Raw genomic sequence first — 230,686 nt, 5'->3', positions numbered from 1 at the left:
TATATCTTTTATACTACTATTGTGCTCTATAAACATACTATTAGCGCAATCTAGGGTTTTACAAAAAGGAACTCTTAATGCCAATGGAGTAACTTATGATATTCACATTTCTGATGATTATGATTTCATTTCTATTTACGATAACAGCATATTTAGCAAAGAAGAAAAGTTAATTAGCAGCAACAAAGATGCTATGCCCTTTCCTGAAACCAATATAAAAATCAATAAAGAAAAGCTATTAACAATAAAACGTAAGTTTTTTCCAAAAACCCAAAATCAGGTTAATGTTCAGTTAAGCATCAATGTGAAAGAAGGTAAATTGCTTGGTCTAAATTATATACTACCTAAATCCCCTTTATTAACGAAAGATCAATTTAAATCATTTGATGCCCAAATAAAAGAGCTTCTTACTTTTGAGCTTATATATAATAATTATCTACGCAAACAGAAATTAGAAGGATGGGTTATGACTTCTGTAATATTGAGATAGTTGGTTTATTAAAATCCCATCATCTTTTTTACCTTAATACTGAAAGTTCTTTTTCTTTTGGAGCTTCTAATAGTAACATAGCTAATTGCAGATCCATAATATAACCACCTTTTTCATTCAATAGTTGGTCTTTATGTCTTATTTCTATTTTTCCGTTGACTTTCAATGCTTTTATACGTTTTTTAAATTATTTTCTTATTCTGCACTCTTGTCAAACATTGACAATCAAAAGATTACAAGGTTATGACCACCTTTTATCATTTCTTTTGATTAGCCCCAGATGCATCAGAATATTATTGTTTTATGAATTTGAATTTTTGGTTATTTCCAGGTCTTTCCGCTCAATTAAATCAATGATGCAATTTTCCTGTATCTCAATTGAGTTGCGCTAATTGTATCTTAAAGTTTAATAATTTTGGTCCATACCTTTTGATTTGGTATAGAATGCTCAGCTGTTAATACAAGTAATTCCATGTCTACATAGTATTTTACCTGTATGGGACCATGTCTTCTAGAATAATCGTAGTAATATTTATTAAAGACTTCTTGTTGTAGAAATGGCAAAAAAGGAATCTTCATATCTACATATACGCGAATAGGTTTCGCATTACTGGACATCCGTGCACCGGTCACCCGGTAAACATGTCCATCACCTAAATCCTTTACTTCCTTATAGCTGTAGTCGTACATAAAATAATCCACTCCTAAAATGCCCAAACTACCCATAAAGAAACCGATGAAAAATACGAATACTGCTCCCAGAATAGCCAGTACTCGCCATACTTTTTTACTGATATGGATAAGGTAAAAGAGCAAATTGGCTATGACAAAATAAAAGAAAGCTATACTAAAATAATTCCAAGCACTAGATGTCCATGATATTTCTGTCATCATGGCGATGATAAATAAAAGCAGGTATACTGTGCAGAATTTCACCCAAATGCCATAAACTTTTGGGTTCTTTCTAATTATAAAAAAAAGAATTAAGGCGAATAAAGGCACTAGCCATGCACTAAAAAGGATGTAATTGAATAGCATAATCTACGGGTTTATATAAGCAGATGTAGACCATCGTGTGATTCTAGATTTTCGATAGTCACTATTAAATATACTGATTCCCAAAAAGATTTAGGCTATTGGAATAATAAAAAAAGATTGCCTGCCGGGAATATGGGCAGACAATCATTTCAGAGGGAATTAAAAGGAATATCTTCAATTTATAGCGTTAGTTATTCCAGAAGGGATCGTCCCAAACAAGTTCTTGTATGGGGACATCATGTACTTTTTCGACAATTTCCAATTGTTCTTCTGTAGCGACCTTTTGGATTTCAGGGAAGATAACGCGTTCTTCTAGTCTGATGTGACTTGCCAAATTCTTTTCAATTCGGGCTAAGGTCAAGGTTGTAAATGGCTCTAATAAGATGAGCCATTTTAACAACCTATGATCAGCAATCGCATCAAGTATGTATTCATGTTGGTGTCCGATAATCGGATACAGAAATTTCTCTTCTAGCTCAAAGTGTTCGGACAATTGGTGTTTCCACATTTCCTTCACATAAGCACCAATTCTTTCCGGGTCAACGGAATTTTGTAGGCCTTTTCTTATTTTCCAGCAAAGTAAGAGGGCGAAATGATGCTCTCGACTTAAGGGCTGTAAGGCGGCATGTCTTTTTAAAGGTTTGTTTTCCATTTTCCTAAGATTTAATGAACAATTCGGGAGCAAGCTGTTAACCTATAAATAGATACATAAACAAATAGTACATCGCCCAGCCTACAAAGCCGATGATAAGTATCCACACCCACCATGGAATTCCTTGCGGGGTTTCACTACCTTCGATCATGAAGCTGGCAGAATCTCCTTTACCATAGGCATTAATCATGATAGGAACTAGATCATCCAATACAGCATTCTCCTTGATGCCTGTTATTTCTATTGCTGGTCCATTCCTCACTTCGAATGGGATTATTCTTAATCCCTCTTTTCCAAAAGGATCTTTACTGACAATTTTTAAGGTATGCGGCCCATCCACTAATTTTCGGGTGTCCAATTCAAAGTTTACTGGCGCATATACTTCCGCAACAGGAACTGTTTCTTCATCAATAAAGATGTATATCTTACTTTTCTGACTCATATCCTTCCTGATTTAAAATATATCGCTTGATATGATGTGAATTTTTCTCACCCGGTTTAATAATCCAGCGTAAGGTTAAGATCAAACTAATTAAGGCGATAATAACCATGGCTATCACAATAAAATAATCAAATCCTCCTTCAGGACCAGCACCATGAGTCCATCCACGTAAAAGTTTAGGTTGGTTTCTTTCGCATACCGGGCAAGCCCAAGTGCTAGATGACATGAGAATCATGATGACCCAAAAACATATCTGCTTTTTCATTTCTTTTATTTCGTTTGAGTTTTAACAAAATCCACAATCTCCTTAATGTCGGCAGCCTTAATCGGTTTGCCTTTATTACCCCAACTGCTTCGTTCATAATTGATAATGACGGCTACTTCTTTCTCTGTAAATCCTGCTGTAGCCCCTACTGCTGGCATCTGTCCATATTCTGGTCGGCTATCATAACCGTTCATGATAATATCGACATAAAGGTCTAGGTCATCACTTTCTACAATTTTACTTCCTTTAAGAGGAGGAAATGCTCCAGGGAGGCCGTTTCCATCAGCTTGGTGACAAGCTTGGCAGTGAGCCACATATAAGGCTTCACCATCAAGCTCTTCTTCTCCACCTTCAGCAGCGGCTGTGGTCTTTGCTTTTCTTTTGAATAAGAACTCAGGGATCTTTTCTTCATCAGCAAGTTTGACTTGTTTTAATGATTGCAGGTAAGCGATTAATTGCAAGGCTTCTTGCTTAGCAACCACCTTTCGACCATCCTTTGGAGCAAATTCTTCTGGTATGTTGACTAGCACATCGGTACTATCAATGTTAGTTTTAAGTTCAAATAGATAAGGATAGGCGGGCATGATAGACTCAGCCACGACAATTCTAGGATTGAAAAGGTGGACTAGGTTCCAATCTTTTGAGGGTTGTCTGTTACCGATATCGGTTAAATCGGGACCTGTACGCTCGGTACCCATGAGGGTGGCGGTATTTCGCCAAAAATCCATTCTACCGATAGCGGCATAATCTGCTGCCATACTGGGTCTTTGTCCGAATATTTTATCCATTTCTATATTTCGCACCTGTTGGCTATGGCAGGCCACACATCCGTTGGCTACGTACAAGGCTTTTCCCGCCATAGCATCAGGTGATAAGGGTTCCGCATTGGGTAGTGGAGCATTCATGGCCTGGTTATTCAGGGCCGGCAGAATCGCCACAAATAAGGTTAACAGCACAAAGAAAGCTGTTGCGGTGAGGAATAGTTTTTTATGGTTATCAAAATAACTCATGATCAATTTCTTTACTTCTGAGGGTTACTGTTCGTCTTCTTTTCGAGTTGTTTTACGATTGCTTCTCCAAAATCAATATTTGGATTGGGTGATAGCATTTTGTACATGTTATAGGCAAAAACTAAATGTGAAATCCACATCAGACTTCCTCCGATTGCACGCCATAACCAATATGGCGCCATCATGACGACACCATCGATAAATGGTTTCCCTTCCATCCAAGCCATACCTTTTAGGGTACTGCCATACATTAGAGGGACGGTGTACATCATCATGCCTAACAGGGCAAGCCAAAAATGGGCTCCAATACTGATCTGCGGTGCTTCTTGACCTGTAAATCGTGGCACTATAGCATAGATACACGCCCAGAGGAAAAAACAAATGATACCATACATGGTCAAATGGGAATGGGCAACGGTAAAGTCTGTAAAGTGCCAAATCAGGTTGGTTTCACGGAATGCCTCAGCAGTTCCTTGCATGGAACCCGTAAAATAAAATATCGTACCTACCAGGAAAAAAGGAAGAATATAACTATCGCGAACCTTGTACCAAGCTCCTTTAAAAGTCATAAGAAAGTTGGTTGTCCCCGCTATAACCGGAATGGCCATACCGGCACTTCCGACAATTGCCACGGTCTGTAACCACCATGGAATAGCAGAGAAAACAAAGTGGTGACTACCGATTAGGGTATAGAATAAAATCTGCGTCCAAAAGGCCAAGATACCTAGGCTATAAGAATATATTGGCCTATTCAATTGCTGTGGAAGGTAGTAGTAGACAAGCCCTAAGGTGAACAGCATAAACCACATCCCCACTCCTTGGTGCATATAATAACCTTGAATGATGGTTTCACCAAGACCTTGTTGCCAGAAAGGCAAATAGGCAGAAAGGCTGATCACAATGGTGAAGATAATGGCAGAGACAATGTACCAATTTGAAATATAGATCTCTTCGGTAGTCTTACGCGCAATGGTCTTATAAAAGTTGATTAGGGTTAATACCAATGCAACAGCAAATGGCAACATAATTGGCCAGATGTATTCACGGTATTCACCTCCACCATTATTTATCCCTGCCATCAAGCTGATGGTTCCGGCAGTGACTGTAAGGTTAATAAGCCATAAGCTAATCCAACCTAATTTTAAGGAGTATAATGCGGTATTACTGACACGAGGAACTACATAGTAGGCTAATCCAATCATGGCCATAGATGCCCAACCCCAGAACACAGCATTTGTATGAACCGGTCTTAATCTTCCAAAGCTCAACCAACTAATCTGATCCAAATCGGGAGCGACGAATTTAATACCCACATACTCCCCTATAGTTGTTCCAAATAGCAACCAGAAAGTAGCTGATACGAGAAACCAAATGACAAGCTTAGCTAAGCTCGGGTCAATATTAGGACGCCGAGTTGCTTTCTTTTTCCGGGAGACCAAGGGTATCTCCAAGTGCTCATTGATGTTTAATAAACCCCTCGGGTCTTTCGCATTATTTTTTCCAGAAAGATGGTCATCGTTCAAACGATAATCCAAGGCTGCTTGATGTTCCAATAAGGTAGATTCAATCTCTTCAAGTTCCGAATCTTCCAATTGATTGGCAATGGCAATGGCCTCCTTCTCTTGAGACTGCACTCGTAATTTGAACAAGCGTCTACTGATTTTTACAAATAGAAGTCCAATGGCAAAAAGTGTTGGAATCAGTAATAATACCAGTGTGATGATTATTCCGGTCTTACCCCAAAAACTGCTGTTGTTGGTTTGGGAAAATGCCTCTATTGGCCACAAATGAAGACTGGATAAGACAATTAACAAGATGAGCGTTTTGTGCTCTTTTAAATTTCTTTTGATAGTCAATAGGCGTGTAATTTGTTTACTGCTCAAATGCTTAATAGATGATTTGAGATCTTTTGAATGTAGATCTAACTTCTTTCGAGTGAAGAAGCGTGAAATTCCGTGAATTCGTTCTATCAACAGAAGAACGACAAACAATAGGGATAACAAGACGATAAGCAAGGAGATCATCCAAAAGTCATATCCACTGACTTGATAATGAAAAAACTGCGACTTTATCGGTAATTCTGCATCCAACATGGGTATGAATAACATGGGTTGATGACTGAGATTTAAGAAAAACACATTTTAAATTTTAATTATAATTTTAGCAATTATCTAAAAGAGGAGTGATTTTTATCCTTTGTCTAGGTTTGCTTTTTACTGTTTGATTCGTCAACTTATCCATAGGCCTAACTGGACAGCCAAACAATCAAATGATTACAAAAAACAAAGCATGGTGACTTGCTAATTTGAATCAAAGTTAGGCAAGAATAAATAAAAGACAAAATTATCTTTTATTAATTTATTAGAAATTTTAAGTCAAGTTAATGTGAAGTCGAGAAATATTTGGTTCTAAACGTAGAAGTAGTAGAATAAATAATTAACTTGTTCAGGTTTTTGGATCGTATTTTTAACAAACTTATTGGATTAGGTTTTTAGGATTTTACTTATGGGAATGTTTTCGAAATCAACGGAATACGCGATACGCGCAGTATTTTACATTGCGAAATCCACGCAATTGGGCCGTAAGGTTGGGATCAAAGAAATAGCTTCCAATATTGAATCGCCAGAAGCCTTTTTGGGCAAGATATTACAGGAGTTAAGTAAGAATGGAATTATTCGATCCATCAAGGGTCCAAATGGCGGATTTTACTTAACTGAAGAAGAAATGAACAAAAAGCTCATCGAGGTTGTAAAAGCTATCGATGGAGACAATATTTTTACCGGTTGTGGAATGGGTCTTCAACAATGTTCGGAGAAATACCCCTGCCCTTTGCACAATGAGTTTAAAGCCATTCGAAATGATTTGACGCGTATGCTAAACCGCATCACACTATCTCAATTTAACGATGAATTGATTCTAGGGAGCTTGAACTTGAATAGGTTTAAGGTTGAGGAGTAATCAAACAATAAAAAAAGCAGTAATTACTTACTGCTCTTTGTTGATTTATTGCGCCAATTGATTTAACACCTCTTTTGCTTGATTTAATTCTTGATTCCAAGTCGGTGTCCGTTTAAAATTACGTAGTTTATAGATTGCCTGATCGAGTTTCTTTATTCCTTGTTGATCATTTTTAGCGATGAGCTGCTGTCGAATGATATTCACTTTTTCAAAATCCTGAATACCTTCTCTCATACGTTCGAAACGGATGGATGATCGTCCATCTGGATAGGTTACGAAGGTATCACCTGCAGGCCAAGTCCTAAATCTTGAGTCTTGCAACGGGTTTTCTACCCAAGAATTATATGCCCAACGTAGCACGCCATTATAGCCATTTGCTTGTGCAAACCAACCTAAGTAGGTCGATTCTGCTGGATCTGAAAAGGTGAATTGATTCGGGAAGTTATTTCCACAATAGATATAAAAAGTCGTATTAAGGCCTTTTTCCTTACGTTTTACAATATCCATGGAATCAATTGGATGTTGTACCGCCGTACTTACATCGTCACTATTCGGATAACGTTTATAGGTTTGCTGGTTGTCGGCATAAGCAACTCCCAATCCGGGAGCTACTTTTTCGATTAATTCGAATGCGGCACCCATCTCCTCTTTATTGCGTTCATCCAAGGCAATATTTGTTATTTCCAACCATCCTTTGGCCTTCAAATGATTTGAAAAGTCCTTTAGGAATGGCGTCCATAAGCTGGAGAAAATCTCTGTTCCAGGCTTGGCAACAACATTGACAAATTCTCCTGTTTGAGCATCTTTATAATGGATTTCATTGTTCCAAGGGACAATGGAATAGCAATTGATCGATTTTTTAATTCCAAGGTCGAGCATGAAAGACACCCATTTATCAAAAGCATCGTAATTATATGACCAGGAACCGTCTTTTTCCTTGGTCCAGATAATCATATCAGCATAAGGATCTTGGGTCTGTACATTCCAAGGGTCTTTATTCAATGTTGCTGTGATAACCTTTTGACCTGCATCAGCTAACATTTTCATTTGAGGCTTTAAGGCATCAAAGTGTGCTTTACTCCACATCGGTACTTTTTTCCAACGGGCAACCGCTGATGGGTGTTGCCATTGGTCCAAATGGAATGACCATTCTGTAGCTTCAGGAAGTGTTTGATTGAGCACCTGAATGTTCAGCTTCAATTCTTGTGTTTTGATTCCTTCCCCTTTTACAAATATAGTAGCTGAATATTTTCCGGGTTTTGCATTTTTAGGCATGTCAACAGTCAACCAAACAGGGCGAACGGTATTAGCCTCCAAATCCATGCTCGACAAGTCATCCAACATATCTGGCGATAGACTAGCTTTGAAGTCTCCAGGCTTACGCCAACCACAACCAGGGCCAAATTCATCGGTCATCACATAGCGCACGAATCGAGCTTCGGCAATCTTAGCAGGTAGTTTATCATTACCGGTAGACTTAAAATCAGAGAAACTTAACTCAAGATCTTTAATGTCTTCCTTTGACCACAATAACACTTGTGCAGATGCCATTTCTCCCCGCCATAGCGTTAATTCCGCAGTACGCTGTTCCGGAACATTAGGTTTAAGGGACTTCGGAAACCGCTGATCTATACTGACAAAAGAACTAGTTAATCCAGCCGTTTGATTGGACCAGGATTTTAAATTCTCTTTTGCAAGCGGATCAGGCAGTTCTTCAAATCGGGTAGAAGTTGGTTTATCAACTTTTTGGTTAAGCTGACCACAACTTAAAATAGTAAGGCTGAGACAGAGCATTCCTATTTTATGAAATGTAGAATAGTAATTCATGCTAAGTTTATGTTAGATTAATCAATTAACAACTATTAATTGATTATGATTAAACCAGAGGATAAAAAAAGCCCTGGCTTAATCATAAAAATACGAAACAATTGCTGTTTATTTCACAGTAAACTCTGCACCTGAGGCAAAATCTTGACCATTCTGGGAGCTTAGTGCTGTAAAACGAATATAGCGTCCCAAAGCAGGTTTACTAAAGTTCACTGTTTTTAGCGTTCTACTCTTGTCAAACTCCCCTTCTGCAATTGGTTCAGACCAATTCTGACCATCCATACTCACTTGAACAGAATATCCTTTAATATGTCCATTGCTACCATCTTGACGAGGCAAATAAGTGAAGCCTTTCATGGTTTTCGCATCACCGGCATCAAAATCAATCCAATGCGGATATTGCGCCACAGTGACTGAATACATGGTATGCCAAATGGTCGAAGGATCTCCATCCAAAAGATGTTCCGCATTGCCCTCGCCAACTTCTTGACTGGAAACGGATTTGATCAGCATTGGAATTGCTTCAATTTTCGGGAAGTCCATGCTGGTTGCCAACTTATCATTGCCTACATACCATGCCTTTACAGTACCTCCATCACGAAGTGCAATAGCTTCAGTATAAGGTACAGGTTTATTTCTGTTGACTTGAACCATGATCTTCGCGTTGTTGAGTTGCGAGCGAACTTCTACATTCCCTTTACGGTCGCGGCTCATTGATAATGGCATATCCCCTGCAACAGCTACCTTAGCTTGTTGTGCTGCATTTTTTCCTTTAACCGGACGAATAATAAAGCCAAAGTCATGACCATTTGCTTTCACACGGTCTTTCTCCAATGGAGGACCTTGACCACAGCTGTTTCCACCAAGACCCGTTACGCTAGCCATTAAATAAAGCTGTGTACCGCTACTTTTTGGTAGTTGATAGCCATGTGGTGCCAAAGTCATTTCAAGTTCAGTCCAGGGAAGCGCAGAAGCTGAAAATTGATCTTTAGCTACGAATACCAATCCGCTTCCTGCATTATTGGTCAATGCACACCAACGAACCTCTTCCCTATTGCCTGTGGATTGTGGTTTAGGCCAAGCAACCATTTGATCCTTTACTGCCGAACTATATTGTTCTATAAATTGACCCGTCTTACGGTCAGCAAAGTTATTGATAGGTCCACGACCATAATATTGGTAATTAGAATAATTTTCCGGCACAGTCATACGGAAGCCAATATGAGGCAACACCACTGAACTATTATTGGACGTAATACTACTTTCTAATTCCACGGAACCATCAGGATATACTGTCCATACATAATTACTGCTGAATTTAAAGTCTTCGTCTGAAAACGGTCGATCCTTATGATCATCTAGGGTATAGTTACCAGAACTTCCTCCTCGGATAGTGCTACCATTTGCTGCTTGCGAAGTAACATTGAAGGATAATACCCATGCTCCATCCGCGCGCTGGTAAGAATTCTTAGAAGTTACTCGATGATTTAATTGATGTAATCCTTTTTCAAACCATTGTTGATAAGCCCAGTTGTCGTTGTCAAGCGGAGCACGTAATGCATCCAATTGCGGTCCTTCTCCTGCTCGAATAACATCCTCATTTTGATAACGCAATTGATGAATGGTTCCATTCTGTTGATTGAATTTAACCTCAAAACCATCACCTTTGATGATTTGTAAGTTGTTTTCAATAGTCGAAGTCAATTTTGAACCCTTAGCAAGGCTAGCAACAGTTGGTACTTGTTGCGCTGTTTTAACCAACAATTGCTCTTCCATTTGAACATCACCTTCTTTAGCCCATAATTTATCTGCAGTATGAGCAAATTGAACCTTCACAAAGTATTCCGATTGAGCTTCTAATCGACTTGCTTGAATTGGCAATTGAACGGTTTTATGTGTTCTTGGCGCTATTGAAGCACCAAAAGCTGCAGGTAATTGTCCTTGGTCGACTTGTTTACCATCTTTCCATAAAGACCATTTAACGGTATAATCTGCCAAGCTATTGAAGTAGTTTTTATTAAAAATATCGATTTCTCCTGCTTGGATATTGATGGCTTTAACCCCTACATTTTGATAGACCTTTCTTACCTCATAGTATTGAGGCTTTGGAGTTAAGTCGGCAAATATCAAACCATTCATCACAAAGGTTCCGTCATTTGGTTTATCACCAAAATCACCTCCATAGGCTAAGAACTTCTCTCCCGTTGTTTTATCGTAATAATACATGGACTGATCGATCCAATCCCATATAGCTCCACCCATAAAAAAGTTGGTAGACTCCATTGCCTCCCAATAATCGATTAGGTTCCCTGCTGCATTACCCATGGAGTGTGCATATTCAGAGATGTGGAAAGGATATTTTAAGTTATACTTGCCCTTTACTGCACCACGAACCCAATCAATAGAAGGGTATTGGTTAGAACCGATATCGACAATGCTGTTATTTCTTTCATATTGAACCGGACGGGAAAGATCAATCTTTTTGATGGCATTGTATGCCGCTACAAAGTTTTTCCCTGGACCAGCTTCATTTCCTAAAGACCAGATCACAATGGATGGGTGGTTAATAGTAGCATGCACCATCTCCACATTCCTCGCCACATGAGCATTCTCCCACTCCTTTGGATGAGATAGCGAAGCATCACCATAATAATATTGATGGCTCTCCACATTGGCTTCATCCTCTAGGTAGATTCCATATTTATCGCATAAGTAATACCAGTAAGGATCATCAGGATAATGAGAATTACGAACATGGTTGATATTCGCTTGTTTCATTAGGATAATTTCCTTTTCCATCTGTTCCCGGCTGATTACTTTTCCTTTTTCAGGGTTAGTTTCATGACGATTTACCCCTTTTAATTTAACTGTCTTTCCATTGACGTAGAAATATCTACCTGCCAGTCCAAACTCATCATCCTCGGCTTTGGTATCTTTCAGCTCCACTTCACGGAAACCAATGTAGCTAGATACCACCTCTAATACACGATTTTTATTGTCTAATAGCTCGGCTACCAAGGTATATCTGTTGGGTTCTTCGGCTGACCATTTCTTTGGAGCATCAACTTTTAAGCTTTGTTCCACTGTGACTGAAGAGTTCCCCGCAATTGGATCTACTGATCGACGAAGATCTATGGCGTCATATCGTTTAGAAGCATCACTGTACAGTTCATTCTCGTATAAGCTATAACGAATTTTATAGCCCTTAACTGCTTTACCGTTGCTGTTCTTTACTTCTGCAGTAACTTTCAACGTAGCGTTTTTGTAATTTTCATCTAAATCAGGGATAGCTACAAGATTTCTAATTTGCACTTTCGGTTTTGCCGTTAGGGAAACAGTGCGGAATATTCCTGGTAAGCGGAACATGTCTTGCGCTTCTAGGAAAGAACCATCAGAATTACGATAAACTTCAACAGCGACGGTATTCTCTGCCCCTTCTTTCAGATAGGTACTAATATCAAAAGAAGCTAAGTTACGTGAGTTCTTGGAAAAGCCCACATATTTTCCATTTATCCATAAGTAAAAGAAAGAATCTACCCCATCGAAATTGATGTAGACCTCTTTCCCTTTCCAATCCTTAGGAATGGTAAATGTACGTTTATAAGAACCTACCTCATTTCGGTAAGTAAAAGTAGTCCAGTTTTGAGGAGGCGTACGCATCACTCCACCACGCCAGTCATCTACTTGAACAGCATGTTTAAAAATAACCTGTTGATTGACATAAATTGGCACCCCATATTTTAAAGAACCATCTTTCTGTATACCAAGAATATTCCAACTCATAGGTACAGGCACGTCATCCCAAGAACTGGTATTGTAGCCGTCTTGATAAAAATCCTTAGGTCTTTCTTCTGGGCTTTTTACCCAGTTGAATTTCCAAGTACCATCCAAACTTTTCCAATTACTAGAGTTCTCTGGTAAAACTTTACGTGCCGAAGCAACATCGTTAAAAGAAAAATGATAGGCATGTGGAAGCTCTTTGTTTAAGGAAAGGTCTTCTGGAGACTCCCATTCTTTTCCACTTGGGGCATTGAATTGGCCATATGCAAATCCATTTAATTGTTTGGTAACAGGAATTGCCTGTGCAAATAGTGCTGCAGGAAAACCTAGCATAAACAGACCATAACAAATGGAATGGGCAATTTTTTTATTCATAAAACTTGTTTTAGGTTAAGACAAATGTAAAAAGCTTTAGACGCAAAAACTACCTATATGTCTAACTTATTCGATAGACAAGAGCTTAAATGAAGTTCACAATAGTTATCAATCGATTGTGTATTTTTTATTTTACGTTAATTATTACTGGCCCTTTCGAACACTTAAAAGCATAAACTAGCTTAAGTGAGTCATTTAAGTCCTGAAGAGATTTAGATCATATTAATTGTAAATAGGGACAATTTGTGAATTGAGTCGTCTTATATTTTATTACGTTAAATTATGATGATGAAAAAATATCTGTTAATCTTTTTAGTACTTCCGTTATTTGTTCAGGCCCAGACTGCGGATTATATTGATGAAGAGGCTTTATTCATGAAACTTGTTTACCAGGTACAATCCCCAGCTTTTAAGTTTGCGGACTATTCCAAGGTATATGAAACGGTGCATTTGAACCGTAGTCGTAGAAAAATTGACCTGAAGACCTTGCCTGCAAAGAAAAAAGTACTTAGTCCAAAAGAGATCTACAAACAAAACCGTCCAGATGTTTATCGATTTGTTAAGGTATTTGTCAATCCAAGGAATGGCAAAAACACAATCGACAATGTTTCTACAGCATTTCCTGTATCTGAGGAAGGACATTTTTTAATTAATCAGCATATGGCAGAGTTATGGGACGTAGGATCAGGTGATTCTAGTAAGGTAGACCGCAGCGTGGTCTATTTCCTTGCCGATTATGATGGTAATATGTTGAGTATTGATTCTGTTTGCACCTACGACAAGAAGGCTGATGTAGCTATTATCAAAGCCAATACAGGAGGCAAAAAGATTAAAGCATTTCCATTAGGCGATGACTTAGAAACTGGAGAGCATGCCTATATCATTGCCCATCCGAAAGCATACCTCTATTACTTTAGTGAGGGTATGGTTAACCGTATGACACAAGATGGAGATGATGTATATAGTAGAAAAATGGAATTATCAGCAGACTATGCAGGAGGTTCAAGTGGGGGGCCTATTTTTGACAATAAAGGAAATATTATAGGCATGGTTTCCCAAACCCTTTCATTTTATTATTATCAAGAAGAGCAGAAGAGCTTACAGATGGTTGTTAGGCAATCAGTACCTGTGTCTTTAATTAAGGAATTTATTAAAAAGTAATTAGCTCAGAGAAAGCTAAAAACACCGTAGCATAAAAACAGGATGAATAATAAAGGTCTGGAATTCATGGGTAGAATGTAAAATAATGGGACTATTTCCATTTTTTAAAAACGGTCAAATTTATTTCCTCCAGGAGGTTAAATAAATTTGGCCGCCAGATCTTAATCCAATCAAAATATAGCCTAAATCCTTACTGACATGACATCATAAAAAAAAGGAACCACCGAATCGGCAGCTCCTTTGTGGAATTATATTAACAACAAACTATAATTATCAGTATTAGTTATTTTAGGTTTTCCATTAAGAATTTCTCCAAATCCTCTCCTCTTAAATCCTTAGCAATAATCTTTCCTTCTGGAGATAGAATCATGTTTGATGGTACTGCATTAATGGCGAACAGTTGTGCCGCTGCATTTCTCCAGCCTTTTAAATCAGAAACATTTGTCCAGTTCAATCCATCATCTTTAATCGCTTTTAACCAGTTCTCTTTTTTATCATCTAAGGACACACCAAGTATGGTGAAGCCTTTATCCTTATAGGCTTGGAATGCCTTAACCACATTTGGATTTTCTTTTCTACATGGCACACACCAAGATGCCCAAAAGTCTACTAAAACATATTTACCACGGAAATCAGATAATTTTACCATCTTTCCATTTTCATCAGGCTGTTCAAAATCAGGTGCAATGGAGCCTATAGTAAAATTGGATGCATTAAAGATGTTTTGAAGCTTCTTCCCTTTGGCGCTTTTTTTAAGCTCTGGATTTAGCGCATTAAATAGGTTCTTTACTCTATCATTAACCGTCTCAACACTTACCATTGATTCTAAAAACTGTATACTTAAACTACTATTTGGATGCGTTTCAATAAATTTTAATTGTGCTTCATCAAACAAGTTTTCCCACTTCCCGAACTTTTGATCACGCTCAGCTCTCAACTGATTAATTTGTTCTTCCAAGCTTTCGATCTTATCATCATAAGCTTTGTATGCTGGCGTATTGAAATTATCTCTTATTTTATTGCGTTCCTCAGAAAAGGCTATGTATTCCTGAGCCCCTTTATCACCAGACAGTATTTTACCAGCCCCTTGGCTAGTATCAATAATAGTCTGACCAGAGCTTAGGTAGAACCAGAAATCCGAAATAACGGAAGTTTGTTCATCTTTGAAGTTCTTTCTAAATATCAATCCTGCATAGCTAGTTCCATCAATTTCACCATTGAAGGAAAACTGTCCATCTTTAACCTCTGTGGAATCAATAACTTGTTCATCTGTTGTATAGTCATAGTAAAGCAGATAAACTTTTTTCAATTCCTTTGGGGCATTTCCTTTTAATAAATAGGTGCCTCCGTCCTGGGCAAAACCAAGCGTTGGAACGGCTAATAAACCCAACAATAGGCCTTTTATTATTTTATTCATATTGATCTTCTTTATTGCACTTGGCAAGTTTTTATTTAATTATTCAACTCCTAAAGCAATCGACACTGCTTCATCTATTTGGTAGAGGCTCTTTGACACCAGGGTGAGTGGATTACCAGAACCATCTGATTTTATGGAATAATGATAGAAAGAGCCTTTCTTCTCTTCCTTTGCACTTGGATTGAAGGTGGCTATTCCAACGTGCTTGTGACCACCACTTTCATCTCTGTCAAAAGACCAAGCAACGATATTACCAGTTCCATCTTCAGGGAGGGTAAAGAAAGGCAGTGGGCTAACACTGAAAAACGGGAAACGGTATAAGGTTCTACCAATGGCATAATAATACATCCTAGCCCATTTGTCATAATTGAAGCTTACTGCTTTTTCAATTCCTGGTATGCTAGCTTTGGCATTTTCTTTCAGTTTGGTAAATTCAAACTTCCGATCGGCATTGTAATTCCCTGAAGTGGAGTAATTGTATACCACATCGCCCTTTCTAAGAATTAAACCATATATCAATCCACCTGTTGTACCAAAAGCATCTGGACCAGCACCAACTACCTCCATGTCTCCCAAAGGTTCGGTACTTAAGTTTTCTGAAATTTGGTCAAAATTGAACCGCTGTCTCGCACTCTCAAAGAACAAAATACGCTTGCTTATCTTATCATAACCCATCAGGAATCGACCAGCATTACCATTAGCATTAAAGTCATCATAGCAAATTCCATTCTTTCCAAAATCATATTTGGCGACTCCTCTAATGGCTTCTGGCCATAAATATCCTTCCGAAACTCTACGGACACGACCATTGTCTAAAATAAATCCAGTACCATTGATTGCAGAATAACCCATTTTGAAAAATGTAGGATGTAAATCCCCTCCACTCACTGAAGTGCCTGTTCCATTAACAATAGCATAAGGTTCCATGCTTGGAAGGTCAACCGTCATAATAGGATTAGCACCATCTTTGGTTACAACTGTGAAGCCATCGTAAACACGGTATCTAGATTTTAAATCTATCGCTACTGGATTTTTTCCTAAAGCATGAGGATTCTCATTGCCTAAACTTGTTAATCGAAACCAGTTCGAATTAGGTTTTCTACTTGACTTGATATATAAAATACTATTAAGATCATTATCCTTGGTCAATACAAAAAAACCTTTGGATACTGTTTTACTAACAAAAAGAGAAAAGACATTCAGGTATTCCAGATTTGTTGTCGGGTCAGTTGCATATAATTTGACATTATTTGATCCGGCAACAAATTGACTTGCTTTGAGCGTTACTTTTGATCCTGTACCTACTGTATCTTTATCAACTGCCCATACATATTTCACAGTGGCAGGGTCAAAGTCTGGCAAAGTACCTTTTGCCTGTACTTCAATTGTTATATCTTCTCCTTCAGCGACCTCAAATTCTTGCCTATTGATTGGCTCTCCGGCGGTATCTACTACCACCAATTTATTTACTTCCGTGTAATCATAATTTCCTTGATCCTTAGAACAAGAAGCCATGAATAACAGCGTTATATAAAGACAAAAAACATATGTAGACTTCATAATAAATTAAGATTTAAGGTAATAAAATACGTGGTTGGCTGGTATCCCCATTTGGATAAACCACATGGTCCTGAAAGTATTTCTTTACAATCAAAATATGATTATAGAGAATTGGCTTATCATTCGGCAGGTCTCTAAAGTAACCTGGCATATTGTCCCAATAATAAACAAATCTTTCCCCTGATGTATCAGGTGTAGGATCAGCGCCCTTATGATAAGTTAATATCCATTGTTGATAAACTTCGGAATAAAATGGACCAAAAAATTGGGAATAATCTTCCCACCAACTCGGTTCTTCTAACTTATTTGAAACATTTAGTTTCATGCTTAGGGTCTTTGAAATCCCTAATAAAAACTGATCATTTTCCTGTAATGTTAGCTTCAAAGCATAGGAGTTGTCGTTCATATCAGCCTTTTTATGAAGAATGACAAATAAACTGTCATTAATCAAGCCTTTATGAAAAACTGGTTTTTCTATCTGGTATAGGTCTTTTGAAAGGGTTGTTTCCTTTTCATCCACTATTACGGAGTATTCTTTGTCTTGGTCCAAAGGCATACCGATTATCCCGACAGGAATTCCCACACGGATGGTTTTTACATCCATTTCATGGAATGCAAAAGACACGCTCTTCTCATTGATATAATTGGTTGTTCCGCCATCTAAATTAAAATCATTAAAAAAGATATAGGTTTTGGAAGTATCATATGGAATTAAATCTTCCTCTTGTTTACATCCAAACATGGTGGTAAACACCAACACAAATACGGTCAAAAATCTTGCTTTCATCATCTTAAGGTTTTGGATTGTATAAATCTTCATTTAATGGAACTGGGAATTTATAAATCGCCAAGCTTGGCTGAACAATCTTCCCTGTTACAGGTATAGGCAAGTATTTACGTTTATAAAAGCTAAACAAAAACCCCTCACCAATATATTCCCGACGAACTTCATCGATTAAAGCTTGTTGAACCTCTGCTTTGCTAGAATTTGGAATATCATCGTAAATCCCTCGTGCTGCTCGGAATTCTTGTAGTAAACTTACCGCTTCCTCCAAATTATCTTCAATCTTCGCCTCAGATGCAATAAAATACAGTTCAGGAAGATTCATTAATTGAAGCTCATGAGAAGCATGATTTACTTGTTCGGGATTAATTTCACTTTCTGGAGCAAAGAATTTCACAAAGTACTCTTCAGATACACCATCAATTCCCCACATAAACCGCATATCATAAGGTGAGCCTGTACCGGATTCATAAATTCTATCCAAATTGTTTTCATAAGCTACTGAATAACCATAGCTATTTACAAAGTCTGTCGAAAAGTTTAAGTAAGAACGGTTATCATATACAGCAAAAAGATTTTCGGGTGTAAAACGAAGATCCTTATGATCATCGTAAATATCATCAAAGGTGACAAATCGTATTGCTTCTGTTTCCTTCAATTCATTGATAACCTCCATCGCTCGATCATAAGCAACTTGAGAATCTCCCGCTAACAATGATTTTCTAGCCAATAGACCTTTTACAGCATAGTAGTTCATACGAATACCACGGCGATCCAACAAAGCACTGTAATCACCAATATTAGGGTTATTTTGATTACCCGTACGTCCAATTTTGATGATAGGATCTTCTCTTAATAATTCTCCAGCCTTTTGTAAATCAGCTTCAATTAAATCTAAAGTCTCTTTTGCGGTTTTATATTTTTCGGGTTTACGTGTTGGGGTTAAATAGTAAGGGATTGCAATAGCATTTATCCCTTCTTGCGAAATCACTGGCCCAAATAGTTTCAGCAATTCCATGTGAAGATAACCTCTTAATCCATAAGCCTCACCAGCAATAATATTATAATTCGGTTTGCCTTCTATATTAGGTAAATAGGAAATAATAATATTGGTTTGGTGAATCGCATTATAAAGCCCTGACCACATGGCATCAATCTGACCTCTTGCGGAGGCATTATTATAACGGTAATTTTTAAAGTCGTTAGCGACATTATCATCGGTTGGAACATTCCAATAACCAACCATTAGATCCATTACCCCATATTTAAGCGATCTTCCATATAATCCATCTGAGGTCATTGCTCGATAAACCCCGGTCAATGCTTTTGTAAAACCACGTTCATTACTGAACACTTCTTCTTCATATACTTGATCATCAGGTTTTACATCCAAAAACTTATTACAGCTGGAAAAACCAAGCAATAAAAGTGTATATATGATTAATTTTTTCATATCAGGTTTAATATTCTAGGTAAATACCAAAGTTAATACTACGTGAAAATGGGTAACTGGTTCCTCTTTCCATTCGAATAGTACTGAAACGGAAAAGGTCATTTGTTGAGGCGTTTAAACGAAGACGTTGTAGTTTCAATTTAGAAACAAATTCTTTGCTGAAATCATAGTTTAAGTTTAAAGATGCCAATCTTAAAGTATTCTCTTTTTGCAAGAATCGGCTTGTCAATTGTGTATGAGTTCTGTCGGCAATATCCTTAAAGAATGTTTGGTCTCCAGGGTTTTTCCAACGATCTGTTAATACCCTTAAATCGACATTGTATTTCGGCTCTACAGACTCCACTTTATCAACTAGAGTAGAGTTGTAGACATGTTGTCCTAAGACATAGTATAAAATACCCTGTAAAGAGAATCCCTTATAGTTAATTGTAGTTCCAATAGTTCCATTCAATTTAGGGGCACCGTTAGCTAATACGCGAAGATCACTTGTTGACCATACAAAAGTTGGAGAACCATCTAACTTCTGATATACTTCCTTACCTGTGGCAGGATCAATTCCTAAAGACAATACACCTTTGATATTATCTAGGGACTCTCCTTCTTGGTAATATGGTGTCTGTGGTACAGAACCTACGCCCCAGTCATTATTGTTTTGCTCATTTAAATCCTTTAATGCTTCTGATATTTTAGTTAGCTTATTGATGTTACGAGCGCCAGAAGCATTGATGAACCAAGAAAATCCTTTTTCGCTATTTCTATAGGCTTCCAAGTTGATATAGGCTTCAATACCCTTATTCGTCACCTCACCCATATTCTCGAAATATGTATTGTTGTTCAGGCCTAAGGACGGTGCAACAGTAATTTCCGATACCATATTCTTGGTTAACTTATGATAGGCATTCAATTTTACATTCAAACGGCTATTAAACAATGCTCCTTCAATACCAGCACTCAAGGAATAAATTTGCGGCCATTTTAATTGGTGATTTCCTTCTCCAGAATACAAGAAACCTACCTGCTGATAATACAAGTTACTACTTCTGATTTCATAGGAAGTTGAGGTCATACCTGGACTGAAGGAATCGGCCCCTGAAACACCGTAGTTTCCAAATAGGCGTAACATATTAATACCAGAGTTTTCCATAAATTTCTCCCGGTGCAAATTATATGCAAGACCTGTAGACCAAAAGCTAGTGAATCTATTGTCCTTTCCAAAAGCAGATGATCCATCTAAACGATAAGTTCCTTCTAGAATAACACGATTATCATAGTTGTATGTTCCATTGAGCATAACGCCCATTAAACGATTCACAAGATTTGTATATGTAGGATTGGTATTACCTGGACGAGCAGCCATTTTTGGTGATATAAAATCATCATCCATAAAGCCAATTACAGAATATCCAGTACTGTTTTGGTTAGTGGATTTAATCTCTGTATTAGCCATAAGGCTTAGAATATGCTTGCCAAAGGTTTTACCATAGTTTACATTCAGATTTCCTAACATACTATATCCATCTGCACCGCCGTAAGAATACACGCCTCTTTGGGTAATGTCTGCAGTTTCATAATATGCCGAATGATTCGGAGAACGGAACATCTCTGATTTACCAAAATTTTTAGAAATCATACCTGATGCAACAACTCTCAATTCCGGTAATATATAGTACTCTAAGTTTAAGTTATTGCTAATAACAGTAGAATTAGACTCATCAACAGAAGGCAAACCAGCATCATATAAAGGATTATACACTAATTCATAATCACCGTTCATTGCATAAAACTCTAGATTATAAACCTTATTCAATTCTCCGGCTTCATTATAAATACGGTAATAAGGGTTAATTCTGGAATATGCGCTTAACTCTCCATAAGGGGAGTTATAAGCTTTAACATTCGAAAAGGAGGCTAAATTTCTAAAGGATAACTTATTTGCAATACGGTATAGTAAGTTAAATCCGGCTCCTGCACGTTGTCTTCCAGACTCTTTCATTACCCCTTTCGTATCGCCATAGTTTCCATCAATGCTATAACGCACGCGATCATTACCCCCTTCAACACGAATACTGTGTGCAAGAGAAGTCTTAGATTGAACAGGTTGATGAATCCAATCGGTATTTACACCAGCTGCTGCTTCCTGATAGCGATGTTGGTAAATGGACTGCAAGTTTAGCAAGGTATTGGTCGATTCACTGTGGTACAATCCTGAAAGCTTCTCGTATTCCAACTTCTGCATCGCATTCATTAAGTTGTAGTCAGATAGATCAACTATAGAAGTAGAAGGCTGCTGTGAATAGGAGATGGTAAACTTACCATCTTTAGGCAAGCGTGTTTCTAGAACCAAAACACCGTTTGCACCTCTAGATCCATAAAGAGCAGTTGCTGTAGCATCTTTTAAAATAGAAATGGATTCAATACGGTTGGGATCCATATCGTATAAGCGTTCCATACTCGATTCAAATCCATCAATAATTACCAATGGAGAGTTGACAGCATAACGACCTCTTTCACTAGAACCTAGACTTGATCCAGACACCATGTTTTGTCCCCGAACAGTGATATCGGCAATGTTATTAGGATTGGATCCTTGAGCATTGTTTTCATGTATCTTAAATGAAGGATCTAAACTTTCGATAACACTAAGAATGTTTCTATTATTAAATTTCTCTAAATCCTTACGTGTTATTGTCGTTGAAGCCCCAGTATAAGATTCTTTTGATCTGCGGGAATACCCAGTAATTACGGTCTCTTCAATGGCAATATTTCTTTCTTTCAACTGCACATTAATGTGTCTTTTTCCAGCCACATTTACCGTAACAGATTCGAAGCCTTGCATGCTGAAATGAATTTGGGAATTATCAAATGCTTCAACGGCATAAGAACCATCGTCACTGGTGACACTCGCCCAATTGGAGGAGTTCATTAATTTTACAGTAACTCCTTCAATCGGTTTATTGTTAGCATCAGTAACAGTACCCACCAATGTAAAATAGCTTCCTTTAGGGCCTTCATTTCTGTTCCCTAATTGTTGCTTCTCTTTTAAATAAATGGTTTTTTTACTAAGAATCAGTTCAAAAGGTTGGCCTTTGCTTAACTGATTCAAGACTTCTTGAACTGGTCTGTTCTCTACTTGAATAGACACGGGTTTGGCTCTTTTAAATAGGTTCATATCGCCAATGAAATCCAATCCATGCTCCTTTTTTATCTTTTCAAGGACGCGTTCAATGCTTGAGTTTTGTTCCTTTAGAGTAACATTTTGTGCAAAAGCATGAATACTAATCAGCATTAGAAATGATAAACCAATTCCAATTACTGCTTTTCGAAAAGACAACAGAGCTTTTAGGGAACCTTTTAAGGTTCCTACTTGTAATCCTGCATTCATTTTTATAATGGTTATTATTTAAGGTTAGTGATTAAAACTTCATTATTATTCCATTCGTATTTGATTGGAATTACGGTATTGATTGTTTCTAAAACATCCTTTAAACTTCGCTGACGGTCAATTTGAGCATAGATACGTCTATTCTTTAATGCTCCGTCAACTTTAATTTTAACAGCATACCAATTGCTCAGCTTAACTGCAGCCAATTCCAGAGTTGTGTTGGAAAAATCAAAATATCCTTCTTTCCAGTCGATCGCCCTAGTGGCATCTTCCTCAAAGATTATTCTATTTCCATCGTAACTCTGGTTTGGTCGCAATTGGACTGGAAATACCAAGTCCACTTCTTCCCCTAGCGCTGTTGCTTTATTTGTTAGTGCTATTTTTCCTTCTAATAATGTGGATTTATAATCTCCAGTATAATTTTGAACATTGAACTTTGTTCCTAATACCTTTATAGTATGCTCCTTAGCTTTGACATAGAAAGGTTTAGTAGCATCTTTTTCGATTTCAAAGTAAGCTTCTCCATCCAAAGCTACTTCCCTTTGATTATTGGCAAAGGATATCGGATATTTTAATTCAGAATTGGAGTTGACCCATACTTTAGAACCATCTGCCAATTGAACAGAGGTCATCCCTCCGGCTTTTGTTCGAACCGTATTGTAAACAACCTGACCTTCAGCATTGGATACTTTATACGTTATTTCACCATTATCATTTCTATAAACCTGATATCCATCAGCATGTATAGTATCACCGTTCTTTAATTTATCAAGCTCCACTTCACGCTGATCTCCCAAAACGATCACGGCATTGGTGCCTTGGGGAGCCTTTATATCTGCAAGCAGATCTTTTTGAGTATTACTCTCATGTTTCTGGCTGAAGAAATAAATTCCAAATACCAATAGAGCAGCTGCCGCAGCTGATGCATACCAAAAACGTAAAGACTTTCTTGTTGATAGTTTCTTAACAGGAATATCAGTAAGTACTCCTTCTTTTTGCATACGTTGATCTAGGCGCATGCTGATACGATCTACCTTTTTTTCATCCAATGGAGTATCCGCCCCCAATTGTGCATACCATGCTTCAATTAGTTGCTGCTCTTCGGGAGATGATTCTCCCTTTAGATAACGATCCAAACGATTCTTGTCAATGTTCATTGATTAATGGTTTGTTAATCCAAGGATTACATTTTGGTTACATTCAGAACTAAGACGATTCTAAATTTCAATTGTCCCTTAGAAAAAATAAAAAACTGTAAGAATTTTAAGCTTTCCACTTAAAGCTTTGGTTATTAGACTGTATTTGTTGCGTACGGTCTTTTCTGATAGACCTAAATGCTCAGCAATTTCGGTATTGCTATAGCCTTGCATACGCATTTTGAGGATAAGGTTATCCTGTGGGGAATAATGAATCATCAACTTATCCAATTCCTGAAGAAACTGTTCTTCACGTATAGCGAAATCAGACCCTTGAGTATAATCTTTTTCAAAGTCGATAAGAGAGTCCAAGTATTTCCGCTCATGAACCAAGTGAGCAATATAATCCAACACCTTGTTACGAAGGGCTCGATAGATATAAGACTTAAAATTCGTGATTTGAATAGTCGCCCTATTAATCCAGAACTTGACGAATAAATCGTGTACAATATCTTCAACGACCTCTTCATCATCTAATTTCTTTAGCGCTAAACCAATCATTGGACGCTTATAACGATTGTAAAGTTCAGAAAATGCCAACTCATCCTCATTCTTAATCAGGTCAAAAAGCTCTTCATCTGATAATATGAAATAGTTGTGCATCAAAGGGATTCTGGTTATCCGTAAAAACGCAAAACTAAACAAAATTAGCGTATTACCTTAATAAGCAAGACGTCTTTTCCTTAATGCATATCTCTTTTAAAACTGATTAATTAAATATGCAAATGATTAGATTAAATCTGTTTTAGATTAAGTGTCACAAAAAGTTCAATCTTATTGTTTAGGAAAATTTTCTTAAATTAGAAAGAAAAATAGCATGCAAAACTCCAACTCTTTTTCTAAAGCTATTTTTAATTCAGTATCCTATACTTTTGCTGTACTTTTTATTCTAATATTTGGGTTATTTGTATTTATCCACTACTACCAAGAAGGGTGGAAATACGGCTATGAAACCTCAGCAACCGCAGCATTCATCTATTTATTTTTAGGTCTTTTTCTATGGATTAGTCTCCTTTTGACTTTTGCCAAGAAATCACTGCTAAACTTATTACGACACAAAAGACATCTCTCACAAGTTACCCAGCGAGGCAAAAGACTGCGGGGGGAAATAAAAAGCTGCAGCATCATACAAGAAATCAAAAATACTGAAATGCTGAGCATAGACGTAGAATTCAATAACCTGGTTGGTTCAACTGTACAGAAGAATTTTCAATTCCTAGATACCAAACCTGAGGAAAAACGCTATAAGGTAGGCAAAGCAATTGCCCTAATGGTTGATGAAGATGTAGAAAATCCTTTGATTACCCTTGAGGAAGCAAGGACAAATTGGGATTATAAATATATCAGGAATGCTACTCTTACACTTTTTTTATTAATAATAGCCCCAAGCGCTCTTCTTATAGTTGGGCATGTAATAGAGAGTCAAGGCCAAGGATGGCGGTATCTCAGCTTTTTCCATCCATTCATCCTGGTGGCCATTTTAGCATGGCTTCTATTCTTGCTGCTTCAGTTCATAAGTTTAGCGACTAGACCCAAACAACTATCTGAAAAGTTATTGTTATATGGCAAAACAGCAGTAGCGAAAATAGTGCCTAGACAAACTATAAATTTTGATATAGCTCAGCCTAGTATTGTACAAGTTACTGTGGCCTTTGAGCACAAAGGAAAAACAGTACAAGCCGAATTAAAGAAATTTTCCAACATGTCAAGCATGCAAAACTTAGTTGCAGGAAAAGAAGTAAATATCATTTACGACCAACAAGATCTTACTAAAATTGAACTTTATGGTAATTAACAGTCGATTTACCTATTTACTCATTCTATTCTATTTTCTATCTTCTTGCCAGCAGATTAAGCAGAGCTATGAAGAAACATTGAATCCTAAACCCAACTCGACTGTTGAAAAACCAAAAGACGAGGATAAGGTTAGCAGTTCGAGCAGTTATACGGAATCATCAACAAGTACCTTTAGCTATAGCACAAGGACCGACAATCAACCAACCACAAGCATCTATGAATCTGAGGAAAAGTTAGATGCAATACAAAAGCAACTGCAAGCAAAGTTTCCAGGTAAAAAATTGATGCTATATCAATCATTGTACTTTTATGATTTCCAAGGAGGGCGAATAACTGTTCAGCTTCAAGATCCTAATAAACCCGAAAACATTGACAACTATGTATACTTTAATGGCAAATGGCAGGGTCCAAACCCAGTAAAGATTACAGGAAATATTGATTTAAAAAGCTTTCTATTCCCATTGGATGAGCTTAAGTTTTCAGTGGCCAAGAAAATTCATGATTATATGATAAATGAGGCGAAAGGTATGGAAGGCGGCAAGGCGTCAGAACACATTTATTTTAACCACATGAGTGTTGCAGGGTTTGAAGATAGTCATTGGTATTCTTCCATTAATGCCGATAGAAAAAACCTGTTCATCGACTTTGATATCAAAGGGAAAGAAATTAAAAGGAGGTAAAATCAACTCTTTTATTTATAAATAGCGCTTCTTTTTATTTCCCCATCATCTAATCTTCACACGATTACCTGAAAACAATTTTCTACATCTGATGTTCTTTATTAGAAGGTAGAGACATTCCATTTGTCATCTCCAGTCAACACACTATTACTATTTAATAAATTCTTGTTCTATAATCCAAAATAGAAGCAAAGGCTTATCAACGATAAGTTTTTGCATAATTATTCCAAAAAACAAACAATCATTTAAAACAAACAATCATGAGCGTATTCGAAAACATCAAATTAACAGCAGAGCTTATTAAAGCTAATTTCTCAGAAGGAATTGATGATGGCTATGATCATTCTACCACCTCTGCGGGGAAAAAGGGACTTCGGTCAGGACGTGTTTCAGAGTTAACTGCGATTGCTAATCTAAAACCAGGCGGGGCAGAGAATCTGAAGAAGATAATGGAAATTGCCAATGGAAACCTTAAAGGTGCAACAAAAGTAGGAACGTTACATGATCTTCGAATAGTTTTATTAGACAATGACAGCAAGATTCTATTTTGTACAGCGTATGATGGTGATTGGGATGCATACATAGACGATTTTGCAACTAAAATTCCTCAATTAATGGACATCATCTTTGGAAACGTAGAAGGTTGGCCAGGTATTAAAGATCCAAGTGTAAAACAATTCATATTAGATCATCAAGTTACAGCTACAGGTTGGTATGTTGGAGTTCCACATTTAACTGTAAATGATATTCGAAGGAATGACAAAATCATTACCGGTTTGAATAAAGCGATAGATGAAGCTAATCAAATTGAAAAATAATTATTGAGATAAATAGAAGAATATGGCACTAGAATTTTTAAAGAGACTTTTCAACCCCAATAAAGTAAGTATTGAATTAGATGAAATTCAAGCATTAGTTTTACGAAGCCGTCCCATTCCGTACTTTGGAACAGTTGCCTTATTGCAAATAAAAGATGCTGATGAAGCTAAAAAAACTTTAAAAGACTTAATTCCATTAATTAACTCTGCAAAAGATTGGCATAAGAATGATGGTGCCTCTGTTTTCTTGACCTTCACATATAACGGTCTAGAACAAATTGGTGTTCCTCAAGATTCTTTAGATTCATTTCCTGATTCCTTTAAAGAAGGTATGGCTAAAAGGGCGCTCTTTATGAATGATATCGGAGTCAATGATCCTAAGCACTGGGAGAAAGATTTTAAAAATCAAAATATCCATATTGCTGCAGCTGTTATTTCCAATAATGAGGAAGATTGGAAAAGTAAATTGGAAGAGTTCAAGTCACAACTCCAAAAAGGAGCCGGACTAAGCTTATTGATCAGTCATGACTTTGGAGCAACTGAGGAGGTGAAAAATGTTTTTGGATATCGTGATGGTATTAGCAACCCAGAGGTTGAGGGTAGTGGAATAGAAGTTCCAGAGGGCTTTGACAGGCCAATAAAGGCTGGTGAATTTATTTTAGGATATCCTGGTGAAGGCGATATAATTAAGCCCTATCCTCAACCCGAAATATTGGGTAAAAATGGATCCTTTATGATATTCAGAAAGTATCAAAGTCAAGTTGCTGATTTTAATAAATACCTATTAGAAAACAGCAGCTCAATAGAAGAGGCCGAATTGTTGGGCGCAAAAATGGTTGGAAGGTGGAAAAGCGGAGCCCCATTGGTATTAACTCCTGAAAAGGATGATAAAGAATTGGGGGATAATCCCGAAAAAAACAATGACTTCTCATTTAAAGGTGATGAATACGGAAAAAAATGTCCTTTCAGTTCTCATATCCGTAGAATGAACCCAAGAGATTCAAAAACATTTGTTTTAGAAGACGAACGTCTACATCGTATAATTCGACGTAGTGTAACCTTCGGTGATATAGTTCCATTAAATGTCACAAAAGATGATGGTAAAGAGCGAGGACAATATTTCATGGGTATAAGCGCAAATGCTATGGGAACCTTAGAGTTTTTATTGAAACAATGGGCCAATGATGGAAACTCGCAGAATTTAGGTCAAGAAAAAGATCCTTTAATAGGGGTGCAAGACAAAGAAGGTTTATTCACCATGCCTGCTGATCCATTGGTAAAAAGATATCATGGTCTTTCTACATTTAATATAGTAAAAGGTGGAGAATACTGCTTTATTCCAAGTATTTCTGCCTTAAAATGGATCTGTGAATTATAAATTTTAATTCGAAAAATTATGAGTAATTATATAAAATATAGCTATGAACTCGAAGAAATTCCTGAAAATTTTGATGAATACATAGCAAAGATCAATAAGGATATTGTCGATTATATTCGAAATACACCGGAATTAAGCAACATAAAACATCATACTCGGGATGCACATGCCAATGGATATGCCGTGTTGAAAGCAGAAGTTGAAATCTTAAATAATTTACCTGAAGAGCTTTCCCAAGGCATTTATGCAAATCCAGGAAACTATGAAGCTGTAGTTCGATTTTCCAATGGATCATCTCGTGTTTTACCAGATAAACTTAGCGGAAATGCTCAAGGATTCGCTTTAAAAATATTTGGTATTCAAGGGCCCAAATTAGCTCCTGCTGAAGAAAGTTCTACAAATGTTGATTTTAATCTCATAAATAATCCGGTTTTCTTTTGTAACAGTGCGGAACATTATGTTTTTATATCAAAATTATTCTTAAAGCTTACGGATTTTTTTGAAAAGGGTGCTCTTGGAAAATTAGAGTTTGCCGCTTTATGGGTAACTGAGAATAAAAAAGCTTTTCCAAATTTCGAAGCATTAAAAGAATTGGGAGCATTAAAGACATTTGAAAAAATTCCTTCCATTAATAGTTTTCTCTATGAGTTTTATAGTATGGGAGCTGTACGACATGGGGAATATATTGCTAAGGTTCGTATTGTTCCAACTGATCTTACTAAAAACGCGATTGTTGATAAACAAATCGATATAGAAAGTGAGGACTGGCCTTATAGAAAAGGTATTATTAAAGAAATCTCGAAACAAGATCTAACTTTCGAATTACAAATTCAATTATGTAATGATTTAAAGAAGATGCCAATTAACGATCTCACAGAAGAATGGCCACAGGAATTATCACCATTCCGAACTGTTGCAAAAATTAAAATTCCCAAACAAGAAGTACCACATGATGGCAATTTCGAGGTAATGGAAAATTTATCATTCACACCATTTCGAACCCTTGAAGAGAATTCGCCTATTGGGAATCTCCAACGAACTCGACAATCGGCATATGTAACCTCTTCAAGTACCCGACATGACTTAAATCACAGAAAAAGAAAGGAGCCGCACAATTTAAAAGAAGCATTCAATCCAGAATTTTACAAACTTTAATACCATTTTAATATGAATGAGATAAAAAAAGTAACAATTGCTGGAAGTGGCGTATTGGGGTATCAAATTGCATTTCAAACTGCTTATCATGGATTTGAAGTAACTATTTACGACATTAATGATGAGGTGTTAAACAATGCCAAAGAAAAGTTTAACAGCCTAGCTGAAAACTACAAAAAAGATTTAAATGCAAGTAAAGATCAAATCTCTAAAGTAGAAAAGAACCTTCATTATACCTCTGATTTAAAAGAAGCAATAAAAAATGCAGATTTATTAATTGAAGCAATCCCAGAGGACATTAAAATAAAGACCGAGTTTTATAAAAAAATTTCTAAGCTGGCCGCCGAAAAAACCATTTTTGTCAGTAATTCCTCCACTTTATTGCCGAGTCAATTTGCATTATCTACGGGTCGGCCAGAAAAATTCCTTAATCTTCATTTTGGGAATCAGATATGGTTAAGAAATACTGCAGAGATAATGTCACATCCAGGCACGGATGCTTTAGTAAAAGAAAAGATTATTGACTTTGCAAAGCATATTGGAATGGTTCCAATTGTACTTAAAAAAGAAATTCCAGGATATGTGCTGAATTCATTGCTCAACCCATTCTTGAATGCTGCCATGCAATTGTGGATTGGTGATTATGCGAGCCCTAATACAATTGATAAAACCTGGATGTTAGGGACAGGCTCTCCTTATGGACCTATGGCATTATACGATATTGTTGGGTTAACTACCCCGTACAATATTTATAAAATACAAGTAGAAAATGGGAAAAAGGAGGACAAGCCCATACTAGATAGATTAAAAAAAGAATTTATTGACCAGAACAAGCTTGGCGTATCAACTGGAGAAGGATTTTATCACTATCCAAACCCTGCTTGGCAACAAAAGAATTTTCTGAGTGTACCTAAAGCAGATCCTTCTAAAAGAAAAATCAAAAATGTGGTTGTAGCAGGTAGTGGTGTACTAGGTTATCAAATAGCTGTTCAAGCAGCCTATTCAGGATATAAAACAACAGTTTATGATGTAAGCGAAGAATCTTTAGATAAGGCAAAATCTAGATTTAACACTTTGGCGGAGGAGTATAAAACGAATTTGAAAGCTTCAGAAGAACAAGTTAAAAATACCAGGAACAAGCTTTCTTATACAACTGATTTAAAGAATGCCATCGCTAATACAGATCTAATAATTGAGGCTGTTCCAGAAAGCTTAGAAATTAAAAAAGACTTTTGGCAAAAGGCTTCAGAATATGCACCCGATCATACCATTTTCGCCAGCAATTCATCTACCTTTTTGCCTAGCCAATTAAATAAATTTGTAGCTGATCCTACGCGCTTTATCAATTTTCATTTTGCTAATCATATAATGATTCGGAATACTGTGGAAATAATGGCATCAAATAAAACAAATCCTTTGATCTATGCAGAAATTGTTGAATTTGCGAAGACCATAAATATGCTGCCAATTGAGCTCAAAAAAGAAAAGTCAGGATATGTGTTAGACAGCCTATTAATACCTCTATTAATCGCTGGACTTGCTCTTTGGGCAAATGACGTGGCTGATCCTGAAACAATTGATAAAACATGGATGATTGCAACTGGTGCCTCCTTTGGACCAATGGCAATTTTAGATCTAAATGGCATGAACACCAATTACAATGTTGTGCAAAATATTCCAGGTGATTTAACCACATTTATTGCCAAAAAAATGAAATCCGATTTAATCAATAAAGGAAAATTAGGCCAACAATCTGGTGAGGGTTTTTATAAATATCCTAACCCTTCTTGGCAAGAAAAAGATTTTTTAAAATAAAAAACTTGACAATAACAAAAGGATCTCATCCATATAGAGATCCTTTTGTTTTTTCCATATTTTGTAAAGCCAATCCAAATGGCGAAAACTATTGTTTTGTAACATTTCATTATTTCCCCAAAATGATTCAAAAAAATTACGCAAATGAAAATCTGCATTTAAACCCATTGAAGCAAGATAATTATTTGAAAAAATATTAATAATAATAAATAGGTGTTTAAACACGAGAAATAATTAGATATTTCCTTATTTTCAGCAAGAAAAACAAACGATCATTGAAAATCACTTGATTTCAAGTTCAACATTTTGTTTAACGCAATAGATTTCACGCTAATAATTTTAAGCAAGCAATTTTGCTTAATCATTTTGTTTAAAAAATAACTTATGAGCAATAAAACGTCGAGTTAAGTCTTGCCTCATTAGCAGCAGACCTCATACGTTTCATGCACACAAATCATAAAGTTCAGCCGAATAAATTAATGTACAAGAGAATAATGACTGTTAAGAGTACAAGCGAATAAAAACAACACATATAGCTATCAAATAATCAAATCTATTCAAAACGAAATCACATATGAAAAAAAGCATCCGACATTTACTATTACTCACGAGTCTGCTAACAGTTAGTAGCCTTAGTTCGAATTTATATGCTCAGGAAAAAGCCGATTTGGTTATTCATAATGCGAAAGTTCATAGCATGGAAAACGACTATACAGTTGCTGAGGCTATTGCTATAAAGGGCAATAAAATCATCGCTGTGGGTTCCAACCAGGAGATCAAGAAAAACCAAGGAAAGAATAGCAAAGTCATCGATGCCAAAGGCAAGACTGTTATTCCTGGACTATTTGATTCTCATGCCCATGTGATTCGTGCCGGTCGTTTTTACAACAGTGAATTGCGATGGGATGGTGTTAAAAGCTTGGATAGAGCATTACAATTATTAAAAGAACAGGCTCAACGAACTCCAAAAGACCAATGGGTGAGAGTGGTTGGCGGTTGGTCTCCTTTTCAATTCAAGGAACAAAGAGATCCCACATTAGAAGAAATCAATGCGGCAACTGGTGATGTACCGACCTTTGTGTTGTACCTATATGGAAAAGCTTATCTCAATAAGGCAGGTATTAAAGCCCTCAAGCTTGATGAAAATACGGAGAACCCAATCGGTGGTTTAATAGAAAAAGATAAAGATGGAAAGCCTACAGGGATGCTATTTGCAGAACCTAATGCATTTATCCTGTATTCTACTTTAGGCAAGCTTCCAGAGCTTAGTAAAGAAGAAAAAATTAACTCCACTTTACAATATATGACCGAGTTAAACCGATTAGGGATTACCTCGGTAATGGATGCAGGAGGTGGTTTTCAAAATTATCCAGATGATTACAGCATTACTGACGAATTAAATGATCAAGGAAAAATTACCTTAAGACTTCCGCATTACTTATTTGCGCAAAAGAAAGGGCAAGAACTAAACGATTATACGAAATGGGTCGGTATGGTTGATGTGGGTATTCATCCTAAAGCTACAGCCATTCCAAGGGATTATTATGTGGCAGGTGCTGGAGAGAATATTGTTTCAGATGCCGGAGACTTTGAAAACTTTATTTTCCCAAGACCAGAATTGCCGGATTCCATGGAAACACAATTGCTTCCAGTCATTCGATTATTGGTGAATAATAGATGGCCATTTAGACTGCATGCTACCTATGATCAAACCATCGGCCGTATGTTGGATGTCATAGAAGCTGTAAACGAAGAGAACCCTTTAAATGATTTAGTTTGGTTTATTGACCATGCTGAAACGGTTAGTGAAGCAAATCTTAAGCGTATCAAAGCATTGGGTGGTGGTATTGCCATTCAGAACAGGATGTCCTTTCAAGGAGAAAACTTCATCCGTCGTTATGGCAAGAAAGCTGCGAATGAAGCCCCTCCAATTCATAAGATCTTACAGATGGGGATTCCACTTGGATTAGGAACAGATGCTACTCGTGTATCTTCTTATAATCCTTGGATAGCCTTGCATTGGCTAGTATCAGGCAAGACAGTAGGTGATACAGAAATATTAAGTCCCGATCATAGATTATCTAGAGCACAAGCCTTACAGTTGTTGACTAAAGGAGGCTATGAGCTTATAAAACAAGGAAATGAGAAGGGACTTCTTAAAAAAGGATATTATGCGGATTTAGCCATTCTAGATGAGGATTATTTCAGTATCGATGAAAGTAAAATCAAGGAATTAAAATCAAACCTGACCATCGTTGATGGGAAGATTGTATATGCCGATGAGCAGTTTCCAGGTTTAACAACAAAGAAGCTTGAGGTTATCCCAGCATGGAGTCCTGTAAAACATTACGGAGGCTATCAGTATCAGTAGTATAATGCAAATGAATACAAAAGGTTAAAATAAACGAAATACATCACATGGAATTATTAGCCGTTGAGTTGTTGTCCCGTTGGCAATTTGGTTTTACAGCAGCAATTCACATTCTATTCCCATCCATCTCCATTGGATTATCCTTTTGGTTGGTCTATTGGTATTACCGGTACTTGAAAACAGAGAACGAGGCCTATATAAAGCTATACAATTTTTGGAAGAAGATCTTTGCTGTAGGCTTTGGTTTAGGTATTGTTAGTGGTACAGTTATGACCTTTGAGTTTGGGCTCAATTGGTCTCGATATGCACATGCTGTAGGCCCAATATTAGGTGTCATCATCAGTATGGAGGTCATAACTGCCTTTTTCTTGGAGGCAGGATTTATTGGCATCATGCTTTATGCAGGCAAGCGAGTAAGTAAAAAGGTCATGTTTTTAGCTACTTGTATGGTTGCCCTGGGGACTCTGATGTCCATGACTTGGATTATGAGTGCCAACTCCTGGATGCAGACACCAGAAGGCTATGAGTTTGTCAATGGTCAATTCCTTCCCAAAGATTGGATGGCCATCATCTTTAATAAATCTTTTGTCATTCGATTACTTCATATTGTATTGGGTGTAGCCTTGACCAGCACCTTGGTGGTTAATGGGGTATCTGCTTATTATCTTTTGAAAAAAAGAGATGTATATATACATCGCCGGGTATTCAATCAGGCTATGGTTTTCTTGACAATCCTCATTCCCTTTCAACTTTATGTTGGGGATGAGACGGCATTATTAATTGGACTTGAGGGTGGACAGACCGGGAAATTATTAGCTCTAGAAGGCCATTTCAACGATGAAAGTGCCGATTGGCTGATTGCCATTGATGCCAACCAAAAGGAACAGAAAAACAACTGGCAATTCGGAATTCCTAAGCTTGGAGGGCTATTGATTAATAAGGATCCTAACAAACCAATCCCAGGATTGAATAATGTTCCAATTGAAAATCAACCTCCTGTCAATACGATCTTTTACACGTTTCGTATCATGTTTTTCATTGCTATTCTAATATACATATTTGTATTTGCAGGTTTATTTGCACGAGTCCGAGGGACCTTTTTTACCAGTAAATTTCTACAGAAGTTTGCGGTATATATGTCTCCTATTGGCTTTGTTGCTATTGTCTGTGGTTGGTTAACAGCAGAAATCGGTCGTCAACCATTTGTGGTCTATGGCCTTTTACGGACAGACGAAGCCTATAGCATGCTTACAGAAAAACAGGTTGCAATAACCCTATCTATGATCATTCTGATTTATGCATTTGCCATCATTATGTATTTACGGTATTTCCAAAAACAGGTTAGAGTAGGTTTAAAATAATCCAATAAGAAAAAGCGATATGACAATTGAAATTTATATAGCATTAGCATTGATCGGATTTGCATTGACATTCTATTTGATGTTGGATGGTTATGACGTAGGATTGGGAATTATGCTACCCTTTCAAGGAAATATTCAGGATCAACGTGTTTTGGTTTCCATCGTACAATCGAGTTGGGATGGAAATGAAAGCTGGATTATCTTAATCGGGACTATGCTCTGGGGCGCATTCCCTGGTGTTTATTCTACCGTATTGCCCGATCATTATATTTATCTCTACATCATGCTGTTCGGCTTTTTCCTTAGAGCTGTCAGCATGGAGTTTCAAGGAACTAAAAGACAATTTGCCCAATATTGGCGCTATCTGTTTTTTCTGTCCAGCTGGATGATTGTACTCCCTCAAGGCCTAATCTTCGCCAATATTATCTGTAGTTTCTTGAACCCTGCAGTAGTTAATCATGTCATCATGAACACTTGTATTGTACTATTATTGGTTTTGATGTATGGGATTAATGGAATGAACTGGCAATACATGAAGTCGGTAGGACGCGTGAAGAAAAAGGCTGTTCTATTCAGCAGATGGTTGATTGTTTCATTCCTTATCATCTTCTCCATCAGCTTATGGATGTTGCTGCAAAAAGATGCCATATTAATCAGCTTTAGTAAGGAGCGTGCCATTGCTCTTATTGCAGTTGCGGTATTGATTTACATGGTCTTGATATTCATGTATTCTTATTACAGCTTTAAGAAAGTACAACAACATGTAGCCACCTTTTATGCTGCATTAATGATAGATTTATTATTAGTTATAGGTCTAGGATTATTTATGTTCCCTTATATTAGTCCGGAGGTGTTAATAGAAAATACAGCATCCCCTAGTCCAAGCAGTATTCGCTTTTTGGTGATTGGAGTAGGTTTATGTATGCCTATGGTACTTTGGTATAATTTATTTGCTTATCGCGTATTTAAAGGAAAACAGAAATACGTCAATAAACACTAAACATTATGAAAATATTATCCCGTATTGTGTTGAATTTAATATTCCTGGTCATTGGCTCCCTCCTATTCTTCGCCTTCTTAGGTGTACTAGGAATGGCTACTGCATTAATATCAGGAGCTGTATTCGGAATTCTTGCAGGAAGTCTCTTACCAAACCTTCTTAAGAAAAGAAACGATATTGATGCTTAAAGAATCAAAAGAGTGGTTGCATTCATATATTGCTAGCATAAAAAAGTATTGGATTTTAGGGGCAATATTTACCCTTTTGGGATCTATATGTTTTGTTGCCTTCGCTTTTTCGATTTCTCAATTCTTACACCTTTGGTTGAATAAGACAATAGAAGCGTATTACCTATACCTTGCTGTGGTCGCCGTAATTCTCCGCTATATTTTCAATTATTTCAGCCAGCTTTATAATGAACTGGCAGGAGAGAAATCTATGCTCTCCATGCAAGCAGATTTCTTGCAGGCCAGCTTGAACAACCAACAGGTGAAACCAAGTGAGGCTGTTCATATTTATAGCGATTTGTTGGAAGACACTAAACCTTACTTTAGCAACTTTATCCCAACTGGTATTGCCTCTGTTCTGGTAAGTGGGGCTCTCATCTTGGTTTTCTTTTATATTGATCCCATTGTTGGGGGAATATTGCTGCTCTCCTTACTGTTGATTCCCCTTCAGATGATTGCCGTGGGTTATGGCGCAGAGTCCATTCATCAGAAAAATATTCAGCTATTCTTACGATATTCTTCCGTTTTCTACAATAGAATTCAATCCATAACCAGTATTCAGAATTTAGGAAAGCTAAAACAACAAGAAGAATTCATTCAGGAAAAAAGCACTGAGGTAAATGAGGCAAATATGAAAGTTATGCATGTGGCTATGCTATCTTCTACTTTGATGGAGTTCTTTATTACCTTCAGTATTGCCATCGTTGCGCTCTATTTAGGATTAAGTTTACTGGATTATTTACCCTTTCACGAAAGAGGTGCTGGCTATCATTTTGGAAATGCCATGTTCCTTTTGATGTTAACACCCTTTTATTATGTTTACCTCAGGAAATTTGTTAGTGCCTATCATGATCGCAATAAAGCGATAGCAGTTGCTGAGCAAGCTTATGAAATTATTAAGGAACAATCATTTCCTACTGTTACATCCTCCAAAGAACTAATAGAAAACAGCATGTTCTCCAATATCTATGTCCAGAATCTATCTTTCCAATATCAAAGGCAAGGCCAGATGGTGTTGCAAGACCTAAATTTCGACTTGCCAAATAAAGGCTTGGTCTGGTTAAAAGGTATATCCGGATCGGGCAAATCAACTTTGTTAAAACTGCTGACAGGATATTTGAATCCAAGTTCTGGGACAATTACATTGGATAATTATTCAGAGGAGGAAACTGAAGAATGGTTATTAAAGAATACGGGCTATTTTAACCAGCACACTTTTGTGTTCACAGATACTATCCGAAAAAACATCGCATTAAATCAAGATTTATCAGCGAAAGAATGGACTGAACTCTTAAATTTCTCTGGCTTTCAACAGGTGCTAACAAGCAACCAATGGGACCTGGATGTTAAACTAACAAATAATGCGATACAGCTTTCAGCCGGTCAAAAACAGCTGTTAGGATTTGCCAGATTATTAGCTGAGCAAAAACCAGTTTTACTATTAGACGAACCAACTGCAAATCTGGATGCGCAATCCGAAGAGGTGCTTTTTCATAAATTAAAGGAACTCTCCAAAACTAAATTAGTCATTCTCGCTACGCATCAAACATCCGTAAAAGAATTAGCAGATTTCCAATTGGAACTATCGTTAGGTAGTCAAATCCATTTTTCATGATTAGACATATCCTACAATATTTCCTGCACAAGAACCGTACATCTTGGATCATTGGCCTAATACTCGCCATTATCTGGAGCATTTCCTTTATTGCTCTTCCTACAGTTGCTGGTTGGTTTTTAGTCGTTTGTTCCATAGTTTTTGCTACGGGCAATAGCACCTTCTCTTATTTATTCCCTTCCTCTATCATTCGCTTTATTGCCATTGTCAGAACGGCAACTAAATACTTTGATAAAACAAGAAACCATAAGACGATGCTTGGCCTAGAGCAATACTTGCAGCTACACATTTTCAAGAATCTAGGCGCTCTACCCTACTATGAAAAGCAAGTTCATGACCATTCTGAAATTGCCCATACAAGCCTTAAAGGAATACAGGCCTTATCCAATTTTCTATTGCTTTGGTTCTTCCCTTTTATCGCTTTTCTGGTTAGCTCTGTTCTTGCAGGTGTCATATTATGGGACTATGCCATCAGCTTTGCCCTTATTTACGTTGCATATTGGGCAATTGCTTTTTTCCTTGTCCCAACGATATTGCTAAGGAAAAACAAAACGCTTCACCAAAAGGCGCAGGAGATTAAAAGAGAACAGAAAAAACAGCTTCTGGAGACCTTAGAAGCTTCCATTGAAATCAAGAAACTTCAATTGACAGCATTCGCGATAGATCAGCAACAAAGCCAGAGTAAAGAATTGCACAAGCTGAATAACAAGATCCGTAAGCAGGCTATTGCCTTACAGCAAGTATCAGGTCTATTATTCACGTTGTTGGCTATCAATCTGTTGTTTCTTTTTAGTTCTGCCGGTGAATCTGTTCAAGTCAGTACCGGTATCTTCTTGGGAATTCTGGCACTTACTGAGCTTGCTGAACTATTGTTCTTCCAAAAGGCAATTAACAAGGAATTAAAGGCCAACGTACAACAGATCGATAAGCTGCTAGAGACTCCAAAAGCTATAGATATCTCTACAAGTCTTCCAGAATTGAATAGTTTGGAATTAACTAATTGGTCAGCTAAAATACCGAATGAACCGCATCCTTTTCCAACATTAAATTTCAAGCTTCAAAAAGGTAAATGGCATGCTTTAGTTGGACCAACTGGGGTTGGAAAGTCGACCTTATTAAACAGCCTGTTCTATCCCGAATACCAAGCCTCTGGAAGCATGACGTGGAATGGCTCCCCCATACAGAAGCTACCCATTCCTCAATGTATTTACATGAGCCAAAATGCCAATCTTCTGACAGGAACTATTCAGGAAAATTTCCTTCAGTACTCAGAAGCTGAAATCGAACATATCCTTGACTTGGTAGATCTTAAAGAATGGTACACTCAATTACCGGAAAAACTTCAGACTTGGATAGGTGAAAAAGGAGTCACCTTAAGTGGGGGACAAAGAAAGAAGCTGTTGTTAGCACAAAGCTTTATTCAATCTCCTGAGTTGATAATCCTCGATGAACCTACAGCAGGGATCGATAGAAGTAGCGCAAGATTGATTTTAGATAATTTAAAGCGAGAGTTCCCAGCAGTTACAGTTCTGCTTGTGACACATCAGCTGGAGTTGTTAGAGCAAGTGGATGAAGTGGTGAGGGTTGGTTGATAGAATGGGTAATGATAACTGCGGCCTTTTATCTGAATGACTTGCATGTCCCTTTTGTAAATCCTGTATAAAGAACCTGGGAATTGTAGGATTTAATATGAAGTGATTTACCTAAGACCTTAACTAATTTGGATTGTATTTCCTTTGGGTTTGGCTTAGGATTGCTAGTAGTTAAGCTTGATATTGCTTCGATACTCTATTGGATTTTCTAAGGATCTTACACGGATCTCTTTCGGAGCTCGTTCGCTTCTAACCGAACGAGATCCGAAGGAGATCCGAACAAGTTCCGAAGGAGATCCGAAGGAGTCTCGAATCCAACCCTAAGGAAACCCCTAGGAAACCCCTGTTAAACCCTAAGGAAAGTCAATCAGATTATAGACAAAAGATGAAGAGTGAATATTAGGAATCGGGAGTTAAATCAGTAAATTTTCTAACAATGTTTAATGGGATTATTAGGAAGACTTTTGTTTTATGATACGCCGTGAAGATATTGACAAGAAGAAAGAGGGTAATCATATTATAAACGCACCTCCTTATTTCCATTCTAATTGGGTGATTTCTTGAACGTTAATTCCGAGAGTTAAGGCTCATATGTTTAAAATCCAGAATTTTGGATATATTTAGTGCTAAAAATCTAATTACATACTTCGAAACGGAGCCAGATAGAATTAACAGAACATGAACAAACAACAATTAGCCGCTAAGATTTGGGAATCAGCAAATCAAATGAGATCTAAGATAGAGGCTAACGAATACAAGGATTACATATTGGGTTTCATATTCTACAAGTATTTGTGTGAATCTGAAATCAAGTTTGTGAAGAAGGAAGGCGATACTGATGAGGATATTAAGAATCTGTCAGAAGAAGATACCGAGGCAATGGAGCATATCCGTAGCAATATCGGTTACTTCATCAGCTATAACAATCTGTTTTCTACATGGATTAAAGAAGGTTATGATTTTTCGGTAGCTGATGTACGGGATGCTTTATCGGCTTTCAGTCGTTTAATAAGTCCTGCCCACAAACGCTTGTTTGACGGTATCTTCGATACATTACAAACTGGTTTGAGTAAATTAGGTGATTCCGCTGCTGCGCAAACAAAGGCGATTAGGGAGCTACTTCAATTAATCAAAGACATCCCGATGGATGGCAAGCAGGATTACGATGTGCTGGGATTTATCTACGAATACCTAATCGAGAAGTTTGCATCCAACGCAGGAAAGAAAGCTGGTGAGTTCTATACTCCACACGAAGTTTCATTGTTGATGTCTGATATAATAGCAAATCATTTACGTGACAAAGAAACGATAGAAATTTATGATCCTACATCGGGCTCAGGATCCCTATTAATCAACATTGGCAAAAGTTTAACTCGTCATATAGACGGCAAAGATAATATCAAATACTTCGCCCAGGAGTTGAAGCAGAATACATACAACTTGACACGTATGAACTTAATAATGCGTGGTCTCAAACCAAATAATATAGTAACACGTAATGGTGATACGCTTGAGGAAGATTGGCCTTATTTTGAAGAAAGTGATCCAATAAATTCCTACAGTCCATTATATGTAGACGCGGTAGTATCCAATCCCCCATACTCCCAAAAATGGGATCCTACCGATAAGGATGCAGATGCACGTTATGCACGATTTGGGCTAGCACCAAAGTCTAAGGCTGATTTTGCGTTCTTGTTGCACGATCTGTACCATTTAAAACCAGATGGTATCATGGCTATCGTATTACCTCACGGTGTATTATTCCGCGGTGGTGAAGAAGGTACTATCCGTAAAAACTTGATTGAGCAAAACCACATCGATGCTATTATTGGATTACCTGCGAATATCTTCTTCGGTACAGGTATTCCTACAGTCATATTGATCTTGAAGCAAAAGCGTACAGCATCTGATATATTGGTGATTGATGCTTCGAAAGGATTTGTTAAAGATGCTAAAAATAATAAGCTTCGTGCTTCAGATATAAAACGTATTACCGATACCGTAATTAATCGTCAAAATGTACCGCAATTTGCTAAGGTCGTATCTCGAGAAGAAATTCGCGATAATGAGTATAACTTAAACATTCCACGCTATGTGGATTCATCAGAACCTGCAGAACAATGGGATATTTACGCTACAATGTTTGGTGGCATACCTACTACAGAGATAAACACTTTGGAGGAGTTCTGGAAAGAATTACCTACGCTTCAAAATGAATTATTCGAGCAAGTATCTTCTGAGATTGCTTCCTTGAAATCATCGGATGTGAAAGGGACCGTGAAGGCAAATACCGATGTACAGGCTTTCATCCGAAAATTCCAGGAAAGCTTCCGTGATTTTGATATGTTTCTAAAAAAGCGACTCATAGATAATGTGCAGCAAGTGAAATTGGTACGAGAGATAGCGTCTTTGAGTATAGAGATTTTCAAACGTATGGAGCACTTGCCGTTGGTAGATCGCTATCAGGCTTATCAATTATTGGAAGATAAATGGGAAGAAATCTCTGGCGACATTGAGATGTTACAGACAGAAGGATTAGCAGCAGCTAAACAGGTAGATGCGAATATCGTGGTGAAGAAGATCAAGTCAAAGGATACTGAAGTACAGGATGGTTGGAAAGGTCATGTTTTCCCGTTCGAACTTGTACAGCAGGTATTACTACAGGACGAATTGGCTGCGCTTACTGACAAGCAAAATCGTATAGCTAGTATAGGGTCTGAACTGGAAGTAATACTAGAAGGTATATCTGAAGAAGCCAAAGAAAGTAGCATAGTCAATGAAGCTAAAGATGCATTTGTATCTGCTGAATTGGTTAAGTATCTGAAAGAAGTCAACGCTGAAATCAAAAGAGGTATAATTTATGCGGAGGATAGCGATGAGGCGCAGGTTTTAAAAGCAAACAAGTTGTTGGCAGATGACAAGGTTCTTAAAAAGGAATTGAAGAAAGCTACAGATGATTTACACACACTAACGAAAAATACAATTGAGAGTTTATCCGACGAGCAAGTTGTATCCTTGTTAAAGCAGAAATGGATTCGTCCTTTAGTGGTTGGTATACAGGATCTACCAACTCAAGTATTGCAACAGTTAATACAAAAAGTGGAACATTTGGCATCAAAATATAGCACAACGTTAAAGGATGTGGCTACGAGTATAAAGCAAACGGAGAAGTCCTTGTCCGATTTGATGAATGAATTAACAGGTTCAGATTACGACATGCAAGGTATTCAAGCCCTTCAACAATTGTTAAGAGCGGAGTAAATTATGGAAATTAGAAATCCTGAATTACGATTTAAAAATGCTAATTGTACTTGGGAGCGAAAATGTCTCAGTGAGATTGCCAATAGATTTGACAATTTAAGGATACCTGTTAAAGCCTCCGAAAGGGAAATAGGTGAGATTCCGTACTATGGTGCGAATGGTATTCAGAGTTTCGTCAATGGCTTTACTCATGAGGGTGAATTCGTTCTATTAGCTGAAGACGGTGCCAACGATCTTAAAAACTATCCAATTCAATATGTAGAAGGCAAAATTTGGGTAAATAATCATGCACATGTCATTCAAGGGATTAATACAAATAATAGATTCTTAGCAAATGCGCTTAAACAAGTAAATTTTGAAAAATTTTTAGTAGGCGGAGGCCGTGCAAAGTTAAATTCGAACATTATGATGGACATCGAAATAACGATTTCATCAGATTACAAAGAACAGACCCAAATCGGTAACTTCTTCAAAAGCTTGGATGAGAAGATAGCTCTACTAGAGCAGAAGCATGAAAAACTTGTGCAGCTGAAGAAGGCGATGTTGGATAAGATGTTTCCAAAACCTGAAGCTAAAGTGCCTGAGATTCGTTTTAGAGGGTTTTCTGGTGATTGGGAGGAAGATTTGATGGATTTACATATGGATTTCAATTTGCCGACAAATTCATATTCCAGAGCAATGCTTAATGATAACGAAGGAACTGTAAAGAATATACATTATGGAGACATATTGGTGAGATATAGTTCGATTCTTTCGGTTAAGGATACTAAGATTCCATTTGTTAGTGGGGTAAATAAAAGTGATTTTAAGAGTCAACTCTTATGTGAAGGCGATGTGATATTTGCAGATGCAGCAGAAGATAATGCCGTAGGTAAAGCGATAGAAATTGTGGATCTTGGAGATGATTACGTAGTATCTGGCCTACACACAATTGTTGCTAGACCGTTAATTCCGTTTAGCAAGTGTTTTTTAGGGTACTATATTAATTCCAAATCATACCACGATCAGTTACTTTGTTTGATGCAGGGGACTAAAGTTTTATCAATTAGCAAGACATCATTGAAAAAAACTACGCTGAAATTTCCGAAGAGTAATGATGAACAACAGAAAATCGGAGAATATTTCGAGAAGTTAGACAAGCTAATTGCGAAATCAACTGTTTTAATCGACAAATTTAAGAATATAAAGCAGGCCCTATTGAGTAAGATGTTTGTATAAAACCCAGACCAAACCATATGACTACTTTTACTAGCGAAGCGGAATTTGAAAAGGCACTTGTTCAATTACTAACAACAAAAGGTTGGGAAGATCAGATCATTCACCGACCTACGGAAGAGGATTTGTTGGCTAATTGGGCACAGATTCTCTTTGAAAACAACAGCGGAATTGATCGACTAAACGATGTTCCGTTGACAAATAGCGAGATGCAACAAATCATAGAGCAAATTCAAGTTTTACGTACTCCCCTACGTTTGAATGGTTTTATCAATGGTAAAACGGTATCAATTGTCCGTGATAACCCGAAGGACAAGGAACATCTAGGTAAAGAGGTGAGTTTGAAAATCTATGATCGTCAAGAAATTGCTGCAGGACAAAGCCGTTATCAGATAGTAACTCAACCTCGCTATAAGAGCAAATCAAAGATTTTAAACGACAGACGTGGTGATTTAATACTGCTCATCAACGGTATGCCTCTCATCCACCTAGAATTGAAACGCTCTGGAATTCATATTTCTCAGGCAACAAACCAAATAGAGAAATATGCCTTTGAAGGTCTATTTTCTGGTCTATTTGCATTGGTGCAGATTTTTGTCGCTTTGACGCCAGAAGAAACAGTGTACTTTGCGAATCCAGGACCGGAAGTGCGTTTCAATAAAGATTACTACTTTCATTGGGCGGATTTTAATAATATTCCAATAAATGACTGGCGTGAGATTGCTTCTACTTTGATCTCAATACCTATGGCGCATCAGCTTATCGGTTTTTATACCGTAGCAGACAATTCTGATGGTGTTTTGAAAGTTATGCGTAGTTATCAGTATTATGCAGCCAATGCTATTTCTAGTCGTGTCGCGCAAACAGATTGGAAGCGCCCCAATATCCGTGGGGGTTACATTTGGCATACGACGGGTTCTGGAAAAACAATGACCTCCTTCAAATCGGCACAGCTTATTGCAACAAGTAAAGATGCAGATAAGGTGGTGTTCTTGATGGATAGAATAGAATTAGGTACACAATCACTGCGTGAATATCGTGGTTTTGCGGATGAAAGCCAGTCAGTTCAAGCTACGGAAGACACATATGTATTAATCAGCAAACTCAAAAGTTCAGATCCAGCCGACACACTTATTGTTACTTCTATCCAAAAAATGAGTAACATTGAAGCAGATGGTATGAACGCACATGATTTAGAAATAATGCGCAACAAGCGTATGGTTATTATTATAGATGAAGCGCATCGTACAGTATTTGGTGAAACTATGCTACCAGCTATTCGTGCAGCTTTTCCAAAGGCAATGTTATTTGGTTTTACAGGCACGCCAATTCAAAATGAGAACAACAGAAAAAATACGGATACTTCAACTATTTTTGGTAACGAATTACATCGATATAGTTTAGCAGATGGTATTGGAGATAAGAATGTGTTAGGTTTTGATCCATACAAGATTTTAACATACAAAGATAAAGATGTTCGTCAGGCTGTTGCATTACAACAGGCGAAAGCTCAAAATTTAGAAGAAGTCATGAGTGATGATGTAAAACGAAAAGTATACTACCACTTTATGGATTCAAGCCAAGTCAAAATGGCTGGACATTACAATAAATCAGGTAAATTCGTAAAGGGGATAGAAGACTACCTTAACAAAGCACAATACGAACGAATAGAACACCAAAGGACTGTTGTTGAGGATATTAAAGACAACTGGATCCGTCTAAGTCACAACTTCAAGTTTCATGCTATTTTAGCCACAAGCAGCATCAGCGAAGCAATTGAGTATTATCGATTATTAAAACAAGAATTTCCGAAATTGAAAGTGACAGCATTATTTGATCCACATGTTGATAATAATGACGGTTTTGTATTCAAGGAAGATGGCCTGGTTGAAATATTAACAGATTACAACAGTCGCTACAAACAAGATTTCAATTTGGCCTCTCATGCAAGGTTTAAAAAGGATTTATCAAATCGTTTAGCACATAAAAAACCATATGATCGAATCCAACAATCTCCTGATCAGCAAATTGATCTACTGATTGTGGTTGACCAAATGCTCACTGGGTTTGATAGTAAATGGATTAACACCTTGTATCTTGATAAGGTAATTGTCTACGAAAATATTATTCAAGCATTTTCCCGTACTAATCGTTTGTTTGGTCCTGAAAAACCTTTTGGGGTAATAAGATATTACCGCTTTCCCAATACAATGGAAGAACATATAAACCGTGCAGTAAAGTTGTATTCTGGAGATCGACCATACGGTTTATTCGTAGAGCATTTAGCTGAAAATCTTGAAAGAATGAACTTCGCCTTTACGCAAATTGAGTTACTATTTAGAAATGCTGGAATAGAAAACTTTGAAAGACTACCAGAGAACCAAGCTGAGCGTGGGCAGTTCTCCAAATTGTTCAAGGAGTTGAATCAGTATTTAGAATCTGCAAAAATTCAAGGCTTCCTCTGGACTAAATCAAGCTATATCTTTAAAGACGGGCACGGAAGCAAAAACCGAGTAATCGATATGTTATTTAATGAGCACGATTACAATACTCTTCTAAAACGATATAAGGAAATGTTTAGTGAAGGTGACGGTATACCTGGAGGGGGTACAGATATACCTTTCGAAATTGATCCTTACCTAGTAGAAATAGACACCGGTAAAATAGATTCAGAATACATGAATTCTAGATTCGTGAAGTATCTAAAATCTATAGAACAAAAAGATATCACAGCAGAGGAAAGGGAAGCTATATTGGATGAACTCCATAAGTCGTTTACTACTCTTAACCAAGAAGAGCAGAAATATGCCAATATCTTCTTGAATGATTTGCTAAGTGGAAATGTTCAGCTTCAGCAGAATAAAGCGTTTATTGATTATATAACGGAATATGCATCAGCAGCTAAAAATTATCAGGTTAACCAACTTGTAAAAGCAATTGGTGTAGACGCAAAATTACTGCAGGCTTTTATGCATAAGTATATTACTGAAACCAACATAAATGACTTTGGGCGGTTTGACGCATTGAAGGCTTCTGTTGATCGTGAGTTGGCAAAAATGCACTTTGAGAAACAAGAAGGGACTGCTTTAACTCCTTTCAAAATTAGCGTACGAATTGACAGACTATTAAAGGATTTTATACTAAACGACGGTATTGATATAGGAGAAAGCTTTGAATATTATAAAGCGAAGAATAAAGGTTCCTCCAATGATTTAGGAGATTATAACTCCTCATTTAAGAACAAACCATATCAAGAAAGAGATATGGAAGGAAATACTGCCGCAGAGAAATAGGTTTTGTCTAAAATAATAAATGATTTTCCTTATAATAAAGTTCCTGCAGAATTTATGACGTTTTGTAAATTAGCTTGATAATGATTTAGATAAAAAAGTAATTAAAGATTGCTGGCACAATCATAACTAGTGCATTTAGAATTATATAGATGCTTAAGCTCAGCCATTCCTATGCCTAGGGAGTTGATAAAGTATAAGGGATAGAAAAAGTCGTCGTATCCTACGGTAGATTCCGGCGTATAATTAATCTCCTTTTCCCAACTTGATTTATCTCCTGATTCTGTTGCGACCACACTGTCGGCTTCTACATCCAGATTATATTCAAGGCGTCTAATCAATTTTCCCTGATCAAATATCTCGATAAACATATAGGGTACCCAGATATCAATTGTCATATTAAACACAAAATCATCTGCAGAAAGTAATTCAGCAATGCTTGCCCCCTTTTGTTCCAGCATATCTCCTTCCACGATAACATATCCTTTGGCTGCGGAAGTGAAAATTAAAGTATTTGGAGTTTTATCCTGACCTTCCAATAACTGTTCCCAGCTGAGATCCTCTTTACGTTTTTGCAAAGACAGCATTTGCACTAGCTTATGTGCGTGTTCTTCCTTTAATATGATCCAACTCTTACAGCTGAAGGTATTAAATAGTTCTTCCATTATTTTGCTCGGATTTGCTACACTTAAAAATAAAGAAAAATAACCTATTATTTTTGACTGGCTTATTTTGAACACATCTTGATCGTTCGTCAAATGTTCGTTATTAACAAAAAAATCAGGATGTCATTTTATACAACACCCTGATTATTTACGTGACCCCGCTGAGGCTCGAACTCAGGACCCACAGATTAAGAGTCTGTTGCTCTACCAACTGAGCTACGAAGTCTTTGAATGAGTCAAAGGTACAATCCCTCCTAAAAAAATCAAATAAATTCTAAAGTTTTTTGCTTTAAGTTGACACATCTCAAGCTCAAAACCGATTATCTACTTATTGTAGGAAAACCCTTTCTGGCTTAATGACATTTTCTTCAAGTCAAACCCAACTTTTAATGCCCCGGTATTTACTGCCTTTGCAAGCTCCATTTGTTTTGCAGAGTTTCCAACAGCTTCTTCCTTAGCTGCATCAATCAAAGCCGCTTGTAGCAACATTAATTCTGATACCTCTTGTTTTTCAGCATCAGAAGCTGAATAAATTAAATCATTGTCACCAACAATTTGGACAGCTTGTTTTTTCACCGCTTGATAAATAACCTTATCTCCTTTCATGTCTTTATTGTTGACAGCCTCCCAGGCAGATATCAACCACACGGTATAAGAATCTGCAACATTTGTTGGCTTCAAGCCAACAGTCTCCATTACTTTACCGATCTCATTAATTACATCCGTGTTTTTAAACAATTCTTTTGTTCCCTCGGCGCCTTGAGCATCAAATTGACGTTGCTGATCCACAAACCGCTGATAAGATAGTTTTCTTTGAGTTGCTGTAGATTTATAAACAAGGAAGTCCTTAGTGGGTGGAGCCACTACTTCAGACTTTGCTATATCTTTAACCTTTTTTGGATTCTTATTCGCCTCCTGCTGCTCATATGTGTTTACATAAATACGATGATTAATATTAAATGGAGGTGTATAAATCTGTGCCGATAAGTGACTCGTTTGAAAAACAAGTATTACGATTATAGTGATGAAGAATGTTCTCATTTATTTTGTTTTAAGGGTTTTAAGAATAATTAGCTTTCTTATAGAACGGTCTTATCTCAAAATTTATTTTAAGTCCCCTTTATTATTTCTAATTGGAGATAGGAGTTAATTTATGCATTCGATATCACTAAATTTGATTAATTCACTTATCAAAACTATTCACCCCAATAGAGGCTCTAAACAAAGTCTTTTCAGCCTTGTTATTATAGCAAACAATACAAACATGAACATCCGAAATAACGAGAAGAACTTACAATTTGAATATGAGGAAAACGGGGAGATTGCTCGATTAGAATATCGTTTTTACAAGAAAAACATCGCCATGATGCATACGGTAGTTCCAGAAAGTATGCAGGGTAAGGGTATTGCTTCCGCTTTGGCTGCAGAAGCCTTTGCCTATGCAAAAGAAAGCAAGAAGAAGGTTATGGTCTATTGTCCTTTTGTGTCAAAATATATTAAGAAACATCCTGAACTAAGAGATCAGCTGGATAAGGAATTTCATCCGAACCTTTAACAGCATACATTGTCTTTTAAAAAAAAGAGCCCATGTCTCCATAGGCTCAATTTGCTGTTATGAAAATTCTGTTTTAAAATATTATTCTACAACGTCGATAACTTTGCTATTGCTATGTTTTCTACCGAACATATCCACAGCTTCAATTTCTAAAGTATGTTTACCAGCTTTCAATTTAGGAAGTTTAACTTTCCAAAGGTGAGCCGAGTTAACCGCATCACTAGGTCTTCTACCCGCTACTAAATTGGTTGCACCATCATAATTTAAAACATCTTTTAAATATGCCGGATCAGTTCCTACTACCTTTTCCATGGCTTGCCATTCTCCATTATCAAGTCTATAGCTAACTTTGTCATTTGCAGAACCTAAAAAGAAGTTCGCATAAACATGGTATCTAGCAGCATATTTAGCTTTTACAGTAGAAGGGCCAAATAGTCCGATTGTATAACTATCATCTTTTCCAGCAACCTTATAATCGAAGGAATATTTATTACCATCAATTTTCAAGATTGCATATCCCTTAGGCGTTCCATCACGCATGGTTGAAGTAGGAACACCCAATTCATTCGGTAATCCAGAATACCAATCACCAGAAGTTGTTCCAACATTGTATTCATGGTGCGGATTTGCGCCTTTCCATCCGTGATCAGCAGTATAGAAATTCTGCTGTTGGAAGTGTGTATGCGCAGAAAGAGATAATGTATTTGGATAATCAGCTAAGATATCGAATAAACGCTGTCTGTCTTTATTGCGGAAAGAAGCATCATTATCTGGATTCAAAGGAATATGGAAAGCAAGCACGATTAATTTATCCTTAGGGACAAACTTTAAGTTGTTTTCTACAAAATCCAATTGGTCTTCACGTAATCCACCCTGATATCCTTTCCCTTTTTTAGGATGTGGATAGATAATATCATCTAAGACAATAAAATGAGCATTTCCTACATTGAAAGCATAGTTTGCAGGACCAAAAACACGCTCATAGCCCTCATCTGATAAAGAGTCTTGTTGAACATCCAAGTTCATGTCGTGGTTTCCAATGACATTGTGCCAAGGAAGCCCCATTTGTCCAACAGTTTGTTTATAACTAGGGTGCAGCGTTAGGTTATCTCCTACTAAATCCCCTAAACTAATCCCGAAGATCTGACCTTGTCTATTTTTAGCTTCATCAACAATACCTTTACGGAAAAACTCCATTTCTTCAGCCGTATATGCTTGTGGATCCCCAAATACAAAGGCAGAGAAGTTAGCAGACTCTGCTTTTTGTTTCAGACCAAAATCAATGGATTTAGGCAAAGGACCTGTAGGATCAACACCAGCATATTTCATTTTTGGTGAACCCTCAGGTTTGTGGATGTAATAGAATTTAGGATGATTATCGGCATCTACCGGATGCTCATATCCTGAAGGCTTGATTACGAAAATAATGTTGTCTTTTTGGACTGGAAGGCTGTAATTCCCCTTTTTGTCGGTCTGTACTACTTCCCGACCATTACTTACACTGACACCTTCTATGCCTACTTCTTTGCGGTCCTGACGGCCATTGCCATTTAAATCGTTGTAAACCGTCCCCTTGGCAAGATCTTGCCCAAGCACTGTACCGGTCATCAAACATGCGACCAGCGACCAATATAATTTCTTCATTTTTTGTTTATGGTTGTTTAGCCACAAACTTAATAAAGTTAAGTTAAGAAATGATTAATAGTGTGTTAAGGGAAAGATTTGAGATCGCTGCGCTGTTAGATATGAGATATGAGACTTGGGTATGGCGTACTATTTGTGAAATGATGAGATGTGAAACCTAACGAACTATCTAGATAGCACCCTAGGTAGGGGCAGTACTGAGAGTTGAGTATGAGGATTTATCCTCATCGAAAACGAGCGGAATGTCTGCCCATATATATATTACGCTCTGTGTCTGACGTCTGACGTCTGACGTCTGATGTCTATCATCTGTTGTCTAAAAGCGAAGCGGTCTCACCTTCACACCTCACCCTTACGCATCCTACTAACCATAACAAACATCAGCAGGCCAAATAAAGAAAACAAGGCAAAAGAATATTGCAAGCTAAATAGTTCAGCGATATAGCCAATTAATGGAGGTGCCATTAGGAAGCCCAAAAATGATATACTAGAAACCATTGCCAAGGCTACGCCTGCTGGAATAGTCTTATGTTTACCCGCTACGCTATAGACTGTAGGAACATTACAGGCTACACCCAATCCAACCAACATAAACGCCAAGGTGCAGACATAAAGATTAGGGAATAAAACCGAGGTTAGCATTCCTGCGAACATCAAGAGTCCACTGAGCTGTAATGTGCGACGCCTTCCTAATTTAGAGATAATGCCATCTCCGATAAAGCGTCCCAATGCCATCATTACCATGAAAGAACCAAAGCCAAGAATAACCAACTTTTCTGGAGCATGTATAACTTCTGAAAAGTAAACACCGCTCCATTCAAACATGGCCCCTTCTGTCGCCATGCTAAAGAAGCCTAAAATTCCCAATTGAATAATCATCCAATCAGGTTTGTACTTCGACTTCTCCTCCTTCTCTTTTTGTTTTGGCTGCTCAGGAACAAGCAAGCGTTTGTTCCATAAGATATTAATCGTTAGCAAGAGAAACATGCCTATAAAGTGCTGCATACTTGGCAGCTCCAATTGCATACTCAGAAATCCCAACAATGCACCTGAAAAGCCCGCCAAGGACCAAGCTCCATGGAAAGAGGACATGATCGGCTTACCATAAATTTCTTCAGCCAGAACCCCTTGGGTATTGACCGATATATTACCCATGTTTCCAGCCATACCAAACAAGAATAGACTCGCACCTAAGTACCAAACATTAGGTGATAATCCGATCAAGATGAGTACAAAAGCATATAAAAAAGCTGCCCAAGGCAATACACGGTGACTTCCAAATTTATTAACCAGGAAAGCGGAAATTGGAAGAGTAACCAATTGTCCAATGGGAATCATCAATAAAAGAGTGCCTAACTCAGCTTCTGATAGTCCCAAGCTCGATTTAATACTCGGAATACGGCTAGCCCAAGTAGCAAACCCTAAGCCTTGGCCAAAGAAAAATAATGCTACTGCAATGCGAATGCGTTGTTTTTGTTGTAGAGAATATGCTGAATCAGTACTCAATGAGCTCATTAACTTAATTTTTCAGCAAAATTAGCATTATTAATTCGGCAAACTATCCTAATGAAGTGTAAAATATACACTTCGGTTTATGTGCTGGTGAATAAACATATCTTAACCAATTCCATATTAGATTTCCACAAAATTTTACATTTACCTTAAAACCAATTAAATACATAAAATATTGAGGTAGGTAATAAATTGTAATATTATAGTAGTGTCATGCTAAAATGTTGTGTCGAATATTAAATTTGTTAATTATTACCAATAATTATTGATTTCAATATGTTTAACAAATCATTATTAGCCTTTGCTTTACTACTTGCAGGGACTGGAAGCAGTATAGCACAAGTTCAACCTACCTTTTTATCAAATCCAACCATTAGCCCAGACGCCAAGACCATTGTCTTTAGCTATGAAGGTGACCTTTGGAAAGTTCCTACTCAAGGTGGGCCAGCATTACGCATCACGGCAATGGATGGTAATGAGATATCACCCAGAATCTCTCCTGATGGAAAGTGGCTAGCATTCTCCTCCAATCAAAACGGGAACATGGATGTTTATGTGATGCCTTTAGCAGGTGGTGAAATCCGTCAGATTACACACCATGATGGTGCTGATGATGTAGCGAGCTGGAGTTGGGACAGTAAGAGTATTTACTTTACCTCTACTCGAGAAAATAGAATGAGTAGCTATAAGGTAGATGCTGCGGGTGGTACGGCACAGCGCATTATTCCGCATTTCTTCAACTATATCCATAACATGGTGGAAACACCTTCAGGCGAACTACTTTTCACTGATTCATTTGAAAGCTATAGCTCTGCAAATAGAAAAAGGTATAAGGGCGCATTCAATCCGGATATTAAGGGCTACAACCCAAAAGATAACTCTTTTAAAGACTATACAAGCTATATCGGCAAAGACCTTTGGCCAACTGTAGATCGCAAAGGAAATATTTTCTTCGCTTCCGATGAAGGTAATGATGAATATAATCTATATACTTTCAGCAACGGAAAGAAAACAGAACTAACGAATTTTAAAGAGTCTATCCGAACGCCTCAAGTTTCAGCAAATGGAGAAGCCATCATATTTGAACGCGGATATCAGCTTTACATTTATGATGTTGCGAGCAAGAAAACAACTCAACCAAATATCATTGTCAGTAGAAATCAAGTATTGGGCAAGTCCAAAGAGTTTGATGTCAGAGGGGCTATAAGCAATTTCGATGTTTCTCCAGATGGAAAGAAGTTAGTTTTTGTTTCTCGTGGTGAGCTCTTTGTTTCCGATGTGGATGGCAAGTTTATTCGCCAAATGCCTTCTGCTGGCGAGCGTATCATGGAGGTAAGCTGGTTAAAGGACAACCGTACGCTTGTTTATAATCAAACAGTAGATGGTTATCTGAATTGGTTTAGCCGTTCTGCTGATGGTAAAGGCGCTGCCAAACAACTAACATCCGACAAACGAAATAACCGTGACCTCAATCTTAACAAAGAGCGCACGAAGGCTGTTTACCTGTCAGGAAGAGATGAAGTAAGGATTCTTGATTTGGCATCTTTAAAAAGCAACACCATTGTAAAGGATGAACTTTGGGCTTTTCAAAATTCATCACCTTCATTTTCTCCAGATGGTCAATATGTTCTATTCACCGCTATTCGCAATTTTGAGCAAGATATCTTTGTTCATCACTTAGCAGATAATAAAACGATGAATCTGACGAATACAGGAGTATCTGAAACTTCACCTGTATTCTCTGCAGACGGAAAATACATCTATTTCTCCAGCAACCGCACGAAGCCTTCTTACCCGATGGGAATGGGTACTGCTAGCATTTATCGTATGGCCTTAGAGAATTTCGATGAGCCTTATCGTGTCAGCAAATTTGATGAGCTATTTGCAGAACCTAAAAAGGAACAAAAAGATACTACAACCACTAAAAAACCGGATGATAAAAACAAGCCGGCTAAACCAACTGTAGCATCAGCTAAACCAGCACCTAAGAAAAATTTAGTGACCATTGATGTCAATGGACTTATGGATCGTATCCAACAGGTTAGTCCTTTTGCTGGATCACAATTCTCACCTAAAGCTTTTAGCCGTGGAGATAAGCAATTCCTTTTCTTCCTGTCCAATCATGAAGGCAAATTAGGTATGTATCGCATAACCTACGAACCTTTTACTGCTCCTAAAACAGAGAAAGTGGCTGATGGATCTGTAGACAACCTGATCGAAGTAGAAGGTCGATATTACATATTGGCAAACGGAAACTTCCAAAAGTATAACATTGACTTTAACCGCGTTGAACCGGTAGAAATTTCCAGCAAATTCAATAGAGACCTGGATAAGGAATTTAAACAAATGTTCTTTGAAACATGGGCTAATGTTGAAGAGAACTTTTACGATTCTTCTTTCCATGGGGTAGACTGGGAAGGCATGAAGAAAAAATATGCGGCATATCTTCCAGGCATCAACAACCGTAATGACCTCAGAATCTTATTAAACGACATGCTGGGCGAGTTAAATGCATCCCACTTAGGTTTTAGTAGCATGGGTACTGAAGAGCGTAAGAACTTCAACTTTGTGAGTAATGAGCTTGGCGTAACGTACGATCAAAAGAATCCTTATAAAATCGCCAGTATAGTTCGCAATGGCCCAGCAAGTCGTAAAGGCATTGACCTACAAGCCGGTGATGAACTCGTAGCCATCAATGGTAATCCTATTGATAAAAATATGGATCGCGATTATTACTTAACCATGCCTTCACTAGCTCCTGAATTGCAACTTAGCATAAAGCGCAATGGCAAGGAGTCAACCATAAATATCCGTCCGCAAAGTAGTGCTGCTTTCCGCGAATCATTATATGATGAATGGATTAAAGGCAACCGCAATAAGGTCGATCAATTAAGTGGTAACCGAATTGCCTATTCACATATGAAGAACATGAGTACTACCGAGTTAAACACCTTCTTGTTGGATATGGCTGAACAGGAAAACAATAAGGATGGAATCATCTTGGATTTACGATATAATACGGGAGGAAATGTTCATGATGAAGTTTTACGTTTCTTGTCTCAAAGACCTTATCTACAATGGCAATATCGTGGCGGTAAGCGTGCTCCTCAATCGAACTTTGCACCAGCTAGTAAACCAATCGTTTTATTAATCAATGAGCAGTCACTTAGTGATGCCGAAATGACCGCAGCGGGGTTCAAAGAATTGAAACTGGGAAAAATTATCGGTACAGAAACTTATCGCTGGATTATCTTTACCTCCGCAAAGAGCCTTGTAGATGGTTCTTCTTACAGATTACCCGGTTGGGGATGTTATACCCTAGATGGGCAAGATCTTGAACTTACAGGTGTAGCACCTGATATCGCTATTAAGAACACTACAGCAGATCGAATCGCAGATAAAGATCCGCAACTCGAAAAAGCAGTATCTGAAATCCTAAAGGATCTTAAGAAATAAATAAAAAAAGCCGACGAGAGTCGGCTTTTTTGTTCTTATATACACCTCCCTCTTACAATAATTCTTCATTGCTAAGATTCTTAAATTGACACTAATCAATTTTTTCTTACATAATTGCTAAGCACATTATTATCAATATTTCAATAATGCTTGTTTAGTGTCCTATAATTTTTAATTAATACTTTATTGTTTATAATGCTTTTTGATTAAGGTCTAGGTATTTTAGGTCTAAAAAGACTGTTTATGTAATATTATTACATTAATTTGTTTATTTGTTAAAGTGGTTTTAACTTTATGTGAGTATTTATTTCCAACTAAACAATTTTCTGTGATTCAACTCCTAGAAACAATCGCAGATTTAACCAAACTTATTAATTATGAAACAAAAACTATTTTTGATTCTCGTGTCGTGTTTTCTATTTGCATTTGTGGCAAATGGACAAACACAGAGAACCGTCACTGGAACGGTAAGTTCCTCTGACAAGAACATTCCAATTTCTGCTGTAAGTGTTTTAATTGAAAGGACCAATCGGGGGACACAAACAGGAGTAAGCGGCACATTCAGTATTCAAGTCCAACCAGGGGATGTGTTAATATTCAAACACGTTAGCTATAAGACAAAGAAAATCTCAATTAGCACAAGTAATACTTTAAATGTACAGCTTGAGCCATCGGGAGAAATGATTGAAGACATTGTTGTCGTAGGCTATGGGTCGGGTACTGAAGCTAGCAACATGGTTGCATCCGTAAAAACGGTTTCATCGAAACAGATTAAGGATCGTCCTCGAGCGAATGTGTTAGAGTCACTGCAAGGACAAGTAGCTGGGCTAACGGTTTTAACATCTTCAGGAGAACCTTCTGCTACGCAAAGTCTTCGATTAAGAGGTATCGGGTCATTAGGAGCCTCTTCAACACCACTTTACGTGCTAGATGGTGTTCCTGTGGGTGCAGGAACAATTCTATCTATAAATCCTGAAGACCTAGAAAGTGTATCCATCCTAAAAGATGCTGCAGCCACCTCTATTTATGGAGCCAGGGCAGCCAATGGCGTGGTGTCTATAACCTCCAAAAAAGGAAGGGTATCGGAAAAAGCAACTATTAAATATCGAGGCCAATACGGTTGGTCAAATCTTGCACAGACCAAAATGCAACAAAATATGCTAAGTGGCCAAGAGCTGTTAGATCTGTGGTTGGCAGTCGGCTATAGAACGCAAGCACAAATTGACGAGATTCGGAAAAACAATCCTAAAGACTTCGAGTGGTTCAGATATTATTATAAACAGGATCGCCCAATGCAACAGCATGACTTAAATATCTCTGGAGGTTCCGAAAAACTCCGTTATTATATTGCTGGTGGTCTGTATAAGGAAGAGGGCTTGATGTATCGTTCGGGTTATAATAGAGGAACAGTACGGGGGAATTTCGATCTTAAATTGAATAATTGGGCAACAATGGGATTTAACATTGGAGCGAGTGTAGATGATGCGGAAAGCAATGGCTGGGGATCTAACGACCCCAATGGGGGTTTGTCCTTATTAGTGCCAGCATTCTATTCCCCATTTAAGGAAGATGGATCGGAATATTGGGATGAAAGGATTCCTGGTTGGGGCAGATATGCACCAAATTATCTTGCAACAATGTTTCCCAACAATCAGAAAAGAACAACCTTACTTCCTTTAGGATTTATTCAAATAAATCCAATACCTGGTCTTACACTAAAGTCTCAGGGTGGTATTGATTATTTTAATGCCAGAACTACAGCGAGAAGATTACCTTCTTACGTTTTAAGCAAAGGTAATGGAACGAGCTCGGAAAGTACCACCATTTCTTATTTAGCTACTTGGACAAACACATTAGAATATAAATTCAAAATTGAGGAAGAACATTCAATTGGAGCATTAGTCGGTAATGAGTTAATCGATTTTCAATCAAACGGTTTTACAGGCTCCTCAACCGGACAGGTAACTGATAAAATGGTATTACTTTCTGCTGGACCGTCAAATAGAAACGTATCACAATCAATTTCTGAATATGCTTTTAACTCACTTTTCGGACAATTATCGTACGACTTCAAGAAAAAATATTTCTTAAACGCAACTTTAAGGCAAGATAAATCATCGCGTTTTGGTAGAGAAAGGTCAGCAGCAACATTTTGGTCATTCGGAGGAATGTGGGATATTAAATCTGAAACCTTCATGAATCAGAATGTCAATTGGCTGAACGATTTGAAATTTAGGGCAAGCTATGGAACTTCCGGAAATGCGGAAATAGGAAACTATGAACATTTGGAAACCGTAGGAGCTGTTGCATATGGAGAAAGGTCCGCTTGGGGGATTCAGAGTCCAGGTAACCCTATCCTTGGTTGGGAAAAACAATCCATGCTGAGTGTTGGTCTAAGTGGAACGGCAGTTGAAAACTTAAATTTCAACGTAGAATTTTACGACAGGAAAACAGTGGACATGTTGATGTTTGTCCCATATCCATATACAACGGGATTTGCTAGCCGCTATGAAAATGTGGGAAGCCTACAAAACAAGGGATTAGAAGTCGAGTTGTCTTACAACTTCAGATTTGGAAATACCGGTTATTTTCAACCTCGAATTACCTATGGGTATAATGAAAATAAAGTAACCGAGCTATTTCAAAACCGCAATTTTTGGGTGGTGCCAAATTCTGGAATATCCTATGTCGTTGGACAGCCCGTTCAATTCTTTACGCCAATTTTAGCAGGTGTAAATTCAGAAACTGGAAACTATGAATGGTATGTTCCCGGAGATGACCCTACAAAATCCTATAGAGACCCCAATAATGTAACCTCCTTGTTTAATCCCGGCACTTTGCAACAAAATACAGGTTCAGAACTGTATGCCCCTCATGCCGGAGGTTTTGGTTTTGATGCTTCATACTATGGCTTTTCCATTTCGACATTATTTATCTTTTCCAAAGGAAACTTCTTGACCAATAATGACCGCTATTTTTATGAAAACCCAGCACAATTCTTAGGATTCAACCAATCCAAAACGGTATTGGACTATTGGAAAGAACCAGGTGACAATACAAGATTTGCAAGGTTTGGCTCTATCAGCCAATTTGATACGGGCTTACTTGAAGACGCTTCGTTTTTAAGATGGAAAAACCTGACAATAGGCTATAACATTCCATCTAAATTGCTTGGACGATCTAAGTTTTTTGAATCTGCTAGAGTATTCTACGTTGGCAGAAATCTATGGACTGCCACAAAGTATTTAGGTGCTGATCCTGAAACAAGTTCCAATATTTCATTAGGTAGAAATCCGAATACCAAACAGTCCACTTTTGGATTAGAATTTACTTTTTAAAACATCAAATCATGAAATTACAATCAATAAAATATATTTTTCTAGCCATAACATTTTGCAGTTATTTCACGTCTTGTGACGTGGAGCGTCTTCCATACAATGTTATTGACAAGCCCTTGGCATTTTCTTCCGTTGATGATGCCTCCTATTGGAGTAATGTCCTTTATGCACAAATTCGATCGAGAACGTATGGTGAATACATGTTCTCCACCGATGTCCAAGCAGACCAACTTAATGCCAGCAGCGACTTTGGAAATAGAAATGGTTCTCCACATAGGTGGGATTTTACCTCTGATGATTACACTTTATCTGCTGTTTGGTCTGGATATTATGAAGGTATAGATAATGTCAATTTAATGTTAGAAGGATTCCAAGAGATAAAACCAGCTAATGAGGCAGAAACAAAAAGAATGACCGTATATACTGGTGAAGCTCATCTAGCAAGAGCATTTTATTATTTTAATCTTGTAACGAGATACGCTAAAATATATGACCCTGCAACTGCAGCAACAGACCTTGGGGTGCCAATCGTGGTTAAACACGATATGAATAACAAACCTGCTCGTAGCACGGTGAAGCAAGTGTATGATTTAATATTAAAGGATATTGAGACTGCACAAACCAACCTGGCAACAGTAAATGGTACTAGGCAGGCGAATAGATTTACAATTGATGCCGTAAGGGCATTAGAAGCTAGGGTCAAACTCTACATGCAAGATTGGCCAGGAGCCAGAACAGCTGCGGAAGCTTTAATTACCGGAGGAAAGTACCCATTATATTCTACTGAAATGGGAATAAAAAACATGTGGCATCGTGACGAGGGAGGTGAAGATATCTTTTCTCCAACAATTGTAAAACCAACTGAACTGCCTCCTACAAATGGTCTGTATTTATATTATGACATAAGTTACAACACCTACTCCCCCGATTTTATTCCTTCAAAATGGGTAATCGATGAATTTGAGGATACTGACTTTAGAAAAAAAACATATTTCATAACTCCCTTAGTGTACTTGGCGGGGAGAGATTTTCGAAATATAACAATAGTCAATAAATACCCTGGAAATCCAGTTTACTTCACGTCAGCTGCAACTAATTATGTCCACAAACAAAAAATATTTAGAATTGCTGAGATGTATTTAATTGCCGCAGAAGCAGGTTTTAGAGAAGGGGGAACACAATTAACGACTGCAATTGGTCATTTGAATGCTTTAAGGGTTGCCAGAGGCTTAAAAAGCTTAGATCCAACCATTTCAGGCCAAGACTTATTTAATGAAATTAAAAAGGAAAGATTTAGGGAATTAGCCTTTGAGGGATTTCGTCTAGACGATCTCAGAAGATGGAAAGAAGGTTTTTCTAGAAGAGCCCCACAAAACACTTTAGTGTTAACAAATTCCCCTGCAGCAAATTATTCCGAAAAATCTGTTGCAGCGACAGATGATAAATTTGTTTGGGGAATTCCAACACGCGATGAGACTGTAAATCCTGAAATCAAACAAAATCCAGGATGGTAAATCTTAGGTAATCTATAAAATTAATTTTAATAGATTTTATTCAAGGAGAGGTTCTAAAGAGCCTCTCTTTTGTTTTGTATATAATGTTTGATAAGGAGAGAAGTCTAGAAAATTAAATGATGGATAAGCTGGCCCTAAGATTAAGTAAGGAGTTGCTTCAACTAACTAATATTCAATATCATGATCTAAATATGTTTACAATAATGGTAGTAAAAGAATTACCTTGATATAAAATTGTGCGTATAATTCTGAAGGGTTTAAATGTAGATTTATGAAAACTTTAAAAATTGTCATTGAACGTAGCGCTGACATGTTCAGTGCCTATGCTGAGAATGCCAATGGCATTTATGGAGGAGGTGATACAGTCGAAGAAACGAAGCAATCCATCTTAGAAGCAATTGAGATTTACAAAAACGAATTTACACCTGAAAATATTCCTGCTATTCTAAAAGGTGAATATGAAATTGTCTACCATTTTATCAATCAAGGAGAATAATTTTCAGACAATACTACTTAGTTGATTTAAAAATTCAGTAGAAAATAAAAAACTACAAACCACTCTCTATTTACAGTTCCCTCCGCAGATTATTATCGACAAAAAAGGAGACAAACCTTATATGATGCCTCCTCCTGTAGCCCCGAGCAGAATCGAACTGCTATCAAATGTTTAGGAAACATCTATTCTATCCGTTGAACTACGGGGCCATGCTGCAAAACTAATATTTTAAGCAGCTTGTACAAAATTATTTCTTCCCCACTCTCCCTCACCACAAGATCACCCCCTTTCTCACCTTCCATCCAAAAACCACCATTACCCCATTCAAAAACACCAAAAAAATATACAAACCTCAATACCAAGCACTAACCAAAACATGATATAAATCACATTTATAAATGACACCCATTTCTTATAGACAAAAACGATAGTTAATAAAGAATATCAATACTTTTGAGGCGATAAAAAGCGTACTTTTGTATCAGAAAAAGAAAAGAAAATATTATGAGTTTTACAGGTAAAAATTTCCCGAGCATTACAGTTGACGCTATTGACTATTTAGGTGACAATTTCACATTGAACTTATTTGAGAAAGCGAAGCAAGAGAACAAGAAAATCTTGTTGTTCTGGTATCCAAAAGACTTTACGTTTGTATGTCCGACGGAGCTTCACGCCTTCCAAGAAGCAGCAGCTGAGTTCGAAAAGAGAAACACGATCCTAGTTGGTGCATCATGTGACTCGGCAGAAGTACACTTTGCTTGGTTAAACACAGCAAAAGACAATGGTGGTATTGAGGGTGTTGAGTATCCGCTTGTTGCAGATACGAACCGCAACCTATCCAGTGTATTGGGCATCTTAGAAATGAAAGAGGTAGAGCACCCAGAGTATGGTACTTTGGTTGAGGGTTCTGCAGTAACTTTCCGTGCTACTTACTTGATCGATGAGACTGGTAAAGTATTCCACGAGTCAGTAAACGATATGCCTTTAGGCCGTAACGTTAAAGAATACATCCGTTTGATCGATGCTTACACGCACGTTCAAAAACACGGAGAAGTTTGTCCAGCAAACTGGGAAGAAGGAAAAGAAGCTATGAACGCAACTCGCGACGGTGTAGCATCTTACCTATCTCAAAACTAATAACCGAATTTTATAAAGAGGAGGTTATAGCCTCCTCTTTTTTTTAGATTCCTTTGCCCAAACAATCGAATCTACTTGCTGAAAAACAATAGCAACAACGGTTTAAATTAACAAACAGACATTAACGAAGAAAAAATAATCATGTTACAAGAATTAAACGCTGATAACTTACAAGAAGTAGTAGACAATAACGAGATAGTTATGGTTCAGTATGCCGCTTCTTGGTGTGGCAATTGCCGTATCATGAAGCCAAAATTTAAGAAACTTGCAGGCGAAAATGAGAACGTGACGTTCTTAATCGTCGATGCAGAGAAGTTTCCGGAATCTAGAAAACTAGCTAACGTAAATAACTTACCTACATTTGCCGCTTTCAAAAACGGTAAATTGGTAAACCAAGTACAAACAAATAAAATAGAAGGATTAACAGATTTATTAAATGAAGTTACCAATAATTAAGCACCTGACGGAGTTCATCGCTGAAAACGATGCAGACTTTGTTTTGGAAACAATCGAGACTTTAGAATCTTTGACCGAAGTTTCTCAATTGAAAGATGAGGAGCTGGATGTCATTGGTGAATTAATTTCAAATATGTACGGCGCCATCGAAGTAAACAAATTAGTACAAGAAGGCATGCCACAAAAAGAGGCCCTAAACAGCTTTATGAAGCGTGTAATGGGTTCTATTGATAAATAACCTCATGCATTAGCTGCGCCTGAGCAGCAATTATTGTTTTCCTTTTCCACAAAAACCTGTGCATAACTGTGTTTTTGTGGAAAAGTTTTTTAAGCCAATCCCCCGTTTTCCATTCTATTTGTATTACTTTTATATTCATTAAAGGTTAGACCAAATAAGCGCATCATCCTGCCAAATGAACCAATGCTTTAAACACATCGGTTTGAAGTCAAAGATTTTTAATTGTTGGTAAAAGGAATCAAATTAATTTGATTCCTTTTATTTTTATACGTAAAACTTCCTTATTTTTAGTTCTATGACGCTTAGAACATGCAGTTTACTGCTTTACTTCCTTTTTCAATCCATCTTTCTTTATGCCCAAAACAGCAGCAATGCTGCACAGATTAAACTGAAGATTGATCGATTAAACAGTTTAGGCTCCGTGCTTTATTTTGCTGCACACCCCGATGATGAAAATACCAAGCTAATAGCCTGGTTGGCAAATGAAAAGAAATATAAGACCGCCTACCTATCCCTTACGCGAGGTGATGGCGGGCAAAACTTACTTGGGACTGAGCAAGGAATTGAACTCGGCCTTATCCGCACGCAGGAATTACTAGCCGCCAGAAATATTGATCGTGGTGAACAATACTTTACTTCGGCTTTTGATTTTGGTTTCTCCAAAACTCACGAAGAAACATTCAATTTCTGGAAGAAGAACGAAACCTTAAGAGAGGCCGTTTACCTGATCCGTAAATTACAACCGGATGTAATTATCACGCGCTTCCCTCCGGACAGTAGAGGTGGACATGGGCACCATCAAGCATCGGCTATCCTGGCACATGAAGCTTTTCTTGCCGCAGCTGACCCCTCTAAGTTCCCTGAGCAATTGAAAACCTTGAAACCATGGAATGCTAAGCGACTGGTATGGAATACCGCTAATTTCGGCGGAATGAACAACACCTCCGAGGATCAATTAAAGGTCAATATTGGGCAGTACAATCCGCTGTTGGGTTATTCTTACGGCGAAATTGCCGCACTCAGTCGGTCCCAACATAAAAGTCAAGGCTTTGGTGCCGCTTCCCAACGTGGGGAAACCATTGAATACTTCGACCATGTGGCAGGCGATAAAGCCAATACCGATCTTTTTGAAGGTATTAAAACCGATTGGTCCAGACTTGATGAACCGACCAGCCGAATTCAAGAACTCATCAAACTTATCCAACAGAACTATAAAGCAAACAGCCCTGATCTTTCCATTCCTGATCTGGTAAAACTGCACAAACACATCAATCAGCTAAAAGATTCCTTTTGGAAAAAAGAAAAACTCCAAGAAGTGGAGCAGCTTTTAATTGACTGTGCCGGCTTACACATGACCGCTACTAGCAAGAAGGCATTAGCTGTCATGCAGGAGGAAATTCCTATACAGTTAGAGTTAATCTCCAGATCCAACAATATCCCTGTGATCTTGAAAGCAATTGATGGAGACTCCATTAAAGAAATAAGTCTCCCTGTCAACAAGACGCAGACTTTTACTATCCAAAAATCATTTGCCAATAATACCCAACCTTACTGGTTGGTGAAGCCACATACCTTAGGAAAATTTGATGTTGCGGAATCCGATTTCGGATATCCTGAAAACAACGAAAAACCCAAGGTTACTGTTCAATTGGATTTCTATGGTGAGAAGATAACACTAGACCTGCCTATCGTCTATCGCTATGTAGACCCTGTACATGGTGAAATATTGGAGCCCCTCAGCATAAGCCCAATCATAACAGCGGCATTAAGTAGTTCAAATTTGCTATTGCAGGCTAATGAAAACAAAAGCATTCGCATTCAGCTTCAAAACCACAGTAATTCGAATCAAAAGGGGAATCTTCAATTTCAACAATCTGATGGCTTGGTATTACAACCCAATCAATTTGAAGTAGAGATCCCTGCTGGCGGGACTTGGGAAGGGCATATTCAAGTTTCAAACCCTAAAAATAGCCCAAGTACACAGGTCGGTTTACTTTGGAACGCCCAGCCTTTAATGGGCTACCACAAAATCAGCTATAATCACATCCCGAGCATTACTTGGTTCCCTCCTATTTCTCTTCAAGTCAAATCCCTGGAAATTACCAACCCTGTAAAGCGCATTGCTTACATTCCAGGTGCAGGAGACCTAATTCCACAATCCTTGGAGAATATAGGCATTCAAGTGGATGTGCTAAATCCAGACAACATCAGCATGGGAGTTTTGAAACCATACGATGCGGTTGTTGTGGGGGTTCGAGCTTATAATGTGAGCAATTCCGTGAATCGCTGGTTACCACAGTTAATCAAATATGTAGAAGATGGCGGTGTGGCAGTAGTACAGTATAATGTAAATTCGCGCATGGGCACTACTTTTTTAGGTCCTTATCCTTTTCAAATAAGCCGAACAAGGGTAACGGAAGAAGATGCTGAAGTTAAGTTTACAGACCCAAAAGACCCAGTTTTAAACTATCCCAATAAAATTACAAAGGAAGACTTCAAGGGATGGGTCCAAGAGCGAGGATTGTACTTTGCAGAGCAAATCGACCCTCAATACCGCAGCCCATTGCTTATGAACGACAAGAATGAGGCCGCTTCCAACGGTTCATTGATCCTTGCAAAACATGGAAAAGGTAAATTTGTCTATACTTCCTTGGCATTTTTTAGACAATTACCCGCTGGAGTGCCCGGAGCTTATAGATTATTTGTAAATTTGTTAACTAAAGAAGAAAAATAACTTAATCACATAATGGAAAATCAAATCGAGAACTCGAACGAAATCAATGCAAAAGGAATTATCCTACTAGTTGGTGTTATCTTAGGTGGATTAACTGCTTTTGTTGCTACACACTCTTTATTAGGTATTATCGCAGGTATTGTTGGTGGATTGATCTTCGCCATCATCTTCATCTCGGCTCTATTGCCGCATAAACCGCATGACAGATAATGGACTTCCTCCATTTGTACGATCTTGGAGACAATTCTATTGGTTAATTGTTCTCTGGCTTATCGTATGCATAGTATTGATGTATTTCTTTACTAGATACTTCGGATGAGTAGTATCGACTGGATAGTACTCATCCTCACCTTACTTTCTATTGTTGCCTATGGCATCTATAAAAGTAAGAACGTCAAGACTATTGACGGTTATATTCTTAGTGATCGATCTTTACCTTGGTATACAGTCGGTCTTTCGGTAATGGCAACTCAAGCGAGTGCTATTACTTTCCTCTCCGCCCCCGGGCTTGCCTATACTTCTGGAATGAGCTTCGTTCAGTTCTATTTTGGACTGCCTCTAGCCATGATCGTCCTCTGTGTTACTTTCATTCCTATTTTTCATAAGCTCAAGGTATATACGGCGTACGAATTCCTGGAGAAACGTTTCGATGTCAATACACGTGTTCTTACAGCCAGCTTATTCTTGATACAGCGCGGAATCTCTACGGGAATAACCATTTTTGCTCCAGCAATCATCCTTTCCTCTGTTCTTCACGTCGATCTAACTTTAACGACTTTAGGCATTGGCTCCCTGGTGGTCATTTACACAGTCTATGGCGGCACGAAAGCGGTATCCTATACCCAATTGCTGCAAATGGGAATTATCTTCGCAGGGCTCCTCTTAGCGGGCATACTCGTGGTGCATCTCTTGCCTACCAATATCGGTTTCCGAGACGCACTTCATATTGCTGGTAAATCTGGAAAAACAAATGCCATTGATTTCAAACTCGATCTCAGCAACCAATACACCGTTTGGACTGGTCTTATCGGCGGTTTTTTCTTACAGTTATCTTATTTTGGGACAGATCAAAGTCAGGTAGGTAGATACTTGACAGGTGCTTCCATCAAGGAAAGTCGAATGGGCTTATTGATGAATGGCCTGCTGAAAGTACCCATGCAATTCTGTATTCTCTTGATCGGGATTCTGGTTTTTGCCTATTACCAATACCATACACCGCCTTTGTTTTTCAATGAAGCAGAAGTAAACAAACTGGAACAAAGCGAGCATAGGGAGGCTTATACGGGCATCATGCAGAAGCATGAGCAGATCAGTCAAGAAAAGACCTTGGTGATCCAAAACCTGACCAATGCTTTAGATCAACATGATGAAACTAAAGTCGATGGGATTAGAAATCAATTGCAGGATTATAATAATCAAGAGAAGGTTCTTCGAGAAGACTTAGTCAAATTGATGAAAAAGAATGATGCAGAAGCAGACACTAACGACAACAACTACATTTTCCTACGCTTTGTTATCGACGTCTTTCCTAAGGGATTGATCGGTTTATTAATCGCCATAATCTTCCTGGCCTCCATGGGCGCGACTGCCAGTGCTATTAATTCTTTATCGTCAACCACCGTCATCGATATCTATAAGCGATTTGTGAAAAAGGGTGCAGATGATGCGCATTACCTTCTGGCTTCTCGTATCAGCACCTTGTGTTGGGGAATATTTACCGTCATCATAGCTCTTTATGCCAACAAACTAGGTAACCTATTAGAAGCCGTGAATATTTTGGGGTCTTTGTTTTATGGAACGATCTTAGGGATCTTTTTAGTCGCCTTTTATGCAAAAAGCATATCCGGACGTGCTGTATTCATAGCGGCATTAATTACCGAAGTCATTATAATCAGTTTGTGGAAAATGGATATTATGGCTTTTCTTTGGCTCAACCCTATTGGAGCTGCCTTAGTGATCCTATTTGGCTTCTTGATTCAGGCAGCTCTACCTAAGCGGGCAGTTTAGTAGAACTTCCTGTAGAGATCATAGAGCACCATCTTATCGTAATCGGTCAGCACTCCCGTTCGGTCATTCTTAATAAACTTCTGCTTGAACACTCGTATTACGGTCTCTGGTCGACTCATATCGTAGCCTATAAGCTTGAGGGCATCCATAGGATTAAAGTTCGCAGGAGCAGGCATTAAAGCATTCGGATTATACCATATCCCAAAACCTCGCTGCGCCAACCTTTCCCATGGAAAGAATGCGCTCGGGTCATCTTTCCTACCTGGTGCAAAATCACTATGTCCAATAAAGTTTTTCTGTGGAATTTGGTACCGTGTCTTTAAGGTATCCAAAAGGGTCATCAAAGATCGAATTTGCGATTCCGGAAAGGGTTCATTACCGTTATTATCTAATTCGATTCCAATAGACACGGAATTCATATCCGTAATTTGTCCCCAAGAACCCTTACCAGCATGCCAAGCACGCAGGTAATCATTCAACATTTGCACCACACGACCGTCCCTTCCAATCACATAGTGGCTACTTACCTTAGTATGTGCCAACTGAAAAGTACGAATAGTCTGGGCTATGCTGCTTTGGGAAGTATGGTGAATGATAACAAACTGAGGCTTACGAACATCATAATGCATGGCTGCAGCATAATCAAATGCCTTGTTAGTTCCTGCACGAAACATGTTCCAAGCATTCTCTTCAGGAGTAAGAGGTGGTGCTAATTGATTAACCAAATTGCTAGGCTGTAGCTTTGTTGAATCAATCAAGGTATCTAACCTGATCACCGTATCCTCTACAATTGGGGTTGGCGCTATTACAGCAGTAGATGGTTGACCTAGAGCCTTAGTCTTCTTGCTGGTTGAGCAAGAAGCCATAAAAAATAACAATCCCAGTACCGCAACGTATCCTGTAAGTCTTTGCATTTATTTTATTTTGGTAAATTCAACAGTATCCCCACCGCCAACGCCTCATTCCACTGGATTTTACCATGCATGTCCGAGTCATATAAAAGTGTTCCCCCTAAGGAAACATTAATCAAAGAAGTGATTTTCGAACTGAAGGTGGCGTCCAAACGATGTGATGGATCTCCCATGTCCTTATAATCAGCAAATAAGTTATAACGTGCCTTTAAATTGATGTTCTTTGCAATATTTCTATTCAAATCAGCTGTTAACTGAAATGCCAATTCATTCTTAAAGTTCTTACCTTCTTCTACACCAAACTTAGGTCCAGTTCCCTTAGATGGATCTTTAGGGTTAGGATAGCGGCCATAACGCGCATAATAGTCTGCGGCAGTTCTTGGCTTTACCCGTTCGTCTAAAATCAATACCTGACGGGCAGTACCAGTACCGATACGTAAAGAGAAGGTGTTATCTGGCTTATACTCCAAACCCAGCGATTCGGTAAAGTATGCCGGCGACATAAAAGATGAAGTAATTCCTGTAATGGAGTCACGCCCATCCGCTGCCTTACCATAGATAAAGCGGTTGTCAAACTGCGACTCAAATGTAATCGCCGTATAGACACCCCAGCTTTTAGACAATTTATAAGACAATTTATTATCCCAAAAAATACGGTCATTATTCGGTTTAGCCACTTGGCCTTCATTTCGAACCTTTCCGTATTTTAAATCAAACTCAGTTGTAAAGTTGAAGTTATTGCGGTTAAACTCTGACTTGTGCCACATCAATCCCATGATGGCCCAAGAGTTGATACCCCCTAATTGCCAGTTTTCACTGAACTGTGCCTGGTTGAAATTTACACCCAACTTAGTCCAATGTTTCCAATAATTTACTTTCAAGTCTAATTTTGGAATTGGCACATTGATGTTCTTGATAGACAATGCTTTTTTCTTGTCCTCTTCGCTGATGCTGCTATCTGGTTTGACACGCAATTCACGAAGATCTTGTGCTTTTAGGGTCGTAAAACCCAAAATAAATAGGAAAACAGGTAATAGGTAAAATTTTATGTTCATACTATTTCTCTTTTTTAACATCTAGTTTGATATCTGGCAATTCCCGCAAAGGTCGCAAATTTGGGTGTAGTTTAAAGATTTCGTATTGTTTTTTTATGTAATTCCGTAACTGCATTTCAGTGGCGGTACTAATAAACTCATACGATGGTCTAAACAACTTCATGAACACCTGCAAATCTTCACCTTCCAGTCCTATCAAATTTCGTACTAATTCTGGAGTAAATCGATAATCAATAATATTTTGTTCATGAACCTTCCCGATAAACTCCGTAAATCGGCGCGCATTCTTCGCTTCTTTACTAACCATACTGTACAAATAATCGATGCTCAGCCCCACCCCAGTCGGGCCGATAGAAATCGCTTCCTTTGGAGCCGCTAAATTGAAAGCCTTCTTATATTCCCGCTTCATCTCGTCCAATACATCATCAGGATTTCTGCGTCCATAAACCTGAACCTCCTGTATCTGCTTCACCGCTTCCTTAAGATTAACGATCAAAGCCGCTTGATTCTTATAAACGATCGTATCGGACAAATAACCCGCTTTCCGGAAGATGAGTTGATCTCCTGGAGAAGCAGTAATGCTAAACTCGCCCCGCGAATCATTGTAAATGGAATTGTTATTACCAATATTACGGATTTGAACTTCCCCCAATCGCTGTTTCGTTATTACATCATAAACGATACCATCCAAACGTTGTTGTGCTTGACCGATATGTGGTAATGAGATAGCTCCTAGAAATAAAATAAGTAATAAGGTTTTCACTTTATAAAGCTACAGTATAGATGGATAGCTTTCTAATTTTTAACATCTTTTAATAGCTCCTGTAACTATTTTGATACGACCAGGAGTTGTCCTACGGAAACCGCATCCGAGCTTAAACTATTCCAAGCTTTCAAGTCGCTAACCGAAACATTGTTTCTGCTCGCAATAGCAGTCAGGGTATCAGAAGCTTTCACTTCATAGATTTTCATAGCCACAGGCTTCTTTATTTCCTCCGCGGGAACGGGCGGCTCTACCTCTTCTTTATGCTCAATAATCTGATCTACCTTTTCAACGCGAGCGATAACTTCAACCTTCGGTTCTGCTGTATCGTATTGCTGTAAATTATAACGCTCAATCAGGTCTATTAATAGCTGAGGATATCTAGGGTTGGTCGCATATCCAGCATCCTTTAAGCCACGAGCCCAACCTTTATAATCGTTTTTGCTCAATTGAAAGAGCTTCTCATAACGTTTACGAAGTAAGAATTGGGAGTGATCTCGGAAAGATTGTTCTGGATTATCATATACTCGGAAGCAATCGTTGGGATTATCATCCGATTTAGTGACTGATTTACCGTTCCAGGTACCGCCACATTTGATGCCGAAGTGGTTATTGGCTCTCAAGGCAAGGTCGCTATTACCATTGCCGGATTCTAAGATGGCTTGAGCAAGCTTAATACTTGCAGGTATTCCATACTTATTCATCTCCTCGATGGCGATGCTCTTATAGCGCTCAATATAGGTAAGGCCTGAAGTAGAGGTAGCCCCTTTATTGCCTGGCTTAGAGGCTGTGTGGGTATTGGTTTTCCCGTGTGGATGCTTAAGCACCGTACCGCGTTTCGTTCCACATGAAACGAAAAATAAGGCCAATATTAAACTGGCCAATGCTACCTTCTTCATCGTCTTGAAATGCCCTTAATTGAGGTTTGTCTTTTCGTCGTATTTCTCTAAATCATAACGGTCAATCGTAGAAATCACTTTTCTAGACCAATCGCTGGTTTCCGAGTATCCCGAGCGAGCAATTCCCTTTACCCAAGATTGATAATCCTTAGAATCATGCTTCTCGAACAAAGGCTGTGTTGCCTTTCTGCGCTGCAATAAGCCGACGAAATCACGGTAAGAATCCATCGGTGACTCGTATCCCTTATAGGCAGAACGAATCTTCTTGCTGCTGTTTTTACCCTTGATACCAAAATGGTTATTGAGGTAACGAGCGATGCGGCTATTGCCGTATGCACTCTCATGAATAGCGACCGCCAAAATTACTGAGGCCGGTACGCCTGTTTCTCGCATAAGCTTCTGCGCAGCCGAACTGTGCTTAGCAATATACGTCTTTGTTGTGTAGTCTTGAGCAAAGGCGCCCAAGGAAGTCAATGTAGTAAGTATACATACCACAAAAATCTTTCTACAATGCTTTAGCATAAACCTGTTTTTAGTTTAACACTACTTTTTGCGTAGCACAAAAAGCCCATCTCTAATCGGCAATATCAACTTCTCTACCCGTTCGTCACTTGCCAGTGTTTGATTTAATTCAATTACTTGTTTTGTCTGATTGTCCGGCTGTTCATCCAATACCTTGCCCTTCCAAAGGACATTGTCTACCAGGATGATCCCCCCAGAACGTACGCGGTCGATCAAAGCGTTGAAATAGTATAAATTACGTTTCTTATCCGCATCGATAAATACCAAGTCAAAAACCCCTTCGATCCTCGCGATCTCATCGGCCGCATCAGCGATATGATATACAATTTGATCTCCAAAGCCCGATTCATCGAAATATCCCTGAACCCGCTCCTGTTGCTCCTCGTTGATATCAATCGTATGTAGAACTCCTCCTTCTGCTAATCCCTCGGCCAAACATAAGGTCGCATAACCTGTGAATGTCCCGATCTCTAAGGCTAAGCGTGGTTGAACCATTTTGCTTAACATCGAAAGTACTCTTCCTTGATAGTGACCCGATAACATATGTGGCATCGTCTCCCTCAAATAGGTCTCTCGATTGACCTTTTTTAACAACGCATTTTCGCCGTCCGTAGTATCCTCTAAGTAGGCATTAAAACGCTCAGATTCTTCAAACATACCGGGCAAAGATAAGAATTAGGCTTTCATTTCTCCAAGACATTTTTACTAAAGAACTCTTTTCCAACAACTTAACAAGTAACAGATCATAGCGATATAAAGCCAAAACAGCTATATTTTTATCCTCAGCCCATTTCGGGTTTTTAGCTGGAGGAAAGCGTTTTTATTAATTCTCGACATAAAAGCTCATAATACGTTTCCCTAAAAAATGCTGTAAATAGTAAGGTATTTTTAAACTCAAAACAGGTACATCGTTCCATATTGCTTCGAGTTAAGTTATGTATTCCTTCTAGTTGGATTCGAGAACCCTACGGAATTTCTTAGGATATGATAGGGATCTCCTTCGGATCTCGTTCGGTCGGAACCGAACGAGATCCGAAGGAGATCCGAAAAAGTTCCGAAGGAGTTCCGTTAGAGTCTCGAATCCAACCCCTACCAAACACCTAGTAAACCCCTGTTTAAGACGAGTAAAACACAGACCAAAGACATCAGATTTTAGGCCTTTTGTCGGGGTAGAAATTTTGTTCCCCCCTCACAAAATCGGTTTATTCTGTGGTTAGCCGAAGAAACTTCCTTTCCAAAATCCGTCTCGTATTTAAGGATAGGTAAAAAGAATATATAAATGCAGGCGATGCATGCATCGCCCCTACAAACAATCGTGATTTTAAGAATCCCAACTAAGATAACCGTAGGGTCGAAGCATGCTTCGACCGTTAAATAAATCCCCCTTCCCATCTCACATCTCCTATCTAATAGGAAAGCGGTCTCCCCACTATTTTTAAAAAGAAAAAGGGCTAAACAAATTGAATGTTTAGCCCTTTATATGCTTTGTCTTGGGTTATTAATCCAAAGATGCTGTTATCAGTCTTAAAAATTCTGAACGCGTTACATCGTTTTGAAATGCACCTGTAAACGCAGAAGTCGTAGTTACGGAGTTTTGCTTTTGCACCCCTCGCATTGCCATACACATGTGTTTACATTCAATTACGACAGCTACACCAGCAGGCTTCAATGTATCCTGAATACAATCCCTGATTTCATTGGTCAAGCGTTCTTGAACCTGAAGACGGCGAGCAAAGATATCCACCACACGAGGGATCTTGCTTAATCCAACGATATGGCCATTCGGGATATAGGCAATATGTGCCTTTCCGAAGAAAGGTAACATGTGATGCTCACACATAGAATACACCTCGATATCCTTCACAACAACCATTTGGCTGTATTCTTCTTGGAACATGGCACTACGCAATACTTCTGAGGCGTCGATATCATAACCGTGCGTCAGGAACTGCAAAGCCTTAGCAACACGCTCTGGAGTTTTAATTAAGCCTTCACGTTTCGGGTCTTCGCCGATAGCCTCTAGGATATCGATATAGTGTTCTGCAATACGTTCAACATTTTTCTCGTTGTACTGATCTATTTTAAGATAGCCGTCTTGCTCGGCATCTTCAAATTGTTGAAATTTGCTCATTTTTGTTTGCTATTATTTTTGAGGTTATTCGCCGAAATATTCGACATAATTGTTTTCAGTCTCGTGCAGACGGACAGCATGTAAGATCACATTCTCCTGATCAAAGAAAGGTTTCAGTATATTGAATATTTCAACGGCAATAACTTCCGTAGAAGCCATCTTTCCTTTCATAAAATCTACATCAAGATTTACATTCTTATGATCTAATTTATCGATTACTTCTTGAATGATAATATCTTTCATTCGTTTCAAGTCGATCAAGAAACCAGTTTCAGGGTTAATATGGCCTTTTACAGTCACAAACAAGTCGTAGTTATGGCCGTGCCAATTGGGGTTGGAACAGTTGCCAAAAACGCGCTCATTTTCTTCTAAAGTCCAGTCTTCCCGGTACAATTTATGGGCAGCGTTAAAGCGTTCGCGTCGTGTAATATAAATCATAGTACAAAGATAAGGCAAATAAACGTAATTTAGTATTTTCACTTCGCGCATATGAACATTCTTATTGTATCTGCTACGGAACTTGAAATTGCCGATTCAGTTCCCACCTTCAACCATTATCGAATTGATTATTTGGTAACCGGAGTAGGCATGGTTGCGACGGCCTATGCGCTTGGCAAGCGCCTTCAAGAGCGTAGTTATGATCTATTGGTCAATGTGGGTATCGCAGGGAGTTTTAATCCGGAACATGAATTAGCGACGGTATTCAAAATCAAGTCTGACCGAATTTTTCGTTTCGGTGCTGAACAGGGAAGCTCTTTCCTTCCGATCGAACAAATGGGATTTGGGGAATCGTCTTTTTCAGAGCGATTACCGGCAGAAGACCTTGTTGCGGCTTACCATAACCTTCCCTATGCAGATGCTATTTCTGTAAATATGGTTCATGGCTCCGCAGACACGATTAATAAGTTACAAGCGGAACTGCCAAAGAACTGTTTAGAGAGTATGGAAGGGGCAGCATTTTTCTACGCGGCACAGGAGGCTGGAGTGCCCTGTATTCAGGTTCGTGCGGTTTCCAATTTGGTGGAAGAGCGCAACACGGCGAACTGGAATATTCCAAAAGCCTTACAAAGTTTGAATGATTGGTTACAAAATTTCCTAAACCACCAGAAAAGGGAATCAGACTTTTAGATTCCGAGCCATAGGGGGCATTGCATCGAAAATAGTACACTGCGCTAACAAATATTCGATAAATAATAGTATTTTTGCCTAATCTAAACAAAAGACACTATTTGTAATACTGATGAGAGAAATACAATTCAGAGAAGCTCTTCGTGAAGCGATGAACGAAGAAATGCGCAAAGATGAAACAATCTTTTTAATGGGCGAGGAAGTCGCTGAATATAATGGTGCTTACAAAGTGAGTCAAGGCATGCTTGATGAATTTGGTGCTAAACGTGTTATCGATACGCCGATTGCAGAGCTTGGTTTTGCAGGTATTGGGGTTGGTGCAGCGATGAACGGATTAAAGCCAATCATTGAGTTCATGACTTTCAACTTCTCTTTAGTAGCTATTGACCAGGTTATCAACGCAGCAGCGAAGATTCACCAAATGAGTGGCGGACAATTCTCTTGTCCTATCGTATTCAGAGGCCCTACAGGAAATGCTGGACAATTGGCAGCACAACACTCCCAAAACTTCGAAAACTGGTATGCTAATACACCAGGATTGAAAGTGGTTGTTCCTTCTACGCCATATGATGCAAAAGGTCTTTTAAAATCAGCAATCATCGATCCAGATCCAGTAATTTTCATGGAGTCTGAGGTGATGTACGGTGATAAAGGTGAAGTGCCTGAAGAAGAATACTACTTACCTATCGGTAAAGCAAATACAATCAAAGAAGGAACAGATGTAACTGTTGTATCTTTTGGTAAAATGTTATCACGTGTTGTTATCCCTGCAGTTGAGGAATTGACAAAAGAAGGAATCAATGTAGAATTAATCGACTTACGTTCGGTACGTCCTATTGATTTCCCAGCAATCATCGACTCTGTTAAGAAAACTAACCGTTTAGTAATTGTTGAAGAAGCATGGCCTTTGGCATCTATCTCTTCAGAAGTTACTTTCCACGTTCAAAAACATGCATTCGATTATTTAGATGCACCTATCGTACGTGTTACTTCAGCAGATGTTCCATTGGGTTATGCACCTACCTTGGTAGAAGCTTCCCTTCCAAGCATCGCGAAAGTGGTTAAAGCCGTTAAAGAAGTATCTTATATCAAGAAATAAGAAAACGATTTATAAAAAAAAGCCCCTATGAGTGTTCATAGGGGCTTTTTTTTGTAGTATATAGTAATTAGTATTTAGTAGATAGACCTATTGGCGGGATAGTTTTTTGAGCGTATTAGCGGGCGATGCATGCCTCACTCTGAGTTGTAAATGACGGTACTTTTATCCCGCCAATAGGTCTAACTACTCTGTACTAAATACTAAATACTAAAAACGCCCGATAGATTCTATCGGGCGTTTTATTATGCTTTAAAATGCTTACGCATTAACTTCAGCTTTATATCCATCTGCAGAAAGTAAGCTATCTACCTCAGCTGGGTTAGATAATTTCACGCGGATGATCCATCCTTCACCGTAAGGATCTGAGTTTACCAATTCTGGCGATGCATCAATAGCATCGTTTACTGCTAATACAGTACCGTTTACTGGCATAAAAAGATCAGAAACAGTTTTAACGGCTTCGATTGTACCGAATACTTCGTTTGCAGTAACCTCGTCACCAACAGTGTTGATATCAACGAATACGATATCACCTAATTCGCGTTGAGCGAAGTCTGTAATTCCGATAACAGCTTCATCACCTTCTACACGAATCCATTCGTGGTCTTTGGTGTACTTTAATTCAGAAGGAAAATTCATGTCTTAAATATTTGTTTTTCCCTCAAAAATAGGATTAAGAAAGCATATTACAAAAGTTAAATGTATTTTTATACTATGAATACGAGCATCGTCAACCTTTATCAGCTTGCCTCTAAAGAAGAAAGATTAATCATTGGATTAATGTCGGGCACCTCCTTGGATGGTTTGGATATCGCTTTATGCCGAATCAAAGGGGCAGGTGATCAAACGGAGGTAGAATTATTGAATTTTATCTGCAAAGATTATGATCAATCTTTCCGCGATCAGGTTCGTGAAGTATTTGCAAAACGAGACGTTGACCAACAAACTTTATGTGGACTGCATGCTCATATTGCATTGGTCCATGCTGATTTAATATTGGAAGCCCTAAAAGATTGGGGATTGAAAGCAGCTGATATTGATTTAATCGCCAGTCATGGACAGACGGTTTATCATGCTCCGCAGTCTCTCACAGGAGACCGCAGCTTACCCAACAGCACTTTACAATTGGGAGATGGCGACCATATTGCTGTGAAGACAGGTATTATAACCCTATCGGACTTCCGTCAAAAACATCTAGCTGCAGGTGGCGAAGGTGCTCCATTAGCTGCCTATGGTGATTATCTCTTGTTTAGTTCTCCAAAAGAAAACCGCATTCTATTGAACATTGGTGGAATCTCCAATTTCACCTTCTTGCCTAAAAAAGGCTCTACAATGGAGGCTTATGCCACAGATCTTGGACCTGGTAATACCATGATGAACCAGTTTATGTTTAAGCATTATGGTCAAGAAATGGACAAAGATGCTACGATTGCTAAACAAGGCTCCATACACCAGACCTTATTGGCGGAACTGGAATACGAAGAATTCTTAAATCTTCCTTTTCCCAAGACTACAGGTCCTGAATTGTTTAATCTGGATTATTTGGAGCAAAAAATTGAAGATGCGGACCTCATTAGCATACAACCTGAGGATGCAATGGCTACTTTGAATGCCTTCTCAGCACAGACCATTATCAAGGGAATAGAAAAGGCAACAGCAGGATTAGATGATTTTCAGCTGTATGTGAGTGGTGGTGGATTGCACAATCCGCTTCTTATAGAACAGATAGCAACTGCTTTTCCGGATAAAGTACAATCTTTTGAAGTATTGGGAATTAATCCTGATGCTAAAGAAGCGTGCCTATTCGCCATCTTGGCGAATGAAAGTGTTGCTGGTAATCCGGAAAACGTACAGAACATTCAAGATTCACCAGCAGTATGCATGGGGAAAATAAGTATGCCTTATTGATCTATGGCTTGATGAATAAATTCCTTAAAGGGTATCATACTAGCGTACGCCTTAATAACTGTTTCTAGCGCCTTAGACGACTCCATTTCCTTTCGGCTAAGGTTCTTGTGCAGAATGAAGCTGCGGTGCTTTAAAAGCTCGATATGCTCGTTGTCTGCAGCATAGCCTGCTGGGGGTCTCTGTAGTTTATCTTCACTAGACATATCTTCTGCTTTCCACCCTCCTTTTTCTAATGCTTTGAAAAGTTCCTCAGCAGAATAATCAATCTCCTGACGAATAGCTTCTAAGTGTTGTTTCTCAGGTCTCCAATAGCCTACTGCTATGAAAGTACCTTCTGGTTCGATATGAATATAATATTCTGGCCCAGCCAACTTACGTCCGTCTACCGATATTCCTGCAGCAAACCAAGATTTATAAGGATCCTTGTTTTTAGAAAAGCGTACATCACGATATATGCGGAATAGGCATTTCTTGGCCGATATGTCCGTATTGATATGCGGATCGATTTTAGATAATTCCTGGATAATGCCTTCAATAAAAGCTAAAACATTGGCATGAGCTTGTTCATAACTGGCTTTATTATCCTGAAACCATTCTCGGTTATTGTTTTCCTTTAGTTGAACTAAAAAATCGAATGTGCTTTTTTCAATATGCATAGTGCCTAAAATAGAAGTAATAGTGAATATACCAATGGAGCAGCAATTAATAGGCCATCAAAGCGATCTAAGAACCCGCCATGCCCTGGAAGGATTTGTCCAGAATCCTTAATGCCCAAACTTCGTTTAAGCATAGATTCCACCAAATCACCCAATGTACCAAACACTCCAATAATAGTTGCCATACCGACCCATTGATAAGTAGAAAGACCTCCGAAATAGTGATTTAGAATAAAGGATACCCCAATAGCCAACAATACTCCACCAATAAAGCCTTCCCAAGTTTTATTTGGGCTGATTCTTTCAAATAGTTTAGTTCGTCCAAAAGTACGACCAGTTAAATATGCCCCAGTATCATTGGTCCATAATAAAATCAAAAAGCCAAGGGGAATATAGGGGTCAAATTCATTTTTATTCAAAAAGCCTAGACTAATAAAAAATAAAAATGGCACAGTTCCATAAAGGATACCTAAAATGGTATAGGCAATATCATGAAATGGTTTTTCTCGCTTCAAATAAAGTGATGAAACAAATAAAAGGACGATAAAGGGAACTATTAATAAGAATGATCTTGGCTGCAAATAGCCAAAGTTTATGAAACAGAATACAGCCGATAAAACAAGGGCAGTGATAGTCCCTGGTTGTGTCAATGGTTTAGTATCCTCCGATTGGCAGATGTTAAAGAACTCACGCGCAGCTAATACCGCCACTAGTGAAAAGAAGGCTGCAAACACATAGGGATTGAATAGGGTTGCTGCAACCAATACCAGGACAAAGAAAAAACCAGTAATTGCTCTAGTTTTCATTCTCTTGATCCTCCTCATCAAAACTATCTATCAATGCTGCTGCTTCTACTTGATGATCAATATCAACATAGAGCTCTATAACGCCAAACAAATAAGAAGAATCCTGTCTATTCATCAGAACTGCAGGGGTATTGTTTTCAACAAGCATCTGCTTGACGATTTCTGCTTGAACAGCATTGGTAAAGGTTCTAATTTTAACCCAATTGGGATTGCTTATGCTCATGTGATTTTCGGCTAACTTGATAAAAATAGTATCCTACCGCTATCGCCAATAGTACACTTAGGATATAATATATACTGGAATATGATTCCATTGTTTGAATTTCTTTGAATGTTTTGCCTTCATTGAGTAAAACATAGGCAATAATGGTTACTGCGGCATTATTGATAAAGTGCCCAAATACTGCGACCCAAATGTTTTGTGTCCAATAAAACGAATATCCGAAGATAAGTCCCAATATCATGCGTGGAAAGAAACCATAAAACTGCAAGTGGATAGCTGAAAACACAATGGCTGTAACCCAAATAGCTACATGGATATTGCCAAACATACGCGTCAATATGCCCTGTAAAGATCCTCTGAAATAAAACTCCTCAACAATAGCTGGCACAATTGCCATAACAATCAGGTTGAGAAATAAAAACAAAGGACTTGTCGTAACGATTACTTTTTCAATGATATAAGAAGACTCTTGTTCCTTATCGAACATCCAGGTTTCAATTCCCTTCATAGACTCTGGAAAAGACATCTTCTGGTTCCAGAGACTGATAAATTCCATAGCAGGATTAAAAACCACTAAAAAGATTAGCGTAAGGAGTAGATACAGTCCAATCTTATTGGTATTACTTGGAAAATAGTGGTATTGCCCCTTCTCCATTTTCTGTAAGATCAGGGAAGGAAGTAAAAAAGTTCCCACACTACTAATCAAAAGTGTGCTATAAAGAAATCCAGGCGATTCCAACAGTCCGGTCGCAGCTTCCGGATTAAACAACCAATCTGCTTTACCTGTTACTAATACAAAACCAATCAGTCCTAAAAATTGAGTCACAAAGGCACAACCTAGTGTTAATCCTAAAAGAATCATTAGAGAATACCAAGGAGAGTGCTGTTTGTGTGCTTCCATATGGAATAATTCGTTATGTATTTATTAGATAGTGCAGCCGTCGTCGCCACAGTTAGGCGCATCATCATTGGACTTCAGAAATGTAATATCTGGTTTATTTGCTTTCCATTCCTCGTAGCTCTTCGTGATAACTTCTTGGAAGGCATCAGCACCTTGAGCACCAGAAACTGCATATTTTCGATCAAATAAGAAGAAAGGTACACCACGAATACCAATTTGTTTGGCTTCTTGAAGATCACGACGTACAGCCGTAGCATAACGGTCTGTTTTCAATGCTTCACGAGCTTCGTCTGAGTTTAAGCCTACTTCTTCAGCTAATTGTACTAATACCTCCAGGTCTTCAATATTCTTACCCTGTTCAAAATGAGCTTGAAATAACCTTTCCTTCATCTCCTTTGCCTTATTTTGACTAGCCGCAAAATGAATTAACTCATGCGATTTGAAGGTATTTGCTGGAATATTGGTGTCAAAATCAATGTTTAAGCCAACCTGACTAGCCATCTGAACAACATGACCTGTCATCTCCTTTGCCTGCTCTACGGTAATACCCTTCGAACGACTTAAAAAGCCATACGTTGTATCTCCCTCAACATAATGATATTCCGGACTTAATTGGTAACTCTTGTAAAGAACCTCAATATCCGATTTAAAGGAAAGTTGATTTAAAGCGTTTTCAAATTGATGTTTCCCAATATAACAAAAGGGACACATGATATCTGACCAGATTTCTATTAGCATCCCCAAATGTAGAACTTTAAAGCCTAAAAGGCAATAGAGCGCCTTATAATGTCCCAACAGAAGAGAACAAGATGCTGGTAAAATAAAAGCCGGCAGGATATGCCGGCTTTTACTAATAGGAATTAATTAACCCGAATTGGATCTTTCGGTTTTTTAATTTCTTTGTAAGGATATGTTTTCATTTCCTCTAAAAGGATCTGAACGGTTTTTTCCAATTGCGGATCACGACCTTCTATTAAATCTTTAGGTGTTTGCTCCACAAATACATCTGGTGCCACACCTTCGTTCTCAATGATGTAATTACCTTTCAAGTCAAATACACCAAAGTTTGGCGAAGTAACACTTCCTCCGTCAATCAATGGCGGATAGCCACTGATACCAACAAGGATACCCATGGTCGTACGACCTACTAATTTACCCAATCCTTTATGACGGAACATGTATGGCATCATATCACCACCAGAACCTGCGTTCTCATTAATGATCATAGCTTTTGGACCAAAGATTCCATTACCTGGAGTAGTAAAGCTACGTCCATCGCGGATTCCCCATCCCGCTATTAAATCACGAGATAATAGATCAATCACATAATCTGCAACAGAACCACCACCATTATTACGCTCATCTAATAGTAAAGCTTTTTTATCCATTTGAGAGAAATAATATCTGTTGAAAGAGACATAACCTTCACGACCAGTGTTTGGCATATACACATAAGCAATCTGATTATTACTTAATTGATCTACCTTCTTACGGTTTCTTTCTACCCATTCTTGACGACGTAATGCCACCTCATTTCCAAAGGAAATCGGTTTAACCACCACATCTCTTGCACCAGATAAGCTTGGCTTGTCGTTAATCTTCAAATTAACTTGTTTATCAACGGTGTTATCAAACAGGCTATAGATATCGATGTCTCCAGTCAATTCTTTTCCGTTTACTGCTAAAATGTACATCCCCTCTTGAAGGTTCAATCCTGGCTCAGCTAATGGCGCTTTAAAGGAAGGATTCCAGTCCATACGGCTGTAGATCTTCTGAATCTTATATCGATTGTTCTCAATCGTGAAATCAGCTCCTAGAACACCTGTAGATACCGAAGGTGCAGAAGGCTCATCTCCTGGATAGATGTAACTATGGCCTACCACCAATTCCCCTAGCATTTCATTTAATAGATATCCTAAATCAGAACGGTGATTAACATAAGGTAGGAATTTCTCGTATTTTGCTTTAACAGCTTTCCAGTCTGCACCATGCATATTCTCCACGTAGAAGAAGTCCTTTTGCATAGCCCAAACTTCATTATAGATTTGCTTCCATTCTTGCTCAGGTTCAACCAATAACTTGATGTTATCGAGTTTTAATTTACCAGCTTCACCACCTACTTTTTGACCCGCTGTTACTAAATAATATCCTTGACGATTACTATAAAGCATTTGCTTACCATCAGCAGAAATAGTAAAACCACCTGCATTTTCAGCGATTGGTTTTTCTTCCATTTTATTGAAGTCAAAGGCATATATATTACGATCGCGCACATAGATCAATTGGTTTTCAACATGACCATCAAATCCATAAGAGCCTGCAGGAATAGGTAAAGCTAAAATACGACTGTTGATGTTATTGAAATCAACTTTAATGTCCTTGGACTTCTCTTTGCTCTTATCAGCTTCCTTGCCTTTAGAATCTGCGGCTTTGCTATCCTTTCCTTTATTTTTATCGTTTGCTTTATCGCTTTCCTTGTCTTTGTTTTCTTCTTTTTTCGGTTCATCAGACTTTACAGTCTCTTCATCGCTTTCATTCTTAAAGAAAGAAGGCGTCTCACTCGAAAGTAAGAAAGCATAAGAATTAAATTGCGGACGGCGATCATAAGCAGTCATGTGCAAACCTGAATTGGTCAAGCCTACATCTGTACTGCTGTTGAATACCAAATATTTTCCATCTCTAGTAAATACTGGAGAAGAAACATTGCTCATACCATCGGTAATCTGTTGCGTTTGTTTCGTATCCAAATTATACATGTAGATGGCAGTTACACCATTCTGAAGGGTCTTAACAAAGGAAATCCATTTAGAATCATATGACCATGTTGGTTGAAACATATTATAGGTTCTTCCCGTATGAGATCCCAAATAATCATCAGCAACTTTAACCACTTTCTTGCTATCGATATCGACATAGTAAAGGTTAAGGTGCGAATCAGAATAGAACAATTTCTTACTATCTGGAGACCATGTTGGTTGGAAATAGAAATTAGTATCCCCTAATTTGATATATACTGGATCATTTACGGCCTTTTGATCGCGTAATACCAATTGGTATTGACCGCCTTTATCTGAGATATAGGAGATCCATTTACCATTAGGAGACCAAGCAGGAAAGCGTTCATGGCTTCCTGGAGAATTGGAAATATTACGAGCATCGCCTTTCTCTTTCGGTACAGAGAAAATCTCTCCTCTCGATTCAAATAGCGCACGCTGACCTGTAGGAGATACTTCCCAACCACGGATACTCTCATTTAAATCGGCATAATGCGCACGTTTATACATGGCATCAGCATTTAAACGAATGCTCAGTGGTGTAGATTTTTTACTTGCTGTATTTAGTATATGAAGCTTGCCGGCTTGTTCAAATACCAATTCATTACCACGCCCGTTTAATGTACGGACATCGTAATCAGAGAATTTCGTTAATTTCTCTACTTGCTTGGTTTTAACATCGTAGCTAAATACATTAACGGTCTTGTCTCTATCTGACAAGAAATACACCTTATCCCCTAACCAAATTGGTTTAACATCGTTGCACTTGTCACCAGGTACAGTTTGAATCTCATTGGTTTTGGTATCAAAGATCCAGATTGATGGCATGCCGCCACCGCGATAGCGTTTAAAAGCTACCCGATCTCTTTCTGTAGGATCACCATTTTTAATATAAGCCCAATAACGTCCATCTGCAGATGGAGAACCTTGATTCGCTTCAGGCATCGGTAGTGGGTAATCAACAGAGCCGTTGATTTTTGATTTATACAATCTTGCTCCCAATGAATAGGTCAACTCACGTTGAGTCGTAAAATAAACCTCATCATTAGAAATCCATCCACGTAATACATCAGCAGCAGGGTGGTTAGTTACACGCTGTGGAGCACCACCGTCAATTGAAATAACATAAACATCGGTATTACCATCGTAATTACCAGTAAAAGCTATTCTTGAACCGTCTGGCGAGAAAATAGGATTTTGCTCAACAGCAGGGTTAACAGTTAAGCGACGAGGATTTTGACCACTTTTTTCAGCGATCCAGATATCGCCTCCATAGACAAAAGTGACATGCTTTTCACTGATGCTAGGATTGCGCAATAAGAGCGTCTCTCCACCTGATTGGGCCATAACCAAATGACCAGCAGAAAGAGCTAATAGTGTTAAAATATTTTTTAGCATAAACATTAATTGGTATGAAAACTAAAAATATAAATTATTAGTCATTAAAATGGCTTAATACGCCTGTATATCCTAAATATTACGTTTTTAGGATTTATCTATGCTAAAATGGGAAGGAATATTTTACCTCTAAAAAAGGTTTTTTTATGCTAGACTTTGCACTTGAGGGGAGGAGAAATAAAAAAGGCTGCGGTGTGCAGCCTTTTTATGTTTATGCTTCTTCGTTAGCAATTTCTTCATCTACTAAAATACGTCCGCAGTGTTCGCAAATAATGATTTTCTTGCGTTGGCGGATTTCTGATTGTAATTGAGGTGGAATCTTGTTGTGACATCCTGAACAGCTATCACGCTCAATAGAAACTACTGCCAATCCATTGCGGAATGATTTACGTAATTTCTTGATCACCTTCAATAAACGATCTTCGATTTGTTTTTCAGCATCTGCAACTGATTTTAACAATTGATCTTCTTCGATTTGAGTTTCTGAAGTGATGGTTTCTAACTCTTGTTTTTTACCATCTAACTCGCCTTTGCTGAATTCAACGTTCTTCACTGTTGCATCGTAAGATTCCGTTTTGTTCTTGATCTCAAACTCTGCTTCACGAATACGTTTCTCACATACTTGTATCTCTAATCCCTGAATTTCAATTTCCTTAGAAATTGCATCATATTCACGATTATTCTTTACTTCGTTAAGTTGTGCTTCGTATTTCTTGATTGCAGTTTGCGAATCCTTAATCATGTTCTTACGTTTCACAATAGAGTCTTCCAATTCGTCCAACTCATTGCGAATCTTTTCTATGCGCGTATCTAAACCTGCGATCTCATCCTCTAGGTCTGCTACCTCAATAGGTAACTCACCACGCACTTGGCGAATCTTGTCGATCTGAGTCTCCACAGACTGCCATGCCCATAAAGCTTTTAGTTTTTGTTCTACGGTTTGTTCCATTAACTGTAGTATTTTATTGGATTTGTGTCTATTTCCGTCAATAGGACAGCAAAGTTAGCAAATTTTTTCGTAATTATATCTAACAATAATTCTTGCGTAAATTGTTCACTCTCAAAATGTCCAATATCCGCAATAATTATCTCGCCCTCAGCGTCGAAAAACTCATGGTATTTATAGTCTGCCGTAATGAAGATATCTGCTCCAGAACGCTTAGCATCCCCTAAAAGGAATCCTCCAGCACCTCCACAAAGGGCCACTCGGGAAATGTTTTTACTCAATAAATCCGTATGACGAATAACTTGCAAGTTGAATTTTTCTTTTAACAATCTTAAGAACATTTCGGCAGGCATCGGCTCTTTTAGGTTCCCAATAGCACCAGAACCTACATAAGAAATGTTATTATCTAGACTCACGATGTGATATGCAACCTCCTCATAAGGATGTGCCGATAACATCGCAACCAAGATCTTTCTTTCCAATTGAGCAGGAAAGATCACTTCAATTTTTGTCTCTTCGACGCGTTCTTGACTTCCTACTTCACCAATCGTTGGATTGGCTCCATCCAATGGTCTGAAAGTACCATATCCCGCCGTGTTGTAACTGCATTGATCATAATCTCCAATGGCACCTGCTCCTGCTTCAAATAACGCTGAACGTACTTCTTCCACATTGGCTCTAGGCACATAAACCACCAGCTTCTTTAACAAACCTTTTTTAGGTCGTAAAATAGCTTGATTCTCTAAACCCAATATATCGGCCATTTTACTGCTCACCCCGCCCAATACATTATCCAGGTTGGTATGAATAGCATATAAAGCGATATCATGCTTGATGGCTTTGATAACCGTACGTTCCACGTAATTCTTTCCGTTGAATTGCTTCATCCCGGAAAATACAATAGGGTGATGAGAGATGATTAGGTCACATCCTTTACGGATTGCCTCCTCCACCACCTCTTCCGTACAATCTAATGAAATCAAGGCCTGCTTAACCTCCCGATTGGCATCCCCTACAATCAATCCAGAATTATCATAGCTCTCCTGGTAATTCGATGGGGCAATCTCCTCCAAATATTGAATAATATCCTTAATTTTCATGTTTGTCATGTTTTTGGTCTTGACTTTCCAACCACTTATTATGTTCAATTATCAGCTCCCTATAGGAATTGATCTTATACCAATATGATATAAAATATACCACACAGACGATAAAAGTCAGAATTTTAAAAAAATCTGGAAAAGGGATATAATAAGCTAGAAAGGCAAATGAATAAATCATCCCTGCTTTATAGGCAGGATTCTCCTCTACTTCAATCTTACGATCGTAAAATTCATTATTCAATGAATAAGAAAGTCTTTTGGCTACTTCAAAATTCCAATAAATATTAAAAAAGGGTACAACTAAAAACCATACTTGGTTTGGTAATAATAATCGATTCTCTTTCTTAATTAATTTTAGGGTTAAACGTATGGTATTAGCAAACAAGGCCCATACAATCAATACAACAATGGCAATAAAAATAAGAAATCGATATATTTCTTGTACGAACTCTGGAGAAAGTGCTTCTGGCATTCTGAATTATTTAAACTTTAGTATTTAGCAATTATGATTAAATCTCTGATCTATTTTATCACTGAATAAATGTCTTCTAATAGAACAATTTAATCAGCAATATGACATTCCTTATAAAAATACAGTTTAGCCTGCATAAAGTAAAAATATACATGGTTTCTTATGAAGATCAATTTTCTCATCCTTCCATTTAGCCAAGGTTTTGGTAGCAATGTATTCATCAGATCCCGTAATATTACAGGCTATACAAAGTTGGGTTTGAGGTTTACAGGATTTTAATAGATCTGTCAGCAGTTGATTATTTCGAAATGGTGTTTCAATGAATATCTGGGTTGCCTTTTCTCGTTGGCTTTGTTGTTCAAGCTCCTTTAATTTCTTTGTTCTTGCTCCCTTATCGATTGGCAGATAACCATAAAAACTAAATTGTTGACCATTGAATCCAGATGCCATCAAGCTTAGTAATATAGAATTAGGACCAACCATTGGAATAACACGGATTCCTCGCTTATGCGCCTCAGCAACGACCTCCGATCCAGGATCAGCAATAGCGGGGCAACCAGCCTCAGACATCAAGCCTATATCCTTTCCTTGAAGAGCAGAAGAAAACAATTTCTGGTAATCAACCTTTTCGCGTTGATGCTTTCCATAATCATGAATGATTAACTCACTCTGCGGACGCTTTAACCCAGCTTCTTTTAAGAATTTCCTAGCGGTTTTCTCATTCTCTACCACATATTCCTGAATACTATTTATAATATCCTGATGCAAAAAAGTGTAAGATGCTTTCGCGGCATCCTCCGCCAAAGGAACTGGAATTAAATATAAGGAGCCTTTATCCATGTTACAAACCTAGGCAATTTTATAGAATATCTCATTTTCCTAATTAACCAATTCTACCTCATTTTAATAGAAATATTACAATTAACTAGAAAAATAAAATGAGTATAATAATTTCATAATAACTTAATTTCAATGGGTTATGTAATTTTTTTGTATAAAAACCGTATTTTAACTGTATAGTCTAAGGAATATATTTGTACGAAACAGCTTAATTAATATATTTGACTACAATGACGACACAAATCACATCAGGAGTAAAGATTTCAGTCGAATCAACATACCAGTCTGAATATTCCAATCCAGAGAATGAGCATTTCATGTTTGCCTATCGGATTACTATTGAAAATGTAAGTGAATATACGGTTCAATTGTTGAGAAGACATTGGAATATATTTGATTCTATCGGCACTAATAAGCAGGTGGATGGAGATGGTGTTGTGGGTGAGCAACCTATATTAGCACCTGGTGAATCACACCAGTATGTCTCCGGCTGTAACCTCAAAAGTGAGCTTGGTTTTATGGAAGGATATTATGAAATGATCCGTGAATTGGACAATTCTATCTTCCATGTGCACATCCCGAGATTTAATCTGATTGCTTCCTACAGACTAAATTAATCTGGAACTTCCGTCAGTCCTCTGTAGACTTTTCAATTAAAACATATCAGTACTAACAAATATTTAATAATTTTGTGCTTGGATTATTACGTCAGGACATCAGCGTGAGTATTTTAAGCACAGAACAAGTCAGCCATTCCTTTAACGATAGATGGTTATTCAACGATTTACATTTTGCCTTACAGAAAGGTGACCGAGTAGCCTTGGTCGGTATTAACGGGACAGGTAAGTCTACCCTATTGAAAATCCTTGCCGGATTAATCGAGCCCACCAAGGGTCGAGTAGTCAAAGAGAAAGGACTTCAGATAGGATATCTTCATCAAGATCCAGATTTTTCTAATCTGGCTACTATTAACGACTTCATTTTCAGTATGGATAATGAGCAACAACAGCTCATTAAAGAATATGAACAATTAATTGAAAACCAAGATGTTACATCTAAAAAATTCTTAGATGTAACCGAAAGACTGACGAATCTAAATGCTTGGGAATATGAGAATAATATCAAAACGATCTTAAATCGTTTTCAGATATCAAATTTCAACCAGCGTATTGATTCACTCAGTGGTGGACAAAAGAAGCGCCTTGCATTAGCCAAGCTCTTGATCGATGAACCAGATATCTATATACTGGATGAGCCTACCAACCATTTGGATATTGAAACCATTGAATGGTTAGAAAAACTATTATCCACTGGTCAAAAGACAGTCCTATTAGTTTCCCACGACCGTTACTTCCTTGACAATATCTGTACGGAAATTCGCGAATTGGATAAAGGACAAGTCTATACCTACAAGGGTAACTACGCGTACTTCTTAGAGAAAAAAGCTGTGCGTGAAGCCAATGAAATATTGGCAGCAGACAAGGCAAGGAACCTATGGCGAAAGGAACTTGACTGGATGCGTCGTCAACCACAAGCTCGAGGTACTAAAGCAAAGGCAAGGATAGAATCTTTCTATGATCTGGAGGAGAAATCTAAAGGGCCTAGAAAGAAGGACAATGTCGAACTGTCGGTTAAAGTTTCCCGTCAGGGTAATAAAATATTGGAGTTAGAACAGGTCTCCTTTGAAGTTCCTGACAAGAAGATCATATCGGATTTCTCCTATGTATTTAAGAAAGGTGATCGCATTGGATTAGCTGGAAAAAACGGAAGTGGAAAGACTACCTTCTTAAATTTGATTACGAATCAGCTCTCCCCTACTTCAGGAATATTATCGGTTGGTGAGACAACCAAATATGGATATTACAAACAAGAAGGCTTAAGCTTTTCTGCTGACGAGCGGGTATTGGACATTGTTAAAAATGTAGCCGATTTCATCGAGATGAAGAACGGAGAAGTCATTACTGCTTCGCAGCTATTGACCAAATTCTTATTCCCACCGGAGAAGCAGTTTGGATTCGTATCCAAACTTAGTGGAGGAGAAAAGAAGCGCTTGCAGTTGATGCGTGTCCTTATGGCTAATCCAAACTTCTTGATATTGGATGAGCCTTCGAATGATCTAGATATCGACACCTTAAATGTATTGGAAGAATTTCTTGAAGAATATCCAGGCATCTTGATCTTGGTATCCCATGACCGTTATCTCATTGATAAACTTACCGAGCAATTGTTCGTATTCAAAGGTGATGGAGAAGTAGTCATCTACAATGGAAACTACGCCGACTTTAAGCAAGAACAATTAGAGCTAGAAGCTGCGGAAAAGAAAGTAGAGAAGAAGCAAGAAAAAATCCAAGTAAAAGAAAAGGACAATAAGCAAAAGCTAAGCTATAAGGAGCAAAGAGAATTTGAAAGCTTAGAAAAGGAAATAGCCGATCTTGAAGAGCAGATCAGCCAATTGTCTGGCGAGCTCTCCAGTAGCAACGACCATGTCGAGCTACAGAAGATCGCTGAAGAAATTGAAAAAACAAAATCCAATCTTGACAACAAGACTGAGCGTTGGATGGAATTAGCAGAATATATATAACAAGAATAACAATCGTTCCACGTGAAACTTCAACCATACAGTTTCACGTGAAACATTGAAAATACCATATGTTTAAAAAGTATAATGTAATTGTAGTAGGGGCTGGCCATGCGGGCTGTGAAGCAGCAGCGGCAGCAGCAAACCTAGGGTCTTCGGTCCTACTCATAACCATGAATATGGGTGTGATAGCACAGATGAGTTGCAACCCTGCTATCGGTGGTGTAGCGAAAGGACAGATCGTCCGTGAGATCGATGCGATGGGTGGATATACCGGAATCATTGCTGACAAGTCAACCATACAATTCCGTATGTTGAACCTATCCAAAGGACCTGCTATGTGGAGTCCAAGAACGCAAAATGATCGTATGCGTTTTGCAGAAGAGTGGCGTTGGCAACTAGAGTCCATACCTAATTTGGATATGTGGCAAGATACCGTCAAAGAAGTAATAGTAGAAGGCGATAAAGCTTGTGGGGTAATTACATCTATGGGTATCCGAATAGAATCTGATGCCGTCGTGCTTACCAATGGTACATTCTTAAATGGAATTATCCACGTTGGTGAAAAGAAATTCGGTGGTGGCCGCACTGGAGAAAAGGCAGCAACAGGATTAACCGAACAATTGGTTTCACTAGGCTTTGAATCCGGACGTATGAAAACCGGAACCCCTCCTCGTGTTGATGGAAGAAGTCTAAACTATAGCCTCATGGAAGAACAGTGGGGTGATGAAAATAAGGGTAGATTCTCTTATACCAATGTAGAGATACCAACAGAACAACGTTGCTGTTGGATAACTTATACTAACCCAGAAGTACATGAAATCCTTAAAACCGGATTTGAGAAATCACCGATGTTCACTGGTAGAATTAAAGGATTGGGGCCAAGATATTGTCCATCTATTGAAGATAAAATCAACCGTTTCGCAGAACGTGAAAGACATCAAATATTCGTAGAACCTGAAGGATTCCGTACAGTAGAAATTTATGTAAATGGATTTTCTACTTCCCTACCAGAGGATGTACAATTAAAAGCGTTGCAATTAATACCAGGTTTTGAAAATGCCAAAATGTATAGACCGGGATACGCCATTGAATACGACTACTTCCCTCCTATGCAATTGGATTTAACCTTAGAAACTTTAAGTGTTAAACACCTTTTCTTTGCAGGCCAAATTAATGGTACGACTGGTTACGAAGAAGCAGCAGCACAAGGATTCGTAGCTGGTATCAATGCACACCAAAGAATAAACGATGAACATGAATTGATCTTAAAAAGATCGGAATCTTATATCGGTGTATTAATTGATGATCTTGTTACCAAAGGTACTGAAGAGCCATATCGTATGTTCACTTCCAGAGCAGAACATAGACTTTTATTAAGACAGGATAATGCTGACATTCGCCTTACCCCTATCGCACATAAATTAGGATTAGTGTCCGATGAACGTTTGCAAATCGTTAATGATAAGATTAAGAATTCAGATCATATTGTAGACTACTTAAAAAATAATTCTGTTACAGCAGATAATATGAATAAGGTATTAGATGAAAAAGGTTCGAGTCCAATTTCTCAAAAATCAAGACTTTTCAATATACTAAGTAGACCACAAATCGAAATGTCAGATATACGTCGAGCAGATGAAAATCTTTCAACCTACCTTTCTCAATTTGATGCTGAAACAATTGAACAGGCAGAAATAAAAGTAAAGTATGATAGCTACTTTGAAAAAGAAATGGAGATTGTGAATAAGATGAAAAAAATGGAAGACAAAGAAATCAATCCTGACTTTGATTATAATTCATTAACTTCACTATCTATTGAAGCCCGTCAGAAACTATTAAAGGTAAAACCTAGAACATTAGGTCAAGCTTCGCGTATTTCTGGTGTATCGCCAGCAGATATCAGTGTATTAATGGTACATATGAGCTAATACACTGATAATCAGTATTATAAATAAAATAAACACAGTATTAAAATAAAGCGATTTAAGACATTATTTTAATTTTTATGACTTACGACTCCAAAAAAGATAATATTTCCTCAAATCGTCTAAAAACAGGCTTATTTCAAAAGATACTGTTTTTAGGCTTTATTTTAATGATTAGTCTGAGTTTTATGCAATGTGCGAACATGCAAAGACCAACTGGAGGACCAAAAGATTCCATCCCTCCAAAATTATTAAATGAATCTCCGGCAAATCTTACAAGAAATTTCAAAGCGAAAGATATCGTCTTGACTTTTGACGAGTACATCAAATTAGCAAGTTGGCAACGTGAATTTAATCTTTCACCGGATGCCGCTACTTCCATTCAGCCCAAAATAAAAAAGAAGAATTTAATAATTACACTTCCTGATTCCTTAGAGGAAAACACAACCTATACTATTAATTTTGGAAAAGGCTTGGTAGACTACAATGAAGGAAATCCAATTCAGAATTACACCTATGTATTTTCAACCGGACCAGAATTGGACTCATTAACTATCGAAGGATCAGTATTGAATGGCTATACCAAGGAATTTGATTTAAATAAGGATAAAGAAGTAATTGCTATCTTAATACCAACAGCCAAAGATTCTATTTTTGGCAAGAAAAAAGCTTCTTATTACACTGCAGTAGATTCATCTGGAAACTTTAAGTTTAAAAACTTAAGAGAAGATACCTACCGAGTATATGCTATTAAAGATTTAAATAACGATAAGATCTATAATGTTAATGAAGAATGGATAGGCTTTCAATCCGATAGTATTCATCTAACTCAGAATGTATTTGGAATAAAATTAGAATATACTAAAGGTATACCATTGATTTATAGAAACTTAGAAAAGAAAGTCAATAATGATGGGGCCATGTTATTAACCTTTAATAGGAGTTTAAATAATCCTTCGGTAAAAATCATGGAACCTAGCAATCTGGATCAAAATAAGATCGTAAGGTTAAACCCAACTACGGATACCATTAAAGTTTATACAGCAACAATGGATTATGATTCCGTGAAACTACAGTTATCCGAAAACAATCAAGTAATAGATACCATTGAATTCCGAAAAGCTAGGGGAATTAAAGTTGATAAAAACATTGTTCCAAAATTCAACATCAGCAATAAGGTTGATCGCGTGAAACATATTGAATTGACATCCTCCTACCCTATCGCTTCTGTGGACAAGAATAAAATTATTCTAACGGAAGACTCTGTATCCAGAAGAAATTTCCAATTACAACAAGATTCTGTGGATAAGGAAATGTACCATATCCGATTCAACTGGAGACCCAATAAAAATTACGAATTGGTATTACAGGAAAAAGCAATTTTGGGACCTTTTGATGAATTCAACAAAGAAAGTAAGTTAGCCTTTACCTTAAATGAGGCGGATAATTACGGCGATATCAACCTTAACTTTACAGGATTAGATTCAGCCATGACTTATATTGTTGAATTAATAGACGAAAAGAAAGATAAAATCTTCAACGTACAAACTTTACCAGCAAATAGACAATTGTCATATCTGAAATTCCCGGGAGGTAAGTATTCCTTAAGAATTATTGAAGATGCCAATAAGAACGGTAAATGGGATCCAGGAGATGTTTACAAAGGCAAACAGGCAGAAAGATTATGGTACTTGGATAGAACCTTTACTATACGCGCAAATTGGGAACAAAATGAAACCATTGACGTCGATTTCAAATAGTTGAATATTTATTCTCCCTCTTTAAACCAAGAAGAATACAACACATAATTATGCGGTAATTTCTGCAATAAATTAAGCTGCTCCTCCGTGAGTGGCTTAATTTTTTTAGCCGGTACACCAGCATATAAATAACCACCTTCACAATGCGTATTTTCTAATACTACAGCTCCAGCAGCAATTATTACATTCGATTCTATTATTGCCTTATCCATCACAATAGCTCCCATACCAATCAATACATGGTCATGTATCACACAACCATGTACTATCGCATTATGGCCAATATTGACATAATTACCTATATCTGTACCATTTTTCTGATAAGTACCATGAATAGTCACATTATCTTGAATATTGGAATAATCACCAACCTTGATATAGTTCACATCTCCACGTACCACCGCGTTGAACCAGATGGAACAATGAGCACCAATTTGCACATCTCCAACAAGGGTACTATTAGGCGCTACAAAGGTATCTTCGCCAATTTGAGGATATTTATCTAATACAGGTAATATAGTCGCCATAATCGCTTAAAAATATATTTTAAAGAACAGTATCTTCCAAGTAGCTAGCATGTTGTGGATAATCCGTAGTATAATGCAAACCACGTGACTCTTTACGATGCATAGCCGATTTAACAACCAAATAAGCAACCTGAATTACATTTCTAAGTTCACATAATTTGACTGACAATTTAGTACCCTTATAAAAGGATTCAGTTTCCTCGTGTAACAAACCTAACCTACGCATAGCTCTTTCCAAACGAAAGTCTGAACGTACGATACCCACATAATCACTCATCAATTTTTGTGTTTCACGTAAATTATGGGTTACCAAGATATCCTCATTACTTAGTTGCGTATTGGATTCATCCCAGGAAGGAATATGATCTTGAAAATCAATTGCACCTACCTTTTTACTGGCATCCTCAAAAATACGATGTGCATAAACAGCAGCTTCTAATAAGGAATTGGAAGCCAAACGATTAGCACCGTGCAATCCCGTAGAAGAACATTCTCCACAGGCATATAAATTCTGAATGCTTGTCGCACCATATTCATCCACCATTATTCCACCACATAGATAATGTGCTGCAGGAGTTACTGGAATTAAATCTTTGGTCATATCCAAACCAATGGACAAACACTTCTCATAAATATTAGGAAAATGCGATAAAATATCTGCTTTCGAACGATGCCTAATATCCAGGTAGACATAATCCAATCCAGATTTTTTCATTTCTGCATCTATAGCACGAGCAACAATATCACGAGGAGCTAAAGATCCTCGTTCATCATATTCCTCCATAAAGGATTCCCCATTAACACGTTTCAAAATACCTCCGAAACCGCGTACAGCTTCAGAAATTAGAAATGCAGGATATTCTTTTGGATTATATAATGCTGTTGGATGGAATTGAATGAATTCCATATTCCTTACTTTTCCTTTTGCCCGGTAAACCATAGCAATTCCGTCACCAGTAGCAATAGTTGGATTCGTTGTTGTCGAATACACATGTCCCGCTCCCCCAGTTGCCATCAAAGTAACCTTTGAAAGTATCTTTTCCACATCCTTCGTAATGGTATTAAAAGCATATATACCATAACAAGTGATATCATCCGAACGTTTATCCACATGTTTTCCCAAATGATGTGGAGTAATCAGATCAACAGCGAAATAATGTGTTAATATTTCAATATTAGGATCCGCATGAATACGCTCCAATAAAGCACGTTCAATCTCGTAACCTGTAATATCCTTATAATGCAAGATACGATGCATGGAATGACCACCTTCTCGAGCTAAATCATATTCTCCAGAATCCTCTCTGTCAAAGGAAGTTCCATAAGAAATTAGTTCAGCAATACGATCTGGACCTTCTTTCACAACGTTTTCCACAACTTGTGCATCACACAAACCATCTCCTGCTATTAATGTATCTTCAATATGCTTTTCAAAGCTATCCGTTTCATCCGTGACAACGGCTACACCACCCTGAGCATATTTCGTATTTGACTCATCCTCATTAGCTTTCGTTACTATTAACACCTTTCCAACCTTAGCGGCTTTTAAGGCAAAACTCAATCCAGCAATACCGGAACCAACGACCAAAAAATCTACTTTTCTATCCACAATTTCTGTTTAAGTTGAAATATCTTAGTTTCATTAAATGAATAAACAAATTAACAAAATATGTGCAAAACATGTAGATAACTCGTGGAATAAAATTGAAAACTTGTGCTTATTCCACAATCACATCTATTTCCACACAGTTATTACCAAAATATTAAGAGAAAATGACCACAATATTAACAACTCACCAACAAAATTCATTGAACATTAAAATATGGAAAAAATAAAAGCGAAAAAATAATAGTGCTGAAAATCAATCATTAACTATTTCAAGACTGTGGATAACTTGTGAATAAACAGAGAATATCCACTAAAAAAAATAAAATCATCTAGATTTATCCCCATTATTAACACACTAACAAACAATAAGAATCTTCTTTAATAAATAATATTATTGTTTATTGAAAAAAAGGAATGTGGATTTCGTTTCATTTTCTTTGATTACTTTTGTGTTCTCGATCAATCAAATTATATCAATAATCGAAGACCAGATGAATACTACTTTTGAACATGACTTGGAAGCGAAGGGCTATATCGATGTTGCGATAGATCCTAACCTTGATTTGGTGGAAGAAATCAATAGGCTGAAGAAGGAAAAGAATGCGGTAATCCTAGCACACTATTACCAAGAGTCTGAAATTCAGGATCTTGCTGATTATATCGGCGATAGTTTAGGCTTATCTCAACAGGCTGCAAAAACGGATGCAGATGTAATTGTTTTTGCTGGAGTACACTTCATGGCAGAGACAGCTAAGATCTTATCACCGAGCAAGAAGGTCTTACTTCCGGATTTAAAAGCCGGCTGTTCCCTATCTGACAGCTGTCCTCCGCACTTATTTGCCAAATTCAAGGAAAAGTATCCAGACCATTTGGTCATCACTTATGTGAACTGTACGGCAGAACTGAAAGCCCTATCGGATATCGTTTGTACGTCCAGTAATGCAGTTCAAATTGTGGAAAGTCTACCGGCTGATCAAAAGATTATTTTTGGTCCAGATCGTAACTTGGGTGATTATGTCAAGAAAAAGACGGGTCGTGATCTAGTGCTTTGGAATGGTGCCTGTATGGTCCATGAAATATTCTCTCAAGAACGTATTGATGCGCTTCGTGCAGAACATCCAGATGCTAAATTTATTGCTCACCCAGAATGTGAGGAACATATTCTAGCGCAAGCGGACTATATTGGTTCCACATCCGGAATGTTGAAATTCACCATTGAGGATCCTGCAGATACGTTTATCGTGGCTACAGAAGCAGGAATTTTGCATCAAATGCAAAAAGCAAGTCCTGCTAAGACTTTTATCCCTGCTCCTCCAAATAACATGTGTGCTTGTAACGATTGTCCGCACATGAAATTAAATACCCTGGAAAAACTTTATAACTGCCTATACTACGAAAAACCGGAAATTATCCTTTCGGAAGATATTATTCAACGTGCGCAAAAACCTATTGAACGCATGTTGGAAATATCTGCAAAATTAGGCTTATAAGATCGTATATGTTTGATAATAAAGATAAAACAAACCTGAATGAACTGGGTGAATTTGGATTAATTGAATACCTAACAAAACAGGTAGAATTGACCCAAAAGAGTTCGATCAAAGGAATTGGAGATGATGCTGCAGTATTGGATTTTTCCAATTATAAAACATTAATATCCACTGATTTACTTCTAGAAAATGTACATTTTGACCTACGCTATGTGCCTTTAAAGCACCTAGGTTATAAAGCGATACAGGTCAATTTAAGTGATATTTATGCCATGAATGGAATGGCTTCACAAGTGACCATTTCCATTGGATTATCTTCTAAATTTCCATTGGAAGCTGTAGAAGAAATTTATGAAGGTGCTTTGATTGCCTGTCAAAAATATGGCGTTGATTTAATCGGTGGTGATACTTCGGCTTCAACACAAGGATTAGTGATTTCTGTAACCAGTATTGGGTATGCAGAAACCGAAAAGATTGCTTATCGATCTGCTGCCAAAGAAGGTGATTTAATCTGTGTTTCCGGTGATTTAGGTGGTGCTTATGTGGGACTACAATTATTGGAAAGAGAGAAACAGATTTTCTTGGAAAACCCTAATATACAGCCAGATCTGGAAGGAAAGGATTATATTGTAGAAAGACAATTGAAACCAGAAGCTCGTAAGGATATTGTTGAATTATTAGCCGCATTGGAAATTCAACCTCATGCTATGATTGACGTATCGGATGGTCTTGCATCAGAGATACTGCATATTTGTAAGGCTTCTAACGTAGGTTGTAAGCTCTATGAGGAAAAAATACCTATTGACCCGATGACTTATGAGACTGCAAGAGAATTTGGCTTAGATCCAACCGTATGCGCTCTGAGCGGAGGAGAAGATTATGAACTTCTATTTACCATACCTCAGGACGATTATGACAAGGTTAAAGGTCAATTAGATATATCCGTCATTGGACATATAACGGAAGCCTCTGCAGGCTACCAAATGATCTCTAAATCGGGTAATGTACATGATATCAAAGCCCAAGGATGGAACGCCTTCAAATCCGAAGAATAAAATCGAGTAAGTAATAGAGGATAGCATAAGCTAACTCTTGATTCAACATATTTTATCTAATAAAGAGCCTGGTCAATAAAAGGATTAGGCTCTTTTTTATGGATAACAAAATGATTCAATTTGTTATTCTCTAAGTTTTAAGTATTTGAATTATTTATCTGCTAATAGTTCTAATTAGTTGAATGGCGGGCGATGCATGCATCGCCCCTACAAACAACCGTGATTTTATAGTTCCTAAGGACCCTAACTGTAGGGTCGAAGCATGCTTCGACCGCTTATTTAATATCACAATAACTTAAAAATACTTACTGCTACTACTTTTTAAGGTTTAATAGATTTAGGGGATAATGAAAGTGATGAAATTAGGTGTATAGCGGGCGATGCATGCATCGCCCCTACAAACAATCGTGATTTTATAGTTCCTAAGGACCCTAAATGTAGGGTCAATGTATGCTTCGTCCGTTATCCAAAATTCAATAAATTAATTCCCATCAATAGGTCTAAAATCTGGTGTCTTTTGTCTGTCGTCTCATATCTATTTCAGGGGTTTTCTTCGTCACTTCTTCGGATCTCCTTCGGAACTTGTTCGGAACTCCTTCGGATCTCGTTCGGTTAGAAGCGAACGAGATCCGAACAAGATCCCTATCAGATCCCTAGAAATTCCTTGAGAGTATCGAAGCAAACTGAAGGTTAATTGGTACCAAATACCTACTTCATCACAAGGGAATATATATAGGTTTATATTTGTGGTAAAATCCTGTGAAATAAAAAAAGGTTCCACGAGGAACCCTTTATAATTTTGAATATTTTTTATTTGTTATATAAAGAAATATCCTGTTTAAACCTGTATAACCCCAACATTATAAGTTCCAATATTTGGATTATGTGTAGCTGCTTCAATTCCCATAGAGATTATTTTTCGGGTTTCGGCAGGATCAATTACACCATCTACCCAAAGTCTGGATGCAGCATAATATGGACTTAATTGGGTATTGTACTTTTCTTCGATATTCTTTAGTAGTTTATTCTTTTCTTCTTCTGTCAGGGTAACTTGTTTTGATTTTAGAGCTGCTTCCTGAATTTGTAACAAGGTTTTACCAGCAGAAGCTCCACTCATCACGGCAATTTTTGCTGTTGGCCAAGCGTATATTAATCGTGGGTCATAAGCTTTTCCGCACATGGCATAGTTGCCCGCACCATAGCTATTTCCGATCATAAAAGTAAATTTTGGAACAACAGAATTGGCCATAGCATTTACCATTTTAGCACCATCCTTGATTATTCCACCATGTTCTGATCTGGAACCTACCATAAATCCGGTGATATCCTGGAAGAATACCAAAGGTATTTTCTGCTGATTACAGTTCATGATAAATCGAGCTGCCTTATCTGCTGAATCAGAATAGATGACACCACCCATTTGCATTTCTGTGGAGTTTCCTGGCTTTTTAGCCTTGACTACTTCACGTTGATTGGCAACAATTCCTACCGCCCATCCATCTACACGAGCTAAAGCACAGATTAAAGTCTTACCATAATCCTTTTTATATTCCTCCAGACTGTCCTTATCTACTATTGCCTTTAAGATTTCCAGCATGTTATAGGGTTTCAGTCTGTCTTCTGGCATATACTCGTAAATTTTTTCTACGGGATATTCCGGAGCTATTGGCTCTGTTCTTGAAAATTGAAATTTTGGATTTTCACCAAACTTATCGACGATATTGCGAATGGCTTCTAAACAAGCCTCATCATTCGGATATTTATTATCGGTCACACCAGATATTTCTGAATGTGTTGCTGCTCCACCTAACGTCTCATTATCAATCACTTCACCTATGGAAGATTTGACAAGATACGATCCTGCTAAGAAAACAGATCCCGTTCCTTCTACAATTAAAGCATAATCTGACATGATGGGTAAGTAGGCACCACCTGCAACGCAAGATCCCATAATGGCTGCTATCTGAGGTATGCCCATTGATGATATTTTCGCATTGTTACGAAATATTCTTCCGAAATGTTCTTTATCAGGAAAAATCTCATCCTGCATAGGTAGATATACTCCTGCAGAATCCACCAAATAAATGATAGGTAGGTGATTTTCCATTGCAATTTCCTGCGCTCTTAAGTTTTTCTTACAAGTCATTGGAAACCAAGCACCTGCTTTTACAGTTGCATCATTGGATACGACGATACATAATCTCCCCTTTACATATCCCATTACCACAACGACACCAGCATTTGGACATCCGCCATGCTCGGTATATTGTCCATCAGCGGCAAATATTCCGATTTCCAAATAAGGTCTATCCTCATCCAGGAGAAAGGCTATCCTTTCCCAAGCAGACATTTTACCCTTTTCTTTTTGTTTTTGGATCTTATCTAATCCGCCACCTAAAACCAGGTCTTCGTGTTTTCTTCGAAGTTCATCTAGAAGCTGTTGCATTTTTTTGTTATTGTGTAAAATTTACCGGTCTATATTGTTAATTTATTATAAATATCATAAAATATAATTTGTTTTTTATAATATTTGTATAAAATAAATTATACCCAAATATAAACTTAACTAAAATAATATTATGTATTACGTTGATTCTGACGAACAATTAGCATTAGTAAAGGAGAGTGCACGAAATTTCGCTGCAAATTATATCAAACCATTCGTGATGGAATGGGATGAGGCACAAATTTTCCCTATCGATGTATTTAAAAAACTTGGTGAACATGGTTTCATGGGCATCATCGTTCCTGAGGAATATGGTGGTTCAGGATTGAGTTACCAAGAGTATATCACCATTTTAGATGAAATATCCAAGGTTTGTGGATCAATCGGTTTATCGGTTGCTGCCCATAACTCTTTATGTACAAATCATATTTTAAGCTTTGCTAACGAAGAGCAAAAGAAAAAATACTTACCTAAATTAGCTTCTGGCGAATGGATTGGTGCTTGGGGTTTGACAGAACCAGGCTCAGGATCGGATGCTGGAGGTATGAATACCGTTGCTGTTGCTGATGGTGACTTTTTTGTTTTGAACGGTGATAAAACTTTCATTACTCATGCTATCTCTGGTGATGTGGCAGTTGTTATGGCACGTACTGGTGAAAAAGGTGATAAAAAAGGAATTTCTGCTTTTATCGTTGAAAAAGGTACGCCAGGTTTCTCTGCAGGTGCTAAAATGGATAAATTAGGTATGCGTGCATCCGAAACTGGTAGCTTATTCTTTGAAGATTGCCGTATTCATAAAGATCAATTGATTGGTGAAATCGGTGATGGATTTGTTCAAGCGTTGAAATTATTAGATGGAGGTCGTATTTCCATTGCTGCTTTATCCTTAGGTATTGCGCGTGGTGCTTATGAATGTGCTTTAAAATATGCAAATGAGCGTGAACAATTTAATACGAAGATTTTTGATTTTCAAGCGGTTGGATTTACATTAGCTGACATGGCAACAAAAATCAATGCTTCTGAATTATTGATCCGTCAGGCAGGATATTTGAAAGATAATGGTAAGAAAGTAACCAAAGAAGGAGCTATGGCAAAGCTATATGCTTCAGAAACTGCTGTTGAAGTATCAAACGAAGGCGTTCAGATCTTAGGTGGATATGGATTTACCAAGGATTTTCCAGCAGAAAAATATTTTAGAGACGCAAAGCTATGTACTATCGGTGAAGGAACAAGTTCTATTCAACGTATGGTCATTGCTCGAGAAATTAAGAAAGATGTTTGAGCATAGAGCAATCAGTTTGGTAGATTGTCCGCGGGATGCCATACAAGGCATGAAATCGCAGATTCCTACCCATAAAAAAATAAATTACATCAACAGCTTATTGGAAAGTAAGCTGTTTGATTGTATTGATTTTGGGAGTTTAGTTTCACCCAAGGCTGTGCCTCAGATGAGTGATACCAAAGCTGTTTTAGAAGGATTGAATCCCTCTGATGCCAAGTTATTGGCTATTATTGCCAATTTGAAGGGTGCAGAAATAGGTGCTGAATTACCTCGTATAGATTATTTGGGTTATCCATTTTCTATTTCAGAGACTTTTCAGATGAAAAATACGAATAGCAACATACATCAAGCCTTTGACACCGTTCGTAGCATACAGGACCTGTTAGCTGCCAAGGGTGAGCAAGAATTGGTGATCTATATCTCTATGGCATTTGGTAATCCCTATGGTGATGAATGGAATATGGACCTGGTATTGGATTGGATAAATCAATTAAAGCATGCCGGGGTTAGCAACTTTTCCATTGCTGACACGACTGCTGAGGCCAGTCCGGATGATGTCCGAAATATGTTTCGTAATCTGACAGAGGAGTTTCCTGAAATACCATTTAGTGCGCATTTACATTCGCAAATTGAAACGGCATTATTGAAAATTGATGCAGCTTTTGAAGCAGGATGTAGACGTTTTGAAGGGGCGATATTGGGTTATGGCGGTTGTCCATTTGCCAAAGATGAATTGGTAGGGAATATTCCTTCGGAATTATTGATTGATCGATTCAACAAAGGTACTTTTGAACAAGCAGCGAAATTGATGCAGGATTTTCAAATACTGATTAATGATGAATTATAATTTTATTTCTACACATAAAACAGGGCATGCCTTCTACCTTACATTGGATAGAGAAGCAAAGCGCAATGCCTTTACCCCTACTACGGTCAATGAAGTTGCTCATGCCCTTCAGGAAGCGCAGGATGATGATGAGGTAAAACTTTTGGTATTGCAAGCTAATGGACCTGTATTTTGTGCTGGAATGGACTTAAAGACTTATCAAGATCCTAGCCTAGATACCATTAATCCGCAAATAGAATCGAAGGCAATTTCTCTAGGTGAGGTTTTCGATCAGTTTAATAAACCTTCTGTAGCTATTTTGGACGGTGATGTGATTGCTGGTGGATTCCTGTATATCCTAGGTTGTAACTACGTCTTTGCTAAAAAGGAGGTGAATTTTAGACTTCCTGAGGTTTCCTTAGCCATATTTCCTTTTCAGGTAATGGCAAGTATGCTGCGTGTGATGTCCGAAAAGAAGGTTTTACAATTATGTATGGATCCATCTGCCTTTGGTGTGGAGAAAGCAATTGAACTGGGATTAGTGGATGGAGTAAAATCAGATGCAGAAATAGATGAATTTATAGCATCCTTCGCAGACAAGTCTGTATTTGCTTTAGAAGCGGGAATAGAAGCGATTAAAGCTATTCGAAATCTAGATTCAAAGGACCAATATGCTTATTTACTAAGTCGCTTAGGAGCTTTAAAAGACCGTACAGAGGTTAAAGATCAGATTAAAGCTGAACTGAAGAACAAGTCTTAAGAAACTCTTTTTTCGATCCAGAAATTATTATAGCCCAGACCTACTTGAATATCCAATAGTTTTTGTTGCAGCATTTCAAGTACAGCTAAGAAATTGTAGACAAATTGTACTTTATTTTCCGAATTCTTAGATAAGGCATTAAAATCCAAGGTATTGTTGATTTCGATTAATTCAGCAATAGCTTTCTTTTGCTGTTCAATGGTGTAAGGATATTTCACCACGGTATGTTTTACTTCTTGAACCCGATGCGTATAATGATACATTAAACGCTCATAAACCAACATTAACTTATATAAGTCAAAAGAAGAAAGCTCCTCTTCTATACTCCGAACATTGGTATTGGCTAATTTTAAATCAAAGGCTGTATTACCACGTTCATATAATTTCCCACGGTTATCTTCTAGTACTTTCAGCTCTTCACAAACTTCTTTGAACTGTTTATACAGCAATAGTTTTTGAACTAATTCCTTTTTAAGGTCGATTTCATTTTCATTTTCATCCAAATCAGGTCTTGGAAGAAGCATTTTAGCTTTAATCCGCATAAGTGTGGATGCTACGAAAATAAATTCCGATGCGAGTTCTATGTTTAAGGACTGCATGTGCTGGATATAGGCTAAGAAATCATCTGTAATCTTGGAGATAGGAATATCATGAATATTCAATTCATCTCTTTCGATGAAGAAGAGTAATAAATCGAAGGGTCCTTCGAATTGTTCTAATTTTATTTCGTAGTTTGTATTATCCATGGGATGGGTTCAAAAATAAGGATTTTGAGGGATATTACATGGAGATATAAGATATTAAAGCAAAACAATTGCTTTGATAAAATTGTATATATATTCCATAGTTAAAAGAATAAATTGTTACTTTGTAACTTATTTTGAAAATTTTCACGTTATGCAGGTAGAAGCAGGACCGCTATTACAGAAAATTGAGTATCCGGAAGATTTAAGGCACTTAAAAGAATCGGAGCTTGAGGAAGTATGTAAGGAATTACGGCAATATATCATAGATATGGTTTCTGTGAATGGTGGGCATTTTGCGGCAAGTCTGGGTGTTGTAGAATTGACAGTAGCCTTGCACTATGCACTCCATACACCTTATGATCAGATTATATTTGACGTAGGACACCAAGCATATGGACATAAAATATTGACTGGAAGAAGGGACGTCTTTCATACGAACCGTATTATAGGCGGTATTTCTGGATTTCCAAAGCGTGGAGAGAGTGAATACGATGCTTTTGGTGTTGGACACTCCTCTACTTCCATTTCAGCAGCCTTAGGTATGGCTGTTGCCTCGTCTTATAAAGGCGAGACGGATCGCCAGCATGTAGCCATTATTGGAGATGGTGCTTTGACTGGGGGTATGGCCTTCGAGGCATTGAACCATGCAGGTATTGAAAAATCCAATTTATTGGTTATTCTGAATGACAACTGTATGTCCATCGACCCAAATGTTGGGGCGATGAAAGAATACCTTACGAATATTACCACGTCTAAGTCATATAATCGTTTTAGAGACGATTTAATAGCCGTACTGGCTAAGATATCCAAAAAGGGACCAAATGCTTATGGGTGGGCTAAAAAGCTCGAACAGAGCATCAAAGGAACCCTATTGAAGAATGCTAATCTATTTGAATCCTTAAACTTTCGATATTTCGGTCCGGTTGATGGTCACGATGTGAATAAATTGGTGAAGACTATTGAAGATTTAAAACATATCAATGGTCCTAAGTTATTACACGTTGTTACAGTCAAGGGTAAGGGTTATGCGCTTGCTGAAAAGGATCAGACGAAATGGCATGCTCCAGGCTTATTTGATAAAATAACAGGAGAAATAAAGAAATCTGTAAGTGATAAACCTCAGCCACCGAAATACCAGGATGTTTTTGGACATAGTTTAGTGGAATTGGCAGAGGCGAATGACAAGATTATGGGGATTACCCCTGCAATGCCTTCGGGTTCATCGATGAATATCATGATGAAAGCAATGCCTGAACGTGCATTTGATGTGGGTATTGCAGAACAGCATGCGGTTACTTTCAGTGCCGGATTGGCTGCTCAAGGGATGGTTCCTTTCTGTAATATCTATTCTTCCTTCATGCAAAGGGCATATGATCAGGTGATACATGATGTAGCTTTGCAGAATCTGAATGTTGTTTTCTGTCTAGATCGTGCCGGATTGGTAGGTGCTGACGGACCAACACACCATGGTGCTTATGATATTGCCTATATGCGTTGTGTTCCGAATATGGTTGTTTCTTCTCCGATGAATGAAGAAGAGCTACGTAATTTGATGTACACCGCTCAATTAAAAGATAAAGGACCTTTTACTATTCGTTATCCACGTGGAAACGGTGTTATGCCCGATTGGAAATTACCATTTAAGGAAATTCCAGTTGGTAAGGGACGTAAATTGGCTGATGGAGAAGAAATAGCGATCTTAAGTTTTGGAAGTATTGGTAATGAGGCCTGCAAGGCGATTCGTAAGTTACGTGAGGATGGAATTCATCCGGCACATTATGATTTGCGATTTGCTAAGCCCTTAGATCAAGAGCTATTACATGAGGTATTCAAGAAGTATAGTAAAGTGATTACTGTAGAAGATGGATGTCTTCCAGGCGGGATTGGTTCAGCGATCTTGGAGTTCATGGTAGATAATAATTACCATGCTCAAGTCGTTAGATTAGGGATCCCTGATGAGATTGTTGAACACGGAGAGCAAGCGGAGTTGTGGCATATCTGTGGATATGATGCAGCGGGGATCGAATTACAAGTTCGAAAGCTTACAAAAGGAATTAAGACAGAAAGTTTGGTAGGATAATTGCTTGTATTTAAGCGGTTATTCTGAAAATGATAAAATTCTTTAAAGGAGGCCAATCGGCCTCCTTTTTACTTATAAAAGTTTTCCACATTTATTAACAGTAACTTCAAATTTGCTTTAAAAAAAGTTTAAAATTGGAAGTTTGGTTGCTTATGTTAATAAAATATATTTGCTTAATTTATTACGTTGGAAAATGCTAAAAAACACACCTAAAATGCTGTAATACAATGATATTTGGTTTTTTTGATTTTTTAATTTTTTAGCTCAAAATTTTTTGTCATATTCGTTGTAGACAAAAGTTATGAACAGGATTTTTGTCAAATATTGGTTATCAAGTTATTAACAAAATAAGAATGGAAAAAACGTGTACAAGTGTTTGGGAAAACTGTCTTTCAGTGATAAAAGATAATATTCCAACGCAAAGTTTTAAAACATGGTTCGAGCCCGTTAAAGCTGTACGTCTTGAAGGAAACGTTTTAACTATTCAAGTGCCGAGTTTGTTTTTCTATGAGTGGTTGGAAGAACACTATGTCGGTATTCTACGAAAAACAGTTAAAAAGTTTTTGGGAGAGCAAGGTCGTCTGGAGTATAATATAGTAGTAGAGAAATCTTCTGCGAATACACCATATACGACGAACATGCCTTCCAATGGAAATGGTGCTGAGGGGAAAAAACAATCTATTCCTATTCCGGTTGCAATCAACAAAGATTTCAAGAACCCATTTGTATTTCCTGGTCTTAAGAAAATGCAAGTTGATCCACAGTTGAATCAAAACTACACCTTCGATAATTTTATTGAGGGAGAATGTAATCGCCTGGCTCGTTCTGCAGGATTTGCAGTGGCAAATAAACCTGGGGGTACTTCATTTAACCCATTAATGGTTTATGGTGATGTCGGATTGGGGAAAACGCACTTAGCGCAGGCAATTGGAAATGAAATCAAACGTAATCTACCTGATAAATTGGTTATCTATGTTTCTTGTGAGAAGTTCTGTCAACAGTTTGTAGACTCCTTAAAGAACAATACCATTAATGATTTCGTGAATTTCTACCAAGCTATGGATGTGATCATCATGGATGATGTTCATAACTTTGCTGGGAAAGAGCGTACGCAGGATATTTTCTTCCACATCTTCAACCATTTACACCAAACCGGAAAACAGATTATTCTAACCTCAGATAAACCGCCAAAAGATTTATCTGGATTAGAGGAAAGACTATTAAGCCGCTTCAAATGGGGGCTATCAGCAGATATTCAAGTCCCTGATTTAGAGACAAGAATGGCTATTCTGAAGAAGAAAATGTATTCTGACGGTATTGAGTTACCAGAAAATGTAGTTGAATACGTTGCGAATCAGATTGACAACAGTGTTCGTGAGCTTGAAGGTGCGATGGTGTCCTTACTTGCCCAGTCGACACTGAACAAAAGAGAGATTGATTTAAACTTAGCGAAGTCGATGTTGAAAAACTTTGTGAAAAACACACACAAAGAGATATCGATGGAATATATTCAAAAATTGGTTTGTGAATATTTCGAAGTACCAGTTGAAATGGTAAAATCGAAGATTCGTAAGCGCGAAATTGTTCAAGCTAGACAGATATCGATGTACTTGGCAAAAAACCACACCAAGTCATCATTGAAAAGTATTGGAAACTTCTTCGGTGGCCGAGATCACTCCACCGTTATCTATGCCTGTCAAACTGTTGAAGACCTTATCGAAACCGATAAGAAATTCAAAACCTATGTTCAGGATATCCAAAAGAAATTAAAAGCTTCTTAAGAGAGGTTTAAGGTTTTACCAAAAAGGGGATGATTGCTTGCAGTCATCCCCTTTTTGATTGGGGGTTGGGGTGTAGGTATTATTAATTTATTAGCGGGCGATGCATGCATCGCCCCTACAGATAATCGAGATTTTGTGTTTCTAACCGCCAAAACTGTAGGGTCGAAGCATGCTTCGACCGTTATTTATATGCAAAATCTAAAGAAATTGCTGTTTCTGATTAACATAGTTTGAGGTTCTTTCGGCAAGCCTCTAGATGAAGCGATCTTTTGGGAGGAGAAGTAGAGACTCTTCGCTTTGCTCTGAGTTGTAAGTGGTAAAATTGTTATCCCGCCATTGGTCTAACTACTAACTACTTTATACTATATACTGCCCTCAGAGCTCAGACTCTTTGCTTCGCTCTGAGTTGGAAATGGATAAATTGGTTAACCCGCCATAGGTCTAACTACTAACTACTTTATACTATATATTGCCCGCAGGGCTCAGACTCTTCGCTTTCCTCTGAGTTGTAAATGGTAAAATTGTTATCCCGCCATAGGTCTAACTACTAACTACTTTATACTATATACTGCCCGCAGGGCTCAGACTCTTCGCTTCGCTCTGAGTTGTACGTGGTAAAATCGTTAACCCGCCATAGGTCTAACTACTAACTACTTTATACTATATACTGCCCGCAGGGCTCAGACTCTTCGCTTTGCTCTGAGTTGTAAATGGTAAAATTGTTATCCCGCCAATAGGTCTACCTACTCTGTATTAAATACTTTGTACTGCCCGTAGGGCTCAGACTCTTCGCTTTGCTCTGAGTTGTAATTGGTATAACTTTTATCCCGCCAATAGGTCTAAATACTCTGTACTAAATACTAAATACTATTAAAATAGATACAAAAAAAGAGGCTTCCTATTGGAAAGCCTCTTTTTCTATGAAACATGAATAATTGTTAATTATTTCACAGGAGATTCTTCTTTTTGTTGTTCTTCCTGTTGTTGCTCTTGCTCTTGTTGAGCAGGTTGTTCCTCTTTTACTGGTTCAACTGCTGGTTCTTGAGCTTTTTTCTTAGCTGCACGTTCTTCAACTATTTTAGCATAAAGAGGTTTTTGATCATCTGTCAAAACTTCACTTACTTTTTTGTCTAAGTCTGCATTAAGCGCTTCAATTTGAGTTGCTTTAGCTTCTTCTGCTTGTGTAGTGTCTGCTTTAAGCGCAAATTTTGCTTTTTTGTGCTCTAGTACAATATTATATACTGTTGCTTGTTGCTCTTCTGTCAAATTCAATTGAGTTGTCCACTCTGTTACTGTTTGCTTTGCTTTCTCTTCTGGATTTAAATCCTGTGCAAAGGTTAGAGTTAATGAAAATAATACTGCGGATACTGCTAAAAATAACTTTTTCATGATTTTAAATGTTTTAGTTTTACTTCTAATTATTTACTCCGTTTTTGTACAATAATAACAGCCAAACAGTACCCTTTATTGTATAAATGTATCAGGTTTGTTACTTTTTAACATTTCTTAACAATTAAAACTTTCAACTTATTACGCACTTATTTATAGTAAATATGCTTTTAATTGTCATTAAACCTTGTTTTCGATTAAAAAAGCGACTAATTGTGTAAATGTTGATTTTATTTTCCATGTTACATAATAGAATGGTTTTTGGGGGTAGGGAATAACGAAAAAGCCTCCATCCGGAGGCTTTGCTTTTTTGAATTTAATAGCTAGTGATTAGTTTTTCTGTCTTCTTTGTCCACGTTCAGGAGTACGCTTACTCATTTCTTCGTATTTAACCTTCTGCTCGTCGGTAAGGATGGATTTAATCTTTGTCTGTTGTTCTTGACGCAAAGCTTTCATTTTTTCCATCTTGGCTTCTCTGCTTTCTTTCTCGTCTTGGAAAATAGCTTGTTGTTTTACTGCGCTAGCTTGGTTCCATTTTAATATAGAATCTTTTTGTGCTGGGCTAAGCTTCAACTCTTGATCTAAGCGTTCAACCATACGCTTCGCCATTTCTTCTGGATTACGAGTTCCCTCACGTTGTGGACGATCTTGTGCATTACTAAATGTCACAGCTGCACACAATATAGCAGCTGATAAAATCAATTTTTTCATATCCTATCAATTTTAATTGTTAGTATAAATTTGATAAAATAAATCCGTAACTATTTACTATTTAGTGGTTTTTAACCTCTGTTAAGGTTTATTAACAATATTTTCAATCAATTCGAGAAATTGAGCTTCTTGATCAATTGCTATATCAATAGGGATATAATATAGCGGTATGTTACTGAGTTGTGTTAAGTCAATACGCTGAGCATCCTTTTCCGTTGTCAGGATGATTTTGTTTTCTGAAGGTATATTGTTGTACTGCTCCACAATCTTTTGGTAATCTGAAGCCTTAAAATCGTGGTGATCGGGAAATTTAATATGTTCTACTTTATTAAACCTGTCTTGTACATATTTAATTAATGGACTTGGGTTGGCAATGCCTGTCAGTAATAATACATCAGTTACTGCTAATTGAAGATTAACTGTTTGTTGGGTTCTAAGGTTAATTAGATCTAGGTATTTGATCTTAGAATAATAAATCGGTGCCTGGCTATATTTGCTAATCTTGCCTTCAATAAGTTGCTTTTTATCTTCAGGAATATGGTCAGGGCATTTGCTAATTAGAAAACAATCTGCTCTTTTGGTCTGATTAAAGGTATCTCTAAAGTTTCCGGTTGGTAATAATACAATAGGGTTAATAATGGATTGGTAATCAAAAACCAGAATATTGCATTTGGCCTTAAATTTCCGATGCTGGTAAGCATCATCTAATAGGATAAGATTATGATCCTGTTGTAGAATTTCAATTCCCTCTGCCCTATTTTCATTAACCGCTACAGTTATTTCTGGATAGTTTTTCTTGAATTGTAGGGGTTCATCGCCGACAAGCTCTGCATTATCGGTGGATTGTACTAAACGGAATCCTTTTGTTTTTCTTCCGTATCCACGACTAAGTGTCGCTACTTGGTATTTGTCTTTAAAGTATCCGATTAATTTTTGAGTAAGCGGACTTTTACCGGCACCTCCGATTGCGAGATTACCTATGACAATACTGGCTACAGGAAATTCTTTAGTTTTAAAAATACCCCAGTCATACAATTTGTTGCGAAGCCAAATTATACAGGTATAAAGGATGGTAAAAGGAAATAATAACCACCTTAATAATTGCATAGCTATCTTTTTATGATTTTAATTCCTACGTCATTTATACCACGTAGCGGGTTTTCTGTCATATTTTGCTCCAAGGTAAACACATATTTACCCGTATCAGGAAAGCTTAGGCCTTCTTTGAGAAGCTTTGTTTGTTCATAGAGATTGCCTGCTGACCTACCAATCCAACGTCCATCTGGTTGTGCTAGATTGAATTCATAACGTGTTGTTTTTTCACCAATGCCAGGGCCTTTCTCGTGTAAAAAGAAATAAATATTGGAATAAGGATAATAGGCCGTATGACGCATATTTACAAATACATCATACTGGACATTCTTATCCTGCACATTTATTTCATAAACGGGCTTAAAATCGTAATCCCAACTAAGGTTGGGAATTACGGTATTTCTTTCAAAGAATGCTCCCTCTTGGCAAGAGCCAAGAAAAAGAATACAAATAGCAAATAAAATCAGCATTCTCATAGCCAATTATACATTTTAACCTTCAGAGTTACCCTCTTGGTTTCTGTTGTTATTTGGTTTTCTATTGCGATTATTCGGTCTTCTACGCTGTTGTTTTTTAGCGCCATCCTCATTATTCTCAGAGCCTTCATTAGCAGCTTTTTGATTATTCTGCTTTGCTTGGTTATTCTCTGATCTTGGCCTTGGACGGTTCTCCTGAGGAGTGCGTTGTTGAGCTTGAGGATTGTCTGAAGGTCCTTTCTTCTTTGGTTTTTTCTTTTTCTTTCTGCGGTTTTTGTCATCAAGACGAGTTAAAGAATCTTGACCAACTACATTTTCGTAGTCAGGTATAGCTACTTTAGGCTCCTCATTTTTCTCTGGACTCACGAGATCTTGAACCTTTTTACCCTGAGAATTGATTTCAGCGAACTCCTTTACCTTGCTTGCAGGAAGTGGAATCCAGCTTTCTGCATGCGGATAAGAGAACCACATGGTTTTCTTAAAGATATCTGTTTTTTGCAGGTAAGCAACCCCTGATTGGGTTTCAATACGATCGATATGATTCGGAATATCCTTTAAAGCATCCATATAACTATCCAATTCATAGTTCAGACAGCATTTTAACTTACCACATTGTCCAGCAAGTTTAAGGGTATTTAAAGAAAGATTCTGATATCGAGCTGCAGAGGTAGATACCGTTTTGAAGTCTGTTAACCAGGTTGAACAACAAAGTTCACGACCACAAGAGCCTATTCCACCTAGGCGGCTAGCTTCCTGACGCATTCCAATTTGGCGCATTTCAATACGAATACGAAATGCTTCTGCCATTCTCTTGATTAGCTCACGGAAATCCACACGTCCTTCTGCGGTATAGTAAAAGGTAGCTTTGGTCTTATCACCTTGATAATCCACATCCGAGATTTTCATGGATAAACCTAACTCCAGTGCCAAATTACGAGCACGGTGCATGGTCTCCCATTCCAAATCCTTCGCGATATTGTATTTAGCAATATCATTCTCATTTACCTTCCGATAGATCTTCTTGACCACATCTTCCGGCTTTACGTTGTTCTTCTTTAACTGTAATCTTACCAATTCACCTGTTAAGGACACATGTCCGATGTCGTATCCCCCAGTATTTGGTTCTACGGCGACCATCTCGCCCATTTCCAGGTATATATTGTCTGTATTTACAAAGAATTCTTTTCTAGATCCTTTAAAACGAACTTCAACAATATCAAAAGGTTTATAGTTAGAAGGCAAGTCCATGTCGACTAGCCAATCGTAAATATCCAATTTATTACATCCGCTGGTCATACAAGTACCGTTGTTATTACAACCTGCTGGCACTGTACCAAGGGTGCTACTACCGCAACCCCCACCGGATGAGCAACTGCCACATCCCATATTTTATGTAAATTATATATATTGAGTCCCCTGAGGGAACGTATTGTATTTAAATAATAAAACTAACTGCAAAGATAAATCTAAAAATAATATTTTAGGATTTGCATTTCTTTCTACAGAATAATGTGTTTTTTCTAATAGATCAATGGCTGTTTCCAGCTTCTCGAGCGTCGTTATTTCGCTAAACTTCTGTACAAACTCCAATTCGGAATCCTTTAAAAAGACTAGATTCGGCATTCCTTGGTTCAAAAGCACAATTTGTCTTAGTATATTGATGCTGTAAACCAAGAATAGTTTTTGATTCTCCCGACCCAGCTTGCTAAGCTCCTCCTCACAGATTTGTATAATGTTTAAACCCGAATCCGTGACTATAAACCGTAGCCAGCGAATCAACAGGTCAAAGTTAGTGTTTGCTTCTTCCTCCAATTGGGTTAAAGCCGATTGGATATTTCCATCTGCAATAAAAGCAATCTCATTGGCGCGATTGGAATCAATATGCTTATCCTGAATTAAAAATTGCGTTAATTCTTCATAGGACAACTTATTGACTTTTACCAATTGCGTTCTAGAGATGATGGTATTTAATATTTTGTCTTGATTTTCAGCGACCAAAAGAAACAATGTTTTCTCCGGCGGTTCCTCAATCAGTTTTAATAAAGCATTTCCTTGTGTATCCAAGTACTCCGGTAACCACATGATCAAGACTTTGTATTCTGCCTCAAAGGCCTTTAAACTTAATTTCTTGATAATGGAATGGGCTTCCGCGATATTGATGTTTGCCTGCTTATTATCTGCTTCTAACTGCTCTCTCCAAAAGCTTAAACTCATATACGGATTGGAAAGAAAGGCATTACGCCAACTTTCTATAAACGTATTGGCGGTATCATTCTTATCCTTTGCAAAGAAAGGATAGGAGAAATGCAAGTCAGGATGGATAAGCTTTTCGTACTTGGTACAGGAGGCACATTGACCACAGCTATCGTTGTCTTGTTTGTTCTCACAATTTATAAATTGCGCATAAGCAACTGCGAGTGCTAAACTTCCGGATCCTTCAGGTCCTAAAAACAATTGAGCATGGCTCACGCGATTCTCTCGAACCGTAGCAATTAATTGTTGCTTGAGTGCTTCATGACCTATTATTTTGTTAAACTGCATAGCTGTTGCCACAAATGTACAAATTTTAAGCCTTTGCTTTTTATGAAATGCCTTATAACTCCAAATGGAATTATAAATATTTAGATTCTTTTCTGTATTATTGCATATAAAAATCTATTAATACAGAAATGAGATTTATTGTATCCACCTCTATTCTACTTAAACAATTACAAGCTATCAGTGGGGCTTCCAGTTCCAGCACCGTATTGCCTATTCTAGAAAACTTCTTGTTTGAAATCAAGGACAATATCCTTACGATTTCTGCTACCGATTTGCAGACCAGTATGGTTACTAATCTTCAGATCGAAGCGAAAGAAGAAGGCCGTGTTGCTATGCCTTCAAAGATCTTAATCGAAACTTTGAAAACATTACCTGATCAGCCAGTAGCATTTTCCGTAGACACAAACACCTTAGCAATTGAGATTTCTGCAGGCGATGGTAAATACAAATTGAGTGGTGAGAATGCAGATGACTTCCCGAAGATCCCGGTAGTAGATAATATTTCTACTGTAAATATTTCTGCTTCTACTCTATTGGAGGCAATCAATAAAACCATTTTTGCAGTAAGTAACGATGAACTTCGTCCTGCTATGTCAGGTGTATTGGTTCAATTGGCAGAGCAGTCGGCTACTTTTGTAGCAACGGATGCACACAAATTAGTTCGCTATCGCCGTACTGATGTGTCTGCTGAGAAACCAACATCATTAATTTTACCTAAAAAAGCTTTATCACTATTAAAATCATCCCTTCCATCGGATGATGTTAATGTATCTATAGAATACAACAATACCAATGCATTCTTCCAGTTTGGAAACATCAACTTGATTTGTCGTTTGATCGACGAGCGTTATCCAGACTACGAAGCTGTTATCCCTCGTTTAAATCCGAACAAATTAACGGTTGACCGTTCCTTGTTCTTAAACACCCTACGTCGTGTAGTAATCTTTGCTAATAAGACGACTCACCAGGTTCGTTTAAAGATCAATGGTAGTGAACTACACATTTCTGCTGAAGATTTAGACTTCTCAAATGAGGCTCATGAGCGTTTGAGCTGCCAATTTGAAGGTGAAGACATGGAAATCGGTTTCAATGCAAAATTCTTAGTAGAGATGTTAAATAACTTATCATGCGAAGAAGTGGTATTGGAAATGAGCACGCCTAATCGTGCCGGACTATTGGTACCAGCTATTAAAGAAGAGCATGAAGACATCTTAATGTTAGTGATGCCTGTAATGTTGAACAATATCTAAAACGCCCTACTTTGGACTTTATTTACGCGATTATTGACTTTATTCTCCACATTGATGACCATCTGGTGGAGATAGTAAACAATTATCAGACTTGGACTTACTTAATTCTATTTCTGATAATTTTTGCCGAAACTGGATTAGTAGTTACCCCATTCCTTCCTGGTGATTCTCTTTTATTTGCTACTGGCGCTATTATAGCAAAGCCTGAAACAGACCTTAACGTTTTTGTAATGTGGGTACTGTTAATGGTCGCCGGTATTTTAGGCGACATGGTGAATTACCATATTGGGAAGTATTTTGGTCCAAAAGCATTTAGTGGAAAATATAAATTCCTGAAAAAGGAATACCTGGAGAAAACAGAGAAATTCTATGAGAAATATGGTGGTAAAACCATTATATATGCTCGTTTTGTTCCAATTATTAGAACTTTTGCTCCTTTTGTAGCAGGCGTTGGTTCTATGTCATACGGTAAATTTGCGTCCTATAACGTAATTGGAGCTATCCTTTGGGTTACTTCCTTCCTGTTTATAGGCTATTTCTTCGGAGGTCTACCGGTGATTAAAGACAATTTCACCATTGTCATATTTGCGATTATATTCTTATCCTTACTCCCTCCTATTATTGAGGTAATAAAGGAAAAATACGGTAAAAAGAAGGAAGTTCAATAGGACTTCCTTTTTTTTGTACCACTTGAAAAAGCCTTGGTGCAATTGTTGCTATTCAAGGAACAGAATAATAGACTATGGAAATTCTATCCGCTTTAATAGATTTTATCCTCCATATTGATAAATACCTGATTGAAATCACACAGGAATATCAAGCGTGGACTTACCTGATTCTCTTTTTAATCATCTTTGCCGAAACCGGATTGGTAGTTACACCATTTCTTCCGGGTGATTCTGTTCTATTTGCGATGGGGGCATTAATTGCTAAACCGGAGACTAATCTCAACTTGGGAATAATGATTATTCTGCTCATTGCTGCAGCTATCCTTGGAGACTTTGTCAACTATGAGATAGGTAAGCATTTTGGAAATAGGGTATTTAAACCGAATTCCAAAATCTTTAAACCGGCTTATTTAGAGAAGACCCAAAGCTTTTATGAAAAATATGGACTCAAGACCATTATATACGCTCGTTTTGTTCCAATCGTAAGAACCTTTGCTCCCTTTGTTGCAGGAATAGTCAGGATGCCTTATCGCAATTTTGGCCTATACAATATTGTTGGGGGAATTCTGTGGGTAAGCCTATTCCTCATTGCAGGTTACTTCTTTGGACAGATACCATTCGTTAAAAACAATTTCTCTATTGTGGTACTTGCGATTATTGCCATTTCCTTATTGCCGGCAATTATTGAAGTTTTCAAAAGCAAAAGAAATAAGCCCTAAGAGTACAATTACTGTTTAAACGCTTTTACGAATCAGTAGTCCAAAACTAAAACACACGGTTTATGCGCTATCTATTACTTGCCCTATGTATATGGGTAAATCCTTTATTTGCACAAAAGAGTATAAAAGTTGATCGAAGAGAAGCTAAAGAGGCATATGAATACCTCAATGAATTCCGGAAGAACCCAGATCGATATGCTCGTAATTTAGGGATATCAAGATTAAAGAATGTCAGCCCCATTCAATTGCGTTGGAACGATACACTAGCCAAAGTGGCAGAGTTTCGTGCTAAGGATATGGCAAGACGAAATTACTTTGAACACGTAGATCCAGATGGCAATGGTGTTAATTTTTATATTCAGCAAGCGGGTTATTCCCTAAATCCAGCATGGCTAAAGAAACGCAGCAATAATAATTTCGAATCCATCGGCGCCAATCACGATTCGGCAGTAGATGTCATGAAATCATTTATTATTGGCAAGGGGTCACCAGGATATATGCATCGAAAGCATGTATTGGGAATGACAGAATGGTATGCCCCTATGGAAGATATAGGGATTGCTTTTGTTCGAATTCCTAAAGGGTCAACATATAAAACATATATGGTCGTATTAATTGCTAGGCATGATTGGTAATTAAGAATACGAGTTATACTTAAGTTTTATACCTTTGCAAATGATAAAAATATTTTACAATGTATAATTTATTATACATTTGCTAAATCTCCTTTGCATATGATAAAATCGATGACAGGGTACGGAATGGGTTCTTCTGAGAATGTTTCCGTTAAATATACCGTTGAAATCAAATCGCTGAATTCTAAGTTTTTAGAACTAAACCTACGCTTGCCGAAAGCTGTTTCAGATCGGGAATTGTTTCTTCGTGGAGAATGTAGTAAACTGATTGAACGCGGAAAAGTGAATATCAACGTTTCTACTGAATACACCAACCAAACAGCCAAAGCAGCCAGCATTAACGCAGAACTTCTTAAGGAATACTATAAACAATTGCAGCATATCGCCTTTCAATTGGGTGATACCAAAGCCAATATGTTTGAGCTTGCTTTAAATATGCCTGAGGTTATTAGCAATAATGATGAGGTTGATGAGGAAGAAGGAAAGGTTTTAGTGGCAGCATTTTATGCCGCAGTAAAGCAATTTGATCAATTCCGTCAAGATGAAGGCGCTGTCTTGAAAAAAGATCTAGAGCACCGTGTTCAGTTGATTCTTACACATTTAACAGAAGTAGAGTCTGTTGAAGGATCTCGTATTCCCCTAATCCGCGAGCGTATCAACCAGTATATGGAAGAAGCTGTGGGTAAAGAGAATGTCGACATGAATCGATTTGAGCAGGAGTTGGTGTTCTATATTGAGAAATTGGACATCACCGAAGAGAAAGTTCGCCTACGTAGCCACTGTAATTATTTTATTGAGGCTTTGAATTCTCAAGATTCAAATGGTAAGAAATTAGGATTTATCTCCCAAGAAATGGGTCGTGAGATCAATACTTTGGGTTCAAAAGCCAACAATGCACAGATTCAGCAAATTGTGGTGAAGATGAAGGATGAATTAGAGAAAATAAAAGAACAACTATTAAACGTATTATAGCATGAGCGGAAAGCTTTTGATCTTTTCAGCACCATCAGGCGCAGGCAAAACCACTATTGTAAAACACTTACTTGCTAAACATGGCGATAAGATTGCTTTTTCTATTTCTGCAAGCACACGCGAGCCACGTGGGCAGGAAGTAGATGGCGTAGATTATTATTTCATTTCTAAAGAAGACTTCCTTCATAAAGTTGCCAAACACGAGTTCATTGAATTTGAAGAAGTTTATTCAGGAACCTTTTACGGCACTCTGCGTACAGAGGTAGAGCGTATCTGGAATGAAGGTAAACATGTAATCTTTGATATTGATGTAGTGGGTGGATTGCGTTTAAAATCTAAATTTCCAGATCAGGCATTAGCCATTTTTGTTAATCCTCCTTCCTTAGATGTCTTGAAAGAAAGATTGAAAGGTCGTGGTACTGATTCTGAAGAGAAATTGCAAGAGCGTTATGCTAAAGCTGAATTAGAACTATCTTTTGCTGATCGTTTTGATGTAATCCTACAAAACAACGACTTAGATACAGCTTGTGCAGAAGCAGAAAAAATGGTGTTGGATTTTATTAATGCTTAACATTCCCTAAAATAAACGTATGCGTAAAGTTGGTTTGTTTTTTGGTTCCTTTAACCCCATTCATATAGGTCATTTGATTATTGCAAATTATATGGCCAACTATACTTCCCTAGATGAGGTTTGGTTTGTGGTTTCACCACAGAACCCATTTAAGGAGAAAAAGAGCCTGGGCAATATGTATGACCGCTTGGAGATGGTGAATCTGGCTATCGATGGAGCAGAAAACCTTCAGGCTTCTGATATCGAGTTTAATCTTCCTCAGCCATCTTATACTATCGATACCTTAACCCATCTCGCTGAAAAGCATCCTAACAAAGAGTTTATACTCATTATGGGAGAAGATAATCTGCAGGGTATCTTGAAATGGAAAAATGCCGATATTTTGCTTCGGGATTATAAAATCATTGTATACCCTAGACCAGGATATGATGCGGGAGAATTAAAAGAACACCCATCTATTACAATGACCGATACACCGGTTATGGAATTATCTTCCACTTTTTTAAGGCAAGCAATTAAAGAAGGTAAGTCCGTAAAATTCTATACCCCGGATTCGGTAATTGACTTTATTGATAAAAAGGGGCTTTATCTTTAAATAAAGCGATCTTTCTTAATAAATTTAAAAAACTTTAAACCTTTTTCCATGTCACTTGTTCATTAATTAGAAACACAAACACTAATTAAATTGGAGGAATATCATTATGGATAAGTTAGATTTAAAAGGAAAATGGAACGAGTTAAAAGGAAAAATCAAACAACAATATGCTGATTGGACCGATGATGATTTGGCTTACGAAGAAGGTAAGGACGATGAATTAATCGGAAAATTACAGCAGAAACTAGGCAAAACACGTGAAGAAGTAGTAACCTGGTTGAAAGATTTAGGTTAATATATTTTTACGTGAAAGGCGGTCCTATCATAATTGATAGGACCGTTTTTGTTTATTGATTAATCTGTATTTAAACATAGATTACCAATTAAATAATAGCTTGGTAACATACTAATTTATATTCTCTCCCCTCAAATGACTAACTTAGCACCATGACGAAAAAGAGACCGACTATCCTAGTAGTGAATGATGACGGAATCACAGCTCCCGGAATCAAAGTATTGTTAGAAGTAATGCAAGAAATTGGAGACGTGGTCGTTGTAGCTCCCGATAGCCCTCAATCAGGAATGGGACATGCCATTACCATCGGAAAACCTTTGCGATTAGATAAAATTGATTTATATCCTGGTGTGGAGATGTATAAATGCTCCGGCACACCGGTTGACTGTGTTAAATTGGCAGTTAATAAAATCTTTAAAGGCAAGAAACCAGAATTATGTGTTTCGGGAATCAATCATGGCTTAAACTATTCCATTAATGTGCTTTATTCAGGTACCATGTCTGCTGCGGTTGAAGGTGCTATTGAAGGCATTCCTTCTGTTGGGTTCTCTTTAGATGATTTTGCCTATAATGCAGATTTCTCACATTGTAGACCTTATGTTAAAACCATCGCTGAACAAGTCTTGCAAAATGGCCTGCCTAAAAACAGCTTGTTAAATGTTAATTTCCCCAATATTAAGCATGATATTAAAGGAATAAAAGTCTGTAGACAAGCGAATGCCAAGTGGTTTGAAGAATTTGATGAACGCCTAGACCCTTATAACAGAGAATATTTCTGGATGACGGGTAAATTTGATTTACAAGATCGTGGAGAGGATACCGATGCTCATGCTATTATAAATGGCTATGTTTCTATCGTTCCTACTCAATTTGATATGACTGCACATCATGTTATTCCAGAATTAAATTCCTGGAGCTTTGATGTTTAATACCTAGAATGAAAAACTCTGTCCTTAGTGGCTTTCTATTGGGATTGATATTTCCCATTATTGCCTTTGTATTAACCCGCTATACAGAAGCGGTTGCAACCCTGTTTCCTGACAAACCAACAGGACTTTATATTATAGCTGCGGCCTTTAACTTGATCGCTTGCTATTTTTGTTATAAAAAAGATTTGGATAAGACTGGTAATGGCTTTGTGCTGACCACCTTTCTTGGCATGCTTCTCATGATCTTCACCAAGAACATCTTGATAACTGCCAACTAATATTTTCCGATATGAAATTAACAATAGGATTCTCTCCCTGCCCAAACGACACCTTTATATTCGATGCACTTATTCACCATAAGATCAATTGTGAAGGCCTTGAATTTGAGGTTGAATACCATGATGTAGAAACCTTAAATGCAAAGGCATTCCGTGCAGAATTAGATATCACCAAGTTGAGTTATCATGCTTTTGCTTATGCTACGGAAGACTATGAGCTGCTGGATGCTGGCTCTGCTTTAGGATTCGGTGTAGGACCTCTGTTAATCTGTAATAAACCGGATTTGGCAGCTGAACTTAAAGAGTATGCCGGTAAGGAATTATCTGAAAAGTTTCAAAATCTACGAGTTGGTATTCCTGGGAAATATACAACGGCGAACTTCTTATTAGGATTAGCCTATCCTACGCTAACTAATAAGCAGGAGATGGTGTTTTCAGATATTGAGCAATCCTTATTAGATGGAAGCATTGATGTTGGATTAATCATTCATGAGAATCGATTCACTTATATGGATAAGGGATTGCATAAAATTGTTGATTTAGGTGATTATTGGGAGAAGACTACGGGGTCTCCTATTCCTTTGGGAGGCATAGTGATTAAGCGTTCGCTTCCTGAAGAAGTTAAGTTGAAGGTTAATCAACTTATCAAGGAAAGTGTACAATTTGCTTTTGAGCATCCAAAATCAGGATTGGATTATATCCGATCACATGCACAGGAGATGGAAGAAGAGGTAATGTATAAACATATTGAGCTATATGTAAACAAGTTTTCGGAGAACCTCGGGGAAGGCGGTAGAAAGGCTATAAATGAGCTATTTGACAAAGCCAGAGAGCATAATCTTATACCGAGCAGTACGAAAAGCATATTTTTAGTAAAATAATTGATAAAAAAGGTTTGGGGTACTGTTAGTTATCGTCAGTAATAACTAAATTTGCCCGATTGATGTCAAAATGTCTGCTTATATTGTTTGGAGTCATTATTGTACATGCGAAAACAGAAATAGAATATTATGTTAAAATTTTTAAGCAAATTATTTGGTAGCAAATCCGAACGCGATATCAAAGCTATCATGCCAATTGTAAATAAGATCAAGGAAGAATATGATAAATTGTCGGGTTTAACGCATGATGAGCTTCGAGCAAAGACTCAAGAGTTTAAGCAACGGATAAGCACCTATTTGCAAGAAATTGACAATGAAATCAACGAATTAAAGAATACAGCAGAGTCAACTGAAGACATGGAGGAAAAAACATCCATCTATGATAAGATTGACAAACTGACAAAAGATAGAGATAAAAAGCTTGAGGAAATATTATTGGAAATATTACCTGAAGCTTTTGCTGTTGTTAAGGATACTGCACGCCGCTTTACCGAAAATAAGGAAGTGGAAGTTACAGCTTCTGAATTCGACAGAGATTTAGCTGCTCGCAAGCCTAATGTTACCATTAATGGTGACAAAGCTGTTTGGCAGAATACTTGGAATGCTGCAGGTACTGAAGTTACCTGGAATATGATCCACTATGATGTACAGTTGATCGGTGGTATTGTATTACACCAAGGTAAAATCGCCGAGATGTCTACAGGTGAGGGTAAAACTTTAGTAGGAACTCTTCCTACTTACCTGAATGCATTAGCAGGACATGGTATACATATCGTAACGGTGAATGATTACTTAGCACGTCGTGACTCGGAATGGAATGGTCCAATCTTCGAATTCCATGGAATGAGTGTAGACTGTATTGATAAGCACCAGCCAAATTCACCTCAACGTCGTCAAGCTTATTTGGCAGATATCGTTTATGGAACGAACAATGAATTCGGTTTTGACTACTTACGTGATAACATGACCAATACTAAAGAGGCCATGGTACAACGTAAGCTTCACTTCGCTATGATTGATGAGGTTGACTCCGTTTTAATTGACGATGCTCGTACGCCTTTAATCATCTCTGGTCCTATCCCTATGGGTGACCAACACGAATTCCACCAATTGAAACCAAGAATTGAACGTTTAGTAAATGCTCAAAAAGGATATATCAATGTGGTATTGAATGAAGCGAAGAAAGCGATTGCTGCTGGTGATACGGATGTGGAAAAAGGTGGTTTAGCCTTATTACGTGCTTACCGTGGTCTTCCAAAAAATAAAGCTTTAATTAAGTTCTTGTCGGAAAGCAATCACCGTCAAATCTTACAAAAAGTAGAAAACTACTATATGCAAGAGCAGAACCGTCAAATGCCTAAGGCAGATGCGGAATTGTTCTTCGTAATTGATGAGAAAAACAATCAAGTAGAATTAACTGAAAAAGGAATCGAATTAATTACGGCAACTGGAGAAGATCCAAGTTTCTTCATCTTACCAGATGTAGGTACTGAGATTGCTGAAATCGAGAAATCAAATGCTCCTTTAGAAGAAAAAGCTGCTCAAAAAGAAGAGTTGATGCGTGACTACTCCATCAAATCTGAGCGTATTCACTCCATCAACCAATTGTTAAAGGCTTACACCTTATTTGAGCGTGATGACCAATACATCGTTGATGAAGGCAAGGTAAAGATTGTTGATGAGCAAACTGGTCGTATTATGGATGGACGTCGTTACTCTGACGGACTTCACCAAGCGATTGAAGCAAAAGAGAATGTGAAAGTAGAAGATGCTACACAGACTTATGCAACAATTACCCTTCAGAACTACTTCCGTATGTACCACAAACTATCAGGTATGACGGGTACTGCTTCTACAGAAGCTGGAGAGCTTTGGGAAATCTATAAATTAGATGTTGTTGAAATCCCAACAAATAGACAAATTCAACGTGATGACCGTCAAGATTTTATCTACCGTACGGCACGTGAGAAATACAATGCGGTAGCTCAAGAAATCCAAACATTAACAGAACAAGGCCGTCCGGTATTGGTGGGTACTACTTCAGTTGAGATTTCCGAGTTATTAAGCCGTATGTTGAAACTTCGTGGCGTGAAGCACAACGTATTGAACGCGAAGTTACACCAAAAAGAAGCTGATATTGTTGCTGAAGCTGGTCGCCCAGGACAAGTAACCATCGCTACGAATATGGCTGGTCGTGGTACAGATATTAAATTAACCGAGGAAGTAATCAATGCTGGCGGTTTAGCAATTATCGGTACAGAGCGTCACGAGTCACGTCGTGTTGACCGTCAGTTAAGAGGTCGTGCAGGACGTCAAGGTGACCCAGGATCATCTCAATTCTTCGTTTCCTTAGAAGATCCTTTGATGCGTCTATTCGCGTCTGAGCGTATCTCTAACCTAATGGTGAAGATGGGTGTTGAAGAAGGCGAAGTGATGCAACACAGTATGTTAACCAAATCTATTGAACGTGCGCAACGTAAAGTAGAAGAAAACAACTTCGGTATCCGTAAGCGTCTTTTGGAATACGATGATGTAATGAACTCACAACGTTCTGTAATCTATACAAAACGTAAAAATGCTTTATTTGGAGAACGTTTAGATGTTGACTTGAATAACACGATCTACGACGTAGTAGAAGATGTGGTATTGCAAGCAAAAGAAGACAATTCTTTCGATGAGTTCCAAATTGAAGTAATCCGTGTATTCGCTGTTAACCCAGAGATTACAGCAGATGAATTTGCATCTAACTCTACCGATCAAATCGTAGAGAAGTTGTTCAATCAAGTAATTGAATTCTATCACCGTAAGCTAGAGCACATTGCAGAGCAGACCCTACCGGTATTGACGAATGTATTGGCTGAGCGTGGTGGTATGATTGAAAATATCATTATTCCGTTTACAGATGGAATTCGTGGCATTCAAGTTGCTACAAATCTTCAAAAAGCTGTAGAAACTAACGGTAAAGAAGTATTCAAATCTTTCGAGAAAGGTATTGTATTGGCCTTGATCGATGATGCTTGGAAAGAGCATTTACGTGAAATGGATGATTTGAAACAATCTGTTCAGAATGCTGTTTATGAACAAAAGGACCCAATCATCATTTATAAGATGGAGGCCTACAACTTGTTCAAAACGATGTTAGCAGGAATGAATAAAGATGTGGTAAGCTTCTTGTTCAAAGGAGAAATCCCGGGTCAACAACAACAACCGCAAAACATTCAAGCAGCTCGCCCAGAAGCGCCTAAGGTAAAAGTTACTGAAACCAAAGAAGAGCTTAGTTCACCTACAGGTGTGTCCGAAGAAGACTTAAATACACAAGAACCTCAAGTGACACAACCTATCCGTAAGGAACAAGCTATCGGTAGAAATGACGAATGCCCTTGTGGTTCTGGTTTGAAGTACAAGAACTGTCACGGAAAACAAGGATAATATTAACATGATAAATAGAGGATTTATAGTAGTTTGCTTCATCTTTTTGGCCATTCCATTTGCTAAAGCGCAAGAAGGAAAAGTTGAAGTGGTAAAAGATACCCTGATTAGTTTATTGCAGGAATATCGTGCATTCTATTCCATAAATCCTACTGCTTCTAAAGCGGTAAGTTTGGAACCTAAAACCATAGACAAATCGAAGGCTCGCCGGGTAAAAGTCCGTGGTTTTAGGGTACAGATTTATTCTGGCAGCAATCGGAACGAAGCAACGAATGTGCAAAACAGTTTCATTCGTCAAAACTCTGATATGAATGCCTACCTTGACTATGTAGAACCTAATTATCGGGTAAAGGTCGGCGATTTCACCAGTCGCTCTGAAGCTACAGCATACATGCGCCGTCTGCGAGGAACATACAAGAATGTATTTGTGTTCGTCGAGGATGTGTGGACATGGCAATAGTGGAGGAATAACATGTCACCAATCAAGCAAAGGGTTCAAGAACTCGCTGAATCCTATTTTCAAGATACGGTAGAAACCCGTAGATTCTTACATCAACACCCTGAACTTTCTTTTGAGGAATATAACACCTCGGCCTTTGTAAAACGTACTTTAGACGATTTGCAAATTCCTTATGAAGCGATGGCTAACACGGGTGTAGTTGCTATCATTAAAGGAAATCTTCCCGGAGATAAGGTTTTAGCGCTGCGTGCCGATATGGATGCACTGCCTATTACAGAGGTTGATGGTCGAAGTTATGGCTCTCAAAATCCAGGTGTCATGCATGCTTGTGGACACGATGTGCATACCTCTTCCCTTTTGGGTGTTGCCAAGATTCTTAATAGCTTGAAGGATAACTTCGCAGGTTCCGTAAAATTGATTTTTCAACCAGGTGAAGAAAGATTACCGGGTGGAGCATCCTTGATGATCAAGGAAGGTGTATTGGAAAATCCAACTCCCCAAGGCATTATTGGACAACATGTCATGCCTTTTATAGAAACTGGTAAAGTAGGCTTCCGCTCTGGAAAATACATGGCTTCCTGTGACGAATTGTTTATGACTATTCGAGGAAAGGGTGGTCATGGTGCTCAACCTCATCAAAATATTGATCCTATTGCGATCAGCGCACAGGTTATTACCGCTATGCAGCAGATAGTAAGCAGAAATGCAGACCCAAGGACGCCATCTGTCTTATCTTGGGGAAAGATTGTCGGCAATGGCGCTACGAACGTGATTCCTGAGGAAGTTTACCTCGAGGGCACCTTCCGTACCTTTGACGAGGATTGGCGCGCTGAGGCTCACGAAAAGATGCTTAAAATGGCTGTCGGTATTGCGGAGAGCATGGGGGCCACCTGTGACTTCGAAGTTCGTAAAGGCTACCCTTTCTTAATCAATGAACCACAAATAACCGCCCTGGCTAGAAACCTAGCTGTAGAGTATTTGGGTGAAGAAAATGTATTGGAATTGGATTTATGGCCTGCAGCTGAAGATTTCGCTTATTACTCCCAAGAAACTAATGCTTGTTTTTATCGTCTTGGAACACGTAATGAAGAAAAGGGAATTACCTCTGCTGTTCATACCTCAACTTTTGATATTGACGAAAAGGCCTTAAAAACCTCTATTGGATTAATGGCTTTTATCGCTATAAATTATTTAGGTCAAGCTTAAATCAGTATGTCTTCGCATCACATCGTTCGGGAAAATCAGGAGCCGGCTTTGTTTATTGCCGATCCGTATTTATTGTCGGAAGACCACTTGCATCAATTATTGGAATGGAGTCCAACCGTAATTACACTGTCCGAACAGTACGAAACCCTCAAATCACTAGGTATGAAGGTGGATGTATTGCTAGCAGATGAGAAGACAAAACTTGACTTTCTTGAAGAAAACCTAGTCCTTATTCCCTATTCGGAGGATTTCCTGCCCTTTCTTTTTCAATTTTTGGCAGAAAGAAAGAATTATGCTGTCAACCTGATTTTAAAGGACTTAAACCTAGCTTCCTTAAAAGCCTATCTTGATGATTTTAATATCAATATCCTACAAGGAAACAGAAAAATACTTTTTGTAAAGCAGTATGAGAAGTGGCTTCCCAAAGGACATCAATTGAGCTTGCCTATTCAGGACACAGCTATTATTTCCTTCTCAAATACAGAGCAGATCGCGGATAGAACTTTTCAAGTGTTGGAGGATGGCTTTGTCAAAATGGAGCCGCAGTCGGATTATGTACCCTTAGCTGAAGAAATATGATCAATATTATTCAAGCCAAACCAAGTGATGCATTTACCATTCATACCTTAGCCCATGCTATTTGGTATCCTACCTATCAGGACGTACTGGCGAAAGACCAAATAGACTTTATGCTGGCCAAAATGTATTCTGAAGAAGCCATACAGAGCGCTATGGCAGATAACAGCCTGTTTTATATCATGCAGGAAAACAACATCCCCATTGGCTTTATTGCTGTCAAAGAAATACAAGAAGTATTACGAATTGATAAACTGTATCTTTTACCGAATACCCAAGGCAAAGGCTTAGGAAGTCAATTGTTGGAATTTGCTGGTCAATTAGCTTTAGACAAAGGGATTGATATTTTAGAATTAAATGTTAATCGATATAATAAGGCCTACCATTTTTACCTGAAACAAGGCTTTGAGGTAGTAGAGACAGTAGATATTCCCTACTACCAGTATTTCTTGAATGATTATGTGATGCAGAAGCGTCTAATCCCTTAATTTCTCAACTCTCGAAGGCGTTTGTTCTCCTTTTACAATTCCAATCGCTCCTTGAGCAATAGCTTCAATACTTGATTTAATATTTTGGATATCCAAGGTGCTCACCTCATCTTTAACGGTATGGTAGTAGCTATCCTTGTCGATCTGAGAAGTGGAGAAAGTATGCGCAGGTACTCCTAAAGCTGCTAACACTGCATTATCGCTGCGGTAAAACAAATTCTGGGTTGTATATGGATCCGGATGAAATGTAAATGCTGTTCCTTTTAAATTCTCTTGCATTAATTTCCCCAAATCCGAAGCAGGATAACCAGTAATATATAAGCTATTCGGACCAAATTTTGAATCCTTACCTATCATCTCAATATTGATCATGGCAACCACTTGATCTGGATTAATATTATTCGAGAAGTACTTCGACCCGAACATACCGATCTCCTCTGCGGTAAATGCCACGAATATCAAAGTACGTTCATTGTTATTCATTTTCTTGTAATAACGGGCCAGCTCAATCATGGCCGTTGTGCCTGATGCATCATCATCTGCTCCGTTAGCTATGGAATCTTGTCCCTGTGCAGGAAGAATACCTATATGGTCATAATGACAGGAAAATACCACATATTCATTCGGTTTGGTCTTTCCTGGGATGACCGCTGCCACATTGAACATCTCAAAATCATTCACTGTTTTATTGTGAGTAACAGTAATGTTCTTCGAACTTTCTTCCGCAACCATAAAAACCTTTCCGCTAGATGCTATAGAGCCTTTGTTTGCCCCTTTGATACTGATGTTTTCACGGTCATAAATGCGCTTAAACCGTGCTAAGAACGCCGCATGCTTTTTATCCACAAAGACAAAAGCACTTTCAGGGTCTTTCTGAACCAGCTCACGAAAGCGTTGCGAGAAATCGTCATCTGGGCCTATACTCACTCTTTTGATCTTCGTGTTGCTGCTATCGTAGTTTCCGACGATTAAAAAAGAAGCTGGATCTAAAACTTTTCCATCGATTTCCACAGCCTGTATGCCACTTTTACTGCGTTCTACGAAAAAGGATTGACGATAATTATCACCGATATAGGGTTTTAAACCGATCTCTTTAAATTCGGCAGCAATAAAATCTGCTGCTTTACCGATGTCCGGTAGAGAAAGTGCTGAACGTCCTCGCATATCATCGGATGCTAAGGTATTCAAGATGCGAGAAATATTCGCAGTGCTGGTTATTTCCGCATTTTGTGCATGCCCAAAATGGATAGCTAAACCTATGCTTATGGCTGTTAGTAATATTCGTTTCATGATTATTGATTGGTGATTTTAAAATTACGGTAGAAAGAGCAAATAACTTAGATTTTTTGGTCACATATTTGCTATCAAAACCATTGAAGATAACAATTTTTATAAATTTAGTAAAAGGTTAGAAATAAGTATATTTGATAAAAAGTAGATCATGAAAGAAATTAGCGTTCAAGAATTAAAAGATATGATGGATCATAACGTTGAGTTTCAACTCATTGACGTTCGTGAGCCTTTTGAGTATGAGGTTTCCAATCTGAATGGCATTAACATCCCATTATCAGGAGTTGTTATTGAGTCAGAAAAGATTTCTCGAGATATTCCCGTTGTTATACAATGTCGTTCTGGAAAGCGCAGTGCACAAGCTGTGATGCTCTTGGAACAAGAAGGATTTACTAATCTTTCTAACTTATCAGGCGGAATTTTAGCATGGAAAGATGCTTTTGATCCAGAAATGGATGTTTATTAATAAACACTGAGTTAATAAAAAAGCCCAAGGACTACTTGGGCTTTTTTATTTTGACGGTTTTCTTGCATATCTTTTAAAATATTGTCGACTTTGTTGAAAAAAGAGAAAAAATGTGCTTTTCTCAGGCTTTACTGTTGTAAAAATATTAAAAGAGCTAACTTTATATTATTATTCCAAATGTAAACAAATAGATTATTCTATGTCTAAAGAAGCCAACACAACGCACAGTTTCTTCCAAGGGGTAGCGCGTAACTTTGACAAAGCTGCAAAGTTCACGAAGTTCTCACCCGGAATCCTAGATCAGATCAAAGCCTGTAATTCGATATTACGTGTTAAGTTTCCAGTAAAAATCGGAGACGGAATCGAAGTAATCGAGGCTTATCGAGTTCAACACTCTCACCATAAACTTCCTTGTAAAGGTGGTATCCGCTTTTCCATGGAGGTCGATCAAGATGAGGTAATGGCTTTAGCATCCTTGATGACCTACAAATGTGCCATCGTGAATGTTCCATTCGGTGGTGCTAAAGGTGGTATTAAGATCGATGCCAAAAAGTATAGCGAATATGAGCTAGAGAAAATCACGCGCCGTTATACTACAGAGTTAGTCAAAAAGAATTTTATTGGTCCTGGTACAGACGTGCCTGCTCCGGATTATGGTACGGGTGCTCGAGAGATGAGTTGGATCGTGGATACATATACCACGCTGAATCCAAACGAAATCAATGCACAGGCATGTGTAACGGGTAAACCAATCTCACAAGGCGGTGTACGAGGGCGTACGGAGGCGACAGGTTTAGGTGTGTTCTTCGGCATACGCGAAGCGTGTAAAGTACAAGAGGATATGGATGCCCTAGGTTTGACCTTAGGTGTTGAAGATAAACGTGTCATCGTACAAGGTTTAGGTAATGTGGGTTACCACGCAGCAAAATATTTTCAAGAAGCAGGTTCTAAACTTGTCGGATTGATCGAATACGAAGGAGCAATCTATTCTGAAGATGGATTAGACCTAGAAGCTGTTGTTGCCCATAGAAAACAAACAGGTTCTATCTTGAACTTCCCAGGTGCTACTAATATTGAAGAATCTGCAAAAGGATTGGAATATCCGTGTGATATCTTGATTCCTGCAGCATTGGAATCTGTAATCCATGCTGGTAATGCGGATCGTATCCAAGCAAAAATCGTAGGGGAAGCAGCAAATGGTCCTTTAACACCTGATGCTGATGATATCTTCCACAAAAAAGGTATTCTTGTTATTCCTGATATTTACCTGAATGCAGGTGGTGTAACCGTGTCTTATTTTGAATGGTTGAAAAACTTAAGCCATGTTCGCTATGGTCGTCTTGAAAAACGCTTCAGCGAAAACATGTATGCGGAAATCCTTAACATCATTGAGTCGATGACCAATCAGAAAGTGTCCAAATTAGAGCGTAAAATCATCTTACGTGGACCAGATGAGGTAGATTTAGTGTATTCTGGATTAGAAGACACTATGATTGGATCTTACCAAGAAATCCACCAGATCTGGAAGCATACCGAAGGTGTAGAAGACCTACGTACTGCGGCATTTATCTGTGCCATCAATAAAGTAGGCGAATCTTACAAAGAATTAGGAATCTTCCCATAAGCCAAGGCTTATAATTTTCCTTACCTTTGTTCACATGAACAAGGCATATCAGCAGACTAAACAGGCCTTCCTGTTTAGTCTGACTTTTTATATACTCTCCATATTGTTGATTCTGTTTAAAGTGGGCTTTGCCCCCATTATGCTCAGCATATCCATGTTGCTATCACTGATATGGGTGGTGATGGTATTGCTCGAGATCATGAAATCACCAAGAATTGACAATAAAGAACGTATGCTTTTGGCATTGTTTATTATCTTTTTCAATATTATCGGCGGAATCGCTTATTTTTACCTACTTCGTGATCGAGTTACTGGAATAAAAATTATCAAAAAGAAATGACTAAGAAATTCATATTAAATATTGTCCTGAATCTAGGAATCGTATTCCTGGTACTAAGTGGTGTTGCTGGGTATAATAGTGGCAATATGCTCTTCCTAGGGCTGTCTATCGCCTTGATGGTTGTATTAATCTATCTGAAAGTGGTCTTGTTGAAACAGGTCAATCGGGATGTACAACAGAAACAAGTTGAAAAAATGAAGCAACAACAAGTGCAAAGCAAAAAAAGGACTAAGAGATAGTCCTTTTTTTATGCATTCTTCTATCCTAATAAAGGAATCTATCTTTTGCCCTACGTGCTAATCCCCTAATTAATTCTTCGTATTTCCACCCACTTTGCTTTGCTACTCATGCGCAATTTCATTGGATCTGGTATGGATCTTCTTCGGATCTCGTTCGCTTCTAACCGAACGAGATCCGAAGGAGTTCCGAACAAGTTCCGAAGGAGATCCGTAAGAGTGTCGAAGGAAACTGGTGTGAGAGACGATGAGACAACAGACAAAAGACGCCAGAAAGTAGACTTTGTGATTAGGCAACTGTCTGTCAAATAGCCATTTGATTAATGCGAAATTTGTTGTTTAGAGCTTACTGATTTAATGGATAATGGTCTTGTGGAACAATTCATGTTTTACGTGGAACATAGACATAAAAAAAGGCCCCTATAAGGAGCCTTTTAATTATTTATTTTTGAACTATTTTACAAAAGGAGGTTTTTTAACAACCGCTTTGATTGGTTGATTACGGATAGAGATGAAAATCTCTGTACCGTCTTTAGCGAATGCTGTATCAACATATCCTAAACCGATTGATTTTTTCAAAGATGGAGATTGTGTTCCAGAAGTTACACGGCCGATTTTGTTTCCATCAGCATCTACGATCTCATAATCATGACGAGGAATACCTCTATCAATCATTTCGAATCCAACAAGTTTCTGCGATACACCTTGTTCTTTTTCTGCTTTTAAGTTTTCGGAATTCACGAAGTCCTTAGTGAACTTAGTCACCCAACCTAAACCTGCAGCAAGTGGAGATGTTTTATCGTCAATATCATTACCGTATAAACAAAAGCCCATTTCTAAACGTAAAGTATCACGAGCACCTAAACCAATAGGCTTAATTCCATAAGGTTTTCCAGCTTCCATGATAGCGTCCCATACTTGTTGGGCATGTTCATTCGCTACATAGATTTCAAAGCCACCAGCACCAGTATAACCTGTTGCTGATACTAATACATTGTCAACACCTGCAAATACACCTTTTTGGAAAGAATAGTACTCCATTGGAGCTAATTCGATATCAGTTAGGGTTTGTAGGGCATCAGCTGCTTTAGGTCCTTGAATAGCAAACAACGATGTCTCATCGGAGATGTCTTTCATCTCAACACCGAAATCATTGTATTTGCTGATCCAGTTCCAATCTTTTTCAATGTTCGATGCATTTACCACTAATAAGTAGGTTTTGTCATCGATTTTATACGTTAAGAAATCATCTACAACACCACCTTCTTCATTAGGAATGTAGCCGTATTGTACTTTTCCATCATAAAGTTTAGAAGCATCGTTCGAAGAGATCTTTTGAATAAGGTCTAGGGCTTTTTCGCCTTTAAGGATAAATTCTCCCATATGGCTCACATCAAAAATGCCTACGCCTGTACGCACGGTCTCATGTTCATCATTAATACCTGTATATTGAACAGGCATATTAAATCCGGCAAATGGAACCATCTTGGCGCCTAAAGCGATGTGCACGTTTGTTAACGCAGTATTTTTCATGATAATTCAATGAGTTTTAGTTCTTACAAAAATAGAAATTTATACGACAAAAGGGGCTTCATTTACTAAAAGTTAAGGAAATAGCATGCAATCGATTTAAACCCTAAATAAAGTGGGAATTAGGAAATATATCCGTTGTTTTCCTAAAGATTTCGTAAATAATCCAGCTTTTTGTTGCGATTATCTCGTTGATTTTCGCTGCTAAATCGCAGAAATATGTAAAATCTGTAGCGCTCGTTGGAATTCCGGTTGTAGATTTGCCGAAATTTCAATCCATTCCTTGGTCCTTGGATGTTTAAATTCTATTTTACTTGCATGAAGCAACATGGTATCGTGCTCAAAGGTTTCCTTCCAAAGTTTATTCTGCTTATTACAGCCGTGTGGCCTATCTCCTATGATGGGATGGAAAATATGCGCGAAATGCCTTCTTAGTTGATGCATTCTTCCTGTTTGAGGTATCGCCTTAACCAAAGTATATCTGGAAGTTGGAAACTTACCGAAGGGCAGGTCTATCTCGGTCTTTTCGACAATCTCAAAACGAGTTAATGCTTCTTGGAGGGTGCCATTTTCTTTTTTGAGGGGATAATCTATTTCAGCATCAGCTTCTGGATGTCCTCTTAATACCGCGAGGTATTCTTTTTTTATCTGGTTATTGGCGAAGGCTTGTTGAATTAAGCTGTCCATTTCCTTGTTCAAGGAAAACAGCAGTACACCGCCTGTTTTTCTATCCAAACGATGAGCCGGATAAACAGCTTGACCGATTTGGTCCCTCAAGAGTTGAAGTGCAAATTCGGAAGTGTCAGCAGCTATGGAAGATCGATGGACTAGAAGACCGTGGGGCTTATTGATAGCGATGAGATCCTCATCACGGTAAAGAATCTCCAGCATTATTGTTTTTTCAAAGCATTGATTAGCTGATCGGCTTTCTCGTCCAGTTTAGGACTAATCCAGACTTGGCTGAATGCTCCTCCCCCAATAATAATCTGTTCCCCATTCCAATTTATTTTACTTAAGCTAAATAAGTAATAATTGGAAGTCGTGGTGTACGAGTTGATAAATTCGCTAACCACTTGATCGCCAAATAACATCGTTCCAAGATCGACAGCATCTTGATGCTCGTATTGGAGTTGTTTCTTTAAGATCTCTTTTGCTTTGTCCGCAAGTTTGCTTTCTATTTTCTCCTTAGAAGGATTGGTAAAAACAGCAATCAGCATAATTGCAACAAGACTTAGGGCGAAAATTCGGGTTTTGCTCATGGGACAAAGGTAATGCTATTTTGCTATTAACTATTAAAAGATGCCGTTAAATAGCCATACGGTTAAGGCATACATGAGGTATATAAATCCTAAAATTAGGACAAATAAGATGATGGCTATGGTTAATAGGATACCCATTCCAGAGCCTTGATGTTTGTTTTCGTAGTAATGCTCGCGCAGTAATTTGATGTTCTTGTCGTTTGCTTTATTAAAAAAGTCAAAGACATTGCCTAACAAAGGGATAGATCCCAGGATTGCATCGTAAGTAACGTTTAAGAGCATCCTTATGGTCAGTTTTCCACTGGTTCCATTACGATACATGACTGATACCAATACCAGAGAAATGATCAATGTGGCAATCTGTCCTGCAAAGGGAATAAAATTTAATATGGGGTCTAATCCAAAGCGGAAATTACCAATGCGGAATCGGCTATCCATTAAAACAGATAGCCGTTCCACCCATTGGAAATCTTTATTAATCTTATCTAATTTGTTCGCGTAGCGATTCTCCATTTTACTTTAATTCGAAAACAGCGTCAATGTTGCAAGTCAATTTGATTGGACGGATATCCAAATCAACCCCAGTGCCAGCACCATCCATCTCTGCATTGGCGGTTTTAGCCATAGCGTACATGCGTGGTTGCGGCATGATTTCATTCCAGTTTACATTGCTGTTGTCGTTGATCATCAAGGCCTTCCCTACTGTTCCACCATCTGCACTAGCCAAGATATCTGCGTTAGTGCGTGCATCCTTTACAGCTGCGGTCTTTAGTTCTTTCTCAATTTGTCTCTTTTGAGAATGATCGTATCCAGCGATCGATGTGCTTTGCAAACCTTTAGCATCTACCTCATCCATCATCTTGTTTAAATTGTTCAAGTTGGTAACCTTGATGCGGTATTGTCTTGATTGCAAGAGCTCATTATTTTTCTTCTTCGTTTCAGCGTTGTAGCTGTAGATATTTTGAATGGTAAAGTCCTCTTTTTTTACACCATTTTTCATCGCCGCATCAAAGAGTTGTTTCTCTAAAGTCTCTATACTTACCTTCCTTTTGCTGTTACCATCTTGGTAGTATTCTTTAAGAGAAATGGACAAATAAATAATGTCTGGAGTTACTTCCCTTTCGGCGTAACCTCGTGTAGAAACCCTTCTGCTGTTTTCCATAAGTGAATTTTGGGCTTGGGCAGTGAACACTGCGGTAAATAAAACGAGTACTGTTAAAATCTTTTTCATATGTATATGTGTCTTAAAATGAGAATGGCAAAAACCTTTCCAAAAAATAGACAGTTGAAATAGAGGATTGTTTAATGGGAAAGGACAAAAAATAAATTCATTTTTAGAAAAATAATAATATCTTTAAAAAAAACAATAATTAATAACATGCAAGAAGGAGTAGTAAAATTCTTTAATGAAGCCAAAGGTTTCGGCTTCATCATTCCAAACTCAGGAGAGGGCGAAATTTTCGTTCACGTTTCTGGTTTAATAGACAAGGTTCGTGAAAAAGATCATGTTTCTTACGAGGTGGAACAAGGCCGTAAAGGTCTTAACGCGGTAAATGTAAAACTTATCTAAGAAATAGATTCAAAATATATTTATTGTGTAAAAGCCCATTAGAGCTGTCTGGTGGGCTTTTTCATGCTTTAAACTTTCCTTTAAATAGAACTTTCCTTTACCTCTTCCTTTTCTTAAAAGCGAAATAAATGTTTTAACACCTATAAAACATTGCCTGCAGTTTGCAGTTAAAATAATTACCCGAAAATTTCCTCTAAAATATACAAGGAGTTTAGCTCTCCAAAGTTCTCTGTATGCAAGCGGTAATAGTCCACTACTTTTTGGAGGATAAATGCACGATCGGACTTGCTCAATTTAATTTTGTTACAATCCTGAAAATTTTCCTGTAACAAATCTCGAAACAAGGAAGAATAGGGCTCTGCGAGTACTTGTATGTGCGCCGGCATGATAGAAGTAAATTGCCCTTCTTGCAAATCGAAGTATGGTTTTTTGCTAATCGCAGGCTTAAAACCCAAGAAGTGTGTAAGCTTCAATAGGAAAATAAGGTGATAGTTCGCTAATCCGTCCTTGGCTTCGTCCAGCCAGATGATGGCATTCTCTAAGAACTGATATAAATGTGGATCAGGGTGTTGATGTCGCAGGACTTTATACAGCACCTCATTGAGAAACATGGCTAAAGAACTTTTAACAATATCCAAAGGGATACTGGTCAATGTAGGGCTCTGTTGAGCATCTTTGATTCGCTGTAGATTGTTGTTTTCTTTATTATAGACAACTAAATCCAATAAATGGAAGGGTTGCAGAATGTTGGTGTGGATCTTTGCCTTTGGCTTTCTTGCCCCGTTTATCAGGTAAGATTGTAAACCCAATTGCTCGGTATATATCTGAGCTACGACAGAGCTTTCCGAATAATTGGTGATCTTAAGTGGGATGCCTTTGGTCTGAACCAACATTATCTTCCTGGATGTTTTAGATTATTTTTTCTTGTTGTTGCGGTCATCAAGGATACTGTCACGATCTATCTTCCGAAAGAGTCGATAAACCAAGGTTATGAATCCCCAACCAAATAAGATAACCCCTACTGTCATCAATAGCTTATACCAATTATTCTCTTCTCCCATAAGGATATAGCTGAAATATACACAGAGAATTCCGCTGATTGTGAGGGAAAGTCCCTTAATAAGATACCTGTTCATTGTGAATTGTTGAAAACTATTGTTTGGCTTGCTACATTAATGCTGATGCAAAATACAGTATTTTTGTTGGATTCTAAGGTTCCTCCCAACAATTTTAAAATAATTCCTAAATTATTATTGTATTTCCGAAAAGAAATATAGATATTTGCACACTCGTTTCTAAAGGAGACGATTATATATAGGAACAACAATAAAAATCGAATATCATGTCAAGAATTTGTGATTTAACAGGCAAGACGGCATTAAAAGGAAATAACGTATCACACTCGAACGTTAAGACAAAACGTAAATTCTATCCAAATTTACAGACCAAGCGTTTTTACATTCCAGAAGAGGACCGTTGGATTACTTTGAAAGTATCTACTTCTGCAATTAAAACGATCAATAAAAACGGTATTACAGCATCGATCGAGAAATTCATTAAAAAGGGTCATATTTAATAGATAGACGCCTGTTGTAATCAGCATAAAAAAGAATCATGAAATTCACCCGTGAGGGTATAAATAAGTAAGACAATGGCAAAAAAAGGAAATAGAGTACAGGTTATCCTTGAGTGTACTGAACACAAAGAAAGCGGTCTTCCGGGAATGTCTCGTTATATTACCACGAAGAACAAAAAGAACACAACTGAGCGTTTAGAATTGAAAAAATTCAACCCAGTATTGAGAAAAGTAACTGTTCATAAAGAAATTAAGTAATCAACACGGGTAGCTATGCTATCCCTAATAAAAATATAATACCATGGCAAAGAAAGCGGTTGCATCATTACAAAAAGGTGGTGGTAAAGAGTATACTAAAGTTATTATTACCACTAAATCTGCAAAAACTGGTGCCTATACTTTCAAAGAAAGTATGGTTCACAACGACAAAGTAAAAGAGGTTGTTGCTGCAGGATCTAAATAAGCAGATCGATATTCCTTTTTTTAAAGTTTTTCTTTAAAAATCTTATTCATAGCCGTTTTGGTATCCCCAAAAGGGCTTTTTTAGTATCTCGCATTTCAGTATATTTGATTCATCATCATTCCGAAATTTAACACAGTCATTACATGGGATTATTTGATTTTTTTAAGAAGAAACAAGAGAGCGGTGAAGCACAAGAAGCACTAGACAAAGGCTTAGAGAAGACCAAAGAAGGGTTCTTTTCAAAGATTACGCGTGCTGTTGTAGGAAAATCAACCATTGACGATGATGTGTTGGATAACCTGGAGGAAGTATTGGTTACTTCTGATGTCGGTGTAACCACCACATTGAAGATTGTTGATCGAATCCAAAAGCGAGTTGCTCAAGATAAATATGTCTCAACGGATGACCTTCATCACCTGTTGAAAGACGAGATTCAAGGCTTACTAGCCGAGAATAATAGCAATGACTTTGAAACATTTGAATATGGAAACCAAAAACCATATGTCATAATGGTAGTCGGAGTCAATGGGGTTGGTAAGACAACGACCATTGGAAAATTAGCACATCAGTTAAAAGCAGCGGGCAATAAAGTTGTCCTTGGTGCAGCAGATACTTTCCGTGCTGCCGCAGTTGACCAGATTCAATTGTGGGGAGAACGTGTAGGCGTTCGTGTAGTAGCTCAACCAATGGGATCTGATCCGGCTTCTGTTGCTTATGATACGGTAAAATCTGCCGTGGCAAATGGAGATGATGTTGCCATCATCGATACTGCCGGTCGTTTGCATAATAAAGTTGGCTTAATGAACGAGTTGACCAAGATTAAAAATGTTATGCAGAAGGTTATCCCTAATGCACCACATGAAATCTTATTGGTATTGGATGCCTCAACCGGACAGAACGCTATAGAACAAGCGACACAGTTTACTCAAGCTACGGATGTGAATGCCTTGGCACTAACCAAATTGGATGGAACAGCCAAAGGTGGTGTGGTGATCGGTATTTCTGATCAATTCAAAATTCCTGTTAAATACATTGGAGTAGGGGAGAAGATTGGTGATTTACAGCTATTTAACAAAAAAGACTTTGTAGACTCGCTCTTCAAATAGGTCTACTATTTTAATATGAAAACTAAGAAAGCACAAATAGGAACAACCGTACAAAAGCCACGTGTAAATGTGGTTACTTTAGGATGTTCTAAAAATATACACGATAGCGAAGTCCTTATGGGACAACTGAAAGGCAACCAATTGGATGTGGTCCATGAAGCGACTAATATCCAAGCTTCGGATATCGTGGTAATCAATACCTGTGGATTTATTGATAATGCAAAACAAGAATCCATAGATACTATTCTTCAATTCTCCGAACTTAAAGAGCAGGGAAAAGTTAACAAGGTCATCGTGACGGGCTGTTTATCTGAACGCTACAAGCCTGAACTAGAGTCGGAAATCCCGAATGTAGATGCTTTTTTCGGCACGAATGATCTTCCTGATTTATTATCCAGTATCGGAGCAGATTATCGCCATGAGTTATTAGGCGAGCGTTTATTGACTACACCTTCGCATTTTTCTTATTTCAAGATTGCGGAAGGCTGTAATAGACCATGCTCATTTTGTGCTATTCCTTTGATGCGTGGTAAACACGTATCCAAGTCAATCGATGATTTAGTTAAAGAAGCTAAATTCTTAGCATCTAACGGTACGAAAGAGTTGATCTTGATTGCTCAAGATTTAACGTATTACGGATTGGATATTTATGGTAAACGTAATTTATCTGATTTGATGCGTCATCTGTCTGATGTAGATGGCATTGAATGGATCCGCTTACAATATGCTTACCCTTCTGGATTCCCTATGGATATTCTTGATGCGATGAACGAGCGTTCTAACATTTGTAATTACTTGGACATGCCGTTGCAGCATATCTCAGACAATATGTTAACATCCATGCGTCGTGGTACTAGTAAGCAGAAACAAATTGATTTAGTTAATAAAATTAGAGATAAAGTTCCTGATATTGCGTTGAGAACAACCTTAATCTGTGGTTACCCAGGTGAGACAGAACAAGACTTCCAAGAGATGTTGGAATGGGTAGAGGATACTCGTTTTGATCGTTTAGGATGTTTTACTTATTCTCATGAGGAGAAAACGCATGCTCACAACTTGGAGGACAACGTTCCGGAGGAAGTTAAGCAAGAGCGTGTTGATCAAATCATGGAAGTACAACAAGGTATTTCTTATGATATTAACCAAACGAAAGTAGGTAAGGAGTTCAAGGTATTGGTGGATCGTGTAGATGGGGATTACTTTATTGGTAGAACCGAATATGACTCACCGGAGGTGGATAATGAAGTAGTTCTTGATGCCAAGTCCAACTACGCTCGTATTGGTGATTTCGTTCAAGTGAAGGTGGACCGTGCAGAAGACTTCGATCTCTACGGCAGTATTGTCAAATAACTGAAAGAATATAAGGCAGGCGACTGCCTTTTTTTTATTTTTCGTACTTTGTGTAGCGATTGCCTGTATTTTTGTTTGAATTTAATAGTACTAGATGAAGGCCACCTATATTGATTACACTGACACCAATAGTTTTTCAAAAACCCTTTTAGCTTATATCAAAGCTGATGAGCCTTTGAGCCCATTCTATGGTAACAAGCCAACCTTTGAGGGATTTGAAAAACAGATTGCCTTAAAGCAAGGATTCAAATTCCGAAATATATTAGTTGATCAACTTCGTGATCAATACGGTGACTTATTAAAGGACTCTCCTGAGGTTGCTAAGAATATTCAGCTTCTGCAAGATGAGCACACCTTTACGGTGACCACCGGACACCAACTTAATATCTTTACTGGTCCTTTATATTTTATTTTCAAGATCGTTACAGCAATCCGATTGGCAGAAGACCTGAAGAAGCAATTTCCCAATAAGGAGTTTATACCGGTATATTGGATGGCTACAGAAGATCATGATTTTGCCGAAATTAATAATACCCGAGTATTTGGTAAAAAGATTACTTGGGAAGAGGATGCTAAGTCGGCAACGGGTAGAATGGATACTTCCACTATGACGGAGGTCATCAAGCAATACACCCAAACTTTCGGTTTGTCGGATATTGCTACTAAGCTTACCGAGATGGTTGATGATGCCTATGCTAAGGAATTGAACCTGGCTGATGCTACCAGAACCTTTGTTAATAGCCTATTTAAAGATTATGGACTGCTGATTATTGATGCGGATAGAGCGGGTTTTAAAGCGCTTTTCTCCCCAATAATGGAAACCGATATTTTAGAAGAAAAAAGTTTTAAAGCGATCAATACAACAAATGATGCTTTAGAAGAATTGGGGTACAGTACGCAAGTACATGCTAGAGAGATTAATTTTTTCTACTTGACTGATGAGTTTAGAGAACGTATTGTTCGACTTCCTGACGGCCGATTCGAGATCTTACATCAGAATATATATTTTACAGAAGCGGAAATAAAGAAAGAGATTCAAGAACATCCGGAACGCTTTAGTCCTAATGTGGTGATGCGTCCGATGTATCAAGAAGTAATTCTTCCTAATTTAGCTTATATCGGTGGAGGTGCAGAGATTGTCTATTGGTTGCAGTTGAAAGCTAATTTTGACCAATATAAAGTTACTTTCCCTATCCTTATACCGCGGAATTCAGCCTTGATTGGTGATGATAGCTTAGCTAGTAAGATATATCGATTGGATTTGACCTTTAAGAGCATCTTCAAGCCACTTAATACCTTGAAGAATGACTATGTGAAGCGGAAGACCAAACAGCGCTTACAGCTGCAGGATGAGTGGATGGAGATGAACGCGATCTTTATGCGTATTAAACTTCGTGCACACAAGATTGACCCGACATTATCTGCAAGTACAGATGCGGTGAAAGCGCGCTTGAAGAAAGCAATGAATAACCTGGAAAAGAAATTCCTAAAAGCAGAAAAGCGTAATCATGAGGATGCCTTGATTCAAATAGAACGCATTAAGGATAAGTTATTTCCCGGTGGTGGATTGCAAGAAAGAACCGATAATTTTGCCGTGCTTTATCTGAAATACGGGGATGATTTGATTAAGGAATTGATCAAAGCATTCAATCCACTAGACTTTAAATTTACGATTTTGTATTAGACATGAGTGAGAACCAATTGACTTCAAGTAATTTTTATCAATATTATAAGGAGAAGGCGCAGCTTTCTGACGAGGATTTTTCTAAGTTAATGCCCTATATTGATTTTAGAGAGCTTGCTCATAACCAGTATGTCATGCGGGCTGGTGAGGTGTGTAAGCATTTTCTTTTTGTTGAAGAAGGCCTATTGCAGTTTTTGTCTTTGGATGAAAAGGGAGGAGAGCACATCCTTCAGTTTGCCCCTGAGAATTGGTTAGTGTCCGACCGATCCAGTATGTATTTTGATGAACCTTCCTTATATTTCATTAAGGCAATAGAGCCTAGTAAGGTGGTGTTTCTACATCCTAAATTCTTTTCCGAAGCAGCAAAATTGCAAGTGAACTTTTCCTTGTTTACAGAGACATCCTTGCAACGTAGTATCTATTTTCTACAACGTCGGATTAACTCTCTATTAGCCATGACAGCTAAAGAGCGCTATCTGGAATTTATGGAAATGTATCCAAGCTTACTATTGCGGGTTCCGCAATGGATGATTGCCTCATATTTGGGAATTACACCGGAGAGTTTAAGCCGAGTAAGAAGAGAGATCGCTAAGGATAGTTTCTAAAAAATTGGCTGTAGCGTTTCGTGTAAGTTAATCGTTTATAGTGCAATCAATTATTCACACGCTATGATACACAAATCTATTAAAGGGTTATTTTCTCTGTTAATTATTACAACCCTGCTAATCTCCTGTAAGAAAGATAATCTGAATTCAGATTTTAATTTTGATGCTACACTTGCCTATGGAATGGTTCCATGGACTTATATTACTATCAATGATAAAGATATTGTGGTCTATTCTAAGCAGCCAGACAACAATAGTAAACCAAATAAGAGAACCTTTAAAACAACAACAGAAGAGCTTAATCAAATAAAAGACCTTATAAACAATTTAAAATTAATGGAATTGAAGGTGGACGAATGCGATAGATGCAGAGATGGCGTTGATTTAATCGCCAATATCCGGTTTGAAGGCAAGTCTAATAAGTTTTCTTTGGGAGGCTTAGATCCCGAGGAAAAATATAAACCGTTATGGCATTTTTTTCGTAGAATTGAATTATGGTTACAAGATAATTATTTATACTAAAATTAGAACCGCTATATGGCGGTTTTTTTATGCACTACAATAAATTTGTTCATTTAGTATAGTCTTATTTTTACGGTGTTAATTTCTCAGAAAACCTTTAGTTGTAAACTGGATTAGTTAGTTTTAATTTCATTTAACTAACTGTCTGAAAGCTTACTTTATGATTGGTAAGACTTGACGATTCAAAATAAAAATGGGCTGAAGAAATTTTTAAACTCTTCAGCCCATTCTGTTTTATTGGTAGAATACCTCGGCCATCATACATCGGGCAGAGCCACCACCATACTTCTCAATACTAAAGAGCGGGGCATGCAATAGCTGTCCATGCTTTTCTAAGGCCTTTACTTGTTCCTCTTCTAAAGATTCAAATGCTTGAGAACTCATGCAAATAAAAGGCTCACCTTCTTTATTATGAACCTCTAACATGTTGCCTGCAAATCGATGCATCTGTGCTTCTGAGATTTCAATAACATCCTTATTCGTCTCTTGAAACTTATCAATCAACATGGCTTTTTCCTCCGGACTTTTAACAGAGTCCAGACAGATCAAACAAAAATTAGTGCCCACGCACATCATCACATTGGTATGGTATATTGGCAATTGCTTTCCTTCAACATCCTGTGTTGCGTGAAATGCCATCGGAATATAGTTTTGATCTTCACAGAAGATATTCAATACCTGTATGTCCGCTCGATCTGATAAACTACAGTAGGCGATGCGGTTTACTCGATCCAACACCATAGATCCAGTTCCTTCTAAATACAATTTCTGGTCTTCGAAATAGGTATAATCCGTTAATTTATCAAAGTGTATACCTGCTTGTTCAAGCTTTCCTAAGTAGTTTAGGTTTCTTTCCCGTTGTCTGTTTTCAGCAAACATAGGGTAGAGAATCGCGTGATTCTTTCGAAAAGAAATCACGTTGTTTGGGAAGATACTATCGGGAGTATCGAACTTTCCGCTGTCTTGAACAACAATTACACGGATTCCGGCATTCTCTAGAGTTTTGACAAAGTTGTCAAACTCGGCTAGAGCAAGGTCATCAAGCCGATCTGTTTTGACTTCCTCCTCTTGAAAATAATTATTTACGGCCGTCTCTTCGTTCATACGAAATTCATAGGGCCTAACCATCATAATGGTATCTGTTGTTTGCATGTTAGCCTCTCATAAGTGGTAATGTAGAACAGCGCAATAGGCCTTCTTGTTTGCCTATTTCGTGATAAGGAATCTCCTCCACAGTAAATCCTTGCTCACGTAGCCAGTTATTTAATCGGGTAAATTGTTTCTCGGTGACTACCACATCAGGTGCAATGGAGAATACATTAGAAAACATCTGATACATCTCATCAGCAGTGATTTGAAACAGGTTTTCCAATCCGAAAAGATCCTCTAAGTATTGGTAATCCTCTTGATCTATAAAGCCCCCAGGAAAGACGATTGCCTTGTCTTTACCTACAGGTTGAAAACAACAATCTAAGTGCAATGCATTTGCACGAGGATTCGTCATTGACTTAATTAAGTTGAATTCCTTGACCTCTTTTTTGGGAAATAAGTCGCGAATAAATTCTACGCCTTTCATATTTGTTCGGGCTGTATTATAGCTGGCATAGTCATCTCCTTTATAGGTTCCGACAAAGATGTGGTCATTCCACAGTAGCACATCGCCACCTTCCATATGGATGTCCTCTGGAGCTGTAATCAACTTGTCTGCAGGGATCTCCTTAATCAAGTATTGTATGGCGTTCCATTCTTCAGCACGATCGGGAAGGATATTGGATTTGATAAACTTGTCCTCGATAACAAAACCAATATCACGGGTAAAGATCTGATTAAGATCCTCAATAATTTCTGGCCTGTAAACTTGAACAGCATAGCGTTTAAGTACATTTTCAAAGGCATTTAATTCATTTACCATATCCGCTTCTTGGGGGTAGGTCCCTTGCAGAATATGTTCTAAAGATTTGGGGTCATAAGCTTCATCAGCTTGGGGAATGGGACCGTTTCGTGTTGCAGTCCCCAGGATGACCGAATGTAGTCGGTCAGATTCATTGTTAACCTGCAGTTTGAGCATAAAATTTTAAAATTGGCTTGCGCCTAAATTAGCAAAGATTCCCATCAATCTTAAAATCCTGGAGATTATTGTAAATAATTAATGTTTAATCCTTTAATACTATTATTTCGGCATTGATGTAGGCGACTCTTCTGTAGAAAATGAAAAGAAAATGTTTAATTATTGTCTTTTTTTTAATGCAATCGTTTGAATAGAGAAGCAATACAGCTCTGTATGAATTGTTCTGTTTTCAAGGAAATAAAATTAAGAATCGCTCTTGTTGCATGATTTGCAAGTAATGTCCTGTAATGTTATTGTAAATTCAATATTATGCGCAATCGTTTGATGTGTTCATAAAAGTATTCGGAGCTAATGCGGGCATAAAATATCAGGTTAAAAAGCGTATCTTTGCACATCTAAATTCCCAAGTCAAAGAACGGGATAAATAATTTGGATAACAGCAAGTTAATCAGTTCCAAAAGTTACAACAAATACATCAAATGAGTAACGTATTTTACCAAGAGAAATTTGAGGATCGCCATAACGGTCCAAGCGCTACGCAAGTAGAAGAGATGTTAACGGTTTTAGGTGTACAGTCCTTGGACGAGTTGATCGACCAGACCGTACCTGCCCAGATTCGCAAGAAAGAAGCTTTAAAACTTCCTGCAGCATTAAGCGAAGTTGCCTATTTGGAGAAAATCGCTCAGATTGCAGAGAAAAACAAAGTCTTCAAATCTTACATCGGTCAAGGATATAATGATGTTATCCTTCCGGGTGTTATTCAGCGTAACGTATTTGAAAATCCAGGATGGTATACCCAATATACACCATACCAAGCAGAGATCGCGCAAGGTCGTCTTCAAGCATTATTGAACTTCCAAACCATGGTATCTGACTTAACCGGATTGGAAATTGCCAATGCATCCCTTTTAGATGAAGCGACGGCTGCTGCTGAAGGTATGTTCATGCTTTACAGCGCACGTAAGAATAAAGATGCGAATGTGTTTTTGGTAACTCCAAACATCTATCCGCAAACTTTAGATGTATTGCAAACAAGAGCAGTTCCTTTTGGTGTTGAAATCCGTATTGCTGATCTTACTGTAGAAAACTTGACAGATGATGTATTCGCAGCATTTGTTCAATACCCTGCAGCAGATGGATCAGTAGAAGATTATAAAGAATTCACTGCCTTCGCGCACGATAAAAACATCACCATCTGTGTGGCTACTGACATCATGTCTCTAGCTTTATTAACGCCTCCAGGAGAATGGGGAGCAGATGTTGTTGTTGGTAACTCACAACGTTTTGGTGTACCAATGGGCTTCGGTGGACCACACGCAGCATTCTTTGCTACCAAAGATGCTTACAAGCGTAATATCCCTGGTCGTATCATCGGTGTAACTTCTGATTCGAATGGTGAGTATGCTTTACGTATGGCGCTTCAAACTCGTGAGCAACACATCCGTAGAGATAAAGCATCTTCTAATATCTGTACTGCACAGGCATTATTAGCTATTATGGCTTCTTTCTACGCGGTATACCATGGTCCTAAAGGAATCGAGAAAATCGCTTCTAGAATCCATGACTTAGCGCGTTTAGCAGACAAAGCTATTCAGTCTTTAGGCTATACACAAAACAACAAAGCTTACTTTGATACCTTGCGTTTCGATGCTGGTGATCAAATCGGCACCTTGAAAGCAGAAGCCTTAAACAATGAATTAAACTTCTTCTACCAAGATAATATCGTTGGAATCTCTATTGATGAGACAACTACTTATGCGGATATCGAAACTATCGTTAAGGTATTTGCTAAGATCAAAGGCAAAACCACTAAAGATGTAGATTTAGAAGGTCTAGTAAATGAATTGGATGTGGTTATTCCAGAAGAACTTGTTCGTTCATCGGAATACTTGACTCACCCAGTTTTCAACAGCCACCACTCGGAGAGTGAGATGTTGCGTTACATCAAATCTTTAGAAGCAAAAGATCTTTCCCTTTGTCACTCGATGATTCCTTTGGGATCTTGTACGATGAAGTTGAATGCAACTACTGAAATGGTTCCTGTAACTTGGGCTCGTTTTGGTGGATTACATCCATTTGCTCCAGTAGATCAAACTACCGGATACATGCAATTGATCAATGAATTGAATGATTGGTTATGTGAAATCACAGGATTTGCGAAGATGTCTTTCCAACCGAACTCTGGTGCGCAAGGTGAATATGCTGGATTAATGGTAATCCGTGCTTACCACCAAAGCCGTGGCGATTTCAACAGAGACATCTGTCTAATCCCTGCGTCTGCACACGGTACAAACCCTGCATCTGCTTCTATGGCAGGATTGAAAGTGGTTGTAGTAAAATGTGATGAGCGTGGAAATATTGAAGTAGAGGATTTAAGAGCTAAGGCTACTGAGCATGCAGCTAACTTGAACTCCTTAATGGTGACTTATCCATCAACTCACGGTGTATTCGAAGAGCCAATCGTAGAAATTTGTAATATCATCCACGAAAACGGTGGACAAGTATATATGGACGGTGCAAACATGAACGCTCAGGTAGGATTAACCAGTCCTGGATATATCGGAGCAGACGTTTGTCACTTGAACTTACACAAAACATTCTGTATCCCTCACGGTGGTGGTGGTCCTGGTATGGGCCCAATCGGTGTGGCGGCTCACTTAGTGCCATTCTTGCCTAATCACGAGGTGATTGAAATCTCTGGCGAGGAAGGTATCTCTGCAGTTTCTGCAGCACCATTTGGTTCAGCATCGATCTTAGTTATCTCGCATGCTTATATCGCTATGATGGGGCCTAAGGGATTAACAGACGCTACTAAAACCGCGATTTTGAATGCCAACTACATCAAAGCACGCTTAGAACAACACTATCCAGTATTGTACGCAGGTGCTAATGGACGTTGTGCACACGAGATGATCTTGGATTGTCGTTCTTTCAAAAACGTAGGAATTGAGGTTGCAGATATCGCAAAACGCCTAATGGATTATGGTTTCCACGCACCTACCGTTTCTTTCCCAGTAGCTGGAACATTAATGGTAGAGCCTACGGAATCAGAATCTAAACCAGAATTGGATCGTTTCTGTGATGCATTGATCGCAATCCGCGCTGAAATTGCTGCGGTAGAATCAGGTGAAGCAGATCAAAAAGATAACGTATTGAAAAATGCACCGCATACAGCACGTGTAGTAACAGGAGATGAGTGGGATAGACCATACTCTCGTCAAACTGCTGCTTATCCGATTGAGTACTTAAGAATCAACAAATTCTGGCCTTCAGTAGGTCGTGTGAATGATTCACAAGGTGATAGAACATTAATCTGTTCTTGTCCTCCAATCGAAGCTTACGCGGAAGCATAAGTCAACATAGAACTATAGAGAATGCCCCGATAATAAACGTATCGGGGCATTTCTTTTTTAACCTTTCCTGCCTTCTAGAACTATTATCCTTTTGCCATTTTCCTGTTACCCAAGTATAAGCCTTCCAATATTTTAGTAATTTAGTAGATTAAGGACACCTAAACATGAGAAACAAGAACCTTTATCGGCTTTTAATAGGCTTATTATTGATTTTGATGGGAAGATTAGCTTATAGTCAAGATCGACTTTTTCAGTTTGGTCAGGAGAAGAGTTACGAGGAAACCTTGCTTGAAACCAAAAGCAAAGGAAAAGCCATCAACTGGATTGATGTCAACACCTCCGCTTCCACTTGGAAGGCCAAAGGCAACCTATTAATTAATAAGGGCAATCCTATTGGGGTGGTTCGCTCGGAGAAGATGTATGAGAATTTTATCCTGACAGTGGAGTGGCGCCACATGGAAAAGGGCGGGAACTCAGGAATTTTTGTATGGTCTGATGCCAAAGCAGATCCCAATACCCGCTTACCCATGGGCATGGAAGTGCAGATGTTGGAGCTCGATTGGGTAAATATTCATGTGAAAGATGGTGTGCAACAACCTATTGCTTATGTGCATGGCGAACTGTTTGGGGCAGGAGGGATGACCGCCTCTCCAGATAATGCTCGAGGCGTACGCAGCAAGTCCGTTGAGAATCGCTGTTTGGGTGTAGGGCAATGGAACCGCTATACGGTCGTTTGTATAGATGGAACGGTTAAATTAGCGGTGAACGGCAAATTTGTGAACAGCATACGTCTAGCTTCTAAACGAAAAGGCTATATCTGCTTAGAGGCAGAAGGCGCTTTAATGGAGTTTCGAAATTTACAAGTAGTTGAACTCGAACCTGGGGTAGAAAGACCGGAATTCGTTGTAGATGCCCTTTAATCCGATTATATTTGCTTACCTATATTTAACAATATGCTAAAAAATGCAATCACCTATTTGTTTATCGCTGCCTTGGCAACCTCATGCGGCGGTAAATATGCAGCAACCGAAAAGGTTTATAAACGCAAAGCAAAGGAGTACTCCACAATTTATAAGGAAGCTCCAGTAAAAAGCCAGATCGAAAAGATTGCTGCAGATAACAAAGAATGGATCGGATCGATTAACTTCGGAATGCGCAAGCCCAATTATGTTATGATTCACCATACAGCGCAGAAGTCATTGGATCAAACCGTTAAAACGTTTCATAGCGAACGGGCAGGGGTGAGTTCACACTATGTGATAGGTCGTGAAGGTAAGATCGTACAAATGGTGAATGATTACTACCGTGCGCACCATGCAGGCTTAGGGCGCTGGGGGAATGACACCGATTTAAACTCCTCTTCTATCGGAATTGAATTGGACAATAACGGTACCACAGACCCTTGGACAGATGTGCAAATCAATGCCCTTGTTCAATTGTTGACTTATTTGAAAGACACCTATAAGATTCCACAGGCAAACTTTATTGGCCACATGGACTATGCCCCAACCCGTAAGAACGATCCTTCGCGTTTCCCTTGGAAAACACTTGCAGACAAAGGATTTGGATACTGGTATGATGAGGTATTAGAAACTCCTCCGGTAGGTTTTGATCCGAAGATTGCCCTTCGAATCATCGGTTATGATGTAAAAAATCTTGATGCGGCTATCAAGGGATTTAAATATCACTATATCCAAAAAGATGTGACTTCCGCAAACCTGACAGAACAAGACCTAAAAATTCTTTATTCTATCTTTAAGAAGTTCTTATAATTAAGATAATATTTAAATGAAGGCGTTTCTTGGAGACGCCTTTATTGTTTTGGAGCATTAATAAATAGCGTTACTTTTCTCTTTTTCAACCGATGTTTTCGTTATATTAGGTTGATATTCAATATTTAACCAATTTGTCTAATGAAAATGCTTAGAAATGTTATCTACCTTCTGACTTTATTTTCCTGCTTTATTTTCTCTTTTTCCCAGGCACAAACTGCCCAATTCCATATTATTGACAAGGCGAACAAAGAAGGAAAGGGAGTTTTATTGCCTTTAGGCGTTAACCCCTTCCTTGAGCCTCTAAGACATTCAATGAAGGAAAATGCGTTCAAACTATCGGACGGTCAACTCCATCGAACTTTTGCATTAAATTCGATTGAACCATTTATGTTAATTTATGGACAATCCACGAAGTTTATTTATCTCTCTCCTGGTGATGGAATTACCCTAGAAATTTTGCGAATAAATGAAAAAGATTCCATATTGGTGACAGGAAAGGGATCAGAAAATAACCAATATCTTCCTATATCACCTTCTTATTGGAGTGGACAGGATTTTACAGAAGAAAAGAATCCGGAACCTGTTCTTCAAAAAATTGATAGTATTTATGAAAGGGATGCCAATCTTTGGAAGGTTTACCAACAAAAACATAAACCATCTAAAGCAATGAAAATCATGATGGAGAATCATTTAGCTTATACCAAAGCGAGTTTGTTTTATCGTTTTTGGGGTAATCATAAATACAATATCGGAAGAATGGAGGATTCGGAGAATATTGCAAAAAATTGGATTAATAAACGCGATAGCCTATTAGCGCTACAACCCCTTAGTAATCCTGAAGCATTGGGTAGCTTTCAATACAGAGAATTGCTTGCATATTTTATTTTAAGACATAAAGAAGAGTTGTGGGGGAATCCGTCAGATACCAATATGTATAAAACCTATTATCCAGAATTAACCATTGATGAAGCTAAAATGGAGTATAATACAGATAGTGAAAATTTGTTAAAGGAACGTATCATCAATAAATACTTTTCAGGAAAAGTAAACGAGTATGCCTATGCCCACCTTTTGATGGACATAAAAGAAAATAAGCAAACTAGCAGCGCCTTAATCATCGATCGCTTTGAAAAGAAATATCCAAATAACCAATACTTAAATATTTTTGCACCATTTATTACACAGGTCAAAGAAAATGATAATCGCCAATTTAATGATAAAATGGTTTTTGTAAAAGATGGTGAAAAATTCACTTCGTTTGATCAAGTGCTAAGTGCATATAAAGGAAAAACAGTGCTTATCGATATGTGGGGCACTTGGTGTGCACCCTGTCACCAAGAAATAGTGAAGAATTCGGGTCCGCTTAAAAAGCATTTCTTGGGTAAGGATGTGACCTTTTTGTATATCGCCAATTACGATACAGGAAAAGACGAACAACTAAAGAAATTAATAGCCTATTATAACCTAGAAGGACAACACATCAATGCCTTAGAAGGATTAACCAAGGACATTATGAGGAAGACCGGAGCTAATGGCTTCCCCTCCTACATTGTCATTAAAAAGGATGGTACTTTTAGCCTTTCAAAAGCAGGCTATCCTATGAACAGAGTTACCCTAATTAAAGAAATAGAAGACAGTTTGTAATACATGTAGAACGCTTGTATAGTGAAAGCCAGAGCCATCAAAATTCTTGATTGTTTAAGAGTTTTATGCGTATTATTTTTAGGATTTATGAAATTGCTTTACTCCCGTTTTATGATGTAGTCTCTTCGTCTTTTGTCTGTAGTCTCATCGTCTTTCATAGGGGTTTGCTAGGGGTTGGATTCGAGAACCCTTCGGATCTCCTTCGGAACTTGTTCGGATCTCCTTCGGATCTCGTTCGGTTAGAAGCGAACGAGATCCGAAAGAGATCCTTATCATATCCTTAGAAATTCCTTGAGAGTCTCGAAGCAAACTCAAGTTTAACTACCAGCTAACTCAAGTGAAACCCAAAGGAAATAGTAGGATATATTTAAAACATAGGAATAGACTATGCTAAAGAGCTAGATCAGGTTTTTACAGGTAAAAGTGGAAGTTTAGTCCGTAAAAAACCCCTTTGAGCAGTGATGGTCAAAGGGGTTCTTTTAGTTAGGCTGTTATTAAACAGTCTTCACGAATTTCTCATCGTAATCTTCGATATCCACGATATAGCAGTTTTGGATTAAGAAGTCGAATAATGGTTTTGCTTCATCAGAAACAGGCATATTCTTCGTCGTAACGATCTTATTGTTCTTTTTATCCAAGTAAGGATACGCATAGAGCTTTACGTTCTTGCTGAACATTCCAGAGATATAAGCTAACAATTCGTTCGTGTAATTCGCTTTGTTGTAGTTGTCTGTGTTGAAGATGTTTTTTAAGTTGGACACGTTGGTTGCAATACCTACGTTTTTCGGCTTAAAGGTCTGAACAAACTCCGCTAAGTGGTTATTTCTACGGAAATTGGAGACTAATATGTTGTTTCCTGTGGAACAAAGATATTCCGCTCGATGAGCAAAGTAAACCAAATCCTCATCCGTAATACTTGAGTTTTCATCCAATACATTACCCATCAGTACTTCAATTAATACGACGGTATCTTCAGGAATAGCTCCCGTATTTTTACGGAACTCCTCAACAGCTAAGTTGAATAGGTCAAAGTTTGGATTCGATTTCTGACGGTATTTGGTTCTTAGAATGATGATATTCTTTTTGTACAAATAGTCTTTGATTTGTGCAGCCTTTCCATCAGGTCTGAAGATAGCAGCGCGAGCAAATCCTTTTGCGATTAAGTATAGGTTTAAAAGACGTTCGTTCGCATTTTCGAATATTGGTCCAGATACTTTTACCAGATCAATTTCAACCGAACCTACTGAAAGGTTGTCTACCAGGGATTCGATCATAAGCTGCGGATTCTCCGCGTAATAATAAGCAGCAAACACTAAGTTAACACCCAATATGCCGAGAACCTTGGACTGAAGACGGTTGTCGCTATCCAAGAGGCGTACGTGAATGATGATGTCATTGGTTGGACCTCCTACTTCATGTTGAAAGCGGATACCAATCCATCCGTGAGGCTCATTGGTTTTCGTGAAATTTAAAGTAGTAACGGTATCAGCAAAGGCGAAGAATTTCTTAGTGGCGTATTTTTCGCCGTGAAGACGCTCTGTTAGCAATTCAAATTCATGCTTCAGCATCTTGGTGAGGCGCGTACGGCTTACGTAACGGCCATTTTCTTCTACGCCATAGATAGCATCGGAGAAAGCCATGTCATAAGCGGACATTGTCTTTGCAATGGTTCCAGAGGCAGCACCCGCTTCGAAGAAGTTACGGGCAACTTCTTGTCCCGCGCCAATCTCTGCAAAGGTTCCATAAATATCTGCATTAAGGTTAATTTTTAATGCCTTTCGCTTAGTTTCATAAATTTCTCTTGCCATGCGGCAAAGGTAAGAAAATACCGTTAAATATTGCGGAAATCAAGGTAGGGAAAGAATAAAGTTAGGCTTGCTTATAGCAGGCCTAACTTTTTAAAGGTATAAAACAAAGCCGAACTGTGTAAGGCCTGTCCGATTTTATTGTCAAATAAGAATTGCTTGGCTTCTTCTATATTCATCAAAACAACTTCGATATCCTCAGAATCATCAAGCTGTTGCTCTTGGACTTTTTTACCACCCTTTAGTAGATAGGTATAGGTAAGATTTCCTGATGTAGCCGGGTTTGCAAAAAGTTCACAAATATATTCGCAATCGTCAAATGCATATCCGGTCTCTTCTAACAATTCCCTTCGAGCGGCAACTTCCGGATCTTCTCCATCTTCCACTACACCTGCAGGCAATTCGACCATGATCGTTTGTGCCCCGTGTCGGTATTGTCGAACAAAGAGTATTTGATTGTCTTCTGTTATACCAATCATATTAACCCAGGTAGGATATTCCAATACATAATATTCCTCCTTGATATGTCCCGAAGGCATTTCCAAGCGGTCTATACGTAATGTAGCCCAAGGACGTTGAATGATGTATTTAGAATCGAGTACTTTCCACTTTTCCATTAGTCCTTAACGATATCGGCCATCATTTGTGTTACTTTATCATCCAGGCGGTTAGAAATCTGACCATAGTCGGAAGTAAAGGAAAGCGTCTCTTTTACGGAGCAATAGAATTTAATCTTAGGCTCTGTTCCCGACGGTCTTGCGGAAATAACATCCCCATCTACCGTGATAAATTGTAATACATCTGATTTTGGAAGATCGATTTTGGTCTTGGATCCAGTTTTCATATCTGTTGCTTCGCTCTGTTGGTAATCACGAACTTCCGCAACAGCAATCCCTCCCAATGATTTTGGTAAGTCAGCGCGTAAATCACTCATCATCTGTTTGATTTCATCCGCTCCTGCTTTTCCTTTTTTCGTAAGGGAAATTAATTTCTCTTTATAATAGCCGTATTCTACATAAAGTGATAACAATACATCGAATAGGGATTTACCTTCATTTTTGAAATAAGCACACATTTCAGCAATAAATGCACAAGCATTTACCGCATCTTTATCACGCACTAAATCACCAACTAAAAAGCCATAACTTTCTTCTCCACCAACTAAATATTTTTCCTTGCCCTCTAATTGGGTCATCACTTCTCCGATGAACTTAAATCCAGTTAAGGTCTCGTAATAGTTGACATCGAAACTCTTCGCGATATCGGAGAAAAGATTAGAGGTTACTATGGTTTTAACGATATAGTCGTTTGGTTTTAATGCACCAGCCGCTTTTTTACAAGAAAGTACGTAATAAGTCAACAAACTACCGATTTGGTTTCCGTTGATTAATTGGTACTCACCAGAAGGAAGTTTAATTGCTACACCTACGCGGTCAGCATCAGGGTCAGTTGCCATAATCACATCGGCATCCAGCTCCTCACCTTTTTTCATGGCGATAGACATGGCTTCTTCCTCTTCAGGGTTTGGATAAACCACCGTTGGGAAATTTCCATTGGGCTCTGCTTGTTCCTCAACTACGTGTATATTGTTGAATCCCCAAGCCTCGAGCATTTTAGGGACGATTGTAACGCCTGTTCCGTGAATTGGGGAATAGACTATCTTCAAGTCTTTCTGAGCCTTTACAGCGCCCGGATTGATGCTTAATTTCAAATTTGCCGCCACATAGATATCATCGAAATCAGCCTCAACTAATTTGATGTTCTCCGCTTTGCGTTCGAACTTGATCTCTGAAACCGATTGGATGGCATCTACTTCCTTAATAACATTTTTATCATGTGGAGCGACAAGTTGTCCTCCATCATTCCAATAAGCCTTATAGCCGTTGTATTCCTTAGGGTTATGGGATGCGGTTAACATCACCCCACCTTGACAGCCAAAGTGCCTTACAGCGAAGGAAAGCATAGGCGTAGGGCGTAATTCCTGGAATAGATATACTTGGAAATCATTAGCCGAGAAAACATCCGCTACTAGATGACCGAAAGATTGGGAATTGTTTCTACTGTCGTAGGAAACGGCAACTTTGAGCTGTTGATCAGGGAATTGTTTTTTAAGGTAATTTGCTAAACCCTGTGTGGCTTTACCGATAGTATACTTATTCATGCGGTTTGAGCCAACACCCATAATTCCACGTAAACCTCCTGTACCAAATTCCAGCTCTTTATAGAAAGAGTCTAGAAGTTCGGTTTCTTCATTTTGGTCTACTAATTTCTTAACCTCGGCAATTGTTTCCGGGTCGTACTCATTGCTTGTCCATTGTTGGATTCTTTGCTGTGTTTCTTGATCAAAATTGCTCATAAAGCGTATTGCTGTCTTTGTATTGTGATTTTCTACTTATTCGTCTTTCTTTTTATAGTCCTAATTTTCATTAGGCATCGCATGAACCATATGCTCGATCTAAGATCGTCACAAACCAACCATTCTTAAATTTCTTGACATGGAAGATCAGGGAGTTCTTTTCTTGTGCTAAAATTACACGATATGCGCCATTCTCCAAGGATTCAATTTCTTTTTTCTTTGCCTCGTCGAATTTTACATCCTCAAATTCCGCTAAGAACTTAGCGATTGTTTCCAAAGGTTTATGTGTTGTACTGGCTGTAGTATCACAAAAGAATCCGATTTTAGTCCATTTGTCTTTTCCACAATCGAATTCAGGGATAGGGGCAAAGGTCAAGACCTGATCGTTTTGAAAGGTTTCATAGGCATAGTGAGCAGGTACTGGATTTTTAAAATCTATGCTGTCCACTAGCGTATAGGTGTCTGCAACACCTGGTCGATGAATGATGGCGATTCCAGTTTCAGGATTGATTAAAGCATTGATCTTATCGTTGTCCTGACTTAGGTATGCCCTTGCAAATCGGGAAATGACTTCGGAGATTTGTTGGATTTCTTCGGGATTGTTCATGGATACCTGAGGGATACTATCTTGCTGTTGTTTATCAGATTTCTTACTGTTATTACAAGAAGCAAAAAGTAATAAACCGATGCTCAGGAAGTATAGAATGTTTTTCTTCATGCTGTTTACTTGTTGTTTTTCCGGATAGTCTGTTCGATGGCATCCCACATTTCTGGGGATACAGCTTCAAGTCCACTAAATTGACCAGCTCCTTGAAGCCATTCGCCACCATCAATGGTAATGATCTCACCATTGATATAACCTGCGAAATCAGATATCAAGAATGCAGCCAAGTTTGCGAGTTCCTGATGTTCTCCAACGCGTTTTAGGGGAACACGGTTTTTAAAATCGAATTTTGCGGCTAAATCACCTGGCAATAAGCGGTCCCAAGCACCTTTGGTAGGGAATGGTCCTGGCGCAATAGCATTGTTGCGAATGCCGTATCTGCCCCATTCTGCTGCTAAGGAACGTGTTAAAGTCAATACGCCACCTTTGGAAACTGCTGATGGTACCACATATCCTGAACCGGTGAAGGCATAGGTCGTGACTATATTCAAGACATTGGCAGCTTGTTTTTTCTCAATCCATGATTTACCAAATTCCAAGGTACAGTTTACTGTCCCTTTGAGAACGATATCGATAATGGTTGAAAAGGCATTGGCAGATAATCGCTCCGTTGGGGAGATAAAATTTCCTGCAGCATTATTTACCAATACATCCACTTGCCCAAAAGCTTCTTCTGCTTTAAGGCGCATATTTTTTACATCTTCAATATCGCGGATGTCACAAGCAACTGGTAGAACAGAGTTGCCTGTCTTTTCCGATATCTCACGTGCTGTTGCTTCCAGCACATCCAGTTTGCGACTGCTGATAACCAAGTTTGCACCTAACTCCGAAAAGTATGTGGACATGGCCTTGCCAAGTCCTGTGCCGCCACCTGTTACCACCACGGTTTTGCCTAGTAAGGCGTCTTTTTGTAATGCTCCTTGTACGGCCATGTTATGCTTTTTTAGTTAAGTTATCAATGATTGTTTGTAGGATGGCGCGTGTAGAAGGTGCCCACCATTGTTTAAGAACCTGTTCAATGGCTTCGCCTTTTGTTTCAGCTACTTGTGCCAATAGATTCTTACGGATATTAAGTTTGGAAGCTCGCCAAGCATTACGATCAAACTGCATGAATTGTTTTGCTTTGCGACCTGTTGCTGTCTGAATACGATCAAAAGGTACCACTTCGTCGATTAAACCAACCTTTAACGCTTCTGCAGGAGGTAGTAATCTGCCTTCCAAAAGGAATCGGGAAGCATTCGCACTGCCAATCCAGAAGCTATATAATTCGAATATGCTGCTAGGCACGATAATGCCTACTGGGACCTCATTTAATCCGATAATATATTCGCCTTCGGCCATGACGCGGTAGTCACAACCTAGGGCTAAAACACAGCCTCCAGCAGGACTATGCCCGGTGATGGCTGCAATGCTAGGCTTAGGGAAAGACACCAACTCTTGAATCAAGTTGATAAATCGATTCCAGAAGACACGCATTTGCTCTTCATCGTATTGAAATAAAGTTATCAGATCCAGGCCAGAAGTAAAGAAACCTTCCTTTCCTTGCAATACAATCGCCTCAATCGCTTCATCATCACGTAGTTTTTGCAAAGTTTCGGTAAGTTCATCAATCATCTCCAGGTGCATAGCGTTGGACTTGCCCCGGTCTAAAAGTATGTAGCAGATATGATCCGTAACTTGGGTTTTAATGTAATTGCTCATCCTAATTCAGTTGTTTCGTTAATCAAGGTAATTTACGGAAAAAATAAGGATTATGACAAGCTAATCCTATAATTCCACTGACGGTCTTGGGGAATACGATGGAGCTTGCTGTTCAAAATCAGTAGGCTTGGTTTTTCTGGAGTTACTTTACTTGGCATAAAAAAACCGAGGGTTTTGCTATCCCCTCGGTTTCTTTTATTATTTGACTTCAAAGTCGATTACTTTACGTATTAGGCGGCCTTCCACATCCAGTCCTTCAATGATCATTCGGTAGGTTCCGATTTCATCGGAGGTAAAGAAGTTAAAGCTCGCCTTACCATGGTCATCGGTTACAATTCCTGGTTCCCAATGTATGGTCATCCGTAGATCCTGATCAAATTGTTTGTTAGAATCTACATCATACTCTGGCTTGTAATATTCTTTCATTAGGGAAATTCCTTTAGGCTGAATAGCTAATAATCCACGAGGTTGGAAGTTTCCACGAGAAGCATCACGACCTGTTTTACTCGTGATTACAATTAAGCCATTTCCACCATAAGAACCGTAGATACTGGTATAGTTGATGTTTCTGAGTACCTCCACACTAGCCACATCCTGTGGATTTATGGTGCTTAACATATCACTCTCCACATACATTCCGTCCAAGACCACTTGCATTTCCACATTTCCACGGGTATTCATTGGCTTTCCACCTTGGAATACAACCCCCATTAATCGGCCTGCTAAACACATTTCCAATGTGGTACAAGTAGAGAGGTCATCAGCGGTGATCACTTGATCCGCATTTCCAGGACCATTTAAATTGGTGGAATTATCAGGTACTTTTGGTCTTTGAACCGTCACGACTACTTCTTCAATCTCCGTTACCTTGTCCATAAGACCCTTGCTTTCCAATTGTTGGTAAAAGCGTTTTCCGGCTAGTAATTGTTCGCGGAAACTTGCATTGACATCGTTCTGTATAAGTGGATCGTTTTTAGCCAAGTTAACATCTGCTGGGCTAGGTTTATTGTAGGTAATGTCAATGTTTTTCTTGCCCTTTTCATCTTGAGCAGATACCAAGAACTTAACGCTATCAGGGAATATTAATTTATCAAATTCAAATTCACCCTTAGCATTAGCGGTTGTATCGAGGAAATCCATAAAGTTTCTGGTGGAGATCAATTGCACCTTCGCATTTGCGGCAGGGGCTTTACGTCCTAACTTTTTCACCATACCGGTAATGCGAAGTCCTTTTTCAATAGGGTACTTCGGTGTATTATTTAAAGAGTCCAATTGTTTCCAGTCAATTTTACGCCAACCTTGGGTCAAAAGCAAGTCATCCAATTCTTGTGTTTTAACGGTTCCATCAGCATTGAAATAATAAGCCGGTTTTTCAATGAAGCCTTTTAAATCAGCATTGAGGTAAAGGCTACTTAGGATGCTAACATCATCGGAAAGATCCTTGCCATATTTTGTTAGATTAATAACCGATGCAGAAAGACTTGCTAAGGTTGCTGTGTCTGTGCCTGCAGAATTGCCCAAATCTAGCGTTAGGTTGTTGGTAACCTTGGAACGCTTGCCATACGAATCTTTGTCTTGTTTAATAGTCAATGGCATGATGCGGTTGTTGTTCAAATTGAATATCACACGCTCTACCAAGGGCAAGAAATCCTTGTTCATGATGCTAATGGTCATTACGCCCGTAGGCACCTTATCTTTTCCAATGGAAAAAAGAACATTCTTATTGGAAGCTTTTTGCTTGGCAATGTAATAGATGTTTCCCAAGTGATGAAGGACAAAATAGACCTCTTCATTATTGACTTTGTCTTGGGAGATATTTACCTGAGCAAAGATTTTTGCTGGGCTACTTTGGTTTACTGAAATCGAGTAACCACTGTTTTCAATTGCAGGAAGGTTAATGGTCTTCTGTGTGTTATCTGCAAAATGTGCCTGAACGGTATAGGTTGTCCCTTTGTTTAAATAACAAGGAACGGATGCCATACCTAGGCTATTGGTCTCTAATGTAGCCGCCGTATCGGTATTGTTAGCAAGGATATAAATCTTTGCTTTGATTCCTTTCCCTTGTGGATTGATGGCTTTAAATGCGATGCGGTTAAGCTCATCTGCTATTAAGTGACCTCCTTCTGGAAATGCTTGTATGCTGTTCTCGGAAAAGAAAGACTTGGTACTGATTGTTTTTTGAACTTTCCTTTTATCAGGATTGGTGAAGCTTAGGAAGAGTAGCTTTCCTTTGTTTTTGTCAGTTACTTTAATTTTTATACGACCTTCTTGATCGATGTCTTCTCTTCCACGATCGACTACCTTCTCGCCATCTTTAAATTCGTAGGATATTTTTGTCTTTGGCATGGCAGCACCGCTTACATTCGCCAATTGAATAACATAAAATTCCTGTCCATTCTCCGTGATGGTGGTACTTTGTGTTTCAATATTGTCTGAGCGGACATTTCCGATATTGATGACTTTTTCAAAGAAATAATCTTCATCGTTATTCCGCATCCAATTGGTATAGGCTCTTAGTCGGTAGGAGCCCTCGACAAGGCTGTCTGCTAAGGCCATCTCTCCAACTGCGACACCAGCATATAGGGCGTTGATTTTTTGATCGACAATCTTTCCCGCCGGATTGATTAACTCGATGTAGGCCACATTGGATAATACGGATAGGCGATTTTCCATCCCAATTACGCTATAAATCTTGTACCAGATCGTTTCACCAACGGCATAGACGTTGCGATCGGTCTGCATGTGTAGCTTCTCTTGTGGGTGGTTGTTCGCATATTCGTTGAGGATTTTCTGCGATTTTTCTAATTGTTGCGCTTGAGTAGTTAAAGCAGCAGTGAGTGTGATAAGTAATAGAAGGAGATTTCTCGAGCTCTTCATAATTAATTTGGCTAATTCCCTATAATATTACGAAAAAAGCAGCGAATTATAGGAAAAGAATAAATTAGAGTGCTAATTATTAAATGGCTTCAATATCTTTGCGGTATGAATATTCTGATCATCGGCTCTGGAGGTAGAGAGTCTGCCTTTGCCTATAAAATCTCGAAAAGCCCAAAACTTAATCAATTGTTTATTGCTCCGGGTAATGCTGGAACATCTCAATATGGCCAAAATGTTGCCTTAAAGGTGACAGATTTCCAAGCTATCGGCGAGTTTGTTTTGGCTAATCAGATTGAAATGGTGGTGGTAGGTCCGGAAGAGCCTTTGGTAAAAGGTATTCACGATTATTTTCTTGCAGACGAGAAACTAAAAAGTATCGCGGTAATTGGCCCTCAACAAGAAGGTGCCCAATTGGAAGGGTCTAAAGATTTTTCGAAAGAGTTTATGATTCGCCACCAAGTGCCTACAGCTGCATTCCAATCTTTTGATAAGGACTCTTTGGAAGCAGGTTTGGCTTATTTGGATACTCAGCAGCTGCCTATCGTATTGAAGGCTGATGGATTGGCTCAAGGTAAGGGCGTTTTGATTTGTGAGTCTTATGAAGATGCTAAGGCTGAATTGAAGGCGATGATCAATGATGCGAAGTTTGGTGAAGCAAGTAGTGTAGTGGTGGTTGAGGAGTTTTTGAAGGGTATTGAGCTTTCGGTATTTGTATTGACAGATGGTGAGAACTATAAAGTTTTGCCTTCAGCTAAAGATTACAAAAGAATCGGTGAGGGAGATACAGGCTTAAATACCGGTGGAATGGGTTCGGTTTCTCCAGTTCCATTTGCAGACCAGGCTTTCTTAGATAAGGTAGAACAACGCATTATCAAACCTACCGTTGATGGTTTGAAGAAAGATAATATCCCTTATAAGGGTTTTATCTTTATAGGATTGATGAATGTTGGGGGTGATCCATATGTGATTGAATACAATGTGCGTATGGGTGATCCGGAAACAGAGTCAGTATTGGTTCGTATTGAGTCGGATTTAGTGGATTTGTTAGAGGGTGTTGCGAAAGGAGATTTGGATAAGCGTTCTTATACGGTGACAGATAAAACTGCCGCTACGGTTATGATCGTTTCTGGCGGTTATCCAGGGGCTTATGAAACGGGGAAAGTGATTAGCAACATCGAGAATGTTAAGGAGTCGATCGTGTTTCATGCAGGTACGAAATCAGAGAATGGCGAGGTGTTGACAGCAGGTGGTCGTGTATTGGCAGTTACTGCATTGGAAGATGATTTGTTTTCGGCACTTCAGCAAGCGACTGCTGATGCGGGACGTATCTTTTTCCAAGGAAAATACTTCAGAACGGACATAGGATTCGATTTGATATAAAAATATCGGTTTAAAAGCCAATGAGTTATATTTTTGCGGTGCAAAATATTTTGGAGGTATAAATAAAGCTTCTATATTTGCATCACCAAAGCAGAAAGGCCCGTTCGTCTAGGGGTTAGGACGCAAGATTTTCATTCTTGAAACAGGGGTTCGATTCCCCTACGGGCTACACACTTAAAAGTCAAAACACACTAAAACGCTGTAAATTAAATGTTTACAGCGTTTTTTGTTTTGTCGGTATCTACAGATCTTTCAAATTTTCCCAATAAAAAAGTGAGTTATTCGGTGAGTCACTTTCTCACGTCAGACTACTCACTGGAAAGGTTTTAACCTGCTGTTTTACAGCTTGTTCATAAACTAAACATCTTGATTTCGATTGGCTGCAAGGCTAAGTTTGTTTCACTTAAATGATAGTATCATGAGTACAAATTATTCCTTGCTCTTCTACTTGAAGAAACCAAAAAATTATGTAAGCGGCCCCAAGCCGATATACATGCGTATTACCGTGGACGGGATACCGAAGGAGGTGTCCACCGGACGGGAATGCGATCCTACGAAATGGATATCAAAGGCAAACCGCGCCAAGGGAACCAAAGAGGACGTTAAAACGTTGAATACCTATCTGGATACCCTCGAGCACAAAATAGCGGATATCCATCTCCAGATGACCAAAAACGGAGAGGACATTACCGCGGAATCCATCAAACTCAAATATCTCGGAAAGGATATCAAGCGGAAAACACTGCTGGCTGTTTTCTTCGAACATAACGAGCAGATGAAAGCACTTTTGGGAAAAGGCTTTAAGCCCAATACACTGAAGGGTTACAACACTTCCCTTTCCCATATCGAATTGTATCTGACAGAACATCTTAACCTAAAGGATATAGATGTAAGAAAGATGGACCATGGTTTTGTTGCCGGTTATGAATTTTTCCTCCGCTCGGAACTCGGCTGTTCGGAAGTCTCCGCCGCCAAGTATATCAAGCATCTACGGAAGATTGTCAAACTTTGTATAGCGCATAAATGGATTACAGAAGATCCCTTCGCATTCTATAAGAATTCTGCCAAGGCGAAAGAAAAAGAATTTCTTACCGAGCACGAGCTGGAGCGTATAGAACGCAAATTTTTCGCGATTCCCAGACTCGCACATGTGCGTGATATCTTTGTGTTCTGCTGCTATACGGGACTGTCGTATGCCGATGTTAAAAAACTGACCGATAGCGATATTGGGAGAGGTTTCGGAGGCAAATTGTGGATATTTACCAGCCGTGAGAAAACAGAGACCGCGTCGAATATTCCCCTGCTGCCAAAGGCATTGGAAATTCTTTCACGTTATAGTGATTATCCTCCCTGTGTTTCTAAAGGAACGTTGCTTCCGGTACTCAGTAACCAAAAGATGAACAGCTACCTCAAGGAGATTGCCGATCTATGTGTTATCACGAAGAAATTGACCTTCCATATGGCCAGGCATACCTTTGCCACAACAGTTACTCTATCCAATGATGTGCCGATTGAAACCGTATCGAAGATGCTCGGCCATACGGATATTAAGACTACCCAGCATTATGCTAAATTGCTGGATACACGCATAGGACGTGATATGGACAGATTGGAGGCAACACTGGATAACAAAAAACCTAAATATGATACATTAATGCCAAATGTTGGTTTCGGGAAAATGCCGGTTGTTTTGCTACAGCCATGTTTAAAAGGTAGTAAAGCCGGATAATATTAGTTCCCGGTAATGGACGGCCAAAGAGGGTGGGCTTGTTTTGGCTGCTCACCCTTGTGTCATTAACACAACTGTTAAACCACTCGGCCGTGAGGTCCGAAACGAGGTGTAGCCGCCAGCGGCGATAATTACTAAAGGACGAAAATCACTCACCGATATACGAAACTTCATGCGGGATATCATACGCGGATCACTCCTGCATCCTGCTCGCTAATATACATTCGGCAAGTATCATCGCTTTGCCCGCTGATGGGTAGGCAGTGATATCAGCTAAGAGGGATGAGAATTCATCACTGACCGGAACCAATTTTTTTAGGTTGCGTTTCAGTTGACGGCGGAATTTCTCCATGTCACCTCCGAGACGATGAAAGCTCTGCAGGTCATGGTACGCAGGACTCTCTTCCATTTCCCGCAACATCTCCCTGTAATTGCCCCTGTCAGAACGAAGGGCAACGATCAGCCACCGGAGTCTATTGTCGTCCTGCCCCCCGATATAATCCGGATCACCGGCAAGATTTTCGGCTTCTATCTGTAACAGCGTCAGTAGATCATTTTCCTGGTAAGCGGAATCCAGCTCACGTACGATATCGCTCCGACGTATCTCTCCCTCTTTTCCAAAATCCAGCGTATCGCAGAAGTGATCCATCAGCCTTTGGTAAAGCTCAACGACCTCTTTCGGTCTGTCATTTGCAGTCTCTCCTTTTATCTCGGACATACTCTTAAATCCAAAGGCTTCCCTTATCTGTTCCAGGAGCAGGTTTCCGCTCCGCGGTGTTCCGTCCATCGGAGTCAGCTTCGGAGCGTCCGGTGGAAGGAAAAGTGATAACAGGTCGGTCATCATATCAGCCCCCATCGGACCGGAGACATATGGCCTGCCCGACCATTCTACATAAAAATCCATCTCTTCCATAGCAGGCAAACGCAGTCCGAAAGCACTTTCGCAGGAACTTACGATGGCCTGTTTCAGGAGCTTCCTGTTTTTGGCAGTTATCTCTTTACTTTTGTACCAACCGGCAAGAAGATATGCTGCCTTCATGTACTGCGTCCCCAGTTTTTCGAAGGGAAGCCTGCGGACCGTTTCGGCGATTCCCTTTACCTCACTGTCAAGCTCACGCTCCCTCCTGACAGTCTGTTTCAGCCTGTCCGTTTCAGTCAGCAGTGTCCCAAGTTCCTCCAGCAGTCCGTTCCTGTCCGCTCCTTCCAGTTCAGACAATATTTCCTGCTCGGGCGGAGATGGTTCGTAACGCCTATCGCCTGCTCTGTCTTTTTCGGACAGTCCTTCTTCCTCCTTATCCGGTCGGGGCTCTACCTCTACCTTTTCGCCGAGGCACATCAGCAACAGGCAGTCACAGAGATAATGAAAACGCTCTACCGAGGTGCTCTTTGTGTCGATTTCTTCCAGCATGCTCCAGAGAAAACTATCCAGTTCACCTGAACTGCTGAACACATACTGGTCAATGGGGCCGTTTCTTTCGGTCAGTGACTGATCGATGATGTCCATCACCGTATTTCTATCGGCAAGATGGGAAAGGCATTCCGGGCGGAAGTAAAGCTCGACCAGCGTATGCTCGTCTTCCATCAGCCGGTTCTCGGTAATGCGGTCCCCCTGCCAGAAGATGCGATTGTCCATAAAGTCCAGCTGCAAATGTGTTTTCTCTCCCTGGTAGCCGAAAGCCGCGCCCTTACCTACATGTATGCGCAGGCAGATGGCCGGCTCGGAAGGTTCGGTGATGAACGTTACAGACTGGGTAACCCGGTACTGCCTGTAGCAGAACAGCCTGCCGATCCCGGCAGCACTCAGTGATCTTGTCTGCCAGCCCTTTCCGGCATCGCTAAGTTTGCCTATATGCACGCTGCCTCCCGGACCAGGCTCGGGAAAATGAAAGGTTATCGGGGAACGTTGTTTTCCTTTCTCTCCGTGGTAAATTGATAGGACGGTCTTTTTCATATCCCGGGATATTTTAGGTCTACATATTCAATCGCACCTTAAAGCTAACCAATAAAAAAGGGACGCGGAAATATTTAACCAACCAAAAACCTGAAAACGGTCACATATTTATTGCTTTAAATAAATCTTGATGGAAGCATGGTCTGTATCTTTATCAGTAGAAGTATAAACAAAAAAGAGTCCGGCCAATCCTAAGGTACGTTAGGTTTTGACAGCCTGAACTATTGTTCGTGGTGTTCAAAAGGTATTTCGTGGTAATAATTTCCCATTTCGTCGAAAAAAGTTTGCTAACTGAAAAAAAATAATGATGTTGGTTCTGTTCTATCTCAACGAGAGATCGATGGACAAGATTAAAAGGCTTTAATACAGTTGAAAGCACTTTTAACGGGGGATACAACAAAGCAAAATGAAAGAACTGGAAATAGAAGTAATCCTCGACGGAAGAAAAATGAGGCTTGATCTCGGCGCTATGGACTATGCCTCGCTCTACAGGCTGTCCATGAAGCTACGAAGTCTGTTGGACGATGATGAGTTCGTGCTTTCCAGCATAATGGACGCTGATCTGAGGCATCTGGATGAAGAACTGGGAAAACGCGTAATAAATATCCTCTATAGGAACCGTATCACTACAGTTGCGGCCCTGCTGGCAAGTTCACATAAAGATCTAGCTTCCATTGAAGGACTGGGAAGAAAAGGCCTTTCCGACATCGGGAACTTTATCAGAAATGTAAACCGTAAGGTCGGACAGTAAAACTTTTCCGGAACCGAGGTGGTCATGCCATTTTTATTCCATTTCAAATTCAGCGGAGACTTCCTTTTCCCGGTTTCGTCCTGAATGTTGGAGAATACGGTACCCCTTGCTCACCCGGTACTTTCCCGGACGGTAGGTGTGCCGGTCGGGAAACAACAATATGGGGAAGTCCCTTGCGATAAAGGGATTTAATATATATCCGATATCCACCCACCCTACGTTTTTTGGTGGGGAAACCTTAGTCCATTTTCCGTTATCCAGAAACTCTACGCTATAATTGAGTCCGGTCAGTAATGTGTCCGATGAATAGTTGTACATTCTTACAGAGATCTTTTCTTCTACCGCCGGAGCCTTTCCAGCCATTGTAAGCACCGAAAGGGTTACTTTTCCCCGCATAAGGGAATCTTTTTCCAGAACGGCCGTTTTCAGCAGTGTATCCTGCATGACGTCTGTGGAAATAAGCATCGGTATATCTTCGTTCTGCTTTGCTTTTGGTTCCGCTCTTTGGGGCAAGGTATCCCTCATTTTATTCCGGTCAGGGCCATGAACCATACTATCCACGGCCACCGTATCTTCGGTCTTGGAACGTTCGGTCTGGATCGGTGAAACAGGTACGGACTCCATCCGGTCATTCGATCTGTCGGCAGTCTGCTGGCATCCGTAGACGAAAATAAGGAACAGGTACAGGCCTGGATAACGTTTAAAGAGGATTGTTTTTAATTCCATATCGGCATCATATTTCGCTATACGCAGAATACGTATATCCCTAAAGTTACGAAAGAGCCCCTGTATTTCCATATATTACCAAAAAACTACTGCGCTTAGAGGATGTGCACTTCTGCCTGGGTATAAGAGGTTTATCGCCAGAAGTAAAAAAGCTAACCTACCAAAAACCCAAAACGGTCACATATTTATTGCTGTAGGCAGGCCTTGGCGGGGGTGCGGTTTGTATCTTTATGCTTTAGGTGAAGAATGGAAAACCGTCGGTCTGCTTGTCGAGGAGCAGCGAAATTTTGATGGCATGAATCCCTTTTGGGGAACCTCCAAATATATTGTTCGTGGTGTCCGATTGGGTGTTGGTGGTGGTAAAACACCATTTGGTCGAAAATATTTGTCAAAAACGGCCACTGTCTGTAAATTATGTGCGTTCCTTTACGGTTTTCTAACCTGCCCCGATATGAGGAGGACAGTTACATATCAGTTCCGGTCACATGCTGTGGTGACCGACATCACCGGAAATATCCCCGGATGGTGCGGTAACCGATTGGCCTATGGACGGGCCGAGCGTATCAGCATTAAAGAAGGAACAATTATCAGCCAGTACTACAGCCATTTCCTTTTCTTCATAGAGGTGATAGATGTAGATTTACAAACCGACTTGATAGCGGATTATACAGTGCTGGAAACAAGCCTCTTCCTGTTTATGATGCTGGACGGTGAGATCGCCTTCGAAGTCCCCGTCATCGGCAGGGTTGCCGGAGCTTCCGGGAATACCTGTTACGCCACCTACAACAGCAAAGGAAAATTCTCATACTGCCTACCGGCAGGTAGGCACCGGTTCTGTTATGTCGTTCCGCGGGCAGAGTGGGTCGCGAAGAATATTGGTCACCTTCCGCGGTTGGAGCCCTTTTTGGAAAGCATGCAGAAAGGCGATGATCTTCTTGGCCATATGCCGGCCTGCCGGATCGATGAGGGAATGCATGTAAAACTGGGAAAATTGTTCGGGCTTAAGGAGGGAAAGGGGAACGATCTGGAAAGCCTCCTGTTAAGGGATGTTAAGCGGATCATCATCTATTATCACCGGCTACTGGATAGGTTGCTCGGCCAACGAGTTTACCTTATAAGGGATTATCTGGAAAAAAACTATGCCGATCCTCTATTGGGGATTGGTACACTTGGGAAAGTCTTCCATGTCACCAAGAAAACACTGATTGAAACCTTTCGGAATGAATTTGGCACAACACCTTATGACTATCTTATACAGGTTCGCATGCACCAAGCCAGAAGGCTACTGAAAGAAGAAGCGATACCTCCTAAGGAAGTTTGCTCCCACGTTGGTTACCGCGATTTTAGGAGCTTTGGGATCCAGTTCAAGAAAACATTCGGATTTCCGCCCTCAGAATGCTGTTAAAGCCTCTTTCAGATTATAAATTTGGTTTCTCCCCGCTGTTCATGCGAAAAAAAGTAACATTTTAGCACCCATTTTATAGAAAAAATGGGTGAATTTCGTGCCTTTTTTTCTACCTGTCCATTAATAGAAATAACGAATTTTATCGATGTAGATGTTACCCTTTAGGTAGCACAAAGAAATTTCAAGGGAATGTAGCAGGGGAGCACCCTACTTTCATACCGTGGTTCCCCCGCGGGCAAAAGCAACCGGAGCTAAGGAGAAGATGCCCCGAAAATGATCGTCTTCTCCTGTGCGCAAACCGTTGGGTGCTGGTAAGTTTTAAAGCGGACCGGTTGGAAGGGACGCCGGCACGGCGATAAGGTGCCAACGCAAATAAAACAATTTGGGCCGGTGGATGACTAGGTCACCCGCTGCCAAAAGGTTGGTAAACGGATAAAAAAATGGATGCGATGAACAGTAAAGACACGGCGAAAAGAAAAAAGACAGATTTCTTCCTAAAAATGGGGGGACTGTACCGGTCTGCACAGACTAAGCTGTATGCGCTGTTCCTGCGGATGCCCATACCCGTTCCGTTTATACCAAAAGTTATCAAACTGGAAAGACCGTTTTGTCGGACTGCCTTAGCCCGGAAGAGAGTTGTTAACAGGTTCTATTATCCGTGTAGGTTCGCCCTCTTTAGGCGTAGCTTGGCCTTTTGGTTTCAAGGAAGCTGATCGGTCGTCTGACAGTAATTTTTAATGGTACTATTACAGTGCCAACAACAATATCATTACAAAAAACTAAATAACAATATCATGAAAAAAATCATGACACTGATTGCAGTGATACTAGGTATCACCGTAGCAGCGGGGGCTGTAGCTAAGGCTCTCGAAAACAAAGAAGAACCCGCAAAAAAAATTGTGGCAACTGCCTGGGAACTGACGTCACCGACAGCAGATCCAACCCTAGAAGACAGTTATCAGCCATTCACTGGCAACCCTGAGGAATTATGCACGGGAAGCGATGAGGTGTGTGCAGTAATGGCCGAAGACCGTGGAGATGGCCATCCCGAATTAACACAGGATCTCATCGAGCAGATCAACAAGGAGAGACCTGCGGAGGATGTATACTTTAAGGATTGATCGGCATGATCAATTGTTATGTTCAATAACTCGAAGAAACAACCAATTACTGAACTTTAAATACTGATAGATCATATCCTAGCAATTGGGATATGATCTATTGTTTTTAAATAATCTTAGAGTCAGCTTTTTAGATGTGCTTAACGCGTTATTTCTTTACCAACTTCAACTGGGAGTTTAAAAGGACTATCATTTTTCTGGAGATCAATTTGGTAGTTCTTTTCTCCCACCTGTCGGGTAATAATAAAAGGGTCATCGCTTTCGGCAGCGTAACGTTTTAGATCCATCCACCTGATGCCACCCTTGAAACAAAGCTCTTTCAGTCTTTCCCTTTTGATCAGGGTCAAAGCATCGATTTCGTTGAGACCAAAATAACCGGTAAACGAATTTTCTGTATACCTTTTCTCCAAGAGCCCGTTAAGTACATCTAGACCTTCATTTATCTTGCCTGATCTGACCAATGACTCTGAACAGTTTAAAAATAGTTCTCCCGAGGTCAATCCGCCAAACAATGTAGCATTGTTCGTGCCCGTATAACTCCCTTTAAAGGTAAGTTTATCTCCCGAATCTGTAAAAAATAAAAACTTTCTGAGATCGTCTTCCTCATATAAGTCAACAAGTTCCTCTGGTACATTGGCAACAGATGGAGAAAAAATACTTTCGTTTCCAGATACAGTAGAATAGAAAATAGTCTCTGCGTTGAACCGCTCAAAGGGTATCTGGGAATTTGGAGAAAGATCATTGAAATCCAGCAGCACAACATCGTCCTTGAGAGCCTCCCCAGCATAGAAAGAGGCCTTTTCCCAATCACCTAAGCTAAGATAAAATCTGCTGAACAGGGTCATGGCGGCCAAACGGGAAGGTCTTGTCCTGATCTCCTGCCGCTGGGGCAACAGTTCCACGGCAGTCTGTAGATCAGATTCGATGAAACTGTAAAGGTCTCCTACTGTTGAGAAAACAATATCCTCCCCGATATCGGGCGTCTTTTTAATCGGAATGGTCGCCTCGCTTTCGTTCATCCCTTTTTTGAACTGGGGTGAGAAAACAATAGCAAGCTGAAAATAGGTCATTGCCCGCAAAAAAGCCGCATTTCCCTTTATTCTCCTCCGATCATTTTCGGACATACTCCCAAGCGATACTTTATCTATGTTGTCGAGAACAAGATTAAAGTAGAATATCTGGGACATGGAAAAAGTCCAGGTATTGTTCGTCAGGGCATCTTCGTTCCAACTATAGAGCAGCCTGGCGTTTTCACTTCTGGAATTGAAATTCTGTTCGGATAGATAGTAGTAATCCGAGGCGATATCGCCAATAGAAGGGAGGTAGCCGTTTATATTGCTTTCGTCGTTAAGAAGAGCCTGCAGATCATCAAGCGTTTCCGGCTCTTTCCAAGAGATATCCGCTTTTTCATCCAAAAAATCGTTGCAGGAAAATAGGAACAGTACTATTATATAGATCAAATTTTTCATCATCATTCTAATTATAATTTCCAATTGATACCAACACTATAGGAGCGGGATGGCGGCATGAGCGAATAATCGGGATCGGTAATCCTATCGCTTGCCTTCCAGAGTACCCCGATATTGTTTACCACGGCCGTGACCTTCAACCCGCTCCATTTACCGTTTGGAAACGGGCTGTACCCAAGCCTTACGTGCTGGAGCCTCAGTACGTCCCCCTTCTCAACGTTTATTTCTGCGTTCTGATAAAATAGGTCACTCGCGGAATTTGCGGGATAGATAAACGCAGGGACATCTGTCCGGTTTTCATCACCAGCCTGTTGCCAACGTTCATAATATTCACCGTGCAGGATACTGCCCCCGTTGACCATGGACGAATAATTCATAACAGGCCGTCTGAGAACATGTCCGAGGCGCCACGTCAATAACAGTGATACGTCAAAAGATTTCCATCTAAGATCTTGGGTGAACCCGCCAAAGGACCGGGGCACGGCCGTACCCATATATTTCAGTTCATCCAGCTCGCTCTGCTGGCGGATAGCACTATAATCTGTCGAAAGCTCACCGTTCAGGAAACCCTGCGGGCTACCATTTTCAGCGTTCAGTCCTGCCCATCTGTAGGCAAATACACTATAGGCCGGAAAATTTTCTACAGGTATCAATGATGTAGTGCCTCCCAGAACGTCAGAATCACGGCTCCTTACATAATAGTAGGATCTGATTTTTGACGAGTTGAAAGTGTGGTTGATGCTAGACCTCATAAAAACATCCGCTATCCTGTAGTCTCCATTGATGGTTATCTCCAGTCCCTTGTTCTGCATCTTGGCACTGTTTTTTGTTAAACTGCTGAATCCTATCGTTGGGTCGGAAGATACCAGTGCAAACAGGTCGCTGCTTTCCTTTATGTAGCCTTCCAGAGAGATTGATAGGGGTGAGTTTTTAAATCCGATATCCAATCCGATATTTGCCGTAGATACTGTTTCCCACCGAAGATTTTCATCCGGGGGATTTCTGACCCGCGCATACTGTAGCCTGTTAAGGGTGCTCCTGATACTATTGTAAGCAATAACGGTACGTCCCGTCAGATCGGGATTGATATTTCCGCTTCTCCCATAGGTCATTCTCAACCGCAGGCTCTGAAATCTGTCCAGAAAATCCCAATCCTCCCTATGTATGGACCATGCTCCTCCCACAGACCATAGCGGGTTCCATCTCTGGGAAGTACGGACGCCGAAAAGGTTAGAGGCATCCCGGCGGGCACTAAAGCTAACGCTGTACCGGTCAATGAAAGTTAGGTCTGTATTGAGATAAAAGGAAAGGAATCTTGTCCGTGTCCCGTACAGCGCATCTGAAAACGGAATTCTGCTTGCCCCGGATAGGCCGGCGATGATCGGAAAGACCGATATATAATCGAGTGCGGGCAGGTTATTGAACTCGCGCTCATATCCATATGTCCGAAAGTTCTCCCCGTCACTCTTTATTGCCCGGCTTTCGTTGCCGAGTATCATTCTCAGTTGGGCGAAGTCTCCTATCCGTTGGTCAACATCTAACTGGAGACGCAGGGAATGATTTTCGCTCAGCGTGTTACGTCCATCTCTTATACCCGCATTTGGGATAATATAGGTTACCTCTCCATTCTCTATCTGAGAGAATCGGTTGATCAGATCTCTTGCGTAAAAGGTCTTCTGGTCATATATACCCTGCTGTTTGTTCTCCTGCCGCCCGTATTGGTATCTGGCCGAAACTTTCACACCTTGCCATAATCTATAGGAAATATCACTGGTTACCAACACTTCGGTATTGCGGGAGGTATTGTCTGCAGCATCGATTTCCTGAAGGGGGCGAAAAGACCAATCAAGCAGGTGGTCTGTATATAAGGTATCTAGAAAAGCTTTACGGTATTGGTAAGGTATAGTGCCATAATTGCCGTCCGAATCCAGTAGTTCCATATACGGGTACATCGAGATATTCGAATTTAACATATCCATTCCCTGATTATTATTGGCTGTTTTCATCTGTGCCATCTGCATGGCTACCGAGAGGTTCAGTTTAGGGGTCGGGTTTATTTCAAATTGGTTTCTGAGGCTTATCCGCTCGGTCCCGTTCTGACGGAGCACGGTACTGTTCCTATCGTATCCAAGGCTAAAATAATTGGAAGCGATATCGCCACCCCATGATATGTTTGCTGATGTCTGCTGCTTTACCATGTTTCTATAGACATGGTCGGTCAATTGATCGTAGATATCAACTTGCTCCAGCCTGCCAAGTTCCGTCTCTAGATCGTTATCGGTAATATTCCCCTGCCCATGTTGGTACAGCAGTTCAACGACCGGGGTAATAGCAGGTCTGTTGGTGGTATTGTTGAGAAATGTGGTATATCTACCATTTTCGTAGAGGAATTTCTCTAGTTCGATATAATCACTGCTGCTTATTCTGGGGACTGACTTAATCCGGGGCTGTTCCGTCAATGTGGTAAGCGTATTAACTTCAACTTTGAGTTTGCTTCTCCGGCTTCCTGCTTTCGTTGTGACCACCACAACGCCATTCCCTGCGCGCACTCCCCATATGGCGGAGGCAGATGCATCCTTTAATATAGAGATATTCTCGATATCATTGGGATTGATCGCATTCAGATCGCCCTCATATGGAAAGCCGTCAAGGACGATCAGTGGACGGCTCATAGAGACGCCACCTAATGTACTCAATCCCCGTACGGTAAACATATTGTTCTGTTCATTCCCGTTAGCGGGTCTGTTGAGCAAAAGGCCGCTGGAAAAGCCGTCCATCCGGCTTAAAAAATCCTCCTGGGGCAAATTCGCAATCTGTTCCCCGGAGACACTTACATAAGAGCCTGTACTGGTGCTTTTGTCAAATGTTTGGTAACCTGTCGAAACAACTATCTCTTCAAGCTCCAGTTCCGAACGCGATAGAAGGATTACCGAATTATCTTCGGAAATATCTCTTGTTATCGTTTGATAACCTATATGATTGAATATAATCTGTTTCATACCAGCTTTGCTTTCAAAACTGAACTTCCCTCTTCCATCTGTTTTGGTACTCAATTGTCCATAGTTTAGGGTAACTCCCGGAAGCGGGCTCCGTGATAGGCTGTCGAGAACCTCTCCCTCTATCAATCTTGACTGGCAGAGTCCCAATGCTGACCAAAAGGACAATATGAGAAATACTGTTATCTTTTCCATTATATTATTCCGTTTAAGGATACCACCAATTGTTCTTCACATATGTCCTCTATTTTTTTTGACCATCCTTGTTCAAGGAGTGATTCCTCTAGCATTCCGGGAGCCGTTTTACTGAGTTCCTCAGGGAGATGTACGAGTTCCTCAGACTGATGTTCTTGAAATACCACCGAAAGGCGACCGGGAATCTGGTTCAGTACAAAGGCGATTTCTCTGATGCTATATCGAAATTCTGTGTCGGGCTGTGCGGTTTCCCGATCTTTAACGAACCTTACTACTTTAGAAGGAACTTTTTCGATACGACAGTCTATATTCCTATAGGAAGACAAGTCTTTTTTCAGGTCTGAAATAACGTCGGAATAAGTTCGTATTTGTGGATAATCGCTTTCGTAGCTGAGCTTTACGGTTTTTAATAAATCCCATTCGGCTGTTTCAATTTGACGGATCTCATGCATGCCTTCAACAAGGACTTTATTTGGATTTCTTAAAAATATTTTGCCCTGTCCCGTTGCCAATGCGATAATAGATATTAAAGGGTAGTTGGCAATTTGGAGTCTGGACCCTCCGGTTGGAGATTCTGGTTCCCAGAGGACGCCGGGGACTATTCCGTCCATACCTTGTAGAAAAATCGAAAAACCAGCAGACTTTTTTCTGCTAGTGTCGAGGGAGGCGAGAGCCAATAGATCTTCTTTACTATGCCTAAGTTCAATCTTTGGGATCAATGTTGCTGAGATTCCAGCGACCATATCCCCTAGATTTTTCGTAGATACCAGATGTGGGAGCGTAAAGGATTTTACCTTTCCCTGGTAGATTATTACCGTATGCGGAATACTGTTTCTTTCAAAGCTTTTATCAATAGTACTTCCTCTTTTGTATATGTAAAATTTGGACTTTTGGAAAGCAAGGTTATTTGCTAAGAAATTTTCAATTTTAATTTTGGGTTCATCAGACAAAGGGATAACCTTGCAATTGATGCTATCTTCTAACGCTAAAAGGTGGGGTAGCTCTTTTATACATGGAGCGCACCACGTCGCCCAAAAATCCAAGATAATAAGCTTCTTGTCCCGATAATCATTTAGTGTTATCGTATCCTTACCGTCAGGATGGTTCACAACTTGCAATGGCATGTGCCAAAGTTCATCTGGAATGGTGTCGCCAGTTTGTAAAGGTGTAATATCTTTTAGCCCAGCATCAGTCCCAAGATACAGTTGGGACTGTGCTTGGGTTGCACTAAACAATACGAAACAAAAAATTGTCAATAAAAGGTGCCTGCCGAGTATTACCAGTCTATGCCCTTTACCGGCAGGCTTGAAAATACGTTTATGTAGGGGTGCGAGGTATATTGTACAGGCATGCAGACGCCCTATGTAGCTGTAAAATAGCTTCATTTGTAAATAGGTTTATAACATTCATAAACTTGTTCTTTAAAAAAAAGACCTATAGAATTGGGCGCCCATCCTGTTAGGTAGGTGAAAGCCATAATATGGCCATACCGATTCTAAGTTGGCGGCACGATAAGATTTTTAAGATGTTGTTTTTTTAGATTCATATTTGCTCTATTTCAATCAAAATAAAGCGAGGAGAAAAGAAAAACGGCATAGTCCTCTACTCGCCCCCTCCCCAGCCAGGTTCGGAAAGACGAGTGAGCTACCTATGCCGCGATCCCAAATATATTGATAAATATAATTGCACGACAATAGGAGCGCCACTCGCTGCATCCTATTTCCTAATTTTGGCTGGGGAGAGTCGGATGCATTAAATATTGCTACCACCTAGAAATTAATCTAGCATTGACTAATTATCAGTTATTTAAATAATAGCATTTCTATAATAATTTATACTAGTTCAACGATCCAAATATATAGAAAATATTTTTAACCTCCAAATTTAGGAGTTTCATAGCCTTTATTTGGGGGTTTTACATAATGTAAACTTACAATTTCCTCAGCTACTTTGTAGTATGGAAGAAACGATCGGAAAACACATTCAGAAATTTTTAAGATATAAAGGTATTTCGAACAAAGATGCAGGAGAGTCTATTGGTTTATCTGAATCTGCCTTTGAAAAATTGTTAACCAAAGATGATATTTTAATAAGCCGGTTATTTAAGCTATCTCAATTTTCTGAAAAGAATTTTCTCCAATATTATTATGAAAAAGAACCTCTAGAATCATTCCGGAAAGAAGAATTTAGGGAACTACAACAAAAACTTGAACACGCCGAAATAGTTATTGCCAAGAACGACTTAATTATCGAAACTCAATCCAAGTACATAAAAGAATTAGAAGCAAAGCTAAAAGGAAAGAAATAGATTGTATCTAGCAGAAATTGAGTTTGTCTCGTTTTCTTTGTATACCAACTGGCTGAAAAAGCAAAATCATTCGTCTTTTTTAAGAGTATATTTAATCTCACAATTATATCCACATAATTTATTATGTGTCTTGGGTGAACGTATTGTAATTTAAGCTAAACGTTATGAAGCATATAAAAAAGAAGTATCTATATGAATTTTCTCCTAGCGACGGATTCGATAAGAGCAAAATCGTAAACGGAGTTAGATTTATAGCCTCCCTTAATGGCAAATTTATTAGAGCTTTCTCTGAAAAACTACGGGTAAATGGCGAAGAAGTACTGCTTGATTTACCTATTCCAGATCTGACTCTGATTTATTATAATATGGCGTATCTGTATGGCAAAAAGAGAGAATCTTTAAAGAGTAATTTAGGCGAAAAATTAAACTCAATAGATCTTGAGGATGAAGATGTTAGCAAGGAACTGTATAGCTACTTCGGTATTTCCGTTAGTTGCATTATTTTAGCCTTCACATCTTTGGAGTCGTTTATGAACGCAATCTTACCAGATGACAAAACTTACGAAAGAAAAAAAAGCACCGGTGTAGAAGTGTATGATAAAGAGAATATACAGCGTTGGTTGGGCTTTAAGGAGAAAATTAATAATGTTTTACCTGCTCTCTTGAGGAAGAGGATGGGGAATATACCTGACATGATATGGAAACTTAAAGAATTGCGAGATAATATAATCCATACAAAGTCCAATATAGGTTTTTCAATAGAAGAAAAGCTGATGAACGATATTTTAGACTTTGATTTTGAACGGAGCTTATCCGATATTAGGGTGTTTATGAATTTTTATAAACCGGATTACATCGAAGATTGTGAATGCGGAGGGGACTTTTAGACCTCTTTTATATATTATTTAATAGCAAATTATCAATCTCTTATTTTGTATTTTGCGATTTGCAAATTGCAAAATAAAGCTTTACCTTTATGTTATGAGACGCAAACACAACGGCATGAGACCGCAGGATATCGTTGTCCTAATAAAGATCTTGACAATGTACAATGAAAGTTGGCAATTAAAAGATTTAGCAAATTCTCTATACATCAGTAATTCAGAAGTATCGGAATCGTTAGAAAGAAGTGTTTACGCTGGTCTGATTGATTTTGGAAAACGGAAAGTTCACCGTGGGAACCTGTTAGATTTCCTTATCTACGGAATGAAATATGTATTTCCGGTACAGCCCGGAATATTGGCAAGAGGTTTGCCAACGGCACATTCACATCCTTTCTTACAGACATTTATCAGCAGTGATCAGGCTTATGTTTGGCCTTCCCCATCTGGCAGTATATTAGGGCAGGCGATAGAACCTTTCTACGCTAACCAGGTCAAGGCGGCACAGGGAGACGATGAGTTATATCGGCTGCTTGCTTTACTGGATGTGATAAGGGTGGGTAAGCTTCGTGAGAAAAACATTGCTGAAAAAGAATTAAAAGAAATATTATCCCATGTCAAATCATACTAACATTGTACGGATCAAGGCTGTGAACAATGCCTTGCAGGAGTTACGCGATCAGGTGGTTTTCGTGGGAGGAGCAACAATATCCCTATATGCCGACCGACCGGTTCTTGAAGTCAGACCGACCGACGATATTGATGTCATTATCGAGATCCTTAATTACAAACAGCGTCAACAGCTGGAAGAACGGCTGAGAGAAATAGGTTTTTCAAATGACGTCGAATCGGGAGTAATCTGTCGGTTTAAGATTAAAGGTATTGTCGTTGACATCATGCCTACAGACGATCCATCCATAGGATTTAACAATAAATGGTATCCGAAGGGGTACGAGCATGCCGAATTTTATACACTTGATGATGGCCAGACAATCCGGATTCTGACCACACCCTATTTTCTCGCGACGAAGTTAGAAGCCTTTAAAGGGCGAGGAGGTGGAGACGGCCGATTGAGCCATGATTTCGAGGACATTGTTTTTGTACTGGAAAACCGGGAGGGGCTATGGAAAGAACTGGAAACTTGTGATGATGGGGTAAAAGCATATCTGGTCGCTGAATTTTCAGTACTCATGGACAATCCTCATATCTACGAATGGATAGATAGCCATGTGGAGCGTGGGAATATCCCCCCACAGACTTTTGCCATAATAGAAAATATAAAAAACTGGCTAGTGGAGACTAGAGGAACTATTTAAAGAACAGAAAAGAAGTTAGCAAAATACACTACTAAGGGTTCACCGTAAATACCCAAGGCGAGAACAGCACTGGCCTAGAGCGTTGGGGTTTCGCAAGCCGCAAATGAGCGGGGGGCATGTAACAGGATTGACCGGGAAAAGCGACGCCTTTTACATATTACCGCTATCTTCCCCGTCCTTTTTTCTTTCGCCGGCGTTTGCGCTCTTCATCCGTTACGCTACTCTCCGCTTCACTCGCGATATTGCCGGGATCAAGCAATCCCCCCAATATATCGGCTGCCGCTTTTGTAAGCTCCCCAGCTATACCCGCGACCTGTTCGAAGGCTTCGATGCCCGCAGCCTGCAAGCTATGGTCGGGCTGGTTGTTGATATACGGCTCCCTGTGGGTGTCCTGCTCTTTCGCTCGGGAGTACATCTTTGCCCGTTGTTCTGTCGTACCGTTCTTCATGGTATTGGCATATTCCATACTTTCTTTTAGGTCCCGTTCAAAACCGAACATTTCATCAAAAAGAGTCTCACCGGACTGTTTGAACGCCGTTCGGTCAAACTGGCCCATTTTTCGTGAATGGGCGGTATTCCTTCCCCGTGAAGTGTTCTGCGGACTTAACTTTATACGGTCTGTTATGTCCTTGCGGCTAACGATCACCTGCACGTGCATCTGCTCACCTTCTTTGCGCTCTCCTCTCTGTTTCTGTCCGTCCTTTACTTCCTTATCTTTATGGCCGTAGTAACGGTAGTTTTCCAGTTTGCCGAACCATAAAAGATCTCTGCTGCTCGCGATACCCGGGCGGTTGAAATTCTGTGCATACCTATCCATTACGCTAACGGCAAATTCTTTCAGCTTTTCCTTTGCACCTTCCTTGCCATAAAGCGAGATAAGATGCCTTATCTCTTTTTGGCTCGGGCTGATATTGACCAGAAAGAACTTACTGTCGTTTCTGCCGAGTTTGGCAATGTTGCCATCGATGTCCATACGCACGGTATGCCGTTTGATATCCTGACCGGTTCCATTGAACCAGTTTTCTTTTTCTTCGGCCTTTTTTGCCATACGATTTTCTTTCTCAAGATAATTTACCAGTGCCGAACAGCTGCCCTTGTTGCCACCTGTTTCCGAAGCCGTAATATTGATATACATGGGCTGCTGTTTCTAGAGTTTGTCCAATGCCTGCCTGACCTGCCGGGCAAGTTCGTCTTTCTTTGCCGCTGAGGTCGGCCATCCGAGGTTTTCCCGCTGCTCGATATAGTGATCGAGTATCCTTCGAAAGTCCGTTTTAAGACACTGCCGGTCGGGAATGTCCGAAAGTACTTTTTTCAGCACCGCACCCATCTGTTTTACATACACCTGCGTATCGCCGTGTGATTTTTCACTGCGCCGCTGTGATTCACCGACAGCTTTGGTGAATGCTCCGTACTGTTTTGTAGTTGCCACGAGTTCGTCCACTGCGGAATATATAGGCACGAGCAGGTCGTTCTCCTGCTTGCGGATAAAGGAAAGGATGCGGCTTATTCCGCTCGAGAGTTCTTTTTTCAGCACCTCATCATTCAGGTCGGAAGGATCCTTTTTGCTCTTATAAAAATAGTCCACCATCTGCATGACAACTTCCCGTTTTGTACGCCCCAGCTTACGTGCCAGAAGCGAAAGCCGCTCGTCCACCTCTTTGGGGAAACGTACCGATTTACTGTTGGGATCGATCCTAGTCATTGCTGCCCCTTTCTCTGTGACCGAATATAAACCGGAACCTGCTGGCATTGGTCGGATGCCACGAAGGGATGTATTCCAGATAACCGTATTCTACCAGTTCGGACAGGCATTTATGGTAGGTCGTTATCGACTTTATGCGTGAAAAGCGCATCAGCCTGCTCCTGCTGGTGTGAAAGAAATCGAAGGGGCTGACCGGAACATGGTAGTAGAACAGAGCCATGACCAGACCGATATGTGACGGGAGCAGCCTATCGTCGCTGGTTATTTCCTCAAAGTATCTATTGAAAAGATATCCGGGCATCCCCATGTGCCTATCCATTATCGTTCCCCCCTTCCATCATCCTTTCGATATGCTCCCTGCGGTAATACATACTGCCTCCGATCTTTTGATAAGGTAACGTCCCGTTGATACGGAGGTTCTGTAATGTTCCGGGTGATATACCGAGCATCTTTCTTACCTCGGCACTGCGGAGCCACTGGCGGTCGCTTTCCTTTTTTGCCTTTTCCCCCAGGATCTCCCTGATCTCCTCCATCATTTCCATCTTCATTCTGCGGAGGTCTTCTTTCGTTACGATGTCTATTTCCATAGTTTCCCAATTTAATTTCTGTCCAGTGCGGCAACCGATATGGACGGTGCCAACGGGACAAAATTGGGGGATATTTGGGCAGGTTGGATGACCAACGGAGTCGGCTGGTCATGTCCAGATAGTGGACAGGAGGGTTAATCTTCGTCTTTGGGTACGATCTTGAAGAGTTTTTCATACTCTTCGATCTTCACGCCCTTTGTTGCGTCCCTGGGATCCTTCTTCACGAAATAGTTCCTCGCGGTATCGATGGATATGGCTTTTCCCTTATGGGTGAAATACTTTGCGACAAGTTTGTAATAGGGACTGTCGTAATCGCTCCTTACCAGTTTCCTCCCGTTTGGAAGGGACAGTTCCTTTATCTGGTGGATCAGGTCCATGAAGGTGGATAGAAAATCGTCCTGTATCATGGCCTTGCCCGACACCTCAAAAACTTTGAGCTTCTCCAGCTTTTTCTCCAAGGCTTCGATCTGTGCAGTCAGCTCGGCAATCTTTGCATCTTTTTCTTTAAGGAGGGCATCGCTGGGGGCGATGTTCCATTTGTCCCTCTGTGAAAGGAATTCCTGAAACTCCTGCAGTTTTTCGATGTTCGACATATACTGCGCATGTCTGGAAGAAAAGGGATCCTGTCTCTCAAAGTGTTCTATCCGTCTTGCAACACGCTGCCAGACATGCGCAAGGAACTCCTTCTCGCTGTTGCCTTCGTCCTTGGCGAGATAATATTCCAGATGGTAGAGGTAGTAGTCTTCGAAGGACGAGGGTTCAAGCCCATATACCTTCAACAGGAAATGGTTGTCGTCGCTGCCCTTTTTTAAACCTACAAGTACCCCTAGATCGTAAGGATGAGCCTTAAATTGAAATGCTCTGCGGTATTTAAAATATTTTGACGACATAACCCAAATTTAATAAAAAGTTGTAAAACTGGTTTCGTGATATAATGATATATCCATCTAAATGTATATTGATATCATGATTTATTTATATATCTGTAAAAGTCTTTGCGGTATACCTTAGAGTATACCAAAAACGACTTTCTTGAAGCCGTCAGGCAATAAGGGTATCCCCGGAGGATACCCAAAACCCCGTTTGCAGCGCATACGGCAAGCAAAGTAGGGCTCTGCCCAACTTCCGCTTGCTCTATTAACTTGTCCTAAAATCACAATATTTCGATTTCTCAATCGAATAAAGAAGACAACTTACCTTGCTAATTCCTAAATTGGTTCTAAAACTTTGGTGGAAACCGGAAATCTAAATGGTGCTATAATTGAGCCCTTCCTGAAATCTGGTTCGGATATATAAACCTATGTGCTATAATTAGGCATTTGACGAATTATTTGGTGATCCGCAGTGGAATCCCGTACAGAAAATTTTTGATCAGAAAATATATTCCCTTAGTTTCTTAATCAATAAATCATGGAAAAGAACACTATTTCCCTACAGATCGTCAATCCTAAAGCTGCAGGTATTGATGTTGGATCGACTATGCACGTTGTTGCTGTAGATCAAAATATTGACAATGTATGCTCCTTTGGAGTGTATGCAAAAGATCATAATAAAATGACCGACTATCTTCATAGCCATAATATTACTACAGTGGCAATAGAAAGTACCGGCAGCTATTGGCAGACACTTTTTAGTTTTCTACAGCGATGCGGATTCGAAGTAATTTTAGTTTCTGGAAACCAGACAAAGAACGTTAAAAGAAAGAATACCGACGTTATCGATGCTATCTGGATTCGAAAGCTACATTCGTTGGGTTTATTATCGGTAAGCTGTTTGCCCAATGACACTATGGAGGAACTGAGAACCTACTTTAACCATCGCCAACATCTAATCGAACAGATTGCGCGATATACATTCAAAATGCAAAAAGCTCTTCGGTTAATGAATGTGAGACTGGATATAGCGCTGCGGGATATTACCGGGAGGTCATATATGAATATTATCGAGGCGATACTGACTGGAAAAAGAGCCCTTAAGTATCTATCTTCTTTAATTGACATACGTATAAAAAAGACCAGAGAGGAAGTCGCAAATTCGTTGGAAGGAACATGGAGGTCGGAATTATTGTTCGAACTTAAGGCATGTTTGGATCTCTACCGTTATTTTAACAAATCCCTTGAAGCGTGCGATGATGTGATTGGAAAAATTCTTATTTCATATACCCCTAATAGAGTATTAACCAAAGAAGAGGAAAAGCGATTTAAAGGATACAATAAAAAAAAACAAAGAATGCACCATCTTTTAATATCGCAAAAATGGCCTACCAATTTTTTCGTACAGATCTCTTCGCCATTAGCGGAGTAAGCAATAATACGGTTTTATGCCTGATGACCAACCTAGGCGATGACATCTATAAATTTCCAACGGCAAAAAGTTCTGCATCATGGCTTAGGTTAGTGCCAAACAATAAGGTCAGCGGTGTGCGTATACTGAGCAGCAAGGATAGAAAAGGTTAAAATACTATCGCCATAGCGCTAAGACGCGTAGCAAATTCTATCGGTAAGCAGAAGGATCATAATCTGTTACCCTTCTTTAAAAGAATAGCGTTCAAAAAGGGGCGTGTAGCAGCTGTGACAGCAACAGCTAGAAAATTGCGATCATAATATGGAACATGATCACGAGGACTGAAGAATATTCGTCTCAAAGAATAAGTGCTGACCGAGAAAAATTCAGATTGAAGCGATTAAAACAGGTTCAGAGGAATATCCACAATTTAAACCTTAGCCAAGAAGAATTCGAGGGACTTATACAGCGTTGTTCACCCCAAACTTAGATGAGTGTTGTACAGAAATAAGTTTATACATATTATAAAAAAACACTACTAACCGACAAAAAAATATAAGGAGCCATCTATTCAGGTAGCTCCTTTTTTCATATTTTAGTTTTACTACACACTAAAAATATGAGTGTTATCATGCCGGGAGTTTCCATAGGAAACAACTGTATTATCGGTTCTTTAAGCGTAGTAAGTTCTTCTGTTCCAGATAATTCGGTTTATGTTGGAAGTCCCGCGAAATTCATTTGTACTATTGATGAATATGGCGAACGATTGCTGACGAACAATGTGATGTATCCGCGAGAATTGGAACAAAACCGAAAAGCACTCGAAGATTATCTCCAAAAAAATCTTCCGCACACCTACAAACCTGTGAAAAATTCTACTCCACGCCCTTAACGCCAATTTTCAACATTCTTAGCGACAGTTCGCGGAAATCTCCCAACGTATTGTAAGCCGCATCTTCACTCAAAACACCGTGCGGGAAACCGACTGGAAATCTATTTTCGTTCGCCGCTTCGAAATCTTTGCTCCATTCTTCGCTGTAGTAATAACTATAAAGTTTTTGGTAATTGGGTAGGTTCTCTTCCCATTTTTTCAATAGATTTTCCATTTCCTTGATCAACTGGTCGGTTTGGTTCAAGGCATTTTCCATCTCGGTGATTCTTTCAAGATCAATTTCCATTTCCATTAAAATTTGCTGCAAAAATAAAAATTTAAAAAAGACTAAACGTATATTTGATGAAAATTAAGTTTGCAAAGACGGTTTCCTTAGCATGAAAAAAAAGAAAATCCTCGTCCGAATCGGTTCTCTGCGTCATGGCGGCGCAGAAAAAGTTTTGGCGACTTTTCTTAAAAAACTTCCGGACGATAAATACGAAATTGATCTTCTACTGAATTTGTATTCCGGAAAATATCTGAGTGAAATCCCAGATTGGATTAATGTTATTTACCTGAACAAAGGCGAGATGATTACCACCAACCGGCTTCAGGATATTCCGGTAAAAGTTTTCCGCGTGATGTATCAGTTTGTTTTGTAGAAGTTTCCGAAACTGCTCTACTCCACGATTTTAAAGAATAAAAAATACGACATCGAAATTGCTGCAATCCACGGATTTCGCGATGAAATATTAAATTCGCCATTAAAGAATTCAAAAAAAATCGTCTGGATTCATAATGATTTACGCAAAACTCATTTTCACAACTACACCGACAACGAAATCCGGAAGTTTTTCGGTTTTGATAAAATAATGGTGATTTCCCAGCATATTCAGAAAGATTTTGAATCACTCGCAAAGAATGAGGATGAAAAGAGCCGGATTGTCCGCGTTTATAATCCATTGGATACTGAAGAAATTTTGCAAAAAGCCGGAAGAGAAAAGCAGGAAGTATCGAACGCAGTACCCGTTTTCGTCTCTGTAGGAACCGTTTTTCCGCAGAAAGGTTTCGACAGATTGTTGAAAGTACATCAAAAACTTCTAGAAGAAGGATTTAATCACCAACTCAAAATTGTTGGTGATGGTTATGATTTTGAAAACATCAAAAAACTGAAATCTGATCTTGGTGTGGTCGATACTGCAGATATGACGGGCTTTACCGACAATCCTTATCCGCACTTTCGGAATGCGGATTTCTTTGTTCTGAGCTCGAGATATGAAGGTTTTCCGACGGTTTTATTTGAAGCAATTACTTTAAAAAAGAAAATTATCGCCACCGAAGTTTCGGGAGTTAGCGAAATGCTGGAAAACGGAAAATTAGGACTTATTGTAGAAAATTCCGAACAGGGAATTTATGATGGAATGAAAAAAGCACTTGAAAATCCCGAATCTTTCGACAAATACCTGGAAAATATGAAAGGTTACCAAATGCCATTTACCCTCGAAAAATCTGTGCAACACATTCAAAAAATCATCGATAATCTTTAATTTTGTCTTATGCAAAGTAATCACACTAGTATCCAGAAGGATTTTTATAGGGAAAGCGGAAATTGGCTGTCTCCTTTGCAAATTTGGGCAAAATGCATCAATCCCAACTTGCATTTTATCTATATCTTACGGAAAACCCAGCATTACAGGAAAAACTCTGTATTAGGAATGTTTTGGCGATTAGTTTTAAGGCATCATCAAATTAAATACGGCTTCCAAATCTATCCGGAAACACAAATTGGAGAGGGTTTTTATTTGGGACATTGGGGAAACGTGGTGATCAACCCAAAAGCGAAAATTGGAAAAAACTGCAACATCGCACAAGGCGTATCGATTGCCCAAGCCAACCGTGGAAAAAATGAGGGCGTTCCTGTGATTGGTGACGAAGTGTGGATTGGTCCAAACGCGGTGTTGGTGGGAAAAATATCAATTGGCAACAATGTTCTGATCGCACCGAACGCTTATGTGAATTTCGATATTCCTGATCATTCTGTGGTTATCGGCAATCCCGCAAGCATCAGTAGCAATACCAATGCTACAATGGGATACATTAATAATAAAATTTAATCACTACTAACCGACAAAAAAATATAAGGAGCCATCTGTTCAGGTAGCTCCTTTTTTCATACTTTAGTTTTACTACACACTAAAAATATGAGCCATAAAAATACAGAAAAGAATTTAGTCGGTCAGCCAATTTTCAAACAAATATTGCAATTTATCCCCCGCAACAAGTTTGATTTATTGGTTAACAAGCATCAATCAGACCGATATTATAAAACATTTGATTCGTGGACGCATTTGATGACGATGCTTTTCGGCATATTCAGCCGATGCGATTCTATGGGTGAAATATGCGATGGGATGCAAGGTTTGGCAGGGAAACTCAATTATTTGGGAATGGAAAAATCTCCCGCCAAGAGCACGGCAGGCGATGGGCTTCGGGGCAGGGACAATGAATTTTTCAAGGATGTCTATTTTATGTTATTGGAACATTTCAAGTCCGTTTTGTCGGTCAGCCATATTGATAATGTTTCTTTTGCCAAGCTTTTCATCTTCGATTCCAGTACCATACGCTTGTTTTCAGACATTATGAAAGGAGTAGGCAGAAACCCCAAGAACGAAGGAAAGAAAAAAGGCGGACTGAAAGTACACATGATGACAGATGCCCACAGCGATACGCCTGAATTTGTGAAAATCAGCGAAGCTAAACTGCACGACAAAAATTTTCTTCAGTATTTGAATCTGGCAGCCCACAGCATGATTGTTTTTGACAGAGCTTACAATCATTACCTACAATTTGCCCATTGGACGGAGCAACAAGTCAATTTTGTGTGCAGATTGAAGAAAAATGCGGTATATCAAGTAGAGGAAGAACTCTTCAGACAAGAGTTGCAAGACGGAGAATCCGGTGTTTTGCTGGAAGAGCACGTTCATCTCATTTACAAAGAAGACAATAAGCAAAAGACTTTATGCCTCAGAAAAGTAAACTACAGGGATGATAAAGGGCGGATTTTTGAGTTTATCACCAATAATTTTGAAATCAGCCGGGAAGAAGTCGCTTTTTTGTACAAACTTCGTTGGAACATTGAACTATTGTTCAAAAAACTCAACCAAAACTTCCAGTTACATTATTTTTATTCCGAAACAGAAAACGGCATCAAAACCCAAATTTGGTGTACCCTGATTGCACAGCTACTGTTGCAAGTTCTACGTGTAAAATCAAAGAGCAAAAAGGCATTTTCTACCATTGCGGCACTCATCAGGATTCATTTAATCAGCCATCTGGAAATATTTTGGATGGTACAGAACAGCAGGAGAACTTACACGAAACAGAAAAAACGAAGAAAACCACCTTGGATACAGACAGAATTGTTCTGAAAAACAGAGAGGTGAGTTTTTGTATTCTTATAAAAACATATTGAAAAACAATGTTTTATGAAGGAATATTACTCATTTGTGTGTTTATCCGTTTGATAGTGATAAAAAAATAAATTTGGTAGAACTCGAAATTTGCTGATTACACCTTCTTTTTTTAAACTTGTGTATAAAATTGGCAATATCTATTAATATTATACAGACACATGGTAATCATCAACAATTTTGAAGAATATAAATCCCATGAAGGGAAGATTTTAGGGATTTCCAACTGGCATAAGATAGACCAAGAGCAAATCAACAGATTTGCTGAAGCAACATTGGATCATCAATGGATACATGTTGATAAGGAAAGGGTTGAAAGTGAAGGCCCTTTTAAATCTACCATAGCTCATGGTTATCTAACGCTGTCCTTGATACCCTATTTGTGGAAGCAGATCGCAGATGTGCGGAACGTAAAAATGGAGATCAATTATGGGATAGAGCAATTCAAGTTTGGACAGGCCGTACCGGTCGACAGCGAAGTTCAGCTACAGGCCACAGTGAAATCAATTACGAACCTGAGGGGAACTGTAAAAGCTGTAATTCAGGCGAAGCTCGCAATTAAAGGCTATGCTAAACCAGCGTATGTGGGAGACGTTGTCTTCCTCTATCACTTCAATTAAAGAGTCGAAAATAAAATGTCAGCATCAAAAATTATCGCTACCGGAGCATATATACCTACTATAGACGTTCCAAATGAATTGTTTACTGTCCGTTCATTTTTTGGTACAGATCAGAAAGCAATCGAACAGCCTACAGAGACAATAATACAAAAATTTAGTATGATCACCGGCATAGAGCGTAGGAGGTATGTGCCTGAGGGAATGACAGCGTCCGACATGGGTGCTTTAGCTGCACAGCAGGCCATTGCTAACGCAGGAATAGACCGGGAATCCATAGATATGATAATTGTCGCCCACAATTACGGTGATATGAAATACAACGGAGCGCCGCGTGATATGGTGCCATCGCTTGCATCCCGTATCAAGCATAAACTAGCGATTGGAAATACGAAGTGTATCCCTTACGATATCATATTCGGATGTCCGGGATGGCTACAGGGTGTTATACATGCAGATCAAGCTATAAAAGTAGGAGTAGCGGATACTTGTCTTATCGTAGGATGTGAGACCTTATCGAGAGTACTGGACCTCACGGATAGGGACAGTATGATATTTTCTGACGGTGCAGGCGCATGTATCATGAAGCGCGACACATCCGGCAAAAACGGTATAATAGGTACGGCCGTCCGCTCTGACAGTTCAGATGAACTGCAATACATCTATTCTGCTGGCTCCAATACTGGCGATGTGACAGATCCGCGCTTTATCAAGATGAAAGGCCGTAAAGTTTACGAATATGCACTAAAGCATGTCCCTCAGGCTATGAAAGAATGTCTGGACAGTAGCGGAGAGAAAATCGAAGACCTAAAGATGATCCTTATACACCAAGTAAACGAAAAGATGGATGAGGCGATTGTCAAAAGATTCTTTGAATTATACGGCATAGACCGTCTGCCGACAAATATAATGCCTATGAATATATCGACCATGGGCAACAGTTCGGTGGCTACCATTCCGACTCTGTTACATCAGGTATCAAACGGTCAGATAGATCCATTCCAGCTCTCTGAGGGGGACCTAGTCATGTTTGCTTCTGTGGGTGCAGGGATGAATCTCAATGCTGTAACGTACAGATGGTAAAAGCTTTTATGATCATGAATGTATATCTAAACGGCTGTACCGGGGGGGGATAACTTGGTAGTTGCATTATTTTTTGCTGCTTTTTGTTCTAAAAATAGAAAATTTCTATCTTAGCAGAAACAGCTCGTCTGTAGAAAAAAAAATATAAGTTAGTAATCAGTAAATAATACAATATCCCCTCCCGTTTAAATCAATGAACCCTACCATTAAATTCAATAATGTAAATACATTGTTCTCTAAATCCCTAAAACAAAAAACATCCGAATACTTCAAAAGTACCTCACAGAAAAAAACAGGCAACAGAAAGCTTTTTCTGAAAGCAACTATCCTGTTAGCGACATTCGTAATCTTATATGTCGTATTGGTCTTCGTGCCCATACACTGGTCTATCAGCGTCCTGTTATGTATACTTTTTGGCGCAAACCTCGCCGCTATCGGCTTCAACATCATGCACGATGCCGGACACAATTCGTTTTCTGACAATAAGGGTGTAAACAGCGTACTATCTTATTCGCTCAACCTTTTGGGGGGCAACATATATTTCTGGAAAATAAAACATAACATCGCCCATCATACCTACACGAATATCGATGGAGAGGATCATGATATCGAAATCAAGTTTATGCGCATCCATCACGATCAGGAATTAAAGAAACACCATCGTTACCAACGCTTCTACTTCCCTATATTATACGGCGTGTCCTATCTGGCATGGATTTTCTTTCAGGATTATGAAAAATACGTAAGGGGCAGAATGGGGCTAACCTCCGACAAGTTTCACTTCCCCGTAAAGGAAAAAGTCATTTTTTGGATCAGTAAAGTGTTGCATTTCTGTTTATTCGTGATAATCCCGATATGGAGTGTCGGATTGGTGCCGACTTTAGTAGGTCTGTTGATTGCCGGAGCTGTGTGCGGCATGAGCCTTGCCACTGTTTTTCAACTCGCACACGTGGTCGCAGGCACCGAGTTTAAGACCATAGAGGAGTCCCGTGTTGAGGAGGAATGGATGGTCCACCAAATCCAGTCCACGGCCAACTTTGCTACAGGAAGTAAAATACTGACATGGTTGTTGGGAGGATTGAATTTTCAGGTAGAACACCATCTTTTTCCAAAGGTAAGCCATGTGCATTATCCCGCTCTAAACCGTATCGTACAGGAGACATGCAGGGAATATGGCATACAGTACACGGAGTTCAGTTCTTTCTGGAGCGCATTCCGATCCCATGTCAAAGTGATTCATGCCATGTCAAGGTAGATCGTATTATCTTTCACAGACAGTACATTCCCTAGGGGGTTATATTAAATTTGCATATATGGAAATATAGTTGTAGTTTTGACCCCAACACAAGGCTCTGCCTACGATTTTTCTGGCCAGTCTGGTTATAGCCTCACTTTCAGTTCAGTTTATTCAGTCTCCATTTTAAAGTTATCAATAATATATAGCATTAATCTGCTACGCGACATTTAGGTTCCGATTTTTAAGTCTCCCATATATTTCTGTTAACAAAACGAAAATTGCCTTACTGCATGTGTAAGCAACGCCTTGTCTTATAATAGGTATAATCTTATTTCCAATTGATCAACGATAGAAATAAGAAAAACAGTCAACAGAAAACAATGGATTTCAAAAACATCGGGCTCATAGCTCCGCTTTTAAAAGCTATCAACGGATTAGGACATACTGCACCTACCGCCATACAGAAGCAATCTATTCCTTATATTATTGAAGGTAAGGATATAATAGGTTGTGCACAGACAGGAACCGGAAAGACCGGGGCTTTCGCAATACCACTTCTACATTTATTAGCTACTGAACAATATACCGGCAAAAAGCCGCGCGCATTGATAGTGGTGCCGACACGGGAGTTAGCTTTGCAGATAGACCAGAGTTTAGCAGATTACGGTAAATATCTACCCATCGAACATACGGTCATTTATGGAGGTGTTTCCCAGTCTAAACAGGTATCCCGTTTGCAAAAAGGTGTGGATATACTTGTGGCCACTCCCGGACGCTTGTTGGACTTAGTCAACCAGGGTCATGTAGACCTCAGTTCAGTCCGGCGGTTGGTTCTTGACGAAGCAGACAATATGCTCAATATGGGCTTTGTCAACGATATCAAAAAAATATTGAAACGCATTCCTGCCCAAAAGCAGACGTTGCTGTTTTCAGCAACCATGCCCAGTGCAATACGAAAATTTGCCGGAGAAATTTTGGATCAACCTGTTGAGGTCACTGTTTCTCCCATATCTTCGACATCTGAAAAGGTAAGTCAGTCTGTATTCTTTATAGACAAGAACCAGAAGACAAAACGGTTGACCAAGATGTTGCTTGATGAAAAAAACATACAGACACTTATATTTATGCGCACCAAGCATGGTGCAGATCGGCTGGCAAAGTCACTCGGAAGAAGCGGGGTACAGACAGCATGTGTACACGGCAACAAGTCGCAGAACGCCCGGGAAAACGCCCTTCTATCCTTTAAGAATGGGAAGATCAATGTACTTATAGCCACAGATATTGCATCTAGGGGAATTGACATTAAAGAGCTTCCGCAGGTCATCAACTACGATCTCCCAGCAGATTCCGAGACATACGTACACCGTATAGGACGTACCGGACGGGCGGGAAATGAAGGGAAAGCCGTTTCATTCTGTAGTGAAGATGAGAGACCGATGCTGGCAAAAATCCAAAAACTGATCGGCTTTCAGGTGCCGATAGCACAATAATCGAATAATTTATCAATAAAACAATAATACAATGCAAGAAGGAACAGTAAAATTCTTTAACGAAACTAAAGGTTTCGGTTTTATCACACCCACAAATGGCGGTGCTGATATTTTTGTCCACACGACAGGACTCATGAGCAACATCCGTGAAAACGATAGCGTAACTTACAATGTCGAGCAAGGTCAAAAAGGCCTTAATGCGACAAATGTCCGTGTAGCACGATAAATCCCTGACGAAAAATATTACCATCGAGGATATAGCGGGGCAAAGAAAATTTGCTCCGTTTTTTTTAGAAATTACCACACTATCTTCTTAAAGCATATTATTGTTAAGGAGAATGTTATTCGCAAAACTATTCATCCAGATTTCAAATGGCACTAAATAAGATATTAATTTATGATGACCCAATTGTCATACTCAATACATTGGAGGCGATCCTTCAGGAAAATGTAAACGCTGAAATCTCGACAGAAAGTCACAGTCCGAATGTGATACGGCGATTATTGAATGAAAGTATAAATTTTTTGATTGTCGATCTTTCGATGCCAACGTTGACTGGACAACAATTGATCAGAAATATTCGCGATCACGGCCAACTTCAAAATACCTTTATATTATGTATGTCTGCTAATAAAGACGGACAGCAAACCGCGTTGGAGGCTGGAGCGGATGTGTTCCTTGCTAAACCGTTTGGCATAGAAGACCTGCTTTCCATTGTGGCCATAATTGTAGGGTCAATTTAAATTCATTCGCGGGAAAGTGTCTCTCGTACCTTAACGAGCAGAGAACCTTAATCATGGATTTCCCGCCAGAATCGTATAAATAGTTGTTCAAACGTAAGTTGCAACGGTGGAGAAGAAAGTCTATAGATTTGTCTGCGCATTACAGGTTCCTTTTGCAGTACGCAATCCTGCGATTGTACAGGCGAAATTCCAGCTTATGGCCTTCTGGTATAAAACTCCCTTTGATGAATCCATTGGGCATCCCACACGTTGTCTTCCTTCCGGGCAGTTGTCTTGAAATAGGAATCGACAAGTTTTTATTCCGATAACCCTTCGGATATTTTAATGAGGAAATTTTGTTCTCCATTGAAAACAGAATCGGTAAATTTCAAATAAATGGACCTGCGCACGAATTTTCAATACCAATCTAGTTTGTTTTAACCATATAGATTCTTTATATTTAATTCATATAGCAATTGCAGCTAAAACGTATGTCAAACCAGTGAGTTATTCGGTGAGTCGGCAAATAAACGGTTTGTAAAGTGCTGATAAAGAAAAAGATGTTCAAAGGGTTCGGTTCCCCTACGGGCTACCGAGAGGCTCCAAAGAGGGCCAATGAGATTCAAAAACCGCGTTTAATTATATTTAAATGCGGTTTTTGTTTTTTACGATTCTCTGTGATTCTCTAAAATTCACCAAAAAGAACCCCGGCAAGAACCCCTGAAAACTTCCTTTTGAGCACTTTATTTGGTACCTTGTCGTATTGTTTAACCGTTATAAACCACGATCAGCATGGTAAAGACAGTCAAGATAGAATGTGGGATCAGTTTCAGGCTAAGGGAGGCCGGTTCCACCAAAGCTACACCGATCACCTGTTTCGTAGAATTCAACGGCAAGCCCGTGGTCAAGATCCCAACAGGCGGCAAGATCCTTCCGTCCAAATGGAACCCCGAGAAAGAGAAGCCTGTAGGTGGGCTGAAAGGGCTTGACCATCAGGAAGCCAAGGCCATTTCCGAGCGGGTCTCCTTTGTCAGGTCGGTCGTCGAAACCAGTTACAGGGAACATGTTTCCAACTTTAGATCCTATCCCAACAAGGAGTCATTCAAACAGCAGGTCATAAATGTGATCAATGGAAACGGAGAAAATAGGCCAGAGGAGGAAAAAGCTGACCTGTCATTGCTTTCCTATTTCGAAAAGCAGATCAGACTGAGCCGTGAGGGAAAGCGATTGATCATCAAGGGACCAAGAAAGGGACTTCCCTACCGTGAGAATACAATACTATCATATGAGGGAACACTTGAACTTCTTAAGGACTATATCAAAACACGTAAAAAAAAGAGACTCCACTTTGAGGATATCACCATGGATTTCTATCACGATATCCGGAGCTATATGTTTGAGGACTCCCGTTTCTCGCTGAACTATTTCGGCAAGGTCATCAAGCACATCAAACTGTTCATGCGGGAATCCGAAGAAGAGAAACTCCACGGTTCGGATATCTATCGGTCAAAGGGCTTTATCAAGGTTGAGGAGGATACCGATGCGGTCTACAATGATATCAAACAGCTGGAGGCAATCGCTGCGGTTGATCTTACCGGACATCCCGGCCTGATCAATGCCCGGGACCTTTACCTACAGGGCGGATGGACCGGACTCCGCTTCCAGGACTATTCTGTTCTGCAGGAAAAGGCCCGGGTCGTAGGAAACTTCATCCATATCGAAACGGAAAAGACGGGAGTCTTTGTCGCCATACCGATATTGCCCGCCGCCCGTGAAATATTGGAAAGGTACCGTGAGGAAGATGGAACCTACCGCTACCCAAAACCGATCAGCAACCAGAAGTTGAACGACTATATCAAGACCATCGGAAAAATGGCCGGGCTTGCACATCCCGTGACAATATCGGTTCCCGACGGCGGTAAAAGGGTCAAAATAACGATCCCTTTCCATGATGCAATGGGTACACATACGGCGAGGAGATCTTTTGCTACAAACATGTACAAGCATTACAGGCTTCCGGCCCAGACCATCATGAAGATCACGGGACATACAACAGAGGCCAACTTCTTTAAATATATCCGTATGACCCCTGAAGAAAATGCACAATTCATATTGGACACGGTTACTGAAAGGATGGCATTGGAAAAGAATAACAAAAAATAGATCGATATGGACATGAAAGAATTTCAGCAATTTTTATCGAACCTCGAGGATATACTGTGGTTTCCAAGAGTCTTTATCCAGAGCAAGAATGGTAAGTCATGGGATGATATATCGACAAAAAAATACTTCTCCACGGCATGGATGGATTTTTTCTCGGGAATCCATGACGGTACGTTCCAGGGCATGGTAGATAACCTGATAAATGGAAGTACGTTCGAGCAGAACGAAAAGGAGATCACTGAGCAGCTCACACCCATTCTTGATCATTTGGAAGCGTCCGAACCGGAGAAGGGAGCCAAGAAGCTTGGAGTAAAGATCGATATAGAAAAATTTGGTCGTTACCGGGAGATGCTTAAGGAAATGAGCGCAAAGGGAATCATCTTCGATATCATTCAGGATGAGGAGGACATTCGGGAAACTTACTTTATAGATTTCAGACCGGCAGATACGAGATCCTATCTGATCCAGTGTCTGAATAAAATATTGGACAACCCCCGAAATTCCAGGGAAAGGAAGATCAAGGAACTTGAGCGCCAGATTTCGGAAATGGAAAAAACGAACCTAGAGCTATCTACCCTTCTTTCAGGTTCCAGAGCAGAAGTTAGTGAACTAAAGAAGAAAAGCGGAGAAGACTGGGAGACAGTCCAATCGGTCAAAAAAGACAATAGTGAGCTCAGGGAGCAACTCTCAAAGTTTGTGGACAGTGACAAGGATGAGGCAACCGAATCCATAAAAAACAATAAGCTGCGCATGTACTACCTTTACAAGCTCGGTTTTTTGGACGATGCCATTTGGAACGAAAAGCTCGGCTACGAACAGCGGGTCAAAATACTTTGTAGGATATTGCAAGGGGAACCGCTGAAAATAGATACTGCCGTGCGATATTACAAACTGTTCAATTCCATAGGTTCGGCAGAACTTAGAGCCTATGAGGCCGAAAATGAAAGGACAGTTTTTGATTATATAAAAACTCTATGTGATATCGAATTAAAGAATGGTGAATTCATCAACAGCCTGAGAAAAAAATAAGAGGGAACAATGGGAGTGGGATTTCTTTCGTTTTCGACACGCTTAATTGTTCTCTAAATCACTTGTATAAATAGCTTTTTCGTTTCAGGGGAAGGGAGAGTAAATCCAGTGAATATTTTGTGATATATTTGTATCATATCCATAACAAACCAAAGTAAAAATAGATTATGATAAAGGTGTTTTTTTCAGCTCTTCTTTATTTTTCGCTGATATTCTCCGTATTTGCTCAGAAAACTTCCAAACCTTTTTATGGTACGTATGGAGATTATTCTACCCGCCTGACCCTAAAACCTGACAGCACATTTGAGCTTATTGAAGCCGATCCTATTTTTCCTTATACTTTTGAAACCTTTACCAGCAGCGGTTTTTGGAAATTACAGGGAGATACAGTAGTTTTAAACCCACATCTGGAAAAGAGATTACCCAAAATAACTGTACTGGAAAAATCGGTCAAAAAAAATAATGATTCTATTTCACTGAAGATCAGCTATTATTTGGAAACTTATGAGAAAAATAAGAGGGTCAGCATATCTCCGTTCAATTTTGAATTACTTTCCATATATATCAACAAAAGAAAAAACTACCGGAACATAGTCCATTCTCCACACAATAGACATTGCATGTTTTCTCCGAGAATAAGAAAGCAGGTGGTTATCGATTCAACGAAAATATTTAGCTTTCCGGGGCAGGAAGTTTCCAAGTTAGGGATATATTCGTACGGTTTTGAGAAAGTTATCGAAATTGAAGTCAATAATCCCCACGCCAACCATTTCGAAATCACTGTCATACAACCTTTGGACAAGGAAAGGATGCCAAGGAGCAAGAAGGTAATTATCAAAAGGGGGCAAGCCTACTTCTATGAATGGAAAGGAAAGATATCCAGTGGAATTTTCTCTTTGTCTCCTTTGGTGCATTTGGGTTTGTGAAAATAAGGTTTATAACTAGTACGATTGCCAAAAATTATATCCCTCCTTTTTTGGACGATGAATCGGCATTAGGTTTTGTCACCTTAATTTCCCTCCTCAGCCTATCAACAATTTTATCTATCGGCACTGATAGCTTACTCCAAGATATAATTACAGCATCATATCCACCAGATCTCTTTTTTGTTCGGTATTAAAGATTTTCAATGAACTGTAGGTTATGGTCAGATTGCGTTTATATCTATCTTTTTCATCTTTAAAATAGTTGAACTTGTCGCTTAAATTTGCACCGTTGCTCCCGCTAAAAAAAGCGATTTTTTTGTTGGTAAAATCAAAACCTCGTTTGAGGCTTTCAAATAATACATTGAAATAGGCACTCTCATTTGGATTAAGCAACAGAGAACCATCGCTTCCCAATGAATCGAGCTTCTCCAAAATATCCTTTGGAATATCTTTAAATTCTTGAACCTGCCCATAGATATTCATGCTATAGAATAGCATAAACACAATTATAAAACGTTTCATGATCGTTTTGGTAATTTGAAATGTAAGTATTTTTAACCTTTGGAAGCCATCCAAAGTACAGCTTGAAATCATCAGATAGGAATTAAAAAATAAATCTCATTTTGCCAACTTCTAATGACAAAGCCCTCGTTTCTCTAAAAAAAGGCTTTCCACTTCCGAGAATATTACTGTTTTTTGGGAAAATAAAGTCCATTTTTCCATCATTCCATGTCTTAGATTCCTTTACAAGATCAAATCTTAAAGTCTGCCCGTTTGAAATTAAAACTTTACGATTAGAAATATCTACCTTTTTACTTAACTTGATTGCTCCCGGGGGCAATCCATTTACTTTGATTAAATTTTCAATCCATTCATCAACATTGCTTATTTCAAGGTCACATCCTTTAGGACTCAATTCAAATATGAGGAACGCTTCTCTTATAAAATGAGATTTTATCTCCAACTTACACTCAGAATTATTTTTAAGAAAAAATTGACGTCCTCCATTAATAAGGACATATTTATTAGCTTCACATGAAAACAATGTTCCAAATGTTAAAATAGCGATAACTTTCAATATCAATAACCTATCTTTCATAATTGGGTATTTTAAATATTATCTTAAAGGAGTTGGATTATAAGGTCTTCCATCACGATAATCGTAAGAAACTTTTTGAGCTTGATATTCTAATGTTCCTTTAGTATCGTAAACTCCTTGTGTACCAAATTTAAGAGCCTCTAAAAGAATCCTTCTATAAAAATTAGCAAACCCTAACTGTTTCTGTTGTAAATAATGGTGACTTTCTTCAATTCTGACATAATCTTCTTCAAAATTACTTCCATATGCATTTCTCCCTAGTGATACTCCTGTTCCTCCCAGCCAATCAGCAAGACCACCAGTTCTGTGGATCGGCCTATCTTTTCCATGCGGAATATAACTATCATTGAAACTCATTGCAGGTCCCATAACTCCGATATTGAACAAAGTGTTTGAAAATCCGCCAATTGCACCCCCGATAGCACTGTTCAAAATTATGTTTTTATCATCACTTCCCAAAACTTTTTGAACAGCCCCTGAAGTGGCTCCGGTCAATGCTCCCTTTCCCGCTGAATAAGACAATTCCAAAAGTGAATTCTTCACACCTGTCCCAAAACCAGAACCCTTAATGGGATTGAATTTAGGAATGGCAGAACCGACCAAACCGCCGGCGACCATTCCGGCAACAGAGGCCAGGTTTATTTCGCCTCCGTACATAGAGTTGGTCACTACCGAGCTCACAGTCTGAGAAAGCATGTTGTAACCAAATGTATTCCCAAAGGAACCGAGGAGACCGGAGGTGCCGATCGCACTGAAACCTCCTCCAATTGCTCCCCCAAATGCACCCATTGCGACTGCATTTCCAAAACCGCTCCAATTCCAGTTCCCTGTGATTGCTGCCTGTACAGTATAGGAAACCGCCCCAACACCGGCGCCGATGATAGCTCCCCAAAATATTCCTGTGAGAATGGGAATAAAGAAGAATTCTCCATTTGGATCGACATAAATCAAAGGGTTGTTAAGGGCATAGGCAAACCTGTTATAGTTCTGGGTATTGAACGGGTCCTGGACAAATCCATCCGGAGAAAGGAATCGAGCGAGCCTCGAATCATATAGCCTCCCGTTCATATTGATCAGTCCGACGCTCAACAGGTGCTCGTGGCCTGTAAATCCCCTGTCCAGGATGGCGAACTTGGTAAGGTTATTATTGCTGCCGTCAGTAAGTTTGACAATATTCCCCCAGGCATCGAATTGCCTTTTCTCGACAATACCACCGGTAAGGTTTGTTATCATGACTATACTTCCGAGATAATCCCTGTGAAGGTAATAAAGGGCTCCAGCAACGGGAGCACTTCCCTTGGACTCCTTCCAGATTGCAGGTGCCGAATAGGCATCGCCCCCAAGATATAGGAAAAAGGAAACCTGGCCTGTCTGTGTGTCGTGGACTATTTCAGAGCTGCCGTCACCGGCATAATGCTTCCGATATCTTCTGAGCATTTTATCGGCCTGTTCTCCCCCATAGAACATATTTGCCCGGCCAAGGGAAGAATTGTACTGGAAGCTGATCCGGTCATGTCCGGTCTCGTGGATCTCTGTAGGCGCCTTAAAGGCATTGAAGCCAATGTTTTGGGGAGTCTTTGTCTGATAATGGGCGCTTGCTGCAGTATTCAATGTCAGATCCTGTTGTTTATAGCTGACCCCGCTGTATGAATAGGTACCCTGCCTCGTGTTTTGGGTAATCCTCCCTCTGGTATCATATTGCTGGCTCTGGCTACCATTATTGTCATTGAATGTGGTCAGTCTGTCCAGGTTGTCATATCCGAATGATTCGGACCAATCAAAAGCACTGTTTGTCCTGTTTGTAGGAAATTCCCGCTGTACATTGAAGGTAGTCCCCAGGTTCATCAACGTGGTCGGTGTCCCCGTGGTCCTGTATAATCTGCGCTGTTGTGGAAATCCATAAATGTCATATCTTAAAGATGTTCTCGAAACTCCCTGGGAAGCAGCTGTCAACTCTCCGCGAAGACTAAGCGAGTCCACTCGCCATAAAATATGTCCACCATCAGGTGTTGTGGGAAGGTTCAGCTGTTTGATCAGACCGTTCTGATATTGTGTTAATACAGTTTTTTCAGCGGAAGTTGACGTTGCCTTATGGGTGGCCTTGATCTTTGTACTGTTTACCCTGCCAAAAGCATCATATAGAAAAGTCCTGTTGAACTGGGCGAACGTATTATCTTCGGTCTGGGAAGAAAGTCGTTTATAGGTATCATAGGCATAGGTATCCGTCGAACTGTTGCCGTCCGCATTTACCAACGCTACTTTATTAAGAAGCTTTGAGGTTGCGTCATAGGTATAGGTCCATTGCATATTGGTTGCAGTGCCCGTAAAATTTCTTGTAGACAGTTTCCCCGCCTGGTCATAGACAAATTGGGACTGTCCCAATGGTGAAGTTTCCTGTTTTACCTGCCCCCATCCGTCATATGTGTAGAGGTAAGTTCCCGCACTGGGATCAACCAACTTTGTTCGCTGTCCCCATCCATCCTGCTCAATTGTCTGGACGCTGCTTCCATAATTGGAGGTTTTTAGATTTCCGTTCGCAAAATAGGAATACGTAACCGTTCCCCCAGGATCCTGTACGCTAGTGACCATATCGAAACCATTCCGGGAGGTCGTCACGGACTTGACTCCGTCGTTTACGGTCATATTTAGACCGGCATAACTATATGTCTTGACCCTTCCTGTATATTTTGTGGATTGATAGGTCCTTCCATAGCCGTCAAATGTTATCGTATTCCATAAGGTATAATTGCCCGGGGGCGATATTTCACTGGACTGATACACCCTTCCATATATGTCATATTTCCAGGACCGGCCTTCAAAAGTACCAAGGACGGTTTTATCCCTCTGTTCTATTTTTTGGCCAAATTGATCCATAGTCGTAACGGTTGAAGATCCGTCATCTCCCATAGCGGTTATGATGGTATTGAACACGTTTTTGGTATAGGTATTGGTCTTCACTTTCCCCAGATAATCCGTAGTGGTCAAAACTCGGTTCCATGTATCGTATGAATAGGCTTCATTTCTATTATATCTATCTGTATATGAAGTCAACATACCGGATGCCGAATTGTTTATAAAACTCTCGGATAGGCCATCGGCATCGGTATATTTGGTCCTGAACCGCCCAGTAGCATCATAGGTCATGTTTTCGGTCCGTGATCCGTCCGCTGGGGTTGTCGTTATCCGTTTCGTTAAATTACCAAAGACATCGTAGGTCAGGGCCTGGGTGATAAACAACGTGTTGTGCCCCTTGTCCTTTATCTGTGTCGGAAGGTGTCCTGTATATACAAGCTGCTTTTCTGTAGTATAGATCTCTGTTCCTACCTGTGTCGTGTCCTTTTGGTTGGTCAGCCTACCTATATAATAGGTTGCTCCCGTACTGTTTGCATATGTCCTAGCAGACCTTTCTGACCCCTGTCCATTGATGTCGGTCCTCTGAAAGGTAAGATTATAATATACATCATATGTAAACCTCTGGTTCTCATAGGTTCCCAAAAGCTTGTCTTTTAGAGAAGCGTAGGTAGGTACATTGACGAAAGTCTTATTGGCCAATGTGCTAGTCTGGTATAGATGATCCTGGCGACTGATATAATCGCTGAGAGTTGCTCCGTCAGGTACTCCTCCAGCAGGAGGCGGACTGGAGAGGGCCATGTTCTTTATCGCACTGCTGATATAGCTGTTCTTGGAAACAAATGTACGGAGGTTTGCCCCTCTTAATTGTGGACTCTGAATTCCTATTGTATAGGTACGGTTTACATCGGATGCCCCGGTGTGCAAATTGCTCCTGATGCTCTCTCCGAACCCAAGGAAGCCCAGTCCGTCTGCGTTTGTTACCGCATTTGCATACCCAAAGGTCTGTAGTCCCATCTGCCCGGCTGCATTTTTAGTTACAGCACTCGTAACGTACAACTGGGGAGCAAAGTGGATATCTATATAAGGGAACGTTTGGAAATAGGAGGAATTATATAGGGGTAGTCCGTTGCCGTTAGTACCTTCCATTAATCTGGCATAGTCGATGTAATGGTCTACTCCATCATGAAAAATTGTAGAGAGATGTCCTTCCTTCATCATATCTTTATCGGAACGGAACAATGATATCGAATTGTCACTTATGTAACCGTATTCAAGATTTGAATTCTGCTGGTCTGGGTTAAGGAATATTGGAATAGGATTATGACGAACATTAGTTGTTCGAGTGCTGGAAACGACATTCCCATAAACTGGTCGATAATTAGTATCTATTCCAATATTATGATAGATTGATACTCCAATATTGCCTGTTGAAGTCGAGTTATATGTCGTACTTTCGCTATGAACTATATCAGTTTTTCCATCATTGTTTACATCTGAAGGAACCAAGACATACTGCTTCATTGTATTGGTTCCGTCCCAGGTATTTTGTTTGTTGGTAAAAAGTTCATTTTTTTCATGTTTTACAAATCCATTACCTGTAGACATAAAAGTAGCAAAGAGACTATTATATCCTGTAGAAAACATTACATCCATTTTCCCGTCGCCATTATAATCACCTACCAATATTTTTTGGTTACTATGAATACGGGAGTCATTCACGCTCCATTTATGCTCGATGTAATTGGTAGTGCCCATTAGAGAATATACATGCATACTACCAATTTTGACGACAAGAACATCCGTTCTCCCATCGCCGTCAAAGTCTGATGAGAATAACTTATCTCCACTATCAAAATTTGAACTCACCCATCCGAGTTCGAATACAAAATTCTCAGTTTTTCTTCTATCTAAGTCAATAAAATAAGCAAATGATTCAGACTGAGAATATTCTTTGTGGCACTCCCCTGGATAAATTGGGTCAGGATATTCCCCAGTGATTATTTGTTCATTTAAACTTACAGCAATCTGGTCCGAAAGGCCATCTCCATTAAAATCTCCCGAAAGAAACTCAAATTTCATTGGCTTTCCTTCATGGTATTGATTGTCACAATTAGAATAATAGCCCATATGTAAAGGTATGTTATCCCAAAGTTTTGAATACTGAAAGTAAACAGGAGATACAGTTCCAGATGAGTAGGTCTCAAACTTATATTTATTCACTCCTTCACTTTTAACAAGCAAAATGCCGGTTCCAGGTAAGATTTTATTCTCATGGTTTAGCCAGATAGTCGGAAATATGTTTGTAAATGTACCGCTATTCACCTCATAACCAAGCTGCATATATGGAGATCCTGGATCCAGGTCAAAAAAAGCATAGAATTTGTCCTTGGAGGTTGGATACAAAATAAAGTCCATGCTTCCATTTCCTGTAAAGTCCGCTGTGATTATCTGAGAGTTATTGCTTGCAATTCCAGTGAGGCTTAAGTTTGAAATTACTGAGGACGTGAGCATATTAGTTGTACTATCGTACTCAAAACTAATCGGTGCAAATGCCGAGGTCTCTGGACCATCGAATTCCTGGATTCCGGTCATACGATCATAGTTCAGCGTGCCCACGGTAGAATAAACGGGCACATAATGTCTGTAACTTGTTCCGTTCGCTATTACGCTGACCTTATTGATCCGTCTGTCGGAATAGAAACCTGTTCCGGCAACATAGTTCTGTTCTGCCCGGTTTGCGACGGCATAACTGAACTCTACCCTGTTGAGCGCTGTAGCTGTTCCCCTACTGCCATAAAGAACTTTCGTAATGAACAGGTTATTGCTATAAGTGGTATATTCATAACTGATCCGTACTCCCTGCGCATTTTCCATATAGGTAATACCATATTGGAGCCTTGATCTTGAATTTGCATTCTGTCCGTAATAGGCCTTTGAGCCATTTGGATAGAACACCTCAAAATATGCCGGCCCAAAGGATGCGCCAAATGGAGAGACTCCCCTGGAAACTATCTTTAGATTCGAATACTGTTCCGTTTGGTACTCAGCCCCATCTCCTCCATAAGTTCCACTTTTTAGAAGGAGTCGTTGACCGTCCAATGCGAATCGATCATTCAAATCAAAATTGACCCCTCCCACACGGTCGTCTGAATATTTGGCGGCTCCCACACGGGAAACCGAGGAAAGTCCAAAGATATTCCAGCCATAGCCAGCGGTACCTCTGGTGCTCTGGCTATTATAGAGCAACCCCAACTCTGGAACGAAGCCATCGATGCCAGGAGGTAGGATGAAAGGAATGGTATAATTCATCGCGCCTGTTGCGGAAACGTCCAGATTGGTTTCTGTTCTCCCGGCACTGATAGTTGCAACTAGCGCTTGATGAGCTGAAATTTTCTGGACAGAAGGGACCAAGGTGTCAGAAAGCTGGACCTTTAGCGTATCAGTCGTGAATTGTGGAGAGGTTGAAGCATTCAACTTTGCGATGGAATCTACCAGGTGCAAAGTCAATATTTTTCTTCTGTCCAGGCCGATCGTATCGGTTTGGATCCTATTTTGTGAAAGACCGTCAAAACAAATAATGAAGATCAATGATAATATGATAGCCGCCTTTTTCATGTTATACCTCCTTAACTTTTTTAATAATAACCTCGGTCCATGTTTTGTCATCTTTAGAAATTCGGAGATGATAGATTCCGGGAATCAGATTTTCTGTAGAAAATTCAACATAGTCGTCCCTTTTGAGCTGATCCAAGGCTATCGTTCTTTTATTGCCGACATCAAAAAGCGAAACCTTGGGGATATGAAATCTGTTTTCGGTTTTTGGATGTACCTGAACAGTTCTTTTCTGTTTGTCGATATGTAGACGATAACTGTCCTCTATATAAATGACTTCAAGATTCGTTTCACCAACAGAAGTGTCCCCTTCAGATCCTGAAATGTTTACCGTAGGACAATTTATACATACCCACAGCCGTTTTATTTGATTCCCGGAAGCGTCGAAGGTAAAGGTGAGTTTTTGAGAAAATGCTTTTTGAGAGAAGGTCGTCGCTAGCAAAACTAAACTCAAAAGAATCATACTATTTACCCCTATCTGGGACCTATTATTAAAAATTGTCTTCCTTTTCATAATTTATTGATTAGTAATTCCGACGATTCCGCATACATAGAATGCTGATCCGTTTATAACTTAGAGATATTACAATCAAAATTATCATCAAATTATATCACTATTCGGACAAAAAAATATTTTTTTGACCATAATTGGCCGAATTATCCTATTAATAAAGGAGAACAGCATAGCAGGCAATGAAGCCCGGGCACTTTAAGAAGAATGGGGTCTATTAGAGGGCCATTCTCAGGCGGAATGTTTTTGGGGTGAAGTTGTATTTTTTCTTAAAAAGTCTACAGAAGTAATTGGAACTGGCAAAACCACATCGTTTAGAAATCTCCTTCACGGGAAGTATTTTTTGGATGAGAAGTACTTTAGAATGTTCTAGCCGATGATCTGTCACAAAATCGATGATCGTCTTTTTTTCAAGTTTATAGAATAGTCGCCTCAATGTCCGCTCGGTCATGAAGAATCGATTACAAAGGCTTTGAATATCCGTGATCTTAGAAGAAAGACAACCGGCCCTGAGATATCCCCGTATTTCGTGAATTTTTTCCTCGTTGGACATTTCAGATAGATGTATACGGTAGTCTTGGGCCTTATCATATATTTTCAGAATATTCTTGATCATGGGGAGAAGGGCGGATTCGAGGTCATTGTCCTCCAGCTGGGGTACATGCCAGATCCTGATGAGTTCTTTTGCAAGGGAGCGGCTCATAAAAAGTTTTTCCATATATTCTACCGAACCTCCGCTCTTTAAGGAAAATGACAGAAATTTATTCAGATTTGGTAGTGCCAGTTCCTCTCTCAGAATCCATTCCATCCGTAGGGAGATATAAAGGATAATATTCTTGCCCGGTTCAAACGTTGCCTTATATACATCCCGATTGTTCAAAGTTGCGTAATATGCCCCTCTTACAGGATGGTTTAGGAAATCGCCTTCGAGCATACTGAATTCAGACTCTCCGTCAAACATAAAGAACATAATCAATGACGGTTCAAGGACCTCGCATAGTATTGTTTCCCGTTTGTCAGAACATAGTTCCATTAGTTCCATGAAGTACAGAAAATTACTGTACCATTGAAACGACACACTTCCTCCAATGAATTTTTGATTTTGAGAATCTGCAAATGGAATTATGAATGTAATGTTATCTGTTATTGCCTTGCTACTTTTGCAGATCTCCAGTGAATCTAGATTAAATTTTATCGGTCTATTCATATCTTTAAAACTTCTAGGGGTAAAAGTCAACCAGCTATCTAAATTTAATTCATTTTTTCCGGTTTTTCAAAAATTCATTTAAGAGGTCCATTTTTTATGTATGTGCATTCGGTGTTACCATCGTCGGATTTTATACTTCCAAAGTTGGACTCCAATTGAGTTAGACTATAGTGAATCATTTGAAGTCTGATTTAAATAGTGATCAATCCCCTAATGAATCCCTTCGAATATTGTGCTATACAAACGTATTTCGTATGGCACAGGTACTTACAAGTTATTCGGAGTCGGAGTTCAAGGAGCTTCTATCCAACGAGGTCAGATCAGCAGTTAGAGAAGCTCTTTCTGGTGAAAGTAAGGAGAAACAAGCTTCACAGAACCATTCAGGGATTGGTTACAGGACAAGGCCCGAGACCCGAAAGTTATTAGGGATCGCTTATTCCACGATGCACTATTGGGAGAAGGCAGGGATATTGGTTCCCCACAGGATAGGCCGGAAAGTATTCTTCTCTGATCAGGCAATCCGTGAGGCGCTATCAAAAGCAGGAAAGGAGGCAAATAATGACCTTGGCTAATCAACATTTTGCGGTTAAGCATGCTAATTTCCCGTCCGCAATTTTATTATACCGATTGCCAATTCGAAGCATCATTTCTGTTTTCTTTTTCGAAAGCAGGCTGTATTTAGGACATAAGCTTCTAACCCTGTTCTGTGCATCAATTTATCGTGGACTCATGATATCAACCTATCAAGATACCGATAGAAAAGTCCATGATGCTGTATATCCAGATATACAGATCGGTCGATATATAGCACTCTATATATCCCGATCTCCAATAGGCTGTAATGCCAGTAGGCTCTTTGATTGGCTAGGTATTTCCGTTGCAACCTATACTGTTCCTCTCTCCAAAGAATGGAGGGAGAAAACACCCATGAAGCAGGTACATCCTTTGAGAGGAGGGAGACGAAGACCGTCTTACGACGGTCGCTTTTCCACCGCACTTCCTTTGCCCCTAACAGGGCAAAAGGTCCAATTTTCCTTAAGAAAATCGGAGCAAGCGGAGGTTGGGCAGAGCCTCACCTGCTTGCCCTCACGGTACCGTGAGGGAGGTTTCGGGAACCCTCCGGGGGTTCCCATGGCCGCTGGGAGCGGCAGAACAAAAGAAAATCGAACCCTGGGGCGGGTCCGATATATCGGATAGGCTATATATCCAGCACAGTGGATATATAGATATACAGCATAATGGATATAGCAATGGAACTTCAGAAAAACGGACGGGACAATACGATGCGGACGATCAAGTACGATATGCAGACCGCACATAAAATGGAAAGGATAGCGCTGAAACTGGGAAGGCCACAACGGCTTGTGTTCGCACAGATGGTGGACTATTTTCATCGCAGCAAAAAGGATCCGAAGGACGTTAACGACGAGCTGCTCAAGAACACGCTGCTCAAGCAGCACAGAGACTACATCGGTTTCATCAGGACTCAGGAGAACGACCTGCTGATCCCCATCAAAAGGGAAGTTGACCGGATGACCCGCAGCCAGAAGAATATCGTGGATTTTTTTAACGGCCAGCAGAAGCATAACAGGGTCGTACTGGAAGTGGACAGGGAGATGCTCGATGGGCAGAAAAGACTTGCCGATACCATAAAGGTGGCACTGGGCTCACTGGATGGGATCTCTGGCAGTCTTGCCTCAAAGGAATCAATGAAGGAGCAGTTCCGCTTCATTCTGGAGAACTACATCCGAACAAGGGACGGTTTTGGGATGATGACCTCTGCTATGGAGAAGGAGGAACTGGTACGCAGTACGAGGAAGCAGATAGATCTTTTATAGAACAATTAAAACTGGATCGGATGTACATCAATATAACGGACAGGAAAGAGGCCCAGAACAAAGGGAGCAGCGGTAAGCTCGTCCACTACCTCGAAAAGGAGAACCGTACTGAAAGCAGGAACGGGCCCGAACAGTGGTTCAACGGCCAGCGTCAGGATGTAGAGGCATATGAAGTGAGAAGGGCGCTCGACGGCAACAATGCGAAGCTAGGCAGGAACGAGGCCAAGTTCTTCCTGATCAATATCAGTCCCAGCCAAAAGGAGCTGGCACACTTGGAAAGGCTCTATGGCCAGGAGGGTATGAAAGAACACCTGAAACGGTATACCGAAAAGGTCATGGACGAATATGCCCGAAATTTTAAACGTGACGGTATCAACAGCAACAGGGACCTGCTCTGGTTTGCCAAGGTCGAGGACCATCGCTTTTATTCCCATAAAGATGAGGAGGTCAAACAGGGAATAAAGAAACGTGGTGACAAGAAAGAGGGCATGCAGCGCCATATCCAGGTCATCGTGAGCCGAAAGGACATCACGGGAAGGTGCAAACTCAGTCCGATGAACAGTTCCAGAGGGAGGAATGTGGAGCATTCCAGGAAAATGGGACAGTTCGACAGGGTTGCTTTCAAACAGAGTGGAGAAACGGTCTTTGACAGGGAATTCGGATTCGACCGTGGACTGAAAGAAACATTTGCCCATGCCAATGTCCAGAAGAATGGAGATATCGACCAGCGGCAGCAGATGGACATACTGATCGATTCGGAAAAAGGGACAGAGTTGGATAGATCTTTTATAAATGACCTTGCGAATGAAGTATCAAAGGATACTTACGATAACTCAACCGACTTGCTCGAAGTGATCGCTAATGGAATTGGGGGATTGCTGGGAACTCTTCTTGAACCTTGCCCTCCAGGAATAGATATCGTTCCTGAACAGGAACCCCGAAAGAAGAAGAAAAGAAAACGCAGGAATTATGGACGATAATAATTCTTGGACCCAGCATTGAAAGGAAGCTTCTCACTGCGGTATGTGCCTGTCATCTGCTTTGCCGCTGACGGGCACAAACCTCGTTCGGGTATGCAAGAGGTGTTTTGCCATAGCGCACACCACTTGCGAAATTCGTACAAAAGAATAAAAAGACGTGTCGGAGGTATGGTTATTCCATTTTCACCGCCTTTGGCAAATCTAGTCCGGCCCGTCAGGAAGTGTAAAGGGTATACAAGCGCAGTGCGCTTGTATACCCTTGACACTATCCCTGCGTCCGGCCTTCTGGTGGCCTAAGCAGTGAAAAAGGAATGCTCCGTTCCAATGGAAAGCAGATAGGCAGGTGTATCTCCAGACCGGAGATACTGCCAAATGGAAAAATCAGGCTGCATGAAAAATAGCAGCGGACTTCTGGCGATCTTTCCAAAGGAGAATCTGTTATAGAGGAGCTTTAAGAGCGATTATAAAAACTGCAACTATCAGAAATTATTGGTAGGAATTTCAAAAAGAAAATCCTCGTTCGGCTTTTCATATATTATCCTTTTTCTCAACGAGCTCTTGGTTGTAAAAACACGTTCCTATTTAGTATCTTTTATCAAGTTAATTATCAGCTTTAACATTATCTCCCGTTGGTCTGGCATACTTTGGGCGACAGCCAAAGCCAGTGCTACAAGTGCATTGTCTGAAATCTTTCTTTCACCTTTGGCATTGAGGTGGTAATTATTCTGTTCAAGGTACCAGACGAATATAAACGAACCTATACGCTTATTACCATCGCTAAATGAATGGCCCTTTATTATAGAATAAAGTAATTGTGCCGCCTGTTCCTCAATCGATGGGTAGGCCAGCATACCAAAAACAGTCTGCGATACACTGCCCAATATCCCCTCAAACGAGTCATCCTTTTCATTCCCAAACAGTGCACTTGCTTCGCCTTTGCTCATTAGGTCAGCTTTAAGTTGCTGTATCGCCTTCCTTACATCGAGCGTATTTATTACGTAAATAATATTTTCATTGAGGTCGCTTTCGGATAGGTCTTCTTTGTCGTATTTATTTAGAAGGTCAAAGGATCTTGAATAGTGGGAAATTATAGAAAGAAGGCCGTCTGTGAGGATAGCCTGCCGATCAAGAAGCTGTTGGTTTAATATATCTACCGCTTCTTGTAGTCTTTTGACGGTGCTTTGTTCTTTTTGAAGCAATTCCCAATTGATTGAATACCCTTTTAGTAGATAGTCCTTCAGTTTTTGGTTTGCCCATTTTCTAAACTCGACACCGACTGAAGACTTCACCCTGTATCCGATCGAAATAATGACATCCAAGTTATAGACAGACACTTTTCTGGACACCTCCCTTTCGCCCTCCTTTTGAACTTGGCGGAATTCCCGCCAAGTTGAGGCTTTATCCAGCTCTCCCTCTTCATAGATATTCTTAATGTGTTCCCCGATAGTCCTCCGCGCCTTGCCAAACAGCTCTACGATCTGTTGCTCGGTGGCCCATACCGTATCTTGGCCAGCATCTAAAACAACCTGAAATTCCGTTTGCCCATCTTGAGGTCTGAAAACAACTATTTCAGTATCCTTGATTTCTCCCAAATTCATATTTTCCATATGACTTCACCTACTTTTTTCAAATATACCCAAATACCCAAGAAACAAAAAAGCCGGACGGAGGTTCGGCTTTGCTTGTATACTTTGCTTTTATTAGAAATATATCAGTTCTCATCTTTATCCAACAATTTCATGATCTTTTCATTCATTGCAATAACGTTTTCAACTAATTTTGTGATCAATTTTGTTTGCTCGTCATTCGTAGTTTGAAAAGTACTGTTTTCTTGAATTGCTATCGGAGAGTTTGGAGAATTGCTGTTCTCAACAACATGCCCCGAATTGGACGCAACAAGTTTTAAAGGATCAACATTAAGGAACTCTGCGACACTCTGTATTATTTCAATGGTTATCTTGCTTTCCCCACGCTCATATTTGGTATACGTAGCTTCTTTCATCCCTAGATATTCAGCAACCTCTAGTGCCTTTCTATCTCTGAATTTTCTATATCGAGCTAAGTTGCGACCAATTGTCTTGTTCTCAAGGACAGTAAAATTATTATCTTCATTCAATTCTTCCATGGACATCACAAAATAGTTAGATTAAACAATTATTTATCGGTGTAAAACTACTGCAAAAGAGACAGAAATACAATCTAAGTTAACTAAATTTGATTAATAATTATGTACTAAATAGTAATTGAATTGAAAAGACGAAATACATAATTTACATATTTTTGTAAATTTGCAGAATCTTCAATAATAACAATGAAGCTTCTGCTTCGAGTCTTGCTCACGGGAACTAGCACTTCAATACGGGCACAAGATGAGAAGCTGGGACTCCTATATAGAAATATTCAGGGGTTCCCTTCTTATATGTGCTCAGGGTGTGCTAGCCCTCCGTGACAGTAAGTTGGGGCCTCTGTCTTATTTAAACCCTTCTAGCAGACTCGTTAACCAAAATGAGCATGAGTCTAACTGAACAACTTCTAAAAAATTTAATCTGCGCTCCAGAGTAAGTGCCGAGGCCGTTTAACGGCTTCCACTTCCCTATACTATGGCGGCGCCCCTGTGTCTAGGTTTTTTATAAACAAATTATGAACGTTATAAACCTATTTACAAATGAAGCTACTTTACAGCTACATGGGGCGGCTGTGTGTTTATATAATAAACTTCACTTCCCTATATCTATCTTTTATACCTGCCATAATCGAACATAAACTGGTATATGTCCGGCAGGTACTTTTTGTATTACCTTTTTGTTTCATAGTGTTTAGTTATGCCCAGGCACAGTCCGCCCAAAAACGGGCTGTTGCGGGGCCAACTTTAACTGAACCGCTAATAGTCGGTCAAAAAGTTCCTGAGGAATTCTGGAAACGGGAACATCTTTTTTATGTAAATGGGGACACCACTCGAAAAAACCTTGAAGATTATAGAGGGAAAGTCATCATACTGGATTTTTGGGCGAGCTGGTGCGGTGCCTGCTTAGAAAACTTTAAAAAACTTGATGAATTTAAGAAAGAATTCGGTGACGATCTGTTGATACTTTTAGTGAACCCGAAAAGATATCGTGACGACTATAAAAAAGTTGAAAAAGTTTACATGGACCAGTTCCCTCAGCAAGAATCCTCCTTTCCAACAATAATATTTGACGAATACCTGATAGAGATCTTCCCACATCTCGGTATTCCACATTATGCCTGGGTAAATGCAAAAGGGAGATTTACAGCATTTACTGATACTGGGGGCTTGGCTAAAGAATCGATCACATATCAAATAAAGAACCCTTATTAATCCCTAAGAATATGAAAAGAACTGTACATACAATAATCCTGTTTTTTTTGATGCTTGGAAATTCAATGGCGCAGCATTCAATCAGAGGTAAGGTCGTCAACTCCACAGGTAAGGAGCTTTCAGGAGTAACCGTTCTCGATATTGAATCAAAGACTACGACGATAACCGACAGGATGGGCAATTTCGCAATCAAACCTACAGGGAAAAGTCTTTTATTCACTCATTTGGAGTACCAGCATGTTCAGTTTGAACTAAGAAATGATACGGTATTACGGATCCAGATGAGCGAAAGAGATAATCAGATCGATACCGTAGCTGTCTACAATACCGGATACACCCGTTTACCCAAAGAAAGGGCCACAGGTTCGTTCTCCCAGATCGGGAGCAAAGAAATGGAAAAAAGGGTGAGTGGAAATCTTCTGGACAACATCGACGGTCTTCTTCCGGGAATACAGATGGATCGGAGGAACGGTGAGCCAAAATTGAACATAAGGGGAATGAATTCGTTATCGTTGGAAATGCTGGATCCCCTGGTCGTTGTGGACAACTTCCCGTTTACGGGCGAGATAAGCTCCTTAAATCCGTTGGATATAGAGTCTGTAACACTGTTAAAAGATGCGGCTTCCGCCAGTATATGGGGTGCCAGAGCGGGAAATGGCGTGCTTGTGATCCGAACTAAAAAGGGACGTGCGGGCAAAACAAGGCTATCCTTTAGCTCGAATTTAAGGTTTAGTGAGAAACAGGACCTATTTTATTATCCAGCTATTTCGAGCAGCGACTTTCTCGATCTCGAAAGTTATTTATATGGTGAGGGCTTTTACGATCCTCAACTGAACAGCACCTATGCAAAGAGGTTTGTTTTTTCTCCTTTGGTCGAAATACTGGAAAAGGAAAGATTGGGACAGATAACCCCATCTCAGGTAGAGGAAATGGTAAACATGTGGAAAGGAAAGGATTATAGAAACGACCTGATGAATCATGCTTACAGAAATGCCCTGTTCCAACAGCATCAGATATCGCTGGAGTCAGGATCACAGTTCTTTTCGCAGCGGACGTCCTTGGGATACAGAAAAAATCTGGACGGAAAGATGGGCAATGGCCAGAATGGATTGAACATCAACTGGAGCACGAGCCTGCGCCCTACCGAAAACTGGGAGATAAACACGTCGCTTATGTATGCACATGAGAATATCAGTGGAGGCGGAGGCCCTGACTATCCCTTAAATCCAGATGGTTCACGATATGCGCTTTATCCCTATGCTTCCCTTTTCGACAAAACGCACGGAAACTTGAGCATACCTAAAGGCTACAATTCACACTATCTTGACACATTGTCGGTAAATGGCATTAGAGACTGGAAATACCGCCCCTTTGATGAGATCGGCCTCACGGACAATAAATCCCGTTTACAGACATTAAATGCGAACCTTTCTATACGACGCAGGATTACCCCCGAACTCTCGCTTGATGGACTTTATAATTATGAAAGGTCCGACGGCCTGATCGAAAGCCTGAAAGACAAAGAATCCTATTTTGTGAGGGATCTCTATAACCGGTTCGGATATATGGAGAACGGGGAATTCAAGAGCAGGATTCCCGAAGGTTCTATTTTTGACAGGTCCAGTTCGGTCGCTGTAGCCCATCGGGCAAGAATTCAGGCAAATTTTGAAAAAAAATGGAGATCGCACCATATTACCTTGCTAGCGGGAGCGGAAATTTCAGACCGGACCCAAAATACGGCAATTTCCAGACATTACGGGTATAATGACCTTCTTTCTACGGTATTGGTTGACCCGACCGAGCAGTACACTATCTTTGATGATCTGGGAGGAACGAGTTCTATTCCCTTCCCAAGTGGCCTTGGAAGAATCACCAATAGGTTTGTGTCCTATTTCATGAATGGTTCCTATACCTTTGATGAAAAATATGTCATCTCTTTTTCGGCAAGAAGGGATGCCTCCAATCTCTTTGGCGTAAAGACCAACGAAAGATGGAAACCATTGTGGTCTGCCGGTCTTCTATGGAACATGGACAGGGAAAAATTCCTGGAAGACCATACATGGATAAACACCCTAAAGATCAGGTCGACTCTTGGTCACAGCGGAAATTCCGGGGGAGTGGCCAGTGTCCTTCCGATCATAGAATACCTCACGCCTGCACCTATCAATCTCTATGGGGTCAAGAGGGCCGGTATCTTGACCCTTCCGAACCCCACATTGAGATGGGAAGATGTCAGGATGTTGAACTTTGGCGCCGATGTTTCGGTGTACGGGAATCGTATTTCCCTGAGTCTCGACTATTTCTTCAAAAGATCAACGGACCTGATCGCCGCCGACCCTCTTGACCCTACATTGGGATTTAATAATATCAAAAGGAATGTCGCAGAGGTCCGGGGGCGAGGCTTTGACCTCCGTTTGTCGTCAAGAAACCTTGTTGGGAAATTGAAATGGGAAAGCACCGCTATAGTATCCGGCGTAAAGGATAAAGTTACCAGGTTTTATGGAAATCTTCCGACAACCCCTAATCTAGTAACCTACGCGGGAAGGAACCTTTCGCCAATGGAAGGTTATGCACTGTATCCGGTTTTCTCCTACCGTTTCGGTGGCCTTGATCCATTAAACGGTGATCCGATGGGCTATCATGATGGACAACACACGAAAGACTATTCCATATTGCTACAGGACTCCCTAAAGAGCCTAAGATATCATGGAACGGCAATCCCGACCCTGCATGGTTCCCTTCAGAATACGTTTTCATATAAAGGGATAGAATTATGGATGAATGTTTCCTTCAAGTTCGGCCATTATTTTCAGAAGGAAACAATCCGTTACTCGGACCTATTCAATTCATGGATTGGCCATGGCGATTATGCGGAAAGATGGAAAAAAAGCGGAGATGAAAAGACAACCAATATACCGTCCCTTTCCTATCCTGCAGATTCCAATCGAGACGATTTTTTCTCCAATTCAGAGGCAAATATCCACCGTGGGGACATGATAAGGCTACAGGATATCCGACTTTCATATAACCTATTGAACAATTCCTCGTCCAAGCTTGGCCTGAGCAGGGCAAACATCTTTGCTCTTGGCAGTAATATGGGAATTCTCTGGAAGGCAAGCAAAGGTCGCATTGATCCCGATTATTTTCAACTTCCGCCTCCAAGGACATTTTCCGTGGGAGTCCAATTGACATTTTAAAATAAAACGTAATGAGAAGATATTTCAAAAAAACTCTATTCTTTATACTTGTGGGTATCTGTGTCTGTTCCTGCTCAGATTTTTTGGAGGAAAAGCCGGATGCCAATCTTGCTACGCCCCAGAATATCGAGGACCTACGAGCGTTACTGGACAATGAAAGTGAGATCAACAGGAATTTTCCCGGACTTTTGGAAATGGGTACAGACGATTTCTATCTGGATTACGCGGACTGGTTATCACGGCCTTCTTTCGAAAAGGCTATTTATTGCTGGGAAAAGGAACCCGTCATGACCTCGAGAAATACCTCACAGTACTGGACAAATTCCTATGGAGTTATCTCCACGTCCAATGTGGTACTGGAAAGTCTGGAAAGACTTGGACTTCATAGCGCTAAAGAGGGGAGGGAAATCCAGGGAGAAGCGTACTTCATCCGGGGTTATATGCACTATGCATTGGCACAGATCTATGGACAAGATACTGATGGGGTGGGATTGGGAATACCGGTCGTAACTTCATCTGACATTGAACAGAAAACCCACAGAAAATCTGTCACCGACACCTACAGCATGATAATCGACGATCTTAAAAAAGCCTCTGACCTGCTTCCCGAAAAAACCGGGTATCTTACAAGGGCAGATAAGAAATCTGCATTTGCTGCCCTTGCCCGGGTGTATCTCTATCGTGGCGAATATGAAAATGCCCTGAAATGCTCGGAAGAGGTTCTGAAAAGGCATTCTGAACTTTTGGATTACAACAACGTAACCATTACCAGCAGGAATCCGTTTCCTGTCAAAGAAAACCCCGAAGTACTTTATTTTGCCGTAAGCGCATCTGCTAGCCAGCTTCTGGCTGTGAGCAGAAGTAACGTGGATAGCTTGCTGTATTCCTCCTATCAGGAAAATGATCTACGAAAGACCGCATTTTTTAACAGAAAAAGAGACAGAGTATATACATTTAAAGGCTTTTATAGCGGGTCTGAGGTTTCATTTTTCAATGGTCTGGCACTTGATGAAATCTATCTGATCAAGGCAGAATGTCTCATCAGACAAGGTGAAATTGATAAGGGACTAACAGTTCTAAATTACCTTTTAGAAAGGAGGTACCGCAGTGGCAGCTTTGTACCGTATTCTGGCCTGCTTGAAAAAGATGCCCTCGATCTGGTTTTCTCTGAAAGGAGAAGAGAACTTATCCGAAGAGGGGTCCGTTGGTCCGACCTGAGAAGGATGAACAGACAGCAGGGATACGAAAAAGAACTAAAAAGAGTACTCAAAAAATCTGATGGTTCGGAGGATACTTTTGTCTTGCCTCCCAATGATCCGAGATATGTTTATCAGATTCCTGCCGAAGTTATTTCAATGACAGGGATACCCCAGAACCCCAGATAGCTCTTAAGGATGAATAAAAATAATAGGCGTAACTTTTTAACGCCTATTATTTTTATAGTTTATTGTGTTTTAACCTATCTCAATAGGATTAGCAACGTCGGATCTGGAAGGAAAACCCTGGGCTGTAATCGCTCCAGACACCACATTTGTTCCTGACCCTAAAAAGAAGGGTAATCATGAACGGGGACGAGAAATTGCCGAATCCAATTGTTATTCCCGGATTGATCACATCATTGGATGGACAGTTATAGTAGCCAGCATTATTAACTATCTGTGGAGTTGCCTGCCCATGCAAAAAAAGCTGCCATTCCACCTCGGCAATATTCCTGTTAGCGAGTGAACAGCCATATGATCCATTGTAGACTATGCCAAACGAGATCGGTTGATAATCATTCCCGACACATCCGGGGCCATTCCGTTGCACGGTAATATTTGAAACATCGGGAGTATAGATACCTATCTCCAGGGCCTTGCTGATTACAATGGAGTCGGTACACGCACCTGTCAGGGTTGCTGTCAAGGTTATCGTCCCGTTTGCCAGAGGAATAATCATAACTCCCTGTCCACTGGGACTCAATTGGACTAGGTTGCCGGGAGAGACTGTCCAAGAGACGATGTCACCGGGCTGTATATTTGCCAATGTATACAACTGATTCCCGCAGATGACATCAGGTCCTGTGATCCAAAATAGCCGTTCTGGTACGAGGCAAAAACTATTGGAATTAATAAAGTTTCCGATCCTTGAAATCGAAGCCACCGAAAAGTACATCGGCACGGATTTATCGCCCTGACACATTATACTGGCAGTTGAGGTTCCACAGTTTATACCATCTGTATGGATACCACCAAAATTATGGCCCAGCTCATGGGCAGTTGTGAGGAATTCATTGAATCTTTCCCTTGTAAAACCATAGGATTTATCCGGAGCCCGGCATATTGATCCTATTTCATACACAATCCCATAAACACCGAAGGGGCTAAGATCGCCTCTCCCCGTAAACAGATGGACTACATCTCGACTGACTTGTTGAAAATTCGCATTCCAATAGTTCCGCAATTCGTTAACAAGTTGCAAACTTCCCGCTTGGGTTGTGGGGTCTCCTGTATAGGGGTCGTTAACGGTCTGCCAGACATTCTGAAAGACCACCCTGATGGTAACATTGAAAGTGTTTTGATATAATGCTTCAATGTTATTGAAAATCCCGAGAATACGCAGGTTGGTATTCGTTCCGTTCCTTTGAAAGAACTCAAAATCAGCATCGGTGGCAACTTTTAGGAACCTACAGTTGTTGATCATAGGTAAGAGCTGGTCAAGGATGTCATTTCTCATTTTTTTCTCATGATCGTCCGTAACACCGCACCATGCGTCTTCAAGATTGATCACATCGTTTTCAGAATACGTTATGAAGGTGTTCCTATGTGTCTTTAGCCCTGTAACTTTTTCAAGACTGTCTATAAATAGCTTTTCATCCGCCACCTGAATAAAACCTCTGATCTGATCATCAAATATACTCAACCTGACTTCGTCGTCTGTTTTTGAGATTGTTCCCTTGAACGTAGTTATCAATTTCGTTCCGGGATGATCGTTGTCGGGCTGTCCATCTATATACGAAATGTAGTCGCCTGACCTCAGGTCATTGGGAACTAGATCTATGAGAAATTCTTCCCCACCAACGATCAGCCGGAGTTTTACAGGTAGCTGCATTTCCCCGATCAGCCCCGTAAGATCAGTAGGACAGGTATGGATTTCATACTTACGTAAGATTTTACCCATAGAGAACCCGTCTTCCAAAGATTTACTAACCTTTAGAAGAGCTATATCAATTTCTTTTGCCATAATTTTTTTTGGTTATTTCTTAAATTCCAGATGGCTCAATTCAATAATGGTAGATCCTGCATCTGTATTTTCAGGTAGTTCCACCATCCTTCCACTGAACTCTACATCTTTTTGTGTGTCTTTTTCAAGATTGACAGATTTTGGCAGGTTACATACTACCATTGGTAGCATTCCATCCACTTTGATATAATATTTATTATCATCAGAGCCTTTCCCGTCCAGTGTATTGGAATAATGGAGAGTCCCATTTTTCTTTTCCAATAGAGCGATTTTTGTAGCGGCAGAGAAATTACAGCTTTCGAACGGGGACGAATGTTCTTTATCTTTGCACGAAGTTATCAGACAGAATAACATTAAAGTGGTTAAAAGTTTCATGAGTTTATAAATGTTGGTTCAATAAGTAAAACGAAATTCGTCATTTTATGCTACAGAAGACCTAAAATTAAAAATTGTAAATAAATTGGCCTTTTGAAGAATATTGAGCCTTATTCTGATCATAAGGCTCAATGTCCAACCAACATACTTTTGGTATGAACCTATCCTACCGGTTGGTTTTTGAAAAAGAAGTTGTCAGCGACCTGTTAATTCGACCTAAATGACTGAACAGTGGAGTTAACTTCACCATCAGCAAGGGCCGCATTGATGTTGTTCACAACGGTAGTGGTCATATGTGGCTTTGTAGGGTCGGAAGGATCTGCTGGTGCTTTAATCGAGCAGATCACGTCATCCCCATTTCCACAATTAGGATTTGAAGTAGCTGTATAACTTGATTTTAATGTGGCATTTCCAGAAGTATAATACCAAGTCTGATCGGCAAATTTCTCACTTTTTGTTGGGGCATTATTAATTGCTCCGATCGAAAGGAAATATCCAAATAATAATACTGCCAATAATGCGCCGGCACGTAGCCAGCTGTTTCTTGAAGTTGCCATGGGCAAAATATGCACTTGAAGATGAGTGCGAACTTTTGTTTATAAAAGTGTTATTTAATCTTTGCATATCAGTTTCGCCTCTCAGTTACGCTTTTGAGGGATCTCGTTCAGTGGTCAATCAGTTTCCTTGAAGCCGAAGGACCGAGCGGCTCGGGAAGGTGGCGAACCTAAGGGGATAAAAGAATCTTTTGACAACTCTCTTGTGGGCTAAGGTTTTCAAGAAAGGTGACCACCGCAGATCGATAACTTTTGCTATCAACCTAATGATCATGGATATCCGCAGGAAAATGGCGTGCATCCTTATCCGAATGGATAGGAACAGCTCCTCTGCCTTAAGGAGGAAACCTGTCGTTTTTCTTTTCGCTGTGCCTGTTGTTTTCATTACATCCATTTTTTTACCTGTCCATGTACCTGTTAATCAGCAGGGCTACCTTGGCCCCGCCTGCCCACCATGGGCCTGTTTGCACTTTATCGCTGTACCCCCGTCCATTGTCCCGACATCCGTATCTGTCCTGAGCGTACCGGCGGATTATGGGGTTGGTCTCACTGCCAATGGGCCCCTGTCTAGAACTATACCATTGGGATACTGGTTTGCCCCCGATACGCTTGCCATATCTTATTTTGTATTCACATCCATATCGGCGTATGGTTATGAAAAAAAGTTGTTCTTCTTATTGGACAAAGATAGGTAGGGGAATCGGTCAGAATGGTGTCGGTTTTTTTGGTAAAACCAACTATTTTCATCAAATCAGAAAAAAATGGACACCATTCAGAATAATAAAGTACGGTTATCTGTTCTTTCTCCGATATTCAGAGGGTGAAAGCCCAAAATAGATCAAGAAAAGTCTGAAGAAGTTTGACCCGTGGGAATAGCCTGCACTCGCTATGATTGTCCTTACGGACATATCGGTATCCATAAGCAGCCGGACTACCGTCCCCATTCTCATATCCCTGATATGCTTGTGCAGGGACCTGCCGAAAGCAACTTGACAATAGCCTTCGATCATTGATACCGGTTCACCGATCCGTCGGGCAATTTCAGCCTTCCTGACATCCCTATCCGATGTATAGTGTGCATCAACGTACATGATCAGGGCATTGGCGATCTCCATGGAGAGCTGTTCCTTTACAACGTTTCCCTGTTTCAACTGGCGTTGGTAGATCCGGATCAATCGGGACACTACAGAAGATATATCACTACTGCGAACATGGATGTTTGAACTTACCTTCCTTATGCAGCTCCACAGGTCAATTACCTCTCTTGTCATCTTGCATACCGGCAACCGGACGGTATGCGGGGATCTCTGCCGTATACATTCCATAAGGATTTCCATTGGGGGATATGTCCTCTCTGCAAGACCGAGGGATTCCCTGTCCAGAGCGAATACTAGGATAACATGTTTGCCTGCACTGGCCTTTAGCCGTGCTGTTATGGAAGGATTGTAGGTTTTATAATAAGATCCTCCCATAGCATATGAAAGAAGCTTTTCTTCCTGAAAGAACCTGAAGAACCCCTCGATCATGACGACCGTAAAGACGACCGGCTCAGGAGCGGAGAACATTATCTCGGTCTCTTCAAAGGCCTCGAGTTCCATGAGCAGCAGGTGGCCGCCAAAGAATTCAGACTCTTGAAGGGACATGCTGTACCCGACGTCCCGGACTATTGTCCAAGGCAGCCCACGGATTGGGTAATTGCAGAAGTCGGGCTGATCCATCACATCTTTTTTTATAATTGCCGTTTCTAAATAGTGGATAACGAGGGGATTTTTCATGCGCATTCTCCGTTCTCCCCGGAAAAGTTTGGATTTCCCGAAGCGTTAAATCCTATAATATACAGAATCCAGAGATGTCTAACAAATTTTCTCGACCAACTGTCGTTTTACCCACATGAAACATAGTTTTTACTCGACATTTTCATCTTGAGGGTTCATATATGACTCTCTGAGTATCCACAGTGGACATAATGCTTCATGTGATGCATTTTTTTTGGTATATTGTAGTAGGTCCCGATGCGGACAGGTGAAGGTCAATATTCAGTTCTCTGAACTAAGTATTTGATAATGGATGTGTCAGCGGATAGTTGAATTATGTAAAGCATAACAATATGAATAGCAGGATAAGATACGCCAGATCCATTTTTGTAGATTTGGGGGAAAACCCCATCCTTCCCCCCTTTGCTCTAGGTCCAGACCGTATGACTGTGCATGAGGGTTATCAGGTCGCTGATTCTGTCCAGAGGTCCGACAGCTGTAACGTAGAGATACTTTCCGCATGCGACCCATCGTGCCATTTCCGATTTTCCAGGTATACCGTCCACAAAGAGGTCAAGCTCTTTTCCGTGCCCAACAGGCCAGTACTGACACTGAATATCCAATTTGCCGGAAATATAGACTTCCGGTTCGGGGAACACCAGACAGGACAGAGCAGGGAGGGCGAATGCCAGCTGTTCTGGAAGGGCGACCAGACCGTAGTGCAGCACCTTCTTCGGGGAGAATACTGTACGCTGGACATCTTCTATGATGACACGATGGTACCCGGCCTAAAAATCGATGGAAAAAAGATCCATTTCTGGAAGGCCGATATGCCGAGCTTGCCGGTATCGACTGACTTCCATAACGCCAGATTGACAAAGGAGACCAAAGTTCATGCAATGGACTTCGCTGAGAGAACACTTACCAACGAATTTAATTCCCGACACCTTTATTGGTGTAGATACAATCGAGAGAACGAGAACCGGGAAAATAAGGCGGTAAAGGACGAATTAAGGAATAAACCCATGTGTACAATAAAATAAGCAATACTAGAGTAAAACTTCTTTAAATATTTTTATTATGATTGGAATATTGACTTTTTCAAGATGCTACAATTATGGTGCTTTCCTTCAAGCATATGCCTTACATCGATTCCTGATCGACAATGGTTATGATAATGAACTAATTGACTATAGGAGCAAAAAAAGCATCGACAATGAATTGAATTCTCTACTGAACGAGAGGAAAGGCTATACATTTTTAACACTAAAAATATGGTTTAAAATTTTAAAATTCAAGATCTATCATTTTAAGTTCAAGAAAACGAAACACTATTTTAGCAGAGAAGAACTATCACAAAAACACTACGACCTTATAATAATTGGAAGCGATCAGATTTGGTGCTATAGTAAAGAATGGGGTGGTGTCGATACACCATATTTTTCAGACAAACTTTCGGCAGACAGAATAATTTCTTATGCAGCAAGTATGGGACCTGATAATTATAACCAACAACATCCAAGAAGCATTACACGACTTATGAAAAATTTTCATTCTTTGGGAGTACGGGACACCAATTCATATAAGTTTGCAGAACAGTTAAATCCTTCATCCCCGACACTTGTTTTAGACCCAACTCTTATTTATCCATTTGAAAAGGAAATTAAATACGTCAACCTGGAAAGATATATCCTCTTCTATTCCGACGGATTGCTACCAGATGACAGAACACTTACAGAACTTAAAAATCTAAGCAAGGAAAAAGGATTAAAAATAGCTTCTATTGGCAAGCATTTTGATTGGGCGGACATTAACATTGTGTCTCCCTCGCGTTCTCGCTGGATGGGCTATTTAAAAAACGCGGACTTTGTTTTTACATGTATGTACCACGGGTTACTCTTCTCAATAAAATTCAATAGACAATTTGCGATGTTTCTAATTCCCGAACGAGAAAACAAATGTCTTGATTTCCTTAAGAGGACGGGTTTAGAGACTCGAGTTGTGCGGGATCCAAGTCAAATTCGCACATTATATTATACCACAATAGATTATTCTCAGGTAAACATATTTATGCAGGAACAAAAAGAAATATCGGTAGCATTCCTTAATGAGAACTTAGATAGAATTTCCATTGCGAAAGATTAACGCCGATTGTCATCAAACTTTTCATGCGTCTTTATGCGATATCGTAAGTAAACACGCGAATTTACTTTTGACGAAGTTGCTTGATGGTGCAGTGGAGGTGTCTGTAAATCAATTTTAATGGATTTTTTAGAGGATTTTTGCGTTTTTTTGCATATTTAATTTTTTATTTATATCCTTACATTAAAATTGAGGACGGGGTAGTCAGTTTCTGAATACGAAACTCTTGACCATCTATAAACTTAGTTGATCCATCGTGGACCATCGACAACTTATTTATAATTTATTTGTTATGAAAATTAGAAAAATCATTCCGTTTACTTGTTTCTTCTTTTTGATTTCCCTGTCTGCAATTTCACAGATAATTCCTGGTGCAGATCGGCTATCAGAATACATTGACTACCTAAAAGATAAAAGAATTGGAATGGTAGTAAATCCAACCTCACGCATCGGCGATAAACCTAGTGTAGACAGCCTTCTATCTTTAGGTGTTAATATCATTAAAGTGTTTGGCCCTGAACACGGTTTCCGCGGAGACGTTGGAGCAGGCGTCAAAATAAAAGACGACGTTGATCCGATAACAGGAGTAAATGTTGTCTCGCTTTATGGGAAGACAAACAAGCCTACAAAAAAGATGCTGGAAGATGTTGATTTGATTATTTTTGACATCCAAGATATTGGTGTAAGGTATTTCACATATATCGCGACCATGCACAGGGTTATGGAAGCATGTGCCGAAAATGACAAGGAACTGTTAATATTGGACCGACCAAATCCGAATGGATACTTCGTCGACGGTCCTATACTGGATATGGCATACAAATCAGGTATAGGGATGCATCCTGTTCCAATCACCCATGGGATGACTATAGGCGAGTATGCCCAGATGATCAATGGTGAAGGATGGCTTGCCAATGGTATTACGTGCAAAATAAAGGTTATTCAGGTTGCCAATTACAAGCATGACATGGAATACGTTCCACCCGTTAATATGTCTCCAAACATCAACACATACCAAGCTGTCCTTTTATATCCGTCCACCTGCCTGTTTGAGGGAACGGTGTTAAGTGAAGGCCGGGGCACAAAATTTCCTTTCACCCTGATAGGAGCGCCTGAATTCAAAGGAATTTATGATTTTTCGTTCATCCCAATAAGCATTGAAACCATGAGCGCAACACCAATCCATCTGGGAAAAGAGTGTTACGGTTTGGATTTAAGATCGGTCGACTTACGGGAAATAAGAGATTCCAGGAAAATAAACCTTTCATGGTTAATAGAGACCTACAAAAAGTTCCCTGATAAAGAAATATTTTTTGATAACAAGCAAAGCAAAGAAATTGTAGTCTTCGATAAACTGGCAGGAGGTCCTTTGTTAAAAGAACAAATAATCTCCGGCATGAGCGAGGAGGACATCCGTAAAAGTTGGAAGTCAGGGCTTGATAAATATAACAAAATGCGTAAAAAATATTTAATATACGAATAGATTATATCTGTCCCAATACGACGACATTGCAGAATAAGCGAATGTTGTTGGAGAAATTTTCCAACTGTTTATACCCTTTTCCTACTTGCAGATGACCTTACGTAAAATTTTATTCCGATCCATATTGCTCGTATTTTGCTCTTTCCTATGGACTGGGGCTTTTAGCCAAGAGTTTAACTACGAATTTACCGGAAAGGTTGTAGATAAGGAACTGCATCCTATCAGTTCGGCAACCGTCATCGTAAATGACAAAGAACAGAAACACGTTTCAAGCGCTATTACAGATAGCTTGGGTTCGTTCATCTTAAGACACAACAAAAGCATTGACGGCCATACATTAAAGGTACAGCATCTAGGATATAAAGAGTATCAAAGTTTAATAAAGGGGGCAAATAATAATGACCTCGGTACAATTCAGCTGTTAGAACTGGACAACATGCTTAAAGCCGTAGAGGTCAAGGCAAAACCAAACCTTATCGAAGTCAATGGCGGCACTATAACCTACAACGTAGAAAACTCGATCGGAGGTCAAGATGCTTCAGCCCTAGAAGCACTTAAACGTGCCCCTGGCGTATATGTTGAAGGCGAAAGTTCAATTACATTGAACGGAAAAGGAGGAGTTCAGATATTGTTGGATGGAAGACAAACATATCTTTCTGGGAAAGAGCTTACCGATTTGCTAAAATCACTTTCTTCTAATGATCTCAAGTCCATCGAGATCATCAATAGTCCTACGGCAAAGTTCGATGCATCGGGTTCAGCCGGTATTATAAACATCAAAACGAAGAAGATTCAAATCAAGGGCCTAAATGGAAATATAACCAGTACGGTAGCATATGGTGTTAGTCCCAAACAGCTGCAAAATATGTCCGTGAACTACAGAGTGGATAAACTGAACGTGTTTGGAAGCTATAATCACACACTCGGAAATTATAATTATCTTTATGGTTCTAACAGATCCCAGAATGGGAAATCATATAATAGCCATACCGAGGATGTGGATAAGAGACAAAAAATGTCAGCGCGATTTGGCATAGACTACCTACTTAATGATAAAAATACGATTGGTTTTCTTGCAAATGGCAATTTTATTTTCGGCGGGGGTATCACAGATACCAGAACAGAGATCAGTACACAGCCCTCTTCGGTCATTGAGGAAACTTTGGATGCGGTGAACGACTACTACGGACAGGTGACAAGTCGATACAACTTTAACTTAAACTATCGATATGAAGATACTTTAGGTCACATTTTAAATATTGACGCTGACTATGGATTATTTGATAAATGGAACAAAAATCTTCAGTCAAATACATATAAAGATGTCAATGGACATGTAAACAAAGATAACTTATACCGTACCTTGAATGGAATTGACATTGATATGAAGGGGGTCAAGGTCGACTATTCTGCAAAAATATGGGAGGGGACTGTTGAAGCCGGCGCCAAATACTCCCAAGTTAGTTCTGCCAATGACTCAAGATTTTATCATGTTATTCCGACCGCTGATAGTCTGGACAACCGACGGTCAAATGATTTCCAGTTTGACGAAAGAATTTCAAGTGCGTACTTGGATTACAGACGTGCGATCAAGAAGTGGTCTTTTCAGGCTGGTTTAAGGTTGGAGGTAGCCAGTTCAGAGGGGCTTTTATTCTATAAGGAAGATGACCAAGATAAAGACAGTGAAATAAAACGAAGCTTCACTAACCTTTTTCCTTTTTTTTCTATAACTACACAGCCCGGTGAGAATCAAAATCTATCGTTGTCATATGCAAAACGCATCGAACGACCTGCCTATCAGGACTTGAATCCATTTATATACATGCTTGATGAACTGTCGTTTTGGCAAGGGAATCCTTTTTTAAATCCAGAGCTGACCCATCGTCTTACATTATTGTATTCTCGCAGGAATTCAACCGTTGTAACTTTTAACTTTGCTTACTCAGATCAGTTTAATGCCAAAGTAACCGATACCCTCGAGACCGAAAAAATCGTTATGGTCAGCAGGAATGTTGGCATTCAAAAGCATTGGTCACTAGCTCTGACTCAGAATTTTTCGCCAAAATCATGGTGGGACCTCTCATTCAACGGTCTATTATATTATATCCAAAATGACGTGTCATTCGACGAATACAGGAATCTCAATTTACAACAATTTGCTGGTCGATTAAGTCTTTTACAGTCCTTTCGATTACCATTTAAAATGAAAGGTGAGATTTCGGCTTCCTATAATTCAAAGAGGCTAAGCGGAGCAAATACCTTCAGTAGGGCGATTAGTCAAGTCGATGTCGGACTCCAAAAAGCATTATTAGGCGATAAAGCATCGCTGAGGATAGCCGTAAATGACATATATAAAGGAAACCAGAGCAAGAGCAACCAAAGTTTCCCTGGATTTCAATCGAGTAATTATGGATACTTTGAGTCTAGGCAGGTCAGATTAAGTTTCAGCTATAAATTTAGCAACGGTCAATCAGGTTCTCAGCGTACGAGAAAATCTGCATTAGACAGTGAAAGTGGAAGGATCCAATAGGAGAAACCGAATAATTTTTATCGAATATTAACCTCCCG

The 230,686-nt window shown here is 39.4% G+C and carries 198 protein-coding genes and 3 tRNA genes (2 of these 201 running past the window's edge); 112 read left to right on the top strand and 89 right to left on the bottom strand.

All coding sequences use genetic code 11. The features are described 5' to 3' along the window. On the top strand, window positions 1-490 hold the 3' portion of the coding sequence (locus tag ACP6L2_RS14025) for a hypothetical protein (RefSeq protein WP_440509962.1). It extends 23 nt beyond the left edge of the window; only the last 490 of its 513 coding nucleotides appear in the window; its start codon lies beyond the left edge, outside the window; it ends in the stop codon at window positions 488-490. Between the two features lie 399 nt (window positions 491-889). On the opposite strand, the gene ACP6L2_RS14020 is transcribed toward ACP6L2_RS14025, so the two are convergent. The 6 genes from ACP6L2_RS14020 to ACP6L2_RS13995 all read right to left on the bottom strand — a co-directional run bounded on the left by ACP6L2_RS14020 (window position 890) and on the right by ACP6L2_RS13995 (window position 6,005). After that, window positions 890-1,528: a hypothetical protein gene (locus ACP6L2_RS14020; protein WP_440509961.1), complete on the bottom strand. Its 639-nt coding sequence runs from the start codon at window positions 1,526-1,528 to the stop codon at window positions 890-892. Window positions 1,529-1,715: 187 nt separating this feature from the next. Further along, complete coding sequence (locus ACP6L2_RS14015) at window positions 1,716-2,180, bottom strand: hemerythrin domain-containing protein (protein WP_440509960.1); 465 nt, start codon at window positions 2,178-2,180, stop codon at window positions 1,716-1,718. Window positions 2,181-2,217: 37 nt separating this feature from the next. After that, window positions 2,218-2,622 (bottom strand): cytochrome C, encoded by a 405-nt coding sequence (locus ACP6L2_RS14010; protein ID WP_440509959.1) that lies wholly within the window; start codon window positions 2,620-2,622, stop codon window positions 2,218-2,220. Next, window positions 2,606-2,887: a hypothetical protein gene (locus tag ACP6L2_RS14005; protein WP_440509958.1), complete on the bottom strand. Its 282-nt coding sequence runs from the start codon at window positions 2,885-2,887 to the stop codon at window positions 2,606-2,608. Before ACP6L2_RS14005 ends, ACP6L2_RS14010 begins: the two co-directional genes overlap by 17 nt. A 5-nt stretch (window positions 2,888-2,892) precedes the next feature. Continuing rightward, window positions 2,893-3,897, bottom strand: coding sequence for a cytochrome c (locus ACP6L2_RS14000; RefSeq protein WP_440509957.1), 1,005 nt, complete (start codon window positions 3,895-3,897; stop codon window positions 2,893-2,895). An 11-nt stretch (window positions 3,898-3,908) separates the two neighbouring features. Next, window positions 3,909-6,005: a cbb3-type cytochrome c oxidase subunit I gene (locus ACP6L2_RS13995; protein ID WP_440509956.1), complete on the bottom strand. Its 2,097-nt coding sequence runs from the start codon at window positions 6,003-6,005 to the stop codon at window positions 3,909-3,911. Between the two features lie 397 nt (window positions 6,006-6,402). Here ACP6L2_RS13995 and ACP6L2_RS13990 point away from each other — a divergent pair, with 397 nt between their 5' ends. Beyond that, complete coding sequence (locus ACP6L2_RS13990; protein WP_440509955.1) at window positions 6,403-6,855, top strand: RrF2 family transcriptional regulator; 453 nt, start codon at window positions 6,403-6,405, stop codon at window positions 6,853-6,855. 45 nt (window positions 6,856-6,900) lie between these two features. On the opposite strand, the gene ACP6L2_RS13985 is transcribed toward ACP6L2_RS13990, so the two are convergent. Together ACP6L2_RS13985 and ACP6L2_RS13980 are read right to left on the bottom strand one after the other, a co-directional pair. After that, window positions 6,901-8,682, bottom strand: a complete 1,782-nt coding sequence (locus tag ACP6L2_RS13985; protein ID WP_440509954.1) for a glycoside hydrolase domain-containing protein — start codon at window positions 8,680-8,682, stop codon at window positions 6,901-6,903. A gap of 108 nt (window positions 8,683-8,790) precedes the next feature. Beyond that, on the bottom strand, window positions 8,791-12,837 hold the full coding sequence (locus ACP6L2_RS13980) for a glycoside hydrolase family 2 TIM barrel-domain containing protein (RefSeq protein WP_440509953.1): 4,047 nt from the start codon (window positions 12,835-12,837) through the stop codon (window positions 8,791-8,793). A 288-nt stretch (window positions 12,838-13,125) separates the two neighbouring features. Between ACP6L2_RS13980 and ACP6L2_RS13975 the strand changes: the two genes are divergently transcribed. Further along, window positions 13,126-13,998, top strand: coding sequence for a S1 family peptidase (locus tag ACP6L2_RS13975; RefSeq protein ID WP_440509952.1), 873 nt, complete (start codon window positions 13,126-13,128; stop codon window positions 13,996-13,998). A gap of 283 nt (window positions 13,999-14,281) precedes the next feature. On the opposite strand, the gene ACP6L2_RS13970 is transcribed toward ACP6L2_RS13975, so the two are convergent. The 7 genes from ACP6L2_RS13970 to ACP6L2_RS13940 all read right to left on the bottom strand — a co-directional run bounded on the left by ACP6L2_RS13970 (window position 14,282) and on the right by ACP6L2_RS13940 (window position 24,393). Beyond that, window positions 14,282-15,415, bottom strand: coding sequence for a redoxin domain-containing protein (locus ACP6L2_RS13970; protein ID WP_440509951.1), 1,134 nt, complete (start codon window positions 15,413-15,415; stop codon window positions 14,282-14,284). Between the two features lie 39 nt (window positions 15,416-15,454). Then, window positions 15,455-16,930, bottom strand: coding sequence for a PKD-like family lipoprotein (locus ACP6L2_RS13965; RefSeq protein WP_440509950.1), 1,476 nt, complete (start codon window positions 16,928-16,930; stop codon window positions 15,455-15,457). 58 nt (window positions 16,931-16,988) lie between these two features. Next, on the bottom strand, window positions 16,989-17,762 hold the full coding sequence (locus tag ACP6L2_RS13960; RefSeq protein WP_440509949.1) for a DUF4843 domain-containing protein: 774 nt from the start codon (window positions 17,760-17,762) through the stop codon (window positions 16,989-16,991). A gap of 4 nt (window positions 17,763-17,766) precedes the next feature. Then, window positions 17,767-19,212, bottom strand: a complete 1,446-nt coding sequence (locus ACP6L2_RS13955; RefSeq protein ID WP_440509948.1) for a RagB/SusD family nutrient uptake outer membrane protein — start codon at window positions 19,210-19,212, stop codon at window positions 17,767-17,769. Window positions 19,213-19,219: 7 nt separating this feature from the next. Then, complete coding sequence (locus tag ACP6L2_RS13950; RefSeq protein ID WP_440509947.1) at window positions 19,220-22,594, bottom strand: SusC/RagA family TonB-linked outer membrane protein; 3,375 nt, start codon at window positions 22,592-22,594, stop codon at window positions 19,220-19,222. A 14-nt stretch (window positions 22,595-22,608) separates the two neighbouring features. Beyond that, window positions 22,609-23,751 carry a FecR family protein gene (locus ACP6L2_RS13945; RefSeq protein WP_440509946.1) on the bottom strand — a complete coding sequence of 381 codons (1,143 nt, stop codon included), beginning with the start codon at window positions 23,749-23,751 and terminating at the stop codon, window positions 22,609-22,611. Between the two features lie 78 nt (window positions 23,752-23,829). Next, window positions 23,830-24,393 (bottom strand): RNA polymerase sigma factor, encoded by a 564-nt coding sequence (locus ACP6L2_RS13940; protein WP_440509990.1) that lies wholly within the window; start codon window positions 24,391-24,393, stop codon window positions 23,830-23,832. A gap of 214 nt (window positions 24,394-24,607) precedes the next feature. On the opposite strand from ACP6L2_RS13940, the gene ACP6L2_RS13935 reads away from it, so the two are divergent. From ACP6L2_RS13935 to ACP6L2_RS13865, 15 genes are all read left to right on the top strand, one after another. Next, a complete protein-coding gene (locus ACP6L2_RS13935; protein ID WP_440509945.1) occupies window positions 24,608-25,585 on the top strand; it encodes a hypothetical protein in 978 nt (325 codons plus the stop codon). Further along, on the top strand, window positions 25,575-26,267 hold the full coding sequence (locus tag ACP6L2_RS13930) for a hypothetical protein (RefSeq protein ID WP_440509944.1): 693 nt from the start codon (window positions 25,575-25,577) through the stop codon (window positions 26,265-26,267). The genes ACP6L2_RS13935 and ACP6L2_RS13930 overlap by 11 nt, the downstream gene beginning before the upstream one ends. Window positions 26,268-26,527: 260 nt before the next feature. Further along, window positions 26,528-27,085, top strand: a complete 558-nt coding sequence (locus tag ACP6L2_RS13925; protein ID WP_440509943.1) for a hypothetical protein — start codon at window positions 26,528-26,530, stop codon at window positions 27,083-27,085. A gap of 22 nt (window positions 27,086-27,107) precedes the next feature. Further along, window positions 27,108-28,463: a Dyp-type peroxidase gene (locus tag ACP6L2_RS13920; protein WP_440509942.1), complete on the top strand. Its 1,356-nt coding sequence runs from the start codon at window positions 27,108-27,110 to the stop codon at window positions 28,461-28,463. An 18-nt stretch (window positions 28,464-28,481) separates the two neighbouring features. Further along, entirely contained in the window at window positions 28,482-29,618 is a 1,137-nt protein-coding gene (locus ACP6L2_RS13915; protein ID WP_440509941.1) for a catalase family protein, read from the top strand. 12 nt (window positions 29,619-29,630) lie between these two features. Further along, window positions 29,631-31,433 (top strand): 3-hydroxyacyl-CoA dehydrogenase, encoded by a 1,803-nt coding sequence (locus ACP6L2_RS13910; protein WP_440509940.1) that lies wholly within the window; start codon window positions 29,631-29,633, stop codon window positions 31,431-31,433. 574 nt (window positions 31,434-32,007) lie between these two features. Further along, window positions 32,008-33,804, top strand: a complete 1,797-nt coding sequence (locus ACP6L2_RS13905; protein WP_440509939.1) for an amidohydrolase — start codon at window positions 32,008-32,010, stop codon at window positions 33,802-33,804. A gap of 47 nt (window positions 33,805-33,851) precedes the next feature. Next, window positions 33,852-35,165 (top strand): cytochrome ubiquinol oxidase subunit I, encoded by a 1,314-nt coding sequence (locus ACP6L2_RS13900; RefSeq protein WP_440509938.1) that lies wholly within the window; start codon window positions 33,852-33,854, stop codon window positions 35,163-35,165. 19 nt (window positions 35,166-35,184) lie between these two features. After that, on the top strand, window positions 35,185-36,165 hold the full coding sequence (locus tag ACP6L2_RS13895) for a cytochrome d ubiquinol oxidase subunit II (protein ID WP_440509937.1): 981 nt from the start codon (window positions 35,185-35,187) through the stop codon (window positions 36,163-36,165). 5 nt (window positions 36,166-36,170) lie between these two features. Then, window positions 36,171-36,353 carry a hypothetical protein gene (locus tag ACP6L2_RS13890; RefSeq protein ID WP_344675199.1) on the top strand — a complete coding sequence of 61 codons (183 nt, stop codon included), beginning with the start codon at window positions 36,171-36,173 and terminating at the stop codon, window positions 36,351-36,353. Beyond that, window positions 36,346-38,007 carry an ATP-binding cassette domain-containing protein gene (locus tag ACP6L2_RS13885; protein WP_440509936.1) on the top strand — a complete coding sequence of 554 codons (1,662 nt, stop codon included), beginning with the start codon at window positions 36,346-36,348 and terminating at the stop codon, window positions 38,005-38,007. Before ACP6L2_RS13890 ends, ACP6L2_RS13885 begins: the two co-directional genes overlap by 8 nt. Beyond that, window positions 38,004-39,599, top strand: coding sequence for an ATP-binding cassette domain-containing protein (locus ACP6L2_RS13880; protein ID WP_440509935.1), 1,596 nt, complete (start codon window positions 38,004-38,006; stop codon window positions 39,597-39,599). Before ACP6L2_RS13885 ends, ACP6L2_RS13880 begins: the two co-directional genes overlap by 4 nt. Before the next feature lie 678 nt (window positions 39,600-40,277). Beyond that, window positions 40,278-42,860 (top strand): type I restriction-modification system subunit M, encoded by a 2,583-nt coding sequence (locus ACP6L2_RS13875; protein WP_440509934.1) that lies wholly within the window; start codon window positions 40,278-40,280, stop codon window positions 42,858-42,860. A 3-nt stretch (window positions 42,861-42,863) separates the two neighbouring features. Then, a complete protein-coding gene (locus tag ACP6L2_RS13870) occupies window positions 42,864-44,078 on the top strand; it encodes a restriction endonuclease subunit S (protein ID WP_440509933.1) in 1,215 nt (404 codons plus the stop codon). A gap of 17 nt (window positions 44,079-44,095) precedes the next feature. Beyond that, a complete protein-coding gene (locus tag ACP6L2_RS13865; protein ID WP_440509932.1) occupies window positions 44,096-47,368 on the top strand; it encodes a type I restriction endonuclease subunit R in 3,273 nt (1,090 codons plus the stop codon). A gap of 101 nt (window positions 47,369-47,469) precedes the next feature. Here ACP6L2_RS13865 and ACP6L2_RS13860 read toward each other — a convergent pair whose 3' ends face one another. From ACP6L2_RS13860 to ACP6L2_RS13850, 3 genes are all read right to left on the bottom strand, one after another. Continuing rightward, the gene (locus tag ACP6L2_RS13860) at window positions 47,470-48,030 is read right to left on the bottom strand and encodes a hypothetical protein (RefSeq protein WP_440509931.1); all 561 of its coding nucleotides are present in this window, start codon (window positions 48,028-48,030) and stop codon (window positions 47,470-47,472) included. Window positions 48,031-48,183: 153 nt separating this feature from the next. Further along, window positions 48,184-48,256 (bottom strand) — tRNA-Lys (locus tag ACP6L2_RS13855). A gap of 98 nt (window positions 48,257-48,354) precedes the next feature. Beyond that, window positions 48,355-49,071 (bottom strand): DUF6683 family protein, encoded by a 717-nt coding sequence (locus tag ACP6L2_RS13850; RefSeq protein ID WP_440509930.1) that lies wholly within the window; start codon window positions 49,069-49,071, stop codon window positions 48,355-48,357. Window positions 49,072-49,294: 223 nt separating this feature from the next. On the opposite strand from ACP6L2_RS13850, the gene ACP6L2_RS13845 reads away from it, so the two are divergent. Next, a complete protein-coding gene (locus ACP6L2_RS13845; protein ID WP_440509929.1) occupies window positions 49,295-49,585 on the top strand; it encodes a GNAT family N-acetyltransferase in 291 nt (96 codons plus the stop codon). 81 nt (window positions 49,586-49,666) lie between these two features. Here the strand turns inward: ACP6L2_RS13845 and ACP6L2_RS13840 are convergent, their stop codons facing one another. Together ACP6L2_RS13840 and ACP6L2_RS13835 are read right to left on the bottom strand one after the other, a co-directional pair. Further along, the gene (locus ACP6L2_RS13840; RefSeq protein ID WP_440509928.1) at window positions 49,667-51,229 is read right to left on the bottom strand and encodes a calcineurin-like phosphoesterase C-terminal domain-containing protein; all 1,563 of its coding nucleotides are present in this window, start codon (window positions 51,227-51,229) and stop codon (window positions 49,667-49,669) included. Between the two features lie 339 nt (window positions 51,230-51,568). After that, window positions 51,569-52,744, bottom strand: a complete 1,176-nt coding sequence (locus ACP6L2_RS13835) for an MFS transporter (RefSeq protein WP_440509927.1) — start codon at window positions 52,742-52,744, stop codon at window positions 51,569-51,571. Window positions 52,745-53,017: 273 nt separating this feature from the next. Here ACP6L2_RS13835 and ACP6L2_RS13830 point away from each other — a divergent pair, with 273 nt between their 5' ends. The 4 genes from ACP6L2_RS13830 to ACP6L2_RS13815 all read left to right on the top strand — a co-directional run bounded on the left by ACP6L2_RS13830 (window position 53,018) and on the right by ACP6L2_RS13815 (window position 61,545). Beyond that, window positions 53,018-56,197 carry a S41 family peptidase gene (locus tag ACP6L2_RS13830; protein ID WP_440509926.1) on the top strand — a complete coding sequence of 1,060 codons (3,180 nt, stop codon included), beginning with the start codon at window positions 53,018-53,020 and terminating at the stop codon, window positions 56,195-56,197. Window positions 56,198-56,574: 377 nt separating this feature from the next. Further along, entirely contained in the window at window positions 56,575-59,535 is a 2,961-nt protein-coding gene (locus ACP6L2_RS13825) for a SusC/RagA family TonB-linked outer membrane protein (RefSeq protein ID WP_440509925.1), read from the top strand. 11 nt (window positions 59,536-59,546) lie between these two features. Then, window positions 59,547-61,049, top strand: coding sequence for a RagB/SusD family nutrient uptake outer membrane protein (locus tag ACP6L2_RS13820; RefSeq protein WP_440509924.1), 1,503 nt, complete (start codon window positions 59,547-59,549; stop codon window positions 61,047-61,049). A gap of 271 nt (window positions 61,050-61,320) precedes the next feature. After that, window positions 61,321-61,545: a hypothetical protein gene (locus ACP6L2_RS13815; protein ID WP_440509923.1), complete on the top strand. Its 225-nt coding sequence runs from the start codon at window positions 61,321-61,323 to the stop codon at window positions 61,543-61,545. Window positions 61,546-61,682: 137 nt separating this feature from the next. Here ACP6L2_RS13815 and ACP6L2_RS13810 read toward each other — a convergent pair. Further along, window positions 61,683-61,754: transfer RNA gene (locus ACP6L2_RS13810), tRNA-Arg, on the bottom strand. Window positions 61,755-62,049: 295 nt separating this feature from the next. On the opposite strand from ACP6L2_RS13810, the gene ACP6L2_RS13805 reads away from it, so the two are divergent. The 6 genes from ACP6L2_RS13805 to ACP6L2_RS13780 all read left to right on the top strand — a co-directional run bounded on the left by ACP6L2_RS13805 (window position 62,050) and on the right by ACP6L2_RS13780 (window position 68,117). Next, the gene (locus tag ACP6L2_RS13805; protein WP_344675209.1) at window positions 62,050-62,682 is read left to right on the top strand and encodes a peroxiredoxin; all 633 of its coding nucleotides are present in this window, start codon (window positions 62,050-62,052) and stop codon (window positions 62,680-62,682) included. A gap of 141 nt (window positions 62,683-62,823) precedes the next feature. Next, window positions 62,824-63,138, top strand: coding sequence for a thioredoxin family protein (locus ACP6L2_RS13800; protein WP_440509922.1), 315 nt, complete (start codon window positions 62,824-62,826; stop codon window positions 63,136-63,138). Beyond that, window positions 63,119-63,376: a DUF6952 family protein gene (locus ACP6L2_RS13795; protein ID WP_344675211.1), complete on the top strand. Its 258-nt coding sequence runs from the start codon at window positions 63,119-63,121 to the stop codon at window positions 63,374-63,376. The genes ACP6L2_RS13800 and ACP6L2_RS13795 overlap by 20 nt, the downstream gene beginning before the upstream one ends. Window positions 63,377-63,671: 295 nt before the next feature. Continuing rightward, a complete protein-coding gene (locus ACP6L2_RS13790) occupies window positions 63,672-66,110 on the top strand; it encodes a PIG-L family deacetylase (RefSeq protein ID WP_440509921.1) in 2,439 nt (812 codons plus the stop codon). 12 nt (window positions 66,111-66,122) lie between these two features. Beyond that, window positions 66,123-66,320 carry a hypothetical protein gene (locus ACP6L2_RS13785; RefSeq protein ID WP_440509920.1) on the top strand — a complete coding sequence of 66 codons (198 nt, stop codon included), beginning with the start codon at window positions 66,123-66,125 and terminating at the stop codon, window positions 66,318-66,320. Window positions 66,321-66,425: 105 nt separating this feature from the next. After that, window positions 66,426-68,117, top strand: coding sequence for a sodium:solute symporter (locus ACP6L2_RS13780; RefSeq protein WP_440509919.1), 1,692 nt, complete (start codon window positions 66,426-66,428; stop codon window positions 68,115-68,117). Here the strand turns inward: ACP6L2_RS13780 and ACP6L2_RS13775 are convergent. From ACP6L2_RS13775 to ACP6L2_RS13740, 8 genes are all read right to left on the bottom strand, one after another. After that, complete coding sequence (locus ACP6L2_RS13775; protein ID WP_440509918.1) at window positions 68,114-69,031, bottom strand: N-acetylmuramoyl-L-alanine amidase; 918 nt, start codon at window positions 69,029-69,031, stop codon at window positions 68,114-68,116. The genes ACP6L2_RS13780 and ACP6L2_RS13775 overlap by 4 nt on opposite strands. A gap of 5 nt (window positions 69,032-69,036) precedes the next feature. Next, window positions 69,037-70,083: a DUF3078 domain-containing protein gene (locus ACP6L2_RS13770; RefSeq protein ID WP_440509917.1), complete on the bottom strand. Its 1,047-nt coding sequence runs from the start codon at window positions 70,081-70,083 to the stop codon at window positions 69,037-69,039. 1 nt (window position 70,084) lies between these two features. Beyond that, a complete protein-coding gene (locus ACP6L2_RS13765; protein ID WP_440509916.1) occupies window positions 70,085-70,846 on the bottom strand; it encodes a hypothetical protein in 762 nt (253 codons plus the stop codon). A 65-nt stretch (window positions 70,847-70,911) separates the two neighbouring features. Continuing rightward, window positions 70,912-71,745: a glucosaminidase domain-containing protein gene (locus tag ACP6L2_RS13760; RefSeq protein WP_440509915.1), complete on the bottom strand. Its 834-nt coding sequence runs from the start codon at window positions 71,743-71,745 to the stop codon at window positions 70,912-70,914. A gap of 15 nt (window positions 71,746-71,760) precedes the next feature. After that, a complete protein-coding gene (locus ACP6L2_RS13755) occupies window positions 71,761-72,267 on the bottom strand; it encodes a glycoside hydrolase family 73 protein (protein ID WP_344675221.1) in 507 nt (168 codons plus the stop codon). Between the two features lie 21 nt (window positions 72,268-72,288). Continuing rightward, window positions 72,289-72,924 (bottom strand): O-methyltransferase, encoded by a 636-nt coding sequence (locus ACP6L2_RS13750; RefSeq protein WP_440509914.1) that lies wholly within the window; start codon window positions 72,922-72,924, stop codon window positions 72,289-72,291. Between the two features lie 841 nt (window positions 72,925-73,765). After that, entirely contained in the window at window positions 73,766-74,398 is a 633-nt protein-coding gene (folE, locus tag ACP6L2_RS13745) for a GTP cyclohydrolase I FolE (RefSeq protein WP_440509913.1), read from the bottom strand. Between the two features lie 24 nt (window positions 74,399-74,422). Next, entirely contained in the window at window positions 74,423-74,836 is a 414-nt protein-coding gene (locus ACP6L2_RS13740; RefSeq protein WP_440509912.1) for a 6-pyruvoyl trahydropterin synthase family protein, read from the bottom strand. A gap of 51 nt (window positions 74,837-74,887) precedes the next feature. On the opposite strand from ACP6L2_RS13740, the gene mqnB reads away from it, so the two are divergent. After that, complete coding sequence (gene mqnB, locus ACP6L2_RS13735) at window positions 74,888-75,526, top strand: futalosine hydrolase (RefSeq protein ID WP_440509911.1); 639 nt, start codon at window positions 74,888-74,890, stop codon at window positions 75,524-75,526. A gap of 112 nt (window positions 75,527-75,638) precedes the next feature. Beyond that, window positions 75,639-76,625, top strand: a complete 987-nt coding sequence (locus ACP6L2_RS13730) for a pyruvate dehydrogenase complex E1 component subunit beta (RefSeq protein WP_440509910.1) — start codon at window positions 75,639-75,641, stop codon at window positions 76,623-76,625. Between the two features lie 258 nt (window positions 76,626-76,883). Here the strand turns inward: ACP6L2_RS13730 and gcvH are convergent, their stop codons facing one another. Next, a complete protein-coding gene (gene gcvH, locus ACP6L2_RS13725; protein WP_440509909.1) occupies window positions 76,884-77,264 on the bottom strand; it encodes a glycine cleavage system protein GcvH in 381 nt (126 codons plus the stop codon). A 75-nt stretch (window positions 77,265-77,339) separates the two neighbouring features. On the opposite strand from gcvH, the gene ACP6L2_RS13720 reads away from it, so the two are divergent. Next, on the top strand, window positions 77,340-78,533 hold the full coding sequence (locus ACP6L2_RS13720; RefSeq protein ID WP_440509908.1) for an anhydro-N-acetylmuramic acid kinase: 1,194 nt from the start codon (window positions 77,340-77,342) through the stop codon (window positions 78,531-78,533). Here the strand turns inward: ACP6L2_RS13720 and ACP6L2_RS13715 are convergent. The 10 genes from ACP6L2_RS13715 to ACP6L2_RS13670 all read right to left on the bottom strand — a co-directional run bounded on the left by ACP6L2_RS13715 (window position 78,527) and on the right by ACP6L2_RS13670 (window position 88,652). Further along, a complete protein-coding gene (locus ACP6L2_RS13715; RefSeq protein WP_440509907.1) occupies window positions 78,527-79,189 on the bottom strand; it encodes a DUF2461 domain-containing protein in 663 nt (220 codons plus the stop codon). The two genes, ACP6L2_RS13720 and ACP6L2_RS13715, sit on opposite strands and share 7 nt — an antisense overlap. A 5-nt stretch (window positions 79,190-79,194) precedes the next feature. Further along, window positions 79,195-79,995, bottom strand: coding sequence for a phosphatidate cytidylyltransferase (locus tag ACP6L2_RS13710; RefSeq protein ID WP_440509906.1), 801 nt, complete (start codon window positions 79,993-79,995; stop codon window positions 79,195-79,197). Next, complete coding sequence (locus ACP6L2_RS13705) at window positions 79,985-80,218, bottom strand: putative signal transducing protein (protein WP_440509905.1); 234 nt, start codon at window positions 80,216-80,218, stop codon at window positions 79,985-79,987. Before ACP6L2_RS13705 ends, ACP6L2_RS13710 begins: the two co-directional genes overlap by 11 nt. Continuing rightward, on the bottom strand, window positions 80,190-81,119 hold the full coding sequence (locus ACP6L2_RS13700; protein ID WP_440509904.1) for a lysostaphin resistance A-like protein: 930 nt from the start codon (window positions 81,117-81,119) through the stop codon (window positions 80,190-80,192). The genes ACP6L2_RS13705 and ACP6L2_RS13700 overlap by 29 nt, the downstream gene beginning before the upstream one ends. Before the next feature lie 24 nt (window positions 81,120-81,143). Continuing rightward, on the bottom strand, window positions 81,144-81,857 hold the full coding sequence (locus ACP6L2_RS13695; protein ID WP_440509903.1) for a DsbA family oxidoreductase: 714 nt from the start codon (window positions 81,855-81,857) through the stop codon (window positions 81,144-81,146). A gap of 122 nt (window positions 81,858-81,979) precedes the next feature. Continuing rightward, window positions 81,980-85,291 (bottom strand): S41 family peptidase, encoded by a 3,312-nt coding sequence (locus ACP6L2_RS13690; protein ID WP_440509902.1) that lies wholly within the window; start codon window positions 85,289-85,291, stop codon window positions 81,980-81,982. Window positions 85,292-85,502: 211 nt separating this feature from the next. Continuing rightward, window positions 85,503-86,240: a zinc ribbon domain-containing protein gene (locus ACP6L2_RS13685; RefSeq protein ID WP_344675238.1), complete on the bottom strand. Its 738-nt coding sequence runs from the start codon at window positions 86,238-86,240 to the stop codon at window positions 85,503-85,505. Then, a complete protein-coding gene (locus tag ACP6L2_RS13680) occupies window positions 86,240-87,337 on the bottom strand; it encodes a Nif3-like dinuclear metal center hexameric protein (RefSeq protein ID WP_440509901.1) in 1,098 nt (365 codons plus the stop codon). The genes ACP6L2_RS13685 and ACP6L2_RS13680 overlap by 1 nt, the downstream gene beginning before the upstream one ends. Continuing rightward, the gene (locus ACP6L2_RS13675; RefSeq protein WP_440509900.1) at window positions 87,327-87,812 is read right to left on the bottom strand and encodes a hypothetical protein; all 486 of its coding nucleotides are present in this window, start codon (window positions 87,810-87,812) and stop codon (window positions 87,327-87,329) included. Before ACP6L2_RS13675 ends, ACP6L2_RS13680 begins: the two co-directional genes overlap by 11 nt. Window positions 87,813-87,938: 126 nt before the next feature. Beyond that, window positions 87,939-88,652: an SAM-dependent methyltransferase gene (locus tag ACP6L2_RS13670; protein ID WP_440509899.1), complete on the bottom strand. Its 714-nt coding sequence runs from the start codon at window positions 88,650-88,652 to the stop codon at window positions 87,939-87,941. A gap of 230 nt (window positions 88,653-88,882) precedes the next feature. Between ACP6L2_RS13670 and apaG the strand changes: the two genes are divergently transcribed. From apaG to ACP6L2_RS13650, 4 genes are all read left to right on the top strand, one after another. Beyond that, window positions 88,883-89,269, top strand: coding sequence for a Co2+/Mg2+ efflux protein ApaG (apaG, locus tag ACP6L2_RS13665; protein ID WP_440509898.1), 387 nt, complete (start codon window positions 88,883-88,885; stop codon window positions 89,267-89,269). A 104-nt stretch (window positions 89,270-89,373) separates the two neighbouring features. Beyond that, on the top strand, window positions 89,374-91,233 hold the full coding sequence (locus tag ACP6L2_RS13660) for an ABC-F family ATP-binding cassette domain-containing protein (RefSeq protein WP_440509989.1): 1,860 nt from the start codon (window positions 89,374-89,376) through the stop codon (window positions 91,231-91,233). 68 nt (window positions 91,234-91,301) lie between these two features. Then, window positions 91,302-93,161 (top strand): tRNA uridine-5-carboxymethylaminomethyl(34) synthesis enzyme MnmG, encoded by a 1,860-nt coding sequence (gene mnmG / locus ACP6L2_RS13655; RefSeq protein ID WP_440509897.1) that lies wholly within the window; start codon window positions 91,302-91,304, stop codon window positions 93,159-93,161. A 167-nt stretch (window positions 93,162-93,328) separates the two neighbouring features. After that, the gene (locus ACP6L2_RS13650) at window positions 93,329-94,918 is read left to right on the top strand and encodes an Ig-like domain-containing domain (protein ID WP_440509896.1); all 1,590 of its coding nucleotides are present in this window, start codon (window positions 93,329-93,331) and stop codon (window positions 94,916-94,918) included. A gap of 8 nt (window positions 94,919-94,926) precedes the next feature. Here ACP6L2_RS13650 and ACP6L2_RS13645 read toward each other — a convergent pair whose 3' ends face one another. Together ACP6L2_RS13645 and nadB are read right to left on the bottom strand one after the other, a co-directional pair. Beyond that, window positions 94,927-95,445, bottom strand: a complete 519-nt coding sequence (locus tag ACP6L2_RS13645; RefSeq protein WP_440509895.1) for a gamma carbonic anhydrase family protein — start codon at window positions 95,443-95,445, stop codon at window positions 94,927-94,929. A gap of 19 nt (window positions 95,446-95,464) precedes the next feature. Then, on the bottom strand, window positions 95,465-97,057 hold the full coding sequence (gene nadB, locus ACP6L2_RS13640; RefSeq protein WP_440509988.1) for an L-aspartate oxidase: 1,593 nt from the start codon (window positions 97,055-97,057) through the stop codon (window positions 95,465-95,467). Window positions 97,058-97,545: 488 nt separating this feature from the next. Between nadB and nadA the strand changes: the two genes are divergently transcribed. Further along, complete coding sequence (gene nadA, locus ACP6L2_RS13635) at window positions 97,546-98,544, top strand: quinolinate synthase NadA (RefSeq protein ID WP_440509894.1); 999 nt, start codon at window positions 97,546-97,548, stop codon at window positions 98,542-98,544. An 8-nt stretch (window positions 98,545-98,552) separates the two neighbouring features. Further along, on the top strand, window positions 98,553-99,599 hold the full coding sequence (thiL, locus tag ACP6L2_RS13630; RefSeq protein WP_440509893.1) for a thiamine-phosphate kinase: 1,047 nt from the start codon (window positions 98,553-98,555) through the stop codon (window positions 99,597-99,599). 838 nt (window positions 99,600-100,437) lie between these two features. Here thiL and ACP6L2_RS13625 read toward each other — a convergent pair. Then, window positions 100,438-102,045, bottom strand: coding sequence for an acyl-CoA carboxylase subunit beta (locus ACP6L2_RS13625; RefSeq protein ID WP_440509892.1), 1,608 nt, complete (start codon window positions 102,043-102,045; stop codon window positions 100,438-100,440). A 133-nt stretch (window positions 102,046-102,178) separates the two neighbouring features. On the opposite strand from ACP6L2_RS13625, the gene ACP6L2_RS13620 reads away from it, so the two are divergent. From ACP6L2_RS13620 to ACP6L2_RS13610, 3 genes are read left to right on the top strand one after another with little or no spacing between them, the layout of a single operon-like run. Further along, window positions 102,179-103,327 carry an acyl-CoA dehydrogenase family protein gene (locus tag ACP6L2_RS13620; RefSeq protein WP_440509891.1) on the top strand — a complete coding sequence of 383 codons (1,149 nt, stop codon included), beginning with the start codon at window positions 102,179-102,181 and terminating at the stop codon, window positions 103,325-103,327. Beyond that, the gene (locus tag ACP6L2_RS13615) at window positions 103,320-104,174 is read left to right on the top strand and encodes a hydroxymethylglutaryl-CoA lyase (protein WP_440509890.1); all 855 of its coding nucleotides are present in this window, start codon (window positions 103,320-103,322) and stop codon (window positions 104,172-104,174) included. Before ACP6L2_RS13620 ends, ACP6L2_RS13615 begins: the two co-directional genes overlap by 8 nt. Further along, on the top strand, window positions 104,161-104,913 hold the full coding sequence (locus ACP6L2_RS13610; protein WP_440509889.1) for an enoyl-CoA hydratase/isomerase family protein: 753 nt from the start codon (window positions 104,161-104,163) through the stop codon (window positions 104,911-104,913). Before ACP6L2_RS13615 ends, ACP6L2_RS13610 begins: the two co-directional genes overlap by 14 nt. On the opposite strand, the gene ACP6L2_RS13605 is transcribed toward ACP6L2_RS13610, so the two are convergent. Continuing rightward, window positions 104,910-105,659: a segregation and condensation protein A gene (locus ACP6L2_RS13605; RefSeq protein WP_440509888.1), complete on the bottom strand. Its 750-nt coding sequence runs from the start codon at window positions 105,657-105,659 to the stop codon at window positions 104,910-104,912. The genes ACP6L2_RS13610 and ACP6L2_RS13605 overlap by 4 nt on opposite strands. A gap of 151 nt (window positions 105,660-105,810) precedes the next feature. Between ACP6L2_RS13605 and dxs the strand changes: the two genes are divergently transcribed. Next, on the top strand, window positions 105,811-107,739 hold the full coding sequence (gene dxs, locus ACP6L2_RS13600) for a 1-deoxy-D-xylulose-5-phosphate synthase (protein WP_440509887.1): 1,929 nt from the start codon (window positions 105,811-105,813) through the stop codon (window positions 107,737-107,739). A 353-nt stretch (window positions 107,740-108,092) separates the two neighbouring features. Continuing rightward, window positions 108,093-109,520: a chromosomal replication initiator protein DnaA gene (gene dnaA, locus ACP6L2_RS13595; protein ID WP_344675257.1), complete on the top strand. Its 1,428-nt coding sequence runs from the start codon at window positions 108,093-108,095 to the stop codon at window positions 109,518-109,520. A gap of 942 nt (window positions 109,521-110,462) precedes the next feature. Here the strand turns inward: dnaA and ACP6L2_RS13590 are convergent. From ACP6L2_RS13590 to ACP6L2_RS13565, 6 genes are all read right to left on the bottom strand, one after another. After that, window positions 110,463-110,909 carry a hypothetical protein gene (locus ACP6L2_RS13590; protein ID WP_440509886.1) on the bottom strand — a complete coding sequence of 149 codons (447 nt, stop codon included), beginning with the start codon at window positions 110,907-110,909 and terminating at the stop codon, window positions 110,463-110,465. A 330-nt stretch (window positions 110,910-111,239) separates the two neighbouring features. Then, window positions 111,240-111,620 carry a hypothetical protein gene (locus ACP6L2_RS13585; RefSeq protein ID WP_440509885.1) on the bottom strand — a complete coding sequence of 127 codons (381 nt, stop codon included), beginning with the start codon at window positions 111,618-111,620 and terminating at the stop codon, window positions 111,240-111,242. 81 nt (window positions 111,621-111,701) lie between these two features. Continuing rightward, window positions 111,702-112,727 (bottom strand): tetraacyldisaccharide 4'-kinase, encoded by a 1,026-nt coding sequence (lpxK, locus tag ACP6L2_RS13580; RefSeq protein WP_440509884.1) that lies wholly within the window; start codon window positions 112,725-112,727, stop codon window positions 111,702-111,704. 2 nt (window positions 112,728-112,729) lie between these two features. Further along, a complete protein-coding gene (locus ACP6L2_RS13575; protein WP_440509883.1) occupies window positions 112,730-113,188 on the bottom strand; it encodes a gliding motility lipoprotein GldH in 459 nt (152 codons plus the stop codon). Between the two features lie 15 nt (window positions 113,189-113,203). After that, on the bottom strand, window positions 113,204-114,574 hold the full coding sequence (locus ACP6L2_RS13570) for a PSP1 domain-containing protein (RefSeq protein ID WP_440509882.1): 1,371 nt from the start codon (window positions 114,572-114,574) through the stop codon (window positions 113,204-113,206). 12 nt (window positions 114,575-114,586) lie between these two features. Next, window positions 114,587-115,729 carry a DNA polymerase III subunit gene (locus ACP6L2_RS13565; RefSeq protein WP_440509881.1) on the bottom strand — a complete coding sequence of 381 codons (1,143 nt, stop codon included), beginning with the start codon at window positions 115,727-115,729 and terminating at the stop codon, window positions 114,587-114,589. A 128-nt stretch (window positions 115,730-115,857) separates the two neighbouring features. Here ACP6L2_RS13565 and dnaN point away from each other — a divergent pair, with 128 nt between their 5' ends. The 16 genes from dnaN to ACP6L2_RS13485 all read left to right on the top strand — a co-directional run bounded on the left by dnaN (window position 115,858) and on the right by ACP6L2_RS13485 (window position 129,681). Beyond that, entirely contained in the window at window positions 115,858-116,979 is a 1,122-nt protein-coding gene (dnaN, locus tag ACP6L2_RS13560) for a DNA polymerase III subunit beta (protein WP_344675264.1), read from the top strand. Between the two features lie 11 nt (window positions 116,980-116,990). Beyond that, complete coding sequence (locus ACP6L2_RS13555; RefSeq protein ID WP_440509880.1) at window positions 116,991-117,647, top strand: DedA family protein; 657 nt, start codon at window positions 116,991-116,993, stop codon at window positions 117,645-117,647. A 74-nt stretch (window positions 117,648-117,721) separates the two neighbouring features. Then, a complete protein-coding gene (locus ACP6L2_RS13550; protein WP_440509879.1) occupies window positions 117,722-118,366 on the top strand; it encodes a DedA family protein in 645 nt (214 codons plus the stop codon). Between the two features lie 62 nt (window positions 118,367-118,428). Next, complete coding sequence (locus tag ACP6L2_RS13545) at window positions 118,429-119,001, top strand: CAP domain-containing protein (RefSeq protein ID WP_440509878.1); 573 nt, start codon at window positions 118,429-118,431, stop codon at window positions 118,999-119,001. A gap of 99 nt (window positions 119,002-119,100) precedes the next feature. Beyond that, the gene (locus ACP6L2_RS13540) at window positions 119,101-119,973 is read left to right on the top strand and encodes a YicC/YloC family endoribonuclease (protein WP_440509877.1); all 873 of its coding nucleotides are present in this window, start codon (window positions 119,101-119,103) and stop codon (window positions 119,971-119,973) included. A gap of 1 nt (window position 119,974) precedes the next feature. Further along, complete coding sequence (gene gmk, locus ACP6L2_RS13535) at window positions 119,975-120,544, top strand: guanylate kinase (protein WP_440509876.1); 570 nt, start codon at window positions 119,975-119,977, stop codon at window positions 120,542-120,544. 19 nt (window positions 120,545-120,563) lie between these two features. Then, complete coding sequence (gene nadD / locus ACP6L2_RS13530) at window positions 120,564-121,139, top strand: nicotinate (nicotinamide) nucleotide adenylyltransferase (RefSeq protein WP_440509875.1); 576 nt, start codon at window positions 120,564-120,566, stop codon at window positions 121,137-121,139. A 106-nt stretch (window positions 121,140-121,245) separates the two neighbouring features. After that, entirely contained in the window at window positions 121,246-121,434 is a 189-nt protein-coding gene (locus ACP6L2_RS13525) for a CsbD family protein (protein ID WP_440509874.1), read from the top strand. Window positions 121,435-121,586: 152 nt separating this feature from the next. After that, window positions 121,587-122,363: a 5'/3'-nucleotidase SurE gene (gene surE / locus ACP6L2_RS13520; protein WP_440509873.1), complete on the top strand. Its 777-nt coding sequence runs from the start codon at window positions 121,587-121,589 to the stop codon at window positions 122,361-122,363. A gap of 8 nt (window positions 122,364-122,371) precedes the next feature. Next, on the top strand, window positions 122,372-122,641 hold the full coding sequence (locus ACP6L2_RS13515) for a hypothetical protein (protein WP_440509872.1): 270 nt from the start codon (window positions 122,372-122,374) through the stop codon (window positions 122,639-122,641). Between the two features lie 11 nt (window positions 122,642-122,652). Further along, a complete protein-coding gene (locus ACP6L2_RS13510; RefSeq protein WP_440509871.1) occupies window positions 122,653-123,522 on the top strand; it encodes a menaquinone biosynthesis family protein in 870 nt (289 codons plus the stop codon). Between the two features lie 129 nt (window positions 123,523-123,651). Continuing rightward, window positions 123,652-126,951 carry a preprotein translocase subunit SecA gene (gene secA, locus ACP6L2_RS13505; RefSeq protein ID WP_440509870.1) on the top strand — a complete coding sequence of 1,100 codons (3,300 nt, stop codon included), beginning with the start codon at window positions 123,652-123,654 and terminating at the stop codon, window positions 126,949-126,951. Window positions 126,952-126,958: 7 nt separating this feature from the next. Further along, window positions 126,959-127,411: an SPOR domain-containing protein gene (locus tag ACP6L2_RS13500; protein WP_440509869.1), complete on the top strand. Its 453-nt coding sequence runs from the start codon at window positions 126,959-126,961 to the stop codon at window positions 127,409-127,411. A 12-nt stretch (window positions 127,412-127,423) separates the two neighbouring features. Beyond that, the gene (locus ACP6L2_RS13495; protein WP_440509868.1) at window positions 127,424-128,617 is read left to right on the top strand and encodes a M20 metallopeptidase family protein; all 1,194 of its coding nucleotides are present in this window, start codon (window positions 127,424-127,426) and stop codon (window positions 128,615-128,617) included. Window positions 128,618-128,623: 6 nt separating this feature from the next. Further along, window positions 128,624-129,196 carry a hypothetical protein gene (locus ACP6L2_RS13490; protein ID WP_440509867.1) on the top strand — a complete coding sequence of 191 codons (573 nt, stop codon included), beginning with the start codon at window positions 128,624-128,626 and terminating at the stop codon, window positions 129,194-129,196. Then, window positions 129,193-129,681: a GNAT family N-acetyltransferase gene (locus ACP6L2_RS13485; RefSeq protein ID WP_440509866.1), complete on the top strand. Its 489-nt coding sequence runs from the start codon at window positions 129,193-129,195 to the stop codon at window positions 129,679-129,681. The genes ACP6L2_RS13490 and ACP6L2_RS13485 overlap by 4 nt, the downstream gene beginning before the upstream one ends. Here the strand turns inward: ACP6L2_RS13485 and ACP6L2_RS13480 are convergent. Continuing rightward, the gene (locus tag ACP6L2_RS13480) at window positions 129,670-130,971 is read right to left on the bottom strand and encodes a M28 family metallopeptidase (RefSeq protein ID WP_440509865.1); all 1,302 of its coding nucleotides are present in this window, start codon (window positions 130,969-130,971) and stop codon (window positions 129,670-129,672) included. The genes ACP6L2_RS13485 and ACP6L2_RS13480 overlap by 12 nt on opposite strands. A gap of 151 nt (window positions 130,972-131,122) precedes the next feature. On the opposite strand from ACP6L2_RS13480, the gene ACP6L2_RS13475 reads away from it, so the two are divergent. The 4 genes from ACP6L2_RS13475 to ACP6L2_RS13460 all read left to right on the top strand — a co-directional run bounded on the left by ACP6L2_RS13475 (window position 131,123) and on the right by ACP6L2_RS13460 (window position 133,640). Then, window positions 131,123-131,437: a rhodanese-like domain-containing protein gene (locus ACP6L2_RS13475; protein WP_344675281.1), complete on the top strand. Its 315-nt coding sequence runs from the start codon at window positions 131,123-131,125 to the stop codon at window positions 131,435-131,437. Window positions 131,438-131,636: 199 nt separating this feature from the next. Next, entirely contained in the window at window positions 131,637-133,061 is a 1,425-nt protein-coding gene (locus ACP6L2_RS13470; protein ID WP_440509864.1) for a Glu/Leu/Phe/Val family dehydrogenase, read from the top strand. A 34-nt stretch (window positions 133,062-133,095) separates the two neighbouring features. Next, window positions 133,096-133,401, top strand: coding sequence for a hypothetical protein (locus tag ACP6L2_RS13465; RefSeq protein ID WP_440509863.1), 306 nt, complete (start codon window positions 133,096-133,098; stop codon window positions 133,399-133,401). Next, window positions 133,398-133,640, top strand: a complete 243-nt coding sequence (locus ACP6L2_RS13460; RefSeq protein ID WP_440509862.1) for a DUF6358 family protein — start codon at window positions 133,398-133,400, stop codon at window positions 133,638-133,640. The genes ACP6L2_RS13465 and ACP6L2_RS13460 overlap by 4 nt, the downstream gene beginning before the upstream one ends. Before the next feature lie 450 nt (window positions 133,641-134,090). On the opposite strand, the gene gcvT is transcribed toward ACP6L2_RS13460, so the two are convergent. The 5 genes from gcvT to ACP6L2_RS13435 form a co-directional block, all read right to left on the bottom strand. After that, window positions 134,091-135,170, bottom strand: coding sequence for a glycine cleavage system aminomethyltransferase GcvT (gcvT, locus tag ACP6L2_RS13455; protein WP_440509861.1), 1,080 nt, complete (start codon window positions 135,168-135,170; stop codon window positions 134,091-134,093). Between the two features lie 201 nt (window positions 135,171-135,371). Next, a complete protein-coding gene (locus ACP6L2_RS13450) occupies window positions 135,372-136,058 on the bottom strand; it encodes a pseudouridine synthase (protein WP_440509860.1) in 687 nt (228 codons plus the stop codon). Continuing rightward, window positions 136,058-136,426: a DUF4359 domain-containing protein gene (locus ACP6L2_RS13445; RefSeq protein ID WP_440509859.1), complete on the bottom strand. Its 369-nt coding sequence runs from the start codon at window positions 136,424-136,426 to the stop codon at window positions 136,058-136,060. The genes ACP6L2_RS13450 and ACP6L2_RS13445 overlap by 1 nt, the downstream gene beginning before the upstream one ends. Window positions 136,427-136,459: 33 nt before the next feature. Next, complete coding sequence (locus ACP6L2_RS13440; protein WP_440509858.1) at window positions 136,460-136,939, bottom strand: DUF4112 domain-containing protein; 480 nt, start codon at window positions 136,937-136,939, stop codon at window positions 136,460-136,462. 1 nt (window position 136,940) lies between these two features. After that, window positions 136,941-137,657: an SIMPL domain-containing protein gene (locus ACP6L2_RS13435; RefSeq protein WP_440509857.1), complete on the bottom strand. Its 717-nt coding sequence runs from the start codon at window positions 137,655-137,657 to the stop codon at window positions 136,941-136,943. A gap of 147 nt (window positions 137,658-137,804) precedes the next feature. On the opposite strand from ACP6L2_RS13435, the gene ACP6L2_RS13430 reads away from it, so the two are divergent. Then, window positions 137,805-137,996 (top strand): cold-shock protein, encoded by a 192-nt coding sequence (locus ACP6L2_RS13430; RefSeq protein WP_440509856.1) that lies wholly within the window; start codon window positions 137,805-137,807, stop codon window positions 137,994-137,996. Between the two features lie 176 nt (window positions 137,997-138,172). On the opposite strand, the gene recO is transcribed toward ACP6L2_RS13430, so the two are convergent. Together recO and ACP6L2_RS13420 are read right to left on the bottom strand one after the other, a co-directional pair. Continuing rightward, the gene (recO, locus tag ACP6L2_RS13425; protein ID WP_440509855.1) at window positions 138,173-138,889 is read right to left on the bottom strand and encodes a DNA repair protein RecO; all 717 of its coding nucleotides are present in this window, start codon (window positions 138,887-138,889) and stop codon (window positions 138,173-138,175) included. 21 nt (window positions 138,890-138,910) lie between these two features. Further along, complete coding sequence (locus ACP6L2_RS13420) at window positions 138,911-139,057, bottom strand: hypothetical protein (protein ID WP_440509854.1); 147 nt, start codon at window positions 139,055-139,057, stop codon at window positions 138,911-138,913. Window positions 139,058-139,338: 281 nt separating this feature from the next. On the opposite strand from ACP6L2_RS13420, the gene rpmB reads away from it, so the two are divergent. From rpmB to ACP6L2_RS13380, 8 genes are all read left to right on the top strand, one after another. Next, complete coding sequence (gene rpmB, locus ACP6L2_RS13415) at window positions 139,339-139,572, top strand: 50S ribosomal protein L28 (RefSeq protein ID WP_094258637.1); 234 nt, start codon at window positions 139,339-139,341, stop codon at window positions 139,570-139,572. Between the two features lie 75 nt (window positions 139,573-139,647). Next, a complete protein-coding gene (gene rpmG / locus ACP6L2_RS13410) occupies window positions 139,648-139,830 on the top strand; it encodes a 50S ribosomal protein L33 (protein WP_002998409.1) in 183 nt (60 codons plus the stop codon). A 43-nt stretch (window positions 139,831-139,873) separates the two neighbouring features. Beyond that, window positions 139,874-140,035: a DUF4295 domain-containing protein gene (locus tag ACP6L2_RS13405; RefSeq protein WP_344675292.1), complete on the top strand. Its 162-nt coding sequence runs from the start codon at window positions 139,874-139,876 to the stop codon at window positions 140,033-140,035. A gap of 143 nt (window positions 140,036-140,178) precedes the next feature. After that, a complete protein-coding gene (gene ftsY / locus ACP6L2_RS13400) occupies window positions 140,179-141,141 on the top strand; it encodes a signal recognition particle-docking protein FtsY (protein WP_344675293.1) in 963 nt (320 codons plus the stop codon). Between the two features lie 15 nt (window positions 141,142-141,156). Then, a complete protein-coding gene (gene rimO, locus ACP6L2_RS13395; RefSeq protein ID WP_440509853.1) occupies window positions 141,157-142,491 on the top strand; it encodes a 30S ribosomal protein S12 methylthiotransferase RimO in 1,335 nt (444 codons plus the stop codon). A gap of 94 nt (window positions 142,492-142,585) precedes the next feature. Next, a complete protein-coding gene (gene bshC, locus ACP6L2_RS13390; protein WP_440509852.1) occupies window positions 142,586-144,175 on the top strand; it encodes a bacillithiol biosynthesis cysteine-adding enzyme BshC in 1,590 nt (529 codons plus the stop codon). A gap of 2 nt (window positions 144,176-144,177) precedes the next feature. Further along, the gene (locus ACP6L2_RS13385) at window positions 144,178-144,780 is read left to right on the top strand and encodes a Crp/Fnr family transcriptional regulator (RefSeq protein WP_440509851.1); all 603 of its coding nucleotides are present in this window, start codon (window positions 144,178-144,180) and stop codon (window positions 144,778-144,780) included. Between the two features lie 63 nt (window positions 144,781-144,843). Further along, the gene (locus tag ACP6L2_RS13380) at window positions 144,844-145,302 is read left to right on the top strand and encodes a hypothetical protein (RefSeq protein WP_440509850.1); all 459 of its coding nucleotides are present in this window, start codon (window positions 144,844-144,846) and stop codon (window positions 145,300-145,302) included. Between the two features lie 234 nt (window positions 145,303-145,536). Here the strand turns inward: ACP6L2_RS13380 and ctlX are convergent, their stop codons facing one another. Continuing rightward, a complete protein-coding gene (ctlX, locus tag ACP6L2_RS13375; protein WP_440509849.1) occupies window positions 145,537-146,454 on the bottom strand; it encodes a citrulline utilization hydrolase CtlX in 918 nt (305 codons plus the stop codon). A gap of 1 nt (window position 146,455) precedes the next feature. Then, complete coding sequence (locus ACP6L2_RS13370; protein WP_440509848.1) at window positions 146,456-147,370, bottom strand: dimethylarginine dimethylaminohydrolase family protein; 915 nt, start codon at window positions 147,368-147,370, stop codon at window positions 146,456-146,458. 479 nt (window positions 147,371-147,849) lie between these two features. Between ACP6L2_RS13370 and gcvP the strand changes: the two genes are divergently transcribed. From gcvP to ACP6L2_RS13350, 4 genes are all read left to right on the top strand, one after another. After that, window positions 147,850-150,723, top strand: a complete 2,874-nt coding sequence (gene gcvP, locus ACP6L2_RS13365; RefSeq protein WP_344675300.1) for an aminomethyl-transferring glycine dehydrogenase — start codon at window positions 147,850-147,852, stop codon at window positions 150,721-150,723. Window positions 150,724-150,887: 164 nt separating this feature from the next. After that, window positions 150,888-151,643 carry a 3-keto-disaccharide hydrolase gene (locus ACP6L2_RS13360; protein ID WP_440509847.1) on the top strand — a complete coding sequence of 252 codons (756 nt, stop codon included), beginning with the start codon at window positions 150,888-150,890 and terminating at the stop codon, window positions 151,641-151,643. A 33-nt stretch (window positions 151,644-151,676) separates the two neighbouring features. Continuing rightward, window positions 151,677-152,495 carry an N-acetylmuramoyl-L-alanine amidase gene (locus tag ACP6L2_RS13355; RefSeq protein WP_440509846.1) on the top strand — a complete coding sequence of 273 codons (819 nt, stop codon included), beginning with the start codon at window positions 151,677-151,679 and terminating at the stop codon, window positions 152,493-152,495. 315 nt (window positions 152,496-152,810) lie between these two features. Continuing rightward, entirely contained in the window at window positions 152,811-154,142 is a 1,332-nt protein-coding gene (locus ACP6L2_RS13350) for a TlpA family protein disulfide reductase (protein WP_440509845.1), read from the top strand. Window positions 154,143-154,636: 494 nt separating this feature from the next. On the opposite strand, the gene ACP6L2_RS13345 is transcribed toward ACP6L2_RS13350, so the two are convergent. From ACP6L2_RS13345 to ACP6L2_RS13315, 7 genes are all read right to left on the bottom strand, one after another. Continuing rightward, window positions 154,637-155,950 carry a nicotinamide mononucleotide adenylyltransferase gene (locus ACP6L2_RS13345; protein WP_440509844.1) on the bottom strand — a complete coding sequence of 438 codons (1,314 nt, stop codon included), beginning with the start codon at window positions 155,948-155,950 and terminating at the stop codon, window positions 154,637-154,639. 71 nt (window positions 155,951-156,021) lie between these two features. After that, on the bottom strand, window positions 156,022-156,564 hold the full coding sequence (locus tag ACP6L2_RS13340) for an NUDIX hydrolase (RefSeq protein ID WP_440509843.1): 543 nt from the start codon (window positions 156,562-156,564) through the stop codon (window positions 156,022-156,024). After that, window positions 156,564-158,303, bottom strand: a complete 1,740-nt coding sequence (locus ACP6L2_RS13335) for a phospho-sugar mutase (protein WP_440509842.1) — start codon at window positions 158,301-158,303, stop codon at window positions 156,564-156,566. Before ACP6L2_RS13335 ends, ACP6L2_RS13340 begins: the two co-directional genes overlap by 1 nt. 70 nt (window positions 158,304-158,373) lie before the next feature. Next, on the bottom strand, window positions 158,374-159,021 hold the full coding sequence (locus ACP6L2_RS13330) for a hypothetical protein (protein WP_440509841.1): 648 nt from the start codon (window positions 159,019-159,021) through the stop codon (window positions 158,374-158,376). Window positions 159,022-159,026: 5 nt separating this feature from the next. Next, window positions 159,027-159,899 carry an SDR family oxidoreductase gene (locus tag ACP6L2_RS13325; protein WP_440509840.1) on the bottom strand — a complete coding sequence of 291 codons (873 nt, stop codon included), beginning with the start codon at window positions 159,897-159,899 and terminating at the stop codon, window positions 159,027-159,029. A 1-nt stretch (window position 159,900) separates the two neighbouring features. Then, window positions 159,901-160,668, bottom strand: coding sequence for an enoyl-CoA hydratase/isomerase family protein (locus ACP6L2_RS13320; RefSeq protein WP_440509839.1), 768 nt, complete (start codon window positions 160,666-160,668; stop codon window positions 159,901-159,903). Window positions 160,669-160,866: 198 nt separating this feature from the next. Beyond that, on the bottom strand, window positions 160,867-163,545 hold the full coding sequence (locus ACP6L2_RS13315; protein ID WP_440509838.1) for a TonB-dependent receptor plug domain-containing protein: 2,679 nt from the start codon (window positions 163,543-163,545) through the stop codon (window positions 160,867-160,869). Window positions 163,546-163,650: 105 nt separating this feature from the next. On the opposite strand from ACP6L2_RS13315, the gene purD reads away from it, so the two are divergent. The 3 genes from purD (at window position 163,651) to ACP6L2_RS13300 (ending at window position 166,654) form a co-directional block, all read left to right on the top strand. Continuing rightward, the gene (gene purD, locus ACP6L2_RS13310; protein ID WP_344675312.1) at window positions 163,651-164,925 is read left to right on the top strand and encodes a phosphoribosylamine--glycine ligase; all 1,275 of its coding nucleotides are present in this window, start codon (window positions 163,651-163,653) and stop codon (window positions 164,923-164,925) included. Between the two features lie 97 nt (window positions 164,926-165,022). Then, window positions 165,023-165,094: transfer RNA gene (locus ACP6L2_RS13305), tRNA-Glu, on the top strand. Between the two features lie 249 nt (window positions 165,095-165,343). After that, window positions 165,344-166,654 carry a site-specific integrase gene (locus ACP6L2_RS13300; RefSeq protein ID WP_440509837.1) on the top strand — a complete coding sequence of 437 codons (1,311 nt, stop codon included), beginning with the start codon at window positions 165,344-165,346 and terminating at the stop codon, window positions 166,652-166,654. Between the two features lie 193 nt (window positions 166,655-166,847). On the opposite strand, the gene ACP6L2_RS13295 is transcribed toward ACP6L2_RS13300, so the two are convergent. Further along, window positions 166,848-168,605 (bottom strand): hypothetical protein, encoded by a 1,758-nt coding sequence (locus tag ACP6L2_RS13295; RefSeq protein WP_440509836.1) that lies wholly within the window; start codon window positions 168,603-168,605, stop codon window positions 166,848-166,850. A gap of 406 nt (window positions 168,606-169,011) precedes the next feature. Between ACP6L2_RS13295 and ACP6L2_RS13290 the strand changes: the two genes are divergently transcribed. After that, a complete protein-coding gene (locus tag ACP6L2_RS13290) occupies window positions 169,012-169,356 on the top strand; it encodes a DNA-directed RNA polymerase subunit alpha C-terminal domain-containing protein (protein WP_440509835.1) in 345 nt (114 codons plus the stop codon). A 33-nt stretch (window positions 169,357-169,389) separates the two neighbouring features. Here ACP6L2_RS13290 and ACP6L2_RS13285 read toward each other — a convergent pair whose 3' ends face one another. Further along, the gene (locus tag ACP6L2_RS13285; protein WP_440509834.1) at window positions 169,390-170,082 is read right to left on the bottom strand and encodes an immunoglobulin-like domain-containing protein; all 693 of its coding nucleotides are present in this window, start codon (window positions 170,080-170,082) and stop codon (window positions 169,390-169,392) included. Between the two features lie 220 nt (window positions 170,083-170,302). Between ACP6L2_RS13285 and ACP6L2_RS13280 the strand changes: the two genes are divergently transcribed. Then, complete coding sequence (locus tag ACP6L2_RS13280; protein ID WP_440509833.1) at window positions 170,303-171,487, top strand: helix-turn-helix domain-containing protein; 1,185 nt, start codon at window positions 170,303-170,305, stop codon at window positions 171,485-171,487. Between the two features lie 794 nt (window positions 171,488-172,281). Next, window positions 172,282-172,608, top strand: coding sequence for a hypothetical protein (locus ACP6L2_RS13275; protein ID WP_440509832.1), 327 nt, complete (start codon window positions 172,282-172,284; stop codon window positions 172,606-172,608). Window positions 172,609-172,748: 140 nt separating this feature from the next. Here the strand turns inward: ACP6L2_RS13275 and ACP6L2_RS13270 are convergent, their stop codons facing one another. From ACP6L2_RS13270 to ACP6L2_RS13260, 3 genes are read right to left on the bottom strand one after another with little or no spacing between them, the layout of a single operon-like run. Continuing rightward, window positions 172,749-174,083 carry a RagB/SusD family nutrient uptake outer membrane protein gene (locus ACP6L2_RS13270; RefSeq protein ID WP_440509831.1) on the bottom strand — a complete coding sequence of 445 codons (1,335 nt, stop codon included), beginning with the start codon at window positions 174,081-174,083 and terminating at the stop codon, window positions 172,749-172,751. 5 nt (window positions 174,084-174,088) lie between these two features. After that, window positions 174,089-177,268, bottom strand: a complete 3,180-nt coding sequence (locus ACP6L2_RS13265) for a SusC/RagA family TonB-linked outer membrane protein (RefSeq protein WP_440509830.1) — start codon at window positions 177,266-177,268, stop codon at window positions 174,089-174,091. Beyond that, on the bottom strand, window positions 177,268-178,653 hold the full coding sequence (locus ACP6L2_RS13260) for a redoxin domain-containing protein (protein WP_440509829.1): 1,386 nt from the start codon (window positions 178,651-178,653) through the stop codon (window positions 177,268-177,270). The genes ACP6L2_RS13265 and ACP6L2_RS13260 overlap by 1 nt, the downstream gene beginning before the upstream one ends. 572 nt (window positions 178,654-179,225) lie before the next feature. Between ACP6L2_RS13260 and ACP6L2_RS13255 the strand changes: the two genes are divergently transcribed. The 4 genes from ACP6L2_RS13255 (at window position 179,226) to ACP6L2_RS13240 (ending at window position 181,773) form a co-directional block, all read left to right on the top strand. Next, complete coding sequence (locus ACP6L2_RS13255; RefSeq protein ID WP_440509828.1) at window positions 179,226-179,576, top strand: hypothetical protein; 351 nt, start codon at window positions 179,226-179,228, stop codon at window positions 179,574-179,576. Window positions 179,577-179,740: 164 nt separating this feature from the next. Beyond that, the gene (locus ACP6L2_RS13250; RefSeq protein ID WP_440509827.1) at window positions 179,741-180,463 is read left to right on the top strand and encodes a hypothetical protein; all 723 of its coding nucleotides are present in this window, start codon (window positions 179,741-179,743) and stop codon (window positions 180,461-180,463) included. A gap of 94 nt (window positions 180,464-180,557) precedes the next feature. After that, on the top strand, window positions 180,558-181,088 hold the full coding sequence (locus ACP6L2_RS13245; protein ID WP_440509826.1) for a hypothetical protein: 531 nt from the start codon (window positions 180,558-180,560) through the stop codon (window positions 181,086-181,088). Next, a complete protein-coding gene (locus tag ACP6L2_RS13240) occupies window positions 181,072-181,773 on the top strand; it encodes a nucleotidyl transferase AbiEii/AbiGii toxin family protein (protein WP_440509825.1) in 702 nt (233 codons plus the stop codon). Before ACP6L2_RS13245 ends, ACP6L2_RS13240 begins: the two co-directional genes overlap by 17 nt. 163 nt (window positions 181,774-181,936) lie before the next feature. Here the strand turns inward: ACP6L2_RS13240 and ACP6L2_RS13235 are convergent, their stop codons facing one another. The 4 genes from ACP6L2_RS13235 to ACP6L2_RS13220 all read right to left on the bottom strand — a co-directional run bounded on the left by ACP6L2_RS13235 (window position 181,937) and on the right by ACP6L2_RS13220 (window position 184,952). Further along, window positions 181,937-182,908 carry a DUF5712 family protein gene (locus ACP6L2_RS13235; RefSeq protein WP_440509824.1) on the bottom strand — a complete coding sequence of 324 codons (972 nt, stop codon included), beginning with the start codon at window positions 182,906-182,908 and terminating at the stop codon, window positions 181,937-181,939. Window positions 182,909-182,920: 12 nt separating this feature from the next. After that, the gene (locus ACP6L2_RS13230; protein ID WP_440509823.1) at window positions 182,921-183,523 is read right to left on the bottom strand and encodes a BfmA/BtgA family mobilization protein; all 603 of its coding nucleotides are present in this window, start codon (window positions 183,521-183,523) and stop codon (window positions 182,921-182,923) included. A gap of 263 nt (window positions 183,524-183,786) precedes the next feature. Beyond that, window positions 183,787-184,062, bottom strand: a complete 276-nt coding sequence (locus ACP6L2_RS13225) for a helix-turn-helix domain-containing protein (protein ID WP_440509822.1) — start codon at window positions 184,060-184,062, stop codon at window positions 183,787-183,789. Between the two features lie 134 nt (window positions 184,063-184,196). Continuing rightward, window positions 184,197-184,952, bottom strand: a complete 756-nt coding sequence (locus tag ACP6L2_RS13220; protein ID WP_440509821.1) for a hypothetical protein — start codon at window positions 184,950-184,952, stop codon at window positions 184,197-184,199. Window positions 184,953-185,472: 520 nt separating this feature from the next. On the opposite strand from ACP6L2_RS13220, the gene ACP6L2_RS13215 reads away from it, so the two are divergent. The 3 genes from ACP6L2_RS13215 to ACP6L2_RS13205 all read left to right on the top strand — a co-directional run bounded on the left by ACP6L2_RS13215 (window position 185,473) and on the right by ACP6L2_RS13205 (window position 187,237). Beyond that, the gene (locus tag ACP6L2_RS13215) at window positions 185,473-186,366 is read left to right on the top strand and encodes an IS110 family transposase (RefSeq protein WP_440509820.1); all 894 of its coding nucleotides are present in this window, start codon (window positions 185,473-185,475) and stop codon (window positions 186,364-186,366) included. Then, window positions 186,318-186,518 (top strand): transposase, encoded by a 201-nt coding sequence (locus ACP6L2_RS13210; protein WP_440509819.1) that lies wholly within the window; start codon window positions 186,318-186,320, stop codon window positions 186,516-186,518. Before ACP6L2_RS13215 ends, ACP6L2_RS13210 begins: the two co-directional genes overlap by 49 nt. 446 nt (window positions 186,519-186,964) lie before the next feature. Beyond that, complete coding sequence (locus ACP6L2_RS13205) at window positions 186,965-187,237, top strand: hypothetical protein (protein WP_076784035.1); 273 nt, start codon at window positions 186,965-186,967, stop codon at window positions 187,235-187,237. Here ACP6L2_RS13205 and ACP6L2_RS13200 read toward each other — a convergent pair. Continuing rightward, a complete protein-coding gene (locus ACP6L2_RS13200) occupies window positions 187,221-187,529 on the bottom strand; it encodes a DUF4298 domain-containing protein (RefSeq protein ID WP_440509818.1) in 309 nt (102 codons plus the stop codon). The two genes, ACP6L2_RS13205 and ACP6L2_RS13200, sit on opposite strands and share 17 nt — an antisense overlap. An 85-nt stretch (window positions 187,530-187,614) precedes the next feature. Between ACP6L2_RS13200 and ACP6L2_RS13195 the strand changes: the two genes are divergently transcribed. From ACP6L2_RS13195 to ACP6L2_RS13135, 13 genes are all read left to right on the top strand, one after another. Further along, window positions 187,615-187,878 carry a hypothetical protein gene (locus ACP6L2_RS13195; RefSeq protein WP_440509817.1) on the top strand — a complete coding sequence of 88 codons (264 nt, stop codon included), beginning with the start codon at window positions 187,615-187,617 and terminating at the stop codon, window positions 187,876-187,878. A gap of 210 nt (window positions 187,879-188,088) precedes the next feature. After that, a complete protein-coding gene (locus ACP6L2_RS13190) occupies window positions 188,089-188,763 on the top strand; it encodes a glycosyltransferase (RefSeq protein ID WP_440509816.1) in 675 nt (224 codons plus the stop codon). A 9-nt stretch (window positions 188,764-188,772) separates the two neighbouring features. After that, entirely contained in the window at window positions 188,773-189,330 is a 558-nt protein-coding gene (locus tag ACP6L2_RS13185) for a serine acetyltransferase (protein ID WP_139423757.1), read from the top strand. Window positions 189,331-189,417: 87 nt separating this feature from the next. Further along, complete coding sequence (locus tag ACP6L2_RS13180; RefSeq protein ID WP_440509815.1) at window positions 189,418-190,644, top strand: IS4 family transposase; 1,227 nt, start codon at window positions 189,418-189,420, stop codon at window positions 190,642-190,644. 203 nt (window positions 190,645-190,847) lie between these two features. Further along, the gene (locus tag ACP6L2_RS13175) at window positions 190,848-191,306 is read left to right on the top strand and encodes a MaoC family dehydratase (protein ID WP_440509814.1); all 459 of its coding nucleotides are present in this window, start codon (window positions 190,848-190,850) and stop codon (window positions 191,304-191,306) included. 15 nt (window positions 191,307-191,321) lie between these two features. Next, window positions 191,322-192,386: a 3-oxoacyl-ACP synthase III family protein gene (locus ACP6L2_RS13170; RefSeq protein WP_440509813.1), complete on the top strand. Its 1,065-nt coding sequence runs from the start codon at window positions 191,322-191,324 to the stop codon at window positions 192,384-192,386. A gap of 193 nt (window positions 192,387-192,579) precedes the next feature. Further along, window positions 192,580-193,641 carry a fatty acid desaturase family protein gene (locus ACP6L2_RS13165; RefSeq protein ID WP_440509812.1) on the top strand — a complete coding sequence of 354 codons (1,062 nt, stop codon included), beginning with the start codon at window positions 192,580-192,582 and terminating at the stop codon, window positions 193,639-193,641. A gap of 362 nt (window positions 193,642-194,003) precedes the next feature. Further along, window positions 194,004-195,113: a DEAD/DEAH box helicase gene (locus ACP6L2_RS13160; protein ID WP_440509811.1), complete on the top strand. Its 1,110-nt coding sequence runs from the start codon at window positions 194,004-194,006 to the stop codon at window positions 195,111-195,113. A 31-nt stretch (window positions 195,114-195,144) separates the two neighbouring features. Then, a complete protein-coding gene (locus tag ACP6L2_RS13155; RefSeq protein ID WP_260045108.1) occupies window positions 195,145-195,339 on the top strand; it encodes a cold-shock protein in 195 nt (64 codons plus the stop codon). Between the two features lie 146 nt (window positions 195,340-195,485). Beyond that, window positions 195,486-195,857 carry a response regulator gene (locus tag ACP6L2_RS13150; RefSeq protein ID WP_440509810.1) on the top strand — a complete coding sequence of 124 codons (372 nt, stop codon included), beginning with the start codon at window positions 195,486-195,488 and terminating at the stop codon, window positions 195,855-195,857. A gap of 771 nt (window positions 195,858-196,628) precedes the next feature. Further along, entirely contained in the window at window positions 196,629-197,999 is a 1,371-nt protein-coding gene (locus ACP6L2_RS13145; protein WP_260039925.1) for a site-specific integrase, read from the top strand. A gap of 6 nt (window positions 198,000-198,005) precedes the next feature. Continuing rightward, window positions 198,006-199,028, top strand: a complete 1,023-nt coding sequence (locus tag ACP6L2_RS13140) for a hypothetical protein (protein ID WP_260039924.1) — start codon at window positions 198,006-198,008, stop codon at window positions 199,026-199,028. 176 nt (window positions 199,029-199,204) lie between these two features. Then, window positions 199,205-199,954: a hypothetical protein gene (locus ACP6L2_RS13135; protein WP_440509809.1), complete on the top strand. Its 750-nt coding sequence runs from the start codon at window positions 199,205-199,207 to the stop codon at window positions 199,952-199,954. A gap of 150 nt (window positions 199,955-200,104) precedes the next feature. Here ACP6L2_RS13135 and ACP6L2_RS13130 read toward each other — a convergent pair whose 3' ends face one another. The 5 genes from ACP6L2_RS13130 to ACP6L2_RS13110 all read right to left on the bottom strand — a co-directional run bounded on the left by ACP6L2_RS13130 (window position 200,105) and on the right by ACP6L2_RS13110 (window position 209,236). Beyond that, on the bottom strand, window positions 200,105-200,476 hold the full coding sequence (locus tag ACP6L2_RS13130) for a hypothetical protein (protein WP_260039921.1): 372 nt from the start codon (window positions 200,474-200,476) through the stop codon (window positions 200,105-200,107). Window positions 200,477-200,558: 82 nt separating this feature from the next. Next, window positions 200,559-201,053: a hypothetical protein gene (locus ACP6L2_RS13125; RefSeq protein ID WP_260039920.1), complete on the bottom strand. Its 495-nt coding sequence runs from the start codon at window positions 201,051-201,053 to the stop codon at window positions 200,559-200,561. Between the two features lie 18 nt (window positions 201,054-201,071). After that, window positions 201,072-207,572 (bottom strand): FG-GAP-like repeat-containing protein, encoded by a 6,501-nt coding sequence (locus tag ACP6L2_RS13120; protein ID WP_344675315.1) that lies wholly within the window; start codon window positions 207,570-207,572, stop codon window positions 201,072-201,074. After that, entirely contained in the window at window positions 207,523-208,032 is a 510-nt protein-coding gene (locus ACP6L2_RS13115) for a hypothetical protein (protein WP_440509808.1), read from the bottom strand. Before ACP6L2_RS13115 ends, ACP6L2_RS13120 begins: the two co-directional genes overlap by 50 nt. A 214-nt stretch (window positions 208,033-208,246) precedes the next feature. Further along, a complete protein-coding gene (locus tag ACP6L2_RS13110) occupies window positions 208,247-209,236 on the bottom strand; it encodes a helix-turn-helix transcriptional regulator (protein ID WP_260039917.1) in 990 nt (329 codons plus the stop codon). Window positions 209,237-209,406: 170 nt separating this feature from the next. Between ACP6L2_RS13110 and ACP6L2_RS13105 the strand changes: the two genes are divergently transcribed. From ACP6L2_RS13105 to ACP6L2_RS13095, 3 genes are all read left to right on the top strand, one after another. Further along, window positions 209,407-209,808, top strand: coding sequence for a hypothetical protein (locus tag ACP6L2_RS13105; protein WP_344675318.1), 402 nt, complete (start codon window positions 209,407-209,409; stop codon window positions 209,806-209,808). A gap of 678 nt (window positions 209,809-210,486) precedes the next feature. Then, entirely contained in the window at window positions 210,487-211,074 is a 588-nt protein-coding gene (locus tag ACP6L2_RS13100) for a BfmA/BtgA family mobilization protein (protein WP_440509807.1), read from the top strand. A gap of 20 nt (window positions 211,075-211,094) precedes the next feature. Further along, window positions 211,095-212,054 carry a DUF5712 family protein gene (locus tag ACP6L2_RS13095; RefSeq protein WP_440509806.1) on the top strand — a complete coding sequence of 320 codons (960 nt, stop codon included), beginning with the start codon at window positions 211,095-211,097 and terminating at the stop codon, window positions 212,052-212,054. A 578-nt stretch (window positions 212,055-212,632) separates the two neighbouring features. On the opposite strand, the gene rhuM is transcribed toward ACP6L2_RS13095, so the two are convergent. Together rhuM and ACP6L2_RS13085 are read right to left on the bottom strand one after the other, a co-directional pair. Further along, window positions 212,633-213,661 (bottom strand): RhuM family protein, encoded by a 1,029-nt coding sequence (rhuM, locus tag ACP6L2_RS13090; protein WP_440509805.1) that lies wholly within the window; start codon window positions 213,659-213,661, stop codon window positions 212,633-212,635. A 104-nt stretch (window positions 213,662-213,765) separates the two neighbouring features. Then, complete coding sequence (locus tag ACP6L2_RS13085; protein WP_440509804.1) at window positions 213,766-214,179, bottom strand: helix-turn-helix domain-containing protein; 414 nt, start codon at window positions 214,177-214,179, stop codon at window positions 213,766-213,768. A gap of 540 nt (window positions 214,180-214,719) precedes the next feature. Here ACP6L2_RS13085 and ACP6L2_RS13080 point away from each other — a divergent pair. Genes ACP6L2_RS13080 through ACP6L2_RS13070 form a run of 3 tightly spaced genes read left to right on the top strand, consistent with a single transcriptional unit; the run spans window position 214,720 to window position 219,973 of the window. After that, the gene (locus tag ACP6L2_RS13080) at window positions 214,720-215,391 is read left to right on the top strand and encodes a TlpA family protein disulfide reductase (protein WP_440509803.1); all 672 of its coding nucleotides are present in this window, start codon (window positions 214,720-214,722) and stop codon (window positions 215,389-215,391) included. An 11-nt stretch (window positions 215,392-215,402) separates the two neighbouring features. Next, complete coding sequence (locus tag ACP6L2_RS13075) at window positions 215,403-218,588, top strand: SusC/RagA family TonB-linked outer membrane protein (protein ID WP_440509802.1); 3,186 nt, start codon at window positions 215,403-215,405, stop codon at window positions 218,586-218,588. A gap of 11 nt (window positions 218,589-218,599) precedes the next feature. Then, a complete protein-coding gene (locus tag ACP6L2_RS13070) occupies window positions 218,600-219,973 on the top strand; it encodes a RagB/SusD family nutrient uptake outer membrane protein (RefSeq protein ID WP_440509801.1) in 1,374 nt (457 codons plus the stop codon). A gap of 88 nt (window positions 219,974-220,061) precedes the next feature. Here ACP6L2_RS13070 and ACP6L2_RS13065 read toward each other — a convergent pair whose 3' ends face one another. From ACP6L2_RS13065 to ACP6L2_RS13050, 4 genes are all read right to left on the bottom strand, one after another. Continuing rightward, window positions 220,062-221,810, bottom strand: a complete 1,749-nt coding sequence (locus ACP6L2_RS13065) for a M12 family metallo-peptidase (protein ID WP_440509800.1) — start codon at window positions 221,808-221,810, stop codon at window positions 220,062-220,064. 12 nt (window positions 221,811-221,822) lie between these two features. Beyond that, window positions 221,823-222,185 carry a hypothetical protein gene (locus tag ACP6L2_RS13060; RefSeq protein ID WP_440509799.1) on the bottom strand — a complete coding sequence of 121 codons (363 nt, stop codon included), beginning with the start codon at window positions 222,183-222,185 and terminating at the stop codon, window positions 221,823-221,825. Window positions 222,186-222,391: 206 nt separating this feature from the next. Further along, window positions 222,392-222,742 (bottom strand): hypothetical protein, encoded by a 351-nt coding sequence (locus tag ACP6L2_RS13055; protein ID WP_440509798.1) that lies wholly within the window; start codon window positions 222,740-222,742, stop codon window positions 222,392-222,394. A gap of 788 nt (window positions 222,743-223,530) precedes the next feature. Next, complete coding sequence (locus ACP6L2_RS13050) at window positions 223,531-224,514, bottom strand: helix-turn-helix domain-containing protein (protein ID WP_440509797.1); 984 nt, start codon at window positions 224,512-224,514, stop codon at window positions 223,531-223,533. A 332-nt stretch (window positions 224,515-224,846) separates the two neighbouring features. Here ACP6L2_RS13050 and ACP6L2_RS13045 point away from each other — a divergent pair, with 332 nt between their 5' ends. The 4 genes from ACP6L2_RS13045 (at window position 224,847) to ACP6L2_RS13030 (ending at window position 230,648) form a co-directional block, all read left to right on the top strand. Next, window positions 224,847-225,536, top strand: a complete 690-nt coding sequence (locus ACP6L2_RS13045; protein WP_440509796.1) for a hypothetical protein — start codon at window positions 224,847-224,849, stop codon at window positions 225,534-225,536. A gap of 37 nt (window positions 225,537-225,573) precedes the next feature. Continuing rightward, window positions 225,574-226,638, top strand: a complete 1,065-nt coding sequence (locus ACP6L2_RS13040) for a polysaccharide pyruvyl transferase family protein (RefSeq protein ID WP_260042002.1) — start codon at window positions 225,574-225,576, stop codon at window positions 226,636-226,638. 289 nt (window positions 226,639-226,927) lie between these two features. Beyond that, window positions 226,928-228,118: an exo-beta-N-acetylmuramidase NamZ family protein gene (locus ACP6L2_RS13035; protein ID WP_260042005.1), complete on the top strand. Its 1,191-nt coding sequence runs from the start codon at window positions 226,928-226,930 to the stop codon at window positions 228,116-228,118. Between the two features lie 91 nt (window positions 228,119-228,209). After that, complete coding sequence (locus tag ACP6L2_RS13030) at window positions 228,210-230,648, top strand: outer membrane beta-barrel protein (RefSeq protein WP_440509795.1); 2,439 nt, start codon at window positions 228,210-228,212, stop codon at window positions 230,646-230,648. Here the strand turns inward: ACP6L2_RS13030 and ACP6L2_RS13025 are convergent. Beyond that, window positions 230,575-230,686: the final stretch of a CBM9 family sugar-binding protein gene (locus tag ACP6L2_RS13025; protein ID WP_260042013.1), read on the bottom strand. It continues 686 nt past the right edge of the window; the window shows 112 of its 798 coding nt (coding positions 687-798); its start codon lies beyond the right edge, outside the window — the gene reads right to left on this strand; it ends in the stop codon at window positions 230,575-230,577. The two genes, ACP6L2_RS13030 and ACP6L2_RS13025, sit on opposite strands and share 74 nt — an antisense overlap.

This window comes from Sphingobacterium lactis, assembly GCF_051951495.1.
Lineage (GTDB): Bacteria > Bacteroidota > Bacteroidia > Sphingobacteriales > Sphingobacteriaceae > Sphingobacterium > Sphingobacterium lactis_A.
Note: the sequence above shows the minus strand (reverse complement) of the source record. Positions and strands in the feature narration are given on the sequence as shown.

Bases quoted from the DNA above. Each gene is read 5' to 3' on its own strand.
- ACP6L2_RS13255 (WP_440509828.1), top strand. From the start codon at position 179,226: ATGGAAGAAACGATCGGAAAACACATTCAGAAATTTTTAAGATATAAA.
- ACP6L2_RS13175 (WP_440509814.1), top strand. From the start codon at position 190,848: ATGGTAATCATCAACAATTTTGAAGAATATAAATCCCATGAAGGGAAG.
- ACP6L2_RS13200 (WP_440509818.1), bottom strand. From the start codon at position 187,529: ATGGAAATGGAAATTGATCTTGAAAGAATCACCGAGATGGAAAATGCC.
- ACP6L2_RS13785 (WP_440509920.1), top strand. From the start codon at position 66,123: ATGGAAAATCAAATCGAGAACTCGAACGAAATCAATGCAAAAGGAATT.
- ACP6L2_RS13920 (WP_440509942.1), top strand. From the start codon at position 27,108: ATGGCACTAGAATTTTTAAAGAGACTTTTCAACCCCAATAAAGTAAGT.
- ACP6L2_RS13755 (WP_344675221.1), bottom strand. From the start codon at position 72,267: ATGCTAAAGCATTGTAGAAAGATTTTTGTGGTATGTATACTTACTACA.
- ACP6L2_RS13360 (WP_440509847.1), top strand. From the start codon at position 150,888: ATGAGAAACAAGAACCTTTATCGGCTTTTAATAGGCTTATTATTGATT.
- gcvT (WP_440509861.1), bottom strand. From the start codon at position 135,170: ATGAAAAATACTGCGTTAACAAACGTGCACATCGCTTTAGGCGCCAAG.
- ACP6L2_RS13125 (WP_260039920.1), bottom strand. From the start codon at position 201,053: ATGAAAGATAGGTTATTGATATTGAAAGTTATCGCTATTTTAACATTT.
- gmk (WP_440509876.1), top strand. From the start codon at position 119,975: ATGAGCGGAAAGCTTTTGATCTTTTCAGCACCATCAGGCGCAGGCAAA.
- ACP6L2_RS13315 (WP_440509838.1), bottom strand. From the start codon at position 163,545: ATGAAGAGCTCGAGAAATCTCCTTCTATTACTTATCACACTCACTGCT.
- ACP6L2_RS13955 (WP_440509948.1), bottom strand. From the start codon at position 19,212: ATGAAAAAATTAATCATATATACACTTTTATTGCTTGGTTTTTCCAGC.
- ACP6L2_RS13295 (WP_440509836.1), bottom strand. From the start codon at position 168,605: ATGAAAAAGACCGTCCTATCAATTTACCACGGAGAGAAAGGAAAACAA.
- thiL (WP_440509893.1), top strand. From the start codon at position 98,553: ATGTTTGATAATAAAGATAAAACAAACCTGAATGAACTGGGTGAATTT.
- ACP6L2_RS13110 (WP_260039917.1), bottom strand. From the start codon at position 209,236: ATGAATAGACCGATAAAATTTAATCTAGATTCACTGGAGATCTGCAAA.
- ACP6L2_RS13080 (WP_440509803.1), top strand. From the start codon at position 214,720: ATGAAGCTACTTTACAGCTACATGGGGCGGCTGTGTGTTTATATAATA.
- ACP6L2_RS13990 (WP_440509955.1), top strand. From the start codon at position 6,403: ATGGGAATGTTTTCGAAATCAACGGAATACGCGATACGCGCAGTATTT.
- dxs (WP_440509887.1), top strand. From the start codon at position 105,811: ATGCAGGTAGAAGCAGGACCGCTATTACAGAAAATTGAGTATCCGGAA.
- ACP6L2_RS13405 (WP_344675292.1), top strand. From the start codon at position 139,874: ATGGCAAAGAAAGCGGTTGCATCATTACAAAAAGGTGGTGGTAAAGAG.
- ACP6L2_RS13515 (WP_440509872.1), top strand. From the start codon at position 122,372: ATGAAAAACTCTGTCCTTAGTGGCTTTCTATTGGGATTGATATTTCCC.
- ACP6L2_RS13850 (WP_440509930.1), bottom strand. From the start codon at position 49,071: ATGAGAACATTCTTCATCACTATAATCGTAATACTTGTTTTTCAAACG.
- ACP6L2_RS13325 (WP_440509840.1), bottom strand. From the start codon at position 159,899: ATGGCCGTACAAGGAGCATTACAAAAAGACGCCTTACTAGGCAAAACC.
- ACP6L2_RS13065 (WP_440509800.1), bottom strand. From the start codon at position 221,810: ATGGCAAAAGAAATTGATATAGCTCTTCTAAAGGTTAGTAAATCTTTG.
- ACP6L2_RS13205 (WP_076784035.1), top strand. From the start codon at position 186,965: ATGAGTGTTATCATGCCGGGAGTTTCCATAGGAAACAACTGTATTATC.
- ACP6L2_RS13140 (WP_260039924.1), top strand. From the start codon at position 198,006: ATGGACATGAAAGAATTTCAGCAATTTTTATCGAACCTCGAGGATATA.
- ACP6L2_RS13715 (WP_440509907.1), bottom strand. From the start codon at position 79,189: ATGCATATTGAAAAAAGCACATTCGATTTTTTAGTTCAACTAAAGGAA.
- folE (WP_440509913.1), bottom strand. From the start codon at position 74,398: ATGAGCAAATTTCAACAATTTGAAGATGCCGAGCAAGACGGCTATCTT.
- ACP6L2_RS13450 (WP_440509860.1), bottom strand. From the start codon at position 136,058: ATGCTGGAGATTCTTTACCGTGATGAGGATCTCATCGCTATCAATAAG.
- ACP6L2_RS13875 (WP_440509934.1), top strand. From the start codon at position 40,278: ATGAACAAACAACAATTAGCCGCTAAGATTTGGGAATCAGCAAATCAA.
- ACP6L2_RS13525 (WP_440509874.1), top strand. From the start codon at position 121,246: ATGGATAAGTTAGATTTAAAAGGAAAATGGAACGAGTTAAAAGGAAAA.
- ACP6L2_RS13695 (WP_440509903.1), bottom strand. From the start codon at position 81,857: ATGCTAATAGAAATCTGGTCAGATATCATGTGTCCCTTTTGTTATATT.
- ACP6L2_RS13960 (WP_440509949.1), bottom strand. From the start codon at position 17,762: ATGAAAGCAAGATTTTTGACCGTATTTGTGTTGGTGTTTACCACCATG.
- ACP6L2_RS13085 (WP_440509804.1), bottom strand. From the start codon at position 214,179: ATGGAAGAATTGAATGAAGATAATAATTTTACTGTCCTTGAGAACAAG.
- ACP6L2_RS13540 (WP_440509877.1), top strand. From the start codon at position 119,101: ATGATAAAATCGATGACAGGGTACGGAATGGGTTCTTCTGAGAATGTT.
- ACP6L2_RS13250 (WP_440509827.1), top strand. From the start codon at position 179,741: ATGAAGCATATAAAAAAGAAGTATCTATATGAATTTTCTCCTAGCGAC.
- ACP6L2_RS13945 (WP_440509946.1), bottom strand. From the start codon at position 23,751: ATGAACATTGACAAGAATCGTTTGGATCGTTATCTAAAGGGAGAATCA.
- ACP6L2_RS13780 (WP_440509919.1), top strand. From the start codon at position 66,426: ATGAGTAGTATCGACTGGATAGTACTCATCCTCACCTTACTTTCTATT.
- ACP6L2_RS13185 (WP_139423757.1), top strand. From the start codon at position 188,773: ATGCAAAGTAATCACACTAGTATCCAGAAGGATTTTTATAGGGAAAGC.
- ACP6L2_RS13860 (WP_440509931.1), bottom strand. From the start codon at position 48,030: ATGGAAGAACTATTTAATACCTTCAGCTGTAAGAGTTGGATCATATTA.
- ACP6L2_RS13980 (WP_440509953.1), bottom strand. From the start codon at position 12,837: ATGAATAAAAAAATTGCCCATTCCATTTGTTATGGTCTGTTTATGCTA.
- ACP6L2_RS13260 (WP_440509829.1), bottom strand. From the start codon at position 178,653: ATGAAGCTATTTTACAGCTACATAGGGCGTCTGCATGCCTGTACAATA.
- ACP6L2_RS13330 (WP_440509841.1), bottom strand. From the start codon at position 159,021: ATGAAGAAAAACATTCTATACTTCCTGAGCATCGGTTTATTACTTTTT.
- ACP6L2_RS13890 (WP_344675199.1), top strand. From the start codon at position 36,171: ATGAAAATATTATCCCGTATTGTGTTGAATTTAATATTCCTGGTCATT.
- ACP6L2_RS13565 (WP_440509881.1), bottom strand. From the start codon at position 115,729: ATGCAGTTTAACAAAATAATAGGTCATGAAGCACTCAAGCAACAATTA.
- ACP6L2_RS13290 (WP_440509835.1), top strand. From the start codon at position 169,012: ATGAAAGAACTGGAAATAGAAGTAATCCTCGACGGAAGAAAAATGAGG.
- ACP6L2_RS13900 (WP_440509938.1), top strand. From the start codon at position 33,852: ATGGAATTATTAGCCGTTGAGTTGTTGTCCCGTTGGCAATTTGGTTTT.
- ACP6L2_RS13040 (WP_260042002.1), top strand. From the start codon at position 225,574: ATGATTGGAATATTGACTTTTTCAAGATGCTACAATTATGGTGCTTTC.
- ACP6L2_RS13160 (WP_440509811.1), top strand. From the start codon at position 194,004: ATGGATTTCAAAAACATCGGGCTCATAGCTCCGCTTTTAAAAGCTATC.
- ACP6L2_RS13230 (WP_440509823.1), bottom strand. From the start codon at position 183,523: ATGCCAGCAGGTTCCGGTTTATATTCGGTCACAGAGAAAGGGGCAGCA.
- ACP6L2_RS13865 (WP_440509932.1), top strand. From the start codon at position 44,096: ATGACTACTTTTACTAGCGAAGCGGAATTTGAAAAGGCACTTGTTCAA.
- ACP6L2_RS13460 (WP_440509862.1), top strand. From the start codon at position 133,398: ATGACTAAGAAATTCATATTAAATATTGTCCTGAATCTAGGAATCGTA.
- ACP6L2_RS13510 (WP_440509871.1), top strand. From the start codon at position 122,653: ATGAAATTAACAATAGGATTCTCTCCCTGCCCAAACGACACCTTTATA.
- ACP6L2_RS13335 (WP_440509842.1), bottom strand. From the start codon at position 158,303: ATGAGCAATTTTGATCAAGAAACACAGCAAAGAATCCAACAATGGACA.
- ACP6L2_RS13050 (WP_440509797.1), bottom strand. From the start codon at position 224,514: ATGAAAAATCCCCTCGTTATCCACTATTTAGAAACGGCAATTATAAAA.
- ACP6L2_RS13545 (WP_440509878.1), top strand. From the start codon at position 118,429: ATGCGCTATCTATTACTTGCCCTATGTATATGGGTAAATCCTTTATTT.
- ACP6L2_RS13625 (WP_440509892.1), bottom strand. From the start codon at position 102,045: ATGCAACAGCTTCTAGATGAACTTCGAAGAAAACACGAAGACCTGGTT.
- ACP6L2_RS13240 (WP_440509825.1), top strand. From the start codon at position 181,072: ATGTCAAATCATACTAACATTGTACGGATCAAGGCTGTGAACAATGCC.
- ACP6L2_RS13705 (WP_440509905.1), bottom strand. From the start codon at position 80,218: ATGAGCATAAGCAATCCCAATTGGGTTAAAATTAGAACCTTTACCAAT.
- rhuM (WP_440509805.1), bottom strand. From the start codon at position 213,661: ATGGAAAATATGAATTTGGGAGAAATCAAGGATACTGAAATAGTTGTT.
- ACP6L2_RS13145 (WP_260039925.1), top strand. From the start codon at position 196,629: ATGGTAAAGACAGTCAAGATAGAATGTGGGATCAGTTTCAGGCTAAGG.
- ACP6L2_RS13650 (WP_440509896.1), top strand. From the start codon at position 93,329: ATGATTAGTCTGAGTTTTATGCAATGTGCGAACATGCAAAGACCAACT.
- ACP6L2_RS13420 (WP_440509854.1), bottom strand. From the start codon at position 139,057: ATGGGAGAAGAGAATAATTGGTATAAGCTATTGATGACAGTAGGGGTT.
- ACP6L2_RS13720 (WP_440509908.1), top strand. From the start codon at position 77,340: ATGAATACGAGCATCGTCAACCTTTATCAGCTTGCCTCTAAAGAAGAA.
- ACP6L2_RS13385 (WP_440509851.1), top strand. From the start codon at position 144,178: ATGAGTGAGAACCAATTGACTTCAAGTAATTTTTATCAATATTATAAG.
- ACP6L2_RS13155 (WP_260045108.1), top strand. From the start codon at position 195,145: ATGCAAGAAGGAACAGTAAAATTCTTTAACGAAACTAAAGGTTTCGGT.
- ACP6L2_RS13225 (WP_440509822.1), bottom strand. From the start codon at position 184,062: ATGGAAATAGACATCGTAACGAAAGAAGACCTCCGCAGAATGAAGATG.
- ACP6L2_RS13895 (WP_440509937.1), top strand. From the start codon at position 35,185: ATGACAATTGAAATTTATATAGCATTAGCATTGATCGGATTTGCATTG.
- ACP6L2_RS13220 (WP_440509821.1), bottom strand. From the start codon at position 184,952: ATGTCGTCAAAATATTTTAAATACCGCAGAGCATTTCAATTTAAGGCT.
- gcvP (WP_344675300.1), top strand. From the start codon at position 147,850: ATGAGTAACGTATTTTACCAAGAGAAATTTGAGGATCGCCATAACGGT.
- purD (WP_344675312.1), top strand. From the start codon at position 163,651: ATGAATATTCTGATCATCGGCTCTGGAGGTAGAGAGTCTGCCTTTGCC.
- secA (WP_440509870.1), top strand. From the start codon at position 123,652: ATGTTAAAATTTTTAAGCAAATTATTTGGTAGCAAATCCGAACGCGAT.
- ACP6L2_RS13770 (WP_440509917.1), bottom strand. From the start codon at position 70,083: ATGAACATAAAATTTTACCTATTACCTGTTTTCCTATTTATTTTGGGT.
- mnmG (WP_440509897.1), top strand. From the start codon at position 91,302: ATGTTTAAAAAGTATAATGTAATTGTAGTAGGGGCTGGCCATGCGGGC.
- ACP6L2_RS13975 (WP_440509952.1), top strand. From the start codon at position 13,126: ATGAAAAAATATCTGTTAATCTTTTTAGTACTTCCGTTATTTGTTCAG.
- ACP6L2_RS13685 (WP_344675238.1), bottom strand. From the start codon at position 86,240: ATGGAACAAACCGTAGAACAAAAACTAAAAGCTTTATGGGCATGGCAG.
- ACP6L2_RS13265 (WP_440509830.1), bottom strand. From the start codon at position 177,268: ATGGAAAAGATAACAGTATTTCTCATATTGTCCTTTTGGTCAGCATTG.
- ACP6L2_RS14005 (WP_440509958.1), bottom strand. From the start codon at position 2,887: ATGAAAAAGCAGATATGTTTTTGGGTCATCATGATTCTCATGTCATCT.
- ACP6L2_RS13285 (WP_440509834.1), bottom strand. From the start codon at position 170,082: ATGGAATTAAAAACAATCCTCTTTAAACGTTATCCAGGCCTGTACCTG.
- rpmG (WP_002998409.1), top strand. From the start codon at position 139,648: ATGGCAAAAAAAGGAAATAGAGTACAGGTTATCCTTGAGTGTACTGAA.
- ACP6L2_RS13750 (WP_440509914.1), bottom strand. From the start codon at position 72,924: ATGTTTGAAGAATCTGAGCGTTTTAATGCCTACTTAGAGGATACTACG.
- ACP6L2_RS14010 (WP_440509959.1), bottom strand. From the start codon at position 2,622: ATGAGTCAGAAAAGTAAGATATACATCTTTATTGATGAAGAAACAGTT.
- ACP6L2_RS13610 (WP_440509889.1), top strand. From the start codon at position 104,161: ATGATGAATTATAATTTTATTTCTACACATAAAACAGGGCATGCCTTC.
- ACP6L2_RS13350 (WP_440509845.1), top strand. From the start codon at position 152,811: ATGAAGGAAAATGCGTTCAAACTATCGGACGGTCAACTCCATCGAACT.
- ACP6L2_RS13915 (WP_440509941.1), top strand. From the start codon at position 28,482: ATGAGTAATTATATAAAATATAGCTATGAACTCGAAGAAATTCCTGAA.
- ACP6L2_RS13940 (WP_440509990.1), bottom strand. From the start codon at position 24,393: ATGCACAACTATTTCATATTATCAGATGAAGAGCTTTTTGACCTGATT.
- ACP6L2_RS13930 (WP_440509944.1), top strand. From the start codon at position 25,575: ATGGTAATTAACAGTCGATTTACCTATTTACTCATTCTATTCTATTTT.
- ACP6L2_RS14020 (WP_440509961.1), bottom strand. From the start codon at position 1,528: ATGCTATTCAATTACATCCTTTTTAGTGCATGGCTAGTGCCTTTATTC.
- ACP6L2_RS13730 (WP_440509910.1), top strand. From the start codon at position 75,639: ATGAGAGAAATACAATTCAGAGAAGCTCTTCGTGAAGCGATGAACGAA.
- ACP6L2_RS13115 (WP_440509808.1), bottom strand. From the start codon at position 208,032: ATGAAAAGGAAGACAATTTTTAATAATAGGTCCCAGATAGGGGTAAAT.
- ftsY (WP_344675293.1), top strand. From the start codon at position 140,179: ATGGGATTATTTGATTTTTTTAAGAAGAAACAAGAGAGCGGTGAAGCA.
- ACP6L2_RS13615 (WP_440509890.1), top strand. From the start codon at position 103,320: ATGTTTGAGCATAGAGCAATCAGTTTGGTAGATTGTCCGCGGGATGCC.
- ACP6L2_RS13430 (WP_440509856.1), top strand. From the start codon at position 137,805: ATGCAAGAAGGAGTAGTAAAATTCTTTAATGAAGCCAAAGGTTTCGGC.
- ACP6L2_RS13060 (WP_440509799.1), bottom strand. From the start codon at position 222,185: ATGAAACTTTTAACCACTTTAATGTTATTCTGTCTGATAACTTCGTGC.
- ACP6L2_RS13195 (WP_440509817.1), top strand. From the start codon at position 187,615: ATGAAAAAAAAGAAAATCCTCGTCCGAATCGGTTCTCTGCGTCATGGC.
- ACP6L2_RS13245 (WP_440509826.1), top strand. From the start codon at position 180,558: ATGAGACGCAAACACAACGGCATGAGACCGCAGGATATCGTTGTCCTA.
- ACP6L2_RS13270 (WP_440509831.1), bottom strand. From the start codon at position 174,083: ATGATGATGAAAAATTTGATCTATATAATAGTACTGTTCCTATTTTCC.
- ACP6L2_RS13190 (WP_440509816.1), top strand. From the start codon at position 188,089: ATGGTGATTTCCCAGCATATTCAGAAAGATTTTGAATCACTCGCAAAG.
- rpmB (WP_094258637.1), top strand. From the start codon at position 139,339: ATGTCAAGAATTTGTGATTTAACAGGCAAGACGGCATTAAAAGGAAAT.
- ACP6L2_RS13790 (WP_440509921.1), top strand. From the start codon at position 63,672: ATGACGCTTAGAACATGCAGTTTACTGCTTTACTTCCTTTTTCAATCC.
- ACP6L2_RS13740 (WP_440509912.1), bottom strand. From the start codon at position 74,836: ATGATTTATATTACACGACGCGAACGCTTTAACGCTGCCCATAAATTG.
- ACP6L2_RS13710 (WP_440509906.1), bottom strand. From the start codon at position 79,995: ATGAAAACTAGAGCAATTACTGGTTTTTTCTTTGTCCTGGTATTGGTT.
- ACP6L2_RS13035 (WP_260042005.1), top strand. From the start codon at position 226,928: ATGAAAATTAGAAAAATCATTCCGTTTACTTGTTTCTTCTTTTTGATT.
- ACP6L2_RS13670 (WP_440509899.1), bottom strand. From the start codon at position 88,652: ATGGATAAAGGCTCCTTATATTTAATTCCAGTTCCTTTGGCGGAGGAT.
- ACP6L2_RS13825 (WP_440509925.1), top strand. From the start codon at position 56,575: ATGAAACAAAAACTATTTTTGATTCTCGTGTCGTGTTTTCTATTTGCA.
- ACP6L2_RS13905 (WP_440509939.1), top strand. From the start codon at position 32,008: ATGAAAAAAAGCATCCGACATTTACTATTACTCACGAGTCTGCTAACA.
- ACP6L2_RS13965 (WP_440509950.1), bottom strand. From the start codon at position 16,930: ATGGCTTCTTGTTCTAAGGATCAAGGAAATTATGATTACACGGAAGTA.
- ACP6L2_RS13970 (WP_440509951.1), bottom strand. From the start codon at position 15,415: ATGAATAAAATAATAAAAGGCCTATTGTTGGGTTTATTAGCCGTTCCA.
- ACP6L2_RS13215 (WP_440509820.1), top strand. From the start codon at position 185,473: ATGGAAAAGAACACTATTTCCCTACAGATCGTCAATCCTAAAGCTGCA.
- ACP6L2_RS13345 (WP_440509844.1), bottom strand. From the start codon at position 155,950: ATGGCAAGAGAAATTTATGAAACTAAGCGAAAGGCATTAAAAATTAAC.
- nadA (WP_440509894.1), top strand. From the start codon at position 97,546: ATGAATACTACTTTTGAACATGACTTGGAAGCGAAGGGCTATATCGAT.
- ACP6L2_RS13820 (WP_440509924.1), top strand. From the start codon at position 59,547: ATGAAATTACAATCAATAAAATATATTTTTCTAGCCATAACATTTTGC.
- ACP6L2_RS13700 (WP_440509904.1), bottom strand. From the start codon at position 81,119: ATGGAAGCACACAAACAGCACTCTCCTTGGTATTCTCTAATGATTCTT.
- bshC (WP_440509852.1), top strand. From the start codon at position 142,586: ATGAAGGCCACCTATATTGATTACACTGACACCAATAGTTTTTCAAAA.
- ACP6L2_RS13835 (WP_440509927.1), bottom strand. From the start codon at position 52,744: ATGAGCTCATTGAGTACTGATTCAGCATATTCTCTACAACAAAAACAA.
- nadD (WP_440509875.1), top strand. From the start codon at position 120,564: ATGCGTAAAGTTGGTTTGTTTTTTGGTTCCTTTAACCCCATTCATATA.
- ACP6L2_RS13935 (WP_440509945.1), top strand. From the start codon at position 24,608: ATGCAAAACTCCAACTCTTTTTCTAAAGCTATTTTTAATTCAGTATCC.
- ACP6L2_RS13985 (WP_440509954.1), bottom strand. From the start codon at position 8,682: ATGAATTACTATTCTACATTTCATAAAATAGGAATGCTCTGTCTCAGC.
- ACP6L2_RS13435 (WP_440509857.1), bottom strand. From the start codon at position 137,657: ATGAAAAAGATTTTAACAGTACTCGTTTTATTTACCGCAGTGTTCACT.
- ACP6L2_RS13180 (WP_440509815.1), top strand. From the start codon at position 189,418: ATGAGCCATAAAAATACAGAAAAGAATTTAGTCGGTCAGCCAATTTTC.
- ACP6L2_RS13475 (WP_344675281.1), top strand. From the start codon at position 131,123: ATGAAAGAAATTAGCGTTCAAGAATTAAAAGATATGATGGATCATAAC.
- rimO (WP_440509853.1), top strand. From the start codon at position 141,157: ATGAAAACTAAGAAAGCACAAATAGGAACAACCGTACAAAAGCCACGT.
- ACP6L2_RS13585 (WP_440509885.1), bottom strand. From the start codon at position 111,620: ATGAAAAAATTGATTTTATCAGCTGCTATATTGTGTGCAGCTGTGACA.
- ACP6L2_RS13055 (WP_440509798.1), bottom strand. From the start codon at position 222,742: ATGGCAACTTCAAGAAACAGCTGGCTACGTGCCGGCGCATTATTGGCA.
- ACP6L2_RS13380 (WP_440509850.1), top strand. From the start codon at position 144,844: ATGATACACAAATCTATTAAAGGGTTATTTTCTCTGTTAATTATTACA.
- ACP6L2_RS13170 (WP_440509813.1), top strand. From the start codon at position 191,322: ATGTCAGCATCAAAAATTATCGCTACCGGAGCATATATACCTACTATA.
- ACP6L2_RS13815 (WP_440509923.1), top strand. From the start codon at position 61,321: ATGAAAACTTTAAAAATTGTCATTGAACGTAGCGCTGACATGTTCAGT.
- lpxK (WP_440509884.1), bottom strand. From the start codon at position 112,727: ATGCAATTATTAAGGTGGTTATTATTTCCTTTTACCATCCTTTATACC.
- ACP6L2_RS13690 (WP_440509902.1), bottom strand. From the start codon at position 85,291: ATGCTAAAAAATATTTTAACACTATTAGCTCTTTCTGCTGGTCATTTG.
- ACP6L2_RS13370 (WP_440509848.1), bottom strand. From the start codon at position 147,370: ATGCTCAAACTGCAGGTTAACAATGAATCTGACCGACTACATTCGGTC.
- ACP6L2_RS13570 (WP_440509882.1), bottom strand. From the start codon at position 114,574: ATGGGATGTGGCAGTTGCTCATCCGGTGGGGGTTGCGGTAGTAGCACC.
- ACP6L2_RS13095 (WP_440509806.1), top strand. From the start codon at position 211,095: ATGTACATCAATATAACGGACAGGAAAGAGGCCCAGAACAAAGGGAGC.
- ACP6L2_RS13870 (WP_440509933.1), top strand. From the start codon at position 42,864: ATGGAAATTAGAAATCCTGAATTACGATTTAAAAATGCTAATTGTACT.
- ACP6L2_RS13470 (WP_440509864.1), top strand. From the start codon at position 131,637: ATGTCTAAAGAAGCCAACACAACGCACAGTTTCTTCCAAGGGGTAGCG.
- ACP6L2_RS13620 (WP_440509891.1), top strand. From the start codon at position 102,179: ATGTATTACGTTGATTCTGACGAACAATTAGCATTAGTAAAGGAGAGT.
- ACP6L2_RS13485 (WP_440509866.1), top strand. From the start codon at position 129,193: ATGATCAATATTATTCAAGCCAAACCAAGTGATGCATTTACCATTCAT.
- ACP6L2_RS13130 (WP_260039921.1), bottom strand. From the start codon at position 200,476: ATGAAACGTTTTATAATTGTGTTTATGCTATTCTATAGCATGAATATC.
- ACP6L2_RS13495 (WP_440509868.1), top strand. From the start codon at position 127,424: ATGTCACCAATCAAGCAAAGGGTTCAAGAACTCGCTGAATCCTATTTT.
- gcvH (WP_440509909.1), bottom strand. From the start codon at position 77,264: ATGAATTTTCCTTCTGAATTAAAGTACACCAAAGACCACGAATGGATT.
- ACP6L2_RS13775 (WP_440509918.1), bottom strand. From the start codon at position 69,031: ATGCAAAGACTTACAGGATACGTTGCGGTACTGGGATTGTTATTTTTT.
- apaG (WP_440509898.1), top strand. From the start codon at position 88,883: ATGACGACACAAATCACATCAGGAGTAAAGATTTCAGTCGAATCAACA.
- ACP6L2_RS13760 (WP_440509915.1), bottom strand. From the start codon at position 71,745: ATGAAGAAGGTAGCATTGGCCAGTTTAATATTGGCCTTATTTTTCGTT.
- ACP6L2_RS13070 (WP_440509801.1), top strand. From the start codon at position 218,600: ATGAGAAGATATTTCAAAAAAACTCTATTCTTTATACTTGTGGGTATC.
- ACP6L2_RS13795 (WP_344675211.1), top strand. From the start codon at position 63,119: ATGAAGTTACCAATAATTAAGCACCTGACGGAGTTCATCGCTGAAAAC.
- ACP6L2_RS13320 (WP_440509839.1), bottom strand. From the start codon at position 160,668: ATGAGCAATTACATTAAAACCCAAGTTACGGATCATATCTGCTACATA.
- ctlX (WP_440509849.1), bottom strand. From the start codon at position 146,454: ATGCAAACAACAGATACCATTATGATGGTTAGGCCCTATGAATTTCGT.
- ACP6L2_RS13210 (WP_440509819.1), top strand. From the start codon at position 186,318: ATGGCCTACCAATTTTTTCGTACAGATCTCTTCGCCATTAGCGGAGTA.
- ACP6L2_RS13440 (WP_440509858.1), bottom strand. From the start codon at position 136,939: ATGGAGAATCGCTACGCGAACAAATTAGATAAGATTAATAAAGATTTC.
- ACP6L2_RS13675 (WP_440509900.1), bottom strand. From the start codon at position 87,812: ATGCCAGAAGCACTTTCTCCAGAGTTCGTACAAGAAATATATCGATTT.
- ACP6L2_RS13340 (WP_440509843.1), bottom strand. From the start codon at position 156,564: ATGGAAAAGTGGAAAGTACTCGATTCTAAATACATCATTCAACGTCCT.
- ACP6L2_RS13355 (WP_440509846.1), top strand. From the start codon at position 151,677: ATGCTAAAAAATGCAATCACCTATTTGTTTATCGCTGCCTTGGCAACC.
- ACP6L2_RS13490 (WP_440509867.1), top strand. From the start codon at position 128,624: ATGTCTTCGCATCACATCGTTCGGGAAAATCAGGAGCCGGCTTTGTTT.
- ACP6L2_RS14000 (WP_440509957.1), bottom strand. From the start codon at position 3,897: ATGAGTTATTTTGATAACCATAAAAAACTATTCCTCACCGCAACAGCT.
- ACP6L2_RS13805 (WP_344675209.1), top strand. From the start codon at position 62,050: ATGAGTTTTACAGGTAAAAATTTCCCGAGCATTACAGTTGACGCTATT.
- ACP6L2_RS13030 (WP_440509795.1), top strand. From the start codon at position 228,210: ATGACCTTACGTAAAATTTTATTCCGATCCATATTGCTCGTATTTTGC.
- ACP6L2_RS13075 (WP_440509802.1), top strand. From the start codon at position 215,403: ATGAAAAGAACTGTACATACAATAATCCTGTTTTTTTTGATGCTTGGA.
- ACP6L2_RS13645 (WP_440509895.1), bottom strand. From the start codon at position 95,445: ATGGCGACTATATTACCTGTATTAGATAAATATCCTCAAATTGGCGAA.
- dnaN (WP_344675264.1), top strand. From the start codon at position 115,858: ATGAGATTTATTGTATCCACCTCTATTCTACTTAAACAATTACAAGCT.
- ACP6L2_RS13830 (WP_440509926.1), top strand. From the start codon at position 53,018: ATGTTTAACAAATCATTATTAGCCTTTGCTTTACTACTTGCAGGGACT.
- ACP6L2_RS13880 (WP_440509935.1), top strand. From the start codon at position 38,004: ATGATTAGACATATCCTACAATATTTCCTGCACAAGAACCGTACATCT.
- dnaA (WP_344675257.1), top strand. From the start codon at position 108,093: ATGGAAAAAACGTGTACAAGTGTTTGGGAAAACTGTCTTTCAGTGATA.
- ACP6L2_RS13925 (WP_440509943.1), top strand. From the start codon at position 26,528: ATGAGCGTATTCGAAAACATCAAATTAACAGCAGAGCTTATTAAAGCT.
- ACP6L2_RS13590 (WP_440509886.1), bottom strand. From the start codon at position 110,909: ATGAAAAAGTTATTTTTAGCAGTATCCGCAGTATTATTTTCATTAACT.
- ACP6L2_RS13120 (WP_344675315.1), bottom strand. From the start codon at position 207,572: ATGACAAAACATGGACCGAGGTTATTATTAAAAAAGTTAAGGAGGTAT.
- ACP6L2_RS14015 (WP_440509960.1), bottom strand. From the start codon at position 2,180: ATGGAAAACAAACCTTTAAAAAGACATGCCGCCTTACAGCCCTTAAGT.
- surE (WP_440509873.1), top strand. From the start codon at position 121,587: ATGACGAAAAAGAGACCGACTATCCTAGTAGTGAATGATGACGGAATC.
- ACP6L2_RS13950 (WP_440509947.1), bottom strand. From the start codon at position 22,594: ATGAATGCAGGATTACAAGTAGGAACCTTAAAAGGTTCCCTAAAAGCT.
- ACP6L2_RS13100 (WP_440509807.1), top strand. From the start codon at position 210,487: ATGGAACTTCAGAAAAACGGACGGGACAATACGATGCGGACGATCAAG.
- ACP6L2_RS13445 (WP_440509859.1), bottom strand. From the start codon at position 136,426: ATGAGCAAAACCCGAATTTTCGCCCTAAGTCTTGTTGCAATTATGCTG.
- ACP6L2_RS13995 (WP_440509956.1), bottom strand. From the start codon at position 6,005: ATGTTATTCATACCCATGTTGGATGCAGAATTACCGATAAAGTCGCAG.
- ACP6L2_RS13300 (WP_440509837.1), top strand. From the start codon at position 165,344: ATGAGTACAAATTATTCCTTGCTCTTCTACTTGAAGAAACCAAAAAAT.
- ACP6L2_RS13845 (WP_440509929.1), top strand. From the start codon at position 49,295: ATGAACATCCGAAATAACGAGAAGAACTTACAATTTGAATATGAGGAA.
- ACP6L2_RS13275 (WP_440509832.1), top strand. From the start codon at position 172,282: ATGAAAAAAATCATGACACTGATTGCAGTGATACTAGGTATCACCGTA.
- ACP6L2_RS13550 (WP_440509879.1), top strand. From the start codon at position 117,722: ATGGAAATTCTATCCGCTTTAATAGATTTTATCCTCCATATTGATAAA.
- ACP6L2_RS13500 (WP_440509869.1), top strand. From the start codon at position 126,959: ATGATAAATAGAGGATTTATAGTAGTTTGCTTCATCTTTTTGGCCATT.
- recO (WP_440509855.1), bottom strand. From the start codon at position 138,889: ATGTTGGTTCAGACCAAAGGCATCCCACTTAAGATCACCAATTATTCG.
- ACP6L2_RS13800 (WP_440509922.1), top strand. From the start codon at position 62,824: ATGTTACAAGAATTAAACGCTGATAACTTACAAGAAGTAGTAGACAAT.
- ACP6L2_RS13480 (WP_440509865.1), bottom strand. From the start codon at position 130,971: ATGAAACGAATATTACTAACAGCCATAAGCATAGGTTTAGCTATCCAT.
- ACP6L2_RS13150 (WP_440509810.1), top strand. From the start codon at position 195,486: ATGGCACTAAATAAGATATTAATTTATGATGACCCAATTGTCATACTC.
- ACP6L2_RS13465 (WP_440509863.1), top strand. From the start codon at position 133,096: ATGAACAAGGCATATCAGCAGACTAAACAGGCCTTCCTGTTTAGTCTG.
- ACP6L2_RS13910 (WP_440509940.1), top strand. From the start codon at position 29,631: ATGAATGAGATAAAAAAAGTAACAATTGCTGGAAGTGGCGTATTGGGG.
- ACP6L2_RS13575 (WP_440509883.1), bottom strand. From the start codon at position 113,188: ATGAGAATGCTGATTTTATTTGCTATTTGTATTCTTTTTCTTGGCTCT.
- ACP6L2_RS13680 (WP_440509901.1), bottom strand. From the start codon at position 87,337: ATGAAAATTAAGGATATTATTCAATATTTGGAGGAGATTGCCCCATCG.
- ACP6L2_RS13885 (WP_440509936.1), top strand. From the start codon at position 36,346: ATGCTTAAAGAATCAAAAGAGTGGTTGCATTCATATATTGCTAGCATA.
- ACP6L2_RS13840 (WP_440509928.1), bottom strand. From the start codon at position 51,229: ATGAAGAAATTATATTGGTCGCTGGTCGCATGTTTGATGACCGGTACA.
- ACP6L2_RS13165 (WP_440509812.1), top strand. From the start codon at position 192,580: ATGAACCCTACCATTAAATTCAATAATGTAAATACATTGTTCTCTAAA.
- ACP6L2_RS13235 (WP_440509824.1), bottom strand. From the start codon at position 182,908: ATGTATATCAATATTACGGCTTCGGAAACAGGTGGCAACAAGGGCAGC.
- ACP6L2_RS13045 (WP_440509796.1), top strand. From the start codon at position 224,847: ATGAATAGCAGGATAAGATACGCCAGATCCATTTTTGTAGATTTGGGG.
- ACP6L2_RS13605 (WP_440509888.1), bottom strand. From the start codon at position 105,659: ATGGATAATACAAACTACGAAATAAAATTAGAACAATTCGAAGGACCC.
- mqnB (WP_440509911.1), top strand. From the start codon at position 74,888: ATGAACATTCTTATTGTATCTGCTACGGAACTTGAAATTGCCGATTCA.